Genomic DNA, 229,683 nt, shown 5'->3' with positions numbered 1-229,683 from the left:
ACTGGGGGGCGGTTTTTTTATTGGCTTTGTTTGTGGTTGCGGTCAGCCCTGCTGATACGGGATTCAAGTGATTCCACATCATTCGGAGTCGCCCGGTGGCCCCCTCACCCTTCCGTCGCTTCGCTCCTCCCTCCCTCTCCCACAGGGGGAGAGGGGACAATGGAACGCGATCACGTTGCAAGCAAGTCAATTTAATCCCGTATGAGGCACCGGGGCCGTAGGCGCGCGGCGGCCCCGCACGCTCAGGACCAGCAGCAGCGCGCCCATCCCGGCCGCCAGCGCCGCGCCCGCCGCGAAGCCCTGCGCCTCGTGCCCGGCAGGCGCCGCCAGCAGCAGAGGGCTGAGGAACTGCCCCAGGAACACGGCGCTGCTCATGCCCGCCGTCACGCGGCCCCGCCACGCGGGAGGCGTCAGGTCGGCCAGCCACGCGTACAGGTTCGGGAAGATCAGCCCGCCGCCCAGGCCCGCCACGAGCAGGCCCGCCTCGACGACTGCCAGGCCCGGCGCACGGAACACCAGCAGCCAGCCCAGCGCCACGACGACCATGCCCAGCCCCGCCAGGCGGCGCGGATCGAAACGCCCGGCGAAGCGCGAGAACACCAGTGAGGTCACGGCGGCCATCAGGGTGGAGCTGCCCAGCATCAGGCCGGTCAGGCCGGGGCTGGCGTCCAGGGCGCGCAGCAGGAAGGGCCCCTGGGCGGGCATCAGGTAGAACACGACCATGTACCCCAGCGCCAGCGCGTACACCAGCGTGACCGCGCCCCAGCGGGGAGCCTGCACCGGGCCGGTGAGGTCCGGCGCGACGCCGGGAATGCCGCGCGGGAGCCGCAGGAGCAGCGGGAGCAGCAGCGCCGCCGCGAGGTACAGGAAGAACGGGGCGCGCCAGCCCACGGCGGCCAGCACGCCGCCCAGCGGAAGGAGGACCGCGCCGCCGAAACTGGTGAACGCCGCCTGCTGGCTCAGGAAGCGGCCGCGCGCGGCGCCGCTGAACAGGTCGTTCACGAGCGCCCCGGCGGCCGTCATGGTGCCCGCCACGGCGAGACCCAGCACGATGCGCCCCAGCAGGACCTGCCCGAGGCTCTGCGCGATCAGGCCGCTGCCGCCCCCGATCACGTACAGCGCCAGGGCCGCGAGCAACACCGGGCGGCGGCCGTAGCGGTCGGCCAGCACCCCGAACAGCGGGGCGGTGACGGCAATCACGATGCCCAGGATGGTCAGGGCCAGTTTCACGAGCAGCGCGGCGTTCGGGGTGTCCGCGAAGTGCGCCTGCATGGCGGGCAGCGCCGGGGCGATGGTCGCGCCGGACATGACGGTCAGGGCCGACAGGAGCAGCAGGGTGGCCTGCGTGACCCGGTCGGGTGGGGCCTGACCGGGCGCGGTGGGAGAGGGGGCAGGCGTGGGCATGCCCCCCACTATACGCTTTAAAACTTAAACCGGTTTACTCTGATGAACGGTCTGGGGTGCCGCCCACACCCTGCGCCTGCCGGAGCCGCCACACCGCCTCCGCCGTCACCGGCAGCTCGGTCACGCGCACCCCCGCCGCCTCCCGCACCGCGTTCGCCAGGGCCGCCGCGCCCGCCGTGACCGGCGGCTCCCCCACCACCCGCGCGCCGAACGGCCCATGCTCGCTGGGCCGCTGCACCAGCAGGGCCTCCAGCGGCGGCACATCCGTACTCGTGGGGAACGCGTACTCCAGGAAATTCGCGCTTTGCAGCGTCCCCCCCGCGTAGTCCAGGCCCTCCAGCAGCCCCAGACCCAGCGCCTGCGCGCTGCCCCCGTGAATCTGACCCTCGACCAGCAGCGGGTTCAACGCGAAGCCCACGTCCTGCGCCGCCACCGACCGCAGCAGCGTCACCGCGCCCGTGCCGGGGTCCACCCGCGCGTGCACCAGCTGCGCGATGAACCCCGGCGCGCCCGCCTTGGGCGCCGCGCGGCCCTCGGCGACCACCGGGCCCGGCCCGCCCGGCGCGCGCTGCGCCTGCGCCGCCAGCTTCCCGATCGGAATGGCGCGGTCCGGAATGCCCCGCACGAGCGCCTGCCCGCCCGCGAGCTCCAGGTCGTCCCGGTGCGCCTCGAAATGCCGCGCCGCGAGGTCCAGCAGCTGGTCGCGCACCTGCGTGCTGGCGTCCAGCACCGCGCCCGACAGGCTGATCGTCACCTGCGACCCCCCGGAGTTCGGCGCGTACGGCCCGCTGTCGGTCGTGCCCTGCACGATCTCCACGTCGTCCGGGTGGACGCCCAGCGTCTCGGCGGCGATCAGGACCATGCTGGAATGCACGCCGCTGATGTCCACGCTGCCCACGTGCAGCCTCACCGTGCCGTCCGTGTCCACGCGGCACACCGCGCCCGCCGGGGAGAACGCTCCCGGCCAGCCGCCCACCGCCAGCCCCACGCCCTCATGCGCGGGCAGCTCGTGGCGTCCCTGCCACAGCGGGTGCGCGCGGGCGGCCTCCAGGCAGTCGCGCAGGCCGATGTCCGGCCAGGGCCGCCCGGTGCCCATCGGGTCGCCCGCCTGCACGGCGTGGCGCAGGCGCCACTCCAGCGGGTCCGCGCCCAGCTGCCGGGTCAGGTCGTCCACGGCGGACTCCAGCGCGAACAGCGCCTGCGGGACGCCCGGCGCGCGGTACGCCCCGACCGGCGCGCGGTTCAGCAGCAGCTCCCGCGCCCGCACGCGCACGTTCTCGCAGCGGTACAGCCCGCCCAGCATCGTCGCGATGATCCCCCCGTGCCCGAACCTGAACGCCCCGTTCTCGATCAGCACGTCCGCGTCCACGGCCGTCAGGGTGCCGTCCGCGTCCGCACCGAGCCGCAGCGTCACCTGAATGGCCGGGGCGGGCATGGTCGTCAGCATGTCCTCGCTGCGGGTCAGGACCAGCCGCACCGGCTGCCGCGCGTGCAGCGCCGCCGCCGCGACCAGCGCGTCCATGATCCCGTACTTCGCGCCGAACCCCCCACCCACCGTCAGCGGCACCACGTGCACGTCCCGCTCGCGCAGGCCCAGCGCGCCCGCGACCTCGCCGCGCACCACGTACTGCCCCTGCGTGCTCGTGTACACCGTGACCTCGCCGGTCCGCGCGCCGGGCTCCGCGACCACCGCGTGCGGCTCCAGGTACCCCTGATGCACGCCCGCCACCCGGAACGACCCGCCCGCCGTGAACGCCGCCCCCGCCAGCGCCGCGTCCACGTCCCCACGGCCGAAGGTGCGGTCCTCGTCCACGTTGCTCGGCTCGCGCGCCGCCTGCGCGCCCGCCTCTCCGCCGTGTAGCCCGGCCATGCCACCGTCCGCCTTCGGGACGCCCTGCGGCCACACCAGCGTCCCGCCCGCCAGGGCCGCCTCCGCGTCCTCCACGGCGTCCAGTGCCTCGTAGTCCACGTCCAGCAGGGCCGCCGCGTCCGCCGCCTGCGCCTCGGTGTCCGCCAGGATCAGCGCGACCGGCTGCCCCGCGAACACCACCGTGTCCCCCGCCAGCAGCAGGCTGGGTCGCGAGTGCATGGGCTTCACGTTCAGGTCTGCGCCCAGCAGCACCGAGTGCACGCCCGGCACGGCCAGCGCCGCCGCGCGGTCGATGCCCCGGATGCGGGCGTGCGGGTACGGGGACAGCACCACGCGCGCGTGCAGCAGCCCCGGCACCCGCCGGTCCGCGACGTACGGCGCCCGGCCCACGAGTTTCTCCAGACCGTCGATGATCTTGCGCGGACGACCCAGGTGCGTGCGGGCCGACAGTTCAGGCGTGGTCATACGGACTCCGGTGGAATGGTGTGCCCGCCCCATTCCACCCGAGCGGATGCGAGTGGGAGCAGAACGGGTTCCGGGCGTGGAGTTGGCAACCCGGTGGTGTTCCGGGGTGTGAACGAAACAGACGGAATCCGTGTCACAGGTGAAACCTCCAGAAGAAGCGGGGAGAGGGATGAGCTTGGAACCTCCGGAGTCTACGCCCGCGCTAGCATCCGGGCACATGACCCCAGACCTGCCCCTGAGCGGCGTGCGCGTCGCGGACTTCACCCGCGTCCTGACCGGCCCGCTGTGCACCATGCTCCTCGGCGACCTCGGCGCGGACGTGATCAAGGTCGAACCGCCCGGCGGGGACGACACCCGCGCCTGGGGCCCGCCCTTCCAGACGGGGCCGGACGGGGCGCGCGAGAGCAGTTACTTCCTGAGCGTGAACCGCAACAAGCGCAGCGTCACCCTGGACCTCAAGGCGCAGGAGGGGCTGGAGGCCGCCCGCCGCCTGATCGCGGGCAGCGACGTGCTCGTCGAGAACTTCCGGCCCGGCACGCTGGAGCGCCTGGGGCTGGGCTGGGACGACCTGCACGCCGCGCAGCCCCGCCTGATCTACGCCAGCATCACGGGCTTCGGCCTGAGCGGCCCGTACCGCGACCGCGCCGGGTACGACGTGATCGCGCAGGGCATGGGCGGCCTCATGAGCTACAACGGCGAGGCGGGCGGCGAGCCCCTGCGGGTCGGGGTGGCCGTCGCGGACGTGTACAGCGGCGCGCTGATCACCCAGGCGATCCTCGCCGCGCTGTACGCCCGTGAACGCACCGGACGCGGCGCGCGGGTGGACGTGAACCTCCTTGAGAGCGTGATCGCGCTGGGCTCCTCGCAGGTGGGCCGCTACCTCGCCACCGGGGAGGTCCCCGTGCCCACCGGGAACGACCACCGGTCCATCGTCCCGTACGGCACCTTCCCCTGCGCGGACGGCTTCGTGAACATCGCCGTGGGCAACGACGCGCTGTGGCGACGCTTCTGCGCGGCGCTGGACGACCCTGACCTGGGTGCGGACGCCCGCTTCACCACGAACGAGGGCCGCGTCAACCACCGCGCCGACCTCGACCACCTCCTGCTGCCCGCCCTGGCCCGCCACACCCGCGCCGACCTCATGACCCGCCTGGAGGTCGCGGGCGTCCCCTGCGGCCCCGTGAACGACCTGTCCGACGTCTTCAGCGACCCACACGTGCAGGCGCGCGGCGTCGCCGTGCCCGTCCCGCACCCCACCCTGGGCGAGACGACCGTCACCAGCCCCCCCTGGCGCTTCGGCGGCGAGGCCCTCCCTGTGCGCCGCGCGCCCCCCACACCGGGCCAGCACACCCGCGAGGTGATGACGGAACTGGGCCTCAGCCCCGAGATCAGCTCAGCCGCGCCAGCGCCCGCGCCAGATTGACCCGCGCCTGAGGCTCCAGCCCTGCGAACTCCGGCGTGAGGTACAGCCGCTCGCGGCTCAGGAAGCCCCGCAGGACCGCCGCCCGCCCGGCGCGGTACGCGTCCTCGGGCACGTGCGCGTACTCCACCCGGATGGCCCGGTCGTACGCGTCGAAGGTGTCCGGATCGGCCCCCAGGACACTCAGGTCGGCGTCCACGAACAGCGCCTCCGCCCGCGTGGTCACGGGAACGGTGTGCCGGGTCGCGAGGATCAGCGCCCGCACCTCCGCCTGAAGCCCCCCGGACGCCCCCTGCGCGACCAGCCACGCCCCGAACACATCCGCGCTGCGGGCCTCGTTGTCCGCCGCGCGCGGATCGTAGATCAGGTCATGCCCCCACGCGGCCAGCGCCAGCGCGGGCGTCAGCACCCCCCGCCCCGCCAGGGCGTCCAGCAGAGCCCGCACATGCGCCCCAGTGTGATACGCCCGGCCTGCCTCGGCGTAGAACGGCCCCGCGTACGCCTCGGCGGCAGTCAGCAGGGCCGGTTCTTGCATCATGGCTTCAGCCCAGCATCAGCGCGTGGAACTCTTCCATGATGTTCTCCGCGTCCGCCGTGGTGCGCGCCACCACGAAGATCGTGTCCTCGCCCGCCAGCGTCCCGATGATGTCGTCGCGGCGCACCCGGTCCAGCACCAGCGCCACGCCGGTCGCGTGCCCGTCCGCCGTGCGGATCACGAGCATGTTCTCGCCCCGGTCGATGTCATGCACGAAGTTCTGGAAGAGCCGCGCGAGTTCCTCCTGCGCGCCCACGTGACCGGCCGTCTGCGCCAGGGCGTAGCGGTGGCGGCCCTTGCCGACCGGGAGGCGCACCAGCCGCAGCTCGTTGATGTCGCGGCTGACGGTCGCCTGCGTGACCCGGATGCCCTCGGCCTGGAGGCGCTCGACGAGTTCTCCCTGGGTGCTGACACTGTCGCGGGCGATGATGTCCTGAATGCGTTTCTGACGTTGTTCCTTGCTGAGCGTACCCGCCATTCCACACAGCATATGCATATGCACTGCATAATTCAATGACGGGCGTCCCGACGAGCAGAACCCCGCGCGGCCCCTCGCTGCGTGCTCACCCCCACCCGGCCTCCCCCCTCAAGGGGGAGGAGCAGGCACGGCTTCAGCGGGCTGTGGGCAGGAGGCGTGCCGCCTCGGTCAGCAGGCGCTCGGCCACCTCGCGCTTGCTCACGCGCGGCCAGTCCTCGTGCGAGCCGTCCGCGCGGACCAGCGTCACCTGATTGTCGTCCCCGCCGAACGCCGTGCCCTCCCGCGTCGGGTAGTTCAGGAGGATGAAATCCGCGTTCTTCCGTTGCGCCTTGCCCGCCGCGCGCTCCACGCCCGCGTGCGTCTCCATCGCGAAGCCCACCAGGACCCGGTCGCCCTTCTCGCGGCCCAGTTCCGCCAGGATGTCCGGGTTCGGCGTCAGGTGAACCGTGACGTCGCCCGCCACCTTCGCCTGCTTCTCGCCGCTCTGCGTGGCCGCGCGGTAGTCCGCGACCGCCGCCGTCATCACCACGATCCCCGCGTCCTGCGCGGCGTCCACCACCGCGTCCCGCAACTCCAGCGCCGACTCGATCCGCACCACCCGCACGCCCGCCGGGTCCGGCAGCGTCACCGGGCCGGTCACCAGCGTCACGTCCGCGCCCCGGTCCCGCGCGGCCTCTGCCACCGCGAAGCCCATCTTCCCGCTCGACGGGTTGCTGATGAACCGCACCGGGTCCAGGTACTCCCGCGTCGGCCCGGCCGACACGACCACCCGTACGCCCGCCAGATCCCGCACCGGAGCAGGGGAGGCGTCTCCCTTCAACAGCGCCAGCGTCGCGTCCGCGATGTCGTCCGGTTCGCTCATGCGGCCCACGCCGCGCCCCTCGCCGCGCGTGCCGAACGCCCCCACCTCCGGCCCCAGGAACCCATGCCCCCAGCCTCGCAGCACCTCCGCGTTCGCCTGCACCGCCGGGTGCGTCCACATCAACTCGTTCATCGCGGGCACCCACAGCACGGGGGCGCGCACGCTCAGCAGCGTCGCCAGCGCCAGATCCCCCGCGTGCCCGTGCGCCGCCCCCGCCAGCAACTCCGCCGACGCACCCACCACCACCGCCGCGTCCACCCGCGCGTACGTCAGGTGTATCGCGTCCGGTCGCGCCTCGAACCAGTGCGCGTCCGTCCCCACCGGCCCGTCCGCCGCCGTGCTCAGGCTCAACTCCGTGATGAACGCCAGCGCCGCGCGGGACGCGATCACCCGCACCTCCGCGCCACGCTCCCGCAACCGGCGCAGCACCGACGGGGCCTTCACCGCCGCCATGCTCCCCCCCACGATCACCAGCACGCACGGACGCTCATCAGCCGTTCTCACGGGTACAGGATAGGGGGTGAGCCGTCAGGCGGCAGTGAAGCCGGGAGTTGGCGTCTCGTTCTCGGGAGAGACCGGCAAGCCGACACAGCGGTGGGCTGTCCAGAGCATGCTGGCCATCAGGACGCCCGCCACACCATTCCAGAGCAGTGACAGTGGGTTGCCCTCCATCTCCGTCACGTCGAAAGCCACGAGCAGGATCATGCCTAGCGAGTTGATGGCCGCGAGGGTGGAGAGCCATTTGCCAAACAACAACCAAGCTGGCAGTTGCTCCCGGGGTGCGTGAGAATCATATGTTGCGGTGCCGTTCAAAATGTCGGTCGTATTCACTATCCAGTCTCTCAGGGCTCGGCAGAAAAACCTGTAAACCAATGTAGGTGGAATGGAGAAGAGGAGTAGAACTAAAATAACCCGCAGTGGGGCCGCAGTTTCATTCAGAGACGGCATTTGACTTAATCTCATCACGGCCAAAGTGAACATTGAGATCGCCGGGAGGAATGGAAGCCACTTCAACGCCTGGCGAGCCAATCGCGCCTGAGTGGGCAGCTCATTAACATTTCCGGTGCCCATCGAATGCACCCATCGTCTGACGATTAAAGTGACGATCAAGGACGGGATTGCCAGGACACTGACTGCGGCGATTTCAGGCAGTGAGGCTTGCCCTACATACAGGACGAACTGCACGCCAACGGCCAACACGACAACGAGGATCTGCTGGGACAGGGTCATCCAGGGGCGGCGGTGTGGAGTCACCCCGCCATTGAATCACCTGGGTTGTTCACAGGCCACCGACAATGACCGGCTGCAGACGCCCCAACCAATGAAAAACCGCCCCCCGTTCCCGGCAGGGCGGTGTCGCGGCTTCTGGGTTCAGCCTTCGCGCTGGCCGGTCACCCAGTAGCGGACGCGTTCGGAGATGTTCTCCATGTGATCCCCGACGCGTTCCAGGCTGCGGCCCACCCGCATGAGCATCAGGGCCTTGCTGATGTTGCGGGGGTCTTCGAGCATGTACGTCACGAGTTCACGCTGGATCTGCTCGTACAGGTCGTCCACCTCGTCGTCCATCTGCACGGTCGCTTCGGCGCGGGCGACGTCGCGGTCGGCGATGGCGGTGCGGAGGTTCTGGCTCATCTCGCCCAGTCGTTCGAGCATCCGGGCGAGGTTCACGTAGCGTTTCAGCGCGGGGGCCTGCGCGAGTTCCGCGCCGTCCTCGGCGACGTGCACGACGTAGTCGCCCATGCGTTCGATGTCGCTGAGGCTCTTGAGGATCAGGGCGACCATCCGCAGGTCCCGCGCGACCGGCTGGTGCAGCGCGATGATCCGCAGGCATTCGGCCTCGATCTGCGCTTCCTGGGCGTCCACCTCGCGGTCGAGGGCCTTGACCTCCGCGAGGCGTTCGACGTTCTCGCGCAGCAGGACGTCCCCGGCGACGGGGAGCATGCGCTCGACGGTGCCGAGCATGTTCAGTGCGCCGTTCAGGACGGCACGCAGGTCGTTTTCGAGGGCTTCACGCATGGGGACTCCTGTGTTGAACGTAGCACCCCGCACGGCGGGGGAGTGTCAGGGAACGGTCAGCTGAAGAGGACGTTATCCGATCCCGCCCACACCGGGGAGGGTGAAGCAGAAGGCGTTCGCGTCGCCGCGCCGCTCGGCCCAGGCCTGCCCGCCCCAGCCGTGCACGATGCTCCGGACGATGTACAGGCCCATGCCGCTGCCCTGCCCGGTCGCGGCGCGGCCCCGCGTGTGCGCCTTGAACAGACTCTCGGTGTCGGGGATGGGCGTGCCCCGGTCGAGGACGCTCACCTCGATCCAGGTGCCGCGTTCATGGGTCTGCACCTCGACCTGAGCGGCGGGCGGGCCGTACTTCAGGGCGTTCTCGATGAGGTTCAGCAGCACCTGCAGCAGCTTGTCCGGGTCGGCCCGCACGAGGTGATCCTGCCCGAACGTGACGCTGGCGCGGCGGGCGTTCAGGTCGGCGGTCAGGAGCCGCTCGGCGCGCGCGAAGGCCTCCGCGAGCGGCAGGGTGCGGGCGCGGGTGGGCCGGAAGCCCACGGCGAGATCCTCGGCGAGCCGGGCTAGGCGCTCGGTTTCCTGAAGGCCCTGCCGCACGAAGTTCTGTGCGAGGTCGCGGGGCATGTCGTACTCCAGGGCCTCCAGCACGCCGCGCAGCGCCGCGACGGGCGTGCGGAACTCGTGCGAGAGCACGGCGGTCGCCTCGCGCAGTTCCGCCTCGCGGCGGCGGTGCTCGGTGACGTCCTCGACGATCAGCGCGCCGCACGCGCCGTCGCGGGTGGCGGTGCAGCGCAGCGTGCGGCCCGTGACCTCCAGTTCCAGCTCCCCGCCGCGTTCCAGCAGCGTCTCCAGGGTGTGGCGGCGCACGACCTCCAGCACCGGGCGGCCCGACGCACGCTCCTGCGGGACGCCCCACAGGCGCGCGGCGGCGGCGTTCACGCGCGTGACCAGCCCCTCGCGCGTCAGCAGGACCGCCTGCGGCAGCGAGTCGATCCAGTGATCGGACCCGCTCACGGCGCTGCCGGTGGCGTCCGGGGCGGTCACGCGCCGTCCGTCCAGGGGCGCATGCGGTAGCCCTTGCCGCGCACCGTCTCCAGGAAGCCCGGCTTGCCGGGATCGTCGCCCAGGTGCGCGCGCAGCTGCGTGACGTGCTGGTCCACGGTGCGCTCGCCCCCCAGGAAGTCCGCGCCCCACACCCGGTCCAGCAGTTCCGTGCGGGAATACACCCGCCCGACGTGCTGCGTCATGAACGCCAGCAGGTCGAACTCGCGCCGCGTGAGGTTCATGCGCCGCCCGCCCACCTTCGCCTCGGCCGAGCCGACGTCCACGCTCAGCGGGCCGTTCGTCATGACGGCCGGCACGTCCGGCAGCGAGCGGCGCAGCAGCGCCCGCACCCGCGCCACGAGTTCCGCCGCGCTGAACGGTTTGGTCAGGTAATCGTCCGCGCCGGACTCCAGGCCCTCGACCCGTTCGGCCTCGGCGGCGCGGGCGGTGAGCATCAGGACCGGCATGCGGCGCAGTTCCGCGTCGGCGCGCAGGCGGCGCAGGAAGCTCAGGCCGCTCTCGCCGGGCAGCATCCAGTCCAGCACGAGGGCGTCCGCGCCGGGCAGCACGTCAAACGCCCCGCTGGCGGACTCCAGGGCGGTGACCCGCAGCCCCGCCCGCTCCAGGTGAAAGCGCAGGACGTCCCGGACCGTCCCCTCGTCCTCGATGACAACGACGTGGCTCATGTCCCTTCATTCTTAGGGGTCAGGTCAGGCGAGTGTCAGCTCCGCCCCACAGTTGACCCGGCTCACAGTAGACCGGCCCTACACTCGACCCGCATGGAATCGGGGTGCCCCTCACCGGGCCGCGCAGGCTGGACATCGGTGGCGTTCGCCCCTGTTGCCTTCCTGTGCCCTGCGGTACGCTACCGGGTGCAACCGCGCGCCATTCCCGGCGCTGGGAGCCGTGCAGGGACCGCAGCGACATCCCTCTCCAGGTGGTTCTGTGAGACGCCCCCCCGCACGCAAGGAGCGAACATGCGGAAGTACTACACCTCGGAATCGGTGTCCGAAGGGCACCCCGACAAGCTGGCCGACTTCATCTCGGACAGCATTCTCGACGAGTTCCTGCGCCAGGAACCCGGCAGTCGCGTCGCGGTGGAGACGCTGCTCACCACCGGCATGGCCGTCGTGGCGGGCGAGGTCACCGCCGAGACCGCCCACGTGGACGTCCAGAAGACCGTCCGTGACGCCGTCAAGCAGGTCGGCTACACCCGCGCGAACTACGGCTTCGACGCCGAATACAGCGCCGTGCTGGTCAGTCTGCACGAACAGAGCCCCGAGATCGCGGGCGGCGTGAACCACAGCGAGGAGTGGCGCGGCATGACCGAAGAGGAGCGCGCCCAGCCCGGCAACGCGCACTCGATGGTCGGCGCGGGCGACCAGGGCCTGATGTTCGGCTACGCCACCGACGAGACGCCGGAACTCATGCCGCTGCCCATCAGCCTCGCGCACAAACTCACGCGGCGCATCGCGCAGCTGCGCAAGGACGGCACGCTGCCCTACCTGCGCCCCGACGCGAAGGCGCAGGTCACGGTCGTCCGCGACGGCGAACCCCACGAGGCCACCGAGACCCTGGTCGATACCGTCGTCATCAGCACCCAGCACAGCGACGACGTGACCCAGGAACAGATCCGCGCCGACATGATCGAGCACGTGATCAGGGCCGTGATCCCAGCCGAGTACCTCACCGCGGACACGAAGTACTTCATCAACCCGTCGGGGCGCTTCGTCATCGGCGGCCCCCACGGCGACACCGGCCTCACGGGGCGCAAGATCATCGTGGACACCTACGGCGGCGCCGTGCCCCACGGTGGCGGCGCGTTCAGCGGCAAGGACCCCACCAAGGTGGACCGCAGCGCGGCGTACTACGCCCGTTTCATCGCCAAGAACATCGTCGCCGCGGGCCTCGCCCGGCGCGCACTGGTCGAGGTCGCGTACGCCATCGGCCGCGCCAACCCCGTCAGCCTGCGCGTCGACACCTACGGCACCGGCACCGTCAGCGACGACCGCCTCGCCACGATCGTGGCCGAGCACTTCGACGCGCGCCCCCAGGCGATCATCGCGGAACTCGACCTGCGCCGCCCCATCTACGCGCAGACCGCCGCGTACGGCCACTTCGGCCGCCCCGAATTCCCCTGGGAACAGACCCACAAGGCCCAGGCCCTCAAGGCCGCCGCGCAGCAGGCCTGACCCACACACACGGACGCGCCGCCCCCGCTTCAGGCTGGGGGCGGCGCGTTCTTCTGCTTCAGCTGCTGGCGGTCTGCGCCTGCAGTTCCGTCTCGCGTTCCGCGTACACGTCCGCGTGCTTGCGGCGCAGGGCGCTGGCGCTGGCGCGGGGGACCATCTCGCTGACGTTCCCGCCGTAACTGGCGATCTCGCGCACCATGGAACTGCTCACGAAACTCCAGCGGGTGGCGGCCATGATGAACACCGTCTCCGCGTCCCCGATCTGGCGGTTCAGGTGCGCGATCTGCAGCTCGTACTCGTAGTCGGACACGGCGCGCAGGCCACGCACGATCACGCTGCCGGTCTCCTGGCGGGCCATGTAGTCCACCAGCAGCCCCCCGAAGGTGTCCACGCTGACGTTGGGGAAGTGCGCGGTCGCCTCGCGCAGGATCTCCAGGCGTTCGTCCAGCGTGAACAGGTGGCGGCCCTGTTTGCGGGCGTTGTGCATGACCGTGACGGTCACGTGGTCGAAGATCCGCGCGGCGCGCGTCAGCACGTCCATGTGCCCGCTGGTGATCGGGTCGAACGAGCCCGGGAAAACGGCGTTCATAACCCCGCCACCTTACCCGATTTCGCTGTCATCGTCGCCGTCCGCGTCCGGTTCCGGGGCGTCCGGGTGCCAGTACAGCGTCAACGTGTTGCTGCCGTACTCGCGTTCCTCGCGCGTGAAGCCCGCGTGCTCGGGCAGGTGCAGCCGGTCCGGATGCTGGCACACCAGCAGTCCGCCGGGCGCGAGGACGCCGCTGGCGAGAATCTGCGCCGTGAGTTTCGGGATGTCCGCCTCGTACGGCGGGTCGCTGAACACCACGTCGAACTGCCCCAGGCGTTTCAGCAGCGCCCCGGCGTCCCCCTTCACGATCCGCACCCGCAGGTCCAGCGCGCGGGCGTTCGTCTCCAGCGCCCGCACGGCCCGCGCGTCCTTCTCGACCAGCGTCACGCGGTACCCGCGACTGGCGGCCTCCAGCCCGATCGCGCCGCTACCGCCGTGCAGGTCGATGAATTCCGGGTATCGCCCGGCGGGCGCGCGGGCAGCCAGCAGGTCGAACAGGCTCTTGCGGACGCGCGCGCCGCTGGGCCGGGCGCTGTCGGGCACCTGCAGGCTGCGGCCCTTCGCCGTACCGCCCAGAATTCGGAGACTCATTTCATGCTCCTGGGAGTGTGGGTGGGGGAGGGGAACGTCATCCCTTCAGGATAGAGCACGCTGCACTTGACCCGGCTCAGCCCAGGTGGGGCGCGGCGGCGTCGAAGCCGTCCAGCGCGCCGGGCTGGAGCTGCCAGTCCTCGCCGTCCCGCGTGGCCTGCCCGGCCTGCACCAGTCGGTTCAGTTCGGCCTCCACCCGCTGCTGCACGCGCCGCAGCGGCATGCCGTCCGCGCCCTCCACGCCGCGCCACGTCAGGAACGCGCGGTGAAAGGCGGGCAGGTCGTTCAGGCCCACGTAGGTTTCCAGGGCGCGCCAGCTGATGCTCGTCATGCCCATCGTTCTACGCTGCGCGGCGGGCCGCGTACAATGGCGGGCATGACCGATCTGCCGGGCGACCCGCTGCCGGACTCCAGTGCCCTGGAGGCCGCCTCGCCGGAACTGGCGCGCGCGCTGGAGGCGCTGGGTGGGCAGCTCGTGTGGCGCATCGGGAAGGACGAGGCCAGCGACGACGTCGTGGTGCGGCTGGGCTTCGCGTCGGCCACGCCCCGCTTCGCGCACCTGCCCCGCCTGCGCAGCGCCGGGGACGCCGAGTTGCAGGCGGCGCTGGCGGAGAACCGCGTGGTGATCGAGTGGGTGGACTGAGTCCGGTGCTCGCGTGATCGTCGAGGCGACGCAGGACTTCACGCTGCCCTGGACCGGGGACGACGCGGCGGCGCTGGCGTTCGTGCGCGACCCGGCCCGCGCGCTGGCCCGCGTGCGCTTCCTGCGGGACCTGCGTGCCGACGGAGAGGGCGTGCGCGGCGAACTGCTCGTGCCGCTGCCCGGCCTGGGCGAGGTGGACCTGCCCTTCCGCAGCGCCCTGACCGCCACGCCGGACGGGGGGGCGCTCACCCCGCAGCCCATCAGCGGCGAGCGCGCCTGGGTGGAGGTCGCCGGGCAGGCCCGCCTGGACGGGGGTGCGCTGCACTTCGCGTTCCAGTTCCGCGCGCACCTCGCCACGCCGGACGCGCAGGGCTGGGGCGGCGCGGCGTTCGAGAAGATGATCCGCGCCGCCGCCGCCCGCACCCTGGACCGCGTGGCGCGCGAACTGCCCGCCGGGATCGCGCAGGCCGCGCAGGAATAGCGCGAAACGGAAACGTCCCAGCTTCAAATGAGCTGGGACGCGTCACTGGTGGGTTCAGGCTTTGACTTCAGGTTCGGGGAAGTCGAGGACGCGCGCGTCGCTCCAGAGGCCTTCGAGGTCGTAGTACTCGCGGGCGTCCTTGGTCATGATGTGCACGACGACGCTGCCGCCGAACGCCAGGAGCAGCCAGCGTTCGCTGGGGCCTTCGACGCTGGGGCGGGGCAGGCCGGTCGCCTGGGCTTTCTCGCGGATGTTCTCCTGCACGGCGTTCAGCTGGAGGCCGGCGGTGGCGGTGCAGATCACGAAGTATTCGAGGGTGCTGCTGACGTCGGTCAGGTCGAGGACGGTGACGTCTTCGGCGCGGCGTTCGCGGGCGGCGTCCACGATGGCGCGCAGCTGGTTCATGGTGTTGGTATCGGGGGTCATGGATGCTCCGGGTGTTGAGTGGGGGCGGGTGGGGTGGTCTGGCGCGCCTGCTGGGGGCCGGTGTGGGGCCGCGTGGGCCTGAGCGGGCCGGGGCGCGCTGCAATGGGTCAGTCTACAGGGCGCGGGGCGGGACACGCCCCTGCCGTGACTTCATTTCGGGGCTCAGGGGCTGGTGGGTGCGCCCAGGCCCTTGAGTCCGGCGAGGCTCGCAGCGGCGTCCGCGCCGAGCAGGATGCCGACCTCGCCGGGGCCGACCGGGAAGCGTTCGCCCTGCAGCCGGGCGAGGTTCAGGGTGTCGGCTAGCTGCGCGGCGTCGGCGACGTCCAGTTGCGTGAACACCTGACTGGCCTCGCCGCTGCGGGGGGCGGGGGTGACCTGCACGTTGCGGTAGCCCAGCGCGGTCAGGGCGCGGGTCAGGGCCGGGCCGAGGTTCTCGCCGCTGGCGTCCACGACCGTGATCTTCAGGTCCGGGTTGGGGGGCGTGGCGGGCACGTCGCCCCACACCTGCGCGAGGCGGTCGCGGTTCACGGCGAGGTTGAACGTGCCGGGAATCTCGTCGGTGGGCAGCGTCGCGAAGCTGAGTTTCATCTGGCCCAGGTAGGGGCGCAGCGCGGCGATGGTGGCGGGGTTCACGTCGGTCTGCACGCCGTTGCCGATGCCGCCCAGGATGGTCGGGAGCGCCGCGAGGCCCTGCGGGGTGCGGAGTTTCCCGGCCAGCTGCGTCAGCGCCTGCTTCTGGTGGTCGATGCGGCCGTAGTCGTCCCCGAAGCCCTTGCGGACCCGCAGGTACAGCACGCCGTTCTTGCCGTCCAGGTGGTGGGCGCCGGGCGCGAGGTTCAGGTTCACGCCCGCGGCGTTGTCGATCCATTCGATGCCGGGTTCCGGCACGGTGACGTCCAGGCCGCCCAGCGCGTCGATGACCCGCTCGACGTAGTCGGTGCGGACGATCACGTACGAGTCGATGTGTTCACCGGTGATGGTCTCGGCGGCCTTCACGAGCGCCTCGGGTCCGCCCGCGAAGTACTGGCTGTTGATCTTCTGCAGAGCCACGGACCGGTAACGGTCGAAGGGGCCGACGTTGGTGTCGCGGGGGATGTTCAGGGCGTGCACGGTGGTGCCCTGCACCTTGACGACCATGACGGTGTCGGTGTTGGGCGGCTGCGCCAGCCCGGTGCGCTGGTCCTGGTCCTTGCAGGGCTGGCGGTAGTAGCAGTACACGATGTCCCGCCCGGCGATCAGCAGGGTGAAACTGGGCGCCTGTCCGGGCGTGACGGCGGCGGCGGCGGTGGGCCCGGCGCCGCTGAGCAGCGCAAAACCCCCCAGGGACAGGGCGGAGAGGGAGAGGCCGAACGCCTGCAGGGCGCGCAGCCCGGCGATGCGGGGTGCAGGGGATTGGGTCACAGTGTCACGTGGGGCAGGAGAGGTGGGCGTTGCAGGGCAGGGCGTGGTAGGCCTTCAGGGTGCGGGGGTGGACCTGAATGCCGCGCCCCTGGAGGTAGGTGACCTTGGAAACGATGGCGCGTTCCAGCGCGGCCGTCAGGTCGGTCAGGGCCAGTTCGCGGATGTCGGCGTTCACGCCGCGGCCGGGTTCGGACACGTCGGCGATGTACACGCACGACGAGACGGGGTTGCCGCCGCGCGGGCCGGTGGTGTGGTCCTCGACGGCGTCCAGCACGACGCGGTCCTGGTAGCCCCAGCGTTCGAGCAGGGTGCGGGCGGCCCGACCGTGCAGGGCCAGCGGGTGCGCCGCGTCGATGTCGCATTCGGGCGGCGCGAGGCGCAGCAGTTCATGGTCGGGCAGGTCCCGGGCGATGTCGTGCAGCACCCCGGCGGCGTAGGCGCGCATGTCGTCCAGGCCGTTGGCGCGGGCGATCTGCGCCGCGAGTTCCGCCACGCGCAGCACGTGCTCGTAGCGGCGCGGCTTGACCATCAGCCGCACCCGTTCCTCCCAGCCGGTCCAGGCCGCCACGCCGGGGGGCGGAGGCAGCACCTGGGCGATCACGCGAGTATGTGGCCGCTTCTCCACATCATGATCTCGACTATACGCCCCTGGCCCCGACTCAGCTGACACTCGGGTCACTTTCTGATGCCCGTCTGACCGGCGTGCCACGCGACATTTTTCCGCCCGGCGGGGGCCCGGGCCGCCCGGTGCATTAAGGCGCGTCCCGGCGTGTCACCGTCAGACGCACGCTCACGGTCTCCAGCGCCTGCGCGCCCGCCGGGACGTTCAGGCGCACCGGCGCGGTGTACGTGCCCTCCCGGTACGTGACCTGCCCCGCGACCTCCCGTAGACGCCCCAGCAGTTCCGGCGCCGCCACCACCCGCACCGTGCCCGGCTGCACACTCACGGACGTGACCTGCAGTGCGGACGGCGGATCGTTCAGCACCACCCGCAGCGTCTTGACCGGCAGCTCCCCGGTATCCACGCGGCGGACCGTGACGGTACTCGGGCGGATGGTCACGCCCGCCACCGGCAGCCCCGAGCCGTCCAGCGCCACCAGCGGCACCTCGCGTTCGGTGTTCGCGCCCAGACTGGCCGGGCTGGTCACCAGTCGCGCCACGCCCACCACCACGCGCCCCGCGCCGGACACGGTCGCCTCGCCCGGCGTGACCTGATAGCGCGGCAGGCTCGACTCCGGCGGACTGGTCACACTGAGCGTCACGGGCAGCGTGCGCGCCACCTGCGTGTCCACGAACCCCTGCACCCGCGTGGGCGTCACGCGCTGCAACGTGGTCCCGCCCGGCGCGGTCACGGTCACCGACCGCGTGAAACTGCCCTCCGGCGCGTCGGTGACGTCCACGACCGCCTCGACGCTGTCGGGTTGCAGGTCCCGCAGGCGTTCCGGGCGGCCCGACAGGATCACCCGCACGGACGCGGGGTTCAGGTTGCTCGTCGCGCGTTTCTCCTGCCCGTTCCCGGTCGTGTCGCGGATCGTGACCGGCACGTCGAAGCCCTGCTCGACGTTCGCGCGCCGGTCGGCGGTCGCCACGAACCACAGCGTGACCGACACCGCCAGTGCCAGCAGTTTCGGCAGCAGGTTGTGCGTCGTCCTGGCCCAGGCGTAGCGGGGGCTCAGCCAGCGCCGCAGCCACTGCAGCCGGTCCTGGGTGCGCTCACCCACGCTCACGGCGCCTCCGGAGTGGACGGCAGCGGGCCGTACCCGGCCGGGTCGTACACCAGGGTCCGCAGGTGTTCGCGCAGCTCCGCGCCGGTCAGGTCCGGCCCCAGCCGCCCCTGCAGCGCCACGCGCATGCTCCCGCGCTCCTCGCTGACGACCAGCACCACCGCGTCCGTCAGTTCCGACAGGCCGATCGCCGCGCGGTGCCGCGTGCCGTAACGGCGGTACGTGCCGTCACTGGACTGCAGCGGGAACAGGCACCCGGCGGCGATCACCCGCGACCCCTGGATGATCACGCCCCCGTCGTGCAGCGGCGCGTTGCGGGCGAACAGGGCCTCCAGGAACGGCACGCTGACCAGCGCGTCCAGCGACACGCCCGTCGCGGCGTACTCGCCCAGCGGCGTGCGGCGCTCGATGGCGATCAGCGCGCCCGTCTTGCGTTCCGCGAGCCGCTCCATGGCCCGCGCGAGGTCCTGCAGCGCCGCGCCGCTCGCCCCGGTGTCCCGCCCGCGCGGGCGACCCACGCGTTCCAGCACGGCGCGCAGTTCCGGCTGGAACAGCACGATCAGCGCGAAGATCCCCACCGTCCCGGCGCGGCCCAGCAGGTACGACAGCGTGGTCAGGCCCAGCAGCTGCGCCGCCACCCACACCCCGGCGAACACCAGGATGCCGCGCACCACGTTCACCGCCCGCGTCCCCGACACCAGCAGGTAGCCCTGATACACCAGGAACGTGACCAGCAGGATGTCCAGAACATCCCGGACACTGATCTGTCCAAGTGGCGGCATCAGGGGAAGGCACTCCTTTCAGGGTCTGGGGGCGGAAGACGGGCGAAGTCGCGCCCACTATACGGTCTGCACCCCATGAGAACGTCGCGCCAGCGCCACGCGCGTCCCCCGGAAGATGGACGACGGGCGCAGTCAGGGCCGGAACGCGGGAACGCCCACAGTCGCCGCCCGCCCCCGCGCGGGAAGCTGACCCCACCGGAGGTTTCACATGAACATCCACTTCATCGGGCACAGCACCTTCCTCCTCGAAAGCGGCGGGCACCGCCTGCTCATCGACCCGTTCATCGAAGGCAACCCCCAGGCCACCGTCACGCTGCAAGACGCCCTGGACTGGAAGCCCAGCGCCGTGCTGATCAGCCACGCGCACGGGGACCACTGGGGCAACGCCCTGGACTTCGCCCGCGCGGGTGTGCCGCTGATCGCCACCGCCGAGATCGCCACGTACGCCGCGAGGAACGGCGCCACGCACCCGGTCGGCATGAACATCGGCGGGACGTACCGCGCCGCGTGGGGCAGCGTCACCCTGACGCCCGCGTGGCACTCCTCGTCCTTCCCGGACGGCACCTACGGCGGCATGCCCACCGGCCTGATCATCGAACTGGGCGGCAAACGCGTGTACTTCGCGGGCGATACCAACCTCTTCGGCGACATGAGCCTGATCGGAGCGCGCGGTCTGGACGCCGCCCTGCTCCCCATCGGCGACCACTACACCATGGGCCCCGAGGAAGCCGCCCGCACCCTGGACCTCCTGAAGCCCCGGGTGGCGATCCCCATGCACTACGGCACCTTCCCCCCGCTGACCGGCGACCCCGCCGTCTTCCAGCGTGAAGGCGAGGCGCGCGGCGTGGACGTCCGCATCCTGAAGCCCGGCGAGCACACCACCCTGTAAAGCCAGACAGGGAAGAGGGGGCGACCGGGAATCCACCCTGATCGCCCCCCTCCTGTGCTGCCCGGCCTCAGCCCTGCCCGGTCACCAGCGGACGCGGCTGCTCCTGCTCCTCCGGCAGCCGCGTCTGGTTCGGCGTGGGCTCCGGGAACTCCGGGTTCGCCTTACGGTCCGCCGCGCGAACGAACGACCGCGAATCCACGTGCACGTCCTGCGCCGGGCGCACCTTGAAGCGCGTCGTGCGCGCCGGGACCCCCATCGCGATCCCATGCGGGGGAATGTCGCCGCGCAGCAGCGCGTGCGTCGCCAGCATCGCGTCGTCACTGATCACGCTGCCCGCCAGCACCGTCGAGTGGTACGTCACCCGCGCGCCCCGCCCGATCACCGTACGCCGCAACGTCACGTCCGGGCCGTCCAGCACGCTGTGCGTGTGGCTGTACACGTTCACGTAATCGCTGATGCTCGCGTTGTCGTGCAGCTCGATCCCGCCGATATCGTCCAGCAGCACGTGCCGGTGCACGACCACGTCGTCCCCGACCTCCATGTTGTACCCGACGCTGAACTCCACGTTCTGCCAGCACTTGAAGTCCCGCCCCACCCGCCGGAAGATGTGCCCCGCCAGCACCCGCCGCAGCGGAATGCCCAGCACCGGGTTCTGCCCCACCGGCGTCAGGTCCGCGTTCTTCCACAGCCACAGCAGCGGCTTCACCCGCGTGAACGCCTCCGTGTCCGTCGCCATGTAGTACTCCGCCTCGAACGTCACGTTCCGCGCGTCCACGTTCAACGCCGCCAGCGGCGCGTCCACCCGCAGCTGCCCCAGAGGCCGCCCATACATGATCTCCGCGAGCACCCCCGCCGCCAGCTCGAACCGGTCCGTGCCCGGATCCGACAGGCGCGCGTCCAGATCACGCAGGAACTCGTTGTAGGTCGCCTGCGCGTCCTGACCAATCTCCACCGGTTTGAGCCACGTCACAGGTACAGGCTAGCACCTACAGTGAAAAACAAAGTGGCCCGCGGCAACCTGCGTCGCGGACCACCCGGAGTCATGCGGGAATGTGAGAAGTCGAAGCCGGTCGCCGGCGGTCAGCGGACGTTGCGACCCACGATGGACGCCTGCAGAGGCGTGTCCGCCAGCGGCGGGTACACCGTGGCCTTCCCGCCGATGGTCTTCTCGAACCGCAGGCGGTACGTCAGCGCCAGATCCGACTCGGCCGTCAGGGCGACCTCGGCGGCGGTGGGGGGGCGGACGTTCTCGGCGAGCATCAGCGCCCGCGCCCCGCCGGACGGAATTGACAGAGCGCCCAGCGCCGGTACCGCGCAGGGGTCCGGGGTGGACGGCAGCGGCACCTGGAACTCCATCAGGACCAGCGAGGCCGCGCCCGTCGCGGCGATCTTCTGCTGCGCGGACATCTGATCGTTGTACGTCGTGCGGTCCATCAGGTAGTACGCGTACAGCACCGGGGTGCTGCCGACCTCGGTCACGCGGGCCGGGACGACCAGCCCCATGAAATTCGTTCCGACCTTCCACACCCTGGTCCCGGCCGCGTTCTTCGTGCCGGGCACCGCGGGCAGGGTGACGCTGGTCCCGGCCGTCATCACGCTGCAGGCCTCACGCAACCGCGCGCTGAGCAGCTGCGTGCCGACCATGGCGTCGGCGCGCAGCTGCGTCCGGGCCGTCAGCAGGGCGTTGGCGTCGGCGGTGCTGGTCGTCAGTGAGTACGCTGCGCCCAGGATCAGGAGGCCCAGCGTCAGCGTGATCAGGATCTCGATCAGGGTCAGGCCCGCGTGCGGCTGCGGCAGTCGGTGCATGTCAGCCGCCATACATCTCGAAGGTGATCTCGTTCGTGGTGCCGTTCGCGGTGTTCTGCACCCGCACGCGCCGCACGCTGCGGCCTGGGCGGACGGCGGCGGCGGCGCAGTTGTTCACCAGGGTGTACGGCGCACTGACCGTGAAGTCACCCTGCCCGTCCGGTGTCACGTCCCAGACCGTGACGGTCATCCCGGCCGGGACCGGGAAGCTGTCCACGCAGCCGCGCTGCAGACGGTAGTTCCCGAGCGTCCTGGTCGCGTCCGGGGAGGCGTTCGGGTCGAGCCAGTGTCGCCGCAGTCCCTCCGCGGTGGACTGCAGGCGGACACTGAGGTTCTGCCGCTGCTCGGCCTGGCGGTTGTTGCGGAACAGGCCGGTCATGATCGAGGACACCATGGCCAGCACGACGGCCAGCACGACGATGGAGATCAGCACTTCGATGAGGGTGAAGCCTTGCGTTCGTTCAGGAGCCATCCTGGATCACCTTACCCGTCACCCCGACCGTGCGCAGCTGCGCCGTGCGGGCGCTGCGCGGGTGGCGCAGCACCAGGGTCGCGGGGGAACTGGTCAGTTCACTGTACGGCGCGCTGTACGTCAGGGTGACAGGCGCGTTCGTGAGCGAGAGGTTATAGGGCAGCGTGGTCGTGCTGCTGACCCCGTTGATGGTCAGGCGGTACGTGGTGGTATCCACCTGCTGGAAGGTCGCGGTGGTGTTGTACCGCAGGGCGCCGCTGCGGACGCGTTCCACGTCGCTCGCCAGCTGCGCGGCGCCCTCCTGCAACTGCCGGGAATTCCAGTAGCTGAGCATGGAGAAGCTGCCGATCGCCAGGACGATCCCCAGGATCGCCAGGGTGATCAGCAGTTCCACCAGGGTGAAGCCCTGCCGCACCTACATGCCCTCGGCGCGGAAGGTGCGCGGCATGGTCAGTTCGGTGAAGTTGGGGGCCGCCTCGTATGAGCCCTGGGTGGGGAAGAACGGTGGGGCGAGCCCCTCGGCCAGACGGCCGTCCCATTTGAAGTTGCGGGAGTAGCCCTTGCCGGGCGTGCCGACCTGCCCGACGCCCTGGGACTGCTCCTCGATGATGCCGCCGGTCAGGTTGATCTTGGGAGTGGTGGGGCCCGTGGTGCGTGAGGTGGTGTAGTCCACCGTCCCGAAGCCCTTGCCGGTGGCGGCAGCCATGAGCGTGCCGTCAATGGTGATGTCACGGTTCAGCGGGCCGTTGACCTTGACGTTCCCCTGTTCGGAGTACACGCCCAAGACGTTCTGCCCGTCCTTCTTGCTGATCGGATCGGTGTATGTGACGTCGTCCTTGATGAAGATGTCGCCGGTGGCCGCGACGGTCATCTTCGTGGTCGCGGCGATGTCCGCGCCGCTCGTGCCGTCTCCTTTCAGGCCGCCGTTGCCCGCGGGACTCTGGGAGCCGATGTTGCCTTCCACGTACAGCATGCCGTTGAAGGTGCCGTTCATGGTCTTTTTCAGGACGCCGTTCTCGTAGACCTGCCAGGTGTTCGTGTCGGTCTGCTGGAAGCGGGTGGTCTTGCTGCCCTGCACGATCTCGATCCGCTGGAAGTCCCCGTTCTTGGAGAGGGTCAGATTGTCCACGTTGCCCTTCACGTAGATGCCGCCCGTGCCGCTCTGGCCGAAGCTGTTGCCGCTGTTGGGGGTGGCGGCCGTCCCGGGGGCGTAGAACACGCCACTGGTGGCGGCCCCGCTGCCGAAGACGGAGTTCAGGCAGGTGCTGGTGTTGGTGCAGGCGCCGGGCTGTATGCCGGTGGTGGCAAGCCGCTGGTCGTTGGCGTTGGTGGGCAGATCGATGCTGGCGACGCCCAGCTGGTATCCGCCCTGGAACATGGTGTCTGCCGAGGGTCTAGCGGTGGTCGAGTATTCCAGCGTCGCGCTGGTCGAGGTGTATTTCCCCAGGAAGCGGGGACCACGCGTGACGGTGCTGGCGTAGAACAGGGGTGCCGAGCTGCCGTAGGCGCCGTTAGCATGCACGCGGCCTTCGAAGGTGTCCTCGTCCCAGAAGACCAGACGCCCGCCGCCGGGGAGCGTGCGGCGGTTCACGAAGTACTGGTACTGCGAGAAGGGCGGCTGCGAGATGACGATCTCGCGGGTGGCAGTGCCGCCCGAGGAGTAGCGGCGCTGCGCGACGATGCGCCCGCCGCTCCGGAGGGTGGCGGTGGAGACCAGGGGCGTGCTCTGCATCACTACGCGGAGCTTGTTGTCGGGGGTGATCGTCACGGACTGGAGGCTCAGGCCGCCGCGCACCTCGGTGGTCAGGGTGCCGCTGGCGGTGCCCTGCGTGCTGGCGCTGGTGGTGACCAGCACCCCGTCTTTGCCGCTGAACATGTTGCGCCACTGCGCTTTCCACTTCTCGTCGGTCAGGCCGGGAGGCATCTTGGCGCGGTCACGCAGGAAGGCCAGTTGCTGATCGGCGGCATTCGTGGTCTTGCCGACCAGACCGGGCGGGGTGCAGAGTTTGTTGCCCACCGCGGGCAGGTTGGGGACATTGGCCGGGAGGACCAGCCTGCCGGACTGCCCGCACAGGCTGCCCAGGCCGCTCAGGATGTCGTCCTTCTGGGTGCCCTTGGCGATCTGGATGGTGTTGAGCACGTCGGCGAAGGCGTCGGCGGTCGCCTGGGCGCGGGCCAGGGAGGACTCGGCGGCGTACTGGGCTTCCAGCGCGGCGCGGTTGTCGGCCACGCCGCGCTGGTTGCCCAGGATCACGGTGGCGGTCATGGAGAGCAGTACGGCGATCACCAGGCAGGCGCCCAGGACGGTGATCAGGGTGCTCATGCCCTGCACGGTACTGAACGGCGTGGTGTGGGCCGCGGGGGTGGGGGCGGCGGGCGGGGGTGTTCATCCTGGGGTCTCCTGTGGGTGGGTGGCAGGGGCTGACACCCGGGTCACTGTGCGAAATATCGCGTATGCGCTCTTGCAAGTTTCTGGCAAGCGTGTTAGCTGGAACGTGAACTTTTTCAAAATACCCCCATTGCCGCTGCCCCAGGGGGTGGGCCCCGGTTTGGGTGGTGGCCTGTGGGGGTGTGGCCTTTTTCTGAAGGTGCCGTCAGGTCGGGCCGCGTAGGCTGGTTCTCATGCTGGTATCGGATCGGGTGCAGGGGCTGCTGTCGCGTGAGCGGGGGCTGCTGGGGGACGTGCAGGCGTTTCTGGAGGCGCAGGGCGCGCCGCCGGAGGTGGTGGGGCACGCCCGGCAGGCGCTGCGGAACCTCGATGAGGCGTTCCTGCTGGTGGTGGTGGGTGAGTTCAACGCGGGGAAGAGTTCCTTCGTGAATGCGCTGCTGGGCGCGGCGGTGCTCCCTGAGGGCGTGACGCCCACCACGGACCGCATCTACGTGCTGGTGCACGGGGAGCAGCCGGGGCAGATGGAGCCCACCAGTGATCCCTTCGTGAGTCGCCTGACGTACCCGCTGCCCAGCCTGGAGGGGGTGGCGCTGGTGGACACGCCGGGCACGAACGCGATCATCCGGCAGCATCAGGCGCTGACCGAGGGGTTCCTGCCGCGCGCGGACCTCGTGCTGTTCCTGACGTCGGCGGACCGGCCATTCACGGAGTCCGAACGGCAGTTCCTCGAACTCGCGGCCCGCTGGGGGCGCGGCGTGATCATGGTCGTGAACAAGGCCGACCTGCTCGAAACCCCCGAGCAGCGCGAGCAGGTCCGCGCGTTCGTGGAGACCGGGGCGCGCGGCGTGCTGGGCCTGACCCCACCCGTGCTGCTGATCAGTGCCCGCGCCGAGCAGCGCGGCGGGGACGCGGGCTTCGCGGCGCTGCGCTCGCTGCTGCAGGAGCGCCTGTCCGAGACGGAACGCACCCGCCTGAAACTCCTGAGTCCCCTGAACACCGTGTCGCAGCTTCTGAACGGCGAGGCCACCCGCGCGGAGGGAGCCCGCACCACCCTGACCGAGGATCTGCGTGTCCTGGGCGACCTGGAGGCGCAGCGGTCCACGCACGGCGAGACGATGCTGGGCGAACTCGACGGGCAGCTGAACCGCGTTTCTCGCCTCCTGAGCGAGTTCGAGGTCCGCGCCGACCGCTTCATCGACGCGCGGCTGCGCTTCTCGAACCTGCGCGGGCTGCTGAACAGCCGCGAACTGGAGGAGGACTTCCGGCGCGAGGCGGTCGCGGACCTGCCCGAGGCGATCGACCGGCAGTTCGGCACGATGATCGACCGCTTCGTGGAGGCGAACCTGCACTTCTGGGAGGACGTGCAGGCGTTCCTGATCCGCCGCCAGCCCAGCCAGGAGGTGGCCCGCACCCGCTTCTCGTACGACCGCGCCGCGCTCCTGGAGGGCATCGCCGGGTCGGCCCGCGAGCACCTCGCGACGACCACCGAGCAGGAACTCGCCCGGAACCTCTCCCGCGACGCGGAGGACGCCATGAAGGGCGTGATCGGCGGCCTGGCGGGCGGCGTCGGGATCGGCGCGGGCATCGGTGCGCTCGTGGGTGCCAGCGCACTGGACTTCACCGGGGGCATCCTGGCGGGCCTGACGCTGGGCAGCCTGGGCCTGTTCGTCCTGCCGAACAAACGCATCCAGGCGCACCGGCAGCTGCGCAACCGCGTGGCGGAACTGCGCGAGGCGCTGGAACGCATCGTGCGGCGCGAGTTCGAACGCGAACAGGAACGCGCCGACACGCGCCTGCACGACGCGATCAGCCCCTTCACGCGCTTCACGCGGCAGGAGCAGGCGCGACTGGACGCGGCCCGCACCCGCTCCGGGGAGCTGCGCGCCGAACTGGACGCCCTGCAGGGCGAGGTCAAGGCGCTGGGGTAACCGCCCCCGGCTGTGCCGCGCGCGGTGACAGCGCCCGTGCAGACGAGGCCGCTGCCCGCACGTTAGGCCCGCCCCTACCCTGGGGCATGAGGCAGAACATCAGCAGCGGCAGCCCCTGGGAAGCGAAGATCGGCTACGCCCGCGCCGTCAAGATCGGGAACGTCGTGCACGTCAGCGGAACGACCGCCACCGTGAACGGCGAGGTCGTCGGCGAGGGCGACCCCGCCGAGCAGACCCGCGCGGTCCTCGGGATCATCCGCCGCGCCCTGGAAACCGCCGGAGCGCGCCTGGAGGACGTGGTGCGCACCCGCATCTACGTGACGGACATCCGCCAGTGGGAGGAGATCGGCCTCGCGCACGGCGAGGTCTTCGGCGACATCCGCCCCGCCACGACCATGGTGCAGGTCGCCGCGCTGATCGACCCGCTGCACCTCGTGGAGATCGAGGCCGAGGCGATCCTCCCCTGAGCGGGCGCGGCAGACTGGATGAATGACCGAGGGTTCCCTGGATGAGCTTCACCAGCTGGACGACCGGCTGCGCGCCGCGCTGCGGGCCGACGTGCGCTTCTCGCACGTGGCGGCGTACGGCAGCGTGCCGCAGGGCCGTGCCGACCGGTTCAGCGACCTGGAGTTCTGGGCGTTCCTGAGGCCCGGCGCGGCGGTGGACGCCGCCGACTGGCTGCGCGGGCACCTCGCGCCCTTGCTGGTCGTGACGACCGAGTTCGGCGGGGCGGTCGCGGTGCTGCCCGGCCTGCGCCGCGTGGAACTGCACGTCGCCCCGGCCTCCCGCCTGCCTGAAGTCAAGACGTGGACGCCGCAGCACGTTCGCCCGGAAGCCATGTGCGTCCGGGACAAGGGCGGGCAGCTGACGCGGCACCTGCTCGCGCTGGCCGCGCGGTCGCCCGACCCGGCCGCCGAGGCGCAGGCCATCCTGGAGCGCAGCGTGAACTGGCTGGTGCTGGGCCTGAACGTCCTGGCGCGCGGCGAGCGGCTGCGCGCGCACGAGACGCTGTGGTGGGTCGAGGGTGGCCTGCTGCGACTGGCGCGCCTTCACGAGGGCGCGACCGGGCACTGGGGCAACGCGACCCGCCGCGCGGAGCAGGAACTCAGCCCGGCAGCCCTGGCGCGCTTCACGGCGCTGACCGGCCCGCTGGACGGGCTGGAACGCCGGTACGCGGCGGCGGTCGCGTGGACGCTGGACCTGGCCGCAGGGCTGGGGCTCACGCTGGACGACCGGCTGGCGCAGGAGCTGCGGCGCGGCAGACTGGGGCCATGACCTTCCTTCCTGCTGAGGCGCCCCGACTGGGGCTGGGACTGGCTGCGCTGGGGCGGCCCGGGTACATCAACCTGGGGCACGGCGTGGACCTCGCGGACCGCAGCGTGGAGGGGCTGCGCGCGCAGGCGTGGGCGGTGCTGGACGCCGCGTGGGCGGCGGGCGTGCGGTACTTCGACACGGCCCGCAGTTACGGGCTGGGCGAGGCGTTCCTGGGCGGTTGGCTGGCCGCGCGCGGGCTCGGGCCGGATTCGGGCGTGCGGGTGGGCAGCAAGTGGGGGTACACGTACGTCGCGGACTGGCGCGTGGACGCCCAGACGCACGAGGTGAAGACCCACGACCTGCCTACCCTGACGCGGCAGTGGCCGGAGACCCTGGCGGCGCTGGGGCGCGAGCCGGACGCGTACCTGATCCACTCGGCGACGCTGGACTCCGGCGTGCTGGAGAACGCAGCGGTGCTGGGGCGACTGGCGGAACTGGCCGCGTCGGGCGTGCGGGTGGGCCTGTCCACCAGCGGTCCCGCGCAGGCCGACACGCTGCGTCGCGCGCAGGCCGTGCAGGTGGACGGCGCGAACCCCTTCAGCGTGGTGCAGGCCACCTGGAACGCGCTGGACCCATCGGCAGGCGCGGCCCTTGCCGAGGCGCACGCGGCGGGCTGGACGGTCGTCGTGAAGGAAGGCGTGGCGAACGGCCGCCTGACCACCCACGGCCTGACCGGGCGCGGCGACGTGCCCGCTCCCCTGGCCCGGCTGGCCCACGAGCACGGGGTCACGCCGGACGCCGTGGCCCTCGCGGCGGTCCTGGCGCAGCCCTGGGCGGACGTGGTCCTCAGCGGGGCCAGCACCACCGGGCAGCTGGCACAGAACCTCGCCGCGCTGCGCCTGACCCTTCCGGCGGACGCGCTGCGCGACCTGAAGCAACCTCCGGCGCAGTACTGGGCGGCCCGCTCAGCGCTGCCCTGGCAGTGACCCGGCAGTCTCCTCCGGCCTGTCTGCCAGCGCCTGGAGTGCGGGGCGCAGTGCCGGGAGGTCCACGCGCGCCGTGTGCCAGATCAGGCCCGCCTCGATCCCGAAATAGTCGTGCGCGACCGTGTTCCGGATGTCGCGCAGCAGCACCCACGGCACCTCGGGGTGGGTGTCCTGCACGCTCTGCGGGATGAACTTCGTCGTCTCGCCCAGCCGCGTCAGGTTGTGCAGCACGGCGTCCCGCACCACCTCGTCCCGCTCGAAGGTCGTCAGGGAATGCCCGTCCGTGAACGCCACGATGCGGTCCAGGGTCGCCAGCAGGTCGAACACCCGCCAGCGCCACCGCTTCGGGCGGTGCGAGCGGGGCGCGGGCTCCGGCACCGCCAGGACGTCCACGGCGTCCGCCAGCACCTCGCGGCGCAGGGGTGGGCGCAGCGCGCCGGGTGTCATGACGTCCACGCGGCGCTTCAGGACGTCCTCGAACAGGTCCCGCACCCGCATCAGGTCCAGCAGGCCCCGCGCCGGGCCGGGCCGGAAGTCGATCAGCACGTCGATGTCACTGTCCGGCCCGGCCTCGCCGCGCGCCACCGACCCGAAGACCCGCACGCGCGCCACGCCCAGCGCCTCCCACGCGGGCCGCGCCGCCCGCAGCGCCGCTGCGATGGTCGGCAGGCGCAGGTCCGGGAACAGCGGCTCGGCGGCAGGCATGCGCCCCAGGATAGGGCGCGCGGCGCGGGCGAGCCGCTATGCTGACCCTCATGATCGTCGCCGTGGGGCATGACCTGATCGAGATCAGCCGCATCCGGCGCATGCTGCAGCGTGAAGGCAGACGCGCCGAGAAGCTCTTCGCGCCCACCGAACTGGAGTACTGCGCCCGCCTGACCGACCCCGCCCCCAGCCTCGCCGCGCGCTTCGCCGCGAAGGAAGCCTTCCAGAAGGTCTGGCCGCGCCCGCACGGCTGGCGGGACGTGTGGGTGCAGCGCGACCGCACCCCCGGCGGCCCCTTTCCGTTCGCGCCGCCCGTGCTGGGCTTCACGCCCGACATCGCCGCTGAACTGACCGAACGCGGCTGGGTGGCGCACCTGACGCTGACGCACACCAAGGAACACGCCTCGGCGGTCGTCATTCTGGAGGCCCGTTGAGGACCCGCCTGATCGCCACGGACCTGGACGGCACGCTGCTGGACTCGGGGCTGCAGGTGAGGGCCCGCACCCGCGCGGCGCTGGACGTCGCCCGCGCGGCGGGGATCGAGGTGGTGCCCGTCACGGCGCGGCAGCCGCGTGGTCTGGGGTTGATCGCGGCGCAGGCGGGCTTCACCGGCTGGGCGCTGTGCGGGAACGGCGCGCACGGCATTCACCTGGGGACTGGGAAGACGCTGTTCGAGGCGCACGTGGACGTGGAGGCCCAGTGGGCGGTCACGGCGGCCCTGAACGAGCGGATCGGGGGGCTGCTGTTCGTGTCGGTCCGCGAGCGGGGCGAGGTGTTCGCCGCGCAGGCCGGGTACGCGGAACTGGCGCACTTCGAGGATCACAAGCGGCACCCGCACGAGATGCAGGCCCTGCCCCTGGCGGACGTGCTGGCCGCGCCCAGCCTGAAACTGATCGTCCGGCACCCCACTCTCAGCCCCGACGAGTTGCTGCGCGAGGCTCGCGCGCTGGACCATCCCGGCGTGGCGGTCACGCACAGCGGCGCGCCGTTCATCGAGATCCTCGCGGCGGGCGTCAGTAAGGCCTGGGGCCTCGCGCACCTGTGCGCCCACCTGGGCATCCAGCAGGAGGAGGTGCTGGCGTTCGGGGACGCGCCCAACGACGCCGAGATGCTCGCCTGGGCCGGGCGCGGGGTCGCGATGGCCCACGCCCACCCCGACGCCCTGCGCGCCGCCGACACGGTCACGCTGAGCAACGACGAGGACGGTGTGGCCGCCGTGATCGAGACGCTGCCGGAACTGTCCGCCCGCTGACAGCGTGCCCGACGGGGCGGGCGTACGCTGGCGCATGAACGCCAGCATCCGGGACGTGTGCCGTACCGTGGGCCGGGGAGTCGGCCTGAGCTTCTGCCTGCTGGTGGCGCCTCCGGCCCCCGCGCAGAGCCTGCCTGGACCCAGCGTGCAGGCCGCCGCCGAGCAGACCGCCCTGACCCGTGGCCGCGCCCTGCTGGCAGAGTTCTACGCCGTGAAACTCGACGCCCTGTGGCAGGCCTTCACGCCTGAGGTCCGCGCGCAGTGGGGCACCCTGGCGGACTTCCGCGCGTACCGCGAGGCGGGCGTGCAGACCTTCGGCGCGCAGCGCGAGCAGATCGGTGAACGCACCCTGACCCGCGACGGCGAGACCTTCTACGTCCGCAGCGCCACCTTCCAGCGCGACCCGACGACCGTCTGGGCACTGATCATCGGCTTCACGGGCACCCGCGTGAGTACCTTCGTGATCCTGCGGGAAGGGGAGACCGGGAACGACCCGGTCGCCTTCAGCCCCCGCTGACCGGGGCTGGAGGGGTCGCCCCACCGCTCTGACGGGCCAGTTCCCGCCCGGAGGCGTCCGTCACCGTGAACGTGTACGCCCGCTCGCTGCGCGCCACCCAGTTCACCCGCAGGTCCACGCACTCCGCCGGAAGTTGCGTCTGCGCCGCCGACGGGTAGCGGTCATCCAGACTGTCCTGCCGGAAGACCTCCAGCGTGCGGGTCAGGGCGTTCGCGCAGGTCTGCCCCGCCGCGCGCACCGTGACGCTCTGCGCGTCCGCCGGTAGGGCCGTCTCCTGCTCGCCCTGCAGCGCCTTCACCTGCGCCTCCAGTTCCGTCACGCGCGCCTGGAGCGCCGCGTTCTGCGCGCGGGCCTCGCGGTCCTGACAGCCGCACAGCAGAACGGAACACAGCAGCAGGGGAAACACCTTCACGCGCGGCAGCCTACCGCCTGCGGGGGAAGCCCAGATCAGAGTCCACTCACGAACGGCTTCATGAAGGTCGCCCCGCCCAGGCCACCGGAGCAGCCGGGCAGGGCGAACAGGAGAGGCCGCGTCAGCGGTTCAGGACACTCACGATCTCCACGTGACTCGTCTGCGGGTAGAAGTCATGCGGGACCACCTCGCCCAGCTTCCAGCCGCGCCGCACCAGATCTCCGACGTCCCGCGCCCACGTCGCCGGGTCGCACGACACGTACACCAGCCGGTCCGCCGTGCTCGCGTGGATGTGATCCCGCGCCGCCTCCTCCAGCCCCGCGCGCGGCGGGTCCACCACGATCACGTCCGTGCCCAGCTCACTGAAGCGCGCCGCGTCCCCGTTGCGGAACGTCACGTTCCCCTCACCGGTGTTCGCCACGTCCTGCCGCCCGCGCGCCAGCGCCTCCGCGGACGAGTCCAGCACCGTCACCCGCCGGAAGTGCTTCGCGAGGTGACGACCGATCGCCCCCGCCCCGCCGTACAGGTCCACGGCGTGCTCACCCTCACCGGCCAGCTGCGTCGCCCGTCGGTACGCGAGACCCGCCGCCTCCGGGTTCACCTGCGCGAAGCCCGTCGCGGACACCCGCACCTGCACCTCCCCGAACTGCTCGGTGATCTCACCCTCACCCGCGATGAGTCGCACGCCCGCACTGAAGCGCCGACCCGCCGGCTGCGCCAGACTCACGCCCACCACGCCGGCCTCCATCAGGTGATCACTGGCCCGCAGGAATGCCTTCGGTTCCCCCGCCCCGATCACGGCCGCCACGACCTCGCCCGTCAGGCGACTGGCGCGGAACGCCACCTCGGTCGCCGGGTCCAGCCGCTCGGGATCGATGCGGTCCAGCACCGCCTGAATCTGCGGCATCACCAGCGGGTCCACGCGCACCACCAGCGGATCGCTGCCGCGCCGCTCGCGGTACGCCAAGCCCTGCGGCGTCACGAGGTACTGCGCGGTGTTCCGGTACCCCCACGCCTGCGGGCTCGGCACCGTCGCCGCCACCCCATGCCGCACCTTCGCGATGCGGCTCAGGGCCTCCTCCACGAACGCCCGCTTGAAGCCCAGCTGCGCCTCGTAGCTCGCGTGCGCCAGATCCGCCGTGGGCAGGTCCGGGCCGTCCACGCGGTCCGGGCTGCGGCGCAGCACCTCCACCGTCACGCCCTGGCGCACGCCCTTTCCGCTGCGCACCCGCGCCGTGACCTGCTCACCCGGCAGCGCCCCCCGGACCAGCACCACGCCGGACTCGTCCCGGGCCAGCCCCAGCCCCCCGGCTACAAGTTTCTCGATTTCCAGCGTAAGCAGTGCGTCCGACATCCCCACAGCGTAGCGCGGACGACCCCCACCGCGCAGGACCGACCCCACACACGCCCCCACTGGACACGCGCCGCACGGGGTGATACATTCCCTGAGCCCTGAGTCACTCAGGGGCTGTGGCGCAGTTGGGAGCGCGTCTGAATGGCATTCAGAAGGTCAGGGGTTCGAATCCCCTCAGCTCCACCAGAGTAGACCCCTCCACCCGGAGGGGTTTTTCCATGCCTGCAAACGCCGTTTCAGCCCCGCCCGTCGCGCACTGAAAGCCTCTCGGGGCATGCTGCGCCCATGCCCGAACCCACCCAGCTGGAAAGCCTGCGTGTCACCGACGAACCCGCCGCCCGCGCCCTGCGGCAGGACACCCACCTGCTGGGTTTGTTCCTGAGCCCCGCCTCGCCCAGCGACGTGGCGGCCCGCGCGGACATGCCCGCGAACCTCGTGCATCACCACGCGCGGCGTCTGGCGGGCCTGGGCCTGCTGTTCGAACAGCGGCGCGAGGCTGGACGCGTGTACTACCAGTTGCGCGCCCGCACCTTCCGGGTAGCCAGCGACCTGCTGCCCCCGCAGGACCCGGACGGCAACGGACGGGGTGACCTGCGTGACCTCACGGACGGGTTCCTGGCGGCGTACGAGCGTTGCTGGGCGTTCATGCGTGACGGTGAGGAGGACGTGGTCGGCTTCGGGAACGCGCAGCATCCTGCTAAGCCACTTGAGGACGTGACCGACCCCATCCCCGTGCCCTTCCCCGCCCACCTGGACCGCCTGACGCTGCGCCTCACGCCGGAACGCTACGCGCGGCTGGCCCGCGATCTGAGCGACGTCCTGACCCGCGCTGCCGCCGAGGGCCACAGCGGGACGGGAGACCCCTGCACGCTGGCCGTGCTGACCTTCACCGACCCCGCGCAGCCCGCCGGAACCCTCTCCCTGTCCCGCAACCTCAACACCTTCCTGGGCCTGAACCCGGCGTCATGAAAAACCCCCGCGCGGGGCGGGGGCTCTGTGGTTACTCGGCGGCTTCGTTTTTCTTCTCGCGTTTGTAGGGGCCTTTTTCCTTCCATTTCAGGCGGACGGGAATCCCGGCGAGTTGCAGGTCCTCGCGGATGCGGTTCTGCAGGAAGCCTTCGTACGCGCGGGTGACGAAGTCGGCGCGGTTGCAGAAGATCGCGAAGGTGGGGGGCGCGGTTTCCACCTGGGTCATGAAGTACATCTTGAGTTTCTTCCCGTGGAAGTTCGGGACGGCCTGACGCATCTGCCAGACTTCCAGCCAGCGGTTGAGTTCGCTGGTGGGGATGCGGCTCTGCCATTTCTCGTGGAGTTTCATGGCTTCGGCGAGCATGTCGTGAATGCCGTACTCGTTGATGGCGCTGGTGTACACGCGCGGCGCGTAGCTGATGTGGTTGAGTTTCTGGTTGAGTTCCTTCTCGACGCGTTTGAGTTCCTCGTCGGGCACGAGGTCCCATTTGTTCACGACGACGATGACGGGTTTGCCGCTGTCGTACGCGAGGTTCGCGAGTTTCAGTTCGTGATCGCCGAGTTCCCCGGCGTTCAGCACCAGCCAGATCAGGTCGCTGCGTTCGATGGCGGCCTGCGAGCGCTGGATGGCGTAGTCCTCGATGGCGGTGTCGGGTTTCTTGCGGATCCCGGCGGTGTCCACGAGCACGAAGCGCTGCCCGCCGTAGTCCCATTCGACGTCCAGGCTGTCGCGGGTGGTGCCGGGCTGGTCGGCGACGATGGCGCGGTCGGTCTGGGTGATGGCGTTCAGGAGGCTGCTCTTGCCGACGTTGGGGCGGCCGATCAGGCTGATGCGGATGGGCGCGATCTCGGGAACGTCCTCGGTGTCCTCGGGCAGGTGCTCCATGACGCGGTCGAGCAGGTCGTCGAGGCCGCGGGCGTGCTCGGCGCTGATGGCGACGGGTTCCCCGAAGCCCAGGCCCCACAGTTCGGCCATGTAGACCTCGTGCTTGGGGCTGTCGATCTTGTTCGCGGCGATGATGACTGGTTTGTTCAGGCGGCGCAGCCAGTCGGTGACCTCGTAGTCGGCGGCGGACAGGCCCTCGCGGGGGTCGAGGACGAAGATGATGGCCTGCGCGCCTTCCATGGCCCACTCGGCCTTCTGGCGGATGGCGTCTTCCCACTCGTCCCCGCTCCAGAGGCCCCCGGTGTCGATCAGGGTGATGCGGTGGTTGTGGTACAGCATCAGGCCTTCTTTCGCGTCGCGGGTCACGCCGGGGAAGTCGGCGACGACGGCCTCGCGGCGGCCGATGAGGCGGTTGAACAGGCTGGACTTGCCGACGTTGGGTCGGCCGACGATGGCGACTTTATGCATAGTGTCCTCCGCGCCCGTCTGGGCGACGAGCGAAGCGAGTGGGAGTTATTGCGCCCGGACGGAAGTCCGGAGGCACGGCCGGCAGGCTCGGGCCGGAGGAGTGCAGTCTGGGTGCATGGTGACGCTCCTTGTACGGTGTCGGTTCCACCCCGGGCGTCTGGGGGGTTCCGCCGAAACGGCCTGCGCCTCACGGTGAGGGGGCCTGCGACAGGCGAGTCTACCGCATGGGGGCATGTATGCGTCCGTGCAGCGGGAACGATTCCAGCCGGGAGAGGGGAGGCGGGACTGCATACCGTTGGTGGGCGGATGATCGGAGGTCGTGCTGCACGCGCTTTTTGGGCCTATGCGCATGGGTTGACACGCGCCGCATACCGCGTTATTCTGTTTCTATCACCGTCCGAGAAGGGCGGATTTTTCGTTTTGATCCCCTGAGCGTGCCGCAGGTGCGGCAACCCGGGCAGTCCGGGCCACGTAACGTGCAGGTGTGAACACCACCCTGAGTCTGGGCAGTCTGGCGGTCAGCAGCGGCATTCTCGCGGCAGGCCTGATCTTCGCGTACGGCGTGTGGCTGGGGCGCCGTGACACCGGCTGGCGGGCTGCGCAGGGCGTCCTGGGAGCCGTGGTGCTGGGCGGCGTCCTGCCGTTCCTGCTGATCCAGTTCGCGCCCGCGCTGCTCAATTACGATTCCCGCAACCTCACCAGTCTGTTTCTGCTCACCATCGTGAACATCGTCGGGGTGCTCGTCGCGTTCCTGCCGTGGCTGGTCGCCGGAAACTGGCTGGAGATCCTGCGCCGCGAAGGCCCAACCACCTGAACCGCGGCAGGGGCGGATTCGAGTGGATACCCTTGACCGCCCCTGCATACCGCGCTATGGTTCTGGACATCACCGCCCACGAGGCGGATTTTTTATTGCTGTCCCCGCCTAGCCTTCCAGGGTGGTGAGGTCGCCGGGGTCCTGCCCGAGGGCCTGGGCGCGCAGGACGCGGCGCATGATCTTCCCGCTGCGGGTCTTGGGGAGCGCCGTGACGACGCGGATCTCGCCGGGGGTGGCGATGGGGCCGAGTTCGCGCCGGACGTGTTCGCTGATGCTGGCGCGCAGGCCCTGGCCCACCTGATCCTCGAAACCTTTTCTGAGGATGACGTGCGCGACGATGCTCTCACCCTTCAGGTCGTCGGGAATGCCGATCACGGCGGCCTCCGCGACGGCGGGGTGGGACACCAGGGCGTCCTCGACGTCGGCGCTGCCGATGCGGTGCCCGGCGACGTTCAGCACGTCGTCCGCGCGGCCCAGGATGCTGATGTACCCGTGTTCGTCCCGCACGGCGAGGTCCCCGGACAGGTACCCGGCGGGGTTCTCCGTCCAGACCTGCGCGTACTTCTCGGGGTTGCCGTGAATGCCGCGCATCATGCCCGGCGTGGGGCGGCGCAGCACGAGGTGCCCCTGCACGCCGTCCGGGAGGCTGTGGCCCTGCTCGTCGACCACGTCGGCGTCCACGCCCGCCAGGGGGCGGCCCACGAAGCCGGGCCGGGCGGGCCAGCGCGGGTGGGTGCCCAGGATCGGCGCGCCCAGTTCCGTCTGCCACCAGTGGTCGATGACGACGGCGTGCGCGCCCTCCTCCAGCCCGCCTGCGAGGTGCTGCTGCGCCCAGCGCCACGCCTCCGGGTTCAGGGCCTCGCCCGCGCAGGCGATCACGCGCAGGCTGCTCAGGTCGTGCCCCTTCAGCACGTCGGGGCCGAGTTTCATGAACAGGCGCAGCGCGGTGGGCGCGGTGAACAGCACGTTCACGCCGTAGCGTTCGACGGCGCGCCAGAACACGCCGGGGTCCGGGAAGTCCGGCGCGCCCTCGCGGAAGAGGACGGTCGCCCCGGCGGCCAGCGGCGCGTACACGATGTAGCTGTGCCCGACGATCCAGCCGATGTCGCTGGTGCAGAAGAACACGTCCCCGGCGCGCACATCGAACAGTTGTCCGAGGTGGTAGGTGCTGGCGACCATGTACCCGCCGTGCGTGTGGATGACGCCCTTGGGTTTCCCGGTGCTGCCCGACGTGTACAGCACGTACAGCGGATGCTCGGCGTTCACGGGCACCGCCCCGGCGCGGCCGTGCGCGAAGAGGCTCTCCCAGGGGACGGTGCGGGCGTCGTGTTCGCGCTGGTACGTCTTGATGCGTTCCCACAGCACGAGGTGCTCCACGCCGCCCAGGTCCGCGATGGCCTCGGAGGCGATGGCGTACAGGTCCACGAGCTTCCCGCGCCGGTACCCGACATCCGCCGTGATGACGACGCGCGCCCCGGCGTCCGTGATGCGGTCGCGCAGCGCGCCCACACCCAGGCCCGCGTACACGACCGAATGCACCGCGCCCAGCCGCGCGCAGGCCAGCATGGCGATCACGCCCTCGGGCGTCAGGGGCAGGTAGATCACGACGCGGTCGCCCGCGTTCACGCCCAGCGCGCGTAGCCCGGCGGCGGCCCGCTCGACCCGTTCGTGCAGCATGCCGTACGTGATGACCTGCGCCTCCTCGGTCTCCGACAGCCAGATCAGCGCCGCGCGAGTGCGCGCCTCGCCCCGCGCGTGGCGGTCCAGGGCACTCAGGGTGATGTTCGTCTCGCCGTCCGCGAACCACTGCATGTGCGGGCGGTTCCAGGTCAGGCCCGTCGTGGGCGCCTTCGTCCACTCGAACTGCCGGGCCTGCGCCAGCCAGAACGCGTCCGGGGCGCGGCGCGCGGCCTCGATATCCGCATCCGGGTCACTCCGCAGGCGGCGCAGCACGGACTCGGGCGCGAACCAGCGGTCAGGGCGATGGGCATCCGTCATGGGTGAAACCTCCGTGGGGGAGCGGCGTCGGGTTGTGTGTTCCGCTCAGTGTATAGGGGTTGTGGGAGGTGGGATGTGGGTTGTAGGAAGAGATTGAAAAACGCCGTGGCAGTGGGCATCCCAGGGGATCTGCCGTTCCCACATCCCACGACCTGCACCCCACAACCCAATTATGCTGAAAGCATAATTCGTGCTATACTTTTCTTGTGAAGAACGTACCCCTGACCCTCGATTTCGGCACCGTGCGGCTGCCTGTCAGCGCGGACGGCCTCCTCCACGCGGCGGCGGCCCTGACGCAGCTGGGCGTCCCCGAGGACGCGCACACGGCCACCCTCGCCGCCCACGACTTCAACCCCGACACCGCCGACTTCGGTGCCGGACCGGAAGACGCCCTGAGCGTCCCCGCGTTCACCACGCTGTGCTTCGCGCTGGACACCACCCAGGCCCGCCGCTGGCGTAAGCGGGCGCAGGACCTGCTGGCCCGCGCGCTGCAGGGCGACGTGCGCCTCGCCGCGAGCATCGCCGAACGCAACCCGGACCCCGAGGCGCGCCGCTGGCTGGCCGCGCGCCTGGACAGCACCCACGCCCGCCGGGAACTCATGAGCACCGTCGCGCGGCACGGCGGCGCCGGGAACGTGTACGGGCAGCTGGGCAGCATCAGCAACCGCAGCGTCCTGGGCACCGACAGCGCCACCATCCGCCGGGAACGCGGCGTGAAGCACACCCGCGACGGCCTGAGCAGCACCGAACTGCTGCGCCTCGCGTACCTCGACGCCGCCACCGCCCGCGCCATCCAGGACCGCGGCGCGCACGGCAACGCCGCCATCCTGCGGCTGCACGAGCACCTCGCGCGGCACGAACGGCAGGGCTGGAGCAGCACCCAGCCGCCCCAGGCAGGCTGACGTCCACCCAGGGGCGGCGGGCTTCTCTGCCTGCCGCCCTCATGCTGGCCCGCTAGAATCCGGCACGTGCCGTCACTCCTGATCCGCCTCGTTCTGGCCGAGGTCACGCGCTGGTACGCGGCGGGCGTCGCGCTGTTCCTCGCGCTGCAACTCACGGACGCCCTGAGCAGCACCGTCGCGAACCTCATCACGTACAAACCCGCGTTCGGCACCGCCGCCGCCGCCTTCCTGAGCCTCGCGCCCAGCTTCCTGAACCGCAGCCTCGTCCTCGCCGTGCCGTTTGCGATCCTGCTGGCACTGGCGCGCATGCAGAGCGACAACGAACTCAAAGCCATCAGCGCCGGGGGCGTGCCGCCGCTGCGGCTGGTGTGGCCCCTCGCGCTGCCGTTCCTGCTCGTCGCGGCCGTCACGTACGGGAACGCCAACCAGTTCGCGCCGCAGGGCATGGCCCGCTGGTGGAACACCTGGTACGGCGTGTACAACATGACCCCCCCACCCCCCGAGCAGCTGCGCTACACCTACGCCCCGCCCGGCGCGCTGTACTACGCCGGGAAGGTCATCACGCCACCCGGCAGCGACGAGGCGCAGCTGCAGGGCGTCATGGTGCAGCGCGGTCAGACCATCCTGACCGCCAGCACCGGCACCTGGAACACCCGCACGCGCACCTGGACGCTGCTGGCCCCCTGGGAAACCCGCCCCGGCCAGCCCCCCCGCGCCCTGACCGGACCGGTCACCGTGCCACAGACCGACCGGCTGCGCCCCGCCATCATCGAGGTGGAACAGACCACCACCCCGGTCCTGCGGGGACGCGCCGCCGACCCCGGCCTGCCCGGCACCGACCGCCGCGAGGCCGCGTTCACCGTCGCGCAGCGCACCGCCGACCCCGTCACGCCCATCATCTTCGCGCTGGCCGCCGGGGCGCTGGGCCTGCTGCTGCGCAACCGCGCCGCCGCGTTCGGCGCCGTGCTGGTGTTCCTGGTGGGCTTCTACGTCCTGTGGACCACCATGCCCGGCCTGGCGCGCGCCGGGGCAGTGCAGCCCGACCTGGCCGCCTGGACGCCGAACCTCGCGTTCCTGATCCTCGCCGCCGCGCTCGCCTGGAGGCTCCGGTGACCCGCCCCGCCACCCCACCCGCCCCGCGCGCCCCACGAGCCGCGCCGCGCCTGAAGACCTTCGAACGGTACGTCCTCGCGGAGATCGCGCCGCTGCTGTTCGGCGCGCTGGCCGCCGTGATCGCCCTGCTGGTCGTCGCCAGCCTGGAACGCTACCTCGCGCCGCTGCTCGCCAAGGGCGCGCCGCCCCTGCTCGTCGCGCGGCTGCTCGCGCTGAACGTCCCCGAGGCCGCCGCCCGCGCCCTGCCCATCGCCCTGATGTTCGCCGTACTGCTCGGCCTCTCACGACTGGCCGCCGACAGCGAGATCAAGAGCGCCCTGGCCGCCGGGATTCCCGCCACGCGCCTCTACCGCCCCGTCCTGATCCTCGCCGCTGCGGTCACTGCACTGGCCTTCGCGCTCGGCGAGGGCCTCGTCCCCCGCGCGCAGACGCAGATCGGGGAAGTGCAGCAGCAGATCGTCCTCGCCAACCCCCGCGTCCTCGGACTCGGCGAGCAGAACGTCGTCCTGCGCGACGCACTGGGCCGCGCCATCAGCATCGGCCAGATCCTCCCCGGCGGTGAACTCCGCGACCTGCGCATCGTCACCATGCAAGACGGCCTCCCCCCCCGCGAGGTCATCACCGCCCGCGAAGGCCGCCTCGTGCCCGGCAGCACCACCCTGACGCTGAAGGACGGACAGCGCGTCACGTACCAGGACGCCCGCCCCGTCACCATCCTCAGCTTCGAGACCGGCACCCTGCCCCTGCAGGACACCGGCACCGACCTCGGCAGCGCTGCGCAGGGCAAACCCGTCAACGACCCCCTCCCGGTCCTGTGGCAGCGCGTGAACACCTACCGCACCCAGGGCGTCCAGGCGCCCGCCGAATTCACCGCGCTGCACCAGAAATTCGCCGCGCCCCTCGCCGCGCTGGCCCTCGCATTCTTCGGCGTCAGCCTCGCCGTGTTCAGCTTCCGCAGTGGCCGCAACGTCGGCTTCGTCTGGGCGCTCATGCTGACCTTCGCGTACTACGCCACGTACAGCGTCTTCAACGTCATGGGCGAGAAGGGCGCCCTGCCCGGCGCCGTCGCCGCGTACGCCCCCGACCTCGTCGCCGTCCTCGCGGGCAGCCTCCTGCTCTGGCTCAGCGCCCGCCGGTAACGGACAGGGGAGAGGGGCGCGTGAGTTCAGATCACGCACCCCTCTCTGTCCATCAACCATCACCCATCAACTGTCCGCCCCTGTGACCTGCGTGGCCTGGATGGCGGTCAGGGCGATGGTGTACACGATGTCGTCCACGAGTGCGCCGCGACTGAGGTCGTTGACGGGTTTGCGCAGGCCCTGGAGCATGGGCCCCACGGCGACGACCCCGGCGGCGCGCTGCACGGCCTTGTAGGTGGTGTTGCCGGTGTTCAGGTCGGGGAAGATGAACACGGTGGCGCGGCCCGCAACGGGACTGCCGGGGGCTTTCTGCTGCCCGACCGAAAGGACGGACGCGGCGTCGTACTGCATGGGACCGTCCACGAGGAGGTCCGGGCGGCGCTCGCGCACCAGGGCGGTGGCGGCCTTGACCTTCTCGACGTCCTCGCCGCTGCCGGATTCCCCGGTGGAGTAGGACAGCATGGCGACCCTGGGCGTGATGCCGAACGCGCGGGCGCTGTCGGCACTCTGGATGGCGATGTCGGCGAGTTCCTCGGCGTTCGGGTTGGGGTTGATGGCGGCGTCGCCGTACACGAGCACCTGCTCGGGCATCAGCATGAAGAACACGCTGCTGACGAGTTTCGAGCCGGGCGCGGTCTTGATGAGCTGCAGCGCGGGCCGCACGGTGTTCGCGGTGGTGTGGATCGCGCCGGACACGAGGCCGTCCACCTCGCCCAGCGCGAGCATCATGGTGCCCAGCACGACGGTGTCCTCCAGCTGCGCCTCGGCCTGCGGGGCGGTCAGGCCCTTGCTCCTGCGCAGTTCGACCATCGGCGCGACGTACAGCGCGCGGATGGTGTCCGGATCGAGAACCTCCAGCCCCTCGGGCAGCGTGAGGCCCTGCCCCTCGGCCACCTGCCGCACCCGCTCGGGCTTGGCGAGCAGCACGGGGCGGGCGATGCCCTTCTCGACGCAGCGGATCGCGGCCTTCACGGTGCGCGGCTCGTCCCCCTCGGGCAGCACGATGCGTCTGGCGGCCGCGCGGGCCTTCTGGATGAGTTCGTAGCGGAACGCGCTGGGCGGCAGGCGGCGCTCGCCGTCCAGCGGGGCGCGCAGGCGCGTGCCGAGCGGCACGGTGTCCAGCCGGTCCGCGATGAAGTCCAGCATGCGGTCCATCCGCTGCGGGTCGTCGTGCGGCACGCGCGCGTCCAGCCGCGAGAGGCGCGAGGCGGTCTCGAAGGAGTTCGTGTTCACCCGCAGGACCGGCAGGGTGCTGCCCAGCGCGGCGCGGCACAGCCGCTCGATGCTGTCCTCGGGGCCGCTGCCGGACGTGAACATCAGCCCCGCCAGCGGCACGCCGCTGAGGTGCGACAGCGCGGCGGCCATGATGACGTCCTCGCGGTCGCCGGGCGTGACGACCAGCGCGCCCGGCACGAACAGGTGCGCCATGCGCGGCACGGTGCGGGCCGTCACGACGGTACTCGTCACGCGGCGGACGCCGGCCTCGCCCTCGTTCACCACGTCGGCGCGCAGGTGCCGGGCGATGTCCAGCGTGCGCGGCGCGTTCAATCCCACCGACTGCGACACCACGCCCAGCAGCGGCAGCTCCCCGCTGGCCAGTACGCGACTGCGTGAGCGCAACTCGGCCATCAGCGTGCCGTAGTCCAGGCCGGGCGGGGCGAAGTTCAGCACGTACCCGCTGAGGCCCGACCCGTCGCTACGCCGGTACGCCTGCGCGGCGATCTCCAGCTCGTCGGCCAGTTCGCCCGGCGTGACCCCCGCCAGACTGGACACCAGGACCGTGTCCGCCTGGAGGTTCCGCGCGAGGCTGGCGTTCAGCGCCCCGGCGTAGGTATTCCGCTCATTGAGTGCGAGGCCCTCGGCGATCAGGACGTCCGCGCCGCCCTCCGTGACCTCCTGGGAGAGGGCCACGACGCTCTCCATCAGGTCCTCCTCGCCGCCGTGACTGAGCTGCTCCTCGGCCAGCGCCAGCGCGATCGGGTCGGGCACGCTTAGGTGCGCCAGCGCCCGCGCGAAATGCACGCTGTCGTCGGTACGCAGCTCGTGCGTCTGCGCGATGGGTTTCAGGAACGCGACCTTCAGGCCCTGCCGTTCCAGCGCCCGCGTCAGACCCAGCGCCGTGCTGCTCAGGCCCACACCGTTGCGGGTCGGGGCGACAAACAACGTCTTCATGCCTCAACCTCCTTCAGTTCAGCCAGTAATTCCTGGGTCTGCTGCGCGATCATCAGTTCCTCGTTCGTGTTCACGACCAGCGCTGCCAGGGCGTCCGGCGCGCTGATCACGCCCGACTGCCCACGCACCGCCGCCGCGTTCGCCGTCTCGTCCACCCGCGCGCCCAGCACCGCCAGCCGCGCGAGCACCGCGCCGCGCACCCAGGCGCTGTTCTCCCCGATGCCGCCCGTGAACACCAGCCCGTCCACCCGGCCCATCGCCGCCGCCATCCCCGCCATTGACTTGGCGAGGCGGTGCACGAACACGTCCAGCGCCAGCCGCGCCCCCGCGTGCCCGCGCCCGGCGGCTTCCTCCAGCTCACGCATGTCGTTGCTCAGCCCCGACAGGCCCAGCAGGCCACTCTCGCGGTTCAACGCGGCCGTCACCTCCGACAGGCTCAGGCCCGCCTGCCGCGCGATGTAATCATGCAGCCCCGGATCCACGTCCCCGCTGCGCGTGCCCATGACCAGCCCCTCCAGCGGCGTCAGGCCCATGCTGGTGTCCACGCTGCGGCCCCCCTGCACCGCGCACACGCTGCACCCGTTCCCCAGGTGCGCCGTCACCAGATTCAACTCCGCCAGCGGCCGCCCCAGCAGATCAGCCGCGCGGGCCGCCACGAACGCGTGACTCGTCCCGTGAAACCCGTACCGCCGCACCCCGTGCTGCCGGTACCACTCGCCCGGCACCGCGTACCGATACGCGACCTCCGGCATGCTCTGATGGAACGCCGTGTCGAACACCGCCACGTGCGCCGCGCCTGGGAACGCCGCCTGCGCCGCCTCGATCCCCGCGATGTTCGCCGGATTGTGCAGCGGCGCCAGCGGCACACACGCCCGGATCTCCGCCAGGACCTCCGGCGTGATCAGCGCCGGGGCACTGAAGCGCTCCCCGCCGTGCACCACCCGGTGCCCGACCGCGCCCACCCCCGCGCGCACGCCCAGCTCATCCAGCGCCCCCGCGATCACCGCGAACGCCTCCGCGTAACTGCCGCCCGCCAGATCCACCACGCGCCGCGCGCCGTCCACCTCCACGCGCGCCGACGCGCCCGCCGACCCCAACCGCTCCGCCAGCCCCGACAGCCGCACCTGCCCACCCTGCACGTCCAGCAGCGCGAACTTCACGCTGCTCGACCCGCAATTCAGCACCAGAGTCCACATGTGCCCATTCTGACAGTGGGCACAGGGACGCGCGGCCCCACGCATGAGAAACGGCCTTCACGTGGGGTGAAGGCCGGAAATCACGGGCGGCGCTCAGCTCTGGCCGGTGTCGAGCCAGGAACCGACCTGTTCGTCGAGGTCCGTCCAGTTCAGGGCGCGGCCCACGCGCCACTCGCCGGGGGTGGTGCTGCGCGCCGACCAGACGTGCGTGGCGTCGCCCATGTCCAGGCGTTGCAGGCCCAGCGCGCTGGCCTGCTGCAGCAGGGCGCTCATGCCCTGCGCGGCCAGGGTGTACGCGCCGTGCTGGATCTGGCCCTGCACGAACAGCCACGTCTCGACCGGTTCCGCCGGGGTGGCGGGCGCACCGAACGAGAAGGGACTGCCCGCTGCCGGGCTCGGCGCGGGGTCCGGGGTGGTCGGGGCGCTGGCGGGCGCGGCGCTCACGCCCGAGAGCAGCGTGTCGAACAGCGACGCGGCACTCGCAGCGGGGGCCGGGGCCGCTGCGGGCGCCGGGGTGGGCGCTGCGGGGGTGGGTGCGGCGCCGCCCGTGAAGCCGAACGGGTCGGTGCGGGCGGCGATGGCCGGGCCGGGGTCGGTGTCCAGGATGCTGCTCTCCTGGAAGTCGAACACGTCCAGCAGGCCGCTCAGGGCGTCCTGGCCGAAGGTGGCGGTGACTTCCTGCGCGGCGCGGTACTCGGCGTGCGCCTCGGCGAGCAGCGCCTCGGCGTCGTGCAGGGTCTGCTCGTAGCGTTCGCGGGCCTGGGCACTCATGCGGCCCAGGCGGCGCTGGGCGCGCAGCGTGTCCGCCAGTCGGCCCAGGTTCTGGGTGGTTTCCCCGGCCAGCCCGCGGACCATGTCGTACTCGCGCACGACCCGGTCGGCGCGGGCGTCGAAGTCCTCGCGTTCCTGCGCGGCGGCGCCCATGCGGCGTTCCAGGTGCGTCCACAGGTCCGCGAGGTCCACGCTGGCGCCCTGCGCCAGGGCCGCGCGGGCCTGCGCGATCATGGGTGCGAGCGCCTCGCTGGCGCCGGGCACGTTGCGGGCCGAGCGTTCGATGTCCAGCAGTTCACGCTGCGTTTCCAGTTGCTGCGCGGCGTTCACGCCGGCGGCCAGGGCGGCCTGCATGCCCTGCAGTTCCTGCAGTTCGTCCGTGGCGAGGCTGCCGCTGTCAAGCAGGTGCCGCGCGGAGTCCAGCGCGATGCGCATGTCGGCCGTGGCGGTCGCCTGCGCCAGCGCGTCCTCCAGGCGGACCAGCTGGGCGCGCTGTTCACTCAGGGTGCGTTCCCGCTCGATTTTCAGCTGGCCGCGCCAGTCCTCGACCAGATCGGCGGTCAGCTGCCCCTGGCCGTGCAGGGCGCGCAGGCGGTCGTGCTGCTCGCGCAGGTCCGTGCGGCCCTGCAGCAGCGTCATGAACTCGCGTTCGGTCAGGTTCAGCTGCTGCGCGGCGTGTTCCTGTTCCAGCGCCAGCACGCGCGCCTGCGCGTCCGGGTCCAGGATGGTCGCGCTGGTCGGGATGACCGCCTGATCGGACTGCACGGTCTGCACGACCGACGATTCCAGCAGCTTGCGGAGGTTGAAGGTGATCGTCCGGGCGCGTTCCACCTCGCCGGGCAGCAGCGTGCCCTGCTTCTGCGCCTCGTCGATCTGCCCGATCAACGTGTCCAGGCGGCGGACGTCCTTGCCGCCCATGCCCTGCACCCGCTCGAACGCCGCGCGGAGTTCCGCGAGGTCCTGACCCTGCTCGATCAGGCCCTCCTGCAGGCGGCGGTCCATGGTGTCGATCAGGTTCTGCGCCTCGCGCACCAGGTCGCCCACGTCCCGCCCGTCCTTCTCCTCCTGCCGGGCGACGGTCAGCACGCCACGCAGGCGCTGCGTCTCGGGCCAGTCGAAGTACAGCGAGAAGCGCCGCGCGGCCTCCTCCAGCGCCGGGATCTGACTGCCCTGCGCGGGCAGCATGCGTTCCTGGGTGGCCTTGATCAGTTCACCCAGCACCTCCGAGACGCGTTTCTTCGCCAGGGGCGCGGGGACGCTCAGCTGCAGGCGCTTGAAGACCTCCTTCTTCAGGATGTCCTCCAGGGCGGCCACGTCGAGCAGTTCCAGGGTGGAGCCGCGCGCCTGGGCGGCCTCCTGCAGGATGCGTTCCAGCGCGCGGGGCGACACGAGGTCGCCGAGCATCTGGACGGGTAAACGGTGCAGGCTGGCCATCAGACGTCCTCATCCCAGTCGATCACGGTGTGATGCACCGTCGTGTGTGCGCTGCCGGTCTGGTCTCCCAGCAGCCCGAACTGCATGCACAGCCCCCGGAACCCGAAGGCCAGCAGCCCGATCGCGCCGAGCGCCAGCAGCGCCCACACGGGCAGCGCGTACGCACCCTGCGAGAGGGTCACGTTCGTCAGGCCCGCCAGTGCCCCGCCGCCCAGCGCGTCCCCGAGCGCACCCAGGAAGCCGAACACGCCCTCCAGGAACACCGGCAGCAGCAGCAGCACCAGCCCGCCCGTGATGGCGCGCCAGTACACGTTCCGCCCCCCGAACGCGAGGTTCAGCAGGTACAGCGGCGCCGCGACCCCCACGCCCAGCAGCAGGAAGATCAGGGCGCGCAGCCAGCCGCTGAACCACCCGGCGGTGCTCAGGGACGCGCGGTCCAGCGCGCTGACCGGCTCGCCGCGCGCGGCCCGCTCGGCATTCGCCAGACCCGAGATCAGGGCCTGCACGTCGCTGGGACGCGGCGCGGCGCGGTTCTGCGCCCCCTCCAGCGCCCGCTGCAGCGTCAGGTACTCGGCGGTGTCGCGCAGCGGCGCGCCCACACGCGAAAGCTGCGCGCTGGCGTCCTGCAGCGCCGCGCGGGCCGTGACACCGTCGGCGTGCCCGCTGGCGGCCAGCGCGCGGCCCAGCGCGGCGTACACGGCCTCGGCCCCACCGGTCCGGGTCGGCGTGGCCGGCGCCGGGGGGGTGGCCGGCGAGGTGGCTGGCGAGGTGGCCGGGGTGGGCGTGCCCGGTTTCGATGCACCCGCCGCGGGGGTCGTGGCCACGGCCGGCGGCTGCGCCAGCGTCTGCGCGAAGGCCTGCGTACCGCGGCGCAGCGTGGTCAGCGACGCGCCCAGCGCCGCCGTGTCCCCGGACGTCAGCTGCCGCAGCGCGTCCCCGAACTGCGTGAGTTTCAGGTCGCCTGCTCCATCGGCGTCCTGCACCACCGTGAACCACCCGGTCGCGCGGGCCAGGTTCACGTACGACCCGGTCGTCTGTTTCGCCTGCGTCGCCTGCAGCGCCGCGCTGACCTTCTGCACCGCCGCGCGCTGCAAGCGCCACGCCACGCGCTCCAGCCGCCCGGCCTTCGCGTCGGCGTTCAGGGCGCTGGCCGCGTCGCCGGTCAGTCCGAATTCCCGCGTGAGCAGCAGCAGCTGCGAACTGGCGTTCGCGGGCTGCGCGCCCAGCCCCGCGAGGCTCTGGTCGTACAGCGCCTTGCGCATCAGGCCGCGCGCGAGCTGCACCTGCGCTTCCAGTTCCGCCGGGGTGCGGGCCAGCGCCGCGCGGCTGCGGCCCAGCGCGTCGCGCAGGCCACTGACGATCTGCTGGTTGCGCAGCGTCGGCGCCAGCTCATCCAGCGCCCTGCCCGCCGCGTCCAGTCGGTTCAGGGCCTGCTCGGCCGACTGCGCGCGCACCTGCACTGCCCCGTCCAGGCTGCCCGCCAGCGCGCTGTACGCCGTCAGGTTCTGCGCGCCCGCCGCGCCCAGCAGCGCGGTCAGCGCCCAGGCTGCGCTCATTCGGGCCACCTTCACACGGACCGCACTCACGCGGCCACCTGCACCTGAGCCGCGCTCACGCGGCCACCTTGATCTGCTGCAATTCCACCAGGAGTCTCCCCACGTTCGCCTGCGAACTGGCGATCACCGCCACGCAGTACTCGCCCAGCGGGCACACGCACACCGTCTGCCCGCCCAGATCCGCCGACAGCAGCCGCAGCGCCCGCTTCTGGAACAGCATCGCGCTGGCTGCCACCACCCCGGCCAGACCGGTCGCGTCCCGCACCGCCCGCACGCGCAGCACCTCGCCGCTCGCGCGGCACACCATCACGCCCTGCACGCCACTCAGGCGCCCCAGTGTCTGGATCAGGGTGTCCTGGTCCAGCGTGGCGTTCAGGTCGTACGACCGGCCCGACAGTCCGGCGGCGTACTCGGGATCGTCGAATTCGAAATCGTCGGCGCCCAGGCCCAGCTCGTTCCACATCTCGGTGTCCTGCGTGTCGTCCCAGGTGGCGCTGGGGCCAGTCTCGACGAACAGCGTGGGCGCCTTGGGGTACCGCTCGGCCATCAGCGACGACAGCGAGAGCAGTTCCCGCCGGGCGCGGGCGGCGGGCATCACGGTACTCAGGCGCGACAGGAGCGGCCCGGAGAGCATGCGCTGCATCTCCTGGGCACTCACGGTTTCCGGCAGCAGGTTCTGCTCGCGCAGCACCGACCGCACCATCGTTTCAGCCGCCCGCTCAGAGACCACGCCAGCCAGGGCGCGGACGGTCATGGTGTACACAGCGTTCGTCATGAGGGACCTCAAGCCAGTATAGGTACACCGGACTTACATGATTATCTCATCCGAGCGCACGTGAACGCCGCGCGGGGGCCCCTGCTATACTTCCGGCGGCCAGCCGCGCCCCGCGCACTCGTAGCTCAGCTGGATAGAGCGGCCCCCTCCTAAGGGGCAGGCCCCGCGTTCGAATCGCGGCGAGTGCACCACGTTCCCCGCCCCCGTGGCGGGGTTCTTTCTTGCCCGCCGCGTCCGTTCCCGCGCGCGTCACCACCAGCCGCGGCGTTTGAAGTACACGCTGAGGGCCCCGCCGATCAGCAGGAACGTGCCCCACGCCAGCGCGTAACCGAAGGGGCTCTTGAGTTCCGGCATGAACTCGAAATTCATGCCCCACACGCCTGCCAGGAACGTCAGCGGCAGGAAGATCACGCTGACGGCGGTCAGGGTCCGCATGACCTCGTTCATGCGCTGGCTCTGGAGGTTCAGGTGCAGGTCGAGCAGGTTGGTCAGGAGGTCGCGCAGGGTGTCGAAGCGTCCGGCGGCGCGCGTGAAGGAGTCCTGCACGTCCCGGTAGCGCACCAGATCGGCGGGGGTGCAGTTGGCGTGGCGGCCCAGCAGCGCGGTCGCCTCGCGCGCGTCGGTCGCCAGCCGCCGCGCCTGCGACACGAGGTGCTTGAGTTCGAACACCGCCGCGACCGGGTTCTCGCGGACACGCTGGAACACGCGTTCCTCCAGGTCGTCCACGCGGGCCTCCAGCGCGTCGGCGGCGGTGAAGAAGGTGTCGGCGGTGTGGTCCAGCAGCTCGTACGTGACCTCCTGCGCGGTGTTCACGCTGTCGCGCCCGACGAGATTCCACACGCTGTCCAGCGCGCGGGTCCCGCCGGGGCTGTGCGTCAGGACGGCGCTGCCGAACGTGAAGACGCTCAGGCGTTCGGTGAACTCGTCGGTCTGCGCGGGATTCACGTAGGAGCGCACGGTGATGAACGCGTGCTCGGGGTAGGCCTCGGCGCGGCTCCAGTGGCCGCGTTCCAGGGCGTCCTCCAGCGCGAGGCGATTCAGGGGGAACGCCATCTGAAGGGCCGCGAGTTCGTCCGGAGTGGGGTCCTGGGTGTCCACCCAGACGTTCTCGTGCTCCCCGTTCCAGGGGAAGTCCTGCCCGTCGCTGAGTCGCCGCGCCCTGATCATGCCCGCAGGATGGCAGACTCCCGCCCGGACTCTATGCTGGAAGGGTGAACGCGTGGCTGTGGGTGATGGCAGGCGGCGCCGTGGGGGCCGCCGCGCGGTACGGCACGCAGCTGCTGCTGGCGCCGCTGGCCCTGCGCGCCGCGTTTCCCGTGCCGGTGCTGCTGATCAACGTCGCGGGGTCGTTCCTGCTGGGCCTGACGCTGGCGCTGGTGGGCCGGGGCGTGTGGCCTGACGTGGCGCGGCTGGCGTTCGGGACCGGGGTGCTGGGCGCCTTCACGACCTTCAGCACGTTCAGCGTGGAACTCGACGACCTGCTCGCGCAGGGGCGGGGCGGCGCGGCGCTGCTGTACGCGGGCCTCAGCGTCACGCTGGGCGTCCTGGCGGCCGTGGCGGGCCGCACGCTGGGGGGCCGCCTGTGACCCGCCGCAGGAAGACCGGGGAGGGGGGGAGCAGCGGCGCGACCCGCCCCCGGAGCAGTTCCTGGAACTGTCGGAACTCCTCGCGTACGTGGGGCAGGTCGTCGCGCGGGGCCTGCCGGGTGCCGTGTGGGTCCGCGCGGAGATCGCCAGCGTCACGGACCGCCGCCACCTGTACCTGGATCTCGTGCAGGCCGCCCAGGACGGCGAGGTCGCCAAGTGCCGCGCGACCGTGTGGGCCCGCGAACGCTTCAGCCTGGAAGGCAAGTTCCGCCGCGCGACGGGCGGCACCCTCACGGCGGGCCTGAAGGTCCTGCTGTTCGCCGAGGCGACCTTCCACGAGCAGTACGGCTTCTCGCTGAACGTGCTGGACGTCGCGCCGGAATTCACGCTGGGGGACGCCGCGCTGCGCCTCGCCGAGCACCGCGAGACCCTGGTCCGCGAGGGCGTGTACGGCCTGAACCGCCTGCTGCCCGCTCCCGAGGACTTCGGGCGTTTCGCCGTGATCGCCCCGCGCGAGGCGGCCGGGCTGGGCGACTTCCGCCGCGAGATCGACCCGCTGGAGGCCGCCGGGGTGCTGCGCCCGCTGTACCTGGAGGCCACCTTCCAGGGCCGCGACGCCGCGCCCAGCCTGCTGCGCGCCGCCGAAGAGGCCCGCGCGCTGCACGAGCAGGAGCCGCTGGACGCGCTGGTCGTCCTGCGCGGCGGCGGGGCCGTCACGGACCTCGCGTGGCTGAACGACCTCGCATTCGCGCGGGCCCTGGCGACCTTCCCCGCGCCGGTCATCACGGGCCTGGGGCACGCGCGGGACGACACTCTCCCCGATGAGGTGGCGTTTGCGCGGATGGACACGCCCAGCAAGGCCGCCGCGCTGATCGTCCGCACCGTCGCGGGGGCCGCCGCGCAGGCGCAGGAGGACGCCCGCACCATCCGCGCCCACGCCACGCAGCTCCTCGTGGACGCCCAGGCGGGCGCGGACTGGACGCTGGACCGCGCCCGCACAGCCGCCACCCGGCACGTCGACCGCGCCGCGCAGGACGTGGACGCCCTGATGCGGCAGGCACTGGGTCTCACCCCGCAGCGCACCCTGGCGCGCGGCTACGCCCTCGTGCGCGGCCCGGACGGGCAGCCCGTCACCCGCGCCGCGCAGGTCACGCCCGGCCAGCCCCTCACGCTGGACTGGGCGGACGGCACCGTCCCGGTCACGGCAGACGACCGCCCGGTACAGGGGGAATGACCACCCTGGCCCGGCAGGACAACGAATGGCACGCACCCCTCGCGTCTGACGGACACTCGCCTCAGGCCGGTGCCAGGGTCGGGGCATGAGGCTAGCGGTCTGGAACGGGAACCACTCGCTGCACTGGGGCGTGACGGTGCCGCTGTCGTGGGTGCTGGTACACCATGTGAACATGCGGACGACCGTGGACGTGGAGGCGTCGTGGGATCAGGGGTACGCGACGCTGTACCAATACGGATTCCCGCTGGGATTCACGCACTGGGGAACGGCGTCCAGCGCGGAGTACGCGGTGTTCCTGGGGCCGCTGCTGCTCGACTGGCTGGTGTACCTCCTGATCGTCGGTCTGGTGGTGGGTGGTGTGGCGCGGCTGTGGCGGAGGCCCGTGCGGGTGCCGACGCTGCTGCGGGTGGTCCTGTGGGGAACGTTCGCCTGGACGTCCTTTCTGGTGGGCCTGGCCATCGGACTGGGAGGTGTGCGCTGGGAAACGCATATGCCTGTCCTGGATGTGCGGGACCCGGTCTTCTCGCTGGGCTACCTGGGACATGAAGACGGGTACGGCCCTTGACGCTCCTCAATCGTCCTGACCCACGGCCACCGGGCGCGCGTCGTCGCTGATCCAGTCGCTCCACGACCCGGCGTACAGGCGGTTGTCCGGACCCAGCGGCACGCCCGCCAGTTCGCGGGCCAGCAGGTTCGGCGTGGCGCTGACCCCGCTGCCGCAGTACGTGACCGTGGGGGCGCCGCCCGCGTCCAGCCGCGCCGCCTGCGCCCCCGCGTCCCGCCAGTGGCCCGACCCGTCCAGCGCGCCCGTCCAGTCGCGGTTCACCGCGCCCGGAATATGCCCGGCCTTCCGGTCGATGGGTTCCACCTCGCCCCGGTAGCGGCCCGCCGCGCGCGAATCGATCAGCAGGGTGCCCGCCCCGCGCGCCTGCACGTCCTCGGCGGTCGCCACAAGGTCCGCCTGCACGTCCGGCACGAACGTGACCGGGGTGGGGGAGGAGTCCTCCGTGCCGACCTCGCCGCCTGCCGCGACCCAGGCGGGCCAGCCGCCGTCCAGCACCGCCACCCGCGCGTGCCCCAGCCAGCGCAGCAGCCACCACGCCCGCGCCGCGTAGAAGCCCTGCCCGGTACTGGGATCGTCGTAACACACGACCAGACTGTCGTTCTGAATCCCCACGCTCCCCAGCCACGCGGCCAGCGCCGCCGGGTCCGGCAGCGGGTGACGCCCCCCCGACCCATCCGGTTGTACCGGGCCGCTCAGGTCCGTCTCCAGATCGGCGTACGCGGCCCCCGGCACGTGCCCGCCCAGGTACGCGATCCGCCCGGTCAGCGGGTCGCTCAGGGCGTAGCGGGCGTCCAGCACCCGCACGCGCGGGTCACGCAGGTGCGCGCGCAGCCAGGACACGGAAACCAGCGGGGTGGGCAGCGTCAGGTCGGCCATGCCCGCAGGCTACACCCGCCGCTCATGCGGACTCCGGTTGAAAGGTGTGCAACATCTTTCAACCCGAGCGGATGCGAGTAGGAGAAAAACGGGTTCCGGGCGTGGAGTTGGCAGATCGGTGGTGTTCCGATCTGTCAACGAAACAGACGGAATCCGTATCAGGCGGTCAATCTCTGCCATGCCCGGCGGAACACGTTCAGCGTGCCCCCGCCCAGCAGCACCACGCGCACGTGCAGGTCCGGGTGATCCGCCAGGAACGCGGTGATCGTCCGCAGGGTCACCTCCGCCGCCTGTGGCAGCGGGTACCCGTACACGCCCGTACTGATCGCCGGGAACGCCACGCTGCGGCACCCGGCCTGCACCACCAGCTCCAGGCTGCGCCGGTAGGCCCCGGCCAGCAGCTCCGGCTCGCCCTGAGTGCCGCCGCGCCAGATCGGCCCGACCGCGTGAATCACGTGCCGCACGCCCCGCGCCGACAGTCCGAACGCCGGGGTAATCACCGCCGTTCCGGTCGGTGTCCCGCCGATGGCGCGGATGGCGCGCAGCAATTCCGGGCCCGCCGCGCGGTGGATGACGCCGTCCACGCCACCCCCGCCCGCCAGTTCCCTGTTGGCCGCCGTGACGACCGCGCACACGTCCTGCGCGGCGATGTCCCCCTACACGAGGTCCAGCGGCACGCGCCCCTTACTCCCCCGTGACCTGCGCCAGCCGCGCGTCCGTGAAGGTGTAGCTGCGCAGGTGATCGGCCCGCACGCGCGCCTCCCGGTCCGCCTCGGTCCACTCGGGTTCCGGCAGCTGCCGCGCCCGCTCGGCCCGCTGGATCGCCACGAGTTCCTCCACGGCGCGGTCCAGGTCGTCGTTCACGACCACGTACCGGAACTCGTGCGCCTCGCGGATCTCCTCACGGGCGCGCGCCAGCCGCTTCTCGATCCGTTCAGGCGTCTCGGTCGCGCGGCCCTCCAGGCGGCGGCGCAGCTCCGTCAGGCTGGGCGGCATGATGAAGATCAGGATGGCTTCCTCGCCCACGCGCGCCTTGACCTGCATCGCGCCCTCCACCTCGATCTCCAGCACCACGTCCTGCCCGCGACTCAGGGCCGCCTCGATCGGCTCGATCGGCGTGCCGTACCGGTTCCCCACGAACGCCGCGTGCTCCAGAAAGCCGTTCGCCTGCGCCTTCTCCTCGAACGCCTCTGGTGTCACGAACACGTAGTGCACGCCGTCCTGCTCGCCCGGGCGTGCCTCGCGTGTCGTCCAGGAGGTGCTGAAGAACACGTCCTGCCCGGCCAGCCAGCGTTCACGCAGCGTGCCCTTGCCCACGCCGGACGCGCCGGTCATGACCAGCAGCAGCCCGCGCCGCGCGGAAGTGGAAAGTGGAGTCTCGGAAACCGTCATCCCCCCACCATACCTGGGGCCCCCCAGGACTGGAAACCCGCACGGGACAGGCGCGGCCCCCACGAGTATGGGGGGCCGCGCCTGAACTGGAGGGGGGTGTTACTTCTTCTTCTTGCCGGAGGTGGTCTTCGCGCGGCCCTTGCCGAGTGCCTGACCCTTCTCGAAGCTGGCCTGCATCTTGCGGCGCGTCTCCTCGACCATCGTCTGGAAGTCCACCAGACCGGACTCGACGGCCTCCATGCTGGGCTTGATGTTCCCGCCACGGCGCGCGGCGGCCAGTTCACGGTTGGTCTCCTCGAACCACGCCTCGAAGTCCGGGGTGTGGTCGAAGATCATCTCGCGGGTGTCCTTCTGGTACGTGTCGGTGCTGCCACGGCGCGTGAACTGCTTGGGCATCGTGAACCGCTCGGGCAGGTACGCACCGTCGATCTTGCCGGCCCGCACCGCCTCCTGGAACTGCTTCACGAAGGTGTCGCTGCGCTGGGGGTTGCTGAGTTCCATCACCTGTTCACTGAGTTTCTTGTAAGCCATAAGTGGAAATCCTCCTGACTCATAAGTATGACGGTCCGGAGGACATGAAGTAAAGACCGCCAGATGTTGAGCGAAGCGTTCCCGGTCAATCAAGAGGTCGCATCTGAACTCTTTGAGGAGCGAAATCCACCAGTGAAACAGTGGCCGATCACGCCATCCTGCCCTGAAGTCGATCGGGAGGCCCCACTGATTCAGATGCGTGCCACACAACCAGAACGCCAAGCGATGATGCGCGGGACCGGTCCTTACAGACCATTCATCCCGCCCCGAAGGGCTTCGTGCGCCTCCAGGGTCAAGGTATGCGCCAGTTCGTGCATGGCCACAGGCGGGTTCGTTGAAAGACCGCCCCTCAATTCTGCACGTCGGTGCAACCGTTGAAGGTCAAGCGATTCAACCGGGCCGAGGTTGCCTGAAGAGACGGGGCAGTCTCATCCGCGTTCCCCTGAAGGAAGGCGGCTGCCCGGATTCAAATGCGGCAGCTGTCGTGAATAGAGCGCAGCGTGCAGAGGCATCACTCTGAAGACCTGTTGCGCAGTAGTTGAAGGATCAGTGGGGAGCCGCGAATCGGCTCCCCACTGATCTGTCCCTACGCTCAGGGCGTGCAGAGGTGGTGGCGGCGTTGCCAACGGAGATTGACGAGTCCGGCGACACACCCCCACATCACGCCGTGCTGTGAGGTCCGATTCCTGAAAAACTCCTTGCAGACGCGAAATTTCTTGATGCGGCCGATGGCATTCTCAGCGCTGATCCGCACCTTGGAGATCAGCCGATTCAGCTCACGTTGCTCCTTGCTCAACTCGCCGTTCTTCGGTCGTTTGGCGGGCACGATGGTTTCCCAGTCCGGATAGACCTTCTCCATTCCGGTATAGCCCCGGTCTCCCCACACCCGGACGTGCCTGGGCAGTCGGTTCATCAGTCGGGAACGTCGCAGCACCTTCATGTCGTGGGTGCGACCGCTGGCGGTCGCACTGAGGTGCACGATCTGTCCTTCGGGCGTCACCGCCACCTGGGTTTTCAGGGTATGGGTCCTTTTCTTGACGCTGTAAAAGCGCTTCTTGTCCTTGGGCCGCCCGACCGCCTTCTTGCCGGGGTTCTCCCCCTTCTTCACTTTCGGCTGCCCGCGAGGTTGCTCAGTCCCATCCACGATCACGTCGGTCAGTTCGGGGAAGATCTCCAGAAACTCCTCCAGAGAGCGTATTTTCCTCGGGTTCCTGCTCGCCCCTCCAGGAGCCTCATCCGGCTCGGCCTGGAGCGTCCGGGGACGGAGGGGAGCAGGCAACGCCTGCTCCAGGACCGGCAGCAGGGCATGGATGTTCCGGCAGATGTTCGCCGCGTCCAGATCGAACAGGATGCCCAGAACATGCATGGTGAAGTACTGTCGCAGATAGAGCAGCGTGACCAGCAGTCGCTGGCTGAGGTCGAGCTTGAAGGTGTTGCCCGCTCCGATGCGCCGGACCCGTCCGGCGCGGGAAAGGGAGCGGTGATGACTCCGTTCCCACAAGGGCTCCAGTTCAATCAGCAGCTGGTCAAACTCGGCAGGACTCAACCCCACCAGCCGTTCAAAGGACCGCCCCCTGGATTTCAGCTTCTCAAGCCGCAACACCCTTGAACCTACCTGCTCCGACCTCTACTGCGCAACAGGTCTTGAATTTACAGGCGCAGCAGCCCGGCGGACGTTCCCGTGAAGCCACAGGCGACATAGAAGGCCGTCAGGTGCGCTTCGAAATCCACGTGCAGCCACTCCACCTCCGCGTGCGCCCGCGCCGCGCGGATGGCCTCCCGCACCAGCCGCGTGCCGACGCCCCGCCGCTGCCAGTCCGGGCGGACGGTCGTGTCCAGCAGGAACGCGTGCGCGCCGCCGTCCCAGGCGACGTTCACGAACCCAACCAGCCGCGCCCCGTCATGCGCGGTGACCCAGGTCAGGCTGCGCTCCAGCACCGCCGCCCAGCGTGACCCGTCGTCCACGCCGCCCCACGCCAGCGACCGGAGGCCGCCCAGCGCGGGCAGGTCCGGCCACTCGCGGACGCGGTACGTGATCAGGAGATGATGCCCAGCGTGCGGCCCACCTCGGCGTACGCCTGCAGCGCGTGATCCAGGTCCTCGCGGGTGTGCTCGGCCGTCACGATGTTCCGGATGCGGGCCAGTCCCTTCGGCACGGTCGGGAAGCCCAGGCCCACCGCGAACACGCCCCGGTCGAACAGCAGGCGGCTCGCCTCGAACGCCGCCGGAGCCTCACCGAAGATCACGGGCGTGATCGGCGTCGTGCTGCCGAAGATGTCGAAGCCCAGGCCCTGCAACTCCGCCTTGAAGTACCGGGTGTTCGCCCACAGGCGCTCCATCAGGGTCGGGTCGCGCTGCACCTCGTCCAGCGCGGCGGCCAGCGCACCCACCGTCGCCGGGGCCTGCGCGGTGCTGAACAGGTACGGTCGGGCGCGGTTGATCAGCAGCTGCCGCAGGTCCCCATGCCCGGCCGCGTACCCGCCCACGCCACCCCACGCCTTGCTGAGCGTCCCCACCTGGATCACGTCGTCGGCATACTCGAAGCCGAAGTGATGCACCGTGCCGCGCCCCGCCTCGCCCATCACGCCGCTGCCGTGCGCGTCGTCCACGTACGTCACCGCGCCGTACCTGCGCGCGACTGCCACGAGCCGGTCCAGCGGCGCCACGTCCCCGTCCATGCTGAACACGCCGTCCGTCACGACGAGTTTCAGGCCGCCGGTGTCGTGCTCCTTCAGCAGGCGTTCCAGATCATCCGGGTCGGCGTGTTTGTACACCTTCTTGGTGGCCTTCGTCAGGCGCAGTCCGTCGATGATGCTCGCGTGGTTCAGTTCGTCGCTGACGACCAGATCGCCCTCGCGCAGCAGTGCGCCCAGCACGCCCTGGTTCGTCGTGAAGCCGCTGTGCAGCACCAGAGCGCTGCCCGTGTGCTTGAAGCGCGCGATCTGTTCCTCCAGCTCCTCGTGGATGCGCAGCGTCCCCGCGATCGTGCGCACCGCACCCGCCCCCACACCCCACCGCTCCAGGTACTCGGCAGCCCGCGCCTTCAGGGCCGGATGATCCGCGAAGCCCAGGTAATTGTTGCTCGCGAGATTCACCACCTCACGCCCATCCACCCGCGTCCGCGCACGGTTGGCGCTGTCCAGCACACGCGGATGAATCAGCAGCCCGCTCTCACGCAGGCCGGACAGCTCGGCAGACAGACGATCAGACAGGGAAGTCGGCATCCCCCGAGTCTAGGCGCCCACCCCCCACCCCGTCCGTGAGCCGGGGACACCCACACCACCCGGCCCGGCGTGACAGACCCCCAGGGGCGGCCCTGGGGGTTGATCGCTACTCGCTCTGCTCGGCCCTGCGGGCGCGATTACCTGTTCATGATATGAATCGCCTGCTTATGCACCGCCTCGGCGGCCTCCAGCACGCTCTCGCCCAGGGTCGGGTGCGCGTGGATGGTCAGGGCGATGTCGCTGGCGGTCGCGGCCATCTCCAGGGCCAGTCCAGCCTCGCCGAGCATGTCGCTCGCGTGCGGCCCGACGATGTGCACGCCCAGCAGGAGGTCCGTGTCCTTCTCGACGACCATCTTCACGAACCCGTCGGTCTGCTGGAGGGTCATGGCGCGGCCCGACGCACTGAACGGGAAGTTCCCGGTCTTCACCTCGTAGCCCTTGTCCTTCGCTTCCTGCTCGGTCAGGCCCACCCAGGCCAGCTCCGGGCTGGTGTACACCACGCCGGGAATGGCGACGGCGTCCTGCTCGGCGGGCTTCCCGGCGATCACCTCGGCCGCGACCAGACCTTCCTTCATGGCCTTGTGGGCCAGCATGGGGTTACTGGCGACGTCCCCGATGGAGTAGATGTGCGGGACGTTCGTGCGCTGCTGCCTGTCCGCCGGGATGAAGCCCCGGTCCGTGACGGTCACGCCCGCTTTCTCAGCGTTCAGGCCGTCGGTGCGGGGGCGGCGGCCCACGGCGACCAGCACGCGGTCGAAGACCTCCACGGTCTTCGCGCCGGTCTTCACGTCCTCCAGCTCCACGTGAATACCGTCCGCTTTCTTCTCGGCCTTGTTCGCTTTGGTCTGCACGGCGATCTCGATGCCCTGCTTCTTCATGGCCTTGCTGAATTCCTTCACGGCGTCGGCGTCCGCGCCGGGGACCACGCTGGGCATGAACTCGATGACCTTCACCTTGCTGCCCATGTTGTTGTACACGTGCGCGAACTCGAAGCCGATCACGCCGCCGCCCACGCACAGCATCCGCGCGGGCACCGGGTCGGGCATGACCAGCGCGCCCGTGGAGTCCACGATGGTCTCCTGATCCACGTCCAGGCCCGGCAGTTTCGCCGGTTCGCTGCCCGTCGCGATGATGATGCTGCCCGCCGTGACCGTCTGCTCGCCGACCTTGACGGTGTGGTCGTCCACGAAGCTGGCCTGCCCGGTCAGGTGCGTGACCTTGTTCGCCTTGAACAGCGCGCCCACGCCGCCGGTCAGCTTCTTCACGATGCCGTCCTTCCAGCCGTTCAGCTTGGCGATGTCCATCCGCTGCTCGCCGAAGGTCAGGCCGAAGTCCGCCGCGTGCCGCGACGCCGCGATCTGCTCACCGGCGTGCAGCAGCGCCTTGGTGGGAATGCAGCCCACGTTCAGGCACACGCCGCCCACCTTCTCCCGCTCGGCGCACGCGACCTTCAGGCCCAGCTGCGCCGCGCGGATCGCCGCGTGATACCCGCCGGGTCCCGCGCCGATCACGAGCACGTCGTAGTCATAGGATTTCGTCATGCTGGCAGTCTAACGCGCCCCCCGTGAGCCGTCACTGACCTGCCGCCATAGCTGGACAGGCGCAATTCACAACTCCCACTGGTCAAAAAAGTTGATGGGCGACAGGTGACGGGTGATGGAGAGAAGACTCACACCTCAAGGAAGTCCGTCACCACGCGGTTCAGGACCCACCAGCCCTCGGGCGTGGCGCGCAGTCGGTCGCCGTCCAGCGTCAGGAGGCCCCGCGCCACGTTCTGCGCGATGGGCGCGGCGTACACCCCGGCCACGTCCAGGCCGCTGCGGCGCGACAGGTCCGCCAGATCCACCCCCGCGCGCAGGCGCAGACCCATGAACAGCGCGTCCGTCACGAACTCGGTCGCGTCGATCGCCTCCGCCTCGCCCGCCGCGCCCGTCAGCCACTCGTGCAGGTGCGGATTCGTCCGGCGCACCGTCAGCGCGTTCGCCGCGCGCGCCGCTGCATCATCCGCCATCTGCCATCCGCCATCTGCCGGGTAGTGCCCCGCCGCGCCCGGACCCAGGCCCAGGTACGTGCGGCCCTGCCAGTACGCGAGGTTGTGCCGGGACTCCTGCCCGGGCCGCGCGTAGTTGCTCACCTCGTACCGCGCAAAGCCCAGCGCGCCCAGCGCCGCCTCGGTGTCCTCGAAACCGCGCCGCTCGTCGTCCTCCTGCACGGTCACGCCACGCCGGGCGAACTCCGTGCCGGGCTCGATGGTCAACGTGTACGCGCTCACGTGCCCCACGCCCAGGTCCACCAGCCCCTGAATGTCACTCAGGAGCGGCTGCCCCGGCACCGCCGTGATCAGGTCACCACTCACGCGGAACCCCTCACCGATCAGGGTCGTCACGGCCTCGCGCGCCTGCGCCGCGTCATGCTGGCGGCCCAGAAACTTCAAGGTGGCGTCGTCCAGGCTCTGCACGCCCACGCTGGCCCGGTCGAAACCCAGCGCCCGCCAGTGCGCCGCGCGCGCCCCGCTGACCGTCCCCGGATTCACCTCCAGCGTGTTCTCCACGCGGCCCCACCCCAGGTGCCGCCGCACGCTGCCCACCAGCGCCGCGAGCTCCTCGTCCCGCAGGAAACTCGGCGTCCCGCCCCCCAGGTACACCGTGTCCAGCTCGACGGTGTACGCCGCGGCCAGCCCCGCCGCCTCGACCTCTACCTGCTCCAGGTAGCGTTCCACCAGCCCCGCGCGGCGCGTCAGGACGTGAAAATCACAGTACGGGCAGATCGTCGGGCAGAACGGCACGTGCACGTACAGGTGCCGCACCACCGGGTCCAGCGCAGGCGAGGAGGCAGGCAGGCTCACGCGCGGCAGTGTACCGCCCACCCCCGCGCGAAGCCGTGACCCGCCCCCCAGGACGCGACCGTCCCGAAGTGTCCCATCAAGTGTCCCGCCTGATCCTGACAATGAAGTCCGAGCTCTCGACACCGCCTGCACCGGGATTCGGAGGCTCCCAAGGAGGCCACACATGCAGTTCATACATGCCAGCGCGATGACCCTGACCCTCCTGCTCGGCGGTTCCCTCGCCTCGGCCCAGTCGGGCTCCCAGAATCAGCCTCATCCCCAACCCGGCGCGACCTGGACCGTGGTCCTCGGAGGTCAGGTCGGCCAGTACACCGCCAAGGAAACCGACAGCGACGGAGATTCGGTCGGCACGACCACCATCGGCGGGCGCAGCATCAAGAGCTACGTCATTCACATGAATGACCAGTTGCGCCTGCAGATCTCCGAAACGTCGGGCGCATGGCTGTGCGACGTGCCCGCAACTGCGCTTCAGGCGAGTACACGCGACCTGACCGGTCAGGGAACCCTGAGCCTGCGCAACCAGAAGACGAGCAGTCCGGTGGGTGACTGCCGCATCTACACCAGGGCGCTGCCCACCCGGGCAACCGTGCCCTGGTCGGCCGTGACCTCGAATCTGGAGTGGGAACTGGACACGCCAGAAGGCGTCCTGGCCGTACGCTGGCCGAAACTGGATCAGCTGGGCACCTGGGGCAAAGCCCCGGTGGGCTCACTGACCGCCAGCAACGCCAGCGGGCAGGTGCTGGCCTTCACGGACAAGAGTGGGCTGGTCGTCGCATTGATGCGCGGCACCAACCGGGCGGACTACCGGTTCTGCACCGTGGAGCAGGACGGACAGAGCGGGCCGGGATTCCTCACGGGCCGCTACGTCGACACGTCCACGAAAGGAGACCCCAAGGAACTCGGGACCTGCGCCCTGCGGCCCGCCAGCAGTCCACTGCCGGTGAGCGTCTCCGGCATTCCGACCTGGCCGCTTCCGATCAGCCCGAACCAGGTCTGGGAAATGGGCACGCCGCAGGGCACCTTCGTGGGCATGGTCGGCACCAGAAAGACCTCCGACGGTGACTTCACCGGCGGCTGGCTGGGCAGCCAGCTCGGCCTGCTCCAGATCAACAGGTTCGATGTCGGCACGCGGGACGAAGGTGTGCTGTTCCTCCACCAGACCGATCAGGACGACCTGCTGGCCTGCCGCGTCAATCAGACCGTCGAGTTCGCTGCGGGCATCCAGCGGGACCAGTTCGCGGGCCCGGGCATCCTGCTCGACCAGAAGGTGAAAGGTGACGCGATCTCACTCAAGAGTGGCGGAAAGGCCGAGAAGATCGGCGAGTGCTGGGTGCGCCGCCTCGTGACCCCGCTGGTCAGCGAGGGCCTGCGCTTCTGATCTCGCGGCGGAACCCCTGCTCACAGCAGAATTCAGGAGGATTGAAGGGCCCCTTCGATACTCCTGAACGAGCGGAGCGAGCACCTGCAACATCAGCGGTTGGAAGTGGACTTGAAGGGGGTGGTGTTGGCCCAAGGGTGGAACTGGAAACCGCTGTCAGGGTGAATCGCGCCCTCCAGAGGACAGTCCAGAAACCCCGCCTGCCCGCGCGTATTCTCCGCGCATGACCGACCCCACCCGACAGCGCACCTACACCTGGGACGACATGACCCCCGCCCTGGAAGCCGCCCGCCGCCTCAGCGGCCTGGAGTATCTGCACGCCATCGTGCGCGGCGAACTGCCCCCGCCCCCCATCGGCCGGACGCTCGGCATGGAACCCGGCCGACTGGAGGACTTCACCGAAGGACGCGCCGTGTTCCGCCTGAAACCGCAGGAGTTCCACCACAACCCCATCGGCAGCGTGCACGGCGGCGTGTTCGCCACGCTGCTCGACTCCGCCCTGGCCTGCGCCGTCCACACCACGCTCCCCGCCGGGGTGGGCTACACGACGCTGGAACTGAAATTCAACTGCATCCGCCCCCTGCTCGCCGGCGGGCCCGAGGTGCAGGCCATCGGACAGGTCGTCGCCGCGACCCGCCAGACCGCCATCGCCGAGGGCCGCATCGTCGACGACGCCGGCAAGCTGTACGCGCACGCCACCACCACCTGCCTCCTGTTGCGCTGAGTCGGAGGGTCTGAGAGTCCAAGGGTCTAAGAACGGCGTGTGGCACGCCTTTTTTCTCTCAGACCCTTGACCCATCGACCCGCAATGCGGAAGTGGCGTGTACCTCGCGCTGAACCCCCACTCCGGCGCGGTCAGCGGCCGTGCGGGGTGCGGTCCATCCAGGCGGTCAGGGTGGCGGCCACATCTGCGGGCGTGGTGACGGTCACGGGGATGCCCAGCCCCGCCACGGCGGACGCGGCGGGGCACTCGCCCTGCGCGCCCGTGCTTGCGTTCTCGCCCGTCCAGGCGGGGAACTCGCCGCCCTCGCGGTAGGGGAGGGCGCCCGCGTCCTCGACCATGGCGTCCGGCACGCTCACCGCCGGGCCGCCCGCCAGCGCGGTGTCCGCGACCACGATCACCCCGCGCGGACGTTCCTCCTGCACGGCGGCCAGCAGTGGCGTCAGGCCCTCGTGTACGACCAGCGCGGCGCGGCCCTTACCGTCCACGCCCGCGATGGCCGCCGCGAGTTCGCCTGCCAGTTCGGGCGGCGCGGCGATCAGCCACGCGTGCCCCCCGGCGCGACCCTCGAACAGGGCGCGGGCACTGCCATACACGTCAGACCAGGTGCGGGTGTGTTGCATATGGGTCAGGATAGGCGACGTGCCGCACGCGGGTGAGGCCGGGTACGGCAGACTGTCCGGCATGACCGCCCGCGATCCCCACCCGCTGAACCTGCTGCGCGAGGAAGCCCGCCACGCCGATCCGCGCGCCGTGCAGCGCGACCTGAACGCCCGTCCCCTCCCCACGCTGGAACCCGGACCCTGGAGTGCGGGCGCCGAGGAAGCCCTGCGCGACTGCATCGGCATGGAACGCAAGATCCAGATGGAGATGCGCATCGGCCTCGAAGGGCACCTGGACGGCCTGCCGCTGCGCCGCACCGCGCCCCTGGCCGACATGACCCTCCCGGACCTGCTGGCCGAGCACGCCGAGGGGCGGCGCATGCTCCTGCGCGTCCTCGACCGGCTCCTGACCGTCGGCGCGACGCACGACATCCGCGCCTGGACGATGGGCGAGGAGGTCCCCCCGGCGGTGTACATCCTGGCGCTGCGGGGCCGCCTCGCCCGTCTGGACGGCTACATCAACGAGGAACGCGTGACGTCCTGATCAGTCCGTGAAGCGCAACAGGTACCCGTCGGGGTCCTGCACCAGCAGCTGCCGTTGCGTATGCGGCGCGTCGCCTTCCATGTACGTCTCTGTTTTCAGTGGCGCGAACAGCGGGTAGCCCTCCGCGACCAGCCGCGCGTGCAGGGCGTCCAGCTGCGGGTGCACGATCTGGAAGTTGATCCCCCGCCCGAACGGCACCTCCAGCGGCCCGGTCAGCCACGCCTTCCCCGGCTGCGCCTGCTCCAGCATCCACTGCGCCCGGCCCAGGCTCAGGTACGCAAAGCCGGGGCGAGTGTAGTGCAGAGTGAAGCCGAAGATGCGGGTGTACGCGTCCAGCGAACGCCCCAGGTCACGGGTCATCAACTCGGGCACCAGCGGCGCCCACTCGGTCACAGGAACCAGCGAGACGTTCTCGGTCATGGGCGCAGCGTAGCCGCCCGCAGGGGCCGCCTTCGCCTCATGCGCCTCGCCGGTGGGGTTTGGGAGTCCGGACGCGGAGTCTGCCGGTGCGGCCTCCGTTGCTGCGGCTGCCGTACTTGACGCGCCACTCGACTTTCGCCTGCCGGATGCTCCGATGCAGAGGATTTCGCATGTGCTTTCAGTGTGTACCGCGCGTCTGACAGCGGTCTGTCAGGCGGTCTCCGGCTGAAAGGTTTGCAAAACCTTCAACCCGAGCGGACTCGGAGAGCTGCGGAGCAGAGCGAGCAGGAGAGAAACGGGTTCCAGGCGTGGAGTTGGCAACCCGGTACTGTTCTGGGTTGTCAACGCAACAGTTGGAATCCGTGTCAGGCGGTCTTTGCCGTCCGTTTCGGGGTGGCTGGGGATCAAAACAAAAAACCCGTCCTTCGCGGACGGTGATAAGGAAAGGATAGCGCGGTATGCAGGGTGTGTCAACCCTGCTGCATGGGTTCCGGGAGGCGCGTGCTGGACGCGTTTTCTGGTCTGGAGGTATGCGGCGTATGCAGTCGCGTCAGCCGGTCGGGCGGGGCAGCAGTGCCACGACCGCCGCGATGGTCGGGACGCTCAGGACGGTGCTGAGGAACGCGGTGCGGGCGACGGTGTCGGCGTCCCCGCCGTACTCGCGGGCGATCAGCAGGGCGTTCACGGCGGTGGGCATGCTGGCGGACAGCACGAGGACGGCCAGCACCTCGCCCCGCAGGCCGCAGGCGAGTCCGGCGGCGAGGCCCAGCAGGGGACCGCCGATCAGGCGCGCGGTGGTCGCGAGCCACACGCGGGTGTCCAGGCGCGGCCAGCCGCCCGAGCCGAGTTGCAGGCCCAGCGACAGCAGCACCATCGGCAGGGTCGCCTGCGCCAGCAGGTCCACGCCGCGCATCAGGCCCGCCGGGGGCTGGAGGTGCAGGGCGCGGAGGGTGACGCCCAGCGCGACCATCCACACGGCGGGCAGGCGCACCATGTTCAGCAGCATCCCGCCTGCGCTGGGGGGCGGCTGGTCGGGGCGGCGCACGCGGGCGGTGTACACGATGGGCGCGACTAAGTACATGCCGACGAAGGACATCAGGAACAGCAGCGTGGCGTGCGCGAAGCCCGCCTGCCCGAACGCGAACAGCGCAATCGGGAGGCCCATGTTGCCGCTGTTCCAGATGCCGACGCTCGCGGCGAGGCTGCGCCGCTGCGCCTGCGGGGCGCGCAGCCCGGTCAGCCAGCCCAGCAGGAGGCTGCCCGCGACGGTCAGGGCGTACGCGGCGCCCAGCGTCAGGACCTCGCTCGCCTGCACGCGGGTGGTGAGCAGGACGTTCAGCACGAGTGCCGGGGACAGCAGGTACAGCGTGATCCGCGCGACGGTCGCCTGATCGATCGGAAACCGCGCGGAGACGAGTGCGCCCAGCCCCGCGACGAGCATCACGGGCAGCAGGACGTTACTCAGGGCCTGAAGCACCCCGCCATGCTGTCACGCGTGGCGGGGTGGATGGGGCGCAGGTGCAGACGGGTCAGTGGGTGGTGTGCAGCGGGAGGGTCGGGGCGAGCCACACGCGGCCGGTGCCGCGGTAGGACTGCACGAAGCCCTCGCCGGTCTTGCCGCTGCCGAGCAGCCCGCGCGCGCTCTTCTCCACCTTGAATTCCAGACCGTCGGTGTACGCCACGACGAGGTTCCCGTCGACTTTCAGGGTGTCGCCGCGCAGGTCGAGCACCTGGAATTCCTCGGGGGGGACGGGGCTCTGCAGGGCGAACAGGCCGCTGCCGGTCAGTTTGGGTTGCACGCGGCCCTCGCCGCTGCCGACGGCCTGCGCGAAGCCGTGGTTCACGTGGCGGCCCACGGTGATGTCGCCCACGCACGCGACGAACGCGCCGTCGTCCACGATCAGGCTCTCGCCGCGCAGTTCACCCAGCAGGAGGTGCAGGCGGGTGGGTTCGGTGTACAGGGTGCCGTTACCCTTGAAGGCGGTCTTGTACAGGCCTTCGCCGCTGGCGGCGGCGGTGACGGCCCCGCGCAGGAACCCGCCCAGGCCGCTGCCTCCGGCGGCGTTCACGGCCTGCATCTCCAGGGTGCCGCGCAGGTACTGCAGCGCGCCGGTTTCCAGCACGGCGTTTCCGGCGCTGCCGTCCCCGGCGACCTGTACGGCCAGCTGCCGCCAGCGGGCGGGGCGGCTGAGCGTCTGGTGGTAGCCGCTCAGGGCGGCCTCCATGGGTTCGGCGCTGTACTCGATGACGTCCAGACGGTTCTGTCCGCTGCTCAGGCTGCGTTCGGTGACGCCTTTCCAGGTGAAGTCCATACCGGGCAGTACGGGGGTGGGCGCGGCCGGGTTCCCCCGTGGATCACGCGCCCAGCAGCGTGTGCAGCAGCAGCGGGACCGCGCTGCGCGGGCCGAGCAGGGGCACGCCGCCGCGCGCCAGGACCACGACCACCGCGCCGGAATTCAGGTTCACGCCCAGGCCGGTGCGGGTGCCGCGCGCCACGCCGTCATGCCAGCGCCGCCCCGTCCGAGCGAACCAGCCGGGGGTCACGCCGTCCACGCCCGGCGGGAGGCCCGGCACGCGCCGCGCGTCCAGCCACGCGCCCCCCAGCCTCCCGCCCGGTTGCCCGTTCAGGTGCGCCTGCCCGAACGTCAGCAGGTCATCCGCCGACCCGAACAGCCCACCCGCCCCCACCAGCGGCCCGAACCCCGTCAGCTGCGCGCCCGTCAGGAGGCTTCCGCCGGGACGGATCACGCCCGCCGGGGCGCGCGCCGTGACGTTCAGGCCCAGCGGGCCGGTCACCTCGCGCCGCAGCGCCCGCGCGTACCCGTCCGCGCTGAACGCCTCCCCGGCCGCCCACGCCGCCGCCAGCCCCAGCAGGCCCACGCCGAGGTTCGAGTACTGAAAGCGGCCCGTGGGCCGCGCCCAGCGCCGCACGCTGCCCACCACGTCCTCTGGGCTCATCGGGCCGTACGGGTCGTGGAAGTGCGTGAACGTCGTCACGCCCACCCGCGCCGGGTGCAGCGGCACGCCCGCCGTGTGCGTCGCCAGGGTCCACGCGGTCACGTGGCGCGGCACGCCCCGCAGCGGTCCCCCCAGCGCCGCGAGGGGCGCGTGCCAGTCCAGCGCCCCGCGTGCGACCAGCACCCCGGCCAGCGCCGCCGTGAACGGCTTGCTGACACTCGCCAGTTCCGACACGCCGCCCGGCGGCACCCCGCCCACGCCCCGCACGGCCCGCGCGTCCCCACGCGCCGCCCCGACCACGCCTCCCTGCGCCAGCGCGGCGCGCAGCAGCGCCCGCTGCGCCGACAGGTCACGCGCCGACAGGTCGCGGCCCAGCACGCTGCTGAGGTCGCGCAGCGCCGCCCGCCACGGGTCGTGGAACATGCCCGGCAGCGTAGCCCGCCCCGCCCACCCGCCGCACCCTGTCCGATCCTTCACGCAGCGGCGAAATCGAGTGGATGTCAGAGTTCCGCCACGGCCCACCTCCTACCCTGCACTCAGCGTCGCGGGTGGTCCGCCGCGCCCGCCACTGGAGTCCGCATGCCACACCGCACCCACATCCAGGACCCCCCACTGCATGATCAGGTGGGTCGGTTGTACTTCCGCGCGGTACTGCCCGCCGTGACCCTGGCGCTGGCATTCAGTGGCGAGTGGCGCGGCAGCCCGGTCCTGCTGGTCCTGACCCTGATCGCGGCCCTGGGCGCCCTGGTGCACCTGCTGCTTCCCGAACGGCCGCGCGACGTCTTCCGGTACGGGTTCGTGGGCGTGGTCCTCGCGTTCCTGCTGCTGGTGGCCCTGGCCGGACCGCAGCAGACCCTGCGCGGCACGCCCGCCACCCTGTCGGTCGCGCTGCTGTTCACGCCCGCCACCCTGATGGCCTGGACGCTGCTGTTCGCGGACCGCCCCCGCACCGCGCTGACGCTGAACGCCGTCCTGACCACCGTCATGACGCTGCTGGTGTGGCGCTGGCAGACGCAGGGCCTGCAGCCGGGGCCGCTGCTGAACCTGCCGCTGCTCGTGGCGGTGATCAGCGCGACCGCCGTGTACTACGCCCTGACGTTCACGCAGATGAACGCCCGCTACCACGCGGGCGAACGAGACCGTCTGCGCGACCCGCTGACCGGACTGCTGAACCGCCGCGCGCTGAACGAACGCCCGCCCGACCCGGACGGGGACCTGGCGGTGGCGGTGCTGGACATCGATCACTTCAAACGCGTGAACGACACGCACGGTCACGTCGCCGGGGACCGCGTGCTGCGCGCCGTGGCGGACGTCATGCAGGACACCCTGGCCGGGCACGGCGAGGCGTACCGCTGGGGCGGCGAGGAATTCGTGCTGCTGCTCCCCGACCCCGGCGACGCCCCCGCGCTGGTCGAGGCGGTCCGGCGCGAGATCGCCGCGCGGCACTTCACGGGCGGGCAGCGCGTCACCCTCAGTGCCGGATTGACCCGCCTGAGCGCCGGGGAGGACCTCACGCTGGCCTTCGAGCGGGCCGACGCGGCCCTGCGCGCCGCGAAGGACGCCGGACGGGACCGCGTGGTGCTCGCCCCACCCGCCCCCCCACTTGACAGGCGCGCCGCTGGCCGTTAACCTTCTCTCCGCTGGTCCGGTAGTGTAGCGGTTAGCATATCTGCCTGTCACGCAGAAGGTCGCGGGTTCAAATCCCGTCCGGACCGCCAGCAAGGGAAGCGCCACGGTGAACGCCGTTGGCGCTTCCTTCATGTGATCCCCCGTGCGCGGGCCTGGACCGTGGCCCCTGGAGCATGAAGGCCCCCATGAAGGTGCGGACTACACGCGGGCGCACCCGTTTGCCGTATCATGCGCCCGGTTTCGCACGGCGTCCGCGAGCTGGCCTCCGAACCCCGCGCACGGCGAGCCTATCCCCACCGGAGGAGGACGCCCCTCAATGACGACCCCAGCAAGTTTTTCTACCACCGACGCCGCCGAACTGTACCAGGTGCCCAACTGGAGCGGCGGGTGGTTCCGCGTGTCCGACAAGGGCCAGGTGGAGGTCACCCCCACCCCCGGCCTGCACGCCCCCCTGCGCGCCATCGTGGACGAGATCGTCGACCGCGGCGAGAGCCTGCCCGTCATCCTGCGCTTCCCGCAGGTGATCAGCGGCCGCGTGAAGCACCTGAACGAAGCGTTCGGGAAGGCCATCGCCGAGTACGGGTACACCAGCCACTACCAGGGCGTGTTCCCCATCAAGGTCAACCAGCGCCGCGTGGTCGTCGAGAGCATCGCCGCCGCCGGGTACGACTACGCGCACGGCCTGGAGGCCGGCAGCAAGGCCGAACTCGCGCTGTGCCTCGCGCAGCGCATGCACCCCGACGCGCTGCTGTGCTGCAACGGCTTCAAGGACGACGGGTTCATCAAACTGGCCCTGTGGGGCCGCACCCTCGGCAAGAACGTCGTCATCACCATCGAGAAGTACAGCGAACTCGACCGCATCCTCAAGCAGGCCAAGGCGCTCGGCGTGCGCCCCGCCATCGGCGTGCGCTTCAAACTGCACGCGCGCGGCTCGGGGCAGTGGGAGGAATCCGGCGGGGACCAGGCAAAATTCGGCCTGAACGCCTACGAACTCCTGCGCGTCGTCGAACGCCTGCGGGAAGAGGACATGCTCGACAGTCTGGTCATGCTGCACACCCACATCGGGTCGCAGATCACCGACATCCGCCGCGTGAAGGTCGCCGTGCGCGAAGCCACGCAGACGTACGCGGGCCTGATCGCCGCCGGGGCGCAGCTGAAGTACCTGAACGTCGGCGGCGGCCTCGGCGTGGACTACGACGGGTCCAAGACCACCTTCTACGCCAGCATGAACTACACCGTGCAGGAATACGCCTCGGACATCGTGTACACCGTCCAGGAAACCTGCAAGGCCCGAGGCGTCCCCGAACCCGTCATCGTCAGCGAATCCGGCCGGGCGCTCACCGCGCACCACGCCGTGCTGATCCTCCCGGTCGTGGACGTCACCGGCCCCACCCGCGACCTCGAAGACCTCGCCCCCGCCGACGAGAACAGCCACCAGATCATCAAGGACATGGAAGACATCCTGGCGAACATCACCGCCCGGAACTACCGCGAGTCCTACAACGACGCCGTCGGCGACAAACAGACCCTCCACAACCTCTTCGACCTCGGCTACGTCACCCTGCCCGACCGCGCCCGCGGCGAGGCGCTGTTCAACGCCATCCTCCGCAAGGTCGCCAAACTCATCCAGAACGAGAAGTACGTCCCGGATGAACTGGAAGACCTGCAGAAGGTCCTGGCGGACAAGTACATCTGCAACTTTTCACTGTTCCAGAGCCTCCCGGACAACTGGGCCATCCAGGCGCTGTTCCCTATCGTCCCGCTGGACCGCCTGAACGAGAAACCCACCCGGCAGGCCACCCTGGTCGACATCACCTGCGACAGCGACGGCAAGATCGAGAAATTCATCGACCTGCGCGACGTCAAAGCCACCCTGCCGCTGCACGAACCCGGCAACAAACCTTACTACCTGGGCGTGTTCCTCATGGGCGCCTACCAGGACGTGCTCGGCAGCGCCCACAACCTCTTCGGGAAGGTCAGCGAAGCGCACGTCACCCTGCGCCCCGGCGGCCGCTTCCACATCGACCTGTTCGTCCGCGGCCAGAAAGCCCGCCGCATGATCGAATCGATGGGCTACGAGGAACCCATGCTGCGCGACAGCATCGAAGATCAGGCCGACGCCGCCATCAAGAACGGCATCCTGACCAACGAACAGGAACATGAACTCCTCGAAGACTACGGCGAGGAACTCCTCGGGTACACGTACCTCGAATACGAGAACTGAGCGAAGCAGGACGCGGGAGGCGGGGCGCAGCGTGCGTCCCCGCCTCCCGCGCGTTGGTCGGAATGGGGGAGAGGGGCGGTTCTGGCTTTTTGGCCCAGTCCGCCCCCCGTCACCACCTCGCGCCCCAGCAGAAGCACAGGCAGACATTGAAGGTTGATCTCCATCTGCATTCAAACGTTCCGAGACACACCGCCACATGCGTCGCCTAGGGTTCTGTCTGCTATGCCTCATAATCACTCCATCACACAGGCCAGCGTCAGCATCGGCTCGAAGTAACAGGCTTTTTTCTAAAACCGCGTGGCAATCCGACGTGACCGCTTCGAGCGATTCATCAGACGTTCGATCAAATTGCCATGCGGATAGCGACCCCGGTCTTGTGACCGGGGCCGCTATCAGTCACGCTGTGTTATGACAAATCGTATCCCACGGCGTAGATAGCACCGATGCGCTTTCGTCCCACTGTACGTGCGGTCGGCCAACCAGAACCGGGCGCGCATATTGTGCCGCCCTTGCTCAGAGATTACGTGGGTAGTCTAGGCAATTCTCATTTTTACCCCCTCTGGCCCCGAAATTCGATAGCATTAGGCATGACCCTGAATCAATCAGTTGCTGTTTCATCTTTCCTGGAATTAGAGGCGAAGAAGGCGCAGGAGTTGGTTAGTTTTAATAAGATTAATCTCAATGGAATAAAAGATGTGGTTAGTCAGGCCCTTGATCTCTTTGGTAAAAATGGGCTTTTTTCTGAATACACGGTTCATAATATTTCTCACATAAACAAGATGCTTAGCATTGCGGAGTGGATTATTCCTAGCGAAACAAAGGCTCGTATGTCGCGAGCTGATTATCTTCTTATAGTCTTATCTATTTATTTTCATGATCTCGGCTTGATTGTGACTATGGATGAATTTAATAATCGAGATAAGAGTGGTTTTGACAGATATCTGCAAGATAATTTATTTTTTGGTAAGGATGGAGAAGACTACAAATCTGAGGTCTTTTCTGATTATCCTGACGAAATCGAAAGAGAAAAATTTTTATATCAGGAATTTGTTAGAGCGAATCATGCTAAACGTATTCGTAAGTGGATAGAAGGTAAATTTAATGCAGAGCTGGGATACAGCGAGAAAATGTTTAAAGAAGTTGATGAGCTGATGTCAGTTCTTCCGAGTAGATTTAGAAATGACTTGGCCCTTGTGTGCGAGAGTCATCATCTTAATGATCTGGATAATTTGGATAAGTATATAGTGTCCCAGCCATATGGTGACAGTGATGATGAAACTGGAAATATCCAATACGCTGCAATTATTCTAAGGACGGCAGATTTACTGCATATTACAACAGATAGAACTCCATCAGTACAATTCAGGCTAATCAATCCTCAAAACCCGAAAAGTCAAATAGAGTGGGTAAAGCAAAATGCAGTAACTCGGATAAGACCTAAAAAAATTACTGTAGTCGATGAAAAGGGCAACGAGTCTGAGGAGCAATCTGAGGCAATTGAAGTTTTCGCGGATTTTTCAAGTGCTGACGGTTATTTCGGCCTTACTTCTTATTTGACGTGGGCTGAAAAAGAAATAAAGCAGAATAAGAAGTGGTGCGAGTCGGCAAAATCAAAAGGCGGCGGAAATTATATTTTTCCCTGGTCATCAATTGATCAGAGCAGAGTAAATTCAGAGGGATTCTTAAAGCAGCAATTTTCATTTTCAATAGATCAGGAAAAAATCCTAGATTTATTGACTGGCCATACTCTATATAACGATCCAAGCGTCGTGGTAAGGGAAATTGTACAGAACTCAATAGACGCTATTAAGTTAAAAAACTTCATCAAGGGAAATAGTGATTACAGGAAAGATTATATAAGAATAGAATGGGATTCAGATAAAAGGGTGCTGCGTATTATTGATACCGGAACAGGTATGAGTCAGCAGATAATCGAAAACCATTTCCTGAAAGCCGGATCGTCGCGATATCATGATAGAGAATTTAAGAAAAATCATCCTAATTTCAATTCAATCAGCAGATTTGGAATTGGAGTCCTCTCTTGTTTCATGATATCTGATGAAGTCGAAGTAATTACATCTCATTCGGATGACGAACAGGCGCGGCATTTGCTATTGAGGTCTGTTCATGGTAAATATCTTATTAGTCTGTTGGATAAATCAACGCTATCTGAAATGGGAATAGCCGAGAGCGGTACGGTTATAACAATTAAGGTAAGACAGAGTCTGGGTGACTTTGATGTTATTAACATTGCAAAAAAATGGATACTATTCCCAGTATGTAAAGTTGAAGTGTCTGTAGATGGAGAAGAGGCTGATATAGTTGGGTATGAAAATACCGAAAAGGCATTATTATCTTACTTAGATGAAATCGGGATTAAGGCGTTTGTTGAAGGGGGAGAACAGATTTCGGGATATAAAATAAAAACTGTCCAAGTTGGCGGATTGTCCTTATCTTATGCTTTAAAATGGTCAAACTACTTTAAAGAATGGGAGTTTTATAAGATAGATTCCTGGCGTAATAGGCAGGAAATAGAATATACGCCAATATCTACGTGTATTGAGGGAATTCGCGTCGAGTCGGGCACCCCGGGATTTGTTGGCTACTCAATAGCAGCTATTGCTAACGTAACCGGTTCGGAAGCTCCGAAAACTAATGTGGCGAGATCAGGCCTGGAATCTACGGGGGAATTAATAAAACTTCTGAGGCAAATCTATTCATCATACGGTGGCCACATAACTTCTGAAATCAATAACCTCGTCAATGAGAAAAACTTTTCTTTGACTTGGGCTGTCGCGGAAGCTAAGTGGCTACTTCCTCCTATAACCGAGGAGAGTCATAGCAGATACAGGCCTATACGACAGGAATTGCTTAACGAAGAACTTAAGAAGATCCCACTCATTTTGGTGGATATAGCAGATAAGAGGGAAAATATTTCTATAGAGCAGTTAAATCAATATAATTCCTTCTGGGTCATAGATTGGGATTTTAATAGCGCGGTTAATAATGTATTGAAAAACGCCCCCGTATCACTGTCTATAAAGAACATCATGAAAGAGCTTTCATTGGAGAGTTCGGAGATGCCCGAAGAGCCGATCCTTTCCGATTCGCAGATGCAATCCAATCCGTATAAATTTGCATTTAATGGAAAGCAAATTGACCTAATCAGATTTAATGTTGATCTCAGGAGATTGGATATGCGGTGGAGTCAGCATGATCCATCTGAAAGCCTTTGGATTTCCCAAAGCATTAGAAGCCAGGCAAGAATTACGGATATTTTTAGAGGGAGAGAGCGTAGTTCTCTGTCTCGAACAAGTTCTCTGAAAATTGCTAATTCTAATGTAATATTTATCGGAGATGAAAAATACCATGGTGTTAGTAGTAATGGAAATTATTATATAAAACCTGACTCACCAATAGCTGATATATTGAAAAGTCTAATTGAGATTTTCAATAACACAACTGATGATGATATGCTAATCTCCTCTGCGGTTGCATTAAGTATGTGTTCAAAATTTATTGGTGGCGCATTTCCTGTTAGTATTGAGATTGCAAATAGATGGATGGGCGAGTATTATGAGGATCAGATGTCTGAGGAAGTATTGCGGATAATACTGAGGCTTAACGATATTGATGCTGTGCATGTGTTTGATCCATCGGTTTGGAGAAGAGAGATAAAGGGCGTGAATGGATACGTCGAGGACTATTAAATGCTTGCGTTTTGCATTTCATTATGTAAAGGGAAAACTAGCGAATAGTATTATACGGGTTCCGTTTGTTTCGTTAACAGATCGGAACTCCACCGATCTGTCAACTCCACGTCCGGAACCCGCTTCTCTCCCGCTCGCTCCGCTCGGGTTGAAAGATTTTGCAAACCTTTCAACCGGAGTCCGTATTAGTTATATAAATTGCTAATATTTTAGCGCTTTCGAAAAGATAAAAATAGAGGCGGCGAAAATTTGCCGCCTCTATGGTTTCGAAACTGCTCGAGTGAAACTATGTACTGGGGATTATGGGGCATTCAATAACAGGTCTTTTGACTCACGTCATTGATTAAACTGCATTTGAAGAGATTTTATCAGGTATTTTATTGGTGGTTCACCCATTCCTGGAGGCTCTTGACGTTCAGGGGGTCGTTTTTGGCGGCGGCGATGGCTTTGGCGGTCCATTCGGCGGCTTCTTTGGTGCTGACGATGGGCACGCCGCGTTCCAGCGCGGTGCGCAGGTATTCGCTGCCGGTCACGTCTATCAGCAGGTCCGGGAGGTGCTCGGTCTGCTGGCGGGTGACGGTCAGGCCCGCCGCCTGCAGTTGCGTGGCGATGTCGTCCAGTCCGTCGCCCAGCAGCAGGGCGGTGCCGCTGGTGGGGAGGTTGTTTTTCGCGCCGATCTGCGCGCGGTAGAACGCGCGGTAGGGGTCGGTGTCGATGCCCATGCTTTCGCCGGTGCTTTTCATTTCGGGGCCGAGGGTGGGGATGACGCCTTTGAATTTAAGGAAGGGCAGGTGCACTTCCTTGACGCTGTACATGGGGGGGGTGGGGGTGTCGGTGAGGCCGATCTGCGCGAGGGTGTGGCCGACGGCGATGCGGGCGGCGCTCTTGGCGAGGGGGTGGTTCACGGCCTTGCTGACGAACGGGACGGTGCGGCTGGCGCGTGGGTTCGCTTCGAGGATGTACGCGGTGCCGTCCTTGATGGCCCACTGGACGTTCATGAGGCCCCTGACGCCCAGTTCCAGGGCGAGGCGTTCCGTGTCGGCCTTGACGCGCGCCAGGATGGCGGGGTCCAGGGTGACGGGCGGGAGGATGCACGCGCTGTCCCCAGAGTGGACGCCGGCGGCTTCGACGTGTTCCATGATGCCCGCGACGACGGCGGTTTCCCCGTCGCAGAGGGTGTCCACGTCGAGTTCCAGCGCGCCCTCAAGGAACTGGTCGAGGAGGATGCTGGGTTGCCCTTCGACGGCGGCGTACACCTCGTTGAGGTACGTGGTGAGTTCGTCCATGGAGCGGACGGTGCGCATGGCGCGGCCCCCGAGGACGTAGGAGGGGCGGGCCATGAGCGGGAAGCCGAGTTCGGTGGCGAGCGCGGCGGCCTGATCCGGCGTTTCCGCGACCTTGCCCTTGGGTTGGGGCAGGCCGAGGCGTTCGCACAGGGCGTTGAAGCTGGCGCGGTCCTCGGCTTCGTGGATGGTTTCGGGGCTGGTGCCGATGATGGGGGCTCCGGCGTCCGCGAGTCGCCGGGCGAGCTTCAGGGGCGTCTGCCCGCCGAGTTGCACGATCACGCCGACGGGTTTCTCGTGTTCGACGATGTTCATGACGTCCTCGAACGTCAGGGGTTCGAAGTACAGGCGGTCGGCGGTGTCGTAGTCGGTGCTGACCGTTTCCGGGTTGCTGTTGACCATGATGGTCTCGTACCCGGCTTCCTGCAGCGCCCAGACGGCGTGGACGGTGGCGTAGTCGAATTCGACGCCCTGCCCGATGCGGTTCGGGCCCGATCCCAGGATGACGACCTTGGGTTTGTCGGTGCTGCGGACCTCGTCCTCCCACTCGTACGTGCTGTAGTGGTAGGGCGTGAAGGCTTCGAATTCGGCGGCGCAGGTGTCCACGGTCTTGTAGACGGGCGTGGCCTTGGCTTCCTTGCGCAGCGCGCGGACGTCGAGTTCGCTCAGGCCGACGATCTCGCCGATGCGGGCGTCGCTGAAGCCCAGGCGTTTGACCTCGCGCCAGATCTCGTACTTCCACTCGCCGATGGGCCCCAGCTGCGTGATCTCGGTCTCGGCGTCGATGATCTCCTTCAGCTGGCTCAGGAACCACGGGTCGATCTTGGTGGCGTCGAACAGAGCCTCGGTGGTCTCGCCGCGGCGGAGGAGTTCCAGCACGGCTTCCAGGCGGCGGGGGTTGCCGTACAGCAGCCCGCGCAGGTCCTCGATCGACATGGCGGCGAACGCGCCGCGCACGTCGGACTCGATGCTTCGCATGGCCTTCTGGAGGCTTTCCTTGAAGGTGCGGCCGATCGCCATGACCTCGCCCACGCTGCGCATCTGGGTGCCCAGCGCGTCGGGCGTGCCGGGGAACTTCTCGAACGCGAAACGGGGGATCTTCGTGACGACGTAGTCGATGCTCGGCTCGAACGAGGCGGGCGTGGACAGGGTGATGTCGTTCTTCAGTTCGTCGAGGTGGTACCCGACGGCGAGCAGCGCGGCGATCTTGGCGATGGGGAAGCCGGTCGCCTTGCTGGCCAGCGCGCTGCTGCGGCTGACGCGGGGGTTCATCTCGATGACGATCACGCGGCCGTCTTTCGGGTTCACGGCGAACTGGATGTTGCTGCCGCCGGTGTCCACGCCGATCTCGCGGATGATCGCCAGGGACTGGTCGCGCAGCCGCTGGTACTCCACATCACTCAGGGTCTGCGCGGGGGCGACCGTGATGCTGTCCCCGGTGTGGACGCCCATCGGGTCGAAGTTCTCGATGCTGGTGATGATCACGACCGTGTCGGCGTGGTCGCGCATGACCTCCAGCTCGTACTCCTTCCAGCCCAGGATCGATTCCTCCAGCAGCACGCTCGTGACGGGGCTGTCGCGCAGGCCGCCTTCCGTGATCGCCAGGAACTCCTCGTAGGTGTGCGCGATGCCGCCGCCGGTGCCGCCCAGCGTGAAGGAGGGCCGGATCACGATGGGGAGCCCGATCTGCTTCTGGTACTCGACGGCTTCCTCCATCGAGTGGACCATCTGCCCGCGCGCGGTTTCCACGCCGATCTTCTTCATGGCCGCCTGGAATTCCTCGCGGTCTTCACCCTTCCTGATCGCGGCGGCGTTCGCGCCGATCAGTTCCACGCCGAACTCCTCCAGCGTGCCGTTCGCGTTCAGGTCCATGGCGAGGTTCAGCGCCGTCTGCCCGCCCAGGGTGGGGAGCAGCGCGTCCGGGCGTTCCTTCTCGATCACGCGGCGCACGAACTCGGGCGTCAGGGGTTCCAGGTACGTGGCGTCCGCCAGGTCCGGGTCGGTCATGATCGTCGCGGGGTTGCTGTTCACCAGCACCACCCGGTAGCCTTCCTTCTTCAGGGCCTTGAGGGCCTGCGTGCCGGAATAGTCGAACTCGGCTGCCTGCCCGATCTGGATGGGGCCGCTGCCGAGAATCAGGATGGTCTGGAGGTCAGTACGCTTAGGCATTCCAGAGAAGTAGCCTAACACGCTCCGCCCCCCGAAAGGTAAGGTGCATGCAAACTTATGCAGTCATCCGGGACACCCTCTCCCCGGTGGGTGACCCGCGCGGTCCGGATCAGGCGGCGATCTCGACCGTGTCGCGCCCGGCGCGCTTGGCGGCGTACAGCGCCTCGTCCGCGCGGCGCAGCAGGTCGTGCGCGGCCTCGCCCGGCAGTGCCTGCGCGACCCCGCAACTGACCGTCACCGCGCCCACCTGCGGGTGCCGCGCCGCGCCCAGCTGCGCCCGCACCCGCCCGGTGATCATCTGCGCGGTGTCCAGATCCCCGCGGACCAGGATCAGGAACTCCTCGCCGCCCCAGCGCCCCACGCGGTCCCCGCCGCGCTCGCCGCCCCGCACGCTGCCGCGCAGCACGCCCGCCACCTGACGCAGCACCTCGTCCCCCACGTCGTGCCCGAACGTGTCGTTCACCCGCTTGAAGTGATCCAGGTCCAGCAGGATCACGCTCAGCGCCCCCGCTTCCCGCAGGTTCCCGTCCAGCCAGCGGCCCAGCTGACGGCGGTTCGGGAGGCCCGTCAGGTCGTCCAGGTGCGCCAGGGTCGCCGCGCGCCGCGCGCTGAACAGCGCCCGCACGAACTGCCCGTGCAGGTGCTGCTGCCAGCCCAGCAGCGCGATGAACGTCGCGTGCATCAGCATGGTCTGCAGCAGCGGGTTGCCCAGCCCGACCCGCATGGCCGGGTCGGTCGCGGGGTCCAGCGCGTACGCCGTGACGATGCCCAGCAGCCCCAGGAACACCGCGCCGCTGACGAGCAGCGCCTGCCGGGCCGGCAGCACGATGAACGCCACGAGGTACACGAAGATCATCCACACCGCGTACCCGCCCAGTCCGTGGAAGCCCGGCGCGCTGTGCAGCGTCAGGTACAGCCGCAGCAGCACCGTGAACGCCTGGATGGTCAGTTCGATCAATCCCACCAGCCGGAACGCGCCCGGTGAGCGCCACAGCCACGTCAGCAGCGCGGCGTTCTTCACGGCCAGCAGCGACAGCAGCAGCTGGTCCGTGAAGCTGAAGTTCCAGTGCGCCTGCACGCTCAGGGTGATCAGGCTCACGACCAGCACCGCGCCGAGTACGGTCAGCAGACTGCCGCGCCGGAACGCGAATTCCGCGTCACTGAGCGGCAGGGGGGCTGTGGTCATGCTCCCAGGCTACGGACCGGGCCTGACACGCCCCTGAACGGACGCGGCATGAACGCCCGTGGGGTGGTCATACTGATTCCGATTGAATGGCTTATAAAACCATTCAATCCGAGCGGATGTGACTCGCAGAGCTGCGGAGCAGAGAAGGAGAGAAACGGGTTCCGGACGTGGAGTTGGCAACCCGGTGCTGTCCCGGGTTGTTAACGAAATAAACGGAATCCGTATCAGGCGGCGTCCGGCGGGGCCAGTTCGATGGTGTCCCGCCCGGCGCGCTTGGCGGCGTACAGCGCCTGATCGGCGCGGCGCAGCGCGCTGGCGGTGTCCTCGCCGGGGCGGCGCTGCGCGACCCCGCAGCTGATCGTCACGGCGCCCGCCACGGGGTGCGGGTGGGCGCGCAGGTGCTCCCGCAGCCGCCCGGCGATCTGCGCGGCTACCCCGGCGTCCCCGCGTACCAGGATCAGGAATTCCTCGCCGCCCCAGCGGCCCACGCGGTCCCCGGCGCGGACGCTGGCCCGCGCCCCTCGCGCCACGTGCCGCAGCACGTCGTCCCCGACGTCGTGCCCGTACGTGTCGTTCACGCGTTTGAAGTGATCCAGGTCGAAGTACACGACGCTCAGGTCCGCGTGCGGGCCGTCCAGCAGGTCGTGCAGCGCGCGGCGGCCCGGCAGGCCGGTCAGCGGGTCCAGCAGCGCTTGCGCGGACTTGCGTTCGGCCAGCGCGACGGCGTGCGCGTAGCGGCGGCGCAGTTGCTGCTGCAGCGTGATGACCGCCATGAACGTCGTGTGCATCAGCAGCATCTGCAACCACGCGTTCGTGTTGTCCTGCCGCAGCACGTCCGGCACGGCGTCGGCCTGCCAGTACGCGGCGCCCAGTACACCCAGGCCCAGCAGGTACGGCGTGACGGCCGCCAGCGCCGCGCCCGCCGGGAACGTCAGGGACGCCACGAGGTACGGCAGTGCCAGCCAGTACGAGTACCCGCTCAGGCCGTGCGCGGTGTGATCCAGGAGCAGCACGTCGTGCATGCGGTACAGCGCCGCGAGGATCTCGCCGCCCAGTTCCAGCGCGCCCACCAGCTGGAACTGCTGCGGGGCGCGCCACAGCCACAGCAGGTAGGCGGCGTTCTTGACGACCAGCAGGCCCAGCAGCAGCCGGTCGGTGCGCTGCACCTCCAGCGGGCCACTCAGGAGCAGCGTGACGACGCTCGTCAGCAGCAGGCAGGTCATGACGATCATCAGCCCCGCCCGGCGGTACTGCGCTTCCGGGCTGCCTGGGGGAATGCGGACGGTGGGCATGCGTGCCCTCATTCTCGGGTGGGTGGTCTGAACGGGAACTCACGGGTCAGCCCGTCAATGTGCGGTTTTCGCCGCTCGTTCACGGGGGACCGGGTGACCAGCAGGACCAGCAGGGGAGAGGCGTGGGGCTGTCTGCATGGCCGCGCGCCGGGCGGGCGCGGCGGGTGCAGACTGCGCTCATGCCACACCTGCACCCGCGCGCCGCCGCCCAGGAGAGCATCTTCGCGCGCATGAGCCGTCTGGCGGCGCAGCGGGGCGCGGTGAACCTCGGTCAGGGGTTCCCGTCGGCCGCGCCGCCCGCGTTTCTGCTGGACGCCGCGCGCGGCGCGCTGGGCCGCTTCGATCAGTACGCGCCCCCGGCGGGTCTCGCGGCGCTGCGGGACGCGCTGGGCGCGGACCTGGGTGTGGACGGCGCGGACGTGACCGTCACCTGCGGCGCGACCGAGGCGCTGCACCTCCTGACCCTGGCCCTGGCCGGTCCCGGTGACGAGGTGCTGATGCTCGAACCCGTGTTCGACGTGTACCTGCCGCAGGTGGCGCTGGCGGGCGCGACCGGCGTGACCGTCCCCATGACGCTGGACCCGGCGCGCGGCTGGCAGTTCGATCTGGGTGCGCTGGCGGCGGCCGTCACGCCGCGCACGCGGGCGCTGCTGCTGAACAGCCCGTTCAACCCCACCGGTACGGTGTTCACGGACGAGGAACTGGCGGGGATCGTGGCGCTGGCCCGCCAGCACGACCTGTGGATCGTCAGTGACGAGGTGTACGACGAACTGTACTTCGGGGCGCGTCCCACCCCGCTGCGGACCCTGGCGCCCGAGCGGACCTTCACGGTCGGCAGCGCCGGCAAGAGGCTGGAAGCCACCGGCTGGCGCGTCGGGTGGATCGTGTCACCGCCGGGCCTCACGCCGGGCGTGCTGGGCCTGCGGCAGGTGACGAGTTTCAGCGCGCCCGCGCCCCTGCAGGCGGCGGTCGCGGCGGCGCTGCCCGTCGCGCGCGAGTCCGGGTTCTACGCGGAGTTGCGGGCGGGCTACGCGGCGCGCATGACCCTGCTGGCGTCGGGCCTGCGGGACCTGGGCGCCACCGTCTTCGAGCCGCGCGGCACGTACTTCCTGACGGCGCTGCACCCGCACTGGACGGCCGATTCGCTGCTGGAGTCGGGCGTGGCGGTCATTCCCGGCGAGGCCTTCTACGCCCGGCACGCCGCGCCGGCGGGGCTGACCCGCTGGGCGTTCTGCAAGTCCGGCGCGGAGGTCGATCTGGCCCTGGACTGCATGCGCGCCCAGACGGTGCCAGGGCGCTGACCTGACCGGAGCATGAGATTGTAATAAACATGACATCAGCGTTCTGTAAGGGATTTTCCCTTATGCGGAAATCGGACATCCGTCTATGCTCCGGGACATGAAGAAGACGCTGCTCGGCCTCCTGTCCCTCACCGCCCTCTCCGGCGCCTCGGCCGCCACCTACATCGGCGGTTCCGTCGGTTCCGGCGCCACCATCCACTACCAGACCGATCTGACCGGCGCCAGCGCCATGCGCTACGGCCTGAACCTGGACGCCACGTCCTTCAACTTCAACCGCCTGAGCGTCGGCGCCAGCGTGGACTACCTGGGCGACTTCGTCGGTACCGGCTCCGAACTGGGCGGCCTGACCCCCTACTACGGCCTGGGCATCAGCGCCGGCGTCGCGCTGGGCAACGGCAGCGGCCTCGCGGTGTACCCCCACGGCACGCTGGGCCTGCGCTACAACGTCACCGATCCCCTGAGCTTCTTCGTGGAAGGCAGCGTCGGCCCGGTCCTCACGATCGGCGGGACCGACCAGAGCCCCGTGACCTTCGGCAGCAACGCCCGCGTCGGCCTGAACTACCGCCTGCCCTGATCGTCCGTCATTGACGCGGGGGAACCTCTACCGGGGGTTCCCCCGCGCCCTGTTGACCCGCAGACGTCTAGCCCGGCAGCCGGAAATCGGCTGCGGGTGGGCAGACCAGACCTTAATGTTTGCGCTCATGCGGAAATTCCTTCTCGCCACCACCATCCTCGCCACCCTCTCCAGCGCCAGCGCCGCCCAGAAGATCGGCGCGTACCTGTTCGGCGTGCAGTTCGAACGCGATACCACCGCCACCGACTCCACCCGCCTGGGCCTGGGCCTGCCCCTGGCCGTGGCCGTGGACGGCGTCAGCATGATCGGCGTGTCCGGCGACTACTCCTGGCTGCGCCACACCGCGCCTGCCAGGCAGGACGTCCAGCCGTACTACGGCGTCGGCCTGGGCCTCTCCGCTGCGTTCGGCGGCAGCGGCGACGTGTCCGTGGCCGCATTCAGCATGTACCCCAACGTGCTGGGCGGCCTGAACTTCAACCTGGACGATCGCCTGAGCCTCTTCACGGAACTTAGCGTCGGGCCGCGCGTGACCACCGCCTACGCGACCGACAGCCAGGGCAACAGCGCCAGCGAAACGCGGTTCGACCGGGGCTACGGCCTGCGTCTGGGCGTGAACTACACCCTGCGCTGACGGCGCACCCCGGCGGCCACCCCCGGCACGGCCACGCTGGCACGGGGTGGCCGCCGCCGTTTCCTGGCCCCGTGACCCGCCTCCTGGACCTGCCTCCTGCTGTCCCCGCCGGTGCGGTCTTCCGCGGCTCTGCACTATCCTCACGCGCGTGAAGCGTGTTCTGATCGCCGCTGCCCTGCTGGGCTCCGTGTCCTCTGCCGCCGCCGACCGCGTCGGCCTGAGCGGTTCCGGCAACGCGTCCGTGTACCAGTCCGGCGGGCAGTCCGTGACGGCCGCCCCCTCCTTCGGCGTCGGGGCGCACTACCTGCTCGACCTGGACCGCGCGGCCACCCTGCGCATAGAGGCGGAACTCCTGCCGAACCTGTACGGACTGGGCCGCCTGGGCTTCGGGGGCGAGGTCGCGTACCTGCAGACCGTGCTGAGCGACCCGCTCTCGCAGACGTATGTGGGTGGCGGCATGGGCTCCACCCTGGTGTTCAGCGGCACCAACGTCGTGCGGACCCTGGAGCCGACCCTGCTGGTGGGCCTGCGCGTCACGACCACCCCGGCCTTCACGGGTTTCGCGGAACTCGCGGGCGGCGTGTCCTTCCTGAAGATCAAGGCGGACAGCGGCGCCCAGTACACCGAGCGGGACGCGGCCGGGCTGTTCCTGAAACCCCGCGTGGGGGTGCTGTTCACCCTGCGTTGATTTCCCGCGCGGCTGCCCCCGCATCGCCCCCTGAATCTTTGATCTGACCGGAGTCGCCTGCGGGCGGCTTCTTTCTGTTGCTGCGGTGCGGCTGGACTGGACACGTCCCTTGACCCTCCGGGCTGGCCCTGCTAGCCTCCTGTGCATAGCTATACGCAAACTGCGTATAACCATACATGCATATGCAGATCCTGACCTCCCGACGCTGAAACCGACCGCCTGACCCCACCGGGTTCACAGGCGGCGCGTTCACGCCGGGAGGTCTTGTGCTGCCCCTTGCACCCCCTTCACGCAGACAGGAGAGAATCGAACCATGACCAAAGACAAGATCGTGCTCGCGTACAGCGGCGGCCTGGACACCAGCATCATCCTCAAATGGCTCCAGACCGAGAAGAACTACGACGTGGTCTGCTTCACCGCCGATCTCGGCCAGGGCGACGAGGTCGAGGAAGCCCGCGTCAAGGCCCTGAACACCGGCGCCGTCGCCGCCTACGCGCTGGACCTGCGTGAAGAGTTCGTGCGCGACTACGTGTTCCCCATGTTCCGCACCAGCGCCCTGTACGAGGGCTACTACCTCCTGGGCACCAGCATCGCCCGCCCGCTGATCGCCAAGAAGATGGTCGAGATCGCCGAGAAGGAAGGCGCCGTCGCCGTGTCGCACGGCGCGACCGGCAAGGGCAACGACCAGGTGCGCTTCGAGATGACCGCCTACGCCCTGAAACCCGACATCGTCACTGTCGCCCCCTGGCGCGACTGGACCTTCCAGGGCCGCGCCGACCTCGAAGCCTTCGCCCACGAACACGGCATCCCGGTCCCCACCACCAAGAAGGACCCCTGGAGCACCGACGCCAACCTCCTGCACATCTCCTATGAGGGCGGCATCCTCGAGGACCCCTGGGCCGAACCGCCCGCCCACATGTTCAAACTCACCGTGGACCCCACCGAAGCCCCCAGTGAACCCGAATACGTAGAGGTTGAATTCCTGAACGGCGACCCCGTCGCCATCAACGGCGAGAAACTGAGCCCCGCCGCGCTACTGGCCAAGGCCAACGAACTGGGCGGGAAGCACGGCGTGGGCCGCCTCGACCTCGTCGAGAACCGCTTCGTCGGCATGAAATCACGCGGTGTCTACGAGACGCCCGGCGGCACCGTCCTGTACCACGCCCGCCGCGCCGTCGAGAGCCTCACCCTCGACCGCGAAGTCCTGCACCAGCGCGACGCCCTGAGCCCCAAGTACGCCGAACTCGTGTACAACGGCTTCTGGTTCGCCCCCGAACGCGAGGCACTCCAGGTGTACTTCGACCACGTCGCACAGTCCGTGACCGGCACCGCCCGCCTGAAGCTGTACCGCGGGAACGTCATCGTCGCCGGACGCAAGGCCCCCCAGAGCCTGTACGACAAGGACCTCGTGAGCTTCGAGGCGGGCGGCGACTACAACCAGCACGACGCCGGCGCGTTCATCAAACTCAACGCCCTGCGCATGCGCGTCCAGGCCCGCGTGAAAGCCAAAGCCGACGCGAAAGAACCCGCCCAGGTCTGACCGTGACGGACGCCGCCCTGCCCCCCCACTGCACCCTGCGCCTCGCCACGCCCGCTGACGCGGCACTCGTTCAGGCGCAGCGGGACGCGATGTTCGTGGACATGGGCAGCGACCCCGCGCGGCTGGCCGCCGTGCACGACGCCGGGGTGTCGTGGCACGCCCGGACCCTCGCGGCAGGCACGTACACCGGCCTGCTGATCGAGGGTGGGGGAGAGGTGATCGCCGGGGCGGGCATCCTCTGGACCGACCTGCCCCCGAACGCCGACACGACCGCCACGACCCGCGCGTATGTGCTGAACGTGTACGTGCAGCCCGCGCAGCGGGGGCAGCGTCTCGCCCGCGCCCTCATGCAGGCCGCACTCGCGGAGTGCCGCGCGCGGGGCGTGGACATCGTCACCCTGACCGCGTCGGACGCCGGGCGGCCCACCTACGAGGCGCTGGGTTTCACGCCGCAGGCCGAACTGAAACTCCTGCTGACCGGAGGGACGCCGTGACGCTGCGCCCCGTGAACCCGGACGACATCCCCACCTTCCACGCCGTCATGATGGCCGCCGGAATGGACCCCCGCAGCAGCTGGACGCGCACCACGCCCGCCGACCTCGAACGGTCCCTGCTGGCCCCCGGCTCCGGCGGGTTCCTCGCCGTGGGCGCAGGCGAGGTGCTGGGCTGCGTCGGCTACCGCCCGGACGGCGACCGCACCCTGACCCTGAACAAACTCGCCACCCTGCCGCAGGCCCGCCGCCTCGGCGTGGGCCGCGCCCTGGTCCGCGAAGTGGAACACGTCGCCCGCATGGGCGGCTACGGCCGCGTGCTGCTGGCCGTCAGCCAGTTCAACCTGGACGTGCTGCCCTTCTACGACCGGCTCGGGTACACCGTCACCGACGAACCCTACGCGCACGCCCACCCCGACAGCCCCGCCCCGGTGGTGCTGGTGAAAGCGGTGGGCGTGTGCTGACGACTCTGTCAGTCAGACTTGAGTGGATCAGGGCCAAGCTGGACGCCCTGAAAGCGGCGGATCAACGGTGCCGGATTTTTGGTGCCCAGGACCACCGTTACGTTCTCGGCGACCCTCTGAGTGATGAGGAGATGGGGGGCATCTGTGCGGCCAATGGGCTGAAGCTGCCTGAAGATTACGCAGCGTTCCTGAGGTGCATCGGGAATGGCGGCGCAGGCCCGGATTACGGAGTGCACTCTCTACAACAGTCGCTCTCCCTGCGTGGCAGAGCGGCAGGGGACGTTGAATTTCCGCATCGAGAAGCGTGGCAGCCACTCTTCGGCGGACACACCTGGGAGTCACTGAGTCGCAGTGGGCAGCTGGATGACTACATGAACCGACCAGTTGCCGAAGCTGAACAGGAGCAGTACCGGCAGTGGGAGGACGATTACTTCAGTGACCGACACACCCAGGGGACGTTGCAAGTGAAGACCTGTTGCGCAGTAGTTGAAGGATCAGTGGGGAGCCGCGAATCGGCTCCCCACTGATCTGTCCCTACGCTCAGGGCGTGCAGAGGTGGTGGCGGCGTTGCCAACGGAGATTGACGAGTCCGGCGACACACCCCCACATCACGCCGTGCTGTGAGGTCCGATTCCTGAAAAACTCCTTGCAGACGCGAAATTTCTTGATGCGGCCGATGGCATTCTCAGCGCTGATCCGCACCTTGGAGATCAGCCGATTCAGCTCACGTTGCTCCTTGCTCAACTCGCCGTTCTTCGGTCGTTTGGCGGGCACGATGGTTTCCCAGTCCGGATAGACCTTCTCCATTCCGGTATAGCCCCGGTCTCCCCACACCCGGACGTGCCTGGGCAGTCGGTTCATCAGTCGGGAACGTCGCAGCACCTTCATGTCGTGGGTGCGACCGCTGGCGGTCGCACTGAGGTGCACGATCTGTCCTTCGGGCGTCACCGCCACCTGGGTTTTCAGGGTATGGGTCCTTTTCTTGACGCTGTAAAAGCGCTTCTTGTCCTTGGGCCGCCCGACCGCCTTCTTGCCGGGGTTCTCCCCCTTCTTCACTTTCGGCTGCCCGCGAGGTTGCTCAGTCCCATCCACGATCACGTCGGTCAGTTCGGGGAAGATCTCCAGAAACTCCTCCAGAGAGCGTATTTTCCTCGGGTTCCTGCTCGCCCCTCCAGGAGCCTCATCCGGCTCGGCCTGGAGCGTCCGGGGACGGAGGGGAGCAGGCAACGCCTGCTCCAGGACCGGCAGCAGGGCATGGATGTTCCGGCAGATGTTCGCCGCGTCCAGATCGAACAGGATGCCCAGAACATGCATGGTGAAGTACTGTCGCAGATAGAGCAGCGTGACCAGCAGTCGCTGGCTGAGGTCGAGCTTGAAGGTGTTGCCCGCTCCGATGCGCCGGACCCGTCCGGCGCGGGAAAGGGAGCGGTGATGACTCCGTTCCCACAAGGGCTCCAGTTCAATCAGCAGCTGGTCAAACTCGGCAGGACTCAACCCCACCAGCCGTTCAAAGGACCGCCCCCTGGATTTCAGCTTCTCAAGCCGCAACACCCTTGAACCTACCTGCTCCGACCTCTACTGCGCAACAGGTCTTGAGTCATGTCGGTTGCGGACACGAAACGCTCCTGGTGCTCAATGGCTGGGCCGCAGGGCAGATCTGGACGGATTCACGGTGTGCATCGGCCGGCATCGTGCCGACGGCACCCTCATTTCTCGACTGGTACGAGGAGTGGCTGGACGACTCATTGACGAAGGCGAGGGAATTGAAATGACGAATACGCAGGACAAGAAACTCTGGGGTGGGCGGTTCGCAGAGGCGACGGACGGGCTGGTCGAGCTGTTCAATGCGTCGGTGGGCTTCGATCAGCGGCTGGCGGAGCAGGATATTCGCGGTTCGCTGGCGCACGTGGCGATGCTGGGGCAGGTCGGGATTCTGAGTGCCGAGGAGGTCGCTCAGATAGGTGACGGCCTGAATGCCGTGCTGGCCGATATCCGCGCGGGGAATTTCGAGTGGCGCCTGGACCGCGAGGACGTCCATATGAATGTCGAGGCGGCCCTGCGGGACCGGATCGGGCCGGTGGCGGGGAAGTTGCACACGGCCCGCAGCCGTAACGATCAGGTGGCGGTGGATTTCCGGCTGTTCACGAAGGAAGCCGCGCTTGATCTGGCCGACAAGACCCGCGCCCTGCGCGCGGTGATGCTCGCGGAGGCCGGGAAGCACCTGGAAACCGAGGTGATCCTGCCCGGTTACACGCACCTGCAGGTGGCGCAGCCCATCCTGCTGAGTCACTGGTTCATGGCGTATGTGGCGATGCTGGAGCGCGACGAGGGCCGTTTCCGGGACGCGGCCGAGCGGATGGACGAGTCGCCGCTGGGCTCGTCGGCGCTGGCGGGGACGCCCTGGCCGGTGGACCGGCACGCGACGGCTTCGGCGCTGGGCTTCGCGCGGCCCACTGCGAACAGTCTGGACGGGGTGGGCAGCCGGGACTTCGCGCTGGAGTTCCTGAGTGCCTGCGCGATCCTGTCGGCGCACCTGTCGCGCCTGTCGGAGGAACTGATCCTGTACTCCACCTTCGAGTTCGGCTTCATCACCCTGCCGGACAGCCACACGACGGGATCGTCGATCATGCCGCAGAAGAAGAACCCGGACGTGTCCGAACTGGCGCGCGGCAAGGCGGGACGCGTGTTCGGGAACCTGATGGGCCTGCTGACGGTCGTGAAGGGCACGCCGCTGGCGTACAACAAGGACCTCCAGGAGGACAAGGAGGGCGTGTTCGACTCGTACGACACGCTGAGCATCGTGCTGCGCCTGTACGCCGAGATGATGCCGAAGACCGTCTGGCACGCCGACGTGACCCGCGCCGCCGCCGCGCGCGGCTACAGCACCGCGACCGACGTGGCGGACTTCCTGGCCCGTCAGGGCGTCCCGTTCCGCGAGGCGCACGAGGTCGTCGGCGGCCTGGTCGGTGTCGCCAGCCGCAGCGGGCGGCAGCTGTGGGACCTGACCGACGCGGAACTGCGCGCCGCGCACCCTCTCCTGAACGCGGAGGTCGCGCAGTCCCTGACCGTCGAGGAGAGCGTCCGTGGCCGCGCCAGCTTCGGCGGGACCGCCCCGCACCGCGTCCGCGAAGCGATTGAGCAGGCCAGGACGCGCCTGAACTCCTGACTCCCGCCCCCTTCCACCCCCCCACCCTCTGTCCCGGTCCCCCTGGAGGAACCCCATGACCCTGACTGATATGCACGTGAAACTTCGTCAGGCCGCCCCGGCGGACCTGCCCATCGTCCTGGACCTCCTGACCCGCTGCGGGCTGCACACCAGTAGCGTGGACCTGGGGGCCGGCACGTACTGGATTGCGGATCTGGACGGCGTGCCCGGCGGCTGCATCGGCCTGGAGCACGGGCAGGGCGTGAGCCTGATCCGTTCGACGGCGGTGGTGCCCGAGGCCCGCGGTCAGGGCCTGGGCCGCGCGCTGGTGCGCTCGGCGCTGACGCACGCCAGCCTGCGCGGGGACCGCACGGTGTTCCTGTTCAGCTCGGAAGCCGGGGATTACTGGGCGCGTTTCGGCTTTCAGCCGTCCAGCGCGGCGGACGTGGCGGGCGCGCTGCCGGACGTGCCGCAGGTCAGGAGCGGCCTGAGCAAGGGCTGGATCGACGAGGAACTCGTGTGGCGGCTGGACCTGCCGCAGCCCGAGGTGACGCAGGGGTGAAGACTTTCAGCCTGCCCTCTGCGCGCCTGCTCCTGTGGCAGTGCTTCCACGCGGCCTTGCGCTATGCTGTCGCCACGCAACACCCGTGTCGACCTGCGGTCACTGTGACCGCCGAGCTTTCTTTCATTGAAGGAGCAGCGCATGACCGATTCCGTGCACGTTCGAATGGCGACCCCCGAAGACAAGGACACCGTGACCCGCGTGTTTCACGACGCGGGCCTGGACACCGAGGCGGCCCTCGCGGGCGGCACCACGTACTGGGTGCTGGAACGGGGCGGGCAGCCGATCGGCGCGATCGGCCTGGAGCACGGCGATGGGGCCTCGCTGCTGCGCGGCGCGGCCGTGCTGCCCGAGGCGCGCGGTGGTGGGCTGGGGCGGCGGCTGGTCATGAGCGCCGTGGAGTACGCGCAGGGCCGCGGGGACCGCGCGATCTACATGTTCAGCCGGGGCGGCGACTGGAGCACGTTCGGCTTCACGCAGGTGCCGCTGGCGGTCGTGATGGGCGAACTGCCCGACGCGCCGCAGGTGCAGGCCTACCGTTCGCGCGGCGAGCGGCCCGGCGGCACCACCTGGATGCGCACCCTGGGGTAAGGGGTGTGGGGTGTGGGGTGTGGGCTGTTGATCTGTTCCCACTTCCCACTCCCCACTTCCCACAACCGCCCCGCAGGGGCTGCGCATGACGCTGTCCCTGGATTCCATCGCGGTGCCGGATATCCACCCGGAGGCGCCGCTGTCGTTCCGCAAGGCGCGGCTGTCGGACATCGACGCGATTCATGAGCTGATCGGGTACTGGGCGGCGCGTGGGCTGATGCTCGTGCGGTCCAAGGCGCTGCTCGCCGAGACCATCCGTGACTTCCATCTGGTGCTGGCCGAGCCGCACGAGGGGCGGCCCGGCGGGCTGGGCGGCGTGTGCGGTCTGCACATGCTCGCGCCGGATCTGGCCGAGGTGCGTGGGCTGGCGATCCACCCGAACATGCAGGGGCGCGGGCTGGGCAAACAGCTGGTGGCGGCGTGCGAGGCGGAGGCCCGTGCGATCGACCTGCCCGCGCTGTTCGCGTGGACGTACCAGCAGGGCTTCTTCGAGAAGTGCGGGTTTACCCGCATCGAGAAGACGAACCTGCACCCGAAGGTCTGGAGTGAATGCCAGCGCTGCGCGTTCTTCGAGAACTGCAACGAGATCGCCATGTACCGGGAGCTGCGGTGACGGGATGGGGAGGCGCGCCGCAGGTGAGGCATCACCCATTCGGGGGGGGAGGTAGGCTCGGGGGCGTGACTCGTTTCCTGCCCGCCCTGACCGTCTCCGCCCTCCTGACCGCCGGTGCTGCCCAGGCGCAGACCGTCCGGCCCCTGGCCGAGGGCCTGCCCGCCGGGGCGCTCCTGACGCTGGAAACGCACGGCGCCGCGCCCGCGTTCAAACGCTTCTTCGGCGCGGCGGACCGCCTGATCAGCGCCGCCGACCTGGGCGAGGACAGCGGCAGCATGCTGGGCGTGGCGCAGGCGGTGCTGGGCGACTCGCTGGGCCGCGAGGGGATCGCCGGGGTGTTCACCGTGCAGGGGAAGAAGGGCACCTTCGAGCCCGCGCTGCTGGCCGTGACCCGCTCGGGTGCCCTGACGAACGAGATGCTCGGCGAGATGCTGCCCGAGAAGCCCGGCGCGCGCGTGGGCCGCTACACCTTCTCCCGCGTGGACGGGATGTTCGCGGGCGCCTCGAACGGGCTGGCGTACGTGTCGAGCGACAAGGCCCTGCTGATGGCGTACCTGGGCCGCCTGAGCGGCAAGGCCGCCCCGACCCTGGCGGCGTCCGCGCCGTACGCGGCGGCGCAGCGCGCGGCGGGCCCGCAGGAACTCGGCCTGTACGCGAACTTCAGCGCCACCGCGAAGGTCATCCGCTCGCAACTGGCGCAGGTCATGTTGCCCCGCCTGCTCTCGCCGGTCGTGGACGCCCTGGACACCCTGGGGCAGGTCGCGGGCGGCCTGACCACCACGGCCGGCGGCTGGACGACCGCCAGCGCGCAGGTCGTGAATCAGGCGGGTAAGGATAAGCCGCTGGCCCGCATCCTGCTCGACACCACGGACTTCGAGGTGCAGGGCGTGATTCCCGCCAGTGCCGAGGCCGTGCAGGCGACCGCCTGCCACCCGGACACCGGCGCGTACCTGGGCCGCTGGCTGACCCGCGTGGACCTCCTCGAACCGTTCGGGTTCCTGACCGACAGCCAGCTGGCCCATCACCTGGAGCAGTCTGGGCGGTACCTGGGTGATGAATGCGCGCAGGTGACGCTGGCGGGCGGAATGAAGGCCGGGCTGAACCAGGAGGACCCGCTGGCGTCCCTGGCGACCACCGTGTCGTACCAGCGGGTCACGGACCGCGCGGCGGCCGACGCGCACCTGCCCGAGTACGCCCGCAGCGTGAACGAGGCGCTGGACGGCCTGCGCGGCACCGTGACGTCCCTGGCGAAGACCGGCATGGACACCCTGATGGACGACGCCATGGCGGACGTGGATCCCCGCGCCCTGATGCTCGGGGCGGGCATGGCCGGGGCCAGCCAGGGCCTGGACGAGTCCCTGAAGGGCCTGAAGATGGTGTACGCCTTCCGGGGCGAGTACCTGATCACCGCGTTCAGCCAGGACGCGCTGGACGCCGCGCTGGCGGACGGTCCCGTGCTGGCGGACGACGCGGCGTTCCGCGCGGCGGGCCTGAGCATGCAGGGCTCGGCGGGCTGGTCGTACCAGCCGAACCCGGCGGACCTGAAAGCGCAGGACCTCGCCGGGATGCTGCCCAGGGAACTGAGCGGCGACAAGGCGCTGAGCGGCATGTTCGCCGGGGCCATGACGGGCGCGGCGGACCTCATCAACCGATTTGACGGAACGACCTCACAGCGGTCCGTTGCGGGGAATGTCATTATCGGCAAGGCGAGCGTGCGCTACCGCTGGTAACCCCCGGGGGAGCCGCGGTGCCGCGCAGAGCTGAGCCATGAAACGCGTCCGGAGAGGCGCGAATGGAGGAAGCATGATCAGGAAAGAACGAGCCATCCTGGCTCTGGAAGACGGCACCGTGTACCGCGGGTACGCGTTCGGGCACCGCGGCGAGACCGTGGGCGAGGTGGTGTTCAACACCTCCATGACCGGGTACCAGGAGATCATGACCGATCCCTCGTACAACGGGCAGATCGTGACCATCACGTACCCGCACGTCGGGAACTACGGCGTGGCGATCTACGACATGGAGAGCAACAAGCCCTACGTGCGCGGCTTCATCAGCCGCGAGTTCAGCGGCGAGTACTCCAACCACCGCGCGCAGCAGTCCCTGGAAGCGTTCATGCAGCAGTACGGCGTCGTGAGCATCCAGGGGATCGACACGCGCGCGCTGGTGCGCCGCCTGCGCACGGGCGGCGTCGTCAAGGGCGTCATCGCGCACCGCAGCTACACGCACCCGGAAGATCCGTACGGCGAGTTCACGCCCGCCGAGGAGCAGGTGTACGTCAGCCGCGCGCTGGGCCACCAGGACATCGACGGGCACGACATGACCCGTGAGGTCACGACCGCGCTGCCCTACGCGTTCCCCACCCTGCGTCACGGCAAGCGCGTGGTCCTGATGGACTTCGGGATCAAGCACACCATCATCGAGCGTCTCGCGGAGGTGGGCATCGAGCCGATTGTGGTGCCCGCCCACACCACCCCCGCGCAGATCATGGCGCTGCAACCGCACGGCCTGTTCCTCAGCAACGGCCCCGGTGACCCCGCCCCGCTGGAGTACGCGCACAAGACCGCCTGGGAACTCATGGGCCTGCTGCCCACCTTCGGCATCTGCCTGGGGCACCAGATCCTGGGCCTCGCGGCGGGCGGGAAGACCTTCAAGATGAAGTTCGGGCACCGCGGCGGGAATCAGCCCGTGAAGAATCTCTTAACGGGCAATGTGGAGATCACCAGCCAGAACCACGGGTACGCGGTGGACATCGACTCGATCCCCAACGGCGCGTTCGTGCCCACCCACATCAACCTGAACGACGGCACCCTGGAAGGCATGGCGCACAGCCGCTACCCGGTGTTTTCCGTGCAGTACCACCCCGAGGCCAGCCCCGGCCCGCACGACAGCCGTTACCTGTTCGACCGCTTCATCGAGGAGATCGACGCCTTCGATGGGGGGAATGGTACCCCCATTGCCAAGGCGAGTGCAGGTCGTCTGGGGGTTTGACAACAGCTGACCGGGGCAACATCATGAACAGGATGCTCCAGTGAGAAACTTCATATTGAACACGCGGTCAGTGACAAGCGTGTGAAGACCATGAAGTGAACTCCAGCATCCTCGGGGACGGTCCCCGGGCCAACAGCTGTTCAGGAGCAACGAATCATCCGGCGCACACGGGCGCCTAGGCCGGATGAGGAGCGAGTGGCGCGACCGACAGAACGGTGGGACTGCAGTCCCCCTGCTGTCGGTCAATTTTTTTCCCCCCGGAGGTCCCCCGGAGTGAAGCGCCTGATCACGCCCCTCTTTCTCGCCCTGACGCTGGCCCAGGCCCAGCAGGCCACGCCACCTGCCCAGCAGGCCACCCCGCAGAACGTGACCTTCACGCTCACGCAGGACCTCGTGCGGCGCAGCGCCGACAGCAGCGGCAAGGTCACCGAGACCATCGTGGAGTCGCCCAGGACGGTCCTGCCCGGCGACATCCTGCGCGAGGAGGTCACGCTGCGCAACGTCTCCGGACGACGCCTGGGCCAGCTGAACGTGAACGTCCCCGTACCACGCGGCACCGAGTTCAGCACGCTGACCACCACGCCCACCGACCGCTGGAAGGTCACGTACTCCACCGACAGCGGCAAGACCTTCAGCGCTCAACCCACCCGCACCGTCACCACCACCGAGAACGGCCAGCGGGTCACCCGCACCGTCCCCGCCCCGCTCAGCAGCTACACCAATGTCCGCTGGACCCTGACCGGCATGACCCCGGACGAGACGCTGAAGTTCAGCTTCCGCGTGAAAGTCAAGTAACCCCCCGACCCCCTCACGGAGGAAGCACATGAAGAAACACTGGACCCTGACCGCCCTGATCGCCCTCACCGCCGGCACCGCGCACGCCGCGGGCACCGCCGCCGGGACGGTCATCACCAACACCGCCGAGATCGTCTTCACCCCCGAAGGCGGCACCACCCCCACCCCCGTCCCTTCCAACCCCGTCACCACCACCGTGCTGCCGGTCCCCAGCTTCACCATCGTGCTGAACGACGGCAGCACCGACGTCACCACCCCCGACTACACCCGGCCCGGCCAGACCGCCACCGCCCGCCCCGGCGACACCGTGGTCTTCCCCTACACCCTGACGAACACCGGCAACGTCCCCAACGAGTCCTACGTCCTGACGAACACCCCCGACCCGACCGCCGCCGTGAAGACCCCCACCGGCGTGACGTACTACCCCGCCAGCGCCGACACCAACAGCGACGGCACCCTGAGCCCGGCCGAGATCGCCGCCGCCACACCCATCACCACCATCAGCGGCGTGAACCAGGACCAGTCCGTCAAGTTCTTCCAGGTGTACACGCTGCCCGGCACCGCCACCGACGCCGACAAGTACGGCGCCGACCCCACCGGCACCCGCCAGGACAACCCGGCCTTCAACAACGACCCCAGCGTCCCGCGCGACGCCAACAACTCCAACGTCACGACCGTCGACCGCAAGGACGCCACCGTCATCGGCCCCAAGGCTGACCCGGACGGCAACGGCAACCCCCTCACCGCCCCCTACACCAGCCCCGAGGGCGTGCTGATCACCCCCAGCGCCAGCGACACCCAGACCGCGCAGGCCACCACCACCACCACGACCGTCACCTTCACGAACACCGTCCAGAACAACGGCAACCGCCCCGACGTGTTCGATATCACCACCGCGCTGGCCGGCTTCCCCACCGGGACGATCGTCACGCTCCTCAAGCCTGACGGCACCCCCCTGACCGACACCGACGGCGACGGCGTGCCCGACGTGGGCAGCCTGAACCCCGGCCAGACCGCCGACCTGCTCGTCAAGGTCACCTTCCCCGCGGGCAGCGCCCCCACGGCCCCCGGCACCCAGCCGACCGTGACGGTCACCACGACCAGCAGCAACGACCCCGCCAAGAAGGACGACACCAAGGACATCGTGAACCTCCCCGGCCTGTCCTTCGGCAACCCCACCCCCACCCCCGGCGGCGATCCCACCCTGCCCGGCACGCCCGAGGCAGGCCAGCCCGGCAGCCCCAGCAGCCCGATCATCCCGCCCAGCACCTGCACGGCAGGCAGCCCGGCCATCCAGTCCACGGTCGCCATGGAGATCGCCAACCTGGGCAGCGCGACCGACACCTTCGACGTGAGCGGCACCGCGCCCATCAAGCTGACCGACGGCACCACCGTCACCGTGCCCGTCGTGTACTCCATCGACGCGAACGGTAACAAGGTCCTGGACGCCGGTGACACCCTGCTGACCGACACCAACGGCAACGGCATCCCCGACACCGGCGCGCTCGCCGCCGGCGCGGAGCTGAAACTGATCGCCGCCGTGGACGTGCCCTGCGCCGCCGCCGCGCAGACCATCACCCTGAACCAGACCGCCAAGTCCCCCACGACCGGCGTGACCGTGCCCGACACGAACGACACCATCCTGGTCGGCAAGACCCCGGTCGCCGCGCCCAGCAAGACCGTCGACAAGGCTGAAGCCAAGCCCGGCGAGCAGCTGACCTACACCATCATCGGGAAGAACACCAGCAACGCCAACGTCACGAAGGCGTTCATCAAGGACACCCTCCCGACCAACACCAACTACGTCAGCTTCACCGCGACCAGTACCGCGGCCGGCACCATCCTGTACTCCACCAACGGCACCACCTGGAGCGCCACCCCCATCGCCGCGCCCCAGGCCGACGGCGTGACCGTGTACGCCGGCGTGGACACCAACGGCAACGGCACCATCGACACCGGCGACGTCCTGACCCCCGGCCAGAGCATCACCGGCACCTTCGTGGTGACCGTCAAGTAATCCTCCCAGGCGCGCCCGCCCCGATTGCGCGGGCGCGCCCCACCGGGCAGGGGAGACCCCCAGCCAGACTTTTTCCCTCCCCTGTCCCGCCCACAACAGCAGAAACGACCCATCATTTTTCCCCCTCACACCGGGAGGCCCCGTGCGAAACCCCCCACTGCTCAGACTGCTGGCCCGACTGGCCCTGGCGCTGCCCCCGACCCTGCTCGGGGCGGCGCTGGCGGCCGGCACCCCCGCCGGAACCGTGATCCAGAACACGGCCGTCCTGGAATTCACGCCGCCCGGCGAACCGCCCGTGCGCGTCCCCACCCCGCCCGTCACGACCACCGTGCAGGCGGTGTGCTCGGTCAGCGCGCTGCCGAACGGCACGGTCGCCCAGCCCGGCCAGAGCGCCACGCTGCTGCCCGGCGAGACCACCACCTTCCGGTACGTGGTCACGAACACCGGCAACGCCGCGAACACCCTGACCCTCGGGATGCTCAGCGACGTGGCCTCGCAGTTCACGCCCGGCGACCTGAGCATTCACCGTGACGCGAACGGCAACGGGCAGATCGACCAGAACGAGGCGGCCCTGACCAGCCTGACCCTGGCCGCCGACGCCAGCGCCACGCTACTCGTGCGGGCCACCACCCAGGCCAGTGACCGCGGCAACGCCTACCCGAACCTCAGCGTCCGCTGCGCCACCAACGTGCGCGGCCTGAACGGCGAGACCGACACCGACAACGTCGCGCGCCTGACCGTCGGTGACCCGCCCACCCTGACGCTCGGGAAGACCTTCACGCCCGACACGCTGCGCCCCGGCGACGTGACCACCGTCACCCTGACCGCCCGCAACGAGGGCAACGGCGCCTCGCGCGCCGTGACCATCACCGACCTGCTGAACACGCCCGAGATGCGCGACTTCGTGTTCGTCAGCGGCAGCGCCCGCCTGAGCGGCAGCGCTGCGGGCGCCGTCACCGAGTACAGCGCCGACGCCCAGACCTGGCAGGCCGCCGAGACCAGCCCGGTCAGCGGCATCCGCGTCCGCGTGGACAGCCTCGCCCCCGGCGCCACCCTGACCCTGACCTTCCGCCTGCGCAGCCCCGAGCTGACCGGCACGCGCCGCAACGTCGCCCAGCTGCGCAGCAGTGACATCAGCGTGGACGCCCCCGCCGACGTCACCCTGCGCTACCAGCCGCTGATCGCCCTGGGCCCGCTGGGCAACCCCCAGGCCCTGCCCGGCGGTGAACTGAGCAGCGACGACAAGCAGGTCAAGCAGGTCGCCCTGCTGAACAGCGAGGTCTGCTTCCCGCACACCGTGCAGAACCTCGGCGACCGCCCCGACACCATCACCGTCAGTGGCCGCGTGGAACTCGGCGAGGGCAGCGTCCGCTTCACCGAACGCGACGGCACCCCCATCACCGAACCCTTCCGCAGCGACCTCGCGCCGCAGGCCACCCGTGACTTCAACGCCTGCTACGTGCCCAGCAAGGCCAGCACCAGCTCCGCCAATGAGGCCTTCCGCGCCGTCCTGACCGCTGCGAGCAGCCGCGGCGCCGCCGACAACCTGACCGTCGACTGCCTGCTGACCGTCGCGCCCCTGACCCTGAACCCCGTCAAGACCGGCGATATTGAAGGGCTGGTCGAACCGGGACAGCTGCTCACGTACCACCTGAAACTCACGAACACCCAGAGCTTCCCCCTGACGAACGTCGAGGTGCGCGACAACCTGCGCAACCTGCAGGTGCTCGACGCCAGCGGGAACGTGATCCGCACCGACCTGCTGGAATTCGTCAGCGCCGACCAGGGCGGCACCCTGCAGGGCGAGACGGTCGTCTGGACCCTGGGCCGCCTGGACCCCGGCCAGAGCTTCGACCTGACCCTGAAGGCCCGCGTGCCGCAGGACACCCCGGACGGCGCGCGCGCCGTGAACGTCTTCACGGTGAGCAGCAGCGAACTGCCCAGACCCATCCCCAGCAACCCGGTCGTGAACGGCGTCTTCCGCAGCGCCAACCTGACCCTGGTCAAGACCAGCAGCCCCGCCGTCGTCGCCTACGGCCAGACCCTCACCTACACCTTCACCGTCACCAACAAGAGCGCGACCGGCGTCCTGGAAGCCATCAAGGTGCAGGACACCCTGCCCGCCGGACTGAACTACGTGGAGGGCAGCAGCCTGCTGAACGGCGTCGCGATCACCCCCACCGTCACCGGCCGCACCTACGTCTGGGAGATTCCCGGCCTGGCGCCCGGCGCGAGCGCCGTGATCACCTTCGACGCGGTCGTCACGCCCGACGCCGGCACGCAGATCCGCAACAGCGCCATCGCCACCGCCGTCAGCAACAACGGCGAGACCCAGACGCCGCCCAGCAGCGTCGCCAACACCATCGACCCGCTGATCTTCGGGCGCAACACCGCCGATCTGGTCGGGTACGTGTTCCAGGACGTGAACCGCAACGGCATCTACGACCGCGGCGTGGACCTGCCCTGCATGAACGCCCGCGTGATCCTCGCCGGGGGCCGCGTCGCCCTGACCGACGCGCAGGGCCGCTACCACTTCCGCAACCTCTTCGAGGGTGAGGTCGCCCTGCGACTCGATCCCAACAGCGTCGCCACCGCGCCCCTGAACGTCCCGCAGGACGCCGGACGCCCCGGCAGCCGCCTGATCTACGTCCGGAACCTCACCAGCGCCGACTTCCCGCTGGCGCCCGACGCCGGGGACATCGCGGTCGTGCGCGACACCACCCTGCGCGTGACCAGCACCCTGCCGCTGCAGACCCCGCAGGTCCTGACCGTCCGCAAGCAGGTGTTCGAGCAGGAAGGCGGCACGTTCCTGGTCCAACTGACCCTGACGGCCAGCACCGACCTCAGCGGCGTGCAACTCTCCGATCCCCTGCCGCAGGGCGCCGAACTGCTCGACGGCCAGAACGCCCTGACCTTCACCACCCTCCCCGGCGGCGAGCGCGTCCTGACCTACCGCTTCCGCTGGACCGGGGATCTCAAGGGCGCCGTGACCGACCCGGCCGCCAGCTGGAGGTACTGAGTGAAACGCGCCATCACCACCCTGACCGCGGCCCTGCTGGGAACGGCCGCCGCGCAGGAAATCTCCACCTCGCTCCCCCTGACCTCGGTCGGCGACAAGCTGATGTGGACCGTCGGGGATCAGGACCTGCGCCTGGTCGTGGGCCTCAGCTCGCGCGTGCAGCTCGACGTGTACGGCGCGCAGTTCGACCCCGCCGACTACCGCACGCCCGACCAGTACGGCGACGAGAACTACGACCCCGCCCCCAAGGGCCCGGTTGGCAGCACCTTCACGCTGATCGACGCCGACGGGCAGGTCGTCCGGCAGCAGGAGTTCGGGCAGGGCGCGCAGGACTGGCAGACCTTCCTGAACAGCGACCTGAAGGCCGGAACGTACACCCTGCGCGTGCGCACCCAGGGCAACGGCAAGAACACCTTCGCGCTGCGCCTGACCTCCGTCAGCGCCGCCGTCGAGGCCGACCACCTGAACGTCACCGTCCGCAGCAACGACTGGGTGCCCGCCCTGAACGTGTACAACCCCGGCGGCCCCATGAGCATCCGCATGTACGACGGGGACGGCGCGGGCGAACTGCAGGGCGAACTGCGCGACGCGCAGGGCAACGCCTACCCCATCAAGGTCAGCGGACAGCTGCAGTGGGACGAGATCAAGGTCCCCGAGGACCAGGGCAACTACACCCTGTACCTGCGCCAGCCCGCCAAGACCTACCAGTGGTCGAACTCGGTCGGCTTCGAACTCAGCACCGGCCCGATCAAGATCGTCACCGCCGACACCACCGGCAAACTGGACCTCACGGCCGAACTGGTCCTCCCCGACGAGACGCTGCCCACCCAGGCGAACGTCACCGTCGGCGAGCAGACCTACGCCGTCAGCGGCCAGGCCGGACCGTTCACGCTGCCCGCGAAGGAGTACCCGGTGCAGGCCGAGCCGGTCAAGGGCGCCGAGGTCAGCGTGAACGCCCCCAGCGCGACCGTCACCAAGGGCCAGACCGCGCGCGTCGCCGTGCAGGTCAAACCCAGCATGAACCTGAACTTCACGGCCGACCGGCCCGAAGTCTGCGTGGGTGACGTCGTGACCTTCACCGCCCGCGCCACCACCGAATTCGAACGGCAGACCCTCCCCGCCAGCCTGCGCGTCGAGCTGCCCGAAGGCTTCGAGGCGCAGGGCGACACCAGCGTCACCGCCCGCGTGGACGCCGCCAACCCCGGCGTGCTGACCTTCGAGGCCCGCGCCGTCGCCGCCACGCAGGGCGAGGCCCGCGCCACCCTGGCCCCCTGGAACCAGAGCCAGTCGCTGGGCGTGCAGGTGCTGCCCAGCGCCACCCAGATCGAACTGCGCCGCGCGCCCCTGGCCGCCACGCTGCCCGGCGAGACCGTCACCGTGACCCTCACGCTGCGCAACACCAGCAGCGCCCCCGCCCCCTTCGAACTGACCGACCAGCCCGGCGAGACCCTGGAAGCCCTGGACCCCACCAGCTTCAGCGGCGAACTGCAGCCCGGCGAGGAGCGGACCCTCAGCTACCGCGCCCGCGTCAAGGGCTCGGGCGGCGAGCAGGGCCAGCTGCGCGCCACGCTGAGCAGCAACTGCGACAGCCAGCAGGTCGTCGGCGGGACGTTCAGCGTCACCACGCCCACCCCGCCCGCCCCCACCCCGGTCGTCACGCAGACCCGCGAGAGCACCGTCCGCATCCCCTACGACGTCCCCACCACCAAGAACGCCACGCAGGTCCTCGTCGTGCACCAGCTCCCGGCGGGCAGCAGCTACGTGCCGGGCAGCAGCCAGCTGAGTGGCCGCCCGCTGGCCGACCCGCAGGTGGGACAGAGCGGCAAACTGTACTGGACCACCCCCGGTGCGCCCAGGGGCGTCCTGACCTACCGCGTCACGCACGAGGGCAGCCTCCCGGCCCTGCAGAGCCCCACCCTGGTCGGCAGGTACGCCGCCGGGCGCGTCAGCGTGCTGGTCGGCGAGGGGAACCTGGACGACCTGAGTGCCCTGCAGCCCGCCGCGGCCACGCAGGCCCGCGAGAACGACGGCGCGCTGAAATTCCCGCTGGACGGCGCGGTCTACCGCGACCGCGACCGCGTGACCGTCGTCGTGGAGAGCCCCGCCGACAGCGCCGAGCTGCCCCTGATCAACGGCGTGCCGGTCGACCCGGCTAGCCTGGGCCGCAAGACCGTCGACGCCGAACGCGGCACCCAGCGCCAGGAGTTCTACGGCGTCGCGCTGCGCAGCGGCGAGAACACCCTGAGCTTCGCCGGGCAGACCGTCCGCGTGTCCCTGGCGGGCACCCCCGTCAGCGCCGAGTTCAGCGGCCAGCAGCTCATCGCCGACGGCGTCACGCCCCTGCGGATCGGCATCCGCCTGAAAGACGCCGCCGGGATCAGCACCGCCAGCGGCAACGTCACCGTGCAGGCCACCCTGGAACCCACCCAGCCCGACGCGCAGCCCCGCGTGGTCAGCTACCAGGTGAAACTCACCGACGGTGAGGGCGTCCTGGAACTCGATCCGCTCGACGCGCCCGCCCACTTCGACGTCCGCGTGCGCCTGGGCGACCGCGTCATCAGCAAGGGCTTCGAGGCGCTGCCCAGCCGCACCCGCGTCGGCATCGGGCTGCTCAGCGTCGGCGGCATCCTGAGTGGCAGCGGCGTCGCCGCCGGGGAAGCCCGCGCGCAGGGCTACCTGGAAACCCCCATCGGCGACGGGAAACTGTACGTCGCCGCCAGCGGCGCCCTGAGCGCCGACCGCACCGCCAGCGGCGTCACCACCGTCCGCCAGGACCGCGACCAGGGCCTGCCCACCACCGCCAACCCCCTGCAGCGCTACCCCAACCACGGCGACAGCAGCGCCGAGACCGTGCCCCTGCAGGGCATCGACCCGGTCGCCGCGCGCTACGAACACCCGGCCTTCTCGGTCAGTTACCGTCAGGCGCCGCTGCCCGTCGACGTGTTCAACGTCGGGATCACCCCCACCGCCCTGAGCGGCTTCACGCGCAGCAACCCGCAGGTGTCCGGCTTCGTCGCCGCGCTGCCCGGCGACCTGAAACGCGTGACCCTCAGCGCCAACGGCCTGCGCGCCCTGGCCCTCCCGGACCAGGACCTCGCGGCCGACAGCGAGACCGTCACGCTGATCCTCACCGACCCGCTGACCGGCGCGCAGGAACGCCGCCCGCTGGGCCGCCTGAGCGACTACACCCTGGACGTCACCGCCGGCGTGCTGTACTTCCAGCGTCCACTGGCCCTGCTCGACGACCAGGGCCGCACCCAGAGCGTCGAGGTCAGCTACCGCCTGAACGACCCGCTCGCCGCCCGCAGCGTCGCCTGGGGCGTGCAGGGCAAGTACCGCGTGACCGACGCCCTGAGCGTCGCCGCCGCCGCCGTCAGCCTGGACGGCACGACCAGCGTCGGCGCCCGCGTCCGCTACGAACAGGGCGGCAGCCGCGCCGACCTGCTCGCCGCGTACGCCACCCAGGGCACCCTGATCGACGCCAGCGCCGGCGTGCAGGGCGACCGCTTCAGCGTCAGCGGCAGCGCCCACTACCAGACGCCCGAGTACGCGGGCCTGAACGCCGGGAAGGCCGGACTGGGCGCCGCCGCCGACGCCACCTACCGCCTGACCGACCGGTTCGCGCTGAACGCCCGCGCGGCCTACGCCGCCACGCCCGCCGCCGGAACCACGCCCGCCACCAGCGGCGGCACCGCCGAGCTGCGCGGCCTGTACAGCTTCTCGCCGTTCACGCTGGGCGCCGGGATCCGCGCGGGCTTCGGGGACCAGCAGGGCCTCGCGGCGGTCGTCAGCGCCGCCTACGCCCGTGACGGCCTGAGCATCCAGGTGGACCACGCCCAGGCCCTGAGCGGCACGCTGGACACCACCACCACCGTCAGGGCCAGCGTCCCGGTCGCGCCGGACGTCACCCTGACCGCCCGCGACGACATCAACTGGGACAAGGGCCAGCGCGCCACGCTGGGCCTGCAGACCCGGCTGGGCGGCACGAACCTCGCCGTGACCTACGACCTGCCCGGCGCCGACGGCTGGGGCAACCGCGCCCGCATCGGCGTGGACACCACCCTGCCCCTGAGTGACCGCGCCGCCGTGGACCTGAGCGGCAGCCTGATCCTCGACACCGACGGCGACACCCAGGACGAGAGCAGCTGGAACGCCGGAGCCGGCGTGCGCTACAAGACCGACACGCTGGCCGCCACCCTGGCCGCCGACGCCTCCCGCACCGACGCGGGCTTCAGCGTGGGCCTCAAGGGCGGCGCCACGTACAGCGTCAATGACCAGCTGACCGTCAGTGCCGAAGGGCACCAGATCTTCGGGGTGGGCGCCGGGGCGAACTACGCGGCGTCGGCCGCGCTGCGCGCCGGACCCTGGCAGGGCCTGAGCTACCTGCGCTACCGGGGCGGGGCCCTCGCGGGCAACGCGCCCGAGATCATCGGCGAGGCGAACGTCGAGTACCACGTTCCCCGCTACGCCCTGCGCGCCGGACTGGCCGGACGCGCCCTGCTGGACGAGCCGGGCAGCGCCACCTACCAGGGCAGCGTCAGCGGCACCTACTACCTGACCGACCGCCTGGGCCTGGGCCTCGCCGCGCGCGGCCTGGTGCAGCCCGCCACCGGCAGCACCCTGTACAGCGCCGGACTGGAAGCCAGCTACCGCGCCCTGCCCGGCACCTGGATCACGCTGGGGTACAACCCGGTGGGCTTCCAGGGCATCGGCACGAACGTCTACACCCGTCAGGGCGCGTACCTGCGCCTGGACCTGATGCTCGACGACGGACAGAGTCCCGCCCCCGCCCCCACCACCGGGGGGCGCTGAGATGAGGCCCCGCATGCACACCCTGACCACCCTGCGGCGCCTGCTGCCGCTGGCCGCCCTGTCCAGCCTGAGTCTCGCCGCCGCCACCACCTGCACCGCCACCACACCGTGGGTGCAGAGCTTCAACAGCAACGCCAGCCTGGGCAGCATCCAGAACCACACGTACGTCACGGACGTGAACACCGTGACGAACAACGCCGGGAAGTACACCTTCTGGAACAGCATTGACCACACCGGGAACGGCGGGTACGCGCTGTACCTGAACGTCGCGAACTTCGAGAACAAGAACGGCGCGCTGCTGACCACGCCCCGCGTGCTGTTCCAGCAGACCGTGACCGTCCCGGCCGGATCGAAGGTCACCTACCAGAACTACGCCCGCACGCACGCCAATACCCCCTCGCAACTGCGCTACGAGTTCACGGACCCCGCCAGTAGCACCCTGCTGGCCAGCATGAACGGCAGCGTCCTGACCACCGGGTACACCCTCCAGAAGGTCCCGGAGTTCACGGCGCCCGGCACGCAGGTCACCGTGAAGGTCCTGACCCTGAAAGACGGCGTGAACGGCGACGCGAACGTCCTGAAACTCGACGACCTGAAACTCAGCTGCGTGCCGCAGACCCAGCTGACCATCACCAAGGGCAGCAACGGCCCCTGGACGGTCGGCCAGAGCGGCGCCACCTACACCCTGACCGTGAAGAACAGCGGGAGCGCCACCACCTCCGGCGCGGTGACCGTGAAGGATCAGCTGCCCGCCGGGATCAGCGCCCCCGCCAGCTTCACGCCCGCGACGGGCTGGACCTGCACGACGAGCGGGAGCGCCGTGACCTGCACCGGCACGCCCAACCTGAGTGCCGGGTCCAGCGTGGCCCTGACGGTCCCCGTGACGGTCGGCAGCGGCGCGGTGGGCACGATCACGAACCGCGCGAGTGTCGGCGGCGGCGGCGACCCCGACCCGATCCCCGACCCGGCGAGCTGCACGACCACCGGCGGTCAGTGCGCTGCGACCACCACCACCGTCACCACGCCCACGCCGCCTGCCGTGACCGGCACCTGCACCGTCAGCACGCCGTTCCGGCAGACCTTCGACACCAACGCCTCCAGCGGGGAGATCCGCAACCACACCTACCGGAGCGACCCGAACACCGTGACCGCCACCGACGGCACGTACACCTTCTGGCGGGACATCGACCGGACCGGCAACGGCGGGTACGCGCTGTACATGAACATCGCGAACTTCGAAGGCAAGAACGGTGGCGCCCTGACCACGCCGGGCCTGCTGTACGAGCAGAAGATCAACGTGCCCGCCGGGTCCGAGCTCACCTACAGCAACTGGGTGCGCAGCCACTCCAGCACCGCCACGCAGCTGCGCTACGTGTTCCGTGACGCGGGCGGCGCACTGCTGAAACAGTTCGACGGCGCCGTCGCGGGCACCGGCTACACCCAGCAGACCGTCCCGACCTTCACCGTGAGCGGCACGCAGGTCACCCTGCAGATCCTGACGCTGAAAGACGGCACCAGCGCCGACACCAACGTCCTGAAACTCGACGACCTGAACCTCGCCTGCCCCGTGCCGCCCAGGCCCAGCCTGACCATCACCAAGACCAGCAACGGCCCCTGGACCGTCGGCCAGACCGGCGCCACGTACACCCTGACGGTCAAGAACGGCAGCGCCGTCAACAGCACCGGCACCGTGACCGTGAAGGACCAGTTGCCCAGCGGGATCAGCGCGCCCGCCAGCTTCACGCCCGCCACGGGCTGGAGCTGCACGACCAGCGGGAGCGCCGTGACCTGCACCGGCACGCCCAACCTGAACGCCGGGTCCAGTGTGGCCCTGACGGTCCCCGTGACGGTCGGCGTGGGCGCGGTGGGCACGATCACGAACCGCGCGAGTGTCGGCGGCGGCGGCGACCCCGACCCGATCCCCGATCCCGGTACCTGCACGACCACCGGCGGGCAGTGCGCCACGACCACCACCACCGTCACCACGCCCGCCCCCGCCCCCGTCTGCTCGAAGGTGTACGCCCTGAACATCGCGCCCGGCGGGAACAACCTGAACGGCGTGACCATCAACGAACTGGACGTCACCACGAACACGGTCGGCGCGCAGATCGCCGCGCTGAGCGACTCGCTCTCCACGTCCCCCAGGTCCGCCACGCTGGGCATCTCGCCCGACGCGAAACGCTTCTTCGTCGCCACCGACGACAACCGCCTGCAGGTGTACGACACCAGCCTGAAAGCCTGGTACTCCGGCGGCACCTTCAGCGGCGTGTCCGGTCGCCTGGTCCGCATGGCTGTCACCAGTACCGGCGTCGGTTACGCCATGGACGGCACCGGCAACATCTGGTCCTTCACGACCGCCAGCAGCAGCGGCTACGTGGTCACGCCACTCGGGCTCCTGACCAGCACGTCCAGCGGCGCCCCCAGCTTCCGCGACAACGGCGACTTCTTCGCGGACAGCAGCGGCAAGCTGTACATGATCAGCGCCGTGACCGGCTCGACCAGCATCGACCTGTGGCTCATCACGCCCGCGGCCAGCAGCGCCAGCGCCGAGTACCTCGGCAGCTTCAGCAACCCCGCGCAGGACTCGCAGTTCGCCGGGATCGCCGCCGCGCCCAGCGGCATCTACGCCCGCGACAACCTGGGCCGCCTCGTGAAACTGGACCTCGTGAACGTCACGTACACCCCGGTCGGCACCGCCAGCCTGGGCTCCACCGACCTGGCCAGTTGCACCTACCCGGTCCTGGCCCCCAGCCTGAACGCCGTCAAGAGCGTGACCAAGGTCGCGGGGACCAGCGGTGACAAGGTGCAGCCCGGCGACACCCTGGAGTACCGCGTCGTGATCCGCAACAGCGGCACACTGCCCGCCGGAGGCGTGACTTTCAGCGACGCCCTCCCAGCGGGAACGACCTACGTGCCCGGCAGCGCCCGCGTGAACGGCGCGACCACCACCGTCACGAACGGCAGCAGCACCAGCCTGAGCGGCGCGTACCCCTTCGCGCAGCCGGTCGGGATCTGCTCCGGGCCGACCACGCCCTGCACCACGCAGGTCCTGCGGATCGACAGCACGCCCGGCACGCTGGACAACGAGGCGGTCGTGACCTTCCGCGTGACCGTGAACCTCCCCGCCAGCTACCCGGCGGACGTGCGCAACACCGCCCTGATCCGCTTTACCGGTGGCCCGAACGGCGGCGTGCCCAGCAACGAGGTCGTCACGCCCGTGTACCAGCCGGCGAAACTGACGGTCGTCAAGACCGTGCAGAACGTCACGGCGGGCGGCCCGGTCGGCACGACCGGCGAGGGGAACCCCGGCGACGTCCTGGAGTACTGCATCGCCACCACGAACGTCGGCGGGCTGAACGCCACGAACATCACCTTCAGCGACGTGGTCCCCGCCAACACCGCCTTCCAGGTGGGGGGCTTCGCGGCCGGGCAGGACATCAAGGTGACCACCCCGGCGGGCACGGTGTACTACACCGCCGCTGCCGACGGGGACGCCGGGCTGCTCAGCGGCGGGAAGGTCACGGTGCAGGCCGGCAGCTTCGTGCTGGCCCCCGCGCAGACCGTCACGTTCTGCTTCCGCGCCAGCATCCAGTAATCCACGCCAGTCAGCGGGCCGCCCATCCCAGGGCGGCCCGCACTCATGTGCCCTTGAGCGGCGCTGAAGACGGGGCGCAGGCGTACCGTCGCGCCCGGCGCGCTGCGGGAGAGTGACCCTCATGCTCGGCGGGACTCAACTCGTGTGGTTCAAGAAGGACCTGCGCGTGCACGACCACGCGCCCCTCGCGCAGGCCGCCGGGCGCGGACCGATCCTGCCGGTGTTCATCTACGAGCCCGAACAGCTGACCCATGAGGAGTTCGCCGGGCACCACCTGACGTACCTGAACGAGTCCCTGCGCGAACTGGACGCAGCCCTGCGGGCGCTGGGCACCCCGCTGGTCGTGCGGGTGGGCGAGGCGGTGGCTGTGCTCGACGAGCTGCGCGAAGCCCACGGCGTGACGGCCGTGTGGGCGCACGAGGAGACCGGCAACGGCGTGAGCTACCAGCGCGACCGCCGGGTGCGGGCCTGGGCGCGGGCGCGTGGGCTGCCCATGACCGAACTGCCGCAGAACGGCGTGATCCGCCGCATGAGGAACCGCGACGGCTGGGCCGCCACCTGGGAGGAACGCCTGGGTGCCCCGCAGGTCGCCGCGCCCGCGCAGCTGAGGGGCGTGGACGCCGACCCCGGCGGCCTGCGCACCCACGCCGAACTGGGCGTGCCCGCCAGCGCGAAGACCATCCCGCCGGGGGGCCGCGCCGCCGCGCTGGACACGCTGGACTCGTTCCTGACGGCGCGCGGCGTGAACTACATGCGCGAGATGAGCAGCCCCCTGAGCGCCGAGGCCAGCTGCTCGCGTCTGAGTGCGCCACTGGCCTTCGGAACGATCTCGCTGCGGGAGGTGCTTCAGGCAACCCGGCAGCGCCTCGCCACCGTCAAGGGCGACCCCGGGGCCGACCCGCGCTGGGTGCGGTCCCTGCGGTCGTACGAGTCGCGGCTGCACTGGCACTGTCACTTCATGCAGCGCCTGGAAAGCCAGCCAGATATGGAATTCCGCACCCTGAACCGCGCCCTGGACGGCCTGCGCGAACACGAATGGAATCAGGACTTCTTCGACCGCTGGCAGCACGGGCAGACCGGCTACCCCCTGATCGACGCCTGCATGCGGATGCTGCGCGAGACCGGGTGGCTGAACTTCCGCATGCGCGCCCTGCTGGTCAGTTTCGCCACGCAGCACCTCTGGCTGCACTGGCGCCAGCCCGGGCTGTTCCTGGCGCGCGAGTGGCTGGACAACGAACCCGGCATCCACTGGTCCCAGATGCAGATGCAGAGCAGCACGGTCGGCATCAACCGCGTGCGCATCTACTCCCCGACCCGGCAGGCGCGCGAACAGGACCCGGACGGGGTGTTCATCCGTCGCTGGCTGCCGGAACTCGCGGACGTGCCCACCGACTTCATCCACGCCCCCTGGGAGTGGAGCGGCGCCGGACGCCTGAGCTACCCGCCGCCCATCGTGAACGAACAGGAGGCCGGACGCCGCGCCCGCGCCCGCATCAGTGCCGCCCGCGCCAGCCCGGCCTTCGAGGCCGAGGCCCGCCGCATCTACGTGAAGCACGGCAGCCGCAAGAAGGCGGACCTGCGCGCCGAAAGGAAAGCTCAGGGTCTGCCCGACAAACACCCACCCTCCCGGCGGTCCGCTGCCGTAAAAAGGACCATCATGAGCGACCAACCCGATCTGTTCGGCCTCGCCCCGGCCGCCCCGAAGGCCATCGTGCCCAGCGGCCTGCCTGACGACTGGCAGCAGGCCCTGCACGGCGAGTTCAGCGCCCCGTACTTCCACGAACTGAAGGACTTCCTGATAGAGGAACGCCGCGCCGGCAACGTGTTCCCGCCCGCGCCGGACGTGTTCAACGCGCTGCGCTTCACGCCGCTGGACGAGGTGAAGGTCCTGATCCTGGGCCAGGACCCGTACCACCGCCCCGGTCAGGCGCACGGCCTGAGCTTCAGCGTCCGCCCCGGCGTGACCATCCCCCCCAGCCTGCGGAACATCTACAAGGAACTGACCGCCGACCTGCCCGGCTTCACCGCCCCCCGCCACGGCTACCTGAAAGGTTGGGCCGAGCAGGGCATCCTGCTGCTGAACGCCGTCCTGACCGTCCGCGAGGGGCAGGCGAACAGCCACGCCAACAAGGGCTGGGAGCACTTCACGGACGCCGTCATCCGCACCGTGAACGACAAACCCGATCGGGTCGTGTTCGTCCTGTGGGGCGCGTACGCCCGCAAGAAGAAGAAACTCATCACCGCACCCCAGCACGTCATCATCGAGTCCGCGCACCCCAGCCCGCTGAGCGAGGCGAAATTCTTCGGCAGTCGCCCCTTCAGCCAGGTGAACGCCGCGCTGGAAGAGGCGGGCCTGACGCCCATCGACTGGCAACTGCCCATGCAGGTCACGGAATGAAGCGGATTCCGTCTGTTTCGCGATCCACCCGGAACAGCACCGGGTGGCCCGCTCCACGCCCGGAACCCGCGCCGCTCCCACTCTGCGGGGCAGCTCTACGAGTCGCGTCCGCTCGGGTTGCACGGTTCTGGCAAACCATGCAACCGGAGGCGATATGACCTCCCGCACCCAGATCCTCGCCGAGGAGTACCTGCGCCGCGAGGGCAACGATCCCAAGAAGTTCAAATACTTCTGGCCGGACGGCACCCCCTACCGCGAGAAGGCGGGCATCGAACGCATCGCGAAGCTCGCCGTGCCCCCCGCCTACGAGGACGTGTACGTCAGCCCCGACCCGGACGCCGAACTTCAGGCCTTCGGGCGCGACGCCGCCGGACGCCTCCAGTACCGCTACCACCCGGACTTCGTGCAGGCGGGCGCGCTGAAAAAATGGCAGCGCCTCACCCGCTTCGCCGGAGCACTCGGCACCCTCAAGACCGTCACGGCAGGCGACCTGCGCGCCCAGGGCCTCCCACCCCGCAAGGTCACGGCCCTCATGACCCGCCTGCTGCACGTCGCCCGTTTCCGCGTCGGCAACGACATCTACGCCCAGCAGCACAAAACCTACGGCCTCAGCACCCTCCGCCAGCGGCACGTGAAAGTCGAGGGGAACACCGTCACCTTCCACTTCAAGGGCAAGCACGGCATCACGCAGCACAAGGCCACCACCGACCGCACCCTCGCCACGAACATCGGCCGCCTGCTCGACCTGCCCGGCCCCTGGCTGTTCCAGACCGTAGATGCCGAAGGCACCCGCAGGCGCGTCCGCAGCGGCGAACTCAATGCGTACCTCAGGGAAGTCATCGGTCCGTTCACCGCCAAGGACTTCCGCACCTGGGGCGGCACCCTCCTCGCCGCCGAATACCTCGCCGAGGCGGGCGTCGCCGACACCGAGAAACAGGCCCGGCAGACCCTCGTCGACTGCGTCAAATACGTGGCCGCCGACCTCGGCAACACGCCCGCCGTCACCCGCAGCTCCTACATCTGCCCCGTCATCTTTGACCGCTACCTGGAAGGCAAGATCCTCGACGACTACGAACCCCGCGCCACGAAGGGCGAGAGCGACCTGGGCGGCCTGACCCGCAGCGAAGCCGCACTCAAACGCCTGCTGGAAAGCGAAAAAACGCTGAGGACGAGGCGGAGGAAGGCGGCGTAGGGGAGCCCACTCACCTCAGGGCAGAGCGAGAGCCCCGCTGACGCACAGGGGAAACCTCAGCTGAACCCCTGATCCAAGCTGATGCCAATGGCGTGGCCTGTCGTGGTCGGGGGCGCCCTGCCTGCCTGATACGGATTCCGTCTGTTTCGTTGACAACCTCGGGTGCTAGGGGGTAGTGACGGAACAGGAGAAAGCGGAAGATCCGGTATGCCTACCAAAGAACTTCCGCTCCATCAGCATACCGTCGTCGACCTATTCATCATCATCTACGTCTACGTCGACGATTACCTCAAGGCCGCTGCGTGCAGCGGCCTTTTCACGCTCCCGAACGAGCCGCACCAGAAGGGCAGCTACGCTGAATTGATGACCATTGCGCTCGTCGGCGATTTGCTCGCACAGCCCTCGGTGCAGCAGTGGTACGCCCAGGTGCGAGCCACGTATGGCTTCCTCTTTCCCGTCCTTCCGGATCGCACGCGGTATCTGCGGATTCAACAGAATCTCGAACGGATCTACGCGGATCTCGCGTTGCGCCTGCCCCACTTCGACGACGACACGGTGTACGTCATCGACAGTAAGCCGCTGGTGTGTTGTGTCGGAGGGCGGCACAAACGGCCCAGAGCGATGACCACGGCCACCAGTGGCCGTGGTGGACAGGGAGGATACGGCAAAACGGGGTTCTTTTACGGCTTCAAACTGCATGCCGTGATCGACGATCACGGCATGCTCGTGCGCTTTGCCATTGTGCCAGGTCGAGAAGGTGACCCACCGGTGGCACGAGCACTCCTGGAAGTTCAGGAAGCCAGACTGGTCCTTGGGGATCGGGGATACCAGGGATGCGGCGTGTATGCGCAGCCGAAGAAGAACTTCAAAAGGCCGCGCCCCTGGTGGGGCGCGATGCGGTGGGTTCGGAAGACCATCGAGACTGTTTTTTCTCGGTTGGATCGTTCATTTCACTTGATGCTGCCGCAACTGAATTCAGAGCGCTCCATCCGGGCGCATGTGTGTCGGAAGGTTGCGGCACACAACCTGGGGCTTTTTTTCGGGGCATTCTGATCCCCTAGCACCCGAGGTTGACAGATCGGAACACTACCGATCTGCCAACTCCACGCCCGGAACCCTGTTTTCTCCTCCTCGCTCCGCTCGGGTTGAACGGTTTTTACAAACCATTCAACCGGAGTCCGTATGACTGCGCGCCTGCTTCCGGTGCGTCCCGCCCTGCGCGCCCTATGATGCGGCTCATGACGAAGCGGCCCGCCGTGGGGGACAAGCAGGACAAGGGAAGTGACGTGCAGGCGATGTTCGCCAGCATCGCGCCCCGTTACGACCTTCTCAACCGCGTGCTGAGCCTCGGGGTGGATAAGGGCTGGCGGCGCGCGGCGGCCCTGGAGGCGCTGGCGCTGAGGCCTGCGCGGGTGCTGGACGTGGCGACCGGGACGGCGGATTTCGCGCTGGAACTCAAGACCCGCGCCCCGCAGGCCGAGGTGATCGGCAGTGACTTCGTGCCGCAGATGCTCGCCATCGGCCGCGAGAAGGCTGCCGCGCGGCGCATCGACATCCGCCTGGAGGAGGGGGACGCGCTGAACCTGCCGTACCCGGACGGGAGTTTCGATTCGATCACGTGTGCGTTCGGGTTCCGGAACTTCGCGGATTACGCGCGGGGCCTCGCGGAATTTCACCGGGTGCTCGCGCCGGGCGGGCGGGCCGTGATCCTGGAGTTCCCCCCGCCACGCCCGGGCCTGCTGGGGAGCCTGTTCCGCGTGTACTTCCAGCATGTGCTGCCGCGCATCGGTGGGCTGATCAGCGGGAACGCCTCGGCGTACACGTACCTGCCCGAGAGCGTGCTGGCCTTCCCGGAACCCGAACGACTGGCGCAACTGATGCGCGCCACGGGCTTCCGCACCCGGTACCGCCTGCTGACCTTCGGCATCGCCGCGATTCACGTGGGGGACAAGCTGCCGTAAGGCACATCTGCTCGACTCGCGCATGTGCGGCGGGCAGCATGGACCCATGCGAGGAATGTTGCGGGTGGCGGCCCTGTTGGTGGGCCTGTGGGGTGGCGGGGCGCAGGCGCAGGCCACCCCGTTCACGGTGGGTGTGGAGCGTGTCCCGGAGGGTCTGCGGGTCCACTGGCCGTCCGGGGGGGAGGTCGGGGTGCTGTCCTGCCGGGGTGCGACCCTGACCCTGCGCCGGGCAGGGGCCGGCACGACCAGTCCAGACCCACTGCGGGTGCTGTTTCTGGGTTCGCGGCTGATGTTCGGGAAGGTCACCCCGACCCTCGCCCCGGACGAGGTGCGCTTCACCTGCACGTCCGCCTCCCCGCTGCCGGACGTGCGGCTGGGCGTGGACGTGAGCCTGCGCTGGCGCTGACCTCCCCCGTATGGCTGTCAGGCCGGGACGGGCTCGCCGGGCTGATCCTCGTACTGGCGGGCCTGGAGGGCCCACAGGTCGGCGTACTCGCCGCCGCGCGCGAGGAGGGCGGCGTGGGTGCCGTCCTCGATGACCTGCCCGGCCTTCATGACGAGGACCCGGTCGGCCATCAGGACGCTGCCGAGGCGGTGCGTGACGAGCAGCGTGGTGCGGCCGCGTGCCAGGGCGGCGAAGGTGCCGAACACCTCGGCCTCGCTGCGGGGGTCGAGGGCGGCGGTGGGTTCGTCGAGGATCAGCACGCGGGCGCCTCTGTACAGGGCGCGGGCGGTGGCGAGTTTCTGCCACTGGCCGCCGGAGAGCTCCGCGCCGCCGAACGCCTGCCCCAGGCGGGTGTCGAGCGTGCGGGTGCCCGTCAGGACGGTGTTCAGGCCGCTGCCCTGCACGGCGGCGTTCAGGCGGGCGTCGTCCTGCGCCTGCCCCAGGAGGATGTTCTCGCGCAGCGTCCATTCGAAGCGGGCGAAGTCCTGGAAGATGGCGGCGACGCCTGCCCGCCAGTCGTTCAGGTCGAGGTCGCGCAGGTCGGTCTGCGCCGCGCCCGTGCCGATCAGGATGCGCCCGGAGGTGGGGTCGTAGTAGCGCAGCAGCAGTTTGATCAGGGTGCTCTTGCCCGCGCCGTTCTCGCCGACGATGGCGACGGTCTGTCCGGCGGGGATGGTCAGGGTCACGTCCCGCAGCGCGGGCGGCTGGTCGCGGTACGCGAAGCTGACGTTCTCCAGGGTGATCGTGCCGTCTGCGGGCGTGGGCTGGGGCCGGGCGGGGCTCTGCACGCCGCCGGGGGCGTTCAGGAACGCGTCCAGCTTGGCGAACCAGCTCAGGTGCTGCGTGCCGATGCTGCCCATCTCGGCCAGGCCGCTCAGTTCCTGCCGCAGGGCCGCCAGGGCCGTGACGACCAGCGCCACGCTGCCCGCTCCGACCCGCCCGGCCTGCGCCTGCGCGACCACGAACGCGAACAGGCCCCCGGTGACCAGCAGGGACAGCGCCTCGAAGGGGAGCAGGGCCAGCAGGCCGCGCGTGCGCTGGGCGCGCAGGCTGTTCTGGTACGCGCGGGTGCGGGTCAGCGCCTCGCGTTGCAGGTGCGGGGCGAGGCCGTACAGGCGGACCTCCTTGGCGTACTCGTGCCGCAGCGCCACGCGGGACAGGTAGTTCACCTCGCGCGCCTCGGGGGTCTTCTGGATGAACAGGCTCCAGCCCAGCCGGTAGAACTGCATCTGCCGCGTCATCAGCGGCAGCAGGCCCGCCACGACCACCAGCGGCACCCACCACCCGACCAGCAGCAGCGTGGCCGCCACGCTGATCGCCGCCACGACGTTCCGCAGGGCGTACACCAGCGTGGACAGCAGGTTCAGCGGCCGGTGACTCGCGCCGCCCTGAAGGACCTCGATGTCGTCGTGAAACTGCGGGTCTTCCAGCACGTCCAGGCCCTGCAGTTCGGTCATGCGGCGCATCAGGCGCTGGTTCACGTGCAGGGTGTAGTGATCGGCGGCGACGCCCTGCATGACCTGCGTGACGGTCGCCGTGACCTGTGACAGCAGCGCTGCGCCCGCCCACGCGCCCGCCAGCGCCGGGAGGTTCACGCTCTGCCCGGCCAGCAGGCCGCTCACGCCGTCCACCGTCCACTTCCCGATCAATATGGTCACGGCGGGCAGCGCACCCTGCGCCGCGCCGCTCAGGAACAGGCCCGCCGTGACGAGCGGCTGGGCACGCCACAGGTCCGGCAGGGTCAGGCGCAGGGTGCGCCACAGGTCACGGGCAGGCAGGGAGGGCTGGGTCATGGGAGGCCCGCAGCGTACGGAAACGCACCTGGGGCGCGGGCCGCAGGTGCGCTTGACGTGGGAATCAATGACGCATGGATCAGTTCAGGGTCTTGATGTACGCGTGCAGGTCGGCGATCTGCGCGTCGCTGATCTGCGCCTCGGTGTAGCGGGGCATGGTCGTGGACAGTTCACGCTCGGGCGTCTTGCCTTCGCGCAGGGTGGTGGTGAACTGCGCCAGCGTCCAGCTCCTGGGCCCGTCGGCGGTCACGAGGCTGGGGCCGATGTTCCCCTGACCGTTCGCACCGTGGCACCCGGCGCAGTTCCCGGCGAACACCGTCTGCCCGGCCTCGGCGTTCCCGGCGGCCTCCTCCGCGCCGGTCTGGTCTTCACCCGCGCTGCCGGTCGTCTCGCCCGCAGGCGTCGCATCGCTGCCTTCACTCCTGCCGGCGTCGGCGGGGCCGTTCTCGTTGGCGTTGGCGGGCGCGGTGCTGGCAGGGGTCGCCTCGGCGGGTTTGCCCATCATCTGCGGCGTGGCGATCAGCAGGCCCACGCCCAGCACGACGCCCAGCGTGGCCCCCAGCGCCCAGGAGGCGGCGCTGCCCCGCACCCAGGGGTGGGCGGCCTGATTCCGCGTGGAGAGAGGGCCGGGCGGGCTGGAATCAGGTGCGTTCATGCGCGGAGCATACCGCCCGGTCAGCCGGGCAGAAATCCCGCGCTGCATGAGCAATCCTTCATGCAGCGCACGCCCTATAGCAGCGGCTGGGGCGGCGCGGCGCGGTCCTCGTCGGGCCACCACTGCCGCGTGGCGAGGTCGCAGCGGCCGTCCCGGAATTCCACGCCCTCGGCCATCAGGAGGCGTTCCTGCATGTCCCCGAAACCGACCTTGTGGGTGCTGACGCGGCCCTGCGCGTTGATGACCCGCTGCCACGGCAGATCTGATCCGCCGACCAGCGAGTTCAGCACGAACCCCGCCTGCCGCGCCGCGCCGGGATTCCCAGCCAGCAGGGCCAGTTGCCCGTAGGTCATGACGCGGCCCTCGGGAATGCGGGCCACCAGCGCCAGGACGCGCTCGCGGAAGCCGGGGGTGGGGTCGGTGGTCGTGCCGGGGCTGGTCATGCGGGCATTCTGGCAGGGGAGGGGGGCGGTGGGGTCGTCGGGTCAGCGTTTCGTGGCGGTGTGACGGCGGGTCAGCGTTTCGCGGCGGTGGCCGCGGTCTCGGTGGCCGTGCCGTCGGCGGTCACGCCACTGACGAGCGCCTCGCGGATGCCCTGCGCGATGCCCAGCGCCACGCGGTCCAGGTAGTTGCTGTCCTGCAGGTTCTGCCCGTCCACGGGGTGGCTGGCGAAGCCGATCTCGACCAGGGCGGCGGGGACGCGGCTGTTGCGCAGCACGCTCAGGGACTGGGTGTTCTTCAGGCCCTTGTCGAACGCGCCGGTCTGCTGCACCATCTGCGCCTGCAGCAGCGCGGCCAGGGCGCTGCTGCGCGCGTGGTTGGGGTTCCACCACGTCTCGATGCCGTAGCCGCGCAGGGCGGCGGAGGCGTCCAGGGCGTTCACGTGAATGCTGACGAACAGCGCGGTGCCGGGGGTGCCCAGCGCGGCGCGCAGTTGCAGGTCGGTGTTCTTCACGGGGTGCAGTTCGCGGTCGCTGTCGCGGGTCAGGACGACGTCCACGCCCGCGGCGCTCAGCAGGTCGCGGACGCGCAGCGCGACGTCCAGCGTGACCTGTTTCTCGATGACGGCGCCGACCGCGCCGGGGTCCTTCCCGCCGTGTCCGGGGTCGAGGACCACGCGGGGTTTCACGAGGCTGGTGCTCAGGGCCAGCAGCGCGGTGGGGCGCGCGGCGAACTGCGGCGCGACGGCCTGCACGGTGCGCTGGCTGGCGGTCAGGGGGGTGCGGTCGGCCAGTGCGGGGGACAGGTCGAGGACCAGCCGGGACAGGTCGCCCCCGGCGGGTGGGAGCAGTTGGGCGCGCCAGCCGCTGCGGTCGGTGGTGCGCGCGGCGGTGCTCAGGGTGACGGCGGCGCCCTGCGCGGTGGGGGTGACGGTCCAGCCGCGCAGTTCGGGGCTGACGCCCGTGGCCTGCTGCGCGGCGGCGGTGACGCCGTTCAGGACGATTTTCAGGCCGCTGGGGCCGGTCGTGATGCGGTAGCTGCTGCCCGGCGGGAGGTCCAGGACCACGCGGGTCTGGCCGGGGCTCTTGCCGATGCGGGGCGCGCCCAGCGGGGCGGGGCGGGCGGGGCCGGGGACGCTGCCCTGCAGGGCGCTGGGCTGCGCGGGGTTGGCGTCCGGCAGGGTGGGGGCGGGCAGGGGGACGCTGCGGCTGACCTGATCGCCGGGGGGGAGGCTGCCGGGCAGCGGGGCGTTCAGGACGCTCTGCGCGGCGGGGGTGGTGGGGGCGCTGGTGAGGACCTGGCCGCGCACGCTGCTCAGGGCGCCGCCGCTGATGCCGGGGCCGAATTCGAGGATCAGGACGCGGCGGCCGGTGGCGAGGTTGGCCTCGCTGGCGCGCCAGCCGTCGCCAGGGGCCAGCGGGTAGGGGGTGATCAGCGTGACCTGTCCGGCTCCGGCGCGGTACTCGCTGACGCTGACGCCGAGTTTCGCGGTGATGCCGGGCTGCACGCGCGCGCCCTGCACGTCCACGCGCAGTCCGGTGAAGGTGGGGGTCAGGGTGTAGCTGAGCGCAGCGGGCAGGTCGAACACGACGCGGGTGACGCTGCCCTGGTTGCTCACGCGGGGGCTGCCGAAGGTGGCGCCGTCGGGCGTGGCGGGTGCCGGGGTCAGCGGCGCGAGGCTGGGGAGGTTGACGCCGGGGGCGCCGGGCGTGAAGGGGGTCGCGGTCTGGGCGTGGCTGACGGTCGCGACCGTGAACAGCAGGCCAGATGAGAGCAGGATGGCTGTTCGCTTCATGTGTCTTTTACTGTACGGGAGGCCAGTGAGAACTCCGGGCTGCGGCTCATGGGGGTGTCGTCAGCCAAAAGAGTGACTGGTGCGTCGTTTTTCCCGGTGTGTCTCATGATCGCTGCCGCCGGGTGCGTGGAATCATGAGGGGCTGTGAGGTTTCCGGCGTGCTGGCGCGGGGAAAGTCGGGGGAGTGTGACCTTGTTACGATGCTTTATTTAACAAAGCATAGTAGAATAGAGAGCATGACTGCCTCCTTCACCCCCTCCAGCCCCGACCGGCTCCGCGTGGACATCTGGTCCGACGTCGCCTGCCCCTGGTGCTACGTCGGCAAACGCCGCTTCGAGCAGGCCCTCACCCAGTTCCCGCACCGCGATCAGGTCGAGGTCGTCTGGCACTCCTTCGAACTCGACCCCGGCATGCCCGCCGAACACCCCCAGAACATGCGCGACGCCCTCGCCAGGAAGTACGGCCGCAGCGCGCAGGACGCCCAGGGCATGATGGACCACATGACCGGCGTGGCCGCCACCGAGGGCCTGGACTACCACTTCGACCGCGCCCGCCTGGGCAACACCTTCTCCGCGCACCAGCTGATCCACCACGCCGCCGCGCACGGCCTGCAGGACGCCATGAAGGAACGCCTCCTGCGCGCCTACATGAGCGAGGGTGCGCTCATCAGCGACCTGGACACCCTGGTCCGCCTGGCCCAGGAGGTCGGCCTGGACGGCACCGAAGCCCGCGCGGCCCTGCTGAGCGGCCGCCACGCCCACGCCGTCCGCCAGGACGAGGCACAGGCCCAGGCGCTGGGCATCAGCGGCGTGCCGTTCTTCGTGCTGGGCGGCAAGTACGGCATCAACGGTGCGCAGGACCCCCAGACCCTGCTGGGCGCGCTGAACCAGGTGTGGGAGGAAACCCACCCCGCGCCCCTCCAGATGCTCGGCACCGACACCCCCGCCGACGGCTGCGAGGACGGCCAGTGCGCCGTCCCCGAACGCGCCTGACCCAGGAACGCAGACGCCCCCGGCGCACAGGTCCGGGGGCATCGTTCGCGTGAAGTTCAGGCCGGGTCGGGCGTCAGCTGCCCGCTGGGCGCCGGGCCGTCCTCGGGCCGCCCGCCCAGGTCCACGGGCGGCAGGGTGCCCCCGGCCAGCACGGTCTGCAACTCCTCGCCGCTGAGGCTCTCGCGGGCGACCAGCTCGTCGGTCAGGCGGTGCAGGATGTGCGCGTGCTCGGTCAGCAGGGTCAGCGCCCGCTCGAACTGCCCGTTCAGGATGCGGCTGACCTCCGCGTCGATCCGCTGCGCGGTGTGGTCGCTGTACACGCCCTGCTGCGGTCCGAAGCCCAGGTAACTGCCGCTCTCCTGCGCCAGCGCCAGCTGCCCCACCTCGCTCATGCCCCACTCGGTCACCATGCGCCGCGCCAGCCCGGTCGCCTGCTGGAAGTCGTTCGCGGCGCCCGTCGTGACCTGCCCGGTGGCGACCTGCTCGGCGGCGTGCCCGGCCAGCGCCACGCAGATGCGGTCCAGCAGCGCCGCCCGCGTGTAGTGCATGCGGTCCTCCGGGGTGTACAGCGCGCTGCCCAGGCTGCGTCCGCGCGGCACAACCGTCAGCTTGTGCGCCTTGTCCGCGTGCGGCAGGAGCTGGGCGGCAAGGGCGTGGCCGACCTCGTGGTAGGCGGTGACCTTCCGGTCGGCCTCGCGCACGACCATGCTGCGCCGCTCCGGGCCCATCAGCACGCGGTCGCGCGCCTCGTCCACGTCCCGGCCCGTGATCCGGGTGCGCCCGGACCGCGCGGCGAGGAGTGCGGCCTCGTTCAGGAGGTTTTCGAGGTCCGCGCCGACCATCCCGGCGGTGCGCCGGGCGATCACGCTCAGGTCCACGCTCGGATCCAGGGGCTTCTTGCGCGCGTGGATGCGCAGGATCATCTCCCGCCCCCGCACGTCGGGGGCGTCCACGACGACCTGCCGGTCGAAGCGTCCCGGGCGCAGCAGCGCGGCGTCGAGGACGTCGGGGCGGTTGGTGGCGGCCAGGATGATGACCTCCTGCCCGGAGGAGAAGCCGTCCATCTCGACGAGGAGCTGATTTAAAGTCTGTTCGCGTTCGTCGTTGCCGCCCTGCATGTTGACGCCGCGTTTGCGGCCGACGGCGTCGATCTCGTCGATGAAGACGATGCAGGGGGCACTCTTGCGGGCCTGTTCGAAGAGGTCGCGGACGCGGGCGGCGCCGACGCCGACGAACATCTCGACGAAGTCGCTGCCCGAAATGCTGAAGTAGGGGACGCGGGCTTCACCCGCGACGGCTTTGGCCAGGAGGGTCTTGCCGCTGCCAGGAGGGCCGACGAGGAGCACGCCGTGGGGGATGCGGGCGCCGAGCTGGTGGTAGCGGTCGGGGTGACGGAGGAAGTCGACGACTTCCTGGAGGTCGGCCTTGGCCTCGTCGCAGCCGGCGACGTCGCCGAAGGTGAGTTTGATCTGCCCTTCGCTGATCACCGCCGCCCGTGACCGCCCGAAGGTGCTCGCTGCGTCCGTTCCACCCCCCTGACGGCTGCGCAGCAGCAGCACGATCAACCCCACGATCAGCGCCAGAGTCAACAGGAGGCTCAGGGCGCCCAGCACGCTCAGGCGGGGCGGCGCGCCGTACGACACGTTCACGCCCCGCGCCTGCAGCGATTCCAGGTTCAGCAGCGGGTCCGCCGCGAGGGTCCGCGTGCGGTACGGCCCGCTGTCCAGCGCGCCCGTCACGACCGCCGTGCCGTTCTGGAACGTGATCGTCGCGGTTCTCACCTGCCCGCCGTCCAGCGCCCGCGCGAACGCCGTCACGTCCAGCTCGCCGCTCTGCGCGCGCGGCCACAGCACCCACGCCAGCAGGAGGACCAGCACCGCCCCCCCGGCCACCCACAGCCACGCTCCGCGCTTCATGCCACAGTCTAAGCCGCCCACTCTGGCCGCAACTGCAACGCACCCCCCACCCCACCCCGGCAGGGGGCCGCACTTCACGCACTCCTGAGAAACACCCCGGCGGGGCAGACGTCCGTCAGGTTCAGACGGCATACTCTACCGATGCTGTCCGCCCGCCCGCACTCCAATCCCTCGCGCCGCCACCGTTTCCGAACGGCGCTGCTCGGCACCCTGAGCCTGCTCACGCCGCCCCTGACGGGCGGCGCATCCCTGCTGCTGCTGACCGCACCCGCCGCGCGCGCCGCGCAACCCGGCCTGGGCAGCGTCCAGCTGACCTTCAGCGTCGACTCGGCCGACCTGTACGTGAACGGCGCGCCCCAGCGCTGGCAGAACCCGCCGCGCAACATCGCCGGGCGCACCATGCTCCCGCTGCGCGAGGCCGCCGCGCTGCTCGGGCAGCCCCTGCAGACCAGCGGCACCCAGGTGCAGCTCGCCCGGCTGAGCCTCGACACCCGCCGCAACACCGCCACCCTGAACGGCAGCGCGCAGCCCACCGGGACCGTCGCCAGCGTCGGGCTGGTCACGTACGTCAGTGCCCGCGCCCTGGCCGACGCCCTGAACGGCAACCTGTCCGGCGACGACCGCACCTTCACCCTGACCGCCCTGCGCGACGGCGGGAACCCCATGAGCCCCCAGGCGCGCTTCAGCACCGACAAGAACACCTACGCGCCCGGCGAACGCGTCGTGTACACCGAGTACCCCTTCGACCCGGACGGCGCGGACATCACCGCCCGCCGCTGGACCGGCCGTCAGGACGCGTACTTCCAGCCCGGCACGTACACCGTCACGCTGACCGTCACGAACAGCCGCGGCCTCCAGAGCCAGCCGTTCACCCGCACCATCCGCGTCGAGGGGCAACCCATCGACACGCCCCTCACGTACGCCCTGAAGTACGCGCAGCCCGGCGACGCCTTCCCCGACCCGCAGATCCTGACCTACCCCGCCGCGCTGATCAGCCCGCAGGCCAGCCCCAGCTACCCGCTGCTGTTCAGCGACAGCCCCGAAATTCCCGACCAGAGCGGCGTCCTGTACCAGGACAGCGTGACCGGTCGCGCCCGCCTGCTCGGGTACCACCTGAACGGGCTGGGCCGCGCCGCGCGGCTGTACGTCGTCGCGCGCAACCTCGAGAGCCGACCCGTCGAGGTCCGCAGCGAACGCCTCGGCGAGACCGCCCCCACCCGCATCGAGAGCATCCTGGGGCAGGTGACGCTGCTGGAGTACTTCGCGTCCACCGGCGGCACCACCCTGACCCTCGCGCCCGGCCAGTCGGCCGCCGTGTACGCCAGCCCCACCCTGAGCGCGGGCAGTGGCGTGAACGTCATGCAGGACCTCAGCACCAGCGGCCGGGTCGAACTGACGTTCGTGATGCTCGACGACACCCTGCCGCCCACCCCGCAGGTCATCCAGCAACTGCCGTACCTGAAACCCGACGGGCGCCACACGCGCGGCACCTTCCCCGACGCCGTCCGCACCCTGCGCGTCACGCTGGGCGCCCTGCCCACCCGCCTGATCATCGGGGACGGCCGCGTGGACCCCGCCGTGACCGGCACCGACGTCCTGACCGGCCAGCCCGTGCGCCTGAGCGGCAACTACGGCGTGCTGTACGACCTGGAAGTCAACGGCGCCGCCGGGACCGCCGTGGCCCTCAGCCCCCGTGGCGGCCTGTACCGGGGCGCCATGAACATTCAGGACGGCCCGATCACGCAGACCATCAAACTGCCCCGCAGCGGCAACGCCCTGAAACCCGACGAGCCCGTGCTGCTGTGGCGCCCCCAGAGCGACCGTCTGAACATCGATTTCGTGCCCAGCAGCGGCAGCAACCTGCCCATCAGCCTGATCTTCTACCGCGCGGGCCGCGCCGGAGCGGAAGGCGGCGTCATCAAGACCTACCGCCCCTGACGCGGCCGGGAGGTGTCGGCCACTCCCGCCGGGCTGCCCCGGTCCCGGCAGGCGGGCGCTACACTGCCCGCTCGTGAAGCGCCTGCCCATCCCGACCCTGATCCTGCCTGTCCTCCTCGTGCCTGCCCTGAGTGCCTGCGCGCCCGGCCTGAGCGGCCCCGCCGTGACCGACCCGATCTTCGTTCCGGGTCAGGAATGGAAGGTGTCGCTGTCGGACACCATCTCGGCCGGGAAGGTGCCGGAAGTGGTGCCGCCCCGTGACTTCTGGACGAAGAGCACCGCGCTGTACACGAAAACCGAGTCGGTCCCGAACCTGCTCAGCATGACCTACACCTTCCAGTACAGCCCGGCCGGGAAGACCCCGGAATTCATCTCGTTTCAGTGGCGCGGGTCGGTGGGACGCGCGGACTACGGGTACGTCTGCGTGGTCCGCACCGAGGGGAAGGTCGCCGTGGGACAGGTGCTGACCGGTGTCACCGTGACCGGGCAGTCGAACAGCAACCTGCTGGACCGCTTCGAGATCCGCGAGTACCTGCAGACCGGCGCGCTCAGGAAAGAAGACACCTGCACCATGCAGCGCGTGAAGTGAAGGTGCGCCGCGCCCCTGACGTGAGGCGAGGGCCGTGACGTGAACCCGGTCGGGGACGGCGCAACTGCCACTGCGCTGCCCGCAGGATGAGGCTAAGCTGTGAGTCGTATGAAGCTTCCCGCCGGGTCATCTGCGTCTGCGTCGTCTGCGCTGCTGGCGCTGCCCCTGACGCTGGGGTTGACCGCCTGCCCCTTCACGCCGGACCCCACGCCATCGTCCCCGGTGACGACCTGCACCCTGACGGCCACCGACTGGGCGCGGATCGAATCACCCGGTCACTCCGCCGCGCGGCAGTGGAACGAACTGGCCCTGCACGGCATCCGCAGCGTCCTGCCGTCCCCCACCGCGCACGCCCGGACGCTGTACCACCTGTCCGCCGCGACGTTCGACACCTGGGCCGCCTCGCAGCCCGGCGCGACCGGCGTGTTCAGCCGCGAGAAACTGAACCTGACGCCGCAGCAGACCGAGGTAGCGCTGAACCACGCGGCGTTCCGCGTCCTGACGGCCCGCTTCGGGCGGGTCGTGCCGGGACTGGCCCGCTGCTTCGAGCAGCACATGACGCACCTGGGCCTGAACCCCGCCGACACCGCCACCACCGGCGCGGCCCCCGCCGCGTTCGGCAACCGCGTCGCGCAGACCGTGCTGGACGCCGCCCGCACCGACGGCGCGAACGAGACCGGCGCGTACGCCGACACCAGCGCCTACGCGTACCTGAACGACCCGCTGCGGCCCGAACTGCGGGGCGTCACCGTCCGCGACCCCGACCACTGGCAGCGGCTGCTGCTGGCGCAGCCGTTCACGCAGAACGGCATCCCGCAGGACGGACCGCAGGTGTTCATGGGTGCCCACTGGGGCGCCGTGACCCCCTTCGCAACGGCGCCCGCGCAGCTGCCCGACCCCGGCGCGGCCCCCAGCGTCCGCGACCCGCGCCTGCGCGGCTGGATCGTGGACGTGCTGCGCCGCCAGAGTGAACTCGACCCGCAGGACCCCGCGACCGTGGACCTGTCCCCCGGCGCGACCGGGAACAACACCCTGGGCCACAACGACGGGCGCGGGCACACCCTGAACCCCGCGACCGGGCAGCCCTACGCGCCGAACCTCACCCGGCGCGCCGACTACGGCCGCGTGATCGCCGAGTACTGGGCGGACGGCCCACGCGCCGAGACGCCCCCCGGCCACTGGAACGTCATCGCGAACAGCGTCGCGGACGACCCACGCTTCCAGCGTCGCCTGGGCGGTAGCGGCCCCGAACTGAGCCGCCTGGACTGGGACGTGAAGACGTACCTCGCACTGAACGGCGCGCTGCACGACGCCGCGATCGCCGCGTGGAGCATCAAGCGCCGCACCGACGGCCCCCGGCCCATCACGCTCGTGCGGTACCTCGCGCAGACCGGCACCCTGACCCCGGAACCGGACCTGATCCGCGAGGACGGCGACCTGACCCTGGTGCGCGGCTGGCAGCCCGGACGGGGCGTCACCTGGGAGGACGCCCGCACCTGGGTGCCGTTCCAGCTGTCCACGTTCGTCACACCCGCCTTCCCGGGCTTCATCTCCGGGCATTCCACGTTCAGCCGCGCCGCCGCCGAGGTCCTCACCGACCTGACCGGCAGCGCGTACTTCCCCGGCGGTCTGCGCGAGGAACGGATTCCCGCCGGGCACATCGGCCTGGACCGCACCCCCACGACCGGGGACGTGCGCCTGCAGTGGGCGACGTACCGCGACGCGGCCGATCAGGCCGGGCAGTCCCGCATCTGGGGCGGCATTCACCTGGAACCCGACGACCTGGCCGGGCGGGTGATCGGGGAACGCGTGGGCCTGAACGCCGTCGCGCTGGCCCGCACGCACTTCGGCCCCTAACCTGCCAGCCCGTCACCCGGTCAGCCCCGGTCGGTCAGCCGGGGTGCGCGGCCAGCCAGTCCAGCACGTCCTGCGCGCTGCGGTCCGGCGGGAACACCGGATAGAACACCTGCTCGATCACGCCGTCCCGCACGATCAGCGTCACGCGCCGCAGCAGGTCCTCGCCGCCCGCGTGGAAGGTCGGCAGGCGCAGGGCGCCGCGCACCGCGCCCGCCACGTCGGACAGCAGCGGGAACGGCAGGTGCAGCCGCCCCGCCGCCTCCCGCTGGTACGCCGTGTCCTGCACGCTCAGGCCGAACACCCGCGCGCCCGCCGCCCGCAGCTCCGCGTGATGATCCCGGAACGCGCACGACTGCGGGGTGCAGCCCCTCGCGCCAGGAATCACGTCCCAGTCCTCCAGCATAGCCTGATCCGGCCGCGCCGTCTTCGGGTACGCGTACACCACCGTCCGCCCCGGCAGGACCGACAGGTCATGGGCCGCGCCGTCCGTGCCGGGCAGCGCCTGCGCGGGCCAGCGCAGGCCGGGCAGGTGCGCGCACGCCCCGTCATCAGTGGGGACGGGCAGGTCAGCCGGGAGGACATGCGGGTCGGTCATGCCCGGCAGGATAGCGGGCGGGTCCCGTCGGCGCCGGTCAGGGGTTCAGGGCGGCGACGGCGAACGCGACGCTGAACTGGTCGCACCACAGGACCACGTTGGTGTACCCGTCCACGTTCACGCCGTCCGGGACGGTCAGGGTGCGGCTGGTGACACTGGTCTCGATGGTCCCCAGGTCCACGTAGTTCGCGTCGCGCAGCGCCGGCGTGTCGGTGACCGGCCCGGCGGGCAGCAGCCAGACGTGCAGGTCCGGGGCGGGCTCGGTCTTCAGGTCGGTGATCGTGACGGTCACGCGGCCCGCCGCGTCGTGGCCCAGGCGGACGCTGCCGCTGGTGGGGGCGTGCAGCGCGCGGAACGTGCCGCTCAGCGCGGCCTTCATCATCGCCTCGCCTTTCATCATGCTGTCGCCGCTCACGCTGCCGCCACTCATGGTGTCTTTGGTCATGGCGCCTGCGGTCATCTCGGGTCCGCCGCTCATGGCGTGGGTGCCCTGCATGTCGTGGGTGCCCTGCATGGTGGCGCGGCAGCCGGTCAGGGTGATCAGGGCGGTCAGCAGCAGGGGCGCGGTGCGGGTCAGGGTCATGTCGGTTCTCCTTGTGGGCAGGTGGGGCGGGCGAGAGGGGGAGGGCCGGGTCAGGGGGCGCCGAGGGTGAAGTTCACGGTGACGCTGGTCGTCTGGTCGGCGCCGCGCACGTTCACGCCGTACTCCTGCGGGCGCAGCGTGAACGCGGAACGGACGTTCAGCCGCTCGCCGCTGCGGGTCAGGGTGACGGGGGCACGCAGGGGCCGCGTGACGCCGTTCAGCGTGAAGCTGCCGCTGGCGTCGCCCGTGACGGTCTGCCCGGCGGTGATCCGGGTGGGGCCGTCGAAGCGGTTCAGGGTGAACGTCGCGGTGGGGTGCTCGGCCGCGCCGAGGGCCTCGCGGGCGTGCTGGTCGCGCAGCGCGATGCCGGTCTTCAGTGATCCGAGGTCCACGCGGACGGTCGCGCGGGTGGCCTGCAGGTCCGTGAAGTCCAGGGTGCCGCTGCTGCTCAGGGCGTTGACGCTGCCCGTGACGGGGATCAGCGTGACGCGGTAAGCGAACGTGACGCTGGCGTCCGAGGCGCGCACGGCGCCCTGCGCTCCGGCCAGCAGCGTGGCACTCAGCAGTGTGGCACTCAGCAGTGTGGCGCTCAGCAGCGCGGGCCGGGTCCAGTGGGGTGGGGCGCGGCGGGGCAACAGGGCCGCCGCACTGGCCGCCGGGCGGCCAATGACTGATCGGTTCACAGGGGTCCTCCTGGGCGGGTACGCCCGGACGTGGGGTGGCTCGGGCCGGGTGGTCCCTCGCTGCCTGTGATACGGCCCCTGGGTTCCGGAAGGTTCAATCATCCGGACTCCGGTTGAAAGGTTTGCAAAATCTTTCAACCCGAGCGGATGCGAGAAGGAGCGAAACGGGTTCCGGTCGTGGAGTTGGCAACCCGGTGTGGTTCCGGATTGTCAGCGAAACAAACGGAGTCCGTATCAGAAGTCGCCCCCACCTGCTTCACGCGGGTGGGGGCGACCGGAATGCTGGGGGTTACGCGCCGACGAGCGCTTTTTCCCAGCCGAAGACGGCCTGGTCGTCCACGGCGAGGCTCTCGTTCCCGGCCTTGATGGTCGCGGCGAGGGTCTTGGTTTCGGGGAACAGCTTGGCGAAGTAGAACTTCGCGGTCTGCACCTTGCTGAGGTAGAAGCCGTCCTTGTCCTGCCCGGCGTCGATCCTGTCCTGGGCGACCTTGGCCATGCGGGCCCACAGGTAGCCGTACACGACGTGCCCGAAGTAGCGCAGGTAGTCGACGGCGGCGGCGTTGACCTCGTCGGCTCCGCCTTCCTGCATGGCTTTCTGGCCGATGACCATGGTCAGGCTGCCGAGCTGCTGCGCGGCCTTGCCGAGCTGGTTGACGTAGTCGCCGATGTGCTCGTCGCCTTCGTGTTCCTCGGCGAATTCCTGGAGGGTCGCGGCGAGTTTCTGGAGTTTCTTGCCGCCGTCCATCAGGACCTTGCGGCCCAGCAGGTCGAGGGCCTGGATGCCGTTGGTGCCTTCGTAGATCTGGCCGATGCGGGCGTCACGGACGAACTGCTCCATGCCCCATTCCTTGATGAAGCCGTGGCCGCCGTACACCTGCTGGCTCTGCACGGCGATGTTGAAGCCGTTGTCGGTCATGAAGGCCTTGGCGATGGGGGTGAGCAGCGCGACGAGGTCGGCGGCTTCCTTGCGGGCCTTCTCGTCGGTGTGGTGGTGTTCCACGTCGAGGCTCAGGGCCAGCCACATGGCCAGGGCGCGGCCGGCTTCGGTGTAGGCCTTGCCGGTCAGGAGCATGCGGCGCACGTCGGGGTGCACGATGATCGGGTCGGCCTGCTCGCCGGGGTTCACGCGGGGCTCGTGGCGCATCTGGGTGCGGTCCTTGGCGTAGGTCAGGGCGTTCTGGTACGCGACTTCCCCGAGGCCGAGGCCCTGCAGGCCGGTGCCGAGGCGGGCGGCGTTCATCATGATGAACATGTGGTTCATGCCCTTGTTGATCTCGCCGACCAGCCAGCCCTTGGCCTGATCGAAGTTCAGCACGGCGGTGGCGTTGCCGTTGATGCCCATCTTGTGTTCGAGGCTGCCGCAGATCACGCCGTTGCGCTCGCCGGGTTTGCCGTCAGCGGTGGGGATGTACTTGGGAACCAGGAACAGGCTGATGCCCTTGGTGCCCTGGGGGCTGCCGTCCAGGCGGGCCAGCACGAGGTGCAGGATGTTGTCGGCCATGTCGTGCTCGCCGGCGCTGATGAAGATCTTCGTGCCGGTGATGGCGTAGGTGCCGTCGCCGTTGTCGCTGGCCTTGGTGCGGATGATGCCCAGGTCGGTCCCGGCGTGGGGTTCGGTGAGGCACATGGTGCCGGTCCACTCGCCGCTGACCAGTTTGGGGAGGTACAGGTCCTTGAGTTCCTGGCTGCCGACGGCGTGCAGGGCGCTGTACGCACCGTGCGAGAGGCCGGGGTACATGCTCCAGGCGACGTTGGCGCTGTTCATCAGTTCGACGAGCACGTTGCTGATCAGGTGGGGCATGCCCTGGCCGCCGTAGGCGGGGTCGGCGTCCAGCGCGGGCCAGCCGGCGTCACGGTACTTCTTGTACGCCGCCTTGAAGCCGGTGGGGGTGGTGACCTCGCCGTCGTCGTGGCGGACGCAGCCTTCGCGGTCGCCGACGACGTTCAGGGGAACCAGTTCGGTTTCCACGAAGCGGGCGGCCTCGTCGAGCACCTGTTCCAGGAGGTCCTGGTCGGCGGTCTCGTTCTGGGCGTAGTAGGGCATCTTCCCGAGCTGCTCGGGAGCGCCGAGGAGTTCGTTCATCAGGAACTTGATGTCGCGCAGGGGGGCCTTGTAGGTGGGCATTCTGTGTCCTCCTTGGTGGGGGTTCGTCCGCTGGTGGACACAACCCGGCACTGTTAGTTGAACCGAGTATAAAACTTCCGGGGGCGAATGTCATGTGTGCCCCATCTCCATTCCACTCCATTCCGCCGCTGCACCCCCGCCACCTGGGGGGCCGCAGCGGCGCGTGCCGCCCCCACGCGACATTTCGGGTATGGTGTGAAGAATCATGAACTACCCAAGCCTGGTCTGGCACCTCAAGCGAACGGAGCTCTTCGCCGACCTTGAACTTGCCGAACTGGAACGGGTCGCGGCCACCACGCCCTACCGCTCCTACCAGCCCGGCGAGGTCATCTACCGCATGGACGACCCCGCCGACGCCCTGTACTTCGTGCGCAGCGGCCTCGTCAAGATCAGCAAACTCTTCCCGAACGGCAAGGAAGCCATCCTGGGCGTCATCGGGCAGCACGACACCTTCGGCGAGCTGCTGCTGCAACCCGAGGAGCGCCGCCCCACCCAGGCCGAGGCCCTGGAACGCACCACCCTGATCGTCCTGCCCCGCGTGGAACTGCAGAAACTCCTGGCGACCAAGCCCGAACTGGCCATGAAACTCATCCGCCTGATGGCCGCCCGCCTGTTCGAGGCGCAGTCCTGGACCGCCACCGTCAGCGCCTACAGCGCCCCCGAACGCGTCGCCAGCCTGCTGTACCGCCTCGCACGGGAATTCGGCCGCCCGCACAACCAGGGCGTCGAACTGAACCTGAAACTGAACCAGGAAGACATCGCGCGCATGGTCGGCGCCACCCGCGAGACCGTCAGCCACAGCCTGGGCAAACTGAAGCAGGAAGGCGCGATCGTCCGCGCCCGCACGCCCATCATCGTGCGCATGGACGCCCTGAAGCAGTACATCGAACAGGGCAACTGAGCCGGGTTCGCCCGCCGCAGCTGCGCCGCCTTCCGGGGCGGCGCACATTTATGCTGCCGTATGTCCCGCACGCCCCTGATCCGCGCCGCCACGCCCGCCGACGCCCCCGGCATCGCCGCCGTGCACGTCCAGAGCTGGCGGGACACGTACGCGGGCCTGATCCCCGCCGACTTCCTGGACCGCATGACCAGCCCCGACATGCAGGCGCAGCGCGCCGCGTTCTGGACGGGCAACATCGCGGCCGGGCAGGACGTGGTGCTCGTCGCCGAGGACGCCTCCGGAATCGTGGCCTTCGCGTCCGCCGGGGTCCCGCGTGACCACCCGGACTTCGACGCGGAACTCTTCACCCTCTACAGCCTGAAAGCCGCGCAGGGCGCAGGTACCGGGCGTGACCTGCTGCGGCAGGCGGCGCAGGCCATGCAGGCGCGCGGCGCGGCCAGCCTCGCCCTGTGGGTGCTGGACACCAACCCCACCCGCCACTGGTACGCCCGCCAGGGCGCCCACGAGTGCGGCGAGAAACAGGACGGCGCCCTGCGTGAACTCCGCATGGGCTGGTCAGACCTCACGCCCCTCGTGGGTGCGCCCACGTGACAGGCTCGGCCTCATGGCGACCGACCTCAAACCCACCGTCAGCCCGGCCCAGAGCCTCGACCTGCTCGACATCCGCCTGGGCCGCGTCCTGAACGCCGAACCCGCCCCCGGCACCCCCAAGCCCGCCTACCGCCTGACCGTCGACTTCGGGAAGTACGGCACGCGCGTCAGTGTGGGGCGCTTCACCGGGCACACGCCGGAAGAACTGATCGGCGTGCAGGTGCTGGGCGTCCTGAACTTCGAGCCCCGCCCCGTCGGGGACAGCGTGTCCGAGGTGCTGATCCTGGGCGTGCAGCTGCCCGGCGCGCCCAGCGGCGACGCCACCCCCCTGGTCCCGCTGCACGCCGCGAAACTGGGCAGCAAGGTGTTCTGATATCGACTCCGGTTGAAAGGTTTGCAAAATCTTTCAACCCGAGCGGATGCGAGAAGGAGTGAAGCGGGTTCCGGACGTGGAGTTGGCAGATCGGTGATCTTCCGATGTGCCAACGAAACAAACGGAATCCGTGAAATGGGTGTGGGGTGTGGGCGCCGCGCTGGCCGCCCCTTCACAGCCCAGTGTCCCCGCTCAGCGGCGCAGTTTGCGGGCGGCCTCGTCGGGGGTGATCTCGCCGCGTTCCAGGCTGGCGAGCACCTCGGCCTGCGGGTCGGCCTGCTCGGGTTCGTAGCCGATGGCGCGCAGCAGCGTGTCGAAGCGCGCCCGGACCGTGGGGTAGCTGATGCCCAGGACCCGCTCGACCTCCTTCAGGTTGCCGCGCACGCGGATGTACAGCCGCAGGAACTCCAGGTTGTCCGGCGTGAGGACCGCGAACTCGTTCAGTTCGAACACGCCGCGCACCGTCACGCCACTCGTCGGGAAGCGCAGCTCGGTCACCAGCGGGGACTCGGTCTCGTCGGGGAAGGGGAGGGGCAGGGGCCGCATCCTCCCACTGTACGCCCCGCCCACGGTGCCCTCCGGGTCGCGGTGCTCAGCGAATGCGGGTCACGAGGCGCGTCTCCGGGTCCGGCTGGTGCTCCAGACGCAGGATCGGCGCGTCCGGGTACTCGGCGTACAGGCCCTCGCCCCACTCGATCACGCTGACGCGACTGCCGCGCACCAGCTCCTCGAGGTCCATCTCGAACAGTTCCTGCACGTCCCGCACGCGGTAGGCGTCCACGTGCAGCACCTGACCGCCCGGCGCGGGGTACACGTTCATCAGCGCGTACGTGGGGCTCGTGACCGGCTCGGTGAAGCCGTACGCGCCCACCAGCCCCTGCGTGAGGCTGGTCTTCCCGGCACCCAGTTCACCTTCCAGAAACAGCACGCTTCCCGGCGGGAGCGCCCCGGCCAGCGCCGCGCCGAGGGCCTGCTGTTCACTCAGGCCGCGCAGGACGCGGGACTCGCCGGGGCTCAGGGGCAGGGGAGGGGTGACGCTCATGCGCCCAGTATCGCGCCGGGCGCCTACTCGCGCCAGATCGCCCAGTGGCTGTCCAGCGCGTCCATCTGCTCGGGCGTGCGGCCCCCCTGACGCAGGAGGCTCATGACCTGCCCACGGTGATGGCTGTCGTGCACGATGGTGTGCATCAGGAAGTGCGCCGGGTCGCTCTGGTACGTACCCTCGTTCCAGGGGTCGGCGAAGGGCTCGCCCGACGCGCGGTGCGCCTCCACAGCCTTAATGGCGGCGGCGTCCCCAGCGGCCAGCGCCTCGGGCAGGGCGGTGGCGGGCGCGTTCGCCCAGCGCCACTGCGGGTCGCCGTCGGCGTCCAGTTCATCCGGGTTCAGGAGCGGCATGGCGTGGTCGCGGCTCATGTTCCACAGCCAGCCCACCCGGAAGGTCGCCATGTGCCGCAGGTGCCGCTCGACGGTCCACCCGCCGCGCCCGTCGGTCAGGGCGAACTCCTCCGGGGTCAGGGCAGCGATCAGGGTGTCGTTCACGCGGGCGTTGCGGCGGAAGGATTCGAGCAGCAGGGTCAGGTCGGTCATGCGGTCTCCTGGGGTAGGGAAAGGGGGCGGCGCCAGATGGCCCAGGTGTCCTCCAGCTCGTCCAGACGCTCTGGCGAGGCGCCGGCGTGGCGCAGCAGGGTCACGATCTGTCCCCGGTGCCCCGCGTCGTGCACGGTCATGTACGTCAGGAACAGCGCCGGGCGGGTGTGGAAGGTGCCCGCGCCGTGCGGGTCGGCGAACGGGGTGCCGCTCGCCGCGTGCGCCTGCACGGCCTGAAGGGCGGCCTCGTCCCCGGCACGCAGCATGGCACGGAGCAGGGCGGGGTCGGTGGTATGCCAGCGCCACGGGTTTTCCCCGCCGGTCAGGGCCAGCGTGGACGCCGCGAACCCGGGTGCCATCTCCAGCAGCCATCCGCCGCGCGACGCGCCCATATGCGAGAGCATCCGCGCGACAGTCATGCCGCCCCGCCCGTCCGAGAGGGTCAGGTCGTCCGGGGTCAGGCGGCCGATCAGGAAGTCGTTCACGCGGGCGTTCAGCGCGAAGGCCTCCAGCGTCAGGGTCAGGTCGGTCATGTGGTCTCCGGGGGGGTGGGGGTCACGGCAGCTGGCAGCGGATGCGGGTGGCGGGTCGCTGCGGCGCGGGGCGAGCTGGGGGCGGCGTGGGCATGGGGGAAGCGGCGGGAGTCATGCGTCCTCCGGGGGTGGGTTCACGAAGGCGGCGGCGGACCGTCCGGTCTCCAGCGCGGGCAGGGAGAACAGCAGGTCCAGCTGCGGCGGTTTCACGCCCTGGGTGCGCAGTAGCGCGGCGATCTGCGCGGTGTGCCGCACCTCATGCAGCAGGACGTGCCAGACCAGCCCGCTCAGCGTGAACTGCCGGTGACCCTCGGGCCAGTCATCCAGCGTGACGGTGCGCTCCAGGTCGGCGTCCGTCAGGTGGCCGAGGTAAGCGCGGGTGTCCGCCTCGACCGCCTGCCAGTACGCCTCGATGGCGTCCAGACCGAGGGTCGTATCAGGCCCCGCTGCGCCCGCCCCGATGTCCGGGAAGCGGTCCTGCACCATCGGCAGGCCCTGGAAGTCCCCGTGGATCCAGCCGTCCTCGACCTCGGCGGTGTGTACCAGCAGGTCCAGCATCGAGTGGAAGCGCTCGCCGCGCAGCAGCGGCGACCGGAGCACGCCCTCCGGCGCGGCGCGCAGCGTGCCCAGCAGGTCGCGCCGCGCCCGGGTCAGGTGGTCGTACAGCGTGGCGGGGTTCATGGTTCAGCGCTCGTAGAAGGCGGGCGGTTCGATCCCCAGGGCGCGCAGGGACACGTACCCCTGGGCGCGGTGGTGGATTTCGTTGTCCACGGCGTAGATCGCGGCGACCCAGCCGGGCATCTCGCCCCACGGCAGCGCGTGCATGCGGGTGAAGAAGGCGGGGTCGGTGTGCGGGCCGTGCTGTTCCAGTTCGGCGCTCACCTCATCCCAGGCGGCCAGCAGGCCGGCGCGGTCGGTGGGGCCGCTCGTCCAGTCGGGTTCGGGCCACTCGCCGCTGCGCATGGCGGTGACGGTCATGGCGTCCACGAGGTGGATCTCGGTGGCCTGCGCGCCGAAGGGCCGCATGCCGCCCAGGCTGAAGCTGAACAGCTGATCGTCGGGGAAGGCCTCGATGACGCGGCGGGTCAGGGCGCGGTGCCCCTGCCAGTGAGCGACGAAGTCGGGAATGGACAGCGCGGGGGACACGGCGGGAACGGACGCGGCGGGTGCGGTCATGGTGGAACCTCCTGGGGTTGAATCTGCCCCCAGCGTAACGTGGATTCCCGTCAGGATGTGACGTCAATTCCAGTTACCCTGAAGGCATGTACGACCCGAGCATGCGGGTACTGACCGTGCTGGAACTCCTCCAGGCCCACGAGGAGGTCAGCGGCGCCGACCTCGCCCGCCGCCTGGAGGTCAGCCCCCGCACCGTGCAGCGCTACGTCGCCCGCCTGCAGGACCTCGGCATTCCCGTCGAGGGCCGCCGGGGCGTGGGCGGCGCGTACCGCCTCAAGGCGGGGTTCCGCCTGCCCCCGCTGATGTTCACGCCGGAGGAGGCGCTGGCCGCCGCGCTGGGCCTGCGGACCCTGCGCCACCTGGGCCTGCACGCCCTGGCCCCTGCCGCGCAGGCCGCCAGCGCGAAACTGTCGCGCAGCCTCCCGCACGACCTGCGCGCCGACATGCTCGCGCTGGAGGGCAGCGTGCAGTTCGACACCGGCCCCTGGGTGGCGCCCACCGACGCGCACCTGCTCGCGGCGCTGCTGCGCGCCGTGCGCGACGCCTGCACCGTCACCTTCACGTACGCCGCCCCCGACGCCCCCGAGACCCGCCGCGACGCGGACGTGCACCGCGTGGTGCATCTGGAGGGCCGCTGGTACGCCGTCGCGCACTGTCACCTGCGCGGCGCGCGGCGGTCGTTCCGGCTGGACCGCATGAGTGCCCTGACCGTGCAGGCCCGCCACTTCACGAGGGAGCCCGACTTCGACGCGGCCGCGTACCTGCGCTCCACGCTGCGCGCCCCGAAACCCACCTACGCCATCAGCGTGTGGCTGGACTGCCTCCCGGAGGACCTGCGCGGCCGGGTGTCCACCTGGGGTACGGAGGTGCGCTCCGACGCGCACGGCACGCGCCTGACCACCACCCGCGAGGGCCTGAGCGGCTTCGCGGCATTCCTGCTGGGCCTGGACTGCGACTTCCGCGTGGACAGCCCCCCGGAACTGCGCGCCGAATTCGCCCGGCTGGCCGAACGCTGCGCCGCCCACGCCAGCGCGACCCAGCCCGGACCTACGGACTCTGCGTACACTGGGGCATGACCCCCACCAACGAGGACCTCGCGCAGGGGAAGGCGTACACGGCGCCCGGCATCACGGTGTACTACGACGCGCGGCGCTGCCTGCACGTCGCCAACTGCGTGCGCGGGCTGCCCGACGTGTTCGACCCGAAGGCCCGCCCGTGGATTCAGCCCGCCAGCGCCGGGGCCGACGCGGTCGCGGCGGTCGTCCGCACCTGCCCCACCGGGGCGCTGCACTACGTCCTGGATGGACAGGAGGCTGAGATGCCCGACGAGACCACCACCATCACCCCCAGCCCCGACGGTCCCCTGATGATCAAGGGGAACCTCGTGATCGACACGCCCGGCGGCGAGAGGAAGGACGTGCGCGCCGCGCTGTGCCGCTGCGGCCATAGCGGGAACAAACCCTACTGCGACGGCACGCACGCGAAGGTCGGCTGGACCAGCGGCGAGGCGGACGAGAGCTGAGGCGCACGCCGGGACGATTTCCTGTCCACGGGACGTAAACTGGCCTATGACCGCGATCATTCCCGACCTGATCCGTAAGAAACGCGACGGCCAACAGCACACCCGCGAGGAACTCGAGACCCTGGTGCTGGGGTACACGCGCGGCGACGTGCCCGACTACCAGATGAGCGCCTGGCTGATGGCCGTGTTCCTGCGCGGCATGGCCGAACAGGAGACGGCTGACCTGACCATGGTCATGGCCGAGAGCGGCGACCTGATGAACCTCGGCGACCTGCCGCGCACGGTGGACAAGCATTCCACGGGCGGCGTGGGCGACAAGACCAGCCTGATCCTGACGCCCATGCTGGCCGCGCTGGGGCAGACCGTCGCCAAGATGAGCGGGCGTGGGCTGGCGCACACCGGCGGCACCATCGACAAACTGGAGAGCATTCCCGGCTGGACCAGCGAACTGGAGGAGGACCGCTTCATCGCGCAGGCGCGCGAGATCGGCCTCGCGCTGGTCGGCCAGAGCAAGGACCTCGCCCCGGCGGACGGGAAACTGTACGCGCTGCGGGACGTGACCGCCACCGTGGACTGCCTGCCGCTGATCGCCAGCTCGATCATGAGCAAGAAGCTCGCGTCAGGCGCGCACACCGTCGTGCTGGACGTCAAGGTGGGTGCCGGGGCGTTCATGCGCACCCTGGACGCCGGGCGCGGCCTGGCCCGCGCGATGGTGGACATCGGCAACCGCGCCGGGCGGCAGGTGCGCGCCGTGCTGACCGACATGGACACCCCGCTGGGCCACATGGCCGGGAACAGCCTGGAGGTCCTGGAGGCTCTGGCGACCCTGCGCGGCGAGGGGCCGGATGACCTGACCGAACTGTGCGTGGCACTGGCCGTAGAAGCCCTGGCCGCCCAGGGTGAGGATGAAGCCGCCGCCGAGGCCCGCGCGCGCGCCACCCTGACCGACGGCAGTGCCCTGGCGAAGTTCCGAGCGTTCATTGAGGCGCAGGGCGGCGACGCCACCTACGTGGACGACATCAGCAAGTTCGACGTGGCGCCCGGCCGGGCCGACGTGACCGCCCCCGAATCCGGTTTCGTGGCGGGCATCGACGCCCTGAGCGTCGGCCGCGCCGTGCTTGTGCTGGGTGGCGGCCGCGAACGCAAGGGCGAGGCCATCGACCACGGCGTGGGCGTGGAACTCCTGCGTAAACCCGGCGAGGCCGTCCAGGCGGGCGAACCCGTCCTGCGCATCTACCACCGTGACGCGCGCGGCCTGGACGCCGCCCAGCGCCTCCTCACCGAGGGCCTGACCATCAGCGCCCAGGCCCCCGCGCCGGAACCGCTGATCCTCGACCGCGTGTTCTGAGTTGAAAGTCAAAAGTTGATGGTTGATGGAAGGCCACCCCTCTATCAACCATCAACTTTCGACCATCACCGCCCCTTACCGTCTGCCGTAGCCGCTGCCGCCGGGGTTGGTCTCGGGGGTGCTGGTGGTGCGGGCGTCGCCGCCGCCCCGCCCGAAGTCGTTCCTGCCGGAGGCGTAGCCGCCCTGGGCGGGCGTGACGGTCGCGCCGAAGCCCTGCACGGGCGCCTGACCGTACCCGGCGGGCATGCTGGCCGCGCCGCCCGCCGTGCCGATGCTGGGGTCGTTGGCGAGTCGGGCGAATTCCTTGCTGTCCACGGCGCGCTCCACGCCCACGTCGAAGGAGATCACGCGGCGGCGGTACAGGTTCGCCAGGAAGGCGTCCATGGTGACCATGCCCTCGCGCGCGCCGGTCTGCATGACGCTGGTGATCTGGAAGGTCTTCCCTTCGCGGATCAGGGCGCGCACGGCGGGGTTGGCGATCAGCAGTTCGTACGCCAGGATGCGGCCCTGCCCGTCCAGGCGGGGCAGCAGCTGCTGCGTCATGACCGCCACGAGGTTGTTCGCGAGCTGCACGCGGATCTGCTCCTGCTGCTCCTCGGGGAAGACGTCCACGATACGGTCGATGGATTCCGGCGCGGAGTTGGTGTGCAGGGTGCCCATCACGAGGTGCCCGGTCTCGGCGGCGGTCACGGCAGCCTTGATGGTCTCGTAGTCGCGCATTTCGCCCACGAGGATCACGTCGGGCGCCTGGCGGAGCACGGCGCGCAGCGCGTCGTTGAAGCTCATGGTGTCCGCGCCGACCTCACGCTGGTTGATGATCGACTGCTTGTGCGTGTGCATGAACTCGATCGGGTCCTCGATCGTCATGATGTGCAGTTTCTTGGTGGTGTTGATGTGGTCGATCATCGCCGCGAGCGTCGTGGATTTCCCCGAGCCGGTCGGGCCGGTCACGAGCACCAGGCCGCGCGGCGCGTTGGAGATCTCGATGACGTTCGCGGGGAGGCCCATCTCCTGGGCGCTCTTGATCTTCGTGGGGATCAGTCGCAGCACGCCGCCCACGTTGCCGCGCTGCATGAACGCGTTCACGCGGAAGCGGGCCTTCTCGCCCAGCGCGAACGAGAAGTCCAGTTCGCGGCGTTCCTCGAAGGTCCGCTGCTGCTTCTCGTTCATCATGGAGTACATCAGTTTGCGGGTGTCGGTCGGAGCGAGTTCCGCGAAGCCCTGCGAGTCGTACACGCCCTGCAGCTTGAACTGCGGGGACAGTCCGACGGTGATGATCACGTCGGAGGCGCCCTTGTCGGCGGCGAAACGCAGGATATCGGTGATGTCGGCGGCGGGCTGGGTCATACGGGTCACCTCGCGGGTGGAATGGGAGGCTCAGGGTGGGGCGGCCGGGTTACTTGCTGGTGACGGCCAGGACCTCTTCCAGGGTGGTGATCCCCTTGAGGGCCTTGTCGATGCCGTCCTGGCGGAGGGTCTTCATGCCGCTCTGGTTGATGGCGACCTCGTTGATCTCGGTGGCGTTCTTGCCGCTGCCGATGGCGACGCGCAGCGGCTCGTCGATCACCATCAGTTCGTGGATGCCCATGCGGCCCTTGTAGCCGGTGCCGCCGCAGCGGTTGCAGCCCGCGCCGCGCATGAGTTGCGCGCCGCGCAGGTCCCGCTCGGTGATGCCCAGGCGGCGCAGGACGTCCGGGTCGGCGTTCGTGGGCGCCTTGCAGTCCGGGCAGACCTTGCGCACGAGGCGCTGCGCGACCACGCCCACCACGGCCGCGCCGATGTTGAAGTGCTCGACGCCCATCTCCTCCAGACGCACGATGGCGCCCGGCGCGTCGTTCGTGTGCAGCGTCGCCAGCACGAGGTGGCCGGTCAGGGCGGCCTCCACGGCGATCTTGGCGGTCTCGGCGTCGCGGATCTCGCCCACGAAGATGATGTCCGGGTCCTGTCGCAGGAAGGCGCGCAGCGCGCGGGCGAAGGTCATGCCCGCCGTGTTGTTCACCTGCGACTGCACGATGCCCGGAATCTCGTACTCGACCGGGTCCTCGATCGTCGTGGTGTTCTTCTCCGGCACCGCGATGCGCTTCAGGGTCGAGAAGGAGGTGAAGGATTTCCCCGAGCCGGTCGGGCCGGTCACCAGGAAGATGCCGTTGGGTTTGTGGATGGTGTCCAGGTACCGCTGGTAGTTGTGCTCACTGAAGCCCAGCTGCTCGACTTCGGGGATGTTGCTGGCCTTCTGCAGCAGACGCATGACGGCCTTCTCGCCGTACACGGTGGGCAGCGTCGAGAGTCGCAGGTCAAGGTCGATGCTGCCCTTCTTGAAGCGGATGCGGCCGTCCTGCGGCACGCGCCGCTCGCTGATGTCGAGGTGCCCCATGATCTTCAGTCGGGCGGAGATGCTCTGCGCGCTGCCCTTGGGCAGTTCGTTCTGCTCGCGCAGCACCCCGTCGATGCGGTAGCGGATCTTCAGGGCCGTCTCGGTCGGCTCGATGTGGATGTCGCTGGCCTCCTGCAGCGCCGCCTCGCGGATGATGTTGTCCACCACGCGCACCACGGCGTTGTCGTCCAGCCCGGCCGTGAGGTCCTCGGCGTCCTGGCGTTTGCCTGCCGTCTCGCGTTCCTTGCTTTCCTTGGCGAGCTGCTGGTTCAGGTTCGCCATGTCCTGACTGCCGAAGTACCGCTCGATCAGGCGGGTGATGTCCTTTTCCGCCATGACCGCCGGGACGATGTCCCGCCCGGTGATCAGCTTCAGGTCGTCCAGCGCGAACACGTTGCGCGGGTCCTTCATCGCGACGACCAGCGACTCGCCTTGCAGGCGGACCGGGACCACGCCGTAGCGGCGCGCGGTGGACTCGGGGATCATCAGCGCGACCTTGCTGTCCGGCGGGTTCTGGACGGGGTCCAGGAACTCGTAGCCGAGCTGCGCGGCCAGCGAGCGGGCCAGCATCTCCGGGCTGAGCTTCCCGGACTGCACCAGCGTGTCCTCCAGGCGCCCGCCCCCGGCGTTCTGTTTCTGCAGCGCCGTGTCGATCTCGTCGGCGGCGGCGAAGCCCAGCTCGACGATCACCTCGCCCAGCGGTTTGACGCGGCCCTCGCGGGCCTGCACCTGCAGCGCCTCGCGCAGCTGCTCGCGCGACAGGGTGCCCTGCTGCACCATCTGCTCGCCCAGCCGCCCACGCTGCGGGTAGAACCGCTCGATCAGCGTCTCGATGTCGCGCGGTTTGGCCAGCACGAGCTGCACGGGCCGCCCGACGAGCGCCTCGATGTCCTCGCGTTTGCGCGGGTCGCTGGCGACGACGGTCACGCCGTGATCGGTCTCGTCGACCGGCACGGCGGTCAGGCGCAGCGCGTCGGCGCGCAGCATGCTCCCCAGCACGTCCTCGCTGGGCTGGAAGTCGCGCGGGTTGCGCAGGAACACCGCGCCGACCTGCTCAGCCAGCACCTCGTACAGCTGGTCCTCGCTGATGATCCGCTGCGCGATCAGCGTGCTGCCCAGCGGCTCGCCGGTCTGCTGCTGCGCGTCGAGCGCCACCTGCAGCTGCGCGTCGCTGATCAGGCCGCGGCTGATCATGCGCTGGCCCAGCATCCCACCCGCCGGGCCGCCCTCGGCCTCGGCGGGCGCCTCGACGGTCAGGTGCAGTTCGGGGTAGTACGTGGCGATCGCCCACATGATCTGGTCACGCAGCGCCTGGTACACCTCGATGTTCAGGCCGCTGTCGTCCTCCAGCGCCTCGATGGCCATGCTCGACAGCGGGTCCACGATCGCGACGCGCAGCGTCTGGCCTTCCAGCGCGAACGGGAACGCCTGGTGCTGCAGCGCCGTCTGGGCGCGCACGGCCTGCACCGCGCCGGGTTCGGGCGTGACGACCAGCAGGTTCACGAGCGGAATGCCGAGCGCTTCCTCGATGGCGCGCGCGATGCGTTTCTCGCCGACCATGCCGGAGTCGATCAGGATCTCCGCGAGGCGCCCGCCGACCTCGGCGTGGCGGACCAGGGCTTTTTGCAGGTCCGTGTCGTTCACGTACCCCTGTTCGAGCAGGATGGCGCCCAGGCGCCGGTCACCGATGGAAAGAGCCATAGCGTTTCAGTCTCCTTGCGTGAGGGAAATGGGGAGTCCAGTGAGGGTGGGTGTCGGGAACATCAGTGGTGCCAGTCGTGTCCGTAGCGTTTCAGAACCGCGCGTTCCAGCCTGCGGGCCACACGCGTATGAGGAAGGGCGTTGGTGACCAGAGGTCGGACCAGAATAGTGTGCATGCCGCTCAGGTTGCCGCCCAGCACGTCCGTGAACAGCTGGTCGCCGACCATGCCGACCTGCTGAGCTGGGAGGTGCAGTTCGCGCAGGGCGCGGCGGAACGCGCGGGGGTTGGGTTTCCCGGCCAGCCCGACCCCCTGGAATTCCAGTTTGTCCAGCCAGAACTGGGCGCGTTTCCCGGTCGCGTTACTCAGGAGGTACAGGCCCACCCCGGCGAGTTTCAGGTCCCGCACCCACGTCAGGGTCTGCGTGACGCCCGCCGGGTCGTAACTGCCGTAGGGGACCAGGGTGTTGTCGAGGTCCAGCAGCAGGCCGTGCAGTCCGCGGTCCGCCAGGAATTCCGGCGTGATGTGCGTGACATGGTCGATCACGTCCGCCGGGCGCAGCAGGCTCACGCGGCGCTCCCGGCGCGGCCGATCACGGCCCACATGCGCCCCGTCACCCCGGCGTCGCGCCGGAACGAGTAGAAGTCTGTCTCCGTGGAGCAGCGGCCGCTGACCCACACCTGCGCGTCCGGCACGCCCGCGTCCAGCAGCGCGGCGCGGTTCGCCCCGGCGAGGTCCAGGTGCGGGCCGGGCTGCACGAACGCGCCCAGACCAGCATCGGTGAAGGCGTCCGCGACGCCCTGGCCCACCGGGTACGCGGCGGCGCAGATGCCGGGCCCGACCGCCGCGCGGATCCGCTCCGGGCGGGCGCCCAGCGCCGTCATGGCCTCCACGGTCCGAGCGCCGATGCGGCCCAGCGTGCCCTTCCACCCGGCGTGCGCGGCGCCCAGCACCCCCGCCTGGGGGTCCTCCAGCAGCAGCGGGTAGCAGTCGGCGGTGCCGATGGCGAGCAGCACGCCTGCCTGCGCGGTGACCAGCGCGTCCCCGGTCCAGTGGCCGCCGCCAGTCACGGTCACCACGTCGGTCCCGTGCACCTGCGTCAGGCGCGCCACCTGCGCGGGCGTGAAGCCCAGCGCGCCGGTCAGCTGCGCGCGGTTCGCAGCGACCACTGCCGGGTCGTCCTCGCGGTCGTCCAGGTTCAGCCCCGCGTAGGGACCGACCGAGACGCCACCCCGCCGCGTGGTGAACGCGTGCGGTGCGCTCAGGTGCGGCGCGTGAAGCAACATCAGCCCAGTATCGCGTGTCATCTCTCACCGGATTCTGACGCTTTTTGCACGCCACGCACCGTGAAGTGCCGCGCCCGGTCCGATTTTTTGCACCCGCATCAGCGCCGCCGGGCGCGGATTGCTAGAGTCCCCCGCATGGTGCAGATTGACCTGAGTGACAAGACCGCCCTGGTGATGGGCGTCGCGAACGCCCGCAGCCTCGGCTGGGCCATCGCCGAGCAGCTTCTCTCGGCCGGGTGCCGCGTGGGCTTCTCCTACCAGGGTGAACGCCTGAAGAGCGAACTCGACAAGCTCCTGACCGGCAAAGAAGGCGTGTGGGCCCAGCAGGCCGACGCGACCAGCGAAGCAGACCTGACCGCCCTGTTCGCCCGCGTGAAGGAAGAGTTCGGGCACCTCGACTACCTGATCCACTCCATCGCGTTCGCGCCCCGCACCGCCATGGACGGCCGTTTCCTGGACACCACCGAGGCCGACTGGAACACTGCCCTGAACGTCAGCGCGTACACCCTGGTCTCCACCGCCCGCCACGCCGAGCCGCTGCTGCGCCCCGGCGCGAGCATCGTCAGCCTCACGTACCACGCGTCGCAGAAGGTCGTGCCCAAGTACAACGTCATGGGCGTCGCCAAGGCCGCGCTGGAGGCCACCACCCGCTACCTCGCCAGCGAGATGGGCGCGGCCGGCGTGCGCGTGAACACCATCAGCGCCGGACCCATGCGCACCATCGCCGCGCGCAGCATCCCCGGCTTCGGCAGCATGTTCGAGAAGGCCGCCGAGGCCGCCCCGCTGGGCCGCAACGCCACCCCCGACGAGGTCGGCAAACTGGCCCTGTTCCTGCTGTCGGATCTCGGCAGCGGCGTGACCGGACAGACCGTGTACGTGGACGCGGGCTCCAGCATCATGGCCATGAAGATCGAACAACCGAGCTGACCGCTGCCCCCTGACTGCGGTGTTCAGGGGCGCGCAGTTGCCCCTTCGGGAGAACCGGCAACGCTGTGAGCCGGGGGGCAGACCGTCAGCCGGACTGCCGTCCTGGCGGGTGCGCGCCCGGTATCCTGGGCGGCATGACCCTCTCCGCGCACGCCCTGCTGCTCCTGAACGCGCAGCGTCACGACCTGAACGACCGGCCCGACGAGCGGGCGGTGGCGCGCGACTGGGCGCATCACGTGGACGAGGCCCGCGCGCAGGGCTGGGTGGTGGCGTTCGTGCAGTGGGACGCCCCCCACGGCGCGGACTGGGACACCTTCTCGAAGGAGTGGACGCTGCACCCGGACTTCCGCGCCGAGCAGGGCGACGTGCTGGTCCGCGCCGAGATGCCCGACGCGTTCGAGGGCAGCGAACTGGCCGCGCAACTGCACGCCCGCGCGGTGCAGAGTCTGCACCTGCTGGCCCTGAGCGGCACGCCCGCGCTGGACGCCACGCTGGCGTCGGCGCAGGGGCAGGGCTTCCGGATCGAGTCGCTGGAAGTGCCCGCATGAACCTCGACTACACGCTGGACGTGCTGGTGCGGCTGCTCGCCACGCCCAGTCCCACGGGCTTCACGGACGCGGCGGTGGCGCTGCTGGAGCAGGAGTTGCAGGCGCTGGGCGTCGCGGCGCAGCGGACCCGCAAGGGCGCCCTGACCTGGGAGGTCGCCGGGACCGGCGAGGGGCACGTGACGTTCAGCGGGCACGTGGACACCCTGGGCGCGATGGTCAAGGGCGTGAAGGACAGCGGGCGGCTGCGGCTGTGGCCGCTGGGCGGGTACGACTGGGCGACCGTCGAGGGCGAGGACGTCCTCGTGCACACCCAGGCGGGCCGCACCCTGACCGGAACGGTCGTGAACGTCCGCCAGAGCACCCACGTGCACGGCGCGGCCCTGCGCGACCTGAAGCGCGACGCGGCCGTCATGGAGGTCCGCCTGGACGAGGCGGTCTTCAGCGCCGGGGACGTCCGCGCGCTGGGCGTGCAGGAGGGCGACTTCGTGAGCTTCGACGCGCGCCCCCGCGTGACCGCGAGCGGGTACGTGAAGGCCCGCCACCTCGACAACAAGGCGGCGGTCGCGGTGTTCCTGGCGGTCACGCGTGAACTGCTCGCGTCCCCCGCGCCCGTCACGGCGTCCTTCCACGTCACCACCTACGAGGAGGTCGGGCACGGCGCCGCCACCGGCATCCCCGCGCACACCGACGCGCTGATCGCCGTGGACATGGCGGCCGTCGGGGAGGGGCAGACGAGCAGCGAACACTGCGTCTCCCTGTGCGTGGCGGACGGCGGCGGGCCGTACGACCACGCGCTGGGCAACCGCCTGCGCGCCGCCGCCCGCTCGGCGAGCCTGGACCTGCGGGTGGACATCTACCCCTACTACGCCTCGGACGGCACCGCCGCGTGGCGCGCGGGTGGGGACTACCCGGTCGCGCTGATCGGGCCGGGCGTGGACGCCAGCCACGCCTACGAGCGCACGCACACCGACGCGCTGCGCGCCACGGGCGAGCTGATGCTGGCCTACCTGCGCCAGTAAGGCGCGTGCTGGGAGCGGGTCCGGGTGAAGGCGGCCCGGGCCCTCCGACCGTCAGGGCGTCGGCGGGACGTGGTCGAGCGTCTCGGCCCCCAGCGCCCCCTCGGGCCGGGGCAGGTCGTTCTCGCGCAGCAGGTACGCGGTGACGTCCAGCACCTCCTGGGCGCTCAGGGTGCCCCGGCGGTCGTCCGGCATGGTGTCGCGGATCAGGTCGTGCAGCGCGCGGGGCGGCACCGTGCGGTACAGCGCGCGGAAGTCTTCGCCACCCAGTCCGGGGGCGCTGACGCCCTCCAGACGGTCGCCGTGGCAGATCGCGCAGGCCAGGAAGTAGGTGGTCTCGCCACGCTGAAGCTGTTCGGCCTGCGCGGACGTGGGGACGGCAGGCGGCGTGGCGGGGGTGGGGGTCCCGGTCGCCACGGCACTCAGGGAGGCCAGCAGGGGCAGGAGCAGCAGGGCAGGGGCGCGCACGCCGGGCACTCTAGCGGGGGTGGGGTGCGGGGTGGATGAACCGGGTACACTGGCCGGAAAAGATGTATACAATCCTGGCTTGTCCCTGTAAGCTGGACGCGTGCTCTCTCTTCAGAAGGCGGCGAACATCCTGGGTGCATTCAGCGCCGAACAACCCGAATGGGGCGTGCGCGCCCTCGCCGCGCACCTGGGCGTCCCCCGCGCCACCGCCCACGCGTACCTCGCCGGACTGACCGAGGCCGGATTCCTGCGCCGCACCCCCGCCGGCAAGTACCGCCTCTCCTGGCACATCGCCGAGATGGGCGCGCAACTGACCTCCTCGCTGCCCTGGTTCCAGGAAGCCCGCGCGCTGATCACCCGCCTCGCGCTGGAAGTCCGCGCCGTGGCGTTCCTGTGCATCCTGGAAGGCGAGGAGGTCGTCGCCGCGATCCGCGAACGCCACCCGGACGCCGACATCGACCTGCCGCTGGACATCTACCTGCCGGCCACCGCGACCGCCAGCGGCAAGATCCTCTACGCGCACGCCGACATCACCCCCCGCACCTTCGCCGCGTGCACGCCCAGCTCCATCACCAGCCTGGACGAGTGGCGCACCGAAGTCGCCAAGGTCAAACGCCTCGGGTACGCGTACTCCATCGAGGAATGGGTCCCCGGCCAGTGCACCCTGGGCGTCCCCTACCACGCGCTGCACACCGCGCACGGCGACACCGACACGGTGGTGGCCGCCATCGGCGTGCAGATGAGCGCCCAGCGCTACCTGCGCGAGGAACGCCACATCCGCGAACGCGTCGTGCAGATCGTCCGCGAGGCCGAAGCCCTCCCGTAACCCACCCCCAACGCAGCGCGCCGCCCGGAACGTGAAACTGGGCGGCGCGCTGCGTTCACTCCTCGTTCAGTTCACCCGTGCGCGGCATCAGCGTCCAGTCCGTGACCGCCCAGCCCTGCGCGCCGCGCGCGAGGTTCACGATCATTGTGAAACGCTCGCCGTTCACGTACTCGCTGTCCGTCTTCGCGTCCGTGAAACCCACCGTGGTCGTCATGACCGCCTGCGCCCGCGTGGGCGTGTCTGTCAGCAGCCGCACGGAGCTGAACGTGAAGTTCCCCAGCCGCTCCAGCGCGAACGCCTCCTGGCTCTTCCAGCTTTCCAGCCACGGCTGCGCGCGGGTCACGGCCGCCTGCACGCGCCGCCGCACCTCGGCCTGCTGCTCGGGCGTGCGCTTCACGTCCCGGAACTGCGCCGCCACGTGCCCCGCCACGCCACTCAGGTCGCCCAGCAGCCCCGCCGTGACGCCCAGCGCGTCGTCCTTCAGCTCCGTCATGCCGCCCGCCGACAGGCGCACCGGCAGGTACCGCACGCTGCCGCTGCGCGCGTCCCGCAGCAGCGCGTCGTCCCGACCCGACGCGCGGCGCACCGTCGTGGACGGCCACACCGGCACGACCGGCTCACCGTACCGGTCACGGGTTACCGGTACCGACAGCAGTGCGGGACCCGCCACCACCTCCGACCCCTGCACGCGGTACAGGCGCAGCGTCGCCGCGTCCCGGCCGATCACCTGCCCCAGGTACGACCGCACACCCGGCGCGAGGAACGCCCCGCCGATCCCGCCCCGCTGCGCGTCCGGGTTCACCCCGGCCCGCGTGGGCCAGTCCCACAGCCCGAAATCCGACACGTCCTGCTGGATATCCGGCCCGTAGTTCGCCAGCCAGTCGCGGTAGGGGGGCTGCAGGCCCTGCGCCCACGCGTCCGCCGCCGCCCCGCCGCGCGTGATGAGGCGCGTGGCGTACTCGGCCAGCACCCCACCACCGAACAGCTGATCGCCGGGCCGCGTCAGCGAGTACGACTCCATGAACGCCGGGAACGCCCGCGTGTTCTCCACGAACCGCACCCCGCCCGGCGTGGGCAGCAGCGAGTACACCACCGGCAGCGGCGCACTCTCCGCGAAACTCAGGCCATACCCGTACGCGAAGCGCCAGTCCGACCCGATCAACTCCAGCGGCCCCCGACCATCCAGCTGCCGCGCGTCCAGCGAATCACTGTGCGCGCTGAACGCCGTCAGGAGCTTGCGGGGCGGGCTGGTCAGCGAGTACAGGTGATGAGTGAAACAGCAGTGCGCGCCGCCCGAGAAACCCGCCAGCAGCACCTCCGGCACGCCATCTCCCGTCACGTCCCGGCACCAGTCCACGCTGACCATCGTGTCCGTGACGGTCGCGTACGTCACGCCCGCCCGCGACAGCGTCACGCGGTCTTCCGGATCGTCGAAACCGTTCTCGACGGTCTTCACGGTGTACGCCCCGCAGGTCGCCAGGGTCGTCTTCGTGGGCGGGGCAGCCTGCGCGCGGGCGGGCGCAGTCAGGAGCAGGGCGGGCAGCAGCAGGAGCAGGGCACGGTTCATGGAAACCTCCGGAATGCGAAGAGCAACAGAACAGTCAGCTCAGAGGAATGAAGCAGTTCTCCTGATCTCCCGTACCGATCATCATGATCTCGTTCCGCCCCTTCCTAAAAGCAAAAGCGGAAAAGTCGGGGAGTGAGAGAACCTGGGCGAGCCGCCTATCTATCGAGTTGAGACCTTCAAAAACAGTCGTCGTATGAAAATCGGCGGATGTGAGTTTGGTATACGCCACCTCGTCGTTCCAGTCCTCAATTGACACGACACTCCACCCGTGGTGGCTCCCCCCGAGTTTGACGTCCCTATGGAAGACTATGACGCTGTCCAGATTGAGATCACGGCGGAGGGACAAGGAATCTCGGTACGAAAAAGACACAATGGGTTGACTGACCTTGCTGTGAATCTTGCGCCTTCCGAGATAATCTCCGAGCGTCTGAGTGATGTCGTTCCGCCATTGAAAATTGTGGTCACATGGTTCCTGAAGGAAGATATTGCGACCCGCCCTGATCATTCTCAGTGGCAGCCAATCAAGGATGACGTCCTTGCTGAAAACGCCATCCAGAATAAATTCATCCAGGAGATTGCCGAGCAGTTCAGGAGCCTGATTTCCTAGCGGCGATTGAGCATCGAACATCAACACGGTCTCGCCGTATGGGAGTTTGAACGTCTGTGTCTCTGACATCTTCGGTACTCCTGATCGTTGTCGGGGTGGTCGCCGCTCCTGTCCGGACGTATGGGCCGCTGGCCTTCATCTTCGCCCGTCTGGACGGGGAAGACCAGTCTTGCTTTCGTGCGGGGCGCGTGCGGTGTACACTCGCCGCACAGTCACCAGGGGTGCCGACCGTCAAGAGCGTCGGCTGAGAGAACACCGTGTTCAACCCTAGGAACCTGATCTGGTTCATACCAGCGGAGGGAGCGTGACGGGTGCCGAAACGTCTTTGCGTGTTTCGCCCCCCTCCGACGCGTGAGGGGGGCGTTTTTCTATTGGCAAGCCACTGACCTGACCCGACCTGACGGGCGGCCCTGACAGTCGCCCTCCCAGCTCCGGACGCCCTCGCGGGTGCCCGGCGGCCCCGTCCTGTTCCCATTTCTCTGGAGTGCCCATGACTACCCTGACCCCACCCCCGACCGACCCCGCGACCGAAGCCCTGACGATTCTCGACCCGGAGCTGACCGCGCCGTTCCCGAACAGCGAGAAGGTGTACCTGACCGGCACCATTCATGCAGGGGTGCGGGTGCCCGCGCGGCGCATCCGGCAGTCGCCGACCCTGGAACGCGTGGGGGACCTGACCCGCACCGTCCCGAACCCGGCCCTGCTCGTGCCGGACACGAGTGGGCCGTACACGGACGCCCGCCTGAGCGTGGACCTGCGCGCCGGGCTGGGGCACGCGCGCCCCTGGCTGGCGGGGGACGCCCGGCTGGAACTGGCGCGGGAGCGGCGCCACCCGGCGCTGGACGTCAGTGGCCCGCTGCCGTTCCCGCGTGTGCCCCGGCCCCGCCGCGCCCGCCCCGGCGCGGGGATCACGCAGCTTCAGGCGGCGCGGCGCGGCGAGATCACCCCCGAGATGGAATTCGTCGCCCTGCGCGAACAGTTGCGGCAGGAGGCGGATTTCGACCTGACCCACCAGCACCCCGGCCAGGGGTTCGGGGCCGCCATCCCGCGCGAGATCACGCCGGAGTTCGTCCGGTCGGAGGTCGCGCGGGGCCGCGCGGTGATTCCCGCGAACATCAACCACCCGGAACTCGAACCCACGATCATCGGGCGGAACTTCCGGGTGAAGATCAACGCGAACCTCGGCACCAGCATCGTGACCAGCTCCATCGAGGAGGAGGTCGGGAAGATGATCTGGGCGACCCGCTGGGGTGCCGACACGGTCATGGACCTCTCCACGGGTCGGCACATCCACCCGACCCGCGAGTGGATCGTCCGGAACAGCGCCGTGCCCGTGGGGACCGTGCCGATCTATCAGGCGCTGGAGAAGGTCGGGGGTGTGGCCGAGGACCTGACCTGGGACGTGTACCGCGACACGCTGATCGAACAGGCCGAGCAGGGCGTGGACTACATGACCGTCCACGCCGGCGTAAGGCTGGCGCACCTGCCGCTGACCGCGCGGCGGCGCACCGGGATCGTGTCGCGTGGCGGAAGCATCCTCGCGAAGTGGTGCCTCGCGCATCACCGCGAGAACTTCCTGCACACGCACTTCGCGGACATCTGCGAGATCCTCGCCGCGTACGACGTCACCTTCAGCCTCGGGGACGGCCTGCGCCCCGGCAGCATCGAGGACGCGAACGACGCCGCGCAGTTCGCGGAGCTGGACACGCTGGGCGAACTGACGCGCGTGGCGTGGGACCACGGCGTGCAGACCATGATCGAGGGTCCCGGCCACGTGCCCATGCAGCTCATCCGCGAGAACATGACCCGGCAGCTCGACGTGTGCCAGGAGGCGCCGTTCTACACGCTGGGGCCACTCACGACCGACATCGCGCCCGGGTACGACCACATCACGTCCGCGATCGGCGCGGCGCAGATCGCGTGGTACGGCACCGCCATGCTGTGTTACGTCACGCCGAAGGAACACCTGGGCCTCCCGGACCGGCAGGACGTGCGCGACGGCGTGATCGCGTACCGTATCGCCGCGCACGCCGCCGACCTCGCCAAGGGCCACCCCGGCGCGCAGGCCCGCGACAACGCCCTGAGTAAAGCGCGGTTCGAGTTCCGCTGGGAGGACCAGTTCAATCTGTCCCTGGACCCCCTGAAGGCCCGCGCGCTGCACGACGAGACGCTGCCCGCCGACGCGGCGAAGACCGCGCACTTCTGCTCCATGTGCGGCCCGCACTTCTGCTCCATGAAACTCAGCCACGACCTGCGCGCCCCCGACGTGCTGGCCGGACTGGAGGAGAAGGCCCGCGAGTTCCGCGCGCTGGGCGGCGAGGTGTACGTGCCCCGCCAGGAACATGGGCCGGAGGGGGAGGCGTGACCCTCGGTCGCCTGTATCTGGTGGCCACGCCCCGCGCCGGGCAGCCGCAACCCGAGTTCCTGGCGCGGGTCGAGGCTGCGCTGGACGGCGGCGTGGACACGCTGCAACTGCGCTGCAAGGACTGGGAGGCGGGGACGTATATCGCGCTGGGTGAGCGGGTGGCGGCGCTGGCCCGCGCGCGCGGCGTGCCGTTCTTCATCAACGACCGCGTGGACGTCGCCGCCGCGTGCGGGGCGGACGGCGTGCACCTAGGGCAGGGGGACCTGCCGCCCGCTTGGGCGCGCAGGCTCGCGCCGGAGTTGCTGCTGGGCCGCAGCACGCACGCGCCCGCGCAGGCGTGCGCCGCGCTGGCCGACGCCCCCGCGTACATCGCCGCCGGGCCGGTGCACGCCACACCCACCAAACCGGGCCGCGCGCCCGCCGGACTGGCCTACGTGCGCGCCGTGGCCGCGCTGAATCCGCCGCTGCCCTGGTACGCCATCGGCGGGATCGACGCCTCGAACGTCCACGAGGTGCTGGCCGCCGGGGCGACCCGCGTGGCGGTCGTGCGCGCCGTGTTGGACGCCCGCGACCCCGCCCAGGCCGCGTCCGACCTGCTGGGGGCGTTGCGGGGGGTGCCCGCGTGACCCGCCCCGCCATCCTGACCGTGAACGGCGAGGCGCGGCCCCTCACGCCCGGCCTGACCCTGCCCGCCCTGCTGCGCGACCTGAACATCGACCCGGCGCGCGTGGCGGTCGCCGTGAACGACGACTTCTACCCCGGCGCCCGCGTGCCGGAACGCACCCTGGAGGCCGGAGATGTCATCGAGATCGTCCGAATTATCGGGGGGGGCTGAGAGTTCCGGGGCAGCGTGGGCCGTCAGGCCCTCTGCCCCCGAGCGGAGCGAGCAGGAACAGGGGCGGGTTCTGCGGAATGGAGAACCTGCGCGTCCACTCACCGGAGGTTCGTAATGCAGCAGAATCCGCACACACCCGACCCCTTCACCCTCGGCGGGAAGACCTTCACCTCGCGCCTGATGACGGGCACGGGCAAGTTCACGGATTTCGGCGTGATGCGCGAGGCGCTCGCCGCGAGCGGGTCGCAGATCGTGACGGTCGCCATCCGCCGCGTCGAACTGCGGGCGCCCGGACATGACGGTTTACTGGACGCCCTGGACTGGGACGCGCTGCAACTCCTGCCGAACACCGCCGGGTGCCGCACCGCCGAGGAGGCCCTGCGCGTGGCGCGGCTGGCGCGCGTGGCGACCGGCGTGAACTGGATCAAGCTGGAGGTCATCCCCGACGCCCGCTACCTCCTGCCCGACCCTGTGGGCACGCTCCGCGCCGCCGAAGGATTGGCCGCCGACGGGTTCACGGTGCTGCCGTACGTGCAGGCGGACGCGGTGCTGGCCCGCGCGCTGGAGGACGCCGGGTGCGCCGCCGTGATGCCCCTGGCGAGCCCCATCGGCTCCGGCCGGGGCCTGCGCAGCCCCGAGCTGCTGCGGACCGTGCTGGACGGCGCCCGCGTGCCGATCGTCGTGGACGCGGGCCTGGGCGTCCCGAGTGACGCGGCGCAGGCGCTGGAACTCGGCGCGGACGCCGTGCTGGTGAACACCGCGATCGCCGAGGCGCGCGACCCGGTCGGCATGGCCCACGCCTTCGCGCTGGGCGTGCAGGCGGGCCGCGCGGCGTTCCTGGCCGGACGGATGCCCGAACGCACGCACGCCAGCTCCAGCAGCCCGCTGGGTGGGGTAGTGCGCCTGCCTGACCCGGAAGTGCCCGTGTGAGGCTGACTCCGGTTGAAAGGTTCGCAGAACCGCGTCAATCCGAGCGGATGCGAGGAGGAGTAGAGCGGATTCAGGGCGTGAAGTTGGCGACCCGGTGGTGTTCCGGGTTGCCGACGGAACAGACGGAATCCGCATGAGGTCGCGGGAGGTGATTGTGGTGGGCGGCGGCCTGATCGGGTCACTGGTGGGGTTCACGCTGCGCCGGGCGGGTGCGGATGTGCTGGTGCTGGACGCAGACCGGCCGGGCGCGGCGTGGCGGGCGGCGGCGGGCCTGCTCACCCCGGACGGCGAGCGGCTGCGCGGCACGCCCCTGCACGCGGACGCGCTGGAGGGATTGCGGCGCTGGCCCGCGCTGGCGGCGGCGCTGGAACGCTCGGGCGTGCCCGTTCATCTGCGGCCCGACGTGACCCGCGTGCAGCCGGGCGGCGGGGTGGCCTGCACGCCGGGCGAGGGGAGCCTGCACCCGCCCTCGGTGGTCCGCGCGGCCCGGCAGGGGGCCGAGGTGGTGGCCGCGCACGTCCAGTCCCTCATCCCGTCGGTGGGTGGGGTGCGGGTGCGGACGGACGCGGGCGACTGGTTCGCCGGGCAGGTGATCGTCGCGGCGGGCGCGTGGAGCGGCGCGTTCGGTGTGCCGGTCACGGCGCAGCAGGGGCAGGCGCTGCTGCTGCGCGGCGCGCCGGAGGTGGGGGCGCGCTACGGGCCGCCCGCGCGGGGGTTCTCCCGCTACGCGCTGTCCCGCCCGGACGGCCTGTACGTCGGCGCGACAGCTCGCCGCAGCTGGGCCACCACACCCGACGCCCACGCGGCCCGCTGGTTGCGCGGCGCGGCCCGGACGCTCGTGCCGGGGGCGGACGTCGCAGAGGTCGCCTCGTTCCTCGTGGGCCTGCGCCCGGTCACGCCGGACGGTCTGCCGCTGGTCGGGCCGCACCCGACCCTGCCCGGTGTGCTGGTCGCGACGGGACATGGGCGGCACGGGTCGCTGCTCGCCCCGGTCACGGCGGCGCGCGTCCTGGCGCTGGTGGAACAGGGGGTAAGTGCATGACGGTGCCCGTTGCGCTGACCATCGCCGGGTCGGATTCCGGCGGGGGGCGGGCATCCAGGCGGACCTGAAGACCTTCGAGGCGCACGGCGTGTACGGCACGAGCGTCCTGACGCTGATCACCGCGCAGAACACCCGGGGCGTGCAGGCCACGCACCCGCTGCCGCCAGGGCTGGTGGCCGCGCAGCTGCGCGCCGTGCTGGACGACTTCCCGGTCGCGGCGGTGAAGACGGGTGCGCTGGGTAACGCGGGGCTGGTGCGCGCGGTGGCCGACGCCCTGCGGGGCCGACATCTGCTGCTGGTCGTCGATCCGGTCATGCTCGCCAAGAGCGGGGACGCCCTGCTGGACGACGGCGCCCTGCACGCGCTGCGGGATGAGCTGCTGCCCCTGGCGACGCTGGTCACCCCGAACGTCCCCGAGTGGGCGGCCCTGCGCGCGGCGGGCGTGCCGGACACCACGCCGCTGCTCCTGAAGGGCGGGCACGCGCCCGGTGAGACCGTCACCGACGAGCTGCGCGCCCACGGGCACCACCTCATGCTCAGCGCGGCGCGGCAGCATACGCGGCACACGCACGGCACGGGCTGCACGCTGTCGGCGGCGATCACCGCGAACCTCGCGCGCGGTCTGGCCCTGCCAGACGCGGTGCGGGCCGCGCACGCGTACCTGCAGGGCGCGATCCGCGCCGCGCCGGGCCTGGGCGCGGGGCACGGGCCGCTGGGGCACCGGGCGGCGGGGGAGCAGGTGCAACCCACCCCACATCCAACCTAACGCTCGTTAGGTACACTGGGGGCAAGTTCCAATCAGGAGGTTGCCCCCATGACCCAACCCACCCCCGCCCAGACCGGCATCACCCCAGGCGAAACGCCCGAGCAGCACGCCCACTTCGAGGCCCGCATTGCTCGCGGCGAGAAGATTGAGGCTGGCGACTGGATGCCCGCCGAGTACCGCCGCCAGCTCATCCGCATGATCAGCCAGCACGCCCACAGCGAGGTCGTCGGCATGCTCCCCGAAGGCGAATGGATCACCCGCGCCCCCAGCCTGAAACGCAAGACCATCCTCATGGCCAAGGTGCAGGACGAGGCCGGACACGGCCAGTACCTCTACCACGCCGCCGAAACGCTGGGCGCCACCCGCGAGGACATGCTCCAGGCCCTCCTGAGCGGCAAGGCCAAATACAGCAGCATCTTCAACTACCCCACCCACACCTGGGCGGACGTCGGCATGATCGGCTGGCTCGTGGACGGCGCCGCTATCAAGAACCAGACTATGCTCGCCGGATGCTCCTACGGCCCGTACAGCCGCGCCATGGTCCGCATCTGCTCGGAAGAAACCTTCCACCACAAGCAGGGCAAGGAAATGATCGTCGCGTACGCCCAGGGCACCCCCGAGCAGCGCGCCATGGCGCAGGACGCCCTGAACCGCTGGTGGTGGCCCGCCATGATGATGCTCGGCCCGCACGACGCCGACAGCCCCAACAGCGGCGTCCTCTCGAAATGGGGCATCAAACTCAAGAGCAACGACGAAGTCCGCCAGGAATTCATCAACGAACACGTGCCCGAACTCATGGAAGCGGGCCTGACCATCCCCGACCCGGACCTCCACCAGGACGACCAGGGCAACTGGCGGCACGGCCCCATCCACTGGGACGAATTCTGGGCCGTCATCCGCGGCGAACAGGGCCTCAATAAAGAACGCCTCGGCGCCCGCCAGCACGCCCACGACGACGGCGCCTGGGTCCGCGACGCCCTCCAGGCCTACACCGACCGGCAACGCGCGGTGGCGGCCGACTGAACCCCTCAGCCCAGAAAGGAATCACCCATGACTCAACCTCACTTCCCTTCCTCCGATACGCAGTGGCCGCGCTGGGAGGTGTTCAAGCAGGACGCCCCTAACCGCCCGCATCAGGCGGTGGGGAGCGTGCACGCGGGTGACCCGCCGCACGCGCTGGTGACGGCGCGGAACGTGTTCGTGCGCCGCCCGGCCGCCGTGAGCCTGTGGTGCGTGCGTGAGGACGACATCCTGACCGCCACGCCCGAGGAACTGACCACGAACCCCGCGCTGCTGGACTCGCCCGGCGAGGCTGGGACGTACCACGTGGGCGTGAAACGCACGAACAAACGCAGCATGACGTTCGTGGATCTCAGCGGCACCGTGACCGCCGGTGGCCCTGGCGACGCGCTGCGGCAGGCGCAGAGCCTGCACCCCGACGTCCTCGCCTGGATGGTGTTCCCCGAAACAGCCGTTGTCCGCACCGACGAGGACCCCGGCACCGTCGAGAGCTGGTTCGCGCCCGCGAAGGACAAGACGTACAAGCAGCAGCAGCACTACGGCGTGATCGGCCGTCACGTCGGCGAACTGAAACGCGCCGGTCTGATGCCGGGCCGCGCCCCCAGCGAGGACAGCGCATGACCACTGGCATCCAAGCCCTCACCGATACGCAGACGCAGGCCCTCCTCCTGAAACTCACGGTCCTTGCCGACGACGAGATCATCCTCGCGCACCGGGACGGCGAGTGGACCGGGCACGCCCCCATCCTCGAAGAGGACATCGCGCTGGCGAACATCGCGCAGGACGAACTCGGGCACGCCGGGCTGTACCTGAGCCTCGCGCAGACCCTCGGCGGCAGCGACCCCGACCGGGTGGCGTTCTGGCGCGGCCCGGACGACTATCGCAACACCCGCCTCGTGGAACTCCCGAAAGGCGACTGGGCGTTCACGATGGTCCGGCAGTTCCTGTACGACACCGCCGAAGCCCTGTGGCTGGAGGCCGCCACCCGCAGCACCTACGCCCCCCTCGCGGAGATCGCCGCGAAGGCTGTGCGTGAGGAGAAATTCCACGTGCAGCACACTGCCCTGTGGGTGGAACGCCTCGCCCTCGGCACGCCCGAAAGCGAACGCCGCACCCAGGCCGCCCTGACGGAACTGTGGCCGCACGCCGCGCAACTCTTCCAACCCGTCGAGGGCGAAGACGAACTGACCGCAGCGGGCATCCTCCCCGACTTGAACGCCGTGCACGCCCGCTGGACCGACCTCATCACCCGGCACCTCGTGGACAAATGCGGCCTCACCCTCCCCGACGCCCCCACCACCCAGCCCGGCCGCGACACGCACACCCACCACCTCGCCCCCCTGCTGGAAGAAATGCAGAGCGTCGCCCGGCAACACCCCGACGCCGAGGTCTGGTGAACAGGTTGAAGGTTGATGGTCAACAGTTGATGGAATACTCCACCCCATCACCTATCAACCATCAACCATCAACAGTCTGGGCGGCCCTCGCCCAGATCCCAGACCCCGAGATTCCCGTCGTGAGCATCACGGACATGGGCATGGTGCGGGACGTGACCGTGGGCGACGCGGGGCGCGTGACGGTGACGTTCACGCCCACCTTCAGCGGCTGCCCCGCCCTGCACGTCATCCGGGACAGCATCGAGCAGGCGGTGCGCGACCTGGGCGTCACGGACGTCGAGGTTCGCAGCACCCTCACGCCCCCCTGGACGACCGACTGGATCAACGACGACGCGCGGGAGCGGCTGCGGCAGTACGGCATCGCGCCCCCCGCCCCCACCGGGGAAGGGCAGCTGATTCAGCTGGACGCGGAACCCACCCGCTGCCCCCGCTGCGGCAGCCTGAACGTCCGCATGACCGCCAGCTTCGGCCCGACGTTATGCAAACGCATGTACGTCTGCGACACCTGCCGCGAACCCTTCGAGGGCTTCAAGAGCGTATGAACTCCGCCGACGATGCGGATAGGGTGAGTGGACGTCGCAGACGCGCGTCTTCTGGAACTCGGTTGGGGTGAGGCGTGATTTCAAATCAGACACTGGACTTCTCACGGCGATTCATTCAGGCCGCCCTGCTGGTGGCGCCCCCTGTCGGCGCGGCCCTCTACTACACCCTGAACAGGTCGCGCCTGACGGAGGACGCCTGGCTCTACTTGGTCTTCCTGGTGATCCTGACACCACTGTGGGGACTCGTCTGGCACGTCATTCTCGACAGCTACTTTTTCAGGGGATACGCCGTGAAAGTTGAGGTCATGCTTCAGGCGGATGGTGACATCCGGGAGCGGCTGGCCCGCACCTGGCAGGGGAACTTCACGCCCCCCTTCAGTCAGGCTTCGACCGGCACCACGCACCGGCACGTCGCCCTGAAGCTCCTGAACTCGGAAGTCATTCCACTCCTCCTCCAGAACCGCGCGTGGTGGGTGTACGGCGACGCTGCCCACATCCGGGCCCGCAAGGGCACCCTCCGCGAAACGTTCGGGCGCTGGCAGGCGCAGTCACGCGCCGTCGAGTTCCAGCCCGGGCAGGCGCTGAGTGACCGGCAGCTCGTCGGCTACTACGTGGTGACGATCCTCCTGTACGGCTTCGACCGCCTGAAGGGCGCCGGGCTGGAGCGGGAGTTGTCGGGCGCGGCAGACATGCAGAAGGTGCTGCTGGCCCTCTCGCAGGCCCGGGCGCACAACGTACAGGGCTGCGTGGTCGAGTGGAGCCCTCACCACGCGCCGCGCTACCACTCCGTCGATCAGGCCATCCAGTTCTTCCCCGAACTCAGGAAGCTATGACCCACGCCAGCGAGTCCACCGACAGCCGCCCATCCCAGGAGGGCTTCAGAAGCTCATGAGCACGACATGGTAATGGCGCCGCACACCATCCGCCTGCCGGCGGGCGAATTCGTCTACCGCGACACAGGCACGCCTGACAGGCCCACCGTGCTGGCCATGCACGGCATGGGTCGGGACGGTTCGGACTGGGACGCGACCGCCCGGGCCCTCGTCCCCGAGTTCCGCCTCGTGGCCCTCGACCTGCGGGGGCATGGGCAGAGTGTCCGGACAGAGCAGTACAGCCTGGAGGCCATGCAGGAGGACGTGGTGGCGGTCGTGGACGCCCTTCAGCTGAACGACTTCGTGCTGCTGGGCTTCTCGCTGGGCGGGGTGGTCGCCTACCTGTACGCGCAGGCGCACCCCGAGCGTGTCCGGCAGTTGATCACGGTGGATACGCCGATGCCGACCACCTGGGAGCAGCCCGCGCCGCCCGCCCAGGCCCCCGAGGGTGTTCGGCACGACTGGAACGCCACCACGCAGCTGTTCCCGGAGCTGCACACCACGAATGACCGGTGGTGGAATGACCTCGCGCGGATCACCTGCCCGGCACTGCTCCTGCGGGGCGGGGAGGCCAGCTGGATGCCGCAGGACCGCATCGAGGACACGGCCCGGCAGATGCCGGACGCCCGTGTGATCGAGATTCCAGGAGGCGGACACCCGATTCACCGCACCCAGTTCCCCGCGTTTACCCAGCACCTTTCCAGCTTTCTCCGGGGAGCAGAATGACCCTCACTTCACGCCGTCAATATCACCGGTTTTCCTTTGGTGATCATGATGGTGTGTTCGACGTGGGCGGCGATTCCTCCGTCGGTGGTGGCGAGCGTCCAGCCGTCGCGGCGGGTGCGGACGCGGGGGCTTCTGCCGGTGCTGATCATGGGTTCCACGGCGATCACGAGCCCCTCGTGCAAGGGTTGTCTCAGCGCAGGGCGGTAGTAGTTGGGAACGTCGGGTTTCTCGTGGATGGCGCGGCCCACGCCGTGCCCCTGGAGTTCTGGCAGGAGCGTGAAGCCCCGGCGCTGAACCTCGGTCTGGATGGCGCGTCCGATGCCGTTCAGGGGTTGTCCGGCGCGGGCGGCGTTCAGGCCGCGCGCCAGGGCAGCCTCGGCGGCAGCGATGAGGTTCGCTGCGGTGGGGGAGACGGGTGGCACGGCGACCGTGATGGCGGCGTCCGCGACGAACCCGCCGACGTTCGGCGTGACGTCGATGCACACGACGTCCCCCGCCTGAAGCGGGCGGTGGGTGGGGAGGCCGTGGACGATGTCGTCGTTGACGCTGATGAACACGTCCACGGGCGCGCCGTACTCGGCACGCGGCGCGGAGAACGCCCCGAACCCCGCGAAGACCTTCCCGGCCAGCGCGTCCAGTTCGGCGGGCGTGACGCCCGGTTCGACGGCGGCGCGCAGGGTGTCCAGGGTGAGGGCGACGACCTTCCCGGCGAGGGTCATGCCGTCCAGTTCATGCTGCGTGGTGATCGTCATGCGGCAGTGTAAGCGCGCTGTTGAAGTTCGAACTGTGGTGGAGCAGTGAGCCGCCTTTCTTCTCCTCCCCCTTGAGGGGGGAGGCCGGGAGGGGGTGCGCGCAGCGCCTGTTTTCCCGAATTCCATCTCAATTTCAGATCGAATCGTCTTTCCCTCTCCAAGGAGCGTTTTCTGTGACTCAATCAATCTCTTCTGATCTTCTTCGTCCGGCGTCTTATGTGTCGGGTTCGTGGCATGCGAATGCGGATGGGCAGGTGCTCCTGGACGCGGTGTATGGGCGTCCGGTGGCGGTGATCTCGTCGGAGGGTGTGGATTTCGGTGGGGCGCTGGCGTATGGGCGGCGGGCGGGTGGGGCGCTGCGCCGCATGACGTTCCATGAGCGGGCGCGGGCCTTGAAGGCGCTGGGGGCGTTCCTGATGGAGCGCAAGGAGGCGTATTACGCGCTGAGTGCGTTGACGGGGGCGACGCGGCGGGATTCGTGGGTGGATATCGAGGGTGGGATCGGGACGCTGTTCAGTTACGCGAGTGCGGCGCGGCGGGAACTGCCGGACGAGCGCTTCTGGCCCGACGGGCGGCTGGAGCGGCTGGGGCGCGAGGGGACGTTCGTGGGGCGTCACCTGCTGGTGCCGCGTGAGGGCGTGGCGGTGCAGATCAACGCGTTCAACTTCCCGGTGTGGGGGATGCTGGAGAAGTTCGCGCCTGCCTTTATCGGGGGGATGCCGAGCCTGGTGAAGCCCGCGCCGCAGACGGCGTACCTGACCGAGCGGGTGGTGCGGGACATCGTGGCGTCGGGCCTGATTCCGGAGGGGACCCTGCAACTGGTGACGGGGGAGCCGGGATCGCTGCTCGATCACGTGGAGGAGCAGGACGTGGTGGCGTTCACGGGGTCGGCGGCGACGGCGGCGAAACTGCGGGTGCATCCGGCGATCGTGGGTCGGTCGGTGCCGTTCAACGCGGAGGCGGACAGCCTGAACGCGTCGGTGCTGGGCCTGTCCGTGAAGCCGGAGGACCCCGAGTTCGCGTTGTTCGTGCGCGAGGTGGCGCGCGAGATGACCGGGAAGGCCGGGCAGAAGTGCACCGCGATCCGCCGCGCGCTGGTGCCCTCGCATCTGGTGGAGGCGGTGACGGAAGGTTTGCGCCGCGAGCTGGCGAAGGTGACGCTGGGCGACCCGGCGCGCGACGACGTGCGGATGGGTGCGCTGGTGAGCGTGGAGCAGCGTGAGCGGGTCCGTGAGACGCTGGAGAAGTTGCAGGCTGAGGCGCGTGTGGTGATCAGCGGCGAGGCGCAACTGCTGGGCGGCGACCGTGAGAAGGGCGCGTTCCTCGACCCGACGGTGCTGCTGTGCGAGACCCCCCTGACGGCGCGCGGGCCGCATGAGCTGGAGGCCTTCGGGCCGGTGGCGACGCTGCTGCCGTACGACTCGCTGGAGGACGCCATTCACCTGACGAAGCTGGGTCGGGGCTCGCTGGCCGGAAGCATCGTGTCCCGCGACCGCGCCGAGGCGACGGAACTCGTGCTGGGCATGGCGAGTTCGCACGGCCGCCTGCTGGTCCTGAATCGCGACAACGCGAAGGAGAACACGGGGCACGGGTCGCCGCTGCCGCAGCTGAATCACGGCGGGCCGGGCCGGGCGGGGGGTGGTTCGGAGCTGGGGGGCCTGAGTGCGGTGCGGCATCACATGAACCGCGTGGCGGTGCAGGCCGACCCGACCACCCTCACGGCGATCACGCGGGAGTTCGTGCCCGGCGCCGAAGTCACCGAGGATGTCGTCCACCCGTTCCGCAAGTCCTTCGACGAGATTCAGGTGGGCGACAGCCTCCTCACGCACCGCCGGACCGTCACGGAGGCGGACATCGTGAACTTCGCGGGCCTGACCGGCGATCACTTCTACGCGCACGTCGATGAGATCGGCGCGCGGGAGGGCATCTTCGGGCGGCGCGTGGCGCACGGGTACTTCCTGATCTCGGCGGCGGCCGGGCAGTTCGTGTCGCCCGCGCCGGGGCCGGTCCTCGCGAACTACGGCCTGGAGAACCTGCGGTTCATCGAGCCCGTCGGCATCGGCGACACCATCCGCACGCGCCTGACCTGCAAACGCAAGATCCGCAAGGACCTGCGCCCCGGCGAGACCCGCCCGACCGGCGTGGTCGAGTGGCGCAGCGAGATCACCAACCAGGACGGCGTGCTCGTCGCCACGTACGACATCCTCACGCTGGTGGACCGCGCCCGGGACGAGTTCGACCCGCCCGCCGAGGAGATCGGCGTTCAGGCTTAAACCCGGGGCGTGACAGGGGGCGGAGGGGGTGCTGGCGTTCCCCTCCGCCCATGTCGTCGATCACTGGACTGGATCATGGGAGCGTCCGGTGAGCCGCAGGCGAACCCGCAGGAGAGGGGACATCGGAATGGCGTTGGAGGGCCTCTGCGGTGCGGTGTCCGCAGGGGCCTGGAACCAGAGTGCTGATGCCCTGTGCAGGGGCGGGGTGCGAGGCGCAGGCCCGCGCGTTCTTCGGGGTGTTCCTGGGCCTGACGGAACTCGTGAAACCGGAGGCGCTGCGGCGCAACGGTGGCGTATGGTTCGGCCTGCCGGACGGGCGGCAGCTGCACGTGGGCGTCGCGCCGGAGTTCGTGCCGCGCGTGCTCCTTCATGACCGGTCCGGGAACCGGCTGGAGGTCGTGCAGGGCGCGCATCCTGCCCGGATGGTCAAGGTTGGGTGAACCGGTGGGGCGTGTCTGCCCCCGCTGGGGGGATGGTACGGTGAGTGACCCGGACAGCCTGCCGACCTGATGTGAATTATTTTACACTCGGGTAGGCGTGGGACGGCTGATCTGACGGTTCCCACGACGGACGCACCACCTGGAGGCTTCATGAATTTCACCGAACTGCTGCACTCCTTCTTCGACGAGCAGGCCACGGCGGATCTGGGCCGCGTGGCGGGCGTGGATCCCGCTGCGGCGCGCCGGGCGCTGGAGGCCGGGCTGCCGCTGCAACTGGACGCGCTGGCCGCGCAGGCGGGCACGCCGATGGGCGCGCACATCGCCGAGGCGATCGAGAGTCTGCCCCGCTTCGAGAGCGTGCAGGGTGTCCTGAACGAACCGGACGGCGCGTCGAACCTCCAGCAGGCCGGGGAACTGCTCGCCCCTGCGCTGCTGGGTGACGGGGCCGGGAGCCTGGCCCGTCAGGTCAGCGAGCGGGCCGGGGTGGACGCGGGCGGCGCGGACCGCCTGCTGCAGCTGAGCCTCCCGCTGCTGCTGAGCCTGCTGGGGCGCTTCGGCGTGACGGCCGGGAACGTCGCTTCGATGCTCGGTGGCCTGAGCGGCAGCCTGGCTGGCGGATTGACGGGCGCGGCTATGGTCGTGCCGGGTCTGGATGTGCCGCCCCCCGCGCCGCAGGTGCCGACCCCGGTCATGCCGGACGCGGACCGGATGGACGCCGCGCCTGCACACAGGGCCGATGACGTGTCCGCTGGACCGGATTCGGCTGGGCTGGGTACAGCAGGTCTGGGTGCGGCCGGGCTGGGCGCCGCTGGTCTGGCCGCCCTGAGCGGTCCGGCGCTGCTGGAGTGGCTGCGCGGGCAGTTCGGCGGGCGGACCGCCGACGCGCTGGGCGCCGCCGCCGGATTCACCGGCGGTGCCAGTGGGCGCGCGGCGCAGGCGGCACTGCCGATCCTGCTGGGCGCGTTCGTGCAGCGTGCCCGGACGGACGCCGGCGCGCAGGACCTGCTCGCGCGCAGCGCCGCGAGTGCCGATCTGGTCGGTGCGGACGGCACGCTGGACACCCGCGCGCTGGGCGACCCGGCCGAGACGGCCCGCATCGAGGGGCAGGGGCGCGGCCTGCTGGGCAGTCTGTTCCCGAACATGGACCCGGTCACGGGTCGCCTGGGCTCCGCGCTGGGCGGGAGTGGCGCGAGCGCCGGGCGGCTGCTGGCGCTGATGGCGCCCATGCTGCTGGGCCTGCTGGGTGCCCGCGCCCGCGCGGGGGGCCTGAACGCCGCGTCCTTCCGGGACCTGCTGGGCGGCCTGGACGGTCACCTGGCGAGCCTGCTGCCTGCCGGGATGGGCAGCCTGGCGGCGCTGCTGGGGGCCGGGGCACTGACCGGGTCAGCCGCCGCAGCTGTCACGCCCGTTCCCGCCCCGGCGGTCACCCCCAGCGTCGTGACGACGCCGGTCTCGCCGCCACCGGCTGCGCCCGTGACGACCGGGCGGCGCGGTGGGTTCCCGTGGTGGATCATTCCGCTGCTGCTCCTGCTGGGCCTGGGCGGGTGCTGGCTGGTGAACCAGAACCGCACCGATCCGCCCGCTGCGACTGGCGAGGCAGCGGCCAGCATCCTCGTGACCAATCCCACGTCCGGCGCGGACCTCCCGGCCGAGCCGTTCACCATGAGCGGCACCGGCCCGGCGAACACTGAACTGATCATCTCGGATCAGGGGCAGGAGGTCGGGAAGGCCACGGTCGGCGCGGACGGCGCGTGGTCGGCGGAACTGCCCGCACCCACGCCCGGCGAGCACACGTACAGCGTGGACGGCGGCGGTGGCCGCAGCGAACTGAAGGTGAACGTCACGGACGCCAGCGCGGGCACCGAGGGGGCAGGCACTGAGGGCACGGGCACCGACACCGGCAGCACCGACACCGGCAGCACCGACACCGGCAGTACTGACACCAGCGGGACCGAGACGCCCAGCACCGAGACCGCCGCGACCTTCGTGATCAGCGAGCCCGCCGCGGACGCCACGCTGCCCGCCGGGACGTTCACGCTGCGCGGCACCGGCACGGCCGGGCAGGAGGTCGAACTGTTCGAGGACGACACCAGCCTCGGCAAGATCACCATCGGGGAGGACGGCACCTGGAGCTTCGACGTGCCCAGCCCCGCCGCCGGGGCGCACACGTACGCGGTGCGCGGCCCGGACGGCACGGACCTCGGAACGGTCACCGCGACCGTCAGCGCGCCCGACGCGACCGCCAGCGCCGCCGACTGCACGGAGGACTACACCCTGAGCATCACGGACGGGCAGACCGTGAACGAACCCTTCCGCTTCGGCGGGGTCGGTCAGGGCGGGGGGTACAGTGTGACCGTCAAGCGCGGCGAGCGCACCATCGGCACGAAGGACGTCCCGCTGGACGCCACCTGCGGCTGGAGCTACCAGAGCCGCCCCGGTCCCGGGACCATCACCTACGAGGTCCGCCCGCTGGGTGACGGGACAGCCGCGCCCCTGAGCACCGTGAACCTTACCGTCGGGCAGTAACGATTGGCGTTCAAGGCCCGCGCCTCCACCCGGAGGACGCGGGCCTTTCTGCGCTCTCCAAGAAAACACCCCCGCGCGGGGCGGGGGCGGATTCCGTGCAGGCGGGGATTAGACCGCGAGCACCTGACGGCCGTTGTAGTAGCCGCAGCTGGGGCAGATGTGGTGGCTGAGCTTCTTCGCGTGGCACTGGGGGCACTCGGTCAGGTTGGGCGCGACGAGGGCGTGGTGGCTGCGGCGCATGTCGCGCTTGCTCTTGCTGGTCTTCTTCTTGGGAACGGGGTGCTTGGCCATGTCTGTTCTCCTGGGCCACACGGCGTTTCCCGCCGGGGCGCGATTCTCGCCGGGGGAACCCAGCCGAGACAACAGCGGGGAGTATAGCACACCCTCGCCAACCTGGGACAGTGACGCGGGCCGCGCTGTTCATGAAAGAGGACCGCGCCCCCGGACCGGCGTTTTACAGTGGGTGGCGTGCATGAACTCGAGTGGGCGCCCATCACGCTGGAAACCGGCCTGCGCGTCCTGGACCTGATCGGCGTGCTGGCCTTCGCGATGTCCGGCGCGCTGCTGGGCGTCCGCAAACGCTTCGACCTGTTCGGGGTGCTGGTGCTGGGCTGCGTGACCGCCGTGGGCGGCGGCGCGATCCGCGACACGCTGACCGGGCAGACCCCGCCGCTGTTCCTGCGGGACGAGACGTACCTGTATGCCGCGCTGCTGGGCTCCGGGCTGGCCTTCGCGTTCGGCGCGCGACTGGCCCGCTTCGAGCGGACCCTGAGCGTATTCGACACCGCCGGGCTGGGCCTGTTCGCGGCGTCCGGCGCGATCGGCGCGCTGAACTTCGGGCTGGGGCCGCTGGGCGTGGTGTTCGCCGGGATGCTGTCCGGCGTGGGCGGCGGCGTGATCCGCGACCTGATCGCCAACGAGGTCCCGGAAATCATGTACCGCAGCGAACAGCTGTACGCCACGGCCGCCGCCGCCGGAGCGCTGACCGTGTGGCTGCTGCACCCGCACGTCACGCCGTTCCAGGCGCAGTTCAGCGGCGCGCTGGTCGTGTGGGCGCTGCGCTGGATCTCCCGGCGGGGCTGGGTGCGCCTCCCGGTACGCCGCCTCCCCGAGGACAACCCCGCCGATTGAACGGTCAGCGATCCCACCCCCGCGCGGGCGGCGCGACTGGTACAACGGCAGGCATGATCCATGACGCCCGCGTGCAGCCGCTGCGGCCCGGCACGCCCCGCCGGGAGGGATTCGTGCTGCTGTGGGTGCAGGCCAGCGTCCGCACCCGCGACAACCACGCCCTGGAATACGCCGTGCGCGAAGCGAACCGCCTGAACCTGCCCCTGGTGGCCGCATTTGGCCTGACGCCCGGTTACCCCGAGGCGAACGCCCGCCACTACGCCTACCTGCTGGAGGGCCTGCGCGACCTGCGGATCAACCTCGCCGCGCGGGACGTGCCGCTGCGCGTGACGCTGGGCAGCCCGCCCGAGGTGGCCCTGAATGCGGCAGGGGAGGGCGCGGCACTCGTCGTGACGGACGTCGGGTACACCCGCCTGCAACGCGAATGGCGCGAGTGGCTGGCCGCCCGGCTGGACGTGCCGCTCGTGCAGGTGGAATCCGAAGCGGTCATTCCCGTGGGCGTGGTCAGCGGCAAGCAGGAGTACGCAGCGCGCACCATCCGCCCCAAGATCCACCAGCTGTGGCACGACTACCTCGTCCCGCTGGACACCCACGACCTGAAACGCCGGGCGCGCAACTGGGACGGCGGCGAGGACGTCAGCGACCCCGCCCGGCTCCTGAAGACCCTCCCCATCGACCACAGCGTCCCCCCCGGCGACGAGGAAGGCGGAGAGAACGCCGCGCACGACCTGCTGGAGGACTTCATCACCCGCAAGCTCGACGGGTACGACACGCGCCGCAACGACCCCACCGTGGACGGCAGCAGCCGCCTCAGCGCGCACCTGCACTACGGGCACCTCTCCCCGCTGACCGCCGCGCTCGCCGCGCGCGAACACCCCGGCCCCGACACCGACGCCTTCCTGGAAGAACTCATCGTGCGGCGCGAACTCAGCTTCAACTACACCACGTACAACCCCCACTACGACCGCTACGCGGGCCTCCCCGCCTGGGCACGCGCCACCCTGGAAGAACACGCCGGGGACCGCCGCGATCACACCTACACCCGCGCCGAACTGGACGCCGCGCAGACGCACGACCCGTACTGGAACGCCGCGCAACGCCAGATGACCCGCACCGGCCGCATGCACAACTACATGCGCATGTACTGGGGCAAGAAAATCATCGAATGGACCCCCACCCCCCAGCAGGCCTTTGAGACGCTGCTATGGCTGAACAACCGCCACGAACAGGACGGCCGCGACCCGAACTCCTGGGTGGGCGTCGGCTGGGTGTTCGGCCTGCACGACCGCCCCTGGACCCGCCGCCCCATCTTCGGCACCGTGCGCTACATGAACGCCGGCGGCCTGAAACGCAAATTCGACATCGAAAAATACGCCCGGCAGTGGGCGGAAGAGGGGAGCCCCGAGCCCCGCACCCGCTAGAGTCCGCTCATGACCGACGTGGCCTCCCTCTCCCTTCCCGCGCGGCACGTGACGAGTGGCGGCACGCGCGTGTATACACTGCCCGTGCGCGCCTTCCCGAACTTCCGCGCGAACACTTACCTGCTGGTGCGGGGCGACCCGCACGCCCCGGCCTACGCGGCCCTGGTGGACACCGGCGGGAGTGGCCCGGACAACCTGGGCGACCTTCAGGCCGGACTTGCGGCGGTGCGGGCCGGGCACGGCGAGGCGGTGAGTCTGGACACCCTGACCCGGATCGTGATCACGCACCCGCACCCGGATCACCTGGGCGGCCTGAGCGCCCTGCGGGAGCACACGGACGCGCCCGTGGCGGCGTTCCACAGCGCTGTGCCGTTCATCGAGCAGCCCGGTTGGGTCCGCGCGGCGTGGCTGATGCAACCCGATGCGCAGGCCGCGTGGCTGGGCCTGCCGCCCGGCAGCGAACTGGACGGCCGCATCCGCCGCCGGGGCTCGAACCTGACCGTGCCCCGCGCCACCCCGGTCGCCACGCCCCTGCACGACGGGGACGTTCTGGACGACCTGCTGCACGTCATCCACACGCCGGGGCACGAGGGCCACCAGATCTGCCTGCGCGTGGACGAGGTGCTCCTCAGTGCCGATCACCTGTTGCCGCTGAACTCGCCGCCGCTGATGCCCGCCCGCTTCCTGCGTGGCAGTGGCGTGGCCGCGTACCTGGACTCACTGGACCGCGTGGAGGCGCTGGACGGCGTGACCCTCGCGCTGGGCGGGCACGATGGGCCCATGCGTGACCCCCGCGCCCGCATTCACGCGTTGCGGGCGCGCACGCGCGAGAAACTGGAAGCCCTGCTGGCCGCCTGCACGCAGCCCATGACCGTCCACGACCTGCTGCTGGCGCTGCACCCGCGCCTGCGGTCCATCCAGGCGGTGCTGCTGCTCGACCAGACCGCCGCGCTGGCGGACTATCTGGCCGCGACAGGCGCGCTGCACGAGAGCACACGCGAGGACGGGGCGGCCCTGTTCACCCGCGCCTGAACCTGCGCCCCGTGCGGTACTCTGGAGCGTTATGACCCCGGAGCGTTACGCCAAGATCCTGCGCGTGCTGAGTAAGCGGCAGCCCACCCTGACCGTCCTGATGGACGAGGTGAACAAACCCCACAACCTCTCCGCGATCGTGCGCACCTGCGACGCGGTGGGCGTGTTGCAGGCGCACGCGGTCCCGCCGCGCGGCGGGCGGCTCGTGGATTTCGACGGGCACACCTTCGAGGCGACCAGCGGCAGCGCGCACAAGTGGGTGCCGGTGCAGAAGCACGAAGGTGCCGTGGGGGCCGTGCGGGACCTGCAGGCGCAGGGCTTCCAGGTGCTCGCCACGCACCTCTCGCAGCGCAGCGTGGATTACCGCGAGGTGGACTACACCCGCCCCACCTGCGTCCTGCTGGGCGCCGAGAAGTGGGGTGTGGGCGACGAGGCCGCCGACGCCGCCGACCACAACATCATCATCCCGATGTTCGGCATGGTGCAGAGCCTGAACGTGTCCGTCGCCGCCGCGACCATCCTGTTCGAGGCGCAGCGCCAGCGGCTCGCCGCCGGGATGTACGACGCCCCGCAGCTGAGCGACGAGGACCTGCGCCGCTGGGCGTTCGAATGGGCGTACCCCGACCTCGCCCCCGGCTACCGCGAGCGCGGCGAAAGCTACCCCGCGCTGGACGAACACGGGCAGATCCTGGCCTGACATCAACTCCGGTTGAAAGGTGTGCAACGTCTTTCAACCCGAGCGGACGCGACTCGTAGAGCTGCGGAGCAGAGAAGGAGCAGAGCGCCCCTCCGGACGTGGAGCTGGCAATCCGGTGAAATCCCGGATGGTCAGCGAAACAAACGGAATCCGTAGGACTCCACCCGCTGCACCCGTCCGGGTGTCCCCCGGCGCGTGCTCACCTTGCGTGCAAAACGTTCACCACTCAGCAGGGACAGAGACGGGCCACACCCGCTAGACTGACCTGCACACCGCGCCTCTTGAGCTGCCCCCGAGGCGGCTGTGGGGCCAGAGGAAAGCCACACATGACCAACACCACCCCACAGGCGGCCCGCGTCGCCACCGGAGCCCGCTGATGTTCGGCCTGGAAATGCCCCCCATCACGCCCGAATTCTGGGCGATCCTGGGCACCCTGATTCTCCTCGAAGGTCTGCTCTCGGCGGACAACGCCCTCGTGCTGGCCGTGATGGTCCGCCACCTCAAGGGTGACCTGCAACGCAAGGCGCTCGCCTACGGCATCGGCGGGGCGGTCGTCCTGCGCATCCTGGGCGTGCTGCTCGCCAGCTACATCCTCGAGTACTGGTGGCTGCGGGCCTTCGGCGCGGCGTACCTCGCGTACCTCGCCATCTCGCACTTCCTGAAGCACCGCAGCACCGAGGACGAGGCCGACCAGAAGAGCAAGGGCCGCGGCTTCTGGGCGACCGTCGTGCTGCTGAACCTCACCGACCTCGCGTTCAGCGTGGACTCGATCCTCGCGGGCGTCGCGCTGATTCCCCGCGGCATGCCGCGCGAGCAGGGCCTGACCATCGTCGTGATCGGCGGGATCATCGGCCTGATCCTCATGCGGATCGCGGCGACCGTGTTCCTGAAACTCCTGAACAAGTACCCCGCGTTCGACCACGTCGCCTACGCGCTGGTCGGCTGGATCGCCGTGAAACTCGGCCTGGAGACCCTGGAAGCCGCGCACGAGATCTTCCCCGCCGTGCCCTACTGGCACATGCCCACCCCGATCTTCTGGGGCGTCATGGCCGCCATCGGCATCATCGGGTCGTTCCTCGCGACCCGCAAACCCGCCATGAGCGACGAGGCCGCCGAGGCGAAAGCCGAAGCCGTCGTCCACGAGATCGACGAGACGGTCGCCGACGCCAGCGACGGCCGCATCGACGGCCGCTGACCCCACCCCCCCAGCGCGGGCCGCTCCCTTCACCGGGACGCGGCCCGCGCCTCTCTGATCCCACCGGGGCGAGGTTGCACCCGGTTCAAGCCCGTTAGAACATGCTGCGCTGCGCGCCGTTCAGCACGATAAATCCAGCCTTACTGGCATCCCGGCGACCCCCGCACCTGCCCATATGCCCTGACGTGCCGCAGTTCGTGTCCGGCGTACACTGACGGTCATGAGCGACCTTCTGGACACCATCCGCGACCTCGCCAAACCGACCGACAGCAAGATCCTGATGGTCGTCCTCGACGGCGTGGGCGGCCTGCCCCTCGAAACGAACGGCGACACCGAACTCGCCGCCGCCACCACCCCCAACCTCGACGCGCTGGCCGCGCAGAGCCAGCTCGGGCAGATCGAACTCGTCGGCGCGGGCATCACGCCCGGCAGCGGCCCCGGCCACCTCAGCCTCTTCGGGTACGACCCCCTGAAGTACGTCGTCGGACGCGGCGCCCTCTCGGCCGTCGGGATCGGCGTGAAACTCGGCGCGGGTGACGTCGCCGTGCGCGGCAACTTCGCCACCCTCGGCGCGGACCGCATCGTGCAGGACCGCCGCGCGGGCCGCCCCAGCGACGAGAAGAACGCCGAGATCGTCAGCAAACTCAAGGCCGCCATCCCCGACATCGACGGCACGCCCGTCGAGATCTACACCGAGAGCGAGCACCGCTTCGTGGTCGTCTTCCGCGCGAACGGCGGCAGCCCCCTCGGCGCGAACCTCAGCGACGTCGACCCCCAGGCGACCGGCGTGCAACCCATGACCGCCCAGGCCCACGACGACGCCAGCCAGAAAACCGCCGACCTCGTCAACGCCTTCGTGCAGCGCGCCGAAACCGCCCTCAAGGACGAACCGCAGGTCAACGGCGTCCTCTTCCGCGGGTACAGCGACGTCCCCCACTTCCCCAGCTTCGACGCCGCCTACCAGCTCAAAGCCGCCTGCATCGCCAGTTACCCCATGTACAAAGGTCTCGCCAGCCTCGTCGGCATGGACGTCCTGACCGTGCAGGGCGAAGAAGACGCCCTCGACGGCAAAGTCCAGGCCCTCAAGGACAACTGGGACAAGTACGACTTCTTCTACTTCCACGTCAAGAAAACCGACAGCACCGGCGAAGACGGCGACTTCAAGGCCAAAGTCAAGAAAATCGAACTCTTCGACGCCCTGCTGCCCCAACTCCTCGCGCTGAACCCCGACGTCATCGCCATCGTCGGCGACCACAGCACCCCCAGCAAACTCGCCACCCACTCCTGGCACCCCGTCCCCCTGCTCATCCGCAGCAACTACGGCCGCCGTGACCTCGCCCAGCGCTACACCGAAGACGAAGCCCTGAAAGGCAGCCTCGGCCTGCGCAGAGGCACCGACCTCATGCCCCTCCTCATGGCCAACGCCCTGAAACTCAACAAGTACGGCGCGTAACCACCCACAAGCGTCCCCACACGGCCCCCTCGCCCCCCCGGCGACGGGGCCGTTTCCACAACCCAACCTCAAACCGCATTCAGCCCAGCGTCAGATTCAAACGGCAAGGTGAACACATTACGTTCCACAACGGAACGAGGAGGACCCCATGCACAAAGCCATCCTGACCACCGCCCTCGCGGCCACCCTCGCCAGCACCGCCAGCGCCCAGACCCTCAGCGTCAACATCAGCGCCAGCCTCCAGTACCCCAGCATCGTCCAGACCACCGCCAACGTCATCAACCTCCTGAACCAGGGCGTCCGCGTCACCTTCCTCACCAGCACCAACCAACAGGCCGCCACCCTCGGCACGGGCGGCGGCATCGTCGTCAACCCCGCCTACCCCACCACCACCCGCCTCACCCAGGTCCAGGTCATGACCCAGGTCCCCGGCACCACCACCTACGCCAAAGAGATCTACCCCCTCGCCCAACCCATCACCACCACCCAACCCCTCAGCGCCCAGAGCATCATCGTCAAAGCCAAAGACGGCACCCGCCAGCCGCTTGTGAACGTCATGGGCCGACAAGCCGCCTGGGCCAAAGCCCCCGGCCTGCAGAAAAAACCCGGCGGCATGCCGCCCGGCCAGTACAAGAAAACCCAGGGCAACAAGTAACGTCTGCGCCCCCTTCCAGCTGGAGGGGGGTTTTTCTGTGGTTGGAAGGGGTGCGCCTGGCGGCGGGCTTCCCCACCCCCCAGCCCCCTACCCCAGGGGGGCAGGGGGAGCAACGTTGCACTGGGCAAGAGTTTCTACCTATGCGGCGGAGGTGTGTCGGGCGGTGACGTGTCCGGCCTCGACGCCATCCTGCCGCCCCCGTGGAAGGCCCGCGCGCTGCGCGCACGACGGCCGGTGGCAGTCTGCGGTGGCTGGCTGGGCAACCTGAAGCGATCCGCTGATCGACTTTGAAAACCATGCTCTGGCAACAGCCGAAAAAGTAGAACCTTCCAGCACGCACCAAGAATTGGGGCCATACAGGCGTCGTGGCAACGCGGCCCGTCGTGCGCGAAGCGCGCGGGGCGAACGCGGCGACACCGGAGGCATGCAGCCCCATACGTGGCCGTTTCCGCCCGACACCTACCGACCACCTCAGCGAAATACCTGCCCAGTGCCAACGCTGGCCCCCCCTGCCCCTCTGGGGTAGGGGGCTGGGGGGTGGGGAAGCCCGCCGCAGGCGCCCACATTCCAACTCAGTTCACGCCAGCCGCTCACTCCCCCGGCTCGTGAATTCCGCCCACGCCCGCGCGAGCCGGTTGACCGCTTCGGGGATGTGGTCGGGGTGAAGGGTGAAGGGGATGCGCAAGTACTGGTCGGGGAGGGGTTCGACGCCCATGCTGGCGCCGGGGTAGAGGCGCAGGCCGTGGCGGGCGGCGTGGTGGGTGTAGGCGCTGGCGGTGGGGGTGGGGAGTTGAATCCAGAGGAATTGTCCGCCGGGTGGGGTGGTGAAGGTCCAGTCGGGGAGGTGGGTGCGCAGGAGGTGGGCGAGGTGGTCGCGGGCGGGGGTGATGGCGGCGCGGCGCTCGTGGATGAGGGTGGGGAGGTCGGCGAGGAGGTGGAGGGCGAGGTGCTGGGCGGGTTGGCTGCTGCCGAAGTCGGTGAGGGTTTTGGCCTGTTTCAGGGTGGGGGCGAGGGTGGGGGGGAGGCGGAGCCAGCCGATGCGCAGGCCCGCCCAGTAGAGCTTGCTGAGGGAGCCGACGTTGAGGATGGGGGCGTGTGGGGCGAGGGTGCTGAGGCGGGGGGGGGGGGGTGTCGGTGAAGGGGAGGTCGAGGAGGGTGTCGTCTTCGAGGGTGGGGAGCCCTGTGTCGTGGAGGTGCGCGGCGAGGTGCTGCCGGGCGGGGTGGGGGAGGGTGGTGCCGGTGGGGTTGTGGTGGGTGGGGGTGAGGAACGCGAGGCGGGGGTGGTGGGTGCGGGTCTGGTGCGCGAAGTGGTGGGGGTCGAGGTGCTGGGTGGTGACGGGGGTGCCGGTGAGGTGGGCGCCGGCGGCGCGGATGACGTCGATGGCGCCGAAGTAGGTGGGGGTCTCGAGGAGGGCGGTGTCGCCGCGCCGCAGGAGGGTGTGGGCGGTGAGGGCGATGGCCTGCTGGGCGCCGCTGGTGATGAGGATCTGTTCGGGGGTGGTGGGGAGTCCGGCGCGTGCGTACTGCTGGGCGATGAGGTCGCGCAGGTCGGGGAGGCCCTGGGGGTGGTAGATGCTGTCGTACTGGGCGTGCGTGGCGGCGTCGCGCAGGCGGGTGCGTTGCTGGTCGGTGAGGAGGGGGACGGCGATGGTGAGGTCGATCTCGCTGTGGTGGGCCGCGCCGACGGGGGTGCGGAGGGTCAGGAGGGGTTGGGCGCGGGGGGCAGTGGGGGCGACGTGCGTGCCGCGTCCGACGTGCCGGGTGAGGTAGCCGCTGGCGGTGAGGTCGTCGAGGGCGGTGACGGTGGTGGCGCGGCTGACGCCGAGCAGCGCGGCGAGGGTGCGTTCGGCGGGGAGTCGCTGTCCGGGGGTGAGTTCGCCCCGGTCGATGGCGTGCTGGAGGTGGGTGTGCAGGCGGGCGTGGAGGGGGCCGGGGTGGTCGCGCCAGCCGCGCAGCAGGGCGGCCCAGTGGGGCGCGTCGGTCGGGCTGGGCGGCGTGGGCATGCGCTTCAGGGTACAGGCCAATCTGTCTGGATGAGCAGGCCAATGCGCGGGCCATTGCCTCTGCCCAGAGGGGGCCATTGGGGCGCACACTCGGGGGCATGACCACGCTCCCCGCTGCCAGCGCCCCACCCTCGTTCTGGCGGGATTCGCACCCCAGCGCGGTGCTGGCCGGGCTGATCACCATGCTGATCGGCTGGGCGGGCCCGAACGTGCTGATCTACTCGGTCGCGCAGGCCGCGAACCTCAGCGACAGTCAGGCGATGTCGTGGCTGTGGGCACACGCGCTGCTGGCGGGCCTGACCGGCATCATCCTGAGCCTGCGCACCCGCATGCCCATCCTGGTCACCTGGAGCACGCCGGGCATCGCGCTGCTCGTGACAGCCCTGCCGGGCATCCCGTTCCCGGAGGCCGTCGGAGCGTTCCTCACGTCGGGCCTGCTGGTGCTGGGCCTGGGGCTGTTCCCGCCGCTCACGCGGGCGCTCCAGCGCATCCCCGCGCCCCTGGCGGCCGCGCTGAACGCCGCGATCCTCCTGCCATTCGGGTTCCGCGCACTCCAGGCCTTCGGCACCGCCCCCGCACTGGTCGGCGTGATGATCGTCGCGTACTTCGCACTGCGGCTCGTCGCGCCCCGCTGGGCAGTCGCGGGCGTCCTCCTCACCGGCGTGATCGCCAGCGGCGCGCTGAACCTCTGGCATATGCAGCCCGTCGCACTGGCCCTCACCCGCCCCGAATTCGTGCTCCCGCAGTTCAGCCTGCACGCCACCCTCAACCTCGCGCTGCCCCTCACGCTCCTCGCCTTCACCGGGCAGTTCGTCCCCGGCTTCGGCGTCCTCAAAACCAGCGGCTACGAACCCGCACCCGGCCCCATCCTCCGCGCCTGCGGCATCGCCAGCAGCGCCGCCGCGTTCGCCGGCTGCCACAACCTCACCCTCGGCGCCCTCCTCGCCAACATCGTCACCGGCCCCGAAGCGCACCCCGACCCCCGCAAACGCTACACCGCCGCCATCTGGGCCGGCGCATTCAACATGATCGTCGCCCTCTTCGCCGGCACCGTGCTGCACCTCCTCGGCATTCTCCCCACCCAGGCCATCACCGCACTCGCCGGACTGGCCCTCCTTGCCGCCATGGGCAGCAGCCTCCAGGCCGCCTTCCAGGGCGCTGCAGCAGGCAGCCTCGCCGCGCCCGTCGTCCTCCTCGTCGCCCTCAGTGGCATCACCCCACTCGGCATCGGCGCGCCCTTCTGGGGCATCCTCGCCGGGCTGATCGTCTACTGGGTCGAGAGGCGGCGGGGGTGACGTCGTGGGCGCTTGGTGGCAGGCTGCCCCGTTGGAAGGGGTGCGCCTGCGGCGGGCCTCCCCACCCCCAGCCCCCTACCCCAGAGGGGCAGGGGGAGCTTACGTTGCACTGGGCAAGAGTGTTGACTGGTGCGGCGGTCTTGTATTGGGCGATGACGGGTCCGGCTTCGACGCCATCCTCCGCCCCCCTCGTAGGCCCGCGCGCTGCGCGCACGACGGCCGGTGGCGGTCTGCGGTCAGGTGATCAGTGGGACGCTTCGCGCCGCTGATCGACTTTCAAAACCACGCTTTTGCCCAAGCGAGAAAAAGTAGAACTTTCCGGCACGCACCAAGTTGACTGGCCCCACAAACGTCGTGGCAGACGAGCCCGTCGTGCGCGAAGCGCGCGGGGCGCCCGCAGCGATACCGGAGGTCTGCAGCCCCATCCGTGGCCGAACCCGCCAGTCACCCACCCATAAAGCCAGAGAAATACCTGCCGAGCGCAGCGACTGCTCCCCCTGCCCCCCTGGGGTAGGGGGCTGGGGGGTGGGGCAGCCCGCCGCCAGGCGCACCCCTTCCAACGAATTACATCAGCCCGCCGCAGGCGCCCACATTTCAACGCCACCTCCCCGCAGAAGCACTCCGTTGAAAGCAAAACCCGGCCGGGTCAGTTGACAGATTCCGAAATGCCTGTCATACTTGCATTTCTGACCTGACGAGGTCGTGCCGTGCCCATCCCGCTGGTTCTCACGAGCGAACGTCCATTTCGGACTCTGCGTGACTTGTCGCGCCCCGGCACTGGAGAGGCATCACTGCACTTGAGGGAGGCGTCCACCTCTGGGATTTACAAAAAACGGACGCGCGAGCAGGATGTGCTGGTCAACCCAGTGTGTCTGCACCTTCAGAGTGGCCCTTCAGGGGGCCGCTTTCTTTTTGGGTGTGCAGCCAGGTGAGGATGCTGGGTAGTGCATCGTCCTGGGTGGTGTCGACGGTCAGGCAGGGGGTGTCGCCCAGGTCGAGTGGCGTCCAGCAGCAGTGGTTGGGGAGGGTGGCGTAGTTCATGGGGAGGTCTATGCCGGGCCGTCGGCCGGAGGTGACCCGCGCGTCGTGCCGTGCCTGGAGGACGTGTGTGGGTGCGTGGCAGAACACCTGGGCGACCCTCGCCCCGTGCGTGTGGGCCAGCTGCAGGATGTGCGCCTCGCTGACCCCGTGGTAGAAGTGCGATTCCAGCACGGTGTCCATGCCTGCGGCGAGGGTGACGCCCGCGACGTGCCACATGACGTCGAAGCTGAGGGGGCCGGACACGTCCCTGGTCAGGTCGGGCAGGCGGGCCAGGAGGAGGGCCTTGTACTCGTCCTTCGTCACGAACGGCATGTTCAGCGCGTGGGCGAGTCGCGCGCCCAGCGTAGATTTTCCGGAGGCGGGCATGCCGGACACGATCAGCAGCAGTGGCATGTGGGCCACGCTACTGCCGGTGCCGGGTTGCCGCGTCACACCTTGGGTGGAGTCATACGGACTCCGGTTGAAAGGTTTGCAAAATCTTTCAACCCGAGCGGATGCGAGAAGGAGCAAAGCGGGTTCCGGACGTGGAGCTGGCAATCCGGTGAAGTTCCGGATTGTCAGCGAAACAAACGGAATCCGTATCAGCGCCAGCCGAGGCCGGGGGCGACGTGTGTGAGGATGCTCTCGATCAGGTGCGCGTTGTAGTCCACGCCCAGCTGGTTCGGGACGGTCAGCAGGAGGGTGTCGGCTTCGGCGATGGCCTCGTCCTGCCGCAGTTGTTCGATCAGGCGGTCGGGTTCGTCGGCGTAACTGCGGCCGAACACCGCGCGGTACTGGTCGATCACGCCGAACTGGTCCTGCCCGCCCTGACGTCCGAAGTACATGCGGTCCTGGTCGTTCACCAGCGCGAAGATGCTGCGGCTGACGGACACGCGCCCCTCGCGGGTGTGCCCGGCTTCCTTCCACGCGTTGCGGTACGCGCGGATCTGCTCGGCCTGCTGCACGTGGAAGGGTTGACCGTTCTCGTTCTGCTTCAGGGTGGAACTCTGGAGGTTCATGCCCATCCTCGCGGCCCACTCGGCGGTCGCGTTCGACGCGGCGCCCCACCAGATGCGGTCGCGCAGGCCCGCCGAGTAAGGCTCCAGGCGCAGCAGACCCGGCGGGTTCGGGAACATCGGGCGCGGGTTCGGCTGCGCGAAGCCTCTGCCCTCGATCACGTCAAGGAACACCTCGGCGTGCCGCCGCGCCATGTCCGCCTCGGTCTCGCCGGGAGCGGGCGCGTACCCGAAGTGCCGCCACCCGTCGATCACCTGTTCCGGCGAGCCCCGGCTGATGCCCAGCTGCAACCTCCCGCCGGAGATCAGGTCAGCGGAACCGGCGTCCTCGGCCATGTACAGCGGGTTCTCGTAGCGCATGTCGATCACGCCCGTGCCCAGCTCGATTTTTTTCGTTTTTGCGCCCATCGCCGCCAGCAGCGGGAACGGCGAGCCCAGCTGCTGCGCGAAGTGATGCACCCGCACGTACGCGCCGTCCGCGCCCAGTTCCTCGGCGGCGACCGCCAGATCGATGGTCTGGTGCAGCACGTCCGCCGCCGAGCGCGTGCCGGACTGCGGGGACGGATTCCAGTGCCCGAATGAGAGAAACCCGATCTTCTTCATGGGCACAGGCTAGCGCGAATGGTTGAAAAAGTAAATCAGTTTGGCGGATAAATCTGGGTTTGCCTTCTCACCAGTCGGCTTCCTTCTGCACCCGAGCATTCGGTAATCGCCGCCCCCACACCCACAACCAGATCAGGCACCCCAGGCTGACCAGTGGCCCCGCGAGCAACAGCAGCGCATTGCGCACCTGATCAACCGCAGAAGCCTTCACATCAGCGCACGAGGTGGATCTGAAGGAGGCCTTGTTCAGCCAGAAGCTCTGGCCCTCCGCCGTGACGGGCAGAGCCGCTGCCGTCAGCACTTCCAGCCGACGTCCCGGCACATCAATACGCCCGAACCTCTCCCCTTCCTTGAACTGTAGAAACGTCCGACCCTCAACGCAAGCCAGCCCCGTCACGGTCATGCTCCCGTTCCGAGGCAACCTCTCATCCCCATCCCGGTGCTCAAGTCCGAGCGGTAACTCCCGATCAGAATCGATGCTCGCCAGATAGAAACCTCCGCCCAGAGGCGTCTTGTAGAAATCCAATGCTCCCCCGTCAGCATCGCTGCCTGCCCCACCGGAAAAAAACATAATCAGCGAAAACGCCAGCGCCAGAGTGGACACCACCCCGGCCCCCACCCACGCGCCCGTATACACCGGATTTCGTTTCCGGACATGCGCCGCTGTCGCCAGGGCCACCAGCACCCCAGCACCGATGACCAGCAGGAAGAGTACCGGGAGCAGCACGATGAATCCCATGCACCTACCGTAAAGAGCGATCCGCAGGCTTTCGTCCCCAGGCACGGTAAGAGCTCTTTGGCCGCATCCCATAGAAGAAAGCCGGAGCATGACGCTCCGGCTTCGCTGATTGACCATCAACTAACCGACGGTCAACTGTGACTTGCTTTAGAAGTCCATGCCGCCCATGTCGGGGCCGCCGGCGGGTGCGGGGGCGGCCTTCTCGGGCTTGTCGCTGACGATGGCTTCGGTGGTGAGGATCAGCGCGCCGATGCTGGCGGCGTTCTGCAGCGCGGTGCGGGTGACCTTGGCGGGGTCGACGATGCCGGCGGCGATCATGTCGTCGACGTACTCGCCGGTGGCGGCGTTGAAGCCGAAGCGGGGCTTGTCGCTGTTGATGACGGCGTTCACGATGACGCTGCCTTCTTCACCGGCGTTCGCGGCAATCTGACGGGCGGGCTCTTCGAGCGCGCGGATCAGGATGCGGGCGCCGGTCGCTTCGTCGCCGGTGAGGGCTTCGGCGGCCTTGCGCACGGCGGGGATGACGCGCAGCAGGGTGGTGCCGCCGCCCGCGACGATGCCTTCTTCCACGGCGCTGCGCGCGGTGCTCAGGGCGTCCTCGTAGCGGTGCTTCTTCTCTTTCAGTTCGGTTTCGGTGGCGGCGCCGACGCGGATGACAGCCACGCCGCCGGCGAGTTTGGCGAGGCGCTCCTGGAGTTTTTCCTTGGCGTAGTCGCTGTCGGTGGTGTCGAGTTCGCCCTTGATGGCGTTGACGCGGGCGTCGATGGCGCTCTGCTCACCCTTGCCGTCCACGATGGTGGTTTCGTCCTTGGTGATGCGGATGCGGGCGGCGCGGCCGAGCATGTCCATGGTGACGTTCTCGAGCTTGTGGCCGAGGTCTTCGCTGACGACTTCCCCGCCGGTGACGGCGGCGATGTCGCGCAGCATTTCCTTGCGGCGGTCGCCGAAGCCGGGGGCCTTGACGGCGGCGATGTTCAGGGTGCCGCGCAGCTTGTTGACGACCAGGGTGGCGAGCGCTTCGCCTTCGACGTCCTCGGCGATGATCAGGAGGGGGCGGCCGGTCTGGGCGACTTTTTCGAGGATGGGCAGCATGTCCTTGAGGTTGCTGACCTTCTTCTCGTTGATGAGGATGTAGGCGTCTTCGAGGACGGCTTCCATCTTCTCGGGGTTGGTGATGAAGTAGGGGTTGATGAAGCCCTTGTCGAACTGCATGCCTTCGACGACGTCCACTTCGGTGTCGAAGCCTTTGCTTTCTTCGATGGTGATGACGCCTTCCTTGCCGACCTTGTCCATCGCGGAAGCGATTTCCTGACCGACCTGTTCGTCGTTGGCGCTGATGCCCGCGACTTTCTTGATGGCTTCGCTGTCCTCGACGGGCACGGCGAGCTTCTTGATTTCTTCGATGGCGGCCAGGACGGCCTTGTCGATGCCGCGCTTCAGGGCGAGGGGGTTGGCGCCGGCGGCGACGTTGCGCAGGCCTTCTTTCACGACGGCCTGGCCGAGGACGGTGGCGGTGGTGGTGCCGTCACCGGTGATGTCGTTGGTCTTGCTGGCGACTTCTTTCAGCAGCTGGGCGCCGATGTTCTCGAGTTTGTCCTCGAGTTCGACTTCCTTGGCGACGGTGACGCCGTCCTTGGTGATGGTGGGGCTGCCGAATTTCTTCTCGATGACGACGTTGCGGCCGCGGGGCCCGAGGGTGACTTTGACGGCGTTGGCGACGGCGTTGACGCCACGCTCGAGGGCGCGGCGGGCCTGTTCATCGAACACGAGCTGTTTAGCCATGGTGTTGCTCCTTTGAAGTGAGCGGCGGGGCGCTCAGAGTGGGGGGAGGGGGTGGCTCCCCTGTGCGGGGAGCGGTCAGCGCGGCGGACTGAGGGGTGCTCAGTCGGTGGGCGCTTTACTCGACGATGGCGAGGATGTCGCGTTCGGCGAGGATGCTGTAGTTGCGGCCTTCGAGGCTGACTTCGGTCCCGCCGTACTTGGCGAAGTACACGGTGTCGCCTTCCTTGACGTCAAGGGCGACGCGGGTGCCGTTGTCGAGCAGTTTGCCGCTGCCGACGGCGATGACCTTGCCGCGCTGGCTCTTCTCTTTGGCGCTGTCGGGGACGTACAGGCCGCCGGCGGTTTTCTGCTCGGCTTCCTCGATGATTTCAACCAGAACGCGGTCACCTAGGGGTTTCAGCATGTTGTGTCCTCCTTGAGAGTGGGTTGGGCCTCGGCAGGGGGCCGGGGTCACCGGCTTTTTGCCGTTCCGCACGCAAGAATAGGACTGCGTTGGAAGAAATGTCAAACTTCAGAATCTGACAATCTGAGCGTAGTGCGCTCAAGGTGCGCCAGCACGCGGATTCCACGTATCCGCTTGGCACGTACATCCTGAAACGTATATATGTTAGAAGAACATACGCTCCGCTGACCGCCTCTCGCTCCCGAGGAGGACCCTGACCCATGCCGCGCCCCACCATCCTCACCCGCGCCGACTTCGAAACCGCCTTCGACACCCTCCAGGGCGCCCCCCTGACCCTGGCGGTCCTGGACCTCGACCACTTCAAGACCCTCAACGACTCTCTGGGGCACGCCGAGGGCGACCGCGTGCTGCGCGGCGTGGAACGCCTGCTGTCCGGCAGCCTCCCCACCGGCAGCGTCATCGGGCGCATCGGCGGGGACGAGTACGCCGCCATCCTCCCCGAGACGGCCGCCGAGACCGCCCTGATCCTCCTGGACGAGGTCATCAAGCACTTCCACATTCACCGCGACCCGCAGTGGCCGCGCGGCCTGGGCCTCAGCGTCGGGCTGGCCGCCCGGCCCGCGCACGCCAGCACCTACGACGACCTCAAACGCGCCGCCGACGAGGCCATGATCCGCGCCAAACGCGAGGGCCGCGGCCGCGCGTGCATCTACGTGGAAAGCAAGATGGTCCTGAAGAGCAACTACTACCCCAAGAGCCAGCTCGAACGCCTCGCCAAACTGAGCGGCGCGCTGGGCCGCACCGAGGCCAGCCTGCTGCGCGAGGCGCTCGACGACCTGATCGAGAAGAACCGGGGCGAACTGTGAGCGGGGTTGTGGGCCGTGGGGAGTGGGAAGCGGGAGGAGCGGCCGGGGCACCCGGCGCGGGCTGGCACGCGGCCCTGTCGGAGGCGTGGGACGCGTACGTGGCGGGGTCGCTGCCCATCGGCGCGTGCGTGATCGACGCTGCCGGGACCGTGATCGCGCGGGGCCGCAACCGCCTGAACGAGCCGCGCGACGTGGCGGGCGTGATCAGCGGCTCAGACCTGGCGCACGCGGAGATCAACGCGCTGCTGGCCCTGCCAGGTACGCCCCGCCCGGACTGTTACGGCTGGACGGTGCTGACGACGGTGCAGCCCTGCCCGCAGTGCGCCGGGGCGATCGCCATGAGTGGCCTGCGCGGTGTGGCGTACGCGGCGGCGGACCCGTGGGCGGGCTGCACGCACCTGCTGACCCATGACCCGTACGTGTCCCGTAAGCGCATCCGCGTGGAGCGCGCCCCGGCGGACGTGCAGCGCGCGGCGCTAAGGCTGATGCTGCACGCCCTGCTGGACGAACTTCAGGCCGGTGGCAACCGCAACGTGCTGGACAGCTTCGACGCGGCGCACCCGCAGGACGTGCTCTTCGCGGAGGCGCTGCACGCTTCCGGCACCCTGGCGGCCCTGCGTGACCGCCGCGCGCCGCTGGCCGAGGCGCTGGCGGTGCTGGCGTGACCCGCCCGGCCTTCATCGACCTGTCCCCCGGCCTGGCCCGGGTGGGCCGCGCCTGCGCGTGGATCGAACGGGAGGACGGCTTCGTCCTCATGACCGGGCTGGAGTGGGGCGGCTGGACGCTGCCGGGCGGCGGCATCCACCCCGGCGAGACGCCCGCGCAGGCAGCGATCCGCGAGGCGTGGGAGGAGGCGGGCGCGCACGCCGAGGTCGCGGGCGCCCCGTTCCCGATCGTGGGGGTCAGTGGCGTCGAGAGTGTGTGCGTGCCCCTGCACCTGACCCGCCTGGAGCCCAGCCCGGAGGGCCGCCCCGTCGCGTGGGTGAATCCCCGCTCGCTGCCGTGGGCGGACGACCACCAGCTCAGGCAGGGCCTCGCGGCGCGCGGACAGACGCCCGCGCACCTGGAGGTGCCGCCGCTGGTGCGTTCGGCGCTGGACGCGGCGCACGCGGCGGGCTTCACGCGGTCCTGCTCGCCGGAGGTCGGGGCGCTGCTGCGCACCCTGGCGGCGGCGCGGCCCGGCGGGCGCGTCCTGGAACTCGGCACGGGGCTGGGCGTGGGCGCGGCGTGGCTGCTGTCGGGCCTGCCCGACTCCGGGCGACTGCTGAGCGTCGAGGTCGATCAGGACTGCGCGCAGGGGGCGTGGGCGGCGTTGCGGACGGACCCGCGCGCCCGCGTGCTCGTCGGGGACTGGCGGGACGCGCTGCCCGAGGGGCCGTTCGACCTGATCTTCGCCGACTGTGCCGCCGCGAAGACCCCGGACGCCCTGCCCGCCGTCGTGCGTGCCCTGCGGCCCGGCGGGACGCTGATTCTGGACAACCTCACGCCCCGCGCGCAGCTGGACGACCAGTGGCACGCGGGCGACCCGCTGCGCGACGCGGCGTCCGCCCACCCGCACCTGCACGCCTGCGAGGTGCAGGTCAGCCGCCGCGAGTGCGTCCTGCTCGCCACGAGGACCGCGTGAGCGGCGAGCTGCACCTGACCATCCTGCGTCACGGCCGCAGCCGCGCCGACGACGAAGGCGTGCACGAGGGCCGCTACGACAGCCCCCTGACCCCGGCCGGTGAGGCGCAGGCGGCGGCGCTGGCCGCGTACTGGCAGGCGCACCCGCCGGGCTTCGACCGGGCGTACACCTCCACGCTGCAGCGGGCGCACGGCACCGCCCGCATCGTCACCGACGCGCTGGGCGTCCCGCTGACCCCCACCGACCTCCTGCGCGAGTGGGACAACGGCCCGCTGGCGGGGATGGACCGCGAGGCCGCCTTGGCGCGCTACCCGATTCCCGCGTTCCGGCATGACCTCGACCCCTTCACCGCCGACGGGGGCGAGTCGCAGGCGGCCATCCGCGCCCGCGCCCTGCACGCCCTGGAACTCGTGTGGAACGGGGGCGGGCAGCGCGTACTGCTCGTCACGCACGGCGGCTTCGGGAACAGCCTGCTGCGCGAACTGCTCGGCGCCTCGCGCGGGTGGTTCGCGTTCGGCGACACGGCCTTCGCCACGCTGCGCCTGAACCGGGGCAGCCACACGGCCTACGTGATCGGCGCGAACCTCACGCCACACCGGCCCTGACCCACCCCGTACAGTGACGCCATGCGCCACGACCTCACCCTTGCGGACGGCCCGTACACCCTGCGCCCCCTGACCGACGCGGACACCGGGCCGCTGCTGGCGCTGGCCGCCGCGCACGGAGCCGAGTACGCCCGCATGGGCACCTTCCCCACCCAGGAACGCTACTACACCGGGGCGCTGGAGGCCGACGACCAGATGCCGTTCGTGAAGCTCGTGAACGGCGAACTCGCGGGCGCCACCCGATTCATGGAGATGCGCCCGGGACACCGCCGCCTGGAGATCGGCAGCACCTGGCTGGCCCCGGCGTTCATGCGTACGCCCGCGAACCGCACCTTCAAACGCCTGCTCCTGGACCACGCCTTCGGGCCGATGGGCATCCTGCGCGTGGAGATCAAGACGGACATCCTGAACACCCGCAGCCAGCGCGCCATCGAGGGCCTCGGCGCGACCCGCGAGGGCGTCCTGCGCCAGCACATGCCCCGCCCGGACGGCACGCAGCGCGACACCGTCATGTACTCGATCATCGCGGAGGAATGGCCGCAGGTGCGCGCCGCGCTGCTGAACCGCTAGGCGGAGGCGGCCCCCAGGTGATCCGGGGGCCGCCTCCGTCCGTCTTCACGGCAGGCTGAGGGTGGCCTTCCCGTCCCCGGCACTCAGGGTGTACGTGCCGGGCAGGAGCTGCCACGCGCCGGGGCCGTAGGCGTCCCCGACCCAGCTGCTCAGGCGTTCGTGGGGCACGCTGACCTGCACGGCGCGGCTCTCGCCGGGGTTCAGCGTGGCGCGCAGCACCCCGACCGGGCGCGAGGTGGCCTGAAGGGCGCCGCTGGCGGGCAGGGCGGCGCGCAGCAGGACCGTCACGGTGCCCGCCTGCTCGCCGGTGTTCGTCAGGGTGGCCTGCGCGGTCACGCCATCCGGGCCGGGCGTGACGGTCAGGTCGCGGGCGACGCTGGTCGTGTAGTCCAGGCCGTACCCGAGCGGGTACAGCGGCAGCGGCGTCTCGCCGGCGCCCTCGGCGGGGCGGTCGCTCCAGAGGCCCACCTGGGTCAGGCTGTCCGGCCAGGTGAACGGCAGGCGGCCGGGGAAGCCCGCGCGGCCGTACAGCGCGTCGGCCAGGGCCGCGCCGCCCTGCGTGCCGGGCAGGTACGCCATGACCAGCCCCGACAGGCGCGACTGCACGTCACTGGGCAGGATCAGGGGTCGCCCGGCCATCAGGACCGCCACGACGGGTTTCCCGGTGGCGAGGAGGTCGCGCAGCAACGTGATCTGCCCGTCCGGCAGGCTCAGCGCGGGGTTGTTCGCCTGCCACTCCGCGCCGGGCGCCTCGCCGACCGCGACGACGATCACGTCCGCCCCTTTCGCGGCGGTCAGGAGTTGCGGGCGCTTGGTCTCCGGCAGGGCGCTGACGGTCACGCCCGCCGGGGCCGACGCCTTCAGCGCGGGGGCCAGCGTGGCGACCTTCGGTACGTCCGGCACGTTGCCCTTGCCGACGCCCTGCCAGTTCACGCTCCAGCCGCCCAGCTGGATCGCGGCGCTGTCCATCGCGGGCCCGGTGACGAGCATGCGGCCTTGACGGATCGGCAGCGTGTCCGCCGGGTTCTCCAGCAGCGTCAGCGTGGCCGCCGCCGCGCGCCGGGCGAGGTCGCGGTGGTCGTTCAGCACCCCGCTGCCGGTCAGTGGGGCGTCCAGCAGGCCCAGGCGGGCCTTGAAGGTCAGGACGCGCAGGGTTGCCTCGGCCAGGCGGGCCTCGCTGACCAGTCCGGTCTGCACGGCCTCCCGCAGGGCGTTCTGGTACGCCTCGACGCTGTTCGGGACCATGTACACGTCGATGCCCGCGTTCACGCTGGCCGCCGCCGCCCGCACCAGATCGGTGTGGGTGCGGTAGGTCGTGATCAGCCGCTCGATGTCGTTCCAGTCGCTGACGAGCAGCCCCTGGAAGCCCAGTTCGCCGCGCAGCAGGTCCGTCAGCAGCGCGGGCGAGGCATGCACGGGGACGCCGTTCACGCTGCCGCTGTTCGCCATGACGCTCAGCGCCCCGGCGCGGATGCCCGCCCGGAAGGGCGGCAGGAACACCTCGTGCAGGGCGCGGGCGCTGATCTCGGCGTTCGCGCGGTCCATCCCCAGGCTGGGCAGCCCGTACCCCGCGAAGTGCTTCAGGGTGGCTGCCACGCCACCGGCTTGCAGGCCGTCCACGCTGGCCTCCACCTGATCCGCGACCAGCCACGGGGACTCCCCGAACGTCTCGTAGTAGCGGCCCCAGCGGGGGTCACGGCCCACGTCCGCGACCGGCGCGAACGTCCAGCCCATGTTCAGGGCGCGCAGGTCCTGCGCGGTCGCCAGGGCCACCTCGCGCGTCAGGGCCGGGTCGAACGCCGCCCCCAGGCCCAGGTTGTGCGGGTAGAGGGTCGCGGCGGGGACGTTGTTCACGCCGTGCACCGCGTCCGTCCCGAACACCGCCGGGAGATTCGCGGGGTTGTTCGCGCGGCCCAGCGTGTCCAGGCGGGCCAGGAAGTCCGCCCAGCCGCGCGGCGTGTTCGGCTGCGGCGCGTCCCCCCCGCCGTTCAGCAGCGTGCCGGGCCTCAGCGCGCGGAAGGTGGCGTCCGCGTCTCCTCGGATGGGCGCACTGCGGCCCCCCTCGGTGAAGCGGAACACGTGCGCCATGCTGACCTGCCCGATCTTGTCGTCCAGGGTCAGGCGGGGCAGGATCGCGCGGGCCTGCGCCTCGGCCGCCGCCTGATCCGTCAGGGCACCGGCCTGCGCGGCCAGCGTGGCGGTCAGCAGGGCCAGAACGGGTCGTTTCATGCGTCTCCCTCGGTGTACTCGGCCCAGTGGAAGGTCGCCTCGCGCCGCTCGCCGCTGAGATCCTGGCAGGTCAGGGCCAGGAACGTCCCGGTGAAGCTCAGGCCGCCGCAGTGCTCGTCGCTCAGCAGGCCCGCGCTGAACGCTGGCCCGACCGGCTTCCACCCGCCCCCCGCTACCTGATACGCGAAGCCGAAGGTGTCGCCGCTGTACCGGACCTCCAGGCCCACGCGGCCAAGGTCGCCCAGCGGGACGTCCTGGGTCAGGTGCTCGCGGTACACGCCGTTCTCGCAGCTCGTGACGTTCAGCGCGCGGCCCGCCGTCTCGTCCCGGCTGACGCGCGCGTACACCCAGTTGCGGCTGTCGTAGTACGCGCACACGCCCGCCATCTGCTGGAAGTCACGCGGATCGAAGCTCAGCTCGGTCCGCAGCCGCCCGTGCAGGCTCTGGAGGCGGCGGCCCACCAGCGCCACGTGATGACGGCTCATCAGCGCCTCGCGGCCCGGCAGCACCAGCCCGCCGTCCTCCAGGTGCACGCCCAGTTCGGCGGCAGGGGCGCGCAGCGTCAGCCACTCGGGGCGCAGCGCCTCGCCCCGGAAGTCGTCGCGAGCAGGCACCTCCGGCCAGGGGTGGGAGGGAAGCGCGGGCAGCGTGGCGTGCAGCGCCGGGTGGTGCCCGCCCTGGCTCAGGCGCGGCCACTCGCCCTCCGGCCAGTCGAGGCCCTGCAGCGCCGTCTCGCGCCCCAGCGGGCACTCACCGCGCGGGGTCAGGGGGCGGCCGCACAGGTGCGCCATCACCCACCGGCCGTCCGGGGTGTCGGTCAGGCTGGCGTGCCCGGACTTCTGGATGGGCAGGCCGGGGTCGTCCACCGCCGTGACCAGCGGGTTGTGAGGGTGCACCTCGTACGGCCCGAGCAGCTCGCGCGAGCGGGCCAGGGTCACGGCGTGCTCCCAGCTCGTGCCGCCCTCGGCGGTCAGCAGGTAGTACCAGCCGTCCTTCTTGTACACGTGCGGGCCTTCCGTGACCTTCAGGTGGGTGCCGGTGAAGATGGTCGTGCGCGGCCCCACCAGCCGCCCCTCGGCCGGGCTGTACTCCTGCGCCACGATCCCCGCGAAGGGGTTGCGGCCCGCGCGGTGGTCCCACAGCATGTTCAGCAGCCACTTACGCCCGTCCCCGCCCTCCGCGACGTCATGGAAGAGGCTGGGGTCGAAGCCGCTGGAGTTCAGGTACACCGGCTCACTCCAGGGCCCCTCGATGTCGGGCGCGGTCACCAGATAGTTGTGACTGTCCTTGAACGGCTCGCCCACGCCCCAGCTTTTGACGTCGGTGTAGATCAGGTGGAACTGCTCCCCGTCGTGCGACAGGCACGGCGCCCAGATGCCGCCCGAATCGGCGTTCCCGCGCATGTCCAGCTGCGACAGCCGCGCCAGCGGGCGCGCCGCCAGCCGCCAGTGCACCAGATCCCGCGAGTGGTAGATCGCCACGCCCGGGTACCACTGGAAGGTGCTCGTCGCCAGGTAGTAGTCCTCCCCGACCCGCAGGAGGCTGGGGTCCGGGTGGAAGCCCGGCAGGACCGGGTTCGTGACCGTCACCGTGGCAGGCACCGTGGCGGGCGCCGGGGGGGTTCCCGTGCTGGGCTGGGCTGCCGCGAGGGTGTCCGTCACGCGCCGACCGCCTGCTCCGCGCGCGCCAGGAAGTCCCGGTACGTGCGGCCCGACAGTTTCGGCGTGCGGACCTGCGTGTCGAAGTCCACGTGCACGATCCCGAAGCGCTTGTCGTACCCCTCGGCCCACTCGAAGTTGTCCATCAGCGACCACGCGAAGTACCCGGCGACCTTCGCGCCGCGCGCCAGCGCTTCCTGCGTCGCCGCGAGGTGCTCGGTGAGGTACTGGGTGCGTTCCAGGTCGTTCACGTTCCCGTCCTCGTCCGCGACGTCCGGGTAGGTGCTGCCGTTCTCGGTGATGTAGATCGCGTCCGGCGCGTAGTCCTGTTGCAGGCGCACGAGCAGGTCGGTCAGGCTGTCGGGCGCGACCTCCCAGTCGAAGCCGGTGTACGCGCTGCCCTCGGGGCGGATCTGCCGGGCGTGCAGGAACCCCTCGCCGGGCGCGTCCTGCCCCACCGCGCGCGAGTACATGTTCACGCCCAGGAAGTCGGTGGGCTGCCCCATCAGTTCCGTGTCGCCGGGCAGCACCAGGCCCTGCGCCTGCGGGCTCAGGTCGCCCAGCAGGTCCACCATGTCCTGCGGGTAGCCGCGCCCGTACACCGGGTCCAGGTACCAGCGGTTCTGGAAGCCGTCCATGCGGTACGCGGCGGCGCGGTCCTCAGGCGTGTCGGTCGCGGGGTACGTGTGGTGGAGGTTCAGCGTGATGCCCGCCTGCGCGCCCGGCGCCTGCCCGCGGATGGCCTGCATGGCCCGTCCGTGCCCGACGAGCAGGTGGTGCGTGGCGGCGAAACTGGCCCGCAGGTCGTGACGGCCCGGCGCGTGAATGCCGATGCCGTAGCCCAGGTACGCCGAGCACCACGGTTCGTTCAGCGTGATGAAGTGTTTCACGCGGTCCCCGAGCGCCGCCGCGACGACCGCCGAGTACGTCCCGAAGGCCTCGGCGGTGCCGCGCACGGTCCAGCCGCCCTCGTCCTCCAGGGTCTGCGGGAGGTCCCAGTGGTACAGCGTCGCCCACGGCGTGATGCCGCGCGTGAGCAGCCCGTCCACCAGCCGCTGGTAGAAGTCCAGGCCCGCGTGGTTCACCGCGCCGCGCCCGGTCGGCAGGATGCGCGGCCAGGAGATGCTGAAGCGGTACGCGTTCACGCCCAGGTCCCGGATCATGTCCAGGTCACTGTCCAGGCGGTGGTAGTGGTCGCAGGCGACGTCGCCGGTGTCCCCGCCGCGCACCTTGCCGGGCGTGCGGCAGAAGGTGTCCCAGATGCTGGGGCCCTTGCCGTCTTCGCGGGGGGCGCCCTCGATCTGGTAGGAACTCGTGGCGACGCCCCACGTGAAGCGGGCGGGGAAACGGGCAGGATCAGGAATGCGGTTGGTCATGGCAGAACTCCAGTGCAGGTGGGGGAGGGGAGAGGTGGGGGTCAGGGCGCGCGCCGGAACACGACGCGCGTGACGCTCTGGGGCGCCAGCTTCAGCGGCAGGGTGAGGTTCAGCGCGGTGGGGAAGCGGTCCGCGTCCACGCCCGCCGGGGTGACGGTCTTCGCGCCGATGAGCTGCCAGCCGTCCAGCTGAGGGGTCAGCGGCAGGGTCGCGGTGCCCGTGTTCAGGGCCAGCAGGGTCAGGCGGTCGCCGTCGGTGGCGGCGTGCAGCCACACGCGCGGGTCGTCGCCGCTCACGGGGAAGCTCTGGCCGCGCAACTGGGTGGCCTCGCGCAGCGCGCCGTACCCGAAGCGCGGGAAGGCCGCGTCGTCCAGCAGTCCGTGATTCCCGACGCCCATCAGCGCGAAGTACGCGGGCCGGACGCCAGCCTCCAGGAAGCGCAGCGTGGCCTCGGTCGCCCACAGGCCGCCCAGCGCGTCGCTGAGGTGCCGGGCGCGGTCGGTGCGCCACGACAGCGCGAACTCGGTCACGGCCAGATTCAGCGGTCGGCCCTGCGCGGTCGGGTTGCGCTGCGGGTCGGCCCACAGTTCGCGCAGGTGCGCCACGCTGCCCGTTACGCGCTCGATGCTCGCCAGCGCGGCCTCGTCGGTCGCGCCGCCGTCGGTGGGGTACAGGTGGTACGTGACCAGATCGAAGGCGTCCGCGCACCCGCGCAGCACCTCGTCCAGGAACGCGCCTGGGTTGCTCGTGGCGGGCCCGGCAATGCGCGCCTGCGGGTCTGCGGCCAGGATCGCCGCACGCTGCGCCCGCACAGTGGCGCAGTATTTCTCCGGCGTCCAGCTGGGGTCGCTGCGGTTCGTGGCGTACAGGTCGGGTTCGTTCCCGATCTCCCAGTACGCCACGCGCAGGCCCAGTTCGCGGGCGTCCCGCACGGCCTGCGCGGCGTCCTCCGGCGCGGCGCGGCCCACGCCGCCGCGCGTGAACACGCGGGTCTGCACGATCAGGTCCGGCTCGCCCAGCAGCGTCCAGTTGGTCTTCAGGGTCTGCAGCGCGGCGCGGGTCAGGTCGTTCTCGTCGCCGATGTTCCCGCCGGGCCAGCGCAGCAGCGCGGGGCGCAGGGCGCGCAGTTCGGGCAGCGCCTCCACGACCGGCATCCAGTTGCCCAGGTTGAAGCCCGGCCCGCCCAGCAGCGGTGCGTCCAGGGGGCGGGACTCACCGGGGGCGGGCGTGACGGTCACGGCCTGCCCCGCCCCGGCCAGCGTGCCCGTCAGGGCGGCGGCCAGGGTCAGGGAGTGCAGGGCGCGGCGCACGGCTTCAGTCCTTGACGGCGCCGCTCGTCAGGCCGCTGATCACCTGACGGCTGGCGAGCAGGAACACGATCAGCAGCGGAATGACCGTGATCACGACCAGCATCATGATCGCGCCCCAGTCGACGTTCACGTTCGTGGCGCCGCCGCCCAGTCGGCGCAGGCTCAGCGGCAGGGTCATGGTGTCGGGTTCGCTGAGTTTCATGATCAGCGCGCCCTTGAAGTTGTTCCACGCGCCCACGAACGTCACGACGCCCAGGGTCGCCAGGATCGGGCGGATCAGCGGCAGGACCACCTGACGGTAGATGCCGAACTCGGTCGCGCCGTCCATGCGGGCCGCCTCGATCAGTTCACGCGGCAGCGCCGACGAGATGTACTGGCGCATCAGGAAGATCCCGAAGGCATTCGCCATGCCCGGCACCCACAGGGCGCGCGGCTCGCCGACCCAGCCCAGGAAGTTGTTCATGACTAGGAAGCTGGGAATGTCCATCACCAGCGGCGGGATGAGCATGGTGCCCAGGATGAACCCGAACAGCGCGCCCTTGCCGCGGAAGTCGTACATGGCGAAGGCGTACCCGGCCAGCGAGCAGAAGAACAGCGTGGTCAGGGTGGAGACCAGCGCGATGTACAGCGAGTTCCAGAACTGCCGGGGCGCCTGACCGTCGGTGACCTGCATCAGGCCCTGGAAGTTGCTCAGGAAGGCGTCCCCGAACCACAGGTGCGGCGGGAAGGTGAAGACCTCCGCGCTGGGGTGCGAGGCCCACACGAACATCAGGTAGAACGGCACGACCGACAGGAAGCACGCCAGGAGCATCAGTGCCCAGATGGGCACGCGCTGCCACGGGAGCCGGGCGCGGCGGGGTCGGGGGCCGGGCGCGGCGCGCTGCGCGGGGGTGGTGGTCATTTTTTCCCTCCGTCGCGGGAGAACAGGTAGTTGTTCAGCATGCTCATGGCGAAGATCGCCAGGAACAGCAGCCAGCTCATGGCGCTGGCGTAGCCCATGTCCAGGTCGCGGAACGCGGTGTTGAAGATGTGCATGGCGCTCGTCAGGCCCGCGCCGCCGCTGCCGCCACCGTCGTTGAGCAGCATGAACGGTTCCTCGAACAGCTGCATGCTGCCCACGATGGTCAGGGTGAAGGCGTAGAACATCATGGGGCGCAGCAGCGGCAGCGTGATGTACCAGAATTTCTGCCAGCCGTTCGCGCCGTCCACGGTGGCGGCCTCGTACACGTCCTCGCTGATGGCCTGCAGGCCCGAGAGGTACAGCACGGTGTTCCACCCGACGTAGCGCCAGAACACGACGGCCGCGACCGAGTACGGCACCATGTTCGGGTCGCCCAGCCAGCGGACCGGGTCCAGGCCCACGAGGCCGCCCAGGTAGTTCAGGATGCCCAGCCGTTCGGAGTACAGCGTGGCGAACACGATGGCGATCGCCACGGCGTTCGTGATGTACGGCAGGAACAGGACGGTACTCAGGGTGCCCTGGAAGCGGCGCAGGCTGTGGTGGATGATGAACGCCAGCGGCAGCGCCACGAGGTGCTGCGGAATGCCGGACAGCAGCCCGATCCACAGGGTGTTCTTCAGGCTCTTCCAGAACATGTCGGTGGGGCCGAGGGCCAGCGTGAAGTTCTCGAAGCCCACGAACTTCCAGTTGCCCATGCCGTCCAGCGGGCTCCACAGGTGGAAGGCCAGGAACAGGCTGAACAGCAGCGGGAACAGGCCGAACACGGCGAACAGGATGAAGAAGGGACTGACGAACAGGTACGGCGCGAAGCGTTGCTGGAAGCGGGTGTAACTCCAGCTCGCGCGGGGAGCGGTTCGCTGTGACATGTGGGACGTCCTTGCGTGAGTGCGGGGGGCGCGCGCCGGGCATGATCCGGCGCGCGTCCCCCCGGGGCGTGGGGTGTTAGCGGGCGCGGCGCGCGATCTGGGCGCGGGCGTCGGTGAGCGCCTGCTTGATGTCCTTGCCCTGCTCGAGGACGTTGGTCAGTTCGGTCTGGAGGATCTGGTCGGCGATCGAGTCGTACTTGTTCACGTCGATCGGCTTGGTCTTGGCGGCGGCGTCACGCCACAGCACGCGGGCTTTCTGGCCGCCGAGGAACTCGACGGGTTCGCCGAAGGCCTTGTCCTTCTGCGCGGCGATCAGCGCCGGGAAGGCGCCGTTGTCCTTGAAGGCGGTGATCTGGGAGCCCTGGTTCAGGGTCATGAACTTGATGAATTCCCAGGCCCACTGCTTGTTCTTGGCCTTGCTGGGCACGGCGTAGAAGCTGCCGCCCCAGGAGGCGAAGCCGCGTTCGGGGAGGTTCTGCACGCGCCACAGGCCTTTGGTGTCGGGCGCCATCCAGTTCTGCAGGGCGCCCTGCAGCCACGCGCCGCTGAACTGCGTGGCGACGGTGCCCTTCTTGAAGGCGTCGTACCACTCGTTGCTCCACTCGCCGATCTTGGCGTCCAGGCCGGCGTCGCGGACCTGCTTGGCGAGGGTCATGGCGCGCACGAAGCGGGCGTTGTCGGGCCCGACGAGCAGGTTGTTCTTGTTGTCGAAGTAGATGCCCTCGCCGGTCTTGAGGTTGGTGCGGATGACGAGGTTGTACACGGAGGCGGCGGTGTTCACGAGGTACGCGCCGGTCTTCTGCTTGATCTTCTTGCCGCTGGCGATGTAGTTTTCCCAGCTGCTCTGCATGGTCAGGGGGTTCACGCCGGCCTTGTCGAGCACGTCCTTGCGGTAGAAGAAGGTGCCGGGGCCGATGTCGGTGGGCATGGCGATGAAGCGGCCGTCGGCGCTGGTGGCCTGCGCGATGGTGAAGGGCGTGAACAGCTTCTTGTACTGCGCGGCGCTGTAGGGGGCGCTGTTCAGGTTCTCCAGGCCCTGGCCTTCGGCGAACTTGCCGACGTAGCCGATCTCGATGGCCATGACGTCGGGGAGGCCCTGGCCGGTGGCGAGCGCGGTGGTCATGGCGTTGTGGTGGTCGGCGAACTGCTGCGCCTGCAGGTTGATGGTGACGTTGGGGTGCAGTTTGGTCCAGGCGGGCAGGATGGCCTTGATGGCGCTGTCCAGGCTGGGGAAGGCGGCGACCGTCAGGGTGACTTTTTCCTGGGCGTGGGCGGTGCTCAGCAGCAGGGCGGTGGCGAGGGCGAACGCGGCGGATTTCTTCATGGTGACCTCCAGGTCGGTTTGAAAGCGTTTTCAGGTGAGGTGTGAGTGATCGTCAGGGGCCGTTCAGCCATCGGGGGTGCTCATGGCTGTCACCCCCCGCTTCGCGCGGCCCGCACGACGCGGGACGGCCGGGGGAGCAGTGGATTCACGGACGATCAGTTCAGGTTCGAACACCTGCCTGACCACCGGCTGACCGTCCAGCAGGTTCAGCGCCTCACGCGCGGCCATCACGCCGATGTCGTAGATCGCCTGCCGCACGGTCGTCAGGGGCGGCGTCATCAGCGAGGACGTGAACACGTCGTCGAAACCCGTCAGGGACACGTCGCCCGGCACGTTCACGCCCCGGCGGTACAGCGCCAGCCGCGCACCCAGCGCCATCTGGTCGTTGGCGCACACCAGCGCCGTGAAGGGCCGCCCGGTGTTCAGGATCGCCTCGGCGGCCTCCAGGCCCCCCTCCTCGGTGTAGCGGCCCACCTGGATCAGTTCGGCGGGGACGGTCACGCCATGCGCTTCCAGGTAGTCCAGGAAGGCCACGCGGCGTTCCATGGCGTCCTGCTGCCGCTCGGCGCCGCTGATGTACGCGAACTGCGTATGCCCCAGGTCCAGCAGGTGGCGGGCGACCTGCTGCATGGCCTTGATGTTGTCCAGCACGATGCAGCTGTGATCCAGTCCGCGCACGTCGCGGCCCACGGCGATCAGCGGCACCCGTCGCGCCACGTGGGTCAGGATCTGGTCGTCGAGGATGCCGCCCATCATGATCACGGCGTCCACCCGGCGGGCCAGCAGCAGGTCCAGGGCCTCCTGCTCGCGCTCGGTGCGCCACTGGCCGCTGATCACGATCGGGTGATACGGCGTGTCGTTCAGCGCCGCCTCGATCCCGGCCAGCGCCTCGCCGTAGAAGGTGGAGTTCAGGGTGGGGGTGATCACGCCGATGGTCAGGCTGCGCCCCCCGGCCAGCGCCTGCGCCTGCGGGTTGGGGCGGTAGTTCAGGCGGGTGATGACGGATTCGACCCGGGCGCGTTTTTCTGGCGTCACGTTGGCCGTGCCGTTCAGAATGCGTGACACGGTGCTGGGCGATACGCCCGCTTCGCGCGCCACATGCGCCAGGGTGACAGGTTCCATCATGGGTGCTCCTGCAAGACAGGCCGGTTGCCTGCTCGGTGAAGAGAAGATTGAGGTGCCTGAAGCGTACTCCTGCCTGAAAGCGCTGTCAACTGAGATTCAGGCGGTCATTGCGTTCGCCGCAGGTGCAAATCTCTCGGCCCTGACGGTTTCTGTCAACCAGAGAGCGAAAATCACCGTTGGAAATGCTTCCGTCGGCCGGATAACTTAGTAAGTGGATTTAAATATGCTTCTGCGGAAGACAAATTGGGACGCGAGGAATTTCGAGATCCAGATCAGAAAAAAGATCATCCAGAAAGCACTCAGGGTAAAGCCTGTTGACGGCAGGCGCCGGGAGGGCTAACCTCCTGTTAGTTAGATAAAATTACTAAAGTGAGGACCGATGCCCACCACCCCCGGCGGCGACCAGCCGTACCTGAAACACCTCAACCGTGCCCGCGCGCTGCACCTGCTGCGCACCCACCCCGGCCTCAGCCGCGCCGAACTCGCCGCCCGCAGCGGCCTGACCAAGGTCACCGTCGGTAGCCTCGTCACGACCCTGCTGGACGGCGGCTGGCTGCAGGAAGGTGACCCCCGCCCCGGCGCCACCGGACGCCCGGGCCGCGAACTGCACCTCGGGGAAACCCGGCACGTCCTCCTGGGCGCCGAGATCGGCGTGCTCGGCGCGCGCGCCGTCGCCACCACCCTGCGCGGCACCGTCCTTGCCCGCGCCGAGACCCGCACCCCCACCACCACCCCGCACGCCGCCACGCAGACCATCACGCAACTGTGCGGGCAGCTGCTGCAGGACCCCGCCACGCAGGGCCGCGACCTGCTGGGCCTCGGCGTGGCCCTGCCCGGCCCGGTCAGCCCCGACGGCACCCGCGTCCTGTACGCCCCGAACCTCGGCTGGGACGACGTGCCCTTCCTGGACCTGCTGCGCGCCTCCCCTGACCTGCCCCACCTGCCGGCAGACGCCATCACGCTGGACAACGAGGCGAACGCCGCCGCCTTCGGCGAGAGCTTCCTGCGCCCCGGCGACCCGCCGCAGCTGCTCGCGTACGTCAGCCTGGGCAGCGGCGTCGGCGCGGGCTTCACGGCCCTGAGCGGCACCCCGCACGTCCTGCGCGGCGCACGCGGACTGGCCGGGGAGATCGGGCACGCGATCATCCAGCCCGGCGGCCTGTACTGCCACTGCGGGAACCGCGGCTGCGTCGAGACCCTGCTGGGCGGCTGGGCGATCCGCGCCGCGCTGAACCTGAACGTCCAGGACCCCCTGGACGAGGCCCTCGCCCCGCGCCTGCGCGAGGCCGCCGTGCAGGTCACCCTCGGCCGCGCCGGAGAGGCGCTGGGGCAGCTGCTCGTGAACCTGCACCAGACCCTCGGCCCGGACGAGATCGTCATCGGCGGCGCCCTGACCCGCCTGGACGGCGCCGTGCTGGGGCCCGCGCTGGACGTGTATCACGCCCGCCGCTGGCGGCCCGCCGCACCCCCCGCCCGCATTCAGATCCGCCCCGACAGTCTGTATCTGCCCGCGCTGGGCGCCGCCGCGCAGCTGCTCGCGCACGTCATCGACACCCCACAGGAGCCCGCATGACCCCCACCACACCGTCCCCCCTCACGCCCGTCACGCTGGGCCTGGACGTCGGCACCAGCGGCGTCAAGGCCGTCGCCGTCACCGCGGGCGGCGACACCCTGGCCGAGAGCACCCACGCCTACCCCCTCCTGACCCCCCGCCCCGGCTGGACCGAGCAGCGCCCAGAGGACTGGCTGGCGGGCGTGCGCGCCGCGCTGCGCGACCTGAGCGGGGCGCTGGAGGGCCGCGCGCAGCCCCTGGCGCTGGGCCTCAGCGGACAGATGCACGGCCTCGTGCCGCTGGACGCCCACGGGGAGGTGCTGCGCCCTGCGCTGCTGTGGAACGACCAGCGGACCGGCGCGCAGGTCGAGCAGATCGAGGCCCGCGTCCCCCGCGCCGACCTGGTCGCGCGGACCGGGAACCGCGCCGTGACCGGCTTCCAGCTGCCGAAGATCCTCTGGCTGCGCGACGAGGAACCCGACACCTTCGCCCGGCTGCGGCACGCGCTGATCCCCAAGGACTACGTCGGCTACGCGCTGACCGGCGTGATGGCCGCCGAACCCAGCGACGCCAGTGGGGTGGGCGCGCTGAACCTCGCGCGCGGCGCGTGGGACACGGACGTGCTGGGTGCACTCGACCTGACCGCCGACCTGTTCCCGCCCCTCGTGAAGTCCACCGACGTCGTCGGCCCCCTGACCCGCGAGTGGGCCGCCGCGACCGGCCTCCCCGAGGGCCTCCCGGTCGTCGCGGGCGGCGGGGACAACGCTGCCGCCGGAATCGCCCTGGGTCTGTCGGGCGCCCGGCCCGACGTGGGCAGCGTCAGCCTGGGCACCAGCGGCGTGATCTTCAGCCCCCTGCGCGACCCCACCCCCGACCCCGAGGGCCGCGTGCACCTGTTCGCGCACGCCGACGGCGGGTACCACCTGCTCGGCGTGACCCTCTCGGCCGCCGGGTCCCTGGAATGGCTGCACGCGAAACTCGCGCCCGACACGCCCATCGCCGCGCTGCTGGAGGAGGCCGCGCAGGTCCCGCCCGGCGCGGACGGCGTGACGTTCCTGCCGTACCTGTCCGGCGAACGCAGTCCCCTGATGAACCCCCACGCCCGCGCGGCGTTCACCGGCCTGAGCCTCGCGCACGGCCGCGCCCACCTGACCCGCGCCGTGCTGGAAGGCAGCGTCGCCGCGCTGGCCGACGCGTACGCCGTCATGCAGGCCATCGCCCCGCTGAACACCCTGATCTCCACCGGGGGCGGCGCCCGCAGCGATCTGTGGCTGGGCCTCGCCAGCGGCGCCCTGAACCTGCCCGTGCACCCCACCAGCGCCCGCCCCGGCGCGGCCCACGGCGCCGCGATCCTCGCCATGCCCGCCGCCGGACTCCACCCGAACCTGACGGCAGCCATGGACGCCACCCGCCCCGACCTCTACCCGCCCGTCCCACCCGTGGACATGGCCGACGCCCTGACCTCCTACGCCGCCACCCGCACCGCCCTGTACGGAAGCTGAGCGTCCAGCACGCCGCCCCGCGCCATCCCACCCGACCTCTCGACACCCACCAAGGAGCCCCGCATGCCTGACTTCACTCCCACGCCCGCAGACAAGTTCACGTTCGGTCTCTGGACCGTCGGCAACACGGGCCGCGATCCGTTCGGTGAGGCGACCCGCCCGGTCATGAAAGCCCCGTACCTCGTGGAGAGGCTGGCGGCGCTGGGTGCGTACGGCGTGAACCTGCACGACAACGACCTCGTGCCGATCGACGCGACCGCCGCGCAGCGCGACGCCCTCGTGCGCGAGTTCCAGCAGGCGCTATCGGATCACGGGCTGGTCGTGCCGATGGCGACCACGAACCTGTTCAGCGACCCGGCGTTCAAGGACGGCGCGTTCACGAGCGCCGACGCCCGCGTGCGCGCCTACGCGCTGAGCAAGACCATGCACGCCATGGACCTCGGCGCGGAACTCGGCGCGGACACGTACGTGCTGTGGGGCGGCCGCGAGGGGACCGAGGTGGACGCCGGGGGCAAGCTGCTCGACGCGCTGGGCTGGTTCCGGGACAGCCTGAACTACCTGGCCGAGTACAGCGAGTCGCAGGGGTACGGGTACCGCTTCGCGCTGGAACCCAAACCGAACGAACCGCGCGCCGACATCTTCCTGCCGACCGTCGGCAGCGCGCTGGGCTTCATCGCCACGCTGGACCGCCCGGAGCTGTTCGGCCTGAACCCGGAGTTCGCGCACGAGACCATGGCGGGCCTGAGCTTCCCGCACGCCGTCGCGCAGGCCATCGACGCCGGAAAGCTGTTCCACATCGACCTGAACGACCAGAAGATGGGCCGTTTCGACCAGGACCTGCGCTTCGGCGCGGAGAACCCCAAGGGCGCGTTTTTCCTCGTCAAACTGCTGGAAGAGTCCGGGTACGCCGGGCCGAAGCACTTCGACGCGCACGCCCTGCGCACCGAGGACGAGGCGGGCGTGTGGGCGTTCGCGCGCGGCTGTATGCGCACCTACCTGATCCTGCGGGACAAGGTGCAGCGCTTCGCGCAGGACGCCGAGATCCAGGCCGCCATCGCCGCGTACCGCGTGCAGGACGCGGAACTGGAAGCCCTGACCGGCACCTTCACCCCCGCGAACGCCGGGGCGCTGAAGGCCCACCCCTTCGACCGCGCCGCGCTGGGCACGCGCGGCCCCGGCCTGGAGGCGCTGGACCAGTTGACCATGGAACTCCTGCTCGGCGTGCGCTGAGCGGCGCTACCCTCGGCCCATGACCACGCCCATTGTCCACACCCGCCCCTGGGGCCATACCCCGGACGGGCAGCCCATCACGCAGTTCACCCTCACGCTGCCCGGCGGCGTGCAGGCCCAGTTGACCGACCTGGGGGCCACCCTCACCAGCCTGCATGTCCCCGACCGCAGCGGCACGCCGGGCGAGGTCGTGCTGGGCTTCGACCAGCCGGGGCCGTACCTGAGCCGCGAGACCGCCCCGTTCCTGGGCAGCACCGTGGGCCGCTACGCGAACCGCATCGCGCAGGCCCGCTACGCCCTGGACGGGCAGGAGGTCCACCTGACCCCCAGCGACGGCCCGCACGCCCTGCACGGCGGCCCGCGCGGCTTCGACCTGCACCTCTGGCACGGACACGCCGAGGTGGCAGGCAGGGGCGCGCAGGTGACGTTCACCCGCACCAGCCCCCACGGCGAGGCGGGGCACCCCGGCACCCTGCACGTGCAGGTCACGTACCACCTGACCGCCGACCCCCACCCCACCCTGAGCATCGAGTACCGCGCCACCACCGAAGCGCCCACCCACGTCAACCTGACGAACCACACCTACTGGAACCTCAGCCCCGACCCGCACGAAGGGATCGGCGCGCACGTCCTCACGCTGCACGCCGACACGTTCACGCCCACCCACGCGGGCGGCATCCCCACCGGCACCGTGCAGGACGTCACCGGCACCCCCCTGGACTTCCGCACGCCCCGCCCCCTGGGCGACGCGCTGACCGATCAACCCGGCGGCTTCGACCACAATCTCCTCCTGCGCGGCCAGGACGGCATCCTGCGCCCCGCCGCCACCCTGCACCACCCCACCAGCGGCCGCACCCTGGACATCCACACCACCGAACCCGCCCTGCAGCTGTACACCGCCAACTTCCTGAACGGCCAGCACACCGGGCACGCGGGCCGCGTCCACGCGCCACAGGCCGCCGTGTGCCTCGAAACGCAGCACGTCCCGGACTCGCCCAACCAGCCGCAGTTCCCCACCACCCGCCTCGACCCGGGGCAGACCTTCACGTCCCGCACCGTGCACACCTTCCGCGTGACCTGACCCTGCGGCGGGTGTGCAGTCGGAGGTCCCATGCCACGAACCCTGCGTTCCCTGCTCGCCGCGCTGCTGCTCTCCACCGCCCTGGCCGGAGGTGGCGGCCCGGCGCCCAGCCCCAGTGTCATCAGCCCCGGCGCCCCCACCCTGAACGGCCCCACCCTGAAAGGCAGCGCCCCGCCGGGCCTGCTCGTCGGCGCGGCCGTCAGCGCCGCCCTGTTCGAGGACCCCGCCTACGCCGCCCTGGTCGCCCGCGAGTTCAGCAGCGTCACCCCCGAGAACGCCATGAAATGGCAGGCCACCGAGGCGAACGAGGGCACCTTCATGTACGGCCTCGCCGACGCGATCGTCACCTGGGCGACCCGCCACGGGATCGCCGTGCGCGGCCACACCCTCATCTGGCACGACAGCGCCCCCGGCTGGCTGTACCAGATCAGGGACGCCGCGCGCATGCGACAGGTCATGAGCGCCCACATCCGCGCCCTGATGACCCACTACCCGCAGGTCACCACCTGGGACGTCGTGAACGAGGCCGTCAGCGACGCCCCCGGCCACCCCCTGCGTGCCAACAGTCCCTTCGCGGTCGCGGGCCCCGACTACATCGCCCACGCGTTCCGCGAGGCGCACGCCGCCAACCCGCAGGCGCGGCTGTACTACAACGACTACAGCGCCGACGGCATCAACGGCAAGAGCGACGCCATCTACGCGCTGATCAGGGACCTGCTCGCGCAGGGCGTCCCCATCCACGGTGTGGGCTTCCAGGCGCACCTCGACGAGACGTACGACGTGACGGCCAGCCGCGTCACCGAGAACCTCCGGCGTTTCCGCGCCCTGGGCCTCGACGTGCAACTCACGGAAGTGGACGTCACCCTGCGCGGCCCCCCCACCCCCGACGCCCTGAAGCGGCAGGCCCGCGTGTACCACGACCTCCTGACCGCCTGCCGCGCCGCCGGATGCAGCAACTTCACCCTGTGGGGCGTCACGGACCTGAGTTCCTGGCGCGCCGCCGCCTACCCCCTGCCGTTCGACGACGACGGGCGGCCCAAACCCGCCCACGCCGCCCTGATCGCCGCGCTGCGCGGCCCGCCCTGAGCGCCTGCACGCTGACGTCAGCGGTTCTGGAGCAGCGGGTACGGATTGATCGCCCCGCCCCCCGTGTAGATCCCGTAGTGCAGGTGCGGGGGCGTGCCCCTGGCGTTCCCGCTGTCCCCCACGAAGCCCACCACGTCTCCCGCCTTCACCCAGTCCCCGCGCTTCAGGTCCGGGTACCGCTCCAGGTGCGCGTAGTAGTGCCGCTGCCCCGCCGGACCCAGGATCATCACCGTGCGGCCCCCCAGATTGTTCGGCCCGACGTTCACGACCATGCCGCGCGTCGTGGCGCGAATCGGTGTGCCGCGCGGCGCGAAGATGTCCACGCCCTCGTGCCGCCGCCCCTGGCTGCGCGCCCCGCCCCAGGTGTCCACGAAGCGCTGCCCCGGCAGGGGATTGGGCAGGCTGCCCGCCACCGGAGCGGGCTCGGCCATCAGCGCCCCCATCCGCTGCGCGCCCTGAATCAGCGGCCACAGCAGGTACGCCACGCCCGCGAGGACCAGCACCGTCACGATCACCCCGACCACCCTGCCCATATGCAGGGCAGCATGCCGCCTGCACCCGCGCCGTGAACCGGGCAAAAGTTGCAGAGCCGCCAACCATGAACGCGACCACAAGGCGCGTGCCCACGCGCGCTAGACTGCCCGGATGCCCGTCCGCCCCCCGCCCAGTTCCCCCGCCCACCTGTGGACCCTGCCCGGCGGCCTGACCGTCGTCTTCGAACGCCGCGTTGGGCCCGGGTTCGCGTTCGACCTGCGCGTCCCGGTCGGCAGCGCCCATGACCCCGCCGGGGCGGAAGGGACGGGCGGCGTGCTGGAGGAATGGCTGTTCAAGGGCGCCGCCGGGATGGACGCCCGCGCCCTGCAGGACGCCTTCGACGACCTCGGCGTGCGCCGGGGCGGCGGCGTCGGCCCCGAGGCCACCCGCATCGGCGTCAGTGGCCTGCGCGCCGACCTGCGCGCCGCGCTGGCCCTCACCGCCGACGTCCTGAACCGCCCCGAACTGCCCGGGGACGAATTCGAGATCCTCACCGACCTCGCCCGGCAGGACCTGGAAGGACTGGAGGACAGCCCCGCCGACCGGCTTGCCACCCGCGCCCGGCAGGTCGCCTTCCCCCGCCCCCCGGCCTCCCCGCACGCCGGGTACGCGCACCCCGCCAGCGGCACCACCGAGGGCCTCGACGCCCTCACCCCGCAGGGCGTCCAGGCGCACCTGACCCGCTACGGGCAGGCGGGCAGCGTGCTGGGCCTCGTCGCCGACCTCGACCCAGGTGACGCCCTCGCCCTCGTCGAGGGAACCCTCGGCGGCCTGCGACCCGGCCTCGACGAACCCGTCCCCGCGCCCTTCCACGCCCACGCGCACGCGCACGAACCCCATCCGGACGGCGAGCAGACGCACCTCAGCCTCACCGCGCCCGGCGTCGGCCCGCGCGACGCGCACTGGCTGGCGTGGCAGGTCGCCCTGACCGCCCTCAGCGGCGGCAGCGCCAGTCGCCTGTTCCACGCCGTCCGCGAGGAACGCGGCCTCGCCTATTCCGTCAGCGCCAGCCCCATCCTCCTCGGCGGGCACGGCTACCTCAGCGCGTACGCCGCCAGCACCCCCGACCGCGCCCCCGAGACCCTCCAGGTGCTCCGCGCGGAACTCGCCCGCCTCCCGCAGGGCCTCACCCCCGCCGAGTTCGAACGGGCCCGCACCGGCCTCGCCACCAGCGTCATCTTCGGCGCCGAGAGCCTCCGAGGCCGCGCCCACGCCCTCACCCGCGACGTCGCCCTGTTCGGCCACCCCCGCTCCGTCCAGACCCTCCGCGAGAGCATCCAGGCCCTGACCCTCGATCACGTCAACGACTTCCTGAGCAGCTACGACCCCACGCGGGACGCCACCACCGTCACCCTCGGCCCCAGCGACCCCACCCTCAACCCGGACCCCACCCATGCCTGACCTGCACCAGTACACCCTCCCCAACGGCCTCACCCTCCTCCTCGAACCCGACCCGGACGCGCAGACCATCGCCGCCGGGTACTTCGTCAACACCGGCAGCCGCGAAGAAACCCCCCAGGACATGGGGGCGAGCCACTTCATCGAACACCTCCTGTTCAAAGGCAGCGACGCACTCAGCGCCCGTGAACTCAACGAACGCCTCGATGACCTCGGCGGGCACGCCAACGCCTTCACCAGCGAAGAAGCCACCGTCTACCACGCCGCCACCCTCCCCGAACACACCCCCGAACTCCTCCACACCCTCACCGAACTGATGCGCCCCGCCCTGCGCGACGACGACATCCACACCGAACGCGGCGTCATCCTCGAAGAAATCGCCATGTACGCCGACCAGCCCAGCGTCCGCGTCACCGACCAGCTCCGCGCCGACTACTGGGGCGACCACCCCCTCGGCCAACCCATCCTCGGCACCACACACACCGTCACCACCCTCACCCCCGACACCCTGCGCGCCCACCACCACGCCCGCTACGGCGCCCAGCGCGTCACCCTCGCCATCACCGGCCAGTTCGACCCCCACCACCTCACCACCTGGGCCGAACACCACCTCAAGGACTGGCCCACCGGCACCCCCACCCCCACCCCGACACCCGACCCCCCACCTGGCCCGACCACACCCGCACCCTCACCGACCCCGACCTCACCCGCGTCCACCTCGCCGCCACCAGCCCCGGCCTCAGCGCCCACCACCCCCTGCGCGAAGCCGCGCACATCCTCGCCGACCTCATCGGCGGCGAAAACGGCGCCCTCTACTGGACCCTCATCGACACCGGCACCTGCGACAGCGCCGACCTCGCCCACCTCGAATACCACGCGTGCGGCACCTTCGAAGGCGGCTTCACCAGCGACCCCGACCGCGCCCCCACGCCCTCGCCACCTACCGCAAAGTCCTCGCGGACGCCCACACCCTCATCACCCCCCACGCCGTCCGCCGCGCCGCACGCAAACTCGCCGTCAGCACCCTCCTGCGCGCCGAAACACCCCAGGGACGCCTCTTCAGCCTCGGCATGGAATACCTCGCCACCGGCCGCACCCTCAGCACCGACGACCTCGTGAAACGCTACGAGAACGTCACTGTGGAAGACGTGCAGGAAGTCCTGCGGCTGTGCCCCATGGACCGACTGACGGTCGTGGCGCTCGGGCCTATCTCGGCACTCTGACGTTTGGCTGGGGGTGCTGGGCGGGGAACCTCCCGTTGGATGGGCTGCGCCTGCGGCGGGCCTCCCCACCCCCAACCCCCTACCCCAGAGGGGCAGGGGGAGCAACGTTGCACTGGGCAAGAGTTTTTACTTGCGCGGCGGGGTTGCTGTGGGCGGTGATGTGTCTGGCCTCGACGCCATCCTGCCGCCCCCCGTAAGGCCCGCGCGCTGCGCGCACGACGGCCGGTGGTGGTCTGCGGTCAGCTGGTTGATGGGACGCTTCGCGCCGCTGATTGACTTTCAAAAGACTGCTTCTGCAATAGCCCAAAAAGTAGAACCTTCCGGCACGCACCAAGTTGGTTGGCCCTGTTGGCGTCGTGGCAGCCGAGCCCGTCGTGCGCGCAGCGCGCGGGGCGCACGCGGCGATATCGGAGGAATGCAGACACATACGTGGCCGTCCCCGCCAGTTACCCGCCAACCACCTCAGAGAAATACCTTGCCGAGCGCAGCGAAAACTCCCCCTGCCCCTCTGGGGTAGGGGGCTGGGGGGTGGGGCAGCCCGCTGCAGGCGCAGGTACACGGCTCAGTCGCTCAGCGATTCGTCGCCGCGTACAACGCGAGCACCTCGCGCGCCTCGTCCACGTGCATCTGTTCCACGAGCGCTCCCTGGTGCGTGGCGATGCTTTTCCCTTCGTTGCGCGCGGCGTCCCACGCGTTGATCAATTCCCTGGCGTGGTCGGCTTCGGCTGCGGTGACCCCGAACGCCTGGTTGGCGGTTTCGATCTGGCTTGGGTGGATGAGGGTTTTGCCGCTGAAGCCGAGGGCGCGGCCCTGCTGGCATTCGCGGGTGAAACCGTCGGGGTCTCGGATGTCGTTGTAGACGGCGTCGAGGGGTGTTTTGCCGTGGGCGCGGGCGGCGAGGACGACGCTGCTCAGCGCATGCAGGAGGGGGGTGCGGTCAGGGTGGGGTTGGGTGCGCAGGGCGCGGGCGAGGTCGTTCGCGCCGACGATGAGGGTGGTGACGCCGGGGACGGCGGCGATGTGGGGGGCGTTCAGGACGCCGTGTGGGGTTTCGATCATGGCCCAGAGGGGGAGGCCGAGGCTGAGGGCGTGGGCGTCGTGGGCGTGTTCGACTTTGGGGAGGACGATGCCGCTCGCGCCGGCGGTGAGCGCGAGTTCGCGGTCGTCGTGTTCCCAGGGGGTGTTCAGGGCGTTGACGCGGATGAGGACGGGGACGGGCCAGGGGGTCTGGAGGGCCTGGCGGATGTGGTCGCGGGCGGCGGGTTTGTGTTCGGGGGCGACGGCGTCTTCGAGGTCGAGGATGATGGCGTCGGCGTTCAGGGTGCGGGCTTTGTCGATGGCGCGGGGTTTGTCGCCGGGGACGTACAGGACGGAGCGGGAGGGGTGGGCCGGGGGCATGCGTTCAGTATCGGGGGTGGGGGGTCAGGGCAGGCCCCAGATGCGGGGCGGGGCGAGTTCCAGGACGTTCCCGGCGGGGTCGTGGAAGTACAGGCTCTCGCCCCGGTCGCCCCAGGCGTACCGCGTGACGGTCAGTCCGGCGGCGCGCAGCCTCGCTTCCCACTCGTCGGTCTGGGCGGGGTCGAGGGTCAGGCAGGCGTGCCCGCCGGGCCTCCCGGCGTGTGGGGGGACGTCGCCGGGCTGGGTGCTGGCGCGCGGGTCGAAGATCAGCAGCATGCTGCCGTCCAGCCGGTAGAACAGGTGCCGCCCGGTGACCTTGCCGTGCAGGGTCAGGCCCAACACGCCGCTGTAGAACGTCTCGGCGCGGTCCAGGTCGTCGACGTACAGGCAGGTTTCCAGGACGCGCATGCCGTTCAGGGTACGGCAGCGCGCCCCGGCCGGAGCGGGGGCGCGCGTCGAGTGGGGTTATTTCAGGCGGCAGAGCTCGCCGGGGTTGCAGGTCTGGAGGATGGACGCTCCGGCTCCGCTGGCGGCGGCGAGGGTCAGGAGGGCGGCAGTCACGAGCAGTCGTTTCATGGGAACGCCTTCCAGCGGGGTGCTGGGGCTGGTGTGCCGGGCGTTCCCCAGTTGTCCGGCGGGGCTCGTGCGGGTGCCCCTCTTGCGTTCGCGGGGTGGTCATGGTCAGGGCAGCAGCAGGCGGGGTTCGGGCGCGGGGCCCTGCGCGCGGCGCTGCACGTCCCGCAGGACGCTCTGACTGTCGGCGTGGATGCCGTGTTTGCGGAAGCTGGTGGCGAGGCTCTGGGCGTCCCGGGCGAGGAGCCCCTGGAAGTGCGGGTTCTGACGGGTCGACAGTTGCGGGAAATCGATGATGGTCACGGTGTCCTCCTGCCAGAGCAGGTTGTAGGTGCTGTAGTCGCCGTGCGCGTACCCCAGGCGCAGCAGGTGGGCCATGCCGTCCAGGCTCTGTTCCCAGGCGCTGCGGGCCTGTTCGGGGGTCAGGTGCGCGTCGCTGAGGCGCGGGGCGACGTGGTCCTCGGTGCCGATGAGTCGCATGAGGACGGCGGGGATGGTGTCGGCGTAGGCGGTGGGGTGCGGTCCGGCGAGGGGTTCGGGGACGTTCAGTCCGGCGGTCCAGAGGGTCCACAGGTGCGCGTACTCGCTCAGGACCCAGTCCTGCTGGAGCATCTCCAGGCCCTTGCGGGTGCGGTTGTGCATGGCCTTGGCGGCGCGGACGTCGAGGATGACCTGCCCGGCGCGGTACACGCGGTCGTCCTTGAAGGAGCGGGCCTGCAGGTCGCGGTAGAGCTTCACGAGGACGCTGCCGCGTGGGCCGCGGGCGACGTACGCGGTGGCTTCCTTGCCGCTCTTGAGTTCCGCGACGACGTCCGTGATGTGGCCCAGGTCCTTCAGGCGGCGGATCACGTCGTCCTGTTCGCTGTCCTCGTCGGCGGTCAGCTGGGCGAGCTGTCGCCTGCCGACGGGTTTCCTGCGGATGCGCCTGCGGGGCTCATTGGCGGTCCAGGGGTCATCCAGCCAGTCCGGATCGGTCCAGTCCTGTTCGGATGGGGCGTGGGTGCGGGCGCTCATGGGCGCCGCCGGGGGTCAGTGCAGGGTGTGGAGCCCGAAGGCAGAGGCGGCCAGTGGTGTTGCGTCAAAATCACTCCAGGTTGCATTGGCGAGGACTCCGTGTGCGGCGGTCTGGGTTGCAGTGATGTCGGTCATAGCTGGCACCTCCTTTCGGTGATGGGTGCAGCGTAGCAGGGCAAGGTGGCCGCTGTCACGAAAGACGCGGGGGGCTAGGCCATCACGCCTACGGCCCCTGCGGGCTGCCCGGCGCCGGGGCGGCACCCTTGCACGACGTGAGAGTCGGTGCTACTCTGCACAGGCCCGCGCGGAAGCGCGCGAGAACGGGTCCTTAGCTCAGTTGGTAGAGCGGCGGTCTCCAAAACCGTAGGTCGTGGGTTCAAGTCCTACAGGGCCCGCCACGAAAAACCCCCGCCCAGCGCGGGGGTTTTCTATATGGGTTGTCTGGCGGTTCGTCCAGTTTGACGTCGCCGGTGTAGTAGCGGTGTAGTAGCGCGTCAGTTCAGCGCGAAAGACGCTGCAGGCGGCGCTGGCGGCATCGTATCGAAGAGATCCACCACGGTCGCCCGCCGCTCGTTGTCCAGCACGTGACGGTACACGTCGAGCGTGATCGACACCCGCGCGTGCCCCAGCACTTTGGAGACCACTTCTGCCGGGACGCCCCGACGCAGGAACCATCAATCACGCACCAGATACCGCTCGTGTCCCTCTGAGAGGGTAGTCAATCTGAGGAGGGAGATCAGGGACGACGAATCACGGTCGTACCGGATGAGCCATCGGCCTTGACGTTGATCCAGGTGCAGCCCGACGCGGTAATGCAGTGGGGGAACTTTGTGATCGGCTTCGACACGTTTCATGGCCTCACTCAAGAGCATCCGATCGTGCTCCGGTGGGAGCAGACGACCGTCTGCGCTGTAGCTGTAGCCCATCAAGAGCATCGCCTGATCCACTAATGCAAAGATGTCCTTGACCCGAATGTCCAGTTGAACGGTGGCCGCCGTGGCCGTCTGCTCAAGCGTCTCGACCTGGAACTGGTAGTTCTCGGGATCGTAGGCGTGGCTCTGGGCCAGTGCGGCGGCGGCCGCTGCATTCATTTTCCCCCAGAGTGTTTCCAGAGGGGAGCCGCGGCTGGAGTCCATGCCCCCCAACCGCCCGATGGTATTGATGTCGTTGGCGATGATCGCCTGGGCGTACTGCTGGGCCACCTGTGCAGGCTGATTCATTCCTGTCCTCCCGCCCGAATAGAACGCCAGTGCCCCGCATAACCCCAGCACGAGGGCGCAAGGTAGCAGGACTCCGAGGCGCATCTCAGGGCCTCCCACTTAGTGCAGCGTTCACCTGCTGGCGGGTAGCAGCAGGCAAGGCCCCCTGGATACTGCGAATGGCGGTGGCTCTTCGCGGATTCATTTGGTCGGCATTCCATTTCTGGATCAGCGCGGTGGCGTTCCAAACATCTAAGGTGGGGTAGTAGCTCATGATCATTATCTTGTTAGCCTGCTGCCACTGTTCTTCATTTTCCATCTTTGAAAGCACGAGATAGGAATCCGCCATGTTAAGCATCAGTGGCAGATCACCAGCTTCCAGTGCGCCGCGCATGATGGTCACGATCAGGCGGTCATCACGCGGCGAAGGCATCTGAATGACGCCTCCAGGCGACATGGGCGACGAAAACCCAGCCTTCAGTTCGACTGCCGGAGCACGCGACAGTGACATCAGGACAGCAGCCCTTTCATCGACAGGTGCTTGCGCCGCCAAGCTGACCTTGCCGTAGCGGCCCTCCAGGCCTTTCATCTCATCGTCGAGCGTGCCTAAAGCCTGGGGGGACATCAGCACCTTAGCCCCAGCTTTCACCATCGCGCCCGCGTAACTGTTCTGTATGCCGGTCATGCTGGGCCTGGCCTTTGCTGGGACCAGCTGCTGTAGAGAAGTGATCCGGGCGTTGGGTGACCCTGCCGTCACATCACCGATCAACTGTCCCCCCTTGAGCGTGTAGGGGTTGCGTGGAATCCGGCCCTGCTGCACCATTGCTTCCATCCGGCGCCACGTTTCGAGCCTTTCCAGGCCCATGTCGGCTCCCAGCGCAGTGCGCATCATCTCGTCGGTCAGGTTCGTGGTCTTCATCGCTTCGACCGCCCCCTTGCTTGCTGTACCGACATTGTTCTGGATCACCGTCATCATGCTGCTTGCCGCCATGTCGAACACACCAGACATCCGGAAGAAATCGGCCCGGAAATCAGAAGTTTTGGCGTTGTAGCGGCTTTTATAGCTCTGGTACACCCAAGCTTCCGCCCTGGGGAGATCGAAGCGGATGTGCGCCAGCATGGCAGCCACCATCGAGAAAATCGCTGGGGCCACATCAAGGGGCGCGTCCTTCAATGACTGCATTCCGGCAGCTGTTTTAAAGGCATTATGCCAGTGCGCTTCACTGCGACCGGCCTTGAAAGCCTTGAGATTGTCACTGTAGACCTTATCGAAATAAAGCACGCACTGCATGACGTATGAAGGGTAGTCATACACCCGTGACTCGGCGAATTTAATTTCATTCTCGGTGACGAAGCTGTAGACCTTGGCGAACCAGAAGTTGTAGTCCTGGACTGCCCCCTGCACGCCGCCTTTGAGTTTCCCGGCGCGGGCACGTTGAGCTTGCAGCAAGGTACGTGCGCCAGCCAGCAGGGTCTGGTATTCCCGCTCGTCCTCCACCACGTTGGGGTTTGGGGGATTGGCCTCATCGCGAACTGGGGGATGGCCGCGCAGCTTGCCGCTCTGCCGCCATTTGCTGGCGGTGGCGGGTGCCGCAGCCTTTCGCTGCACGACATTGGGTGTTGTCCTGCTGAGAGAAGTCAATGGCCGTGCGGGTGCTGAGCCTGAGGACCTGGGCAGGGTGCGGCTGAGTTGGGCACCCATGTTCCGGGCTTCGCTTTCCAGTCCGGCATCCGGGTCGATGCCCCGCCCGACGCGCCCCTGGCTCTGCTGCACCGTGTGCGTCACCTCGTGCGCCAGTAACTCCAGTCCAGTCTGCGTGTTCGGGTTGAACCGCCCCGCCTGGAAGAAGATGTCCGTCCCCGTCGTGAACGCCACCGCATTCACGCCCTTCGCCAATTTGTCCGCCTCGGCGTCGTCGTGAATCCGCACCCGACCCAGGTCGTGATTCAACCCCTGCTCCAGGTGCCGCTGGATCGCCTCCGGGAGGGGATTCCCCGCGCCCCGGCGGGCCTGGATGCGCTGCCACACGGGCTGGGTGGTCTCGGCGTCCAGTTCGGCCAGCTGGCGTTGCAGGGACGCGAGGGTGTCGAAGTTCAGGGCGGCCTGCTCCTGCGCCATCTGACGTTGCAACGCTGCGTCCGTTGCCCGTTGGAGAGGCGTCCGCTCAGCGGGAGGGACCATGCCGAGCACCACGCGGGACACCGGGGCGCTCAGCGCGTGGCGCTGCAGCGTGGCGAGGTGCTCGCCATACGTGGCGTACCGGGCCGCCGGTTCGCCCCGGTCCCTGCGGAACCCCTGCCCGAGGGACTGAGCGACCTGCCGCTGGAGGGTCTGGAACTCCCCGAAGGTGCGGGTATCCAGACGCTGCCCCTCGACACGCTCGGCGCGGTGACGCATGACGGTCACCCAGTCGGACGGCGTGACGGGCCGCGCGGGAACCGGAGTCTGGACCTCCCGCTGAACGCCCGACACCCCACCCAGGGCTGCGACCTGCCGCTGCACCACCTCGCGGGCACTCGACAGGCGGGCCTCCTCCTGCCGCTGCAACGCCGCCGCGCGCAGCACCGGCCTGACCGCCTGCCCCTGGGCGCGCATGGGCGTGCTCAGCAGGCGCTGCACCGCCAACGCCTGCCCGGAGGGCTCCTGAGCTGGGCGGTGCAACGCCCCCTGGGCCGCGCGCACCCGGCTGGCCTTCCGCTGAAGCAGATGAACGCGTTCGGACATGACCGGCAGGTTACCCCGCAGCTGACCCGCCGGTGAACAAAAGTGACCGCCCCCGCCCACCGGCGTCCAGCACGGCGTTACTCCTCCTGCCGGTTGCTCCCAAGTTGCCTCGTCAGGGCCTGCACGTTCGGCAGGCAGCGCCGCAGGAACCAGTTCACGTCACCAGCTTCCAGCGCTTTGGCCTGCCCGAACATCAGTTGGTTGCGCAGCCTGATGCTCATTCGTACAGCATCCCGCTCGCGGTGATCACCCCGGAAGTGCCACGCCTCTTCCACCAGCCCATGCCCACGCACCCGACACGCCACGTCAGGCACATGGACACGGGGGCACTCCCAGCCCGCTTTACTCTGCGTCGTCGAACAGTCCGACCTGCCGCGCGCCCTGCGCCCGCGCCAGCTTCTGCTCTTCCAGTTTCCGCAGGGCGTCCTCGAAGCTGCTGGCCTGCGGGATGCCCGGGCCGGGTGGGCGTCCCCGACCTCTGGGGGCCGCGCTGGCCTCCACCGCTTCAGGCACCGCTGCGGGCTGGCCTGCCGGTTCACTGACCGCCTCTCGCACCTTCGGCGGGCGACCGCGCCGCTTCGGTTCCGCGCCCTCTGCCCCCGCCGGCGCGTTCGCTCCGGGCGGGCGACCCCGGCGTTTCACCCCTTCGCCGTCCTCACTGCCCGCTGCGGCTTTCGCGGGGCGACCCCGACCACGCTTCCCGCCTTCCGCTGCCCGCGCGGCGCGAATGCGCTCCAGCAATACCGACGCCGGTTCGTCGTTCGGGTCCTGCGGCACCAGTTCCCCCCGGAACGCCTTGGCCAGCAGCGCGGGCGTCAGGCGGTCAAAGGACGACAGGGCCGCCGCGTACTTCGCCTCAATGCGATCCGCGATGGCGAAGAGAGCTTCGACGCGACGGACGATTTCGGCTTGCTCAGTAGGTGGGGGACAATTCAAACTCAGTCCGTGAATGCTGCTGTGAGTGAGGTTGAGCCCACTCTCAGAGATGCCCGCTTTGAGTTCATCAATCACGCCTTGCGTCTCAGGTGCATTTAAGTATATTTCTGCATACTGGCCTGACATTTTACCAGAAAGTCGGACCCTGTATACGGTATCGCAAATCATGAGTTTTGATCGCGTAATTCTAACATAGCAGGCCACTCCAGCTCTTACCCTCGGCCCCTTTCTTGTTATCAATAAATCGCCGGATTCGATCTCTAAATGAGGCATGGGTAAAAATTCATCAGGCAAGTTCTTATTTTCTTGATCGCGGTATTCCATGGCCTGAATTGCGGTTGTTTTAATTACTCCCCATTTATCAAGCGGTGCGGGATCCTTGTCGCATGTGGGGCTCCATCCTTGTGTGATCTCACGTATGAAGTCGCCGAACCTACTTGCCTCCCACTCCGCATCCCCACCTCCCCGCCATTCCCGCGTGAGTTCTCCGCTGACGGCGGCGCTGAGGACGCTCTGGCGGAAGCGTTTCAGGAGCTTCGGCACGCGCTCCAGCCGCTCCCGCCCCGCCTCCACACGGGCCAGCAGGGCATCAAGCTTATCGGCAATGCGGACTTGCTCGGGCAGGGGGGGAAGAGGGATTGGAGTTTGCGACAGCGCCTTCAGATAAATACCCTTCTGCGCAGTCCCTTTTGCATTATCCGCGAAATAATTTTGTAGCATCGGGGCTTCTAAAAAATATGCTAATAGGTTTGAATCAATGTGTGGATTTTTGAGAACAGCTACACTTCTCTGAAGTGTAAACGGGCTGTGGTTTTCCGGGACAACAGCAGTCCTTCCAATCGCTCCAACGATAGTCATCAACACATCGCCCGAGGAAACTGATGTGCGCAAATCTTCAAAAGCGAAGTCATCAGCCAAAATAAGACGAGGATTATCAAAGGTGATGCGTCTGCCCTGAATATTTTTTGCACTTAGCATTGGTAAGCCTTCCGGCTGTGCTTTCGGAGGATTATGTGAACCATCGACAATGCGGGAGCATATTTCGCCCAGAGTTGTTTCTCGCCAGCTTGGTGGTAAGCCGTCGGTCTGAATTTCACTGTCTACGGGTTGAAGCGTATTGATATTAATAGCGTTCACACCAGCACCCCAGCCTCTTGCAGTGCCTGCTGGCCTTCGCCTAATTCGGGCGTGTTCGCTTTGCATCCTCTCAGGTCACTCGTCATCTTTCATTCCTTCTTCCAAGGTGTAGAACTCGTTCAGTTTGGCTTGCAGCAGGGCCTTGTCCGGCAGGGCGGTCAGGTACCGGGCGACCAGGGCGGGGCTGGCGCTGCGGGCCAGGGCGTACTCGACCACCTGCTCGTCCGCGCTGCGGCACAGCAGCACGCCGATGCTGGGGTTCTCGTGCGGTTTACGGTGGTCGCGGTCCAGGGCTTCCAGGTAGAAGTCCAGCTGGCCCAGCATGGCGGGCGTGAAGTGCGTGATTTTCAGTTCGAACGCCACCAGCGCCTGAAGGCCCCGGTGGTACAGCAGCAGGTCGATGAAGAAGTCCTGCGTGCCGACCTGCACGCGGTACTCCTCGGCCACGAACGTGAAGTCCGGGCCGAGCTCCATCAGGAAGTGTTTCAGGTGCGTGACCAGGCCGCGCCGCAGGTCGTGTTCGCTGTGGGCGGGTGGGAGGTTCAGGAAGTCCAGCAGGTAACTGTCGCGGAACAGGGGCGGGGCGGTGGGATGCTGGTGGTGCAGGGCGGGGCTCAGCTGGGCGGGGTTGGCCAGGGTGCGTTGGTAGAGGCCGCCGTCCAGCTGGCGCAGGAGTTCCCGGTGGGTCCAGTGGCCCTGCGTGGCGGCCTGAAGGTAGAATTCGCGTTCCTGTTCGCTCTGCGCGCGGCCGATGATGGTCATGTGGTGGGACCAGCCCAGTTCTCGCAACAGTGTTGCGAGTTTTGGATTGCCCCGGTACGTGTCGTAGAACTGCCCCATGCGCCACAGGTTCGATGCGGAGAACCCGCGTGCCTGCGGGTGTTCCTGGGCGAGCCAGTCGGCGAGTTGCCGGACGGTGCCGCGTCCCCAGCCGTCTGCCTGGATGCGGGCGTGCAGGTACGCGCCGATCTGCCAGTACAGGTCGATCAGTTCGCGGTTGACGCGTTGCAGGGCGCGGCCCTGGGCGTCGCGGATCAGGGTCAGGATGGGCGTGAAGTCGGGTGGGGTGTCGTTCAACTGAGCACTCCGGCTTCCTCAAGGGCCTGCTGGTCCTCGCCCAGTTCGAGGAGGATGGCGCGGAGTTCTTCCATCGCGCCGGCGAGTTCCGTCAGGGCTTCCTCGGCCAGCTGGGCGGGTTCGGGCAGGTCGCCCTGCTCGGCGCTGTCGTCCTTCAGCCAGCTGATGTCCAGGCTGTCACCGCGCTCGGCGATCTGTTCGCGGGTGAAGCGGCGGAAGCGTCCCTCAGGGCCGGTGTCCACGCGGGCGGCCAGGGCGTCGGGGCTGCCGTAGGGGTCGGGGCCGAAGGCGGTTTCGAATTCGGTGAAGTACTCGCGGGTAAACGGGGTGCGTTTGCCGAACTGCGGCATGTTGGCGCGCAGGTCGTACACCCAGACTTCCTTGGTGTTGCCCCTGTCGGTCGCGCCGCGTGTGAAGAACAGGACGTTGGTTTTCACGCCCTGCGCGTAGAAGATCCCGGTGGGGAGGCGCAGGATGGTGTGCAGGGTGCATTTGTCCATCAGGTCGGCGCGGATCTGCTTGCCGATGCCGCTCTCGAACAGGACGTTGTCGGGGAGGATGACGGCGGCGCGGCCGTGGGTTTTCAGGGCGCGGTAGATGTGTTGCAGGAACGCGAACTGCTTGTTGCTGGTGACGAAGGTCAGGTCGTCGCGGGTGGGGGTGCCGCCGCCCTTCTTCGTGCCGAACGGGGGGTTACTGAGGATCAGGGTGGCTCTGGGGAGTTTCTGGTGGTCGCTGCTCAGGGTGTCGCCCAGGCGGATGCCGCTGCGTTCGGGGTCGTTGGCCAGACCGTGCAGCATCAGGTTCATCAGCGCGAGGCGTTGCGTGTCCGGCACGAGTTCCATGCCGTGGAAGGCGTTCTCGTAGTACGCCCGCTGCTTCGTTTCGGGCCAGGAGTACTCGTCTTCGTGGGTGGTGATGTGGTGGTGCGCGGCGATCAGGAAGCCGCCGGTGCCTGCGGCGGGGTCCTGGATGATGTCGTCGCTGGTGGGGTTCATCACGGTGACGATGCTGTCGATCAGCGGTCGGGGTGTGAAGTACTGCCCGGCGCCGCTCTTCTTCTCGTTGGCGTTCTTGGCGAGCAGCCCTTCGTACAGGTCGCCCAGCCCTTCCTCCTTCGCGGAGTACCAGTCGAGCGCGTCGATGTCCGTCACGAGTTTGCTCAGGGTGGCGGGTTTGCGGATGAAGGAGCTGGCGTCGGCGTAGATCATCCGCACGAGGGGCGCGGGGCTCTTGCCGAGGTCCAGCAGCGTCTGCCGGTAGTGGTCCAGCCGGTCGGGTGCGGAGGCGGCCTTCAGGGTGTCCCAGCGGTTGGGCGGGGGGATGTTGATGCCGCCGTCGCGGCCTTCTTCCTGCCCGGTTTCCTTGGCCATCTTCAGGAACAGCAGGTAAGTCAGTTCCGTGACGTACTGGTGGAACGTGACGCCGTCGTCACGTAGGTCATTGCAGAGGTTCCAGAGTTTCTGGACGATGTCGACAGTGCGGGTCATGAATACCCCAGATTGTGCCGCACGTGGGGGCCGCGCGGATGATGGTCTGCGGCGCAGGTGCGGCGGCGTCCGGGGTGGGTGGTGGGTACGTTGGCGCATGCGTGACCTGACGGATGACCGGATTCGGGAGCACCTGTGGGCTTACTTTCAGGTGCCTGTCCCGGCGGAGCGGGACCGGGTGTCGTCGTTCGATGACTGCTTCAATCACTTCCAGGCGTTCCGGGAGCGGGGCGAGGCGGCGCGGCTGGCGTCCCCGGAGGTCCTGGAGCTGGGTTGCCTGCACCTGGGCTTCTACCTGGCCAGTTGGGGCATGATGCGCGGCTCGTCGGAGTTGTTGCAGCGCAGCCTGCGTCACCTCGTGCCGGTGCTGGAGGTGATCGCCGCCACGCCGGATGACCTGTGGACGCTGGACGTCCCGGACTACACCCCGGAGGCCGGGGCGCGGCTCCTGGCGCTGGAGGAGCAGATCCGCCGGGCGCTGGGCGGCACGCGGGAGGCGACGCAGACGCTGTCCACGAAGGTCATGCTGGGGGTGTTCGGGAACGTCCCGGCGTTCGACACGAACTTCTGCGCGGGGTCCGGTCTGCGTGTCCTGTCGGCGCGGGCGGTGTCGGACCTGCGGGACTTCCACACGCGGCACGCGGGGGCGCTGGCGCAGCCGGTCTACACCCGCGACTTCCTGACCGGGGCGTTCACGGGTCGGCGGTACCCGCAGGTGAAACTGCTCGACATGGTGTTCTTCCTGGAAGGGCTGGGTTGACGAAAACCGGCCGCACTCGAAGTCCGGCGGGTGGTGAACATGGACAGGGTCGTCGGGGCGCTGCCTCATATTTAACATCGCGGAAAGTGAGGGTCGGGTAGGATCGGCGGGTCGAAGATTTTCTCTCACCTGGACGTTCAGAACTTCAATCCCACTCGTGAATCACTGAATGAGGCCATCCGTGACCAGTACTCGCCCTGCCAAGCACCACACCGACCGCCCCGATTTCACGGCTGCCCTGCGCAGTGCCGCATGGACTTACCGTCATCAGGAAGAGCCGTTCGCTCCGAAGGACATCCAGGCGGCTGTTCAACAGGCGCGGCATGACATGGGCCTCCCCCCGTACCGGGGTGGGGCGGTCAGTGACTACCTTCAGCGGCGCACCAAGGGGACCGCGTTGCAGAAGAAGGACAACCAGCCGGTGCATTACCTGTCGGTGGACCGCAAGCTCAGGCCCGACGCCAAGGTCATGAACAACTGGCGGTTCCTGGAGGCGGCCGATCATGCGGTCATTCGACTGACGGCGTTTCAGGGTCTGCTCCGGAAGGTCAAGGATGGCCAGTACACCTTCTCCACGCGGGGCAGTCACCTGCCCTCGCTGACCGTCCTGGTGGGGGAGATCGCAGAGGTGCGCAAGCAGGTGGAGAGTGATCCTGTGCTCAAGGCTCGCCGCGGACTGTACCTGCTGCGCCGCAACGGTCGGAACTATGCGGGGCAGACCCGCGAATTCGCGACCCGTGGCCGCAGTCATAAGTCCACCGGCGCCGAGTTCGTGATCTTCGCCTTCCCGGACGAGCAGGAAATGGTCAATGGGGACGTCCTGAACGTGGCGGAGTCCCTGACGATCGCCTCTCTGTCGGAACTGCTGGACCTGGAGAACGGGAATCTGGGCAGCGATGAGCGGCCCCGCCCTCAGGACCTTCGTGAGGGGAGTGCCTTTGCCACGGCGTTCCTGGCCGCCGTGTTCAGGTGGGCGCAGCAGGAGCAACCTGCCGGATCGCCTTTCCTGGTGTGGCGCAGTGACGTCCGGGGTCTCGCCGAGGCGTACCTCACCTTGCAGCCGTACCAGGCGCCTGAACCGGTGGCTCCTTGAGCGCCCCGTGGCCGACTGGCGGGAACTGGCTCTACCGGGATCACACCTGGACGACCAACCGGGCCAATCTGATCCGGGCCGTGGTGCTCGGTGGCGAGGGCGGCACGCTCACCCTCCTCGGCCCGCAGGACGGACGGGGAGAGTTCTTCTTCGTGCACCGCAATCTGGTGGACCTGATTGACGACGAAATCCCTGTGTATGACGGCGCGAAGCTGGTTCCGGCGGGGCGCGACGTCATCTCGGCGTTGAACTTCATGCAGCCGGAGTGGCAGTGGATGACCGGCGTTCATGTCGCGCCCCCGTTCCGCGTGGCCATCGAAGAAGCCCTCCTGAGCGGCCCGAAACCCTACGACCACTGGTTCCAGAATCTTCCTGCTGGGGGGATGGCATGCCGTGGGGTGTGGCGGAACTGCGACCTGTGGCCTGACGGGCGGCGTCGGGACGGCTTCTGGCTTCAGGGGAACATCGATCAGGTGCGTGCGCTGGTGGGCCGACTCCCGTACGAGCATCAGGTGCAACTGGAACACGCCGCACATGAACCTTTCGCGCTGCTGGTGTCACGGGACGGTGCGTACTCGTGCGCGTTGCCTCATGTGCCGTCGGGCCGACAGGAGAGCTGGATCGCCGGAATCATAGAGCCGTTGGACTGGTTCACCGTGAGGACACTGGCTGATCTGCAGACGGTGGGACTCCACGAGCTTTACCGGAACGCCGACCCTCACGTCCTGCTGGTGCAGGCGGCCATGCAGCATTTCGAGCGGCTCCGGGCACAGGCGTTCGCGGATGATCAGGTGCGTGAATTCGCGTTGAAGCGCGCCCTGTGGGATATGGGGCAGATCACCTGGCCCTTCCGCGTGATTCCCTCAGTGGGTTCGGAACCCTGGAAGTCAAACGGATTCGACGTGTACATGGCGCACGGCATGGGGGACGAGGAGTTCATCTGGCACGTTCCCGGTCAGGACCGCGACCGTGACGCGGTCGGCATGAGCGTCCAGTTCCGGAACCTCTACTACCGGGGGAACCGGGAAGCCCTCCGCACGGGACAGATGGCCGAGTACGTCGGTTACGCACTGGAAGCTGTTCAGGCGCTGAACGAAGCGGAATAACCCTGCTGGTGGGGAGGGGCTGACCGGCGCGACATGCCTCCAGCAGTCCCCCACCGGCAGAATGCGGCACCCGGTTGATATTGCCGGGTGCCGCATCTGGGACTGATTACCAGTTGAAGCTGTAACTTTCCAGGAATCGCCGGGCGTCATCATTCGCCGGGTCCAGATTCAGTGCGGCTTCCCAGACGTACCGGGCGATCTCATACTCGCCCTGAGCGCGGTAGTTGACGCCCTGCCACACGTAGCAGTTCGCCTTGGTCTCTGGATCCCATGCGACCTCGATGCCTTTCTGGAAAGCAGTATTGGCTTCCTCATTGACGTCGTACTGACGGAGCAGGTCGCCGAGCTGACACCAGTACGCAGCTTCGCTGCTATCCAGGGACGTGGCGGCGCGCGCGGCACCAATGGCCCGCTGCATGTTGTTGGGGGCATCCGTGTAGTCGCGGTACGCGTAGGCAATCAGACTCTGCGCCTGTGCCCGTTGCGAGTAGCTGGCGTCCTCACTGTCGAGGACCATCTGCAGCTTACTGATGGCCTGCTGGTATTCCGCGCGGTGATAAAGATTGTTGGACTCGGTGAGCAATTCGGACAGGCGGCTCGTGCCTACGTTCGACAGTTCCTCGCGGGCCCGTGCTTTCTGCTCAGCTGTGGCGGCCGTGCTCTGGGTGACCTGTTTCAGTAAGGCCATGGCGCCCTGCAGGTCACCGCCCTCTCTGCGCGCGCTGGCCTGGATGAACAGGTCCTCCGTCGCGTTCAGGCGCGAGAATCGGGTCAGGCGGCTTTCAATGACGCCTGCGTTGTCCAGTGCTCCCTGCTGCAGTTTCTGCGCAGTGAATTCCTCGTCGTAGGCCAGCGCTGTGGCGAGCAGGGCCTTCAGGGCGCCAGCGTGCTTCTGTGTGGTCGCCCGGATCTTCTGGATGCCCGCCCGGTCCATGGTGGGGCGTTCTCCGGTGACCTGCCGTGCCTTCTGAATCTCCAATGCGTGTGTAGCAGCGGCACTGGCCAGGGGGCCAATCGGAACAATGCCCCACTGGCCGCGGTTGAGTTGAAGGTGGATGGGTTGGTAGGCCTGCTGGATGTTGCGGCTCCGGTCACTGTCGTACATGAAGACCACGGTGGCGTGGCGGGTGAAGTACCGCTGGACCCCTTCGGGATACACGATGCGGTAGGTCACCACGGGGCGCTCGTAGTTGGGCAGACCCTCCAGGATGCGGTCCAGGTCGACACGCGCCAGTTGCTCCTGCGCGCGGGGAACCAGGGTGGCTTTCAGTGCGGCCCGGTTCTTTTCGCGTGCGGCGTCGAAGTATTGATCCAGGACAGGTGCGGGCGAGCGCCAACCTCCTGCTGTTGCGTAGGCCAGACCTGCCCCTCCCGTAACCAGCAGCAATGCGGCTGCACCGGCCAGCCAGGGATTCAGGCGCCGACGGGGCTTCTGCTGTGGGGCAGGAGGGGTTTCTGGGGGGAACTGTTCGGCACTCGGGGACGTTTCTGATCCGACTTCATCCATGAGTGAATCCTAGTCGCCTTATGTGTATGTCGTTAGTGCAAATGAGGATGAGTGGCCAGTCATCTACATTCGCTGTGTGATTTTCCTCAGAGCGTCACTACATGACGTGAGAGGCTGAATGCAAGGCATGAATGTGGGAGTTGCAAGATTTATGCTTGAGAACTCCAGACTTGCTGTTGGAATTCACTGAGGAGTGTTGGAAGGGCTCCCCCGAACACAGCTGTGCTGAGGCGGTCGAATCCGCCCAGTTCCTTGCGAACTGGGTTGGTGGGCTGGTCGAGCAGGTCACGGTCCAGGTACCCGTTCGCTTTGAGTTGCGCGGCGAGGCGCTGCAGCCACTTCTGCTGCGGGGGCGTCCAGGTTTTCGTGCCGAGCAGCCGGGCGAGTGCGGCGTCCACCCGCGCGTCGAAGGGTTGGGGAGATTCGTTCAGCGCGGCGGCCCGGATGAATCCGATGATGCTGGCGGCAGCGTCGACGTTCTTCACGTTGGCGTAGGCGCGTTGCAGGTTCACTTCGCTGAAGCCCTGTGCGTCCAGTTGCCGTTTCAGGTCCAGCAGGTCGGTGCGGGTCAGGTCGGCGGGGCGCGTCAGGACGGTGCTCAGCGCGGGCAGCAGATCCTGGTTTTTCTGCACCAGCTGCTCGAAGGCACTCAGATAGTCCTCGGCGCGACGACCGCCGGGGAATTCGGACTGCACGTACATCACCTGGTCGGCATGCTCGCTGATGTAGATGGGCTGCCCGCCGCTGGTGCGGCCGGTGTCCAGCAGCGTCAGCATGGGCGCGTGCTGCGTGATCAGGGCGGCGGCCTCGTCGGGCGTGGCCTGCCGGAGCACCTGAATGAACGCTTCGGGCTTGTGGCCGGTCTCTCCTTCGAAGGTGTCGCGGGCGGCGTCGGTCAGGCGTCCTTTGACCCGCTGGAGTTTCGCGACCAGTTCATCCCGGAGCAGGGCGCGGGCCTCAGGGGTCGGGGCGGCCTGGAGATCCTCCCCGAGGCTCACGAAGCTGCGTTTGGGCTGCTGTACGACGGCGGGCATCGTGATGAAGTCTTGAATGGCTTCGTAGGCGCGGACGGCGTCGTAGATGCGAAACACGGTCTTGTCGATCTCGTCGCAGCGGCGCGTGGCGCGGCCCAGCATCTGCTCGAACAGGATCCGGCTGCTGACGCGGCGCAGGAACACCAGCGTGCTGATCGCCGGGACGTCCACACCAGTGGTCAGCAGGTCCACGGTGACGGCGATCGCTGGACTCGACTCGTTCCGGAATCGCCGCGTGAGCTGAAGGGGCTGATCACTCGCGCCCGTGATCTTCATGACCGCTCCGTCGTCCAGTTCCCCGTACTTCGCCCGCAGAGCTTCCCGGAGGAGGTCCACGACCTCGTCGGCGTGGCGGTCGTTCACGCAGAACACCAGGGTCTTGTCCGGCCCGAAGGGATTCAGGTGCTCGGCCAGGAAGGTGCACACGGCCCGGTTGAAGCCCTTGGCGATCACCCGCCGGTTGAAGTCCTCAATCTCCAGGCCCACGTCGTCAGGGGCTTCGAACAGCACGACTTCATCCGCGCCAGGCGTGTACGTGGGGATCTGCTCGCCCCGTTTGAAGCGGATGCCCGTCATGGACAGTTCCGTTTCGATCAGCGTCGGAGGCTCGTGATCGATCAACACGCCGTCCAGCACCGCCTGGCGGTACGTGTAGGCGTACACGGGCTTGCCGAAAATCTCGGTGGTGTGTAGCGCGGGCGTGGCGGTCAGGGCAACCTTGACCGCGTCGAAGTACTCGATCACCTGCCGGTACTTGCTGACGTACTCGTTCTCGTTGCGCCAGCCGAGTTCTGCGTCGGCCAGTTCACGGTCCAGCGTGTAGCCACGGTGCGCCTCGTCCACCACGATCAGGTCGTACGTCCCCACCGCCGGTGGGGTGTCACCCGTGACGCGCCGCACGAGCCCCTGAACGGTCGTGACATGCACGTTCGTGTCCGTATCGATGTCGCCGTCGCCCAGCGCGGTCAGGCCGAAGGTCTCGGCGAACGTGCGCGTGCCTTCCAGGCGGGTGGTCTTGAAGTCGTTGCTGGCCTGCTCGCCCAGCGTCTCGCGGTCCACGAGGAACAGCACGCGCCGGAACCGACCTGCTTTCAACAGGCGGTAGATCAGAGCGATGGCCGTCTTGGTCTTGCCGGTACCGGTGGCCATGGCCAGCAGCAGTTCACGCTGACCGGCAGCAATCCCGGCTTCGACCGCCTGAATCGCGGTCTTCTGGTACGGCCGCAGGCTCAACTCGTACTCCATCGGCTCGGACTTCAGGCGCTCATCGGCGGCGGCAGTGTCCTGACTCAGTAGGGCCAGCAGATCCTGCGGGCTGTGCCAGCCGGGCAGCGGATGGGACGGGTTCACGGTGCGGCGCGCATCCCGGAACCAGATGCCACTCTCGGTTCTCAGCTGTGCCAGGTAGGGGCGGCCGTTCGTCGCGAACAGGAAGGGCACCCGGAATTCCCCCCACGGTCCGTGTGGGTAGTCGAGATCCGGGACGCTGGCCAGGTTGAAGTGACGGCTGTAGCGCGCCGCCTGCTCCAGACTGCTCATCACACTCTTGTGCTTACGTTTGGCCTCGACCACGCCCACAAGCGTCAGCCCGGCGAACAGGGCGTAATCGGCCCGTTCCTTCTCTCCGATCGGCCACTCGGCAATGGCCAGATTCCGCCCCTTCGTAGGGCGGGTCCCCTTGGCGTACCGCAACTGCACGCTGTCTGCTTCCCAACCGGCGGCGCGAAGCTGCGCGTCGATCAGCTCTCGGGTTTCTTCCTCGCTCAGGTGGATGCGCGCCGCAGCCTGATTGGCGGCGGTGGCAATTCCAGACGTGTCTTTCGGCGCCTGTGCCTGCGCGTCCTTCAGTCGGCGCTCGGCATCAGCCCGTGCCTGCTCAGCTTCGGCCAGTAGGGTGCGCAGGCGTTCCGCATCCTCCCGTTGCGGCGGATCAATGAAATCGCCGCACGTGTAGGTGGCGTCGTGGAAGGTCCGGATCAGCCACACCCCGACAATCCAGCCAAATTTCAGGTGGCTCAGCGCCTGTTGCTTCTCGCCCGTGAAGGCGTGGTTGGCTTCGTTGCCCGCCCGGCGAAGTTCGGTCAGGAGTTGCCATACCTCGCGGGGCAGCACGCCTTCCCGCTGCAGTCGGGCCAGACGAGCCACCTGGGTCTCGTCCTCTTCGAGCAGATGGCCGGACCGCGCGGCTATGACTTGCGCCAGCAGTTCGCCGTACTGGCGCAATTTCAGGAGGGCAGTGTTGGGATCCTGGACCGCATACCGTTCTGCCAGCGTGCCGAGCTGAGCCAGCAGTGGTTCAACTCGGCTGAGTTCTTCGAAGTTGGAAGGTGGACTGCTGGGCATGGGAACTCCAGGTGCATCAACGAGAGGGAGGAATCAGTTGATGTCAACCTACCGCACTGCCTTCCGATTCACTGCCGAAGTTGCAGGATGTCCCCGACCTGGTAGGGCACACCCGTCAGGTGGTGTAGGCCAGCCAGGAGGCGCGTCAGGGTGCCCTTCGCGATTGCGTCTGTGCGGTCGTGGTACAGGGCGCTGATGGTGGCGGGGCGGAGGCCATTGGCCTGAGCCAGTGCAGTCTGTGTCAGGCGGTGCCGTCCCATGAGCTCGCTCAGGCAGCAGATCACGTGTGCGGGCGGTGGCGGCGTTGTGATCTGACGCTGGGGCTGTGGAACGGTATGGCGTGGCGGAAGCTCCATACGCCGCAGCGTAGGAATCGGCGCGGGGTGAGTGGCCCAGCGAATCCCGTTGGCGGCATGGTCAAAAGGGGTAATGCCCTTCAGAAGGGTGCTCTGGAAGAGGTACGAAGGAGGAAAGCCATAGTCATCCCCACGGGGATGAGGTCAGGGGGTCATCCCCGCTACAGCTGTGGCCGGATTTTTGACGTCTGGGAGAACGCGGAGCAGTTGGGAATGAGGTTGCGGGTCACTCCCGATGGATCTGCTGCGTAACGGGCGGAAAAGAGAGGGGGTGGCCTGCGAGTAAAAAAATTTCGCGGGACCGTCATTTTTCATTGACTGGCAGGGGATTATCGGGGTTCTGTTCCGGTGTAGTAGCAGTGTAGTAGGGCTGAAAAACCACTCAGAACCCGGTAGGGGCACCCAGTCGCGGGCAGGATTTTTCGGCGTCCTAGCGGGCATCGAGTAAAACTGTGTAGTTGTGTCCAGGAGCGCTTAGGGGTGCCGCTGCGCCCTCCAAAACCGTAGGTCGTGGGTTCAAGTCCTACAGGGCCCGCCACGAACCGCCCCCCAGTCCAGTCCGGATCGGGGGGCGGATCCTTGCGGGGGGCGGTGCCTGGGGCGTATGACTGTGGGGTCCGTGTGCGTCCCGGCCGCAGGGGCGTGCGGCGCCAACAGTGGGCCGGGCGGCCCGTGGATTCGGTATAAGGAGTGTCATGAAGAGACTGTCCCTGATGGCTGTGCTGTCCGTGTCTGCTGCGTTGGCTGGGTGCGCGCGTCTGATTCCGCCGGTGCCGGTGGGGGACCCGATCGGGTTGAATGGGAAGCAGCTGGTGAGTTCGGCGCTGGTCCCGGCGGCGGTGACGGGTGACCTGACGTACTCCACGAACGGGAGTACGTTCGGTGATTTCACGGAGAAGCTGCCGCTGGACGTGAAGCCGACCACGGTGGAGTTCCGCACGGGGTTCGGCACGGTGGACCTGGGTGGGGCGTGCGTGGCGCGGGCGAATCCGCCGGTGGCGAAGGTGACGTTGCAGAGCCTGAAGGTCCGGGTGAGTGACGCGGTGAAGGCGGCGGAGTTCAGTGCCAGTCCGAACGCGTCGCTGACGCTGACGTGGAATGCGGCGCAGGGGAAGTACGTGGCGTCCAGTGAGGTGGTGAGCATCAAGTCGGGTGCGTCGACGACCGCGGCGTTCCTGGAGGTGTTGACGACGGGCGGCGCGAATCAGGCGAGTGTCACGGCGACGATCCGTGTGGATCAGGACAGCCTGGCGGGGTGCACGCTGGCGTTCACGGTGAGGGACCCGAACATGATCCTGTCTGATTTCCGTTGACCTGACAGAATTCAGGAGTGGCGTTGGGGGGGCGTGGTGTTCGCCCTTCAACGCCACTTTCTATGGTGGGCCTGTCGTTGCGTGGGGTGCCGGGTCAGCGCTGGGGTGGGGTGAGTGAGTCGCGCAGCCAAGCCTGGAATTCGGGCAGGGCGCGGTCGTACTGCAGGGCGATGATCTCGGGGACTTCGTAGGGGTGCACGGCCTTGATGCGCGCTTCGAGGTCCGGGTACTGTTCGCCGCTGGTTTTGATGAGCAGCAGGCTTTCGGGGTCCTCGGCGACCTCGCCCTGCCAGCGGTAGACGCTCTGGAGGCCGGGGACGATGTTCACGCACCCGGCGAGGTGCTCGGCGACGAGGATGCGGGCCAGGTCAAGGGCCCGCTCGGGGGGGAGGGTGACCATGACGACAAGTGACACGCGTCCAGCATACGTCCTGGGTGGGTGGAATCGGTACCGCCTCCCCCGGTGTGTGAACGGGTGAGCGCCGGGGCGTGTGGCGTCCCGGCGCTGCTCGTGTGTGGGGTTACTGCAGGGTGCGTTTCAGGAGGGTGACCTTGACCTGCACGCGTTTCTTGTTGCGCCACACGTCGAGCGTGACGGTCTGGCCGGGGCGTTTGGCGGCGACGAGTCGGGTGACGTCGAAGGAGTCGCGGACGCCCTGGCCGTCCACGGCGACGATGATGTCGCCGAGTGGCGCGAGCAGCTGGTCCTTGCTGTTGCGCAGGCTGCCGCGCAGGCCGGCGCGGGCGGCGGCGCTGCCGGCGGGAATCTGGTCGATCAGGGCGCCCTGGTTGCTGCTCAGGCCTGCCAGCTGGCGCAGGGCCGGGTCGAGGCTGTCGAGGTCCACGAGGGTCGCGCCGAGCGTGCCGCGCTGGGGCACGCCGATCTTCTCGAGGTCGTCGAGGCTCTGCCGGACGACGTCGCTGGGGATGGCGATGCCGATCGTGCCGGGCACCAGGGCGTTCGGGGCGGCGTTCAGGTCGGCGACGCCGA

207 protein-coding genes, 4 tRNA genes, 1 pseudogene and 2 riboswitches (1 of these 214 cut by a window edge) are annotated in these 229,683 nt (G+C 69.3%); of the genes and pseudogenes, 107 read left to right on the top strand and 105 right to left on the bottom strand.

All coding sequences use genetic code 11. From position 1 onward, the window contains the following. Positions 1-186 precede the first annotated feature (186 nt). Both EXW95_RS10680 and EXW95_RS10675 read right to left on the bottom strand, forming a co-directional pair. Positions 187-1,404: an MFS transporter gene (locus EXW95_RS10680; protein ID WP_174367443.1), complete on the bottom strand. Its 1,218-nt coding sequence runs from the start codon at positions 1,402-1,404 to the stop codon at positions 187-189. Positions 1,405-1,438: 34 nt separating this feature from the next. Further along, complete coding sequence (locus EXW95_RS10675) at positions 1,439-3,739, bottom strand: xanthine dehydrogenase family protein molybdopterin-binding subunit (RefSeq protein ID WP_174367442.1); 2,301 nt, start codon at positions 3,737-3,739, stop codon at positions 1,439-1,441. 217 nt (positions 3,740-3,956) lie between these two features. Between EXW95_RS10675 and EXW95_RS10670 the strand changes: the two genes are divergently transcribed. After that, on the top strand, positions 3,957-5,162 hold the full coding sequence (locus tag EXW95_RS10670) for a CaiB/BaiF CoA-transferase family protein (RefSeq protein ID WP_174367441.1): 1,206 nt from the start codon (positions 3,957-3,959) through the stop codon (positions 5,160-5,162). On the opposite strand, the gene EXW95_RS10665 is transcribed toward EXW95_RS10670, so the two are convergent. From EXW95_RS10665 to EXW95_RS10635, 7 genes are all read right to left on the bottom strand, one after another. Next, complete coding sequence (locus EXW95_RS10665) at positions 5,128-5,697, bottom strand: phosphohydrolase (protein ID WP_174367440.1); 570 nt, start codon at positions 5,695-5,697, stop codon at positions 5,128-5,130. The genes EXW95_RS10670 and EXW95_RS10665 overlap by 35 nt on opposite strands. A gap of 4 nt (positions 5,698-5,701) precedes the next feature. Next, entirely contained in the window at positions 5,702-6,172 is a 471-nt protein-coding gene (argR, locus tag EXW95_RS10660; RefSeq protein ID WP_058974488.1) for an arginine repressor, read from the bottom strand. A 133-nt stretch (positions 6,173-6,305) separates the two neighbouring features. Continuing rightward, complete coding sequence (gene coaBC / locus EXW95_RS10655; protein WP_371810016.1) at positions 6,306-7,538, bottom strand: bifunctional phosphopantothenoylcysteine decarboxylase/phosphopantothenate--cysteine ligase CoaBC; 1,233 nt, start codon at positions 7,536-7,538, stop codon at positions 6,306-6,308. Between the two features lie 24 nt (positions 7,539-7,562). Beyond that, positions 7,563-8,264: a hypothetical protein gene (locus EXW95_RS10650; protein ID WP_174367439.1), complete on the bottom strand. Its 702-nt coding sequence runs from the start codon at positions 8,262-8,264 to the stop codon at positions 7,563-7,565. 141 nt (positions 8,265-8,405) lie between these two features. Then, positions 8,406-9,050, bottom strand: coding sequence for a phosphate signaling complex protein PhoU (gene phoU, locus EXW95_RS10645; RefSeq protein WP_119674111.1), 645 nt, complete (start codon positions 9,048-9,050; stop codon positions 8,406-8,408). Positions 9,051-9,122: 72 nt separating this feature from the next. Beyond that, positions 9,123-10,091: a sensor histidine kinase gene (locus EXW95_RS10640; protein ID WP_371810015.1), complete on the bottom strand. Its 969-nt coding sequence runs from the start codon at positions 10,089-10,091 to the stop codon at positions 9,123-9,125. Next, entirely contained in the window at positions 10,088-10,777 is a 690-nt protein-coding gene (locus tag EXW95_RS10635; protein ID WP_174367438.1) for a winged helix-turn-helix domain-containing protein, read from the bottom strand. Before EXW95_RS10635 ends, EXW95_RS10640 begins: the two co-directional genes overlap by 4 nt. Before the next feature lie 291 nt (positions 10,778-11,068). Between EXW95_RS10635 and metK the strand changes: the two genes are divergently transcribed. After that, positions 11,069-12,283, top strand: coding sequence for a methionine adenosyltransferase (metK, locus tag EXW95_RS10630; protein ID WP_174367437.1), 1,215 nt, complete (start codon positions 11,069-11,071; stop codon positions 12,281-12,283). Positions 12,284-12,341: 58 nt separating this feature from the next. Here the strand turns inward: metK and coaD are convergent, their stop codons facing one another. The 3 genes from coaD to EXW95_RS10615 form a co-directional block, all read right to left on the bottom strand. Further along, the gene (gene coaD, locus EXW95_RS10625; protein ID WP_174367436.1) at positions 12,342-12,872 is read right to left on the bottom strand and encodes a pantetheine-phosphate adenylyltransferase; all 531 of its coding nucleotides are present in this window, start codon (positions 12,870-12,872) and stop codon (positions 12,342-12,344) included. A 12-nt stretch (positions 12,873-12,884) separates the two neighbouring features. Beyond that, positions 12,885-13,463, bottom strand: coding sequence for an RsmD family RNA methyltransferase (locus EXW95_RS10620; RefSeq protein WP_174367435.1), 579 nt, complete (start codon positions 13,461-13,463; stop codon positions 12,885-12,887). Positions 13,464-13,539: 76 nt separating this feature from the next. Further along, on the bottom strand, positions 13,540-13,800 hold the full coding sequence (locus EXW95_RS10615) for a hypothetical protein (protein ID WP_174367434.1): 261 nt from the start codon (positions 13,798-13,800) through the stop codon (positions 13,540-13,542). A 39-nt stretch (positions 13,801-13,839) separates the two neighbouring features. Here EXW95_RS10615 and EXW95_RS10610 point away from each other — a divergent pair, with 39 nt between their 5' ends. Both EXW95_RS10610 and EXW95_RS10605 read left to right on the top strand, forming a co-directional pair. Further along, complete coding sequence (locus tag EXW95_RS10610; protein ID WP_174367433.1) at positions 13,840-14,106, top strand: DUF3248 domain-containing protein; 267 nt, start codon at positions 13,840-13,842, stop codon at positions 14,104-14,106. A gap of 13 nt (positions 14,107-14,119) precedes the next feature. Beyond that, the gene (locus EXW95_RS10605) at positions 14,120-14,587 is read left to right on the top strand and encodes a DUF3809 domain-containing protein (protein WP_174367432.1); all 468 of its coding nucleotides are present in this window, start codon (positions 14,120-14,122) and stop codon (positions 14,585-14,587) included. 54 nt (positions 14,588-14,641) lie between these two features. Here EXW95_RS10605 and rsfS read toward each other — a convergent pair whose 3' ends face one another. The 5 genes from rsfS to cdaA all read right to left on the bottom strand — a co-directional run bounded on the left by rsfS (position 14,642) and on the right by cdaA (position 18,920). Next, complete coding sequence (gene rsfS / locus EXW95_RS10600) at positions 14,642-15,013, bottom strand: ribosome silencing factor (RefSeq protein ID WP_046843640.1); 372 nt, start codon at positions 15,011-15,013, stop codon at positions 14,642-14,644. A 162-nt stretch (positions 15,014-15,175) separates the two neighbouring features. Continuing rightward, positions 15,176-16,414 carry an LCP family protein gene (locus tag EXW95_RS10595; protein WP_174367431.1) on the bottom strand — a complete coding sequence of 413 codons (1,239 nt, stop codon included), beginning with the start codon at positions 16,412-16,414 and terminating at the stop codon, positions 15,176-15,178. 4 nt (positions 16,415-16,418) lie between these two features. Beyond that, positions 16,419-16,943 carry a bis(5'-nucleosyl)-tetraphosphatase (symmetrical) YqeK gene (gene yqeK / locus EXW95_RS10590; RefSeq protein WP_174368933.1) on the bottom strand — a complete coding sequence of 175 codons (525 nt, stop codon included), beginning with the start codon at positions 16,941-16,943 and terminating at the stop codon, positions 16,419-16,421. Positions 16,944-17,166: 223 nt separating this feature from the next. Beyond that, a complete protein-coding gene (locus EXW95_RS10585) occupies positions 17,167-18,141 on the bottom strand; it encodes a YbbR-like domain-containing protein (RefSeq protein ID WP_371810013.1) in 975 nt (324 codons plus the stop codon). Continuing rightward, positions 18,138-18,920 (bottom strand): diadenylate cyclase CdaA, encoded by a 783-nt coding sequence (gene cdaA / locus EXW95_RS10580; protein WP_174367430.1) that lies wholly within the window; start codon positions 18,918-18,920, stop codon positions 18,138-18,140. The genes EXW95_RS10585 and cdaA overlap by 4 nt, the downstream gene beginning before the upstream one ends. A 208-nt stretch (positions 18,921-19,128) precedes the next feature. On the opposite strand from cdaA, the gene EXW95_RS10575 reads away from it, so the two are divergent. Continuing rightward, positions 19,129-19,809, top strand: a complete 681-nt coding sequence (locus EXW95_RS10575; protein ID WP_174367429.1) for a metal-dependent hydrolase — start codon at positions 19,129-19,131, stop codon at positions 19,807-19,809. 67 nt (positions 19,810-19,876) lie between these two features. On the opposite strand, the gene EXW95_RS10570 is transcribed toward EXW95_RS10575, so the two are convergent. The 5 genes from EXW95_RS10570 to EXW95_RS10550 form a co-directional block, all read right to left on the bottom strand. Beyond that, the gene (locus EXW95_RS10570) at positions 19,877-20,779 is read right to left on the bottom strand and encodes an acyltransferase (protein WP_174367428.1); all 903 of its coding nucleotides are present in this window, start codon (positions 20,777-20,779) and stop codon (positions 19,877-19,879) included. 110 nt (positions 20,780-20,889) lie between these two features. Continuing rightward, positions 20,890-21,615: a prepilin-type N-terminal cleavage/methylation domain-containing protein gene (locus EXW95_RS10565; RefSeq protein WP_174367427.1), complete on the bottom strand. Its 726-nt coding sequence runs from the start codon at positions 21,613-21,615 to the stop codon at positions 20,890-20,892. A 1-nt stretch (position 21,616) separates the two neighbouring features. After that, the gene (locus tag EXW95_RS10560) at positions 21,617-22,087 is read right to left on the bottom strand and encodes a type II secretion system protein J (RefSeq protein WP_174367426.1); all 471 of its coding nucleotides are present in this window, start codon (positions 22,085-22,087) and stop codon (positions 21,617-21,619) included. Next, positions 22,077-22,502: a prepilin-type N-terminal cleavage/methylation domain-containing protein gene (locus tag EXW95_RS10555; protein WP_174367425.1), complete on the bottom strand. Its 426-nt coding sequence runs from the start codon at positions 22,500-22,502 to the stop codon at positions 22,077-22,079. Before EXW95_RS10555 ends, EXW95_RS10560 begins: the two co-directional genes overlap by 11 nt. Beyond that, positions 22,503-24,410 carry a hypothetical protein gene (locus EXW95_RS10550; protein WP_174367424.1) on the bottom strand — a complete coding sequence of 636 codons (1,908 nt, stop codon included), beginning with the start codon at positions 24,408-24,410 and terminating at the stop codon, positions 22,503-22,505. 299 nt (positions 24,411-24,709) lie between these two features. Between EXW95_RS10550 and EXW95_RS10545 the strand changes: the two genes are divergently transcribed. The 4 genes from EXW95_RS10545 to EXW95_RS10530 all read left to right on the top strand — a co-directional run bounded on the left by EXW95_RS10545 (position 24,710) and on the right by EXW95_RS10530 (position 28,644). Beyond that, positions 24,710-26,404: a dynamin family protein gene (locus EXW95_RS10545; RefSeq protein WP_174367423.1), complete on the top strand. Its 1,695-nt coding sequence runs from the start codon at positions 24,710-24,712 to the stop codon at positions 26,402-26,404. An 86-nt stretch (positions 26,405-26,490) separates the two neighbouring features. Continuing rightward, positions 26,491-26,871, top strand: coding sequence for a RidA family protein (locus EXW95_RS10540; RefSeq protein ID WP_174367422.1), 381 nt, complete (start codon positions 26,491-26,493; stop codon positions 26,869-26,871). 22 nt (positions 26,872-26,893) lie between these two features. After that, complete coding sequence (locus EXW95_RS10535) at positions 26,894-27,679, top strand: hypothetical protein (RefSeq protein WP_174367421.1); 786 nt, start codon at positions 26,894-26,896, stop codon at positions 27,677-27,679. After that, positions 27,676-28,644 carry an aldo/keto reductase gene (locus EXW95_RS10530; RefSeq protein ID WP_174367420.1) on the top strand — a complete coding sequence of 323 codons (969 nt, stop codon included), beginning with the start codon at positions 27,676-27,678 and terminating at the stop codon, positions 28,642-28,644. Before EXW95_RS10535 ends, EXW95_RS10530 begins: the two co-directional genes overlap by 4 nt. Here the strand turns inward: EXW95_RS10530 and EXW95_RS10525 are convergent. Further along, positions 28,624-29,349 (bottom strand): HepT-like ribonuclease domain-containing protein, encoded by a 726-nt coding sequence (locus EXW95_RS10525; RefSeq protein WP_174367419.1) that lies wholly within the window; start codon positions 29,347-29,349, stop codon positions 28,624-28,626. The two genes, EXW95_RS10530 and EXW95_RS10525, sit on opposite strands and share 21 nt — an antisense overlap. A 50-nt stretch (positions 29,350-29,399) precedes the next feature. On the opposite strand from EXW95_RS10525, the gene EXW95_RS10520 reads away from it, so the two are divergent. From EXW95_RS10520 to EXW95_RS10510, 3 genes are read left to right on the top strand one after another with little or no spacing between them, the layout of a single operon-like run. Continuing rightward, positions 29,400-29,783 carry a 4'-phosphopantetheinyl transferase superfamily protein gene (locus tag EXW95_RS10520; RefSeq protein ID WP_174367418.1) on the top strand — a complete coding sequence of 128 codons (384 nt, stop codon included), beginning with the start codon at positions 29,400-29,402 and terminating at the stop codon, positions 29,781-29,783. Beyond that, complete coding sequence (locus tag EXW95_RS10515) at positions 29,780-30,601, top strand: Cof-type HAD-IIB family hydrolase (RefSeq protein WP_174367417.1); 822 nt, start codon at positions 29,780-29,782, stop codon at positions 30,599-30,601. Before EXW95_RS10520 ends, EXW95_RS10515 begins: the two co-directional genes overlap by 4 nt. A gap of 34 nt (positions 30,602-30,635) precedes the next feature. Beyond that, positions 30,636-31,118, top strand: a complete 483-nt coding sequence (locus EXW95_RS10510) for a hypothetical protein (RefSeq protein WP_174367416.1) — start codon at positions 30,636-30,638, stop codon at positions 31,116-31,118. On the opposite strand, the gene EXW95_RS10505 is transcribed toward EXW95_RS10510, so the two are convergent. Together EXW95_RS10505 and EXW95_RS10500 are read right to left on the bottom strand one after the other, a co-directional pair. Next, positions 31,105-31,530, bottom strand: coding sequence for a hypothetical protein (locus EXW95_RS10505; protein WP_371810011.1), 426 nt, complete (start codon positions 31,528-31,530; stop codon positions 31,105-31,107). The two genes, EXW95_RS10510 and EXW95_RS10505, sit on opposite strands and share 14 nt — an antisense overlap. 121 nt (positions 31,531-31,651) lie before the next feature. Further along, positions 31,652-32,884 carry a class I SAM-dependent RNA methyltransferase gene (locus tag EXW95_RS10500; protein ID WP_174367415.1) on the bottom strand — a complete coding sequence of 411 codons (1,233 nt, stop codon included), beginning with the start codon at positions 32,882-32,884 and terminating at the stop codon, positions 31,652-31,654. A gap of 110 nt (positions 32,885-32,994) precedes the next feature. Between EXW95_RS10500 and EXW95_RS10495 the strand changes: the two genes are divergently transcribed. Both EXW95_RS10495 and EXW95_RS10490 read left to right on the top strand, forming a co-directional pair. After that, positions 32,995-33,070, top strand: a tRNA-Ala gene (locus EXW95_RS10495). Positions 33,071-33,169: 99 nt separating this feature from the next. Beyond that, positions 33,170-33,853 carry a winged helix-turn-helix domain-containing protein gene (locus EXW95_RS10490; RefSeq protein WP_174367414.1) on the top strand — a complete coding sequence of 228 codons (684 nt, stop codon included), beginning with the start codon at positions 33,170-33,172 and terminating at the stop codon, positions 33,851-33,853. A gap of 31 nt (positions 33,854-33,884) precedes the next feature. Here EXW95_RS10490 and der read toward each other — a convergent pair whose 3' ends face one another. Beyond that, positions 33,885-35,207, bottom strand: a complete 1,323-nt coding sequence (gene der, locus EXW95_RS10485) for a ribosome biogenesis GTPase Der (protein WP_174367413.1) — start codon at positions 35,205-35,207, stop codon at positions 33,885-33,887. Positions 35,208-35,691: 484 nt separating this feature from the next. Here der and EXW95_RS10480 point away from each other — a divergent pair, with 484 nt between their 5' ends. Continuing rightward, positions 35,692-36,021 carry a hypothetical protein gene (locus EXW95_RS10480; protein ID WP_174367412.1) on the top strand — a complete coding sequence of 110 codons (330 nt, stop codon included), beginning with the start codon at positions 35,692-35,694 and terminating at the stop codon, positions 36,019-36,021. Between the two features lie 108 nt (positions 36,022-36,129). Here the strand turns inward: EXW95_RS10480 and EXW95_RS10475 are convergent, their stop codons facing one another. After that, positions 36,130-38,019, bottom strand: coding sequence for an acetate--CoA ligase (locus EXW95_RS10475; RefSeq protein WP_174367411.1), 1,890 nt, complete (start codon positions 38,017-38,019; stop codon positions 36,130-36,132). Positions 38,020-38,225: 206 nt separating this feature from the next. Between EXW95_RS10475 and ddrC the strand changes: the two genes are divergently transcribed. The 3 genes from ddrC (at position 38,226) to EXW95_RS10460 (ending at position 41,173) form a co-directional block, all read left to right on the top strand. Continuing rightward, positions 38,226-38,921, top strand: coding sequence for a DNA damage response protein DdrC (ddrC, locus tag EXW95_RS10470; protein WP_174367410.1), 696 nt, complete (start codon positions 38,226-38,228; stop codon positions 38,919-38,921). 66 nt (positions 38,922-38,987) lie between these two features. Continuing rightward, entirely contained in the window at positions 38,988-40,034 is a 1,047-nt protein-coding gene (locus tag EXW95_RS10465; RefSeq protein WP_371810010.1) for an LptF/LptG family permease, read from the top strand. Between the two features lie 50 nt (positions 40,035-40,084). After that, a complete protein-coding gene (locus EXW95_RS10460; RefSeq protein ID WP_174368929.1) occupies positions 40,085-41,173 on the top strand; it encodes an LptF/LptG family permease in 1,089 nt (362 codons plus the stop codon). 66 nt (positions 41,174-41,239) lie between these two features. Here the strand turns inward: EXW95_RS10460 and pta are convergent, their stop codons facing one another. From pta to EXW95_RS10435, 5 genes are all read right to left on the bottom strand, one after another. Beyond that, the gene (pta, locus tag EXW95_RS10455; RefSeq protein ID WP_174367409.1) at positions 41,240-43,345 is read right to left on the bottom strand and encodes a phosphate acetyltransferase; all 2,106 of its coding nucleotides are present in this window, start codon (positions 43,343-43,345) and stop codon (positions 41,240-41,242) included. Further along, positions 43,342-44,541, bottom strand: coding sequence for an acetate kinase (locus EXW95_RS10450; protein ID WP_174367408.1), 1,200 nt, complete (start codon positions 44,539-44,541; stop codon positions 43,342-43,344). The genes pta and EXW95_RS10450 overlap by 4 nt, the downstream gene beginning before the upstream one ends. Positions 44,542-44,634: 93 nt before the next feature. Further along, positions 44,635-46,746: a hypothetical protein gene (locus tag EXW95_RS10445; protein WP_174367407.1), complete on the bottom strand. Its 2,112-nt coding sequence runs from the start codon at positions 46,744-46,746 to the stop codon at positions 44,635-44,637. Then, on the bottom strand, positions 46,746-48,302 hold the full coding sequence (locus tag EXW95_RS10440; RefSeq protein WP_174367406.1) for a hypothetical protein: 1,557 nt from the start codon (positions 48,300-48,302) through the stop codon (positions 46,746-46,748). The genes EXW95_RS10445 and EXW95_RS10440 overlap by 1 nt, the downstream gene beginning before the upstream one ends. Positions 48,303-48,357: 55 nt before the next feature. After that, a complete protein-coding gene (locus EXW95_RS10435) occupies positions 48,358-49,077 on the bottom strand; it encodes a roadblock/LC7 domain-containing protein (RefSeq protein ID WP_174367405.1) in 720 nt (239 codons plus the stop codon). A gap of 114 nt (positions 49,078-49,191) precedes the next feature. Between EXW95_RS10435 and EXW95_RS10430 the strand changes: the two genes are divergently transcribed. Beyond that, positions 49,192-49,268 (top strand) — tRNA-Arg (locus tag EXW95_RS10430). 58 nt (positions 49,269-49,326) lie between these two features. Here the strand turns inward: EXW95_RS10430 and EXW95_RS10425 are convergent. Further along, positions 49,327-50,244, bottom strand: a complete 918-nt coding sequence (locus EXW95_RS10425; RefSeq protein WP_174367404.1) for a magnesium transporter CorA family protein — start codon at positions 50,242-50,244, stop codon at positions 49,327-49,329. Between the two features lie 65 nt (positions 50,245-50,309). Here EXW95_RS10425 and EXW95_RS10420 point away from each other — a divergent pair, with 65 nt between their 5' ends. The 3 genes from EXW95_RS10420 to EXW95_RS10410 all read left to right on the top strand — a co-directional run bounded on the left by EXW95_RS10420 (position 50,310) and on the right by EXW95_RS10410 (position 52,462). Continuing rightward, the gene (locus EXW95_RS10420) at positions 50,310-50,663 is read left to right on the top strand and encodes a CrcB family protein (protein ID WP_174368928.1); all 354 of its coding nucleotides are present in this window, start codon (positions 50,310-50,312) and stop codon (positions 50,661-50,663) included. Between the two features lie 61 nt (positions 50,664-50,724). Next, positions 50,725-51,897: an exodeoxyribonuclease VII large subunit gene (gene xseA, locus EXW95_RS10415; RefSeq protein WP_174368927.1), complete on the top strand. Its 1,173-nt coding sequence runs from the start codon at positions 50,725-50,727 to the stop codon at positions 51,895-51,897. A gap of 85 nt (positions 51,898-51,982) precedes the next feature. Next, a complete protein-coding gene (locus tag EXW95_RS10410; protein ID WP_174367403.1) occupies positions 51,983-52,462 on the top strand; it encodes a hypothetical protein in 480 nt (159 codons plus the stop codon). Positions 52,463-52,468: 6 nt separating this feature from the next. On the opposite strand, the gene EXW95_RS10405 is transcribed toward EXW95_RS10410, so the two are convergent. The 9 genes from EXW95_RS10405 to hemW all read right to left on the bottom strand — a co-directional run bounded on the left by EXW95_RS10405 (position 52,469) and on the right by hemW (position 61,330). Beyond that, a complete protein-coding gene (locus tag EXW95_RS10405) occupies positions 52,469-53,338 on the bottom strand; it encodes a sulfurtransferase (protein WP_174367402.1) in 870 nt (289 codons plus the stop codon). Between the two features lie 158 nt (positions 53,339-53,496). Continuing rightward, on the bottom strand, positions 53,497-53,988 hold the full coding sequence (locus tag EXW95_RS10400) for a macro domain-containing protein (protein WP_371810180.1): 492 nt from the start codon (positions 53,986-53,988) through the stop codon (positions 53,497-53,499). A gap of 34 nt (positions 53,989-54,022) precedes the next feature. Beyond that, positions 54,023-54,730, bottom strand: a complete 708-nt coding sequence (gene gmk, locus EXW95_RS10395) for a guanylate kinase (protein WP_174367401.1) — start codon at positions 54,728-54,730, stop codon at positions 54,023-54,025. Between the two features lie 99 nt (positions 54,731-54,829). Continuing rightward, positions 54,830-55,261 (bottom strand): hypothetical protein, encoded by a 432-nt coding sequence (locus EXW95_RS10390; RefSeq protein ID WP_174367400.1) that lies wholly within the window; start codon positions 55,259-55,261, stop codon positions 54,830-54,832. Between the two features lie 592 nt (positions 55,262-55,853). Beyond that, positions 55,854-56,861 (bottom strand): transposase family protein, encoded by a 1,008-nt coding sequence (locus EXW95_RS10385; RefSeq protein WP_174368799.1) that lies wholly within the window; start codon positions 56,859-56,861, stop codon positions 55,854-55,856. 50 nt (positions 56,862-56,911) lie between these two features. Further along, positions 56,912-57,226 (bottom strand): GNAT family N-acetyltransferase, encoded by a 315-nt coding sequence (locus tag EXW95_RS20640; protein WP_371810009.1) that lies wholly within the window; start codon positions 57,224-57,226, stop codon positions 56,912-56,914. Between the two features lie 71 nt (positions 57,227-57,297). Next, the gene (locus EXW95_RS10375) at positions 57,298-58,485 is read right to left on the bottom strand and encodes a glycine C-acetyltransferase (RefSeq protein ID WP_174367399.1); all 1,188 of its coding nucleotides are present in this window, start codon (positions 58,483-58,485) and stop codon (positions 57,298-57,300) included. 137 nt (positions 58,486-58,622) lie between these two features. Next, a complete protein-coding gene (gene lpdA / locus EXW95_RS10370; protein WP_174367398.1) occupies positions 58,623-60,026 on the bottom strand; it encodes a dihydrolipoyl dehydrogenase in 1,404 nt (467 codons plus the stop codon). A 128-nt stretch (positions 60,027-60,154) separates the two neighbouring features. Then, the gene (hemW, locus tag EXW95_RS10365) at positions 60,155-61,330 is read right to left on the bottom strand and encodes a radical SAM family heme chaperone HemW (RefSeq protein WP_174367397.1); all 1,176 of its coding nucleotides are present in this window, start codon (positions 61,328-61,330) and stop codon (positions 60,155-60,157) included. 163 nt (positions 61,331-61,493) lie between these two features. Here hemW and EXW95_RS10360 point away from each other — a divergent pair, with 163 nt between their 5' ends. Together EXW95_RS10360 and EXW95_RS10355 are read left to right on the top strand one after the other, a co-directional pair. Further along, positions 61,494-62,708, top strand: a complete 1,215-nt coding sequence (locus EXW95_RS10360; RefSeq protein ID WP_174367396.1) for a hypothetical protein — start codon at positions 61,494-61,496, stop codon at positions 62,706-62,708. Between the two features lie 223 nt (positions 62,709-62,931). After that, a complete protein-coding gene (locus EXW95_RS10355) occupies positions 62,932-63,432 on the top strand; it encodes a PaaI family thioesterase (protein WP_174367395.1) in 501 nt (166 codons plus the stop codon). A gap of 131 nt (positions 63,433-63,563) precedes the next feature. On the opposite strand, the gene EXW95_RS10350 is transcribed toward EXW95_RS10355, so the two are convergent. Beyond that, on the bottom strand, positions 63,564-64,052 hold the full coding sequence (locus EXW95_RS10350; RefSeq protein WP_174367394.1) for a hypothetical protein: 489 nt from the start codon (positions 64,050-64,052) through the stop codon (positions 63,564-63,566). A gap of 61 nt (positions 64,053-64,113) precedes the next feature. Between EXW95_RS10350 and EXW95_RS10345 the strand changes: the two genes are divergently transcribed. Then, complete coding sequence (locus EXW95_RS10345; protein WP_174367393.1) at positions 64,114-64,575, top strand: hypothetical protein; 462 nt, start codon at positions 64,114-64,116, stop codon at positions 64,573-64,575. Here the strand turns inward: EXW95_RS10345 and EXW95_RS10340 are convergent, their stop codons facing one another. From EXW95_RS10340 to EXW95_RS10325, 4 genes are all read right to left on the bottom strand, one after another. Then, positions 64,576-64,995: a VOC family protein gene (locus EXW95_RS10340; protein ID WP_174367392.1), complete on the bottom strand. Its 420-nt coding sequence runs from the start codon at positions 64,993-64,995 to the stop codon at positions 64,576-64,578. A 550-nt stretch (positions 64,996-65,545) separates the two neighbouring features. Then, positions 65,546-66,472, bottom strand: a complete 927-nt coding sequence (locus EXW95_RS10335) for an AEC family transporter (protein WP_371810006.1) — start codon at positions 66,470-66,472, stop codon at positions 65,546-65,548. A gap of 52 nt (positions 66,473-66,524) precedes the next feature. After that, positions 66,525-67,307, bottom strand: a complete 783-nt coding sequence (locus EXW95_RS10330) for an AIM24 family protein (protein ID WP_174367391.1) — start codon at positions 67,305-67,307, stop codon at positions 66,525-66,527. A 43-nt stretch (positions 67,308-67,350) separates the two neighbouring features. Then, positions 67,351-68,376, bottom strand: coding sequence for a serine hydrolase (locus tag EXW95_RS10325; protein WP_174367390.1), 1,026 nt, complete (start codon positions 68,374-68,376; stop codon positions 67,351-67,353). Between the two features lie 156 nt (positions 68,377-68,532). Between EXW95_RS10325 and EXW95_RS10320 the strand changes: the two genes are divergently transcribed. The 4 genes from EXW95_RS10320 (at position 68,533) to EXW95_RS10305 (ending at position 75,516) form a co-directional block, all read left to right on the top strand. Then, complete coding sequence (locus EXW95_RS10320) at positions 68,533-69,582, top strand: diguanylate cyclase (protein ID WP_174367389.1); 1,050 nt, start codon at positions 68,533-68,535, stop codon at positions 69,580-69,582. Positions 69,583-69,595: 13 nt separating this feature from the next. Then, positions 69,596-69,671 (top strand) — tRNA-Asp (locus EXW95_RS10315). Positions 69,672-69,898: 227 nt separating this feature from the next. After that, positions 69,899-71,806, top strand: a complete 1,908-nt coding sequence (gene speA / locus EXW95_RS10310) for a biosynthetic arginine decarboxylase (RefSeq protein WP_174367388.1) — start codon at positions 69,899-69,901, stop codon at positions 71,804-71,806. Between the two features lie 587 nt (positions 71,807-72,393). Further along, positions 72,394-75,516, top strand: a complete 3,123-nt coding sequence (locus EXW95_RS10305) for an ATP-binding protein (protein ID WP_174367387.1) — start codon at positions 72,394-72,396, stop codon at positions 75,514-75,516. A gap of 377 nt (positions 75,517-75,893) precedes the next feature. Here the strand turns inward: EXW95_RS10305 and carB are convergent, their stop codons facing one another. The 3 genes from carB to EXW95_RS10290 form a co-directional block, all read right to left on the bottom strand. Further along, a complete protein-coding gene (carB, locus tag EXW95_RS10300) occupies positions 75,894-78,968 on the bottom strand; it encodes a carbamoyl-phosphate synthase large subunit (RefSeq protein WP_174367386.1) in 3,075 nt (1,024 codons plus the stop codon). A gap of 109 nt (positions 78,969-79,077) precedes the next feature. Beyond that, positions 79,078-80,154 carry a diguanylate cyclase gene (locus EXW95_RS10295; protein ID WP_174367385.1) on the bottom strand — a complete coding sequence of 359 codons (1,077 nt, stop codon included), beginning with the start codon at positions 80,152-80,154 and terminating at the stop codon, positions 79,078-79,080. A gap of 224 nt (positions 80,155-80,378) precedes the next feature. Continuing rightward, entirely contained in the window at positions 80,379-81,446 is a 1,068-nt protein-coding gene (locus EXW95_RS10290; protein ID WP_174367384.1) for a diguanylate cyclase, read from the bottom strand. A gap of 179 nt (positions 81,447-81,625) precedes the next feature. Here EXW95_RS10290 and EXW95_RS10285 point away from each other — a divergent pair, with 179 nt between their 5' ends. The 7 genes from EXW95_RS10285 (at position 81,626) to EXW95_RS10255 (ending at position 87,135) form a co-directional block, all read left to right on the top strand. Beyond that, entirely contained in the window at positions 81,626-82,747 is a 1,122-nt protein-coding gene (locus tag EXW95_RS10285; protein ID WP_174367383.1) for a pyridoxal phosphate-dependent aminotransferase, read from the top strand. A gap of 97 nt (positions 82,748-82,844) precedes the next feature. Further along, on the top strand, positions 82,845-83,321 hold the full coding sequence (locus EXW95_RS10280; protein ID WP_174367382.1) for a hypothetical protein: 477 nt from the start codon (positions 82,845-82,847) through the stop codon (positions 83,319-83,321). 127 nt (positions 83,322-83,448) lie between these two features. After that, positions 83,449-83,952, top strand: coding sequence for a hypothetical protein (locus EXW95_RS10275; protein ID WP_174367381.1), 504 nt, complete (start codon positions 83,449-83,451; stop codon positions 83,950-83,952). Positions 83,953-84,100: 148 nt separating this feature from the next. Further along, positions 84,101-84,640: a hypothetical protein gene (locus tag EXW95_RS10270; RefSeq protein ID WP_174367380.1), complete on the top strand. Its 540-nt coding sequence runs from the start codon at positions 84,101-84,103 to the stop codon at positions 84,638-84,640. A 313-nt stretch (positions 84,641-84,953) separates the two neighbouring features. Continuing rightward, entirely contained in the window at positions 84,954-86,180 is a 1,227-nt protein-coding gene (locus EXW95_RS10265) for an argininosuccinate synthase (protein ID WP_174367379.1), read from the top strand. Positions 86,181-86,182: 2 nt separating this feature from the next. After that, positions 86,183-86,674, top strand: coding sequence for a GNAT family N-acetyltransferase (locus EXW95_RS10260; protein WP_371810003.1), 492 nt, complete (start codon positions 86,183-86,185; stop codon positions 86,672-86,674). Continuing rightward, the gene (locus EXW95_RS10255; protein ID WP_371810002.1) at positions 86,671-87,135 is read left to right on the top strand and encodes a GNAT family N-acetyltransferase; all 465 of its coding nucleotides are present in this window, start codon (positions 86,671-86,673) and stop codon (positions 87,133-87,135) included. The genes EXW95_RS10260 and EXW95_RS10255 overlap by 4 nt, the downstream gene beginning before the upstream one ends. A 540-nt stretch (positions 87,136-87,675) precedes the next feature. Here the strand turns inward: EXW95_RS10255 and EXW95_RS10250 are convergent. Next, the gene (locus EXW95_RS10250; RefSeq protein WP_174368799.1) at positions 87,676-88,683 is read right to left on the bottom strand and encodes a transposase family protein; all 1,008 of its coding nucleotides are present in this window, start codon (positions 88,681-88,683) and stop codon (positions 87,676-87,678) included. 220 nt (positions 88,684-88,903) lie between these two features. Here EXW95_RS10250 and argH point away from each other — a divergent pair, with 220 nt between their 5' ends. The 16 genes from argH to EXW95_RS10170 all read left to right on the top strand — a co-directional run bounded on the left by argH (position 88,904) and on the right by EXW95_RS10170 (position 115,229). Further along, positions 88,904-90,301, top strand: coding sequence for an argininosuccinate lyase (gene argH / locus EXW95_RS10245; protein ID WP_174367378.1), 1,398 nt, complete (start codon positions 88,904-88,906; stop codon positions 90,299-90,301). 55 nt (positions 90,302-90,356) lie between these two features. Then, positions 90,357-90,842: a GNAT family N-acetyltransferase gene (locus EXW95_RS10240; protein WP_058978381.1), complete on the top strand. Its 486-nt coding sequence runs from the start codon at positions 90,357-90,359 to the stop codon at positions 90,840-90,842. Between the two features lie 141 nt (positions 90,843-90,983). After that, positions 90,984-91,433, top strand: coding sequence for a GNAT family N-acetyltransferase (locus EXW95_RS10235; RefSeq protein ID WP_058978380.1), 450 nt, complete (start codon positions 90,984-90,986; stop codon positions 91,431-91,433). An 85-nt stretch (positions 91,434-91,518) separates the two neighbouring features. Beyond that, the gene (locus tag EXW95_RS10230; RefSeq protein ID WP_058978379.1) at positions 91,519-92,046 is read left to right on the top strand and encodes an N-acetyltransferase; all 528 of its coding nucleotides are present in this window, start codon (positions 91,519-91,521) and stop codon (positions 92,044-92,046) included. A gap of 65 nt (positions 92,047-92,111) precedes the next feature. Beyond that, complete coding sequence (locus tag EXW95_RS10225; protein ID WP_371810000.1) at positions 92,112-93,776, top strand: hypothetical protein; 1,665 nt, start codon at positions 92,112-92,114, stop codon at positions 93,774-93,776. Positions 93,777-93,849: 73 nt separating this feature from the next. Next, positions 93,850-95,034, top strand: coding sequence for a glutamine-hydrolyzing carbamoyl-phosphate synthase small subunit (gene carA, locus EXW95_RS10220; protein WP_174367377.1), 1,185 nt, complete (start codon positions 93,850-93,852; stop codon positions 95,032-95,034). Between the two features lie 133 nt (positions 95,035-95,167). Further along, a riboswitch (cyclic di-GMP riboswitch) is annotated at positions 95,168-95,253 on the top strand. Between the two features lie 54 nt (positions 95,254-95,307). Beyond that, complete coding sequence (locus tag EXW95_RS10215) at positions 95,308-95,829, top strand: hypothetical protein (RefSeq protein ID WP_174367376.1); 522 nt, start codon at positions 95,308-95,310, stop codon at positions 95,827-95,829. Between the two features lie 28 nt (positions 95,830-95,857). Then, complete coding sequence (locus EXW95_RS10210; RefSeq protein ID WP_174367375.1) at positions 95,858-97,846, top strand: DUF11 domain-containing protein; 1,989 nt, start codon at positions 95,858-95,860, stop codon at positions 97,844-97,846. Between the two features lie 142 nt (positions 97,847-97,988). After that, positions 97,989-100,865, top strand: coding sequence for a DUF11 domain-containing protein (locus EXW95_RS10205; RefSeq protein ID WP_371809999.1), 2,877 nt, complete (start codon positions 97,989-97,991; stop codon positions 100,863-100,865). Next, positions 100,866-105,677 (top strand): T9SS type A sorting domain-containing protein, encoded by a 4,812-nt coding sequence (locus EXW95_RS10200; protein ID WP_174367374.1) that lies wholly within the window; start codon positions 100,866-100,868, stop codon positions 105,675-105,677. A 13-nt stretch (positions 105,678-105,690) separates the two neighbouring features. Further along, entirely contained in the window at positions 105,691-109,272 is a 3,582-nt protein-coding gene (locus EXW95_RS10195) for a DUF11 domain-containing protein (protein ID WP_174367373.1), read from the top strand. Between the two features lie 121 nt (positions 109,273-109,393). Beyond that, the gene (gene ung, locus EXW95_RS10190) at positions 109,394-111,670 is read left to right on the top strand and encodes a uracil-DNA glycosylase (RefSeq protein WP_174367372.1); all 2,277 of its coding nucleotides are present in this window, start codon (positions 109,394-109,396) and stop codon (positions 111,668-111,670) included. 154 nt (positions 111,671-111,824) lie between these two features. Further along, complete coding sequence (locus EXW95_RS10185; protein ID WP_174367371.1) at positions 111,825-112,862, top strand: DNA topoisomerase IB; 1,038 nt, start codon at positions 111,825-111,827, stop codon at positions 112,860-112,862. Positions 112,863-113,069: 207 nt separating this feature from the next. Continuing rightward, positions 113,070-113,915 carry a transposase gene (locus EXW95_RS10180; RefSeq protein ID WP_174367370.1) on the top strand — a complete coding sequence of 282 codons (846 nt, stop codon included), beginning with the start codon at positions 113,070-113,072 and terminating at the stop codon, positions 113,913-113,915. A 185-nt stretch (positions 113,916-114,100) separates the two neighbouring features. Beyond that, a complete protein-coding gene (gene ubiE, locus EXW95_RS10175; RefSeq protein ID WP_174367369.1) occupies positions 114,101-114,823 on the top strand; it encodes a bifunctional demethylmenaquinone methyltransferase/2-methoxy-6-polyprenyl-1,4-benzoquinol methylase UbiE in 723 nt (240 codons plus the stop codon). A 46-nt stretch (positions 114,824-114,869) separates the two neighbouring features. Beyond that, a complete protein-coding gene (locus EXW95_RS10170; RefSeq protein ID WP_174367368.1) occupies positions 114,870-115,229 on the top strand; it encodes a hypothetical protein in 360 nt (119 codons plus the stop codon). Between the two features lie 17 nt (positions 115,230-115,246). Here the strand turns inward: EXW95_RS10170 and EXW95_RS10165 are convergent, their stop codons facing one another. The 4 genes from EXW95_RS10165 to EXW95_RS10150 form a co-directional block, all read right to left on the bottom strand. Beyond that, entirely contained in the window at positions 115,247-117,061 is a 1,815-nt protein-coding gene (locus EXW95_RS10165; protein ID WP_174367367.1) for an ABC transporter ATP-binding protein, read from the bottom strand. A gap of 79 nt (positions 117,062-117,140) precedes the next feature. Then, complete coding sequence (locus EXW95_RS10160; protein ID WP_174367366.1) at positions 117,141-117,716, bottom strand: cytochrome c; 576 nt, start codon at positions 117,714-117,716, stop codon at positions 117,141-117,143. 74 nt (positions 117,717-117,790) lie between these two features. After that, complete coding sequence (locus tag EXW95_RS10155) at positions 117,791-118,159, bottom strand: MGMT family protein (RefSeq protein WP_174367365.1); 369 nt, start codon at positions 118,157-118,159, stop codon at positions 117,791-117,793. 71 nt (positions 118,160-118,230) lie between these two features. Then, positions 118,231-119,952 carry an N-acetylmuramoyl-L-alanine amidase gene (locus EXW95_RS10150; protein WP_174367364.1) on the bottom strand — a complete coding sequence of 574 codons (1,722 nt, stop codon included), beginning with the start codon at positions 119,950-119,952 and terminating at the stop codon, positions 118,231-118,233. A 236-nt stretch (positions 119,953-120,188) separates the two neighbouring features. Between EXW95_RS10150 and EXW95_RS10145 the strand changes: the two genes are divergently transcribed. Then, positions 120,189-120,944, top strand: a complete 756-nt coding sequence (locus EXW95_RS10145) for a DsbA family oxidoreductase (RefSeq protein ID WP_174367363.1) — start codon at positions 120,189-120,191, stop codon at positions 120,942-120,944. A gap of 56 nt (positions 120,945-121,000) precedes the next feature. On the opposite strand, the gene ftsH is transcribed toward EXW95_RS10145, so the two are convergent. Continuing rightward, positions 121,001-122,860, bottom strand: a complete 1,860-nt coding sequence (ftsH, locus tag EXW95_RS10140; RefSeq protein ID WP_174367362.1) for an ATP-dependent zinc metalloprotease FtsH — start codon at positions 122,858-122,860, stop codon at positions 121,001-121,003. Between the two features lie 141 nt (positions 122,861-123,001). On the opposite strand from ftsH, the gene EXW95_RS10135 reads away from it, so the two are divergent. From EXW95_RS10135 to EXW95_RS10125, 3 genes are all read left to right on the top strand, one after another. Beyond that, the gene (locus EXW95_RS10135; RefSeq protein ID WP_254605583.1) at positions 123,002-124,798 is read left to right on the top strand and encodes a stalk domain-containing protein; all 1,797 of its coding nucleotides are present in this window, start codon (positions 123,002-123,004) and stop codon (positions 124,796-124,798) included. 73 nt (positions 124,799-124,871) lie between these two features. Then, complete coding sequence (locus EXW95_RS10130; protein ID WP_174367361.1) at positions 124,872-125,387, top strand: hypothetical protein; 516 nt, start codon at positions 124,872-124,874, stop codon at positions 125,385-125,387. Between the two features lie 108 nt (positions 125,388-125,495). Next, a complete protein-coding gene (locus EXW95_RS10125; protein WP_174367360.1) occupies positions 125,496-127,244 on the top strand; it encodes a vanadium-dependent haloperoxidase in 1,749 nt (582 codons plus the stop codon). 34 nt (positions 127,245-127,278) lie between these two features. Here EXW95_RS10125 and EXW95_RS10120 read toward each other — a convergent pair whose 3' ends face one another. The 4 genes from EXW95_RS10120 to EXW95_RS10105 form a co-directional block, all read right to left on the bottom strand. Then, on the bottom strand, positions 127,279-127,839 hold the full coding sequence (locus EXW95_RS10120) for a peroxiredoxin (protein ID WP_174367359.1): 561 nt from the start codon (positions 127,837-127,839) through the stop codon (positions 127,279-127,281). A 37-nt stretch (positions 127,840-127,876) separates the two neighbouring features. After that, the gene (locus EXW95_RS10115; protein ID WP_174367358.1) at positions 127,877-128,422 is read right to left on the bottom strand and encodes a DM13 domain-containing protein; all 546 of its coding nucleotides are present in this window, start codon (positions 128,420-128,422) and stop codon (positions 127,877-127,879) included. A 50-nt stretch (positions 128,423-128,472) separates the two neighbouring features. Then, positions 128,473-129,105, bottom strand: a complete 633-nt coding sequence (locus EXW95_RS10110; protein WP_174367357.1) for a YceI family protein — start codon at positions 129,103-129,105, stop codon at positions 128,473-128,475. A gap of 289 nt (positions 129,106-129,394) precedes the next feature. Next, on the bottom strand, positions 129,395-131,230 hold the full coding sequence (locus EXW95_RS10105; protein ID WP_174367356.1) for an acyl-CoA dehydrogenase C-terminal domain-containing protein: 1,836 nt from the start codon (positions 131,228-131,230) through the stop codon (positions 129,395-129,397). Positions 131,231-131,435: 205 nt separating this feature from the next. On the opposite strand from EXW95_RS10105, the gene EXW95_RS10100 reads away from it, so the two are divergent. From EXW95_RS10100 to EXW95_RS10090, 3 genes are read left to right on the top strand one after another with little or no spacing between them, the layout of a single operon-like run. Beyond that, positions 131,436-132,131, top strand: a complete 696-nt coding sequence (locus tag EXW95_RS10100; protein ID WP_046843873.1) for a Crp/Fnr family transcriptional regulator — start codon at positions 131,436-131,438, stop codon at positions 132,129-132,131. A 60-nt stretch (positions 132,132-132,191) separates the two neighbouring features. Continuing rightward, positions 132,192-132,722 carry a GNAT family N-acetyltransferase gene (locus EXW95_RS10095; RefSeq protein WP_174367355.1) on the top strand — a complete coding sequence of 177 codons (531 nt, stop codon included), beginning with the start codon at positions 132,192-132,194 and terminating at the stop codon, positions 132,720-132,722. Positions 132,723-132,735: 13 nt separating this feature from the next. After that, on the top strand, positions 132,736-133,095 hold the full coding sequence (locus EXW95_RS10090; RefSeq protein ID WP_174367354.1) for a tRNA-binding protein: 360 nt from the start codon (positions 132,736-132,738) through the stop codon (positions 133,093-133,095). Between the two features lie 192 nt (positions 133,096-133,287). Here the strand turns inward: EXW95_RS10090 and EXW95_RS10085 are convergent, their stop codons facing one another. From EXW95_RS10085 to EXW95_RS10060, 6 genes are all read right to left on the bottom strand, one after another. Further along, positions 133,288-133,641: a DUF2089 domain-containing protein gene (locus tag EXW95_RS10085; protein WP_119673891.1), complete on the bottom strand. Its 354-nt coding sequence runs from the start codon at positions 133,639-133,641 to the stop codon at positions 133,288-133,290. 46 nt (positions 133,642-133,687) lie between these two features. Continuing rightward, entirely contained in the window at positions 133,688-134,137 is a 450-nt protein-coding gene (gene tsaE / locus EXW95_RS10080; protein WP_174367353.1) for a tRNA (adenosine(37)-N6)-threonylcarbamoyltransferase complex ATPase subunit type 1 TsaE, read from the bottom strand. Between the two features lie 23 nt (positions 134,138-134,160). Beyond that, a complete protein-coding gene (locus EXW95_RS10075) occupies positions 134,161-134,682 on the bottom strand; it encodes a DinB family protein (RefSeq protein ID WP_174367352.1) in 522 nt (173 codons plus the stop codon). Then, on the bottom strand, positions 134,679-135,215 hold the full coding sequence (locus EXW95_RS10070) for a DinB family protein (RefSeq protein WP_174367351.1): 537 nt from the start codon (positions 135,213-135,215) through the stop codon (positions 134,679-134,681). The genes EXW95_RS10075 and EXW95_RS10070 overlap by 4 nt, the downstream gene beginning before the upstream one ends. A 111-nt stretch (positions 135,216-135,326) precedes the next feature. Beyond that, positions 135,327-135,896: a DinB family protein gene (locus tag EXW95_RS10065; protein WP_174367350.1), complete on the bottom strand. Its 570-nt coding sequence runs from the start codon at positions 135,894-135,896 to the stop codon at positions 135,327-135,329. 3 nt (positions 135,897-135,899) lie between these two features. Beyond that, entirely contained in the window at positions 135,900-136,391 is a 492-nt protein-coding gene (locus EXW95_RS10060; protein WP_174367349.1) for a DinB family protein, read from the bottom strand. A gap of 86 nt (positions 136,392-136,477) precedes the next feature. Between EXW95_RS10060 and EXW95_RS10055 the strand changes: the two genes are divergently transcribed. Genes EXW95_RS10055 through EXW95_RS10045 form a run of 3 tightly spaced genes read left to right on the top strand, consistent with a single transcriptional unit; the run spans position 136,478 to position 139,261 of the window. After that, positions 136,478-137,467, top strand: a complete 990-nt coding sequence (locus EXW95_RS10055) for a YafY family protein (protein ID WP_174367348.1) — start codon at positions 136,478-136,480, stop codon at positions 137,465-137,467. Continuing rightward, entirely contained in the window at positions 137,464-137,913 is a 450-nt protein-coding gene (locus EXW95_RS10050) for a (4Fe-4S)-binding protein (RefSeq protein WP_174367347.1), read from the top strand. Before EXW95_RS10055 ends, EXW95_RS10050 begins: the two co-directional genes overlap by 4 nt. Positions 137,914-137,959: 46 nt before the next feature. Continuing rightward, positions 137,960-139,261 (top strand): thymidine phosphorylase, encoded by a 1,302-nt coding sequence (locus tag EXW95_RS10045; RefSeq protein ID WP_174367346.1) that lies wholly within the window; start codon positions 137,960-137,962, stop codon positions 139,259-139,261. A gap of 75 nt (positions 139,262-139,336) precedes the next feature. Here the strand turns inward: EXW95_RS10045 and EXW95_RS10040 are convergent, their stop codons facing one another. The 4 genes from EXW95_RS10040 to pgeF all read right to left on the bottom strand — a co-directional run bounded on the left by EXW95_RS10040 (position 139,337) and on the right by pgeF (position 144,621). Further along, complete coding sequence (locus EXW95_RS10040; RefSeq protein WP_174367345.1) at positions 139,337-140,608, bottom strand: type IV pilus twitching motility protein PilT; 1,272 nt, start codon at positions 140,606-140,608, stop codon at positions 139,337-139,339. Positions 140,609-140,657: 49 nt separating this feature from the next. Then, positions 140,658-143,336 (bottom strand): type II/IV secretion system protein, encoded by a 2,679-nt coding sequence (locus EXW95_RS10035; RefSeq protein ID WP_174367344.1) that lies wholly within the window; start codon positions 143,334-143,336, stop codon positions 140,658-140,660. A gap of 62 nt (positions 143,337-143,398) precedes the next feature. After that, positions 143,399-143,905, bottom strand: coding sequence for a YqeG family HAD IIIA-type phosphatase (locus EXW95_RS10030; protein ID WP_174367343.1), 507 nt, complete (start codon positions 143,903-143,905; stop codon positions 143,399-143,401). Next, positions 143,902-144,621 (bottom strand): peptidoglycan editing factor PgeF, encoded by a 720-nt coding sequence (gene pgeF, locus EXW95_RS10025; RefSeq protein ID WP_254605579.1) that lies wholly within the window; start codon positions 144,619-144,621, stop codon positions 143,902-143,904. The genes EXW95_RS10030 and pgeF overlap by 4 nt, the downstream gene beginning before the upstream one ends. Positions 144,622-144,756: 135 nt before the next feature. On the opposite strand from pgeF, the gene EXW95_RS10020 reads away from it, so the two are divergent. The 3 genes from EXW95_RS10020 (at position 144,757) to EXW95_RS10010 (ending at position 147,115) form a co-directional block, all read left to right on the top strand. Then, positions 144,757-145,548 carry an enoyl-ACP reductase gene (locus EXW95_RS10020; protein WP_174367341.1) on the top strand — a complete coding sequence of 264 codons (792 nt, stop codon included), beginning with the start codon at positions 144,757-144,759 and terminating at the stop codon, positions 145,546-145,548. Between the two features lie 134 nt (positions 145,549-145,682). After that, positions 145,683-146,096 (top strand): isochorismatase family protein, encoded by a 414-nt coding sequence (locus tag EXW95_RS10015; RefSeq protein ID WP_174367340.1) that lies wholly within the window; start codon positions 145,683-145,685, stop codon positions 146,094-146,096. Then, positions 146,093-147,115, top strand: coding sequence for a M42 family metallopeptidase (locus EXW95_RS10010; protein WP_174367339.1), 1,023 nt, complete (start codon positions 146,093-146,095; stop codon positions 147,113-147,115). Before EXW95_RS10015 ends, EXW95_RS10010 begins: the two co-directional genes overlap by 4 nt. 51 nt (positions 147,116-147,166) lie before the next feature. On the opposite strand, the gene EXW95_RS10005 is transcribed toward EXW95_RS10010, so the two are convergent. After that, entirely contained in the window at positions 147,167-147,580 is a 414-nt protein-coding gene (locus EXW95_RS10005; RefSeq protein ID WP_174367338.1) for a cytochrome c, read from the bottom strand. A gap of 100 nt (positions 147,581-147,680) precedes the next feature. Here EXW95_RS10005 and EXW95_RS10000 point away from each other — a divergent pair, with 100 nt between their 5' ends. Next, entirely contained in the window at positions 147,681-148,406 is a 726-nt protein-coding gene (locus tag EXW95_RS10000) for an IclR family transcriptional regulator (protein ID WP_174367337.1), read from the top strand. 55 nt (positions 148,407-148,461) lie between these two features. Here EXW95_RS10000 and EXW95_RS09995 read toward each other — a convergent pair whose 3' ends face one another. Both EXW95_RS09995 and EXW95_RS09990 read right to left on the bottom strand, forming a co-directional pair. Beyond that, positions 148,462-149,973, bottom strand: a complete 1,512-nt coding sequence (locus EXW95_RS09995) for a hypothetical protein (RefSeq protein WP_174367336.1) — start codon at positions 149,971-149,973, stop codon at positions 148,462-148,464. Between the two features lie 34 nt (positions 149,974-150,007). After that, a complete protein-coding gene (locus EXW95_RS09990; protein WP_174367335.1) occupies positions 150,008-150,607 on the bottom strand; it encodes a hypothetical protein in 600 nt (199 codons plus the stop codon). A 180-nt stretch (positions 150,608-150,787) separates the two neighbouring features. Next, positions 150,788-150,900, top strand: a riboswitch (TPP riboswitch). Between the two features lie 170 nt (positions 150,901-151,070). Here EXW95_RS09990 and thiC point away from each other — a divergent pair. From thiC to EXW95_RS09930, 12 genes are all read left to right on the top strand, one after another. After that, the gene (gene thiC / locus EXW95_RS09985; RefSeq protein WP_174367334.1) at positions 151,071-152,945 is read left to right on the top strand and encodes a phosphomethylpyrimidine synthase ThiC; all 1,875 of its coding nucleotides are present in this window, start codon (positions 151,071-151,073) and stop codon (positions 152,943-152,945) included. Further along, a complete protein-coding gene (gene thiE / locus EXW95_RS09980; protein ID WP_174367333.1) occupies positions 152,942-153,571 on the top strand; it encodes a thiamine phosphate synthase in 630 nt (209 codons plus the stop codon). The genes thiC and thiE overlap by 4 nt, the downstream gene beginning before the upstream one ends. Continuing rightward, positions 153,568-153,780: a sulfur carrier protein ThiS gene (thiS, locus tag EXW95_RS09975; protein ID WP_371809997.1), complete on the top strand. Its 213-nt coding sequence runs from the start codon at positions 153,568-153,570 to the stop codon at positions 153,778-153,780. Before thiE ends, thiS begins: the two co-directional genes overlap by 4 nt. Positions 153,781-153,894: 114 nt before the next feature. Beyond that, positions 153,895-154,710 carry a thiazole synthase gene (locus EXW95_RS09970; protein WP_174367332.1) on the top strand — a complete coding sequence of 272 codons (816 nt, stop codon included), beginning with the start codon at positions 153,895-153,897 and terminating at the stop codon, positions 154,708-154,710. Positions 154,711-154,843: 133 nt separating this feature from the next. Further along, positions 154,844-155,752 carry an FAD-binding oxidoreductase gene (locus tag EXW95_RS09965; RefSeq protein ID WP_174367331.1) on the top strand — a complete coding sequence of 303 codons (909 nt, stop codon included), beginning with the start codon at positions 154,844-154,846 and terminating at the stop codon, positions 155,750-155,752. Beyond that, positions 155,745-156,518, top strand: coding sequence for a bifunctional hydroxymethylpyrimidine kinase/phosphomethylpyrimidine kinase (thiD, locus tag EXW95_RS09960; protein WP_371809996.1), 774 nt, complete (start codon positions 155,745-155,747; stop codon positions 156,516-156,518). Before EXW95_RS09965 ends, thiD begins: the two co-directional genes overlap by 8 nt. Positions 156,519-156,566: 48 nt before the next feature. After that, positions 156,567-157,541 (top strand): 1,2-phenylacetyl-CoA epoxidase subunit PaaA, encoded by a 975-nt coding sequence (gene paaA / locus EXW95_RS09955; protein ID WP_174367330.1) that lies wholly within the window; start codon positions 156,567-156,569, stop codon positions 157,539-157,541. A 27-nt stretch (positions 157,542-157,568) separates the two neighbouring features. Then, positions 157,569-158,159: a phenylacetic acid degradation protein gene (locus tag EXW95_RS09950; RefSeq protein WP_174367329.1), complete on the top strand. Its 591-nt coding sequence runs from the start codon at positions 157,569-157,571 to the stop codon at positions 158,157-158,159. Further along, entirely contained in the window at positions 158,156-158,935 is a 780-nt protein-coding gene (gene paaC, locus EXW95_RS09945) for a 1,2-phenylacetyl-CoA epoxidase subunit PaaC (protein WP_174367328.1), read from the top strand. The genes EXW95_RS09950 and paaC overlap by 4 nt, the downstream gene beginning before the upstream one ends. Positions 158,936-158,964: 29 nt before the next feature. Beyond that, complete coding sequence (paaD, locus tag EXW95_RS09940) at positions 158,965-159,477, top strand: 1,2-phenylacetyl-CoA epoxidase subunit PaaD (RefSeq protein WP_174367327.1); 513 nt, start codon at positions 158,965-158,967, stop codon at positions 159,475-159,477. A 74-nt stretch (positions 159,478-159,551) separates the two neighbouring features. Further along, positions 159,552-160,310, top strand: a complete 759-nt coding sequence (locus EXW95_RS09935) for a DUF1517 domain-containing protein (RefSeq protein WP_174367326.1) — start codon at positions 159,552-159,554, stop codon at positions 160,308-160,310. 66 nt (positions 160,311-160,376) lie between these two features. Beyond that, complete coding sequence (locus EXW95_RS09930; protein WP_174367325.1) at positions 160,377-161,075, top strand: alpha/beta fold hydrolase; 699 nt, start codon at positions 160,377-160,379, stop codon at positions 161,073-161,075. A gap of 8 nt (positions 161,076-161,083) precedes the next feature. Here EXW95_RS09930 and map read toward each other — a convergent pair whose 3' ends face one another. Beyond that, positions 161,084-161,827 carry a type I methionyl aminopeptidase gene (map, locus tag EXW95_RS09925; RefSeq protein ID WP_174367324.1) on the bottom strand — a complete coding sequence of 248 codons (744 nt, stop codon included), beginning with the start codon at positions 161,825-161,827 and terminating at the stop codon, positions 161,084-161,086. 173 nt (positions 161,828-162,000) lie between these two features. On the opposite strand from map, the gene paaZ reads away from it, so the two are divergent. The 3 genes from paaZ (at position 162,001) to EXW95_RS21170 (ending at position 167,066) form a co-directional block, all read left to right on the top strand. After that, positions 162,001-164,100, top strand: a complete 2,100-nt coding sequence (gene paaZ / locus EXW95_RS09920) for a phenylacetic acid degradation bifunctional protein PaaZ (protein WP_174367323.1) — start codon at positions 162,001-162,003, stop codon at positions 164,098-164,100. Between the two features lie 185 nt (positions 164,101-164,285). Continuing rightward, on the top strand, positions 164,286-164,540 hold the full coding sequence (locus tag EXW95_RS09915; protein WP_174367322.1) for a hypothetical protein: 255 nt from the start codon (positions 164,286-164,288) through the stop codon (positions 164,538-164,540). 150 nt (positions 164,541-164,690) lie between these two features. Continuing rightward, positions 164,691-167,066 carry a DUF937 domain-containing protein gene (locus EXW95_RS21170; RefSeq protein WP_174367321.1) on the top strand — a complete coding sequence of 792 codons (2,376 nt, stop codon included), beginning with the start codon at positions 164,691-164,693 and terminating at the stop codon, positions 167,064-167,066. 108 nt (positions 167,067-167,174) lie between these two features. On the opposite strand, the gene rpmF is transcribed toward EXW95_RS21170, so the two are convergent. Continuing rightward, positions 167,175-167,357, bottom strand: a complete 183-nt coding sequence (gene rpmF, locus EXW95_RS09905; protein WP_046843905.1) for a 50S ribosomal protein L32 — start codon at positions 167,355-167,357, stop codon at positions 167,175-167,177. Positions 167,358-167,534: 177 nt separating this feature from the next. On the opposite strand from rpmF, the gene EXW95_RS09900 reads away from it, so the two are divergent. The 7 genes from EXW95_RS09900 to EXW95_RS09870 all read left to right on the top strand — a co-directional run bounded on the left by EXW95_RS09900 (position 167,535) and on the right by EXW95_RS09870 (position 174,650). Then, a complete protein-coding gene (locus EXW95_RS09900) occupies positions 167,535-168,197 on the top strand; it encodes a trimeric intracellular cation channel family protein (RefSeq protein WP_174367320.1) in 663 nt (220 codons plus the stop codon). Between the two features lie 53 nt (positions 168,198-168,250). Next, positions 168,251-169,618 (top strand): deoxyribodipyrimidine photo-lyase, encoded by a 1,368-nt coding sequence (locus EXW95_RS09895; RefSeq protein ID WP_174367319.1) that lies wholly within the window; start codon positions 168,251-168,253, stop codon positions 169,616-169,618. Between the two features lie 9 nt (positions 169,619-169,627). Then, on the top strand, positions 169,628-170,650 hold the full coding sequence (locus tag EXW95_RS09890; protein ID WP_174367318.1) for an MBL fold metallo-hydrolase: 1,023 nt from the start codon (positions 169,628-169,630) through the stop codon (positions 170,648-170,650). A gap of 31 nt (positions 170,651-170,681) precedes the next feature. Next, a complete protein-coding gene (gene trmH / locus EXW95_RS09885; RefSeq protein WP_058978324.1) occupies positions 170,682-171,347 on the top strand; it encodes a tRNA (guanosine(18)-2'-O)-methyltransferase TrmH in 666 nt (221 codons plus the stop codon). A gap of 376 nt (positions 171,348-171,723) precedes the next feature. After that, the gene (locus EXW95_RS09880) at positions 171,724-172,542 is read left to right on the top strand and encodes a TerC family protein (protein ID WP_174367317.1); all 819 of its coding nucleotides are present in this window, start codon (positions 171,724-171,726) and stop codon (positions 172,540-172,542) included. 220 nt (positions 172,543-172,762) lie between these two features. Further along, positions 172,763-173,995, top strand: a complete 1,233-nt coding sequence (locus tag EXW95_RS09875) for a 2,3-bisphosphoglycerate-independent phosphoglycerate mutase (protein ID WP_174367316.1) — start codon at positions 172,763-172,765, stop codon at positions 173,993-173,995. Positions 173,996-174,143: 148 nt separating this feature from the next. Continuing rightward, on the top strand, positions 174,144-174,650 hold the full coding sequence (locus EXW95_RS09870; protein ID WP_174367315.1) for a hypothetical protein: 507 nt from the start codon (positions 174,144-174,146) through the stop codon (positions 174,648-174,650). Between the two features lie 590 nt (positions 174,651-175,240). Here the strand turns inward: EXW95_RS09870 and EXW95_RS09865 are convergent. Beyond that, positions 175,241-176,653 carry a PLP-dependent aminotransferase family protein gene (locus EXW95_RS09865; protein WP_254605574.1) on the bottom strand — a complete coding sequence of 471 codons (1,413 nt, stop codon included), beginning with the start codon at positions 176,651-176,653 and terminating at the stop codon, positions 175,241-175,243. A 98-nt stretch (positions 176,654-176,751) separates the two neighbouring features. Here EXW95_RS09865 and EXW95_RS09860 point away from each other — a divergent pair, with 98 nt between their 5' ends. Further along, entirely contained in the window at positions 176,752-177,948 is a 1,197-nt protein-coding gene (locus EXW95_RS09860) for a benzoate/H(+) symporter BenE family transporter (protein WP_174367314.1), read from the top strand. Positions 177,949-178,806: 858 nt separating this feature from the next. On the opposite strand, the gene EXW95_RS09855 is transcribed toward EXW95_RS09860, so the two are convergent. The 5 genes from EXW95_RS09855 to groES form a co-directional block, all read right to left on the bottom strand. Beyond that, positions 178,807-179,382, bottom strand: coding sequence for an AAA family ATPase (locus EXW95_RS09855; RefSeq protein WP_174367313.1), 576 nt, complete (start codon positions 179,380-179,382; stop codon positions 178,807-178,809). Positions 179,383-179,570: 188 nt separating this feature from the next. Further along, positions 179,571-180,587: an LLM class flavin-dependent oxidoreductase gene (locus EXW95_RS09850; RefSeq protein WP_174367312.1), complete on the bottom strand. Its 1,017-nt coding sequence runs from the start codon at positions 180,585-180,587 to the stop codon at positions 179,571-179,573. A gap of 67 nt (positions 180,588-180,654) precedes the next feature. Then, entirely contained in the window at positions 180,655-181,326 is a 672-nt protein-coding gene (locus tag EXW95_RS09845) for a hypothetical protein (protein ID WP_078301553.1), read from the bottom strand. A 147-nt stretch (positions 181,327-181,473) separates the two neighbouring features. Then, entirely contained in the window at positions 181,474-183,108 is a 1,635-nt protein-coding gene (groL, locus tag EXW95_RS09840; protein WP_174367311.1) for a chaperonin GroEL, read from the bottom strand. 115 nt (positions 183,109-183,223) lie between these two features. After that, entirely contained in the window at positions 183,224-183,511 is a 288-nt protein-coding gene (gene groES / locus EXW95_RS09835) for a co-chaperone GroES (RefSeq protein WP_174367310.1), read from the bottom strand. 260 nt (positions 183,512-183,771) lie between these two features. Between groES and EXW95_RS09830 the strand changes: the two genes are divergently transcribed. The 5 genes from EXW95_RS09830 to EXW95_RS09810 are packed head-to-tail and all read left to right on the top strand — an operon-like array spanning position 183,772 to position 187,176. Then, complete coding sequence (locus EXW95_RS09830; RefSeq protein WP_174367309.1) at positions 183,772-184,377, top strand: GGDEF domain-containing protein; 606 nt, start codon at positions 183,772-183,774, stop codon at positions 184,375-184,377. Next, positions 184,374-185,042: a nucleoside deaminase gene (locus tag EXW95_RS20625; protein WP_371809994.1), complete on the top strand. Its 669-nt coding sequence runs from the start codon at positions 184,374-184,376 to the stop codon at positions 185,040-185,042. The genes EXW95_RS09830 and EXW95_RS20625 overlap by 4 nt, the downstream gene beginning before the upstream one ends. Further along, positions 185,039-186,001: an NUDIX domain-containing protein gene (locus tag EXW95_RS20620; protein ID WP_174367308.1), complete on the top strand. Its 963-nt coding sequence runs from the start codon at positions 185,039-185,041 to the stop codon at positions 185,999-186,001. Before EXW95_RS20625 ends, EXW95_RS20620 begins: the two co-directional genes overlap by 4 nt. After that, positions 185,998-186,606: a histidine phosphatase family protein gene (locus tag EXW95_RS09815; protein ID WP_371809993.1), complete on the top strand. Its 609-nt coding sequence runs from the start codon at positions 185,998-186,000 to the stop codon at positions 186,604-186,606. Before EXW95_RS20620 ends, EXW95_RS09815 begins: the two co-directional genes overlap by 4 nt. 21 nt (positions 186,607-186,627) lie before the next feature. Next, on the top strand, positions 186,628-187,176 hold the full coding sequence (locus EXW95_RS09810) for a GNAT family N-acetyltransferase (RefSeq protein WP_174367307.1): 549 nt from the start codon (positions 186,628-186,630) through the stop codon (positions 187,174-187,176). A gap of 45 nt (positions 187,177-187,221) precedes the next feature. Here EXW95_RS09810 and EXW95_RS09805 read toward each other — a convergent pair whose 3' ends face one another. From EXW95_RS09805 to EXW95_RS09770, 8 genes are all read right to left on the bottom strand, one after another. Then, entirely contained in the window at positions 187,222-189,405 is a 2,184-nt protein-coding gene (locus EXW95_RS09805; RefSeq protein WP_174367306.1) for a glycoside hydrolase family 3 N-terminal domain-containing protein, read from the bottom strand. Next, positions 189,402-191,066 carry a glycoside hydrolase family 43 protein gene (locus EXW95_RS09800; RefSeq protein WP_371809992.1) on the bottom strand — a complete coding sequence of 555 codons (1,665 nt, stop codon included), beginning with the start codon at positions 191,064-191,066 and terminating at the stop codon, positions 189,402-189,404. The genes EXW95_RS09805 and EXW95_RS09800 overlap by 4 nt, the downstream gene beginning before the upstream one ends. Then, on the bottom strand, positions 191,063-192,439 hold the full coding sequence (locus tag EXW95_RS09795) for a GH1 family beta-glucosidase (RefSeq protein ID WP_174367305.1): 1,377 nt from the start codon (positions 192,437-192,439) through the stop codon (positions 191,063-191,065). The genes EXW95_RS09800 and EXW95_RS09795 overlap by 4 nt, the downstream gene beginning before the upstream one ends. A 41-nt stretch (positions 192,440-192,480) precedes the next feature. Beyond that, a complete protein-coding gene (locus EXW95_RS09790) occupies positions 192,481-193,749 on the bottom strand; it encodes a hypothetical protein (protein ID WP_174367304.1) in 1,269 nt (422 codons plus the stop codon). A gap of 4 nt (positions 193,750-193,753) precedes the next feature. Next, positions 193,754-194,650 (bottom strand): carbohydrate ABC transporter permease, encoded by an 897-nt coding sequence (locus tag EXW95_RS09785; protein WP_174367303.1) that lies wholly within the window; start codon positions 194,648-194,650, stop codon positions 193,754-193,756. Further along, complete coding sequence (locus tag EXW95_RS09780) at positions 194,647-195,576, bottom strand: carbohydrate ABC transporter permease (RefSeq protein ID WP_174367302.1); 930 nt, start codon at positions 195,574-195,576, stop codon at positions 194,647-194,649. Before EXW95_RS09780 ends, EXW95_RS09785 begins: the two co-directional genes overlap by 4 nt. A gap of 76 nt (positions 195,577-195,652) precedes the next feature. Then, positions 195,653-196,900, bottom strand: coding sequence for an ABC transporter substrate-binding protein (locus EXW95_RS09775; protein ID WP_174367301.1), 1,248 nt, complete (start codon positions 196,898-196,900; stop codon positions 195,653-195,655). 63 nt (positions 196,901-196,963) lie between these two features. Beyond that, positions 196,964-198,025, bottom strand: coding sequence for a LacI family DNA-binding transcriptional regulator (locus tag EXW95_RS09770; protein WP_174367300.1), 1,062 nt, complete (start codon positions 198,023-198,025; stop codon positions 196,964-196,966). A gap of 379 nt (positions 198,026-198,404) precedes the next feature. Here EXW95_RS09770 and EXW95_RS09765 point away from each other — a divergent pair, with 379 nt between their 5' ends. The 5 genes from EXW95_RS09765 to EXW95_RS09745 all read left to right on the top strand — a co-directional run bounded on the left by EXW95_RS09765 (position 198,405) and on the right by EXW95_RS09745 (position 204,476). Next, positions 198,405-199,598, top strand: coding sequence for an ROK family transcriptional regulator (locus tag EXW95_RS09765; RefSeq protein WP_174367299.1), 1,194 nt, complete (start codon positions 198,405-198,407; stop codon positions 199,596-199,598). Next, positions 199,595-201,079 (top strand): xylulokinase, encoded by a 1,485-nt coding sequence (gene xylB, locus EXW95_RS09760; RefSeq protein ID WP_174367298.1) that lies wholly within the window; start codon positions 199,595-199,597, stop codon positions 201,077-201,079. Before EXW95_RS09765 ends, xylB begins: the two co-directional genes overlap by 4 nt. Before the next feature lie 63 nt (positions 201,080-201,142). After that, positions 201,143-202,309, top strand: coding sequence for a xylose isomerase (gene xylA, locus EXW95_RS09755; RefSeq protein WP_174367297.1), 1,167 nt, complete (start codon positions 201,143-201,145; stop codon positions 202,307-202,309). 19 nt (positions 202,310-202,328) lie between these two features. Further along, on the top strand, positions 202,329-203,390 hold the full coding sequence (locus EXW95_RS09750) for an aldose epimerase family protein (protein ID WP_174367296.1): 1,062 nt from the start codon (positions 202,329-202,331) through the stop codon (positions 203,388-203,390). Between the two features lie 30 nt (positions 203,391-203,420). Beyond that, positions 203,421-204,476 (top strand): endo-1,4-beta-xylanase, encoded by a 1,056-nt coding sequence (locus tag EXW95_RS09745; protein WP_174367295.1) that lies wholly within the window; start codon positions 203,421-203,423, stop codon positions 204,474-204,476. 17 nt (positions 204,477-204,493) lie between these two features. On the opposite strand, the gene EXW95_RS09740 is transcribed toward EXW95_RS09745, so the two are convergent. Continuing rightward, on the bottom strand, positions 204,494-205,009 hold the full coding sequence (locus tag EXW95_RS09740) for a M23 family metallopeptidase (protein WP_174367294.1): 516 nt from the start codon (positions 205,007-205,009) through the stop codon (positions 204,494-204,496). Between the two features lie 112 nt (positions 205,010-205,121). On the opposite strand from EXW95_RS09740, the gene EXW95_RS09735 reads away from it, so the two are divergent. The 3 genes and pseudogenes from EXW95_RS09735 to EXW95_RS21350 all read left to right on the top strand — a co-directional run bounded on the left by EXW95_RS09735 (position 205,122) and on the right by EXW95_RS21350 (position 207,631). Further along, the gene (locus EXW95_RS09735) at positions 205,122-206,411 is read left to right on the top strand and encodes a pitrilysin family protein (protein ID WP_174367293.1); all 1,290 of its coding nucleotides are present in this window, start codon (positions 205,122-205,124) and stop codon (positions 206,409-206,411) included. Beyond that, positions 206,404-207,018 (top strand): annotated as a pseudogene (locus tag EXW95_RS21355) (M16 family metallopeptidase); the annotation flags it as partial. The gene EXW95_RS09735 and the pseudogene EXW95_RS21355, both read left to right, overlap by 8 nt. Positions 207,019-207,286: 268 nt before the next feature. Beyond that, positions 207,287-207,631 (top strand): hypothetical protein, encoded by a 345-nt coding sequence (locus tag EXW95_RS21350; protein ID WP_371810192.1) that lies wholly within the window; start codon positions 207,287-207,289, stop codon positions 207,629-207,631. Between the two features lie 570 nt (positions 207,632-208,201). Here EXW95_RS21350 and EXW95_RS09725 read toward each other — a convergent pair. The 3 genes from EXW95_RS09725 to EXW95_RS09715 form a co-directional block, all read right to left on the bottom strand. After that, positions 208,202-209,029, bottom strand: a complete 828-nt coding sequence (locus tag EXW95_RS09725; RefSeq protein ID WP_174367292.1) for a CoA ester lyase — start codon at positions 209,027-209,029, stop codon at positions 208,202-208,204. A gap of 24 nt (positions 209,030-209,053) precedes the next feature. Continuing rightward, positions 209,054-209,437, bottom strand: coding sequence for a VOC family protein (locus tag EXW95_RS09720; protein WP_174367291.1), 384 nt, complete (start codon positions 209,435-209,437; stop codon positions 209,054-209,056). Between the two features lie 273 nt (positions 209,438-209,710). Beyond that, positions 209,711-210,616 carry an RIO1 family regulatory kinase/ATPase gene (locus EXW95_RS09715; protein WP_174367290.1) on the bottom strand — a complete coding sequence of 302 codons (906 nt, stop codon included), beginning with the start codon at positions 210,614-210,616 and terminating at the stop codon, positions 209,711-209,713. Positions 210,617-210,938: 322 nt separating this feature from the next. Here EXW95_RS09715 and EXW95_RS09710 point away from each other — a divergent pair. Further along, positions 210,939-211,014, top strand: a tRNA-Trp gene (locus tag EXW95_RS09710). A 96-nt stretch (positions 211,015-211,110) separates the two neighbouring features. On the opposite strand, the gene EXW95_RS09705 is transcribed toward EXW95_RS09710, so the two are convergent. The 7 genes from EXW95_RS09705 to EXW95_RS09675 form a co-directional block, all read right to left on the bottom strand. Next, a complete protein-coding gene (locus EXW95_RS09705) occupies positions 211,111-211,260 on the bottom strand; it encodes a hypothetical protein (protein ID WP_174367289.1) in 150 nt (49 codons plus the stop codon). 30 nt (positions 211,261-211,290) lie between these two features. Continuing rightward, positions 211,291-211,818: a hypothetical protein gene (locus tag EXW95_RS09700; RefSeq protein WP_174367288.1), complete on the bottom strand. Its 528-nt coding sequence runs from the start codon at positions 211,816-211,818 to the stop codon at positions 211,291-211,293. A gap of 103 nt (positions 211,819-211,921) precedes the next feature. Beyond that, positions 211,922-214,540 carry a DUF4157 domain-containing protein gene (locus EXW95_RS09695; protein ID WP_174367287.1) on the bottom strand — a complete coding sequence of 873 codons (2,619 nt, stop codon included), beginning with the start codon at positions 214,538-214,540 and terminating at the stop codon, positions 211,922-211,924. Between the two features lie 77 nt (positions 214,541-214,617). Further along, positions 214,618-214,761 carry a hypothetical protein gene (locus EXW95_RS09690; protein WP_174367286.1) on the bottom strand — a complete coding sequence of 48 codons (144 nt, stop codon included), beginning with the start codon at positions 214,759-214,761 and terminating at the stop codon, positions 214,618-214,620. 121 nt (positions 214,762-214,882) lie between these two features. Beyond that, a complete protein-coding gene (locus EXW95_RS09685; protein WP_174367285.1) occupies positions 214,883-216,613 on the bottom strand; it encodes a restriction endonuclease subunit S in 1,731 nt (576 codons plus the stop codon). Positions 216,614-216,688: 75 nt separating this feature from the next. Then, positions 216,689-217,690, bottom strand: coding sequence for a YhcG family protein (locus EXW95_RS09680; protein ID WP_174367284.1), 1,002 nt, complete (start codon positions 217,688-217,690; stop codon positions 216,689-216,691). Beyond that, on the bottom strand, positions 217,687-219,180 hold the full coding sequence (locus EXW95_RS09675) for an N-6 DNA methylase (protein WP_174367283.1): 1,494 nt from the start codon (positions 219,178-219,180) through the stop codon (positions 217,687-217,689). The genes EXW95_RS09680 and EXW95_RS09675 overlap by 4 nt, the downstream gene beginning before the upstream one ends. 97 nt (positions 219,181-219,277) lie before the next feature. Between EXW95_RS09675 and EXW95_RS09670 the strand changes: the two genes are divergently transcribed. From EXW95_RS09670 to EXW95_RS09660, 3 genes are all read left to right on the top strand, one after another. Next, positions 219,278-219,940, top strand: a complete 663-nt coding sequence (locus EXW95_RS09670; protein ID WP_174367282.1) for a hypothetical protein — start codon at positions 219,278-219,280, stop codon at positions 219,938-219,940. Between the two features lie 181 nt (positions 219,941-220,121). Further along, positions 220,122-221,033, top strand: coding sequence for a hypothetical protein (locus EXW95_RS09665; RefSeq protein WP_174367281.1), 912 nt, complete (start codon positions 220,122-220,124; stop codon positions 221,031-221,033). An 80-nt stretch (positions 221,034-221,113) separates the two neighbouring features. Further along, positions 221,114-222,139: a hypothetical protein gene (locus EXW95_RS09660; protein ID WP_174367280.1), complete on the top strand. Its 1,026-nt coding sequence runs from the start codon at positions 221,114-221,116 to the stop codon at positions 222,137-222,139. 106 nt (positions 222,140-222,245) lie between these two features. On the opposite strand, the gene EXW95_RS09655 is transcribed toward EXW95_RS09660, so the two are convergent. The 3 genes from EXW95_RS09655 to EXW95_RS09645 form a co-directional block, all read right to left on the bottom strand. Further along, positions 222,246-223,646 carry a tetratricopeptide repeat protein gene (locus tag EXW95_RS09655; RefSeq protein ID WP_174367279.1) on the bottom strand — a complete coding sequence of 467 codons (1,401 nt, stop codon included), beginning with the start codon at positions 223,644-223,646 and terminating at the stop codon, positions 222,246-222,248. A gap of 149 nt (positions 223,647-223,795) precedes the next feature. Continuing rightward, positions 223,796-227,023: a type I restriction-modification system endonuclease gene (gene hsdR, locus EXW95_RS09650; RefSeq protein WP_174367278.1), complete on the bottom strand. Its 3,228-nt coding sequence runs from the start codon at positions 227,021-227,023 to the stop codon at positions 223,796-223,798. Positions 227,024-227,091: 68 nt separating this feature from the next. Further along, positions 227,092-227,283, bottom strand: a complete 192-nt coding sequence (locus EXW95_RS09645) for a helix-turn-helix transcriptional regulator (RefSeq protein ID WP_217449187.1) — start codon at positions 227,281-227,283, stop codon at positions 227,092-227,094. 791 nt (positions 227,284-228,074) lie between these two features. Between EXW95_RS09645 and EXW95_RS09640 the strand changes: the two genes are divergently transcribed. After that, on the top strand, positions 228,075-228,692 hold the full coding sequence (locus EXW95_RS09640; protein WP_174367276.1) for a hypothetical protein: 618 nt from the start codon (positions 228,075-228,077) through the stop codon (positions 228,690-228,692). Between the two features lie 94 nt (positions 228,693-228,786). On the opposite strand, the gene cutA is transcribed toward EXW95_RS09640, so the two are convergent. Beyond that, positions 228,787-229,107, bottom strand: coding sequence for a divalent-cation tolerance protein CutA (gene cutA / locus EXW95_RS09635; RefSeq protein WP_174367275.1), 321 nt, complete (start codon positions 229,105-229,107; stop codon positions 228,787-228,789). A 106-nt stretch (positions 229,108-229,213) separates the two neighbouring features. Further along, on the bottom strand, positions 229,214-229,683 hold the 3' portion of the coding sequence (locus tag EXW95_RS09630) for a S1C family serine protease (protein ID WP_174367274.1). The gene runs 631 nt beyond the window's last position; the window shows 470 of its 1,101 coding nt (coding positions 632-1,101); the start codon falls outside the window, past its right edge; it ends in the stop codon at positions 229,214-229,216.

The sequence above is a fragment of the Deinococcus sp. JMULE3 genome, assembly GCF_013337115.1.
GTDB lineage: Bacteria > Deinococcota > Deinococci > Deinococcales > Deinococcaceae > Deinococcus.
Note: the sequence above shows the minus strand (reverse complement) of the source record. Positions and strands in the feature narration are given on the sequence as shown.

Coding starts and splice junctions, on each gene's coding strand:
- EXW95_RS10680 (WP_174367443.1), bottom strand. CDS start 1,404: ATGCCCACGCCTGCCCCCTCTCCCACCGCGCCCGGTCAGGCCCCACCC.
- EXW95_RS10675 (WP_174367442.1), bottom strand. CDS start 3,739: ATGACCACGCCTGAACTGTCGGCCCGCACGCACCTGGGTCGTCCGCGC.
- EXW95_RS10670 (WP_174367441.1), top strand. CDS start 3,957: ATGACCCCAGACCTGCCCCTGAGCGGCGTGCGCGTCGCGGACTTCACC.
- EXW95_RS10665 (WP_174367440.1), bottom strand. CDS start 5,697: ATGATGCAAGAACCGGCCCTGCTGACTGCCGCCGAGGCGTACGCGGGG.
- argR (WP_058974488.1), bottom strand. CDS start 6,172: ATGGCGGGTACGCTCAGCAAGGAACAACGTCAGAAACGCATTCAGGAC.
- EXW95_RS10650 (WP_174367439.1), bottom strand. CDS start 8,264: ATGACCCTGTCCCAGCAGATCCTCGTTGTCGTGTTGGCCGTTGGCGTG.
- phoU (WP_119674111.1), bottom strand. CDS start 9,050: ATGCGTGAAGCCCTCGAAAACGACCTGCGTGCCGTCCTGAACGGCGCA.
- EXW95_RS10635 (WP_174367438.1), bottom strand. CDS start 10,777: ATGAGCCACGTCGTTGTCATCGAGGACGAGGGGACGGTCCGGGACGTC.
- metK (WP_174367437.1), top strand. CDS start 11,069: ATGCGGAAGTACTACACCTCGGAATCGGTGTCCGAAGGGCACCCCGAC.
- coaD (WP_174367436.1), bottom strand. CDS start 12,872: ATGAACGCCGTTTTCCCGGGCTCGTTCGACCCGATCACCAGCGGGCAC.
- EXW95_RS10620 (WP_174367435.1), bottom strand. CDS start 13,463: ATGAGTCTCCGAATTCTGGGCGGTACGGCGAAGGGCCGCAGCCTGCAG.
- EXW95_RS10615 (WP_174367434.1), bottom strand. CDS start 13,800: ATGGGCATGACGAGCATCAGCTGGCGCGCCCTGGAAACCTACGTGGGC.
- EXW95_RS10610 (WP_174367433.1), top strand. CDS start 13,840: ATGACCGATCTGCCGGGCGACCCGCTGCCGGACTCCAGTGCCCTGGAG.
- rsfS (WP_046843640.1), bottom strand. CDS start 15,013: ATGACCCCCGATACCAACACCATGAACCAGCTGCGCGCCATCGTGGAC.
- yqeK (WP_174368933.1), bottom strand. CDS start 16,943: ATGGTCAAGCCGCGCCGCTACGAGCACGTGCTGCGCGTGGCGGAACTC.
- cdaA (WP_174367430.1), bottom strand. CDS start 18,920: ATGCCGCCACTTGGACAGATCAGTGTCCGGGATGTTCTGGACATCCTG.
- EXW95_RS10575 (WP_174367429.1), top strand. CDS start 19,129: ATGAACATCCACTTCATCGGGCACAGCACCTTCCTCCTCGAAAGCGGC.
- EXW95_RS10565 (WP_174367427.1), bottom strand. CDS start 21,615: ATGCACCGACTGCCGCAGCCGCACGCGGGCCTGACCCTGATCGAGATC.
- EXW95_RS10560 (WP_174367426.1), bottom strand. CDS start 22,087: ATGGCTCCTGAACGAACGCAAGGCTTCACCCTCATCGAAGTGCTGATC.
- EXW95_RS10550 (WP_174367424.1), bottom strand. CDS start 24,410: ATGAGCACCCTGATCACCGTCCTGGGCGCCTGCCTGGTGATCGCCGTA.
- EXW95_RS10545 (WP_174367423.1), top strand. CDS start 24,710: ATGCTGGTATCGGATCGGGTGCAGGGGCTGCTGTCGCGTGAGCGGGGG.
- EXW95_RS10540 (WP_174367422.1), top strand. CDS start 26,491: ATGAGGCAGAACATCAGCAGCGGCAGCCCCTGGGAAGCGAAGATCGGC.
- EXW95_RS10535 (WP_174367421.1), top strand. CDS start 26,894: ATGACCGAGGGTTCCCTGGATGAGCTTCACCAGCTGGACGACCGGCTG.
- EXW95_RS10530 (WP_174367420.1), top strand. CDS start 27,676: ATGACCTTCCTTCCTGCTGAGGCGCCCCGACTGGGGCTGGGACTGGCT.
- EXW95_RS10525 (WP_174367419.1), bottom strand. CDS start 29,349: ATGCCTGCCGCCGAGCCGCTGTTCCCGGACCTGCGCCTGCCGACCATC.
- EXW95_RS10520 (WP_174367418.1), top strand. CDS start 29,400: ATGATCGTCGCCGTGGGGCATGACCTGATCGAGATCAGCCGCATCCGG.
- EXW95_RS10510 (WP_174367416.1), top strand. CDS start 30,636: ATGAACGCCAGCATCCGGGACGTGTGCCGTACCGTGGGCCGGGGAGTC.
- EXW95_RS10500 (WP_174367415.1), bottom strand. CDS start 32,884: ATGTCGGACGCACTGCTTACGCTGGAAATCGAGAAACTTGTAGCCGGG.
- EXW95_RS10490 (WP_174367414.1), top strand. CDS start 33,170: ATGCCCGAACCCACCCAGCTGGAAAGCCTGCGTGTCACCGACGAACCC.
- der (WP_174367413.1), bottom strand. CDS start 35,207: ATGCATAAAGTCGCCATCGTCGGCCGACCCAACGTCGGCAAGTCCAGC.
- EXW95_RS10475 (WP_174367411.1), bottom strand. CDS start 38,019: ATGACGGATGCCCATCGCCCTGACCGCTGGTTCGCGCCCGAGTCCGTG.
- pta (WP_174367409.1), bottom strand. CDS start 43,345: ATGAAGACGTTGTTTGTCGCCCCGACCCGCAACGGTGTGGGCCTGAGC.
- EXW95_RS10450 (WP_174367408.1), bottom strand. CDS start 44,541: ATGTGGACTCTGGTGCTGAATTGCGGGTCGAGCAGCGTGAAGTTCGCG.
- EXW95_RS10445 (WP_174367407.1), bottom strand. CDS start 46,746: ATGGCCAGCCTGCACCGTTTACCCGTCCAGATGCTCGGCGACCTCGTG.
- EXW95_RS10440 (WP_174367406.1), bottom strand. CDS start 48,302: ATGAGCGCAGCCTGGGCGCTGACCGCGCTGCTGGGCGCGGCGGGCGCG.
- EXW95_RS10435 (WP_174367405.1), bottom strand. CDS start 49,077: ATGACGAACGCTGTGTACACCATGACCGTCCGCGCCCTGGCTGGCGTG.
- EXW95_RS10425 (WP_174367404.1), bottom strand. CDS start 50,244: ATGATCAGGGCGCGGCGACTCAGCGACGGGCAGGACTTCCCCTGGAAC.
- EXW95_RS10420 (WP_174368928.1), top strand. CDS start 50,310: ATGGCAGGCGGCGCCGTGGGGGCCGCCGCGCGGTACGGCACGCAGCTG.
- EXW95_RS10410 (WP_174367403.1), top strand. CDS start 51,983: ATGAGGCTAGCGGTCTGGAACGGGAACCACTCGCTGCACTGGGGCGTG.
- EXW95_RS10405 (WP_174367402.1), bottom strand. CDS start 53,338: ATGGCCGACCTGACGCTGCCCACCCCGCTGGTTTCCGTGTCCTGGCTG.
- gmk (WP_174367401.1), bottom strand. CDS start 54,730: ATGACGGTTTCCGAGACTCCACTTTCCACTTCCGCGCGGCGCGGGCTG.
- EXW95_RS10390 (WP_174367400.1), bottom strand. CDS start 55,261: ATGGCTTACAAGAAACTCAGTGAACAGGTGATGGAACTCAGCAACCCC.
- EXW95_RS10375 (WP_174367399.1), bottom strand. CDS start 58,485: ATGCCGACTTCCCTGTCTGATCGTCTGTCTGCCGAGCTGTCCGGCCTG.
- lpdA (WP_174367398.1), bottom strand. CDS start 60,026: ATGACGAAATCCTATGACTACGACGTGCTCGTGATCGGCGCGGGACCC.
- EXW95_RS10360 (WP_174367396.1), top strand. CDS start 61,494: ATGCAGTTCATACATGCCAGCGCGATGACCCTGACCCTCCTGCTCGGC.
- EXW95_RS10355 (WP_174367395.1), top strand. CDS start 62,932: ATGACCGACCCCACCCGACAGCGCACCTACACCTGGGACGACATGACC.
- EXW95_RS10350 (WP_174367394.1), bottom strand. CDS start 64,052: ATGCAACACACCCGCACCTGGTCTGACGTGTATGGCAGTGCCCGCGCC.
- EXW95_RS10345 (WP_174367393.1), top strand. CDS start 64,114: ATGACCGCCCGCGATCCCCACCCGCTGAACCTGCTGCGCGAGGAAGCC.
- EXW95_RS10340 (WP_174367392.1), bottom strand. CDS start 64,995: ATGACCGAGAACGTCTCGCTGGTTCCTGTGACCGAGTGGGCGCCGCTG.
- EXW95_RS10330 (WP_174367391.1), bottom strand. CDS start 67,307: ATGGACTTCACCTGGAAAGGCGTCACCGAACGCAGCCTGAGCAGCGGA.
- EXW95_RS10325 (WP_174367390.1), bottom strand. CDS start 68,376: ATGTTCCACGACCCGTGGCGGGCGGCGCTGCGCGACCTCAGCAGCGTG.
- EXW95_RS10320 (WP_174367389.1), top strand. CDS start 68,533: ATGCCACACCGCACCCACATCCAGGACCCCCCACTGCATGATCAGGTG.
- speA (WP_174367388.1), top strand. CDS start 69,899: ATGACGACCCCAGCAAGTTTTTCTACCACCGACGCCGCCGAACTGTAC.
- EXW95_RS10305 (WP_174367387.1), top strand. CDS start 72,394: ATGACCCTGAATCAATCAGTTGCTGTTTCATCTTTCCTGGAATTAGAG.
- carB (WP_174367386.1), bottom strand. CDS start 78,968: ATGCCTAAGCGTACTGACCTCCAGACCATCCTGATTCTCGGCAGCGGC.
- EXW95_RS10295 (WP_174367385.1), bottom strand. CDS start 80,154: ATGACCACAGCCCCCCTGCCGCTCAGTGACGCGGAATTCGCGTTCCGG.
- EXW95_RS10290 (WP_174367384.1), bottom strand. CDS start 81,446: ATGCCCACCGTCCGCATTCCCCCAGGCAGCCCGGAAGCGCAGTACCGC.
- EXW95_RS10285 (WP_174367383.1), top strand. CDS start 81,626: ATGCCACACCTGCACCCGCGCGCCGCCGCCCAGGAGAGCATCTTCGCG.
- EXW95_RS10280 (WP_174367382.1), top strand. CDS start 82,845: ATGAAGAAGACGCTGCTCGGCCTCCTGTCCCTCACCGCCCTCTCCGGC.
- EXW95_RS10275 (WP_174367381.1), top strand. CDS start 83,449: ATGCGGAAATTCCTTCTCGCCACCACCATCCTCGCCACCCTCTCCAGC.
- EXW95_RS10265 (WP_174367379.1), top strand. CDS start 84,954: ATGACCAAAGACAAGATCGTGCTCGCGTACAGCGGCGGCCTGGACACC.
- argH (WP_174367378.1), top strand. CDS start 88,904: ATGACGAATACGCAGGACAAGAAACTCTGGGGTGGGCGGTTCGCAGAG.
- EXW95_RS10240 (WP_058978381.1), top strand. CDS start 90,357: ATGACCCTGACTGATATGCACGTGAAACTTCGTCAGGCCGCCCCGGCG.
- EXW95_RS10235 (WP_058978380.1), top strand. CDS start 90,984: ATGACCGATTCCGTGCACGTTCGAATGGCGACCCCCGAAGACAAGGAC.
- EXW95_RS10230 (WP_058978379.1), top strand. CDS start 91,519: ATGACGCTGTCCCTGGATTCCATCGCGGTGCCGGATATCCACCCGGAG.
- carA (WP_174367377.1), top strand. CDS start 93,850: ATGATCAGGAAAGAACGAGCCATCCTGGCTCTGGAAGACGGCACCGTG.
- EXW95_RS10210 (WP_174367375.1), top strand. CDS start 95,858: ATGAAGAAACACTGGACCCTGACCGCCCTGATCGCCCTCACCGCCGGC.
- EXW95_RS10195 (WP_174367373.1), top strand. CDS start 105,691: ATGCACACCCTGACCACCCTGCGGCGCCTGCTGCCGCTGGCCGCCCTG.
- ung (WP_174367372.1), top strand. CDS start 109,394: ATGCTCGGCGGGACTCAACTCGTGTGGTTCAAGAAGGACCTGCGCGTG.
- EXW95_RS10185 (WP_174367371.1), top strand. CDS start 111,825: ATGACCTCCCGCACCCAGATCCTCGCCGAGGAGTACCTGCGCCGCGAG.
- EXW95_RS10180 (WP_174367370.1), top strand. CDS start 113,070: ATGCCTACCAAAGAACTTCCGCTCCATCAGCATACCGTCGTCGACCTA.
- ubiE (WP_174367369.1), top strand. CDS start 114,101: ATGACGAAGCGGCCCGCCGTGGGGGACAAGCAGGACAAGGGAAGTGAC.
- EXW95_RS10170 (WP_174367368.1), top strand. CDS start 114,870: ATGCGAGGAATGTTGCGGGTGGCGGCCCTGTTGGTGGGCCTGTGGGGT.
- EXW95_RS10165 (WP_174367367.1), bottom strand. CDS start 117,061: ATGACCCAGCCCTCCCTGCCTGCCCGTGACCTGTGGCGCACCCTGCGC.
- EXW95_RS10160 (WP_174367366.1), bottom strand. CDS start 117,716: ATGAACGCACCTGATTCCAGCCCGCCCGGCCCTCTCTCCACGCGGAAT.
- EXW95_RS10155 (WP_174367365.1), bottom strand. CDS start 118,159: ATGACCAGCCCCGGCACGACCACCGACCCCACCCCCGGCTTCCGCGAG.
- EXW95_RS10150 (WP_174367364.1), bottom strand. CDS start 119,952: ATGAAGCGAACAGCCATCCTGCTCTCATCTGGCCTGCTGTTCACGGTC.
- EXW95_RS10145 (WP_174367363.1), top strand. CDS start 120,189: ATGACTGCCTCCTTCACCCCCTCCAGCCCCGACCGGCTCCGCGTGGAC.
- ftsH (WP_174367362.1), bottom strand. CDS start 122,860: ATGAAGCGCGGAGCGTGGCTGTGGGTGGCCGGGGGGGCGGTGCTGGTC.
- EXW95_RS10135 (WP_254605583.1), top strand. CDS start 123,002: ATGCTGTCCGCCCGCCCGCACTCCAATCCCTCGCGCCGCCACCGTTTC.
- EXW95_RS10125 (WP_174367360.1), top strand. CDS start 125,496: ATGAAGCTTCCCGCCGGGTCATCTGCGTCTGCGTCGTCTGCGCTGCTG.
- EXW95_RS10120 (WP_174367359.1), bottom strand. CDS start 127,839: ATGACCGACCCGCATGTCCTCCCGGCTGACCTGCCCGTCCCCACTGAT.
- EXW95_RS10115 (WP_174367358.1), bottom strand. CDS start 128,422: ATGACCCTGACCCGCACCGCGCCCCTGCTGCTGACCGCCCTGATCACC.
- EXW95_RS10105 (WP_174367356.1), bottom strand. CDS start 131,230: ATGCCCACCTACAAGGCCCCCCTGCGCGACATCAAGTTCCTGATGAAC.
- EXW95_RS10100 (WP_046843873.1), top strand. CDS start 131,436: ATGAACTACCCAAGCCTGGTCTGGCACCTCAAGCGAACGGAGCTCTTC.
- EXW95_RS10095 (WP_174367355.1), top strand. CDS start 132,192: ATGTCCCGCACGCCCCTGATCCGCGCCGCCACGCCCGCCGACGCCCCC.
- EXW95_RS10090 (WP_174367354.1), top strand. CDS start 132,736: ATGGCGACCGACCTCAAACCCACCGTCAGCCCGGCCCAGAGCCTCGAC.
- EXW95_RS10085 (WP_119673891.1), bottom strand. CDS start 133,641: ATGCGGCCCCTGCCCCTCCCCTTCCCCGACGAGACCGAGTCCCCGCTG.
- tsaE (WP_174367353.1), bottom strand. CDS start 134,137: ATGAGCGTCACCCCTCCCCTGCCCCTGAGCCCCGGCGAGTCCCGCGTC.
- EXW95_RS10075 (WP_174367352.1), bottom strand. CDS start 134,682: ATGACCGACCTGACCCTGCTGCTCGAATCCTTCCGCCGCAACGCCCGC.
- EXW95_RS10070 (WP_174367351.1), bottom strand. CDS start 135,215: ATGACCGACCTGACCCTGACGCTGGAGGCCTTCGCGCTGAACGCCCGC.
- EXW95_RS10065 (WP_174367350.1), bottom strand. CDS start 135,896: ATGAACCCCGCCACGCTGTACGACCACCTGACCCGGGCGCGGCGCGAC.
- EXW95_RS10060 (WP_174367349.1), bottom strand. CDS start 136,391: ATGACCGCACCCGCCGCGTCCGTTCCCGCCGTGTCCCCCGCGCTGTCC.
- EXW95_RS10055 (WP_174367348.1), top strand. CDS start 136,478: ATGTACGACCCGAGCATGCGGGTACTGACCGTGCTGGAACTCCTCCAG.
- EXW95_RS10050 (WP_174367347.1), top strand. CDS start 137,464: ATGACCCCCACCAACGAGGACCTCGCGCAGGGGAAGGCGTACACGGCG.
- EXW95_RS10045 (WP_174367346.1), top strand. CDS start 137,960: ATGACCGCGATCATTCCCGACCTGATCCGTAAGAAACGCGACGGCCAA.
- EXW95_RS10040 (WP_174367345.1), bottom strand. CDS start 140,608: ATGACCCAGCCCGCCGCCGACATCACCGATATCCTGCGTTTCGCCGCC.
- EXW95_RS10035 (WP_174367344.1), bottom strand. CDS start 143,336: ATGGCTCTTTCCATCGGTGACCGGCGCCTGGGCGCCATCCTGCTCGAA.
- pgeF (WP_254605579.1), bottom strand. CDS start 144,621: ATGTTGCTTCACGCGCCGCACCTGAGCGCACCGCACGCGTTCACCACG.
- EXW95_RS10020 (WP_174367341.1), top strand. CDS start 144,757: ATGGTGCAGATTGACCTGAGTGACAAGACCGCCCTGGTGATGGGCGTC.
- EXW95_RS10015 (WP_174367340.1), top strand. CDS start 145,683: ATGACCCTCTCCGCGCACGCCCTGCTGCTCCTGAACGCGCAGCGTCAC.
- EXW95_RS10010 (WP_174367339.1), top strand. CDS start 146,093: ATGAACCTCGACTACACGCTGGACGTGCTGGTGCGGCTGCTCGCCACG.
- EXW95_RS09995 (WP_174367336.1), bottom strand. CDS start 149,973: ATGAACCGTGCCCTGCTCCTGCTGCTGCCCGCCCTGCTCCTGACTGCG.
- thiC (WP_174367334.1), top strand. CDS start 151,071: ATGACTACCCTGACCCCACCCCCGACCGACCCCGCGACCGAAGCCCTG.
- EXW95_RS09970 (WP_174367332.1), top strand. CDS start 153,895: ATGCAGCAGAATCCGCACACACCCGACCCCTTCACCCTCGGCGGGAAG.
- EXW95_RS09965 (WP_174367331.1), top strand. CDS start 154,844: ATGAGGTCGCGGGAGGTGATTGTGGTGGGCGGCGGCCTGATCGGGTCA.
- paaA (WP_174367330.1), top strand. CDS start 156,567: ATGACCCAACCCACCCCCGCCCAGACCGGCATCACCCCAGGCGAAACG.
- EXW95_RS09950 (WP_174367329.1), top strand. CDS start 157,569: ATGACTCAACCTCACTTCCCTTCCTCCGATACGCAGTGGCCGCGCTGG.
- paaC (WP_174367328.1), top strand. CDS start 158,156: ATGACCACTGGCATCCAAGCCCTCACCGATACGCAGACGCAGGCCCTC.
- paaD (WP_174367327.1), top strand. CDS start 158,965: ATGGAATACTCCACCCCATCACCTATCAACCATCAACCATCAACAGTC.
- EXW95_RS09930 (WP_174367325.1), top strand. CDS start 160,377: ATGGTAATGGCGCCGCACACCATCCGCCTGCCGGCGGGCGAATTCGTC.
- map (WP_174367324.1), bottom strand. CDS start 161,827: ATGACGATCACCACGCAGCATGAACTGGACGGCATGACCCTCGCCGGG.
- EXW95_RS09915 (WP_174367322.1), top strand. CDS start 164,286: ATGCCCTGTGCAGGGGCGGGGTGCGAGGCGCAGGCCCGCGCGTTCTTC.
- EXW95_RS21170 (WP_174367321.1), top strand. CDS start 164,691: ATGAATTTCACCGAACTGCTGCACTCCTTCTTCGACGAGCAGGCCACG.
- rpmF (WP_046843905.1), bottom strand. CDS start 167,357: ATGGCCAAGCACCCCGTTCCCAAGAAGAAGACCAGCAAGAGCAAGCGC.
- EXW95_RS09895 (WP_174367319.1), top strand. CDS start 168,251: ATGATCCATGACGCCCGCGTGCAGCCGCTGCGGCCCGGCACGCCCCGC.
- EXW95_RS09890 (WP_174367318.1), top strand. CDS start 169,628: ATGACCGACGTGGCCTCCCTCTCCCTTCCCGCGCGGCACGTGACGAGT.
- trmH (WP_058978324.1), top strand. CDS start 170,682: ATGACCCCGGAGCGTTACGCCAAGATCCTGCGCGTGCTGAGTAAGCGG.
- EXW95_RS09880 (WP_174367317.1), top strand. CDS start 171,724: ATGTTCGGCCTGGAAATGCCCCCCATCACGCCCGAATTCTGGGCGATC.
- EXW95_RS09875 (WP_174367316.1), top strand. CDS start 172,763: ATGAGCGACCTTCTGGACACCATCCGCGACCTCGCCAAACCGACCGAC.
- EXW95_RS09870 (WP_174367315.1), top strand. CDS start 174,144: ATGCACAAAGCCATCCTGACCACCGCCCTCGCGGCCACCCTCGCCAGC.
- EXW95_RS09865 (WP_254605574.1), bottom strand. CDS start 176,653: ATGCCCACGCCGCCCAGCCCGACCGACGCGCCCCACTGGGCCGCCCTG.
- EXW95_RS09860 (WP_174367314.1), top strand. CDS start 176,752: ATGACCACGCTCCCCGCTGCCAGCGCCCCACCCTCGTTCTGGCGGGAT.
- EXW95_RS09855 (WP_174367313.1), bottom strand. CDS start 179,382: ATGCCACTGCTGCTGATCGTGTCCGGCATGCCCGCCTCCGGAAAATCT.
- EXW95_RS09850 (WP_174367312.1), bottom strand. CDS start 180,587: ATGAAGAAGATCGGGTTTCTCTCATTCGGGCACTGGAATCCGTCCCCG.
- EXW95_RS09845 (WP_078301553.1), bottom strand. CDS start 181,326: ATGGGATTCATCGTGCTGCTCCCGGTACTCTTCCTGCTGGTCATCGGT.
- groL (WP_174367311.1), bottom strand. CDS start 183,108: ATGGCTAAACAGCTCGTGTTCGATGAACAGGCCCGCCGCGCCCTCGAG.
- groES (WP_174367310.1), bottom strand. CDS start 183,511: ATGCTGAAACCCCTAGGTGACCGCGTTCTGGTTGAAATCATCGAGGAA.
- EXW95_RS09830 (WP_174367309.1), top strand. CDS start 183,772: ATGCCGCGCCCCACCATCCTCACCCGCGCCGACTTCGAAACCGCCTTC.
- EXW95_RS09810 (WP_174367307.1), top strand. CDS start 186,628: ATGCGCCACGACCTCACCCTTGCGGACGGCCCGTACACCCTGCGCCCC.
- EXW95_RS09805 (WP_174367306.1), bottom strand. CDS start 189,405: ATGAAACGACCCGTTCTGGCCCTGCTGACCGCCACGCTGGCCGCGCAG.
- EXW95_RS09795 (WP_174367305.1), bottom strand. CDS start 192,439: ATGACCAACCGCATTCCTGATCCTGCCCGTTTCCCCGCCCGCTTCACG.
- EXW95_RS09785 (WP_174367303.1), bottom strand. CDS start 194,650: ATGACCACCACCCCCGCGCAGCGCGCCGCGCCCGGCCCCCGACCCCGC.
- EXW95_RS09780 (WP_174367302.1), bottom strand. CDS start 195,576: ATGTCACAGCGAACCGCTCCCCGCGCGAGCTGGAGTTACACCCGCTTC.
- EXW95_RS09775 (WP_174367301.1), bottom strand. CDS start 196,900: ATGAAGAAATCCGCCGCGTTCGCCCTCGCCACCGCCCTGCTGCTGAGC.
- EXW95_RS09770 (WP_174367300.1), bottom strand. CDS start 198,025: ATGATGGAACCTGTCACCCTGGCGCATGTGGCGCGCGAAGCGGGCGTA.
- EXW95_RS09765 (WP_174367299.1), top strand. CDS start 198,405: ATGCCCACCACCCCCGGCGGCGACCAGCCGTACCTGAAACACCTCAAC.
- xylB (WP_174367298.1), top strand. CDS start 199,595: ATGACCCCCACCACACCGTCCCCCCTCACGCCCGTCACGCTGGGCCTG.
- xylA (WP_174367297.1), top strand. CDS start 201,143: ATGCCTGACTTCACTCCCACGCCCGCAGACAAGTTCACGTTCGGTCTC.
- EXW95_RS09750 (WP_174367296.1), top strand. CDS start 202,329: ATGACCACGCCCATTGTCCACACCCGCCCCTGGGGCCATACCCCGGAC.
- EXW95_RS09745 (WP_174367295.1), top strand. CDS start 203,421: ATGCCACGAACCCTGCGTTCCCTGCTCGCCGCGCTGCTGCTCTCCACC.
- EXW95_RS09740 (WP_174367294.1), bottom strand. CDS start 205,009: ATGGGCAGGGTGGTCGGGGTGATCGTGACGGTGCTGGTCCTCGCGGGC.
- EXW95_RS09735 (WP_174367293.1), top strand. CDS start 205,122: ATGCCCGTCCGCCCCCCGCCCAGTTCCCCCGCCCACCTGTGGACCCTG.
- EXW95_RS09725 (WP_174367292.1), bottom strand. CDS start 209,029: ATGCCCCCGGCCCACCCCTCCCGCTCCGTCCTGTACGTCCCCGGCGAC.
- EXW95_RS09720 (WP_174367291.1), bottom strand. CDS start 209,437: ATGCGCGTCCTGGAAACCTGCCTGTACGTCGACGACCTGGACCGCGCC.
- EXW95_RS09715 (WP_174367290.1), bottom strand. CDS start 210,616: ATGAGCGCCCGCACCCACGCCCCATCCGAACAGGACTGGACCGATCCG.
- EXW95_RS09695 (WP_174367287.1), bottom strand. CDS start 214,540: ATGTCCGAACGCGTTCATCTGCTTCAGCGGAAGGCCAGCCGGGTGCGC.
- EXW95_RS09690 (WP_174367286.1), bottom strand. CDS start 214,761: ATGAGCATCAGGCTGCGCAACCAACTGATGTTCGGGCAGGCCAAAGCG.
- EXW95_RS09675 (WP_174367283.1), bottom strand. CDS start 219,180: ATGACCCGCACTGTCGACATCGTCCAGAAACTCTGGAACCTCTGCAAT.
- EXW95_RS09670 (WP_174367282.1), top strand. CDS start 219,278: ATGCGTGACCTGACGGATGACCGGATTCGGGAGCACCTGTGGGCTTAC.
- EXW95_RS09655 (WP_174367279.1), bottom strand. CDS start 223,646: ATGGATGAAGTCGGATCAGAAACGTCCCCGAGTGCCGAACAGTTCCCC.
- hsdR (WP_174367278.1), bottom strand. CDS start 227,023: ATGCCCAGCAGTCCACCTTCCAACTTCGAAGAACTCAGCCGAGTTGAA.
- EXW95_RS09645 (WP_217449187.1), bottom strand. CDS start 227,283: ATGGGACGGCACCGCCTGACACAGACTGCACTGGCTCAGGCCAATGGC.
- EXW95_RS09640 (WP_174367276.1), top strand. CDS start 228,075: ATGAAGAGACTGTCCCTGATGGCTGTGCTGTCCGTGTCTGCTGCGTTG.